The 228,141-nt window shown below is 70.5% G+C and carries 200 protein-coding genes, 6 tRNA genes, 1 other RNA gene, 6 pseudogenes and 1 riboswitch (1 of these 214 only partly in view); of the genes and pseudogenes, 84 read left to right on the forward strand and 129 right to left on the reverse strand.

The genetic code is table 11. The annotated features are described in order from the left end of the window. Positions 1-263: 263 nt before the first annotated feature. The 3 genes from ABZ904_RS06845 to ABZ904_RS06855 are packed head-to-tail and all read right to left on the reverse strand — an operon-like array spanning position 264 to position 3,396. Complete coding sequence (locus tag ABZ904_RS06845) at positions 264-1,100, reverse strand: sugar phosphate isomerase/epimerase family protein (protein ID WP_359391485.1); 837 nt, start codon at positions 1,098-1,100, stop codon at positions 264-266. Next, complete coding sequence (locus ABZ904_RS06850) at positions 1,097-2,248, reverse strand: dihydrodipicolinate synthase family protein (protein WP_361821595.1); 1,152 nt, start codon at positions 2,246-2,248, stop codon at positions 1,097-1,099. The genes ABZ904_RS06845 and ABZ904_RS06850 overlap by 4 nt, the downstream gene beginning before the upstream one ends. Next, entirely contained in the window at positions 2,245-3,396 is a 1,152-nt protein-coding gene (locus tag ABZ904_RS06855) for a Gfo/Idh/MocA family oxidoreductase (protein ID WP_359391487.1), read from the reverse strand. The genes ABZ904_RS06850 and ABZ904_RS06855 overlap by 4 nt, the downstream gene beginning before the upstream one ends. Positions 3,397-3,823: 427 nt before the next feature. On the opposite strand from ABZ904_RS06855, the gene ABZ904_RS06860 reads away from it, so the two are divergent. From ABZ904_RS06860 to ABZ904_RS06875, 4 genes are all read left to right on the forward strand, one after another. Next, complete coding sequence (locus tag ABZ904_RS06860; RefSeq protein ID WP_361821599.1) at positions 3,824-4,864, forward strand: LacI family DNA-binding transcriptional regulator; 1,041 nt, start codon at positions 3,824-3,826, stop codon at positions 4,862-4,864. A gap of 173 nt (positions 4,865-5,037) precedes the next feature. Then, positions 5,038-5,973: a bifunctional helix-turn-helix transcriptional regulator/GNAT family N-acetyltransferase gene (locus tag ABZ904_RS06865; protein ID WP_359391489.1), complete on the forward strand. Its 936-nt coding sequence runs from the start codon at positions 5,038-5,040 to the stop codon at positions 5,971-5,973. Positions 5,974-6,017: 44 nt separating this feature from the next. Further along, on the forward strand, positions 6,018-6,818 hold the full coding sequence (locus ABZ904_RS06870) for a sugar phosphate isomerase/epimerase family protein (RefSeq protein ID WP_359391490.1): 801 nt from the start codon (positions 6,018-6,020) through the stop codon (positions 6,816-6,818). 91 nt (positions 6,819-6,909) lie between these two features. Further along, positions 6,910-8,193: an MFS transporter gene (locus ABZ904_RS06875; RefSeq protein WP_361821602.1), complete on the forward strand. Its 1,284-nt coding sequence runs from the start codon at positions 6,910-6,912 to the stop codon at positions 8,191-8,193. Between the two features lie 21 nt (positions 8,194-8,214). Here ABZ904_RS06875 and ABZ904_RS06880 read toward each other — a convergent pair whose 3' ends face one another. After that, positions 8,215-8,631, reverse strand: coding sequence for an ATP-binding protein (locus ABZ904_RS06880; RefSeq protein ID WP_361821605.1), 417 nt, complete (start codon positions 8,629-8,631; stop codon positions 8,215-8,217). Positions 8,632-8,751: 120 nt separating this feature from the next. On the opposite strand from ABZ904_RS06880, the gene ABZ904_RS06885 reads away from it, so the two are divergent. Together ABZ904_RS06885 and ABZ904_RS06890 are read left to right on the forward strand one after the other, a co-directional pair. Next, on the forward strand, positions 8,752-9,570 hold the full coding sequence (locus ABZ904_RS06885; protein ID WP_361821608.1) for a helix-turn-helix transcriptional regulator: 819 nt from the start codon (positions 8,752-8,754) through the stop codon (positions 9,568-9,570). Next, positions 9,567-9,842: a DUF397 domain-containing protein gene (locus tag ABZ904_RS06890; protein WP_359391494.1), complete on the forward strand. Its 276-nt coding sequence runs from the start codon at positions 9,567-9,569 to the stop codon at positions 9,840-9,842. Before ABZ904_RS06885 ends, ABZ904_RS06890 begins: the two co-directional genes overlap by 4 nt. On the opposite strand, the gene ABZ904_RS06895 is transcribed toward ABZ904_RS06890, so the two are convergent. Then, the gene (locus ABZ904_RS06895) at positions 9,743-10,390 is read right to left on the reverse strand and encodes a GNAT family protein (protein ID WP_360991715.1); all 648 of its coding nucleotides are present in this window, start codon (positions 10,388-10,390) and stop codon (positions 9,743-9,745) included. The two genes, ABZ904_RS06890 and ABZ904_RS06895, sit on opposite strands and share 100 nt — an antisense overlap. A 426-nt stretch (positions 10,391-10,816) precedes the next feature. Between ABZ904_RS06895 and ABZ904_RS06900 the strand changes: the two genes are divergently transcribed. Continuing rightward, complete coding sequence (locus tag ABZ904_RS06900; protein ID WP_361821612.1) at positions 10,817-12,643, forward strand: glycoside hydrolase family 3 N-terminal domain-containing protein; 1,827 nt, start codon at positions 10,817-10,819, stop codon at positions 12,641-12,643. 102 nt (positions 12,644-12,745) lie between these two features. Beyond that, on the forward strand, positions 12,746-13,363 hold the full coding sequence (locus ABZ904_RS06905; protein WP_361821857.1) for a hypothetical protein: 618 nt from the start codon (positions 12,746-12,748) through the stop codon (positions 13,361-13,363). A 25-nt stretch (positions 13,364-13,388) separates the two neighbouring features. Here the strand turns inward: ABZ904_RS06905 and ABZ904_RS06910 are convergent, their stop codons facing one another. The 5 genes from ABZ904_RS06910 to ABZ904_RS06930 all read right to left on the reverse strand — a co-directional run bounded on the left by ABZ904_RS06910 (position 13,389) and on the right by ABZ904_RS06930 (position 21,366). Beyond that, positions 13,389-14,810 carry a S28 family serine protease gene (locus ABZ904_RS06910; RefSeq protein WP_359391498.1) on the reverse strand — a complete coding sequence of 474 codons (1,422 nt, stop codon included), beginning with the start codon at positions 14,808-14,810 and terminating at the stop codon, positions 13,389-13,391. Positions 14,811-14,930: 120 nt separating this feature from the next. Further along, positions 14,931-15,317 carry a hypothetical protein gene (locus tag ABZ904_RS06915; protein WP_359391620.1) on the reverse strand — a complete coding sequence of 129 codons (387 nt, stop codon included), beginning with the start codon at positions 15,315-15,317 and terminating at the stop codon, positions 14,931-14,933. Between the two features lie 161 nt (positions 15,318-15,478). Then, entirely contained in the window at positions 15,479-19,210 is a 3,732-nt protein-coding gene (locus ABZ904_RS06920; RefSeq protein ID WP_360991703.1) for an ABC transporter ATP-binding protein, read from the reverse strand. A gap of 116 nt (positions 19,211-19,326) precedes the next feature. Beyond that, positions 19,327-20,379, reverse strand: a complete 1,053-nt coding sequence (locus ABZ904_RS06925) for an esterase-like activity of phytase family protein (protein ID WP_361821617.1) — start codon at positions 20,377-20,379, stop codon at positions 19,327-19,329. Between the two features lie 66 nt (positions 20,380-20,445). Then, positions 20,446-21,366 (reverse strand): serine hydrolase, encoded by a 921-nt coding sequence (locus tag ABZ904_RS06930; protein WP_360991696.1) that lies wholly within the window; start codon positions 21,364-21,366, stop codon positions 20,446-20,448. A gap of 248 nt (positions 21,367-21,614) precedes the next feature. Here ABZ904_RS06930 and ABZ904_RS06935 point away from each other — a divergent pair, with 248 nt between their 5' ends. After that, positions 21,615-22,217 (forward strand): hypothetical protein, encoded by a 603-nt coding sequence (locus tag ABZ904_RS06935; protein WP_361821620.1) that lies wholly within the window; start codon positions 21,615-21,617, stop codon positions 22,215-22,217. Between the two features lie 82 nt (positions 22,218-22,299). Here the strand turns inward: ABZ904_RS06935 and ABZ904_RS06940 are convergent, their stop codons facing one another. The 3 genes from ABZ904_RS06940 to ABZ904_RS06950 all read right to left on the reverse strand — a co-directional run bounded on the left by ABZ904_RS06940 (position 22,300) and on the right by ABZ904_RS06950 (position 26,552). Then, positions 22,300-23,985 (reverse strand): thiamine pyrophosphate-binding protein, encoded by a 1,686-nt coding sequence (locus ABZ904_RS06940; RefSeq protein ID WP_361821623.1) that lies wholly within the window; start codon positions 23,983-23,985, stop codon positions 22,300-22,302. After that, positions 23,982-24,986, reverse strand: a complete 1,005-nt coding sequence (speB, locus tag ABZ904_RS06945; protein ID WP_359391504.1) for an agmatinase — start codon at positions 24,984-24,986, stop codon at positions 23,982-23,984. The genes ABZ904_RS06940 and speB overlap by 4 nt, the downstream gene beginning before the upstream one ends. 105 nt (positions 24,987-25,091) lie before the next feature. Then, complete coding sequence (locus tag ABZ904_RS06950; RefSeq protein WP_361821626.1) at positions 25,092-26,552, reverse strand: sodium:solute symporter; 1,461 nt, start codon at positions 26,550-26,552, stop codon at positions 25,092-25,094. Positions 26,553-26,743: 191 nt separating this feature from the next. Between ABZ904_RS06950 and ABZ904_RS06955 the strand changes: the two genes are divergently transcribed. Together ABZ904_RS06955 and ABZ904_RS06960 are read left to right on the forward strand one after the other, a co-directional pair. Then, positions 26,744-28,348, forward strand: coding sequence for a PucR family transcriptional regulator ligand-binding domain-containing protein (locus ABZ904_RS06955; RefSeq protein WP_361821629.1), 1,605 nt, complete (start codon positions 26,744-26,746; stop codon positions 28,346-28,348). 89 nt (positions 28,349-28,437) lie between these two features. Then, positions 28,438-29,226 carry a phosphatase gene (locus tag ABZ904_RS06960; protein ID WP_360991679.1) on the forward strand — a complete coding sequence of 263 codons (789 nt, stop codon included), beginning with the start codon at positions 28,438-28,440 and terminating at the stop codon, positions 29,224-29,226. Between the two features lie 179 nt (positions 29,227-29,405). Here ABZ904_RS06960 and ABZ904_RS06965 read toward each other — a convergent pair whose 3' ends face one another. From ABZ904_RS06965 to ABZ904_RS06975, 3 genes are all read right to left on the reverse strand, one after another. Then, on the reverse strand, positions 29,406-30,272 hold the full coding sequence (locus ABZ904_RS06965; RefSeq protein ID WP_359391508.1) for an acyl-CoA thioesterase II: 867 nt from the start codon (positions 30,270-30,272) through the stop codon (positions 29,406-29,408). A gap of 44 nt (positions 30,273-30,316) precedes the next feature. Further along, positions 30,317-31,474 (reverse strand): acyl-CoA dehydrogenase family protein, encoded by a 1,158-nt coding sequence (locus ABZ904_RS06970; protein WP_359391621.1) that lies wholly within the window; start codon positions 31,472-31,474, stop codon positions 30,317-30,319. 121 nt (positions 31,475-31,595) lie between these two features. Next, positions 31,596-32,204: a TetR/AcrR family transcriptional regulator gene (locus tag ABZ904_RS06975; protein WP_359391509.1), complete on the reverse strand. Its 609-nt coding sequence runs from the start codon at positions 32,202-32,204 to the stop codon at positions 31,596-31,598. A gap of 86 nt (positions 32,205-32,290) precedes the next feature. Here ABZ904_RS06975 and ABZ904_RS06980 point away from each other — a divergent pair, with 86 nt between their 5' ends. The 10 genes from ABZ904_RS06980 to ABZ904_RS07025 all read left to right on the forward strand — a co-directional run bounded on the left by ABZ904_RS06980 (position 32,291) and on the right by ABZ904_RS07025 (position 45,405). Next, the gene (locus tag ABZ904_RS06980) at positions 32,291-33,907 is read left to right on the forward strand and encodes a carboxyl transferase domain-containing protein (protein ID WP_361821633.1); all 1,617 of its coding nucleotides are present in this window, start codon (positions 32,291-32,293) and stop codon (positions 33,905-33,907) included. 9 nt (positions 33,908-33,916) lie between these two features. Beyond that, complete coding sequence (locus ABZ904_RS06985; protein WP_361821635.1) at positions 33,917-35,866, forward strand: acetyl/propionyl/methylcrotonyl-CoA carboxylase subunit alpha; 1,950 nt, start codon at positions 33,917-33,919, stop codon at positions 35,864-35,866. Beyond that, a complete protein-coding gene (locus tag ABZ904_RS06990; RefSeq protein ID WP_359391512.1) occupies positions 35,863-36,801 on the forward strand; it encodes a hydroxymethylglutaryl-CoA lyase in 939 nt (312 codons plus the stop codon). Before ABZ904_RS06985 ends, ABZ904_RS06990 begins: the two co-directional genes overlap by 4 nt. Before the next feature lie 5 nt (positions 36,802-36,806). Continuing rightward, positions 36,807-37,967, forward strand: a complete 1,161-nt coding sequence (locus ABZ904_RS06995) for an acyl-CoA dehydrogenase family protein (RefSeq protein WP_359391513.1) — start codon at positions 36,807-36,809, stop codon at positions 37,965-37,967. 346 nt (positions 37,968-38,313) lie between these two features. Then, positions 38,314-39,363 carry an ABC transporter substrate-binding protein gene (locus ABZ904_RS07000; RefSeq protein ID WP_360991664.1) on the forward strand — a complete coding sequence of 350 codons (1,050 nt, stop codon included), beginning with the start codon at positions 38,314-38,316 and terminating at the stop codon, positions 39,361-39,363. A gap of 37 nt (positions 39,364-39,400) precedes the next feature. After that, entirely contained in the window at positions 39,401-40,243 is an 843-nt protein-coding gene (locus ABZ904_RS07005; protein ID WP_359391515.1) for a siderophore-interacting protein, read from the forward strand. A gap of 132 nt (positions 40,244-40,375) precedes the next feature. Further along, positions 40,376-41,836, forward strand: coding sequence for a lysine decarboxylase DesA (gene desA, locus ABZ904_RS07010; protein WP_361821639.1), 1,461 nt, complete (start codon positions 40,376-40,378; stop codon positions 41,834-41,836). Next, the gene (locus ABZ904_RS07015; protein ID WP_360991658.1) at positions 41,820-43,097 is read left to right on the forward strand and encodes a lysine N(6)-hydroxylase/L-ornithine N(5)-oxygenase family protein; all 1,278 of its coding nucleotides are present in this window, start codon (positions 41,820-41,822) and stop codon (positions 43,095-43,097) included. The genes desA and ABZ904_RS07015 overlap by 17 nt, the downstream gene beginning before the upstream one ends. Beyond that, positions 43,094-43,636: a GNAT family N-acetyltransferase gene (locus ABZ904_RS07020; RefSeq protein WP_360991655.1), complete on the forward strand. Its 543-nt coding sequence runs from the start codon at positions 43,094-43,096 to the stop codon at positions 43,634-43,636. The genes ABZ904_RS07015 and ABZ904_RS07020 overlap by 4 nt, the downstream gene beginning before the upstream one ends. Beyond that, positions 43,633-45,405 carry an IucA/IucC family siderophore biosynthesis protein gene (locus tag ABZ904_RS07025; RefSeq protein WP_361821643.1) on the forward strand — a complete coding sequence of 591 codons (1,773 nt, stop codon included), beginning with the start codon at positions 43,633-43,635 and terminating at the stop codon, positions 45,403-45,405. The genes ABZ904_RS07020 and ABZ904_RS07025 overlap by 4 nt, the downstream gene beginning before the upstream one ends. Positions 45,406-45,471: 66 nt before the next feature. Here ABZ904_RS07025 and ABZ904_RS07030 read toward each other — a convergent pair whose 3' ends face one another. Further along, entirely contained in the window at positions 45,472-47,016 is a 1,545-nt protein-coding gene (locus ABZ904_RS07030) for a beta-N-acetylhexosaminidase (RefSeq protein ID WP_361821646.1), read from the reverse strand. 303 nt (positions 47,017-47,319) lie between these two features. Beyond that, positions 47,320-48,885 carry a metallophosphoesterase family protein gene (locus tag ABZ904_RS07035; RefSeq protein ID WP_360991773.1) on the reverse strand — a complete coding sequence of 522 codons (1,566 nt, stop codon included), beginning with the start codon at positions 48,883-48,885 and terminating at the stop codon, positions 47,320-47,322. Between the two features lie 166 nt (positions 48,886-49,051). Between ABZ904_RS07035 and ABZ904_RS07040 the strand changes: the two genes are divergently transcribed. Together ABZ904_RS07040 and glmS are read left to right on the forward strand one after the other, a co-directional pair. After that, positions 49,052-49,309: a hypothetical protein gene (locus ABZ904_RS07040; RefSeq protein ID WP_359391522.1), complete on the forward strand. Its 258-nt coding sequence runs from the start codon at positions 49,052-49,054 to the stop codon at positions 49,307-49,309. 52 nt (positions 49,310-49,361) lie between these two features. Beyond that, positions 49,362-51,179, forward strand: a complete 1,818-nt coding sequence (glmS, locus tag ABZ904_RS07045) for a glutamine--fructose-6-phosphate transaminase (isomerizing) (protein WP_359391523.1) — start codon at positions 49,362-49,364, stop codon at positions 51,177-51,179. Positions 51,180-51,326: 147 nt separating this feature from the next. On the opposite strand, the gene ABZ904_RS07050 is transcribed toward glmS, so the two are convergent. Then, positions 51,327-51,893 (reverse strand): GPR1/FUN34/YaaH family transporter, encoded by a 567-nt coding sequence (locus ABZ904_RS07050; protein ID WP_360991646.1) that lies wholly within the window; start codon positions 51,891-51,893, stop codon positions 51,327-51,329. Positions 51,894-52,158: 265 nt separating this feature from the next. Further along, complete coding sequence (locus ABZ904_RS07055; protein ID WP_359391525.1) at positions 52,159-52,686, reverse strand: universal stress protein; 528 nt, start codon at positions 52,684-52,686, stop codon at positions 52,159-52,161. 339 nt (positions 52,687-53,025) lie between these two features. On the opposite strand from ABZ904_RS07055, the gene ABZ904_RS07060 reads away from it, so the two are divergent. The 4 genes from ABZ904_RS07060 (at position 53,026) to ABZ904_RS07075 (ending at position 56,003) form a co-directional block, all read left to right on the forward strand. Continuing rightward, complete coding sequence (locus tag ABZ904_RS07060; protein WP_359391526.1) at positions 53,026-53,346, forward strand: hypothetical protein; 321 nt, start codon at positions 53,026-53,028, stop codon at positions 53,344-53,346. Between the two features lie 379 nt (positions 53,347-53,725). Then, positions 53,726-54,958: a helix-turn-helix domain-containing protein gene (locus tag ABZ904_RS07065; protein ID WP_359391527.1), complete on the forward strand. Its 1,233-nt coding sequence runs from the start codon at positions 53,726-53,728 to the stop codon at positions 54,956-54,958. Between the two features lie 243 nt (positions 54,959-55,201). Continuing rightward, the gene (gene orn, locus ABZ904_RS07070; RefSeq protein ID WP_359391528.1) at positions 55,202-55,804 is read left to right on the forward strand and encodes an oligoribonuclease; all 603 of its coding nucleotides are present in this window, start codon (positions 55,202-55,204) and stop codon (positions 55,802-55,804) included. Between the two features lie 126 nt (positions 55,805-55,930). Then, a tRNA-His gene (locus ABZ904_RS07075) sits at positions 55,931-56,003 on the forward strand. Positions 56,004-56,291: 288 nt separating this feature from the next. Here the strand turns inward: ABZ904_RS07075 and ABZ904_RS07080 are convergent. After that, the gene (locus ABZ904_RS07080; RefSeq protein ID WP_361821650.1) at positions 56,292-57,347 is read right to left on the reverse strand and encodes a LacI family DNA-binding transcriptional regulator; all 1,056 of its coding nucleotides are present in this window, start codon (positions 57,345-57,347) and stop codon (positions 56,292-56,294) included. A gap of 373 nt (positions 57,348-57,720) precedes the next feature. Between ABZ904_RS07080 and ABZ904_RS07085 the strand changes: the two genes are divergently transcribed. From ABZ904_RS07085 to ABZ904_RS07100, 4 genes are all read left to right on the forward strand, one after another. Continuing rightward, positions 57,721-59,046, forward strand: a complete 1,326-nt coding sequence (locus ABZ904_RS07085) for an ABC transporter substrate-binding protein (protein ID WP_360991633.1) — start codon at positions 57,721-57,723, stop codon at positions 59,044-59,046. Next, positions 59,043-60,071 (forward strand): sugar ABC transporter permease, encoded by a 1,029-nt coding sequence (locus tag ABZ904_RS07090; protein WP_359391531.1) that lies wholly within the window; start codon positions 59,043-59,045, stop codon positions 60,069-60,071. The genes ABZ904_RS07085 and ABZ904_RS07090 overlap by 4 nt, the downstream gene beginning before the upstream one ends. After that, positions 60,068-60,976, forward strand: coding sequence for a carbohydrate ABC transporter permease (locus tag ABZ904_RS07095; RefSeq protein WP_359391532.1), 909 nt, complete (start codon positions 60,068-60,070; stop codon positions 60,974-60,976). The genes ABZ904_RS07090 and ABZ904_RS07095 overlap by 4 nt, the downstream gene beginning before the upstream one ends. Before the next feature lie 164 nt (positions 60,977-61,140). Beyond that, on the forward strand, positions 61,141-62,577 hold the full coding sequence (locus tag ABZ904_RS07100) for a beta-glucosidase (protein WP_359391533.1): 1,437 nt from the start codon (positions 61,141-61,143) through the stop codon (positions 62,575-62,577). A gap of 67 nt (positions 62,578-62,644) precedes the next feature. Here ABZ904_RS07100 and ABZ904_RS07105 read toward each other — a convergent pair whose 3' ends face one another. The 3 genes from ABZ904_RS07105 to ABZ904_RS07115 all read right to left on the reverse strand — a co-directional run bounded on the left by ABZ904_RS07105 (position 62,645) and on the right by ABZ904_RS07115 (position 66,336). Continuing rightward, positions 62,645-64,126, reverse strand: a complete 1,482-nt coding sequence (locus ABZ904_RS07105) for a cellulose binding domain-containing protein (protein ID WP_359391534.1) — start codon at positions 64,124-64,126, stop codon at positions 62,645-62,647. A 111-nt stretch (positions 64,127-64,237) separates the two neighbouring features. Further along, positions 64,238-65,635 (reverse strand): HAMP domain-containing sensor histidine kinase, encoded by a 1,398-nt coding sequence (locus ABZ904_RS07110; protein WP_359391535.1) that lies wholly within the window; start codon positions 65,633-65,635, stop codon positions 64,238-64,240. Then, positions 65,632-66,336, reverse strand: a complete 705-nt coding sequence (locus ABZ904_RS07115; protein ID WP_360991625.1) for a response regulator transcription factor — start codon at positions 66,334-66,336, stop codon at positions 65,632-65,634. The genes ABZ904_RS07110 and ABZ904_RS07115 overlap by 4 nt, the downstream gene beginning before the upstream one ends. Before the next feature lie 131 nt (positions 66,337-66,467). On the opposite strand from ABZ904_RS07115, the gene ABZ904_RS07120 reads away from it, so the two are divergent. After that, positions 66,468-67,001 (forward strand): hypothetical protein, encoded by a 534-nt coding sequence (locus ABZ904_RS07120; RefSeq protein WP_360991622.1) that lies wholly within the window; start codon positions 66,468-66,470, stop codon positions 66,999-67,001. A gap of 40 nt (positions 67,002-67,041) precedes the next feature. Here the strand turns inward: ABZ904_RS07120 and ABZ904_RS07125 are convergent, their stop codons facing one another. Continuing rightward, positions 67,042-67,908 carry a fused MFS/spermidine synthase gene (locus ABZ904_RS07125; protein WP_359391538.1) on the reverse strand — a complete coding sequence of 289 codons (867 nt, stop codon included), beginning with the start codon at positions 67,906-67,908 and terminating at the stop codon, positions 67,042-67,044. A gap of 84 nt (positions 67,909-67,992) precedes the next feature. Further along, a complete protein-coding gene (locus ABZ904_RS07130) occupies positions 67,993-68,373 on the reverse strand; it encodes a hypothetical protein (RefSeq protein ID WP_359391622.1) in 381 nt (126 codons plus the stop codon). A 356-nt stretch (positions 68,374-68,729) separates the two neighbouring features. Here ABZ904_RS07130 and ABZ904_RS07135 point away from each other — a divergent pair, with 356 nt between their 5' ends. Next, positions 68,730-70,193 carry a hypothetical protein gene (locus ABZ904_RS07135; protein ID WP_359391539.1) on the forward strand — a complete coding sequence of 488 codons (1,464 nt, stop codon included), beginning with the start codon at positions 68,730-68,732 and terminating at the stop codon, positions 70,191-70,193. A 9-nt stretch (positions 70,194-70,202) separates the two neighbouring features. Here the strand turns inward: ABZ904_RS07135 and ABZ904_RS07140 are convergent, their stop codons facing one another. After that, positions 70,203-70,799 (reverse strand): histidine phosphatase family protein, encoded by a 597-nt coding sequence (locus ABZ904_RS07140; protein WP_359391540.1) that lies wholly within the window; start codon positions 70,797-70,799, stop codon positions 70,203-70,205. A 201-nt stretch (positions 70,800-71,000) separates the two neighbouring features. Here ABZ904_RS07140 and ABZ904_RS07145 point away from each other — a divergent pair, with 201 nt between their 5' ends. The 7 genes from ABZ904_RS07145 to ABZ904_RS07175 all read left to right on the forward strand — a co-directional run bounded on the left by ABZ904_RS07145 (position 71,001) and on the right by ABZ904_RS07175 (position 77,556). Beyond that, positions 71,001-71,954 carry a phosphatase PAP2 family protein gene (locus ABZ904_RS07145; protein ID WP_361821658.1) on the forward strand — a complete coding sequence of 318 codons (954 nt, stop codon included), beginning with the start codon at positions 71,001-71,003 and terminating at the stop codon, positions 71,952-71,954. Next, positions 71,905-73,053, forward strand: a complete 1,149-nt coding sequence (locus tag ABZ904_RS07150; protein ID WP_360991769.1) for a hypothetical protein — start codon at positions 71,905-71,907, stop codon at positions 73,051-73,053. Before ABZ904_RS07145 ends, ABZ904_RS07150 begins: the two co-directional genes overlap by 50 nt. Continuing rightward, on the forward strand, positions 73,044-74,681 hold the full coding sequence (locus tag ABZ904_RS07155) for a hypothetical protein (protein ID WP_361821661.1): 1,638 nt from the start codon (positions 73,044-73,046) through the stop codon (positions 74,679-74,681). The genes ABZ904_RS07150 and ABZ904_RS07155 overlap by 10 nt, the downstream gene beginning before the upstream one ends. Further along, positions 74,678-76,030: an AAA domain-containing protein gene (locus ABZ904_RS07160; protein ID WP_359391543.1), complete on the forward strand. Its 1,353-nt coding sequence runs from the start codon at positions 74,678-74,680 to the stop codon at positions 76,028-76,030. Before ABZ904_RS07155 ends, ABZ904_RS07160 begins: the two co-directional genes overlap by 4 nt. A gap of 305 nt (positions 76,031-76,335) precedes the next feature. Then, entirely contained in the window at positions 76,336-76,701 is a 366-nt protein-coding gene (locus ABZ904_RS07165) for a hypothetical protein (protein WP_359391544.1), read from the forward strand. Between the two features lie 161 nt (positions 76,702-76,862). Continuing rightward, positions 76,863-77,492, forward strand: coding sequence for a bifunctional DNA primase/polymerase (locus ABZ904_RS07170; RefSeq protein WP_361821664.1), 630 nt, complete (start codon positions 76,863-76,865; stop codon positions 77,490-77,492). Then, a tRNA-Lys gene (locus tag ABZ904_RS07175) sits at positions 77,483-77,556 on the forward strand. The genes ABZ904_RS07170 and ABZ904_RS07175 overlap by 10 nt, the downstream gene beginning before the upstream one ends. Positions 77,557-77,808: 252 nt before the next feature. Here ABZ904_RS07175 and ABZ904_RS07180 read toward each other — a convergent pair. Then, complete coding sequence (locus ABZ904_RS07180) at positions 77,809-79,182, reverse strand: M6 family metalloprotease domain-containing protein (protein WP_359391624.1); 1,374 nt, start codon at positions 79,180-79,182, stop codon at positions 77,809-77,811. Positions 79,183-79,646: 464 nt separating this feature from the next. On the opposite strand from ABZ904_RS07180, the gene ABZ904_RS07185 reads away from it, so the two are divergent. Next, entirely contained in the window at positions 79,647-81,530 is a 1,884-nt protein-coding gene (locus tag ABZ904_RS07185) for a bifunctional diguanylate cyclase/phosphodiesterase (RefSeq protein ID WP_361821667.1), read from the forward strand. A 109-nt stretch (positions 81,531-81,639) separates the two neighbouring features. Here ABZ904_RS07185 and ABZ904_RS07190 read toward each other — a convergent pair whose 3' ends face one another. Then, a complete protein-coding gene (locus tag ABZ904_RS07190) occupies positions 81,640-82,722 on the reverse strand; it encodes an LLM class flavin-dependent oxidoreductase (RefSeq protein WP_360991605.1) in 1,083 nt (360 codons plus the stop codon). Between the two features lie 90 nt (positions 82,723-82,812). After that, positions 82,813-83,544, reverse strand: coding sequence for a decarboxylase (locus ABZ904_RS07195; RefSeq protein ID WP_361821670.1), 732 nt, complete (start codon positions 83,542-83,544; stop codon positions 82,813-82,815). Positions 83,545-83,899: 355 nt separating this feature from the next. Between ABZ904_RS07195 and ABZ904_RS07200 the strand changes: the two genes are divergently transcribed. From ABZ904_RS07200 to ABZ904_RS07230, 7 genes are all read left to right on the forward strand, one after another. Then, the gene (locus ABZ904_RS07200; protein ID WP_359391549.1) at positions 83,900-84,862 is read left to right on the forward strand and encodes a D-2-hydroxyacid dehydrogenase; all 963 of its coding nucleotides are present in this window, start codon (positions 83,900-83,902) and stop codon (positions 84,860-84,862) included. 137 nt (positions 84,863-84,999) lie between these two features. Beyond that, entirely contained in the window at positions 85,000-85,905 is a 906-nt protein-coding gene (ehuB, locus tag ABZ904_RS07205) for an ectoine/hydroxyectoine ABC transporter substrate-binding protein EhuB (RefSeq protein ID WP_359391550.1), read from the forward strand. After that, the gene (gene ehuC / locus ABZ904_RS07210) at positions 85,902-86,600 is read left to right on the forward strand and encodes an ectoine/hydroxyectoine ABC transporter permease subunit EhuC (RefSeq protein WP_359391551.1); all 699 of its coding nucleotides are present in this window, start codon (positions 85,902-85,904) and stop codon (positions 86,598-86,600) included. The genes ehuB and ehuC overlap by 4 nt, the downstream gene beginning before the upstream one ends. Further along, on the forward strand, positions 86,597-87,247 hold the full coding sequence (gene ehuD / locus ABZ904_RS07215) for an ectoine/hydroxyectoine ABC transporter permease subunit EhuD (RefSeq protein WP_360991597.1): 651 nt from the start codon (positions 86,597-86,599) through the stop codon (positions 87,245-87,247). Before ehuC ends, ehuD begins: the two co-directional genes overlap by 4 nt. Positions 87,248-87,257: 10 nt before the next feature. Continuing rightward, a complete protein-coding gene (gene ehuA, locus ABZ904_RS07220; RefSeq protein WP_359391553.1) occupies positions 87,258-88,034 on the forward strand; it encodes an ectoine/hydroxyectoine ABC transporter ATP-binding protein EhuA in 777 nt (258 codons plus the stop codon). A gap of 204 nt (positions 88,035-88,238) precedes the next feature. Continuing rightward, entirely contained in the window at positions 88,239-88,997 is a 759-nt protein-coding gene (locus ABZ904_RS07225) for an IclR family transcriptional regulator C-terminal domain-containing protein (protein ID WP_359391554.1), read from the forward strand. A gap of 77 nt (positions 88,998-89,074) precedes the next feature. Then, positions 89,075-89,148 (forward strand) — tRNA-Lys (locus ABZ904_RS07230). Positions 89,149-89,431: 283 nt separating this feature from the next. Here the strand turns inward: ABZ904_RS07230 and ABZ904_RS07235 are convergent. The 4 genes from ABZ904_RS07235 to ABZ904_RS07250 all read right to left on the reverse strand — a co-directional run bounded on the left by ABZ904_RS07235 (position 89,432) and on the right by ABZ904_RS07250 (position 93,185). Beyond that, complete coding sequence (locus tag ABZ904_RS07235) at positions 89,432-89,896, reverse strand: DUF3592 domain-containing protein (RefSeq protein WP_359391555.1); 465 nt, start codon at positions 89,894-89,896, stop codon at positions 89,432-89,434. 144 nt (positions 89,897-90,040) lie between these two features. Then, positions 90,041-90,664 carry a lytic polysaccharide monooxygenase gene (locus ABZ904_RS07240; RefSeq protein WP_361821677.1) on the reverse strand — a complete coding sequence of 208 codons (624 nt, stop codon included), beginning with the start codon at positions 90,662-90,664 and terminating at the stop codon, positions 90,041-90,043. A 119-nt stretch (positions 90,665-90,783) separates the two neighbouring features. Further along, complete coding sequence (locus ABZ904_RS07245) at positions 90,784-91,923, reverse strand: SPFH domain-containing protein (RefSeq protein WP_359391557.1); 1,140 nt, start codon at positions 91,921-91,923, stop codon at positions 90,784-90,786. Positions 91,924-92,012: 89 nt separating this feature from the next. Beyond that, positions 92,013-93,185 carry a peptidoglycan-binding protein gene (locus ABZ904_RS07250; RefSeq protein ID WP_361821680.1) on the reverse strand — a complete coding sequence of 391 codons (1,173 nt, stop codon included), beginning with the start codon at positions 93,183-93,185 and terminating at the stop codon, positions 92,013-92,015. A 224-nt stretch (positions 93,186-93,409) separates the two neighbouring features. Here ABZ904_RS07250 and ABZ904_RS07255 point away from each other — a divergent pair. Together ABZ904_RS07255 and ABZ904_RS07260 are read left to right on the forward strand one after the other, a co-directional pair. Beyond that, positions 93,410-93,483: transfer RNA gene (locus ABZ904_RS07255), tRNA-Lys, on the forward strand. A 90-nt stretch (positions 93,484-93,573) separates the two neighbouring features. Further along, the gene (locus tag ABZ904_RS07260) at positions 93,574-94,269 is read left to right on the forward strand and encodes an FCD domain-containing protein (protein ID WP_359391559.1); all 696 of its coding nucleotides are present in this window, start codon (positions 93,574-93,576) and stop codon (positions 94,267-94,269) included. A gap of 106 nt (positions 94,270-94,375) precedes the next feature. Here the strand turns inward: ABZ904_RS07260 and ABZ904_RS07265 are convergent, their stop codons facing one another. The 12 genes from ABZ904_RS07265 to ABZ904_RS07320 all read right to left on the reverse strand — a co-directional run bounded on the left by ABZ904_RS07265 (position 94,376) and on the right by ABZ904_RS07320 (position 105,559). Further along, positions 94,376-95,041 (reverse strand): class F sortase, encoded by a 666-nt coding sequence (locus ABZ904_RS07265; RefSeq protein ID WP_360991580.1) that lies wholly within the window; start codon positions 95,039-95,041, stop codon positions 94,376-94,378. 3 nt (positions 95,042-95,044) lie between these two features. Next, complete coding sequence (locus ABZ904_RS07270; protein WP_359391561.1) at positions 95,045-95,629, reverse strand: hypothetical protein; 585 nt, start codon at positions 95,627-95,629, stop codon at positions 95,045-95,047. Between the two features lie 144 nt (positions 95,630-95,773). Continuing rightward, positions 95,774-96,553, reverse strand: a complete 780-nt coding sequence (locus ABZ904_RS07275; RefSeq protein ID WP_359391562.1) for an HAD-IIA family hydrolase — start codon at positions 96,551-96,553, stop codon at positions 95,774-95,776. Positions 96,554-96,601: 48 nt separating this feature from the next. Further along, positions 96,602-97,663 (reverse strand): 2-aminoethylphosphonate ABC transporter substrate-binding protein, encoded by a 1,062-nt coding sequence (locus ABZ904_RS07280; RefSeq protein WP_361821685.1) that lies wholly within the window; start codon positions 97,661-97,663, stop codon positions 96,602-96,604. 50 nt (positions 97,664-97,713) lie between these two features. Continuing rightward, positions 97,714-98,511 (reverse strand): ABC transporter permease subunit, encoded by a 798-nt coding sequence (locus tag ABZ904_RS07285; RefSeq protein WP_360991572.1) that lies wholly within the window; start codon positions 98,509-98,511, stop codon positions 97,714-97,716. Beyond that, positions 98,498-99,316, reverse strand: a complete 819-nt coding sequence (locus ABZ904_RS07290) for a 2-aminoethylphosphonate ABC transporter permease subunit (protein WP_361821688.1) — start codon at positions 99,314-99,316, stop codon at positions 98,498-98,500. The genes ABZ904_RS07285 and ABZ904_RS07290 overlap by 14 nt, the downstream gene beginning before the upstream one ends. Next, complete coding sequence (locus tag ABZ904_RS07295) at positions 99,309-100,358, reverse strand: ABC transporter ATP-binding protein (RefSeq protein ID WP_359391566.1); 1,050 nt, start codon at positions 100,356-100,358, stop codon at positions 99,309-99,311. The genes ABZ904_RS07290 and ABZ904_RS07295 overlap by 8 nt, the downstream gene beginning before the upstream one ends. Beyond that, positions 100,355-101,047, reverse strand: a complete 693-nt coding sequence (locus ABZ904_RS07300) for a phosphonatase-like hydrolase (RefSeq protein ID WP_361821691.1) — start codon at positions 101,045-101,047, stop codon at positions 100,355-100,357. The genes ABZ904_RS07295 and ABZ904_RS07300 overlap by 4 nt, the downstream gene beginning before the upstream one ends. An 8-nt stretch (positions 101,048-101,055) precedes the next feature. Beyond that, a complete protein-coding gene (locus ABZ904_RS07305) occupies positions 101,056-102,177 on the reverse strand; it encodes a TIGR03364 family FAD-dependent oxidoreductase (RefSeq protein ID WP_361821694.1) in 1,122 nt (373 codons plus the stop codon). Between the two features lie 174 nt (positions 102,178-102,351). Further along, on the reverse strand, positions 102,352-103,107 hold the full coding sequence (locus ABZ904_RS07310) for a GntR family transcriptional regulator (RefSeq protein ID WP_359391569.1): 756 nt from the start codon (positions 103,105-103,107) through the stop codon (positions 102,352-102,354). Between the two features lie 59 nt (positions 103,108-103,166). Further along, on the reverse strand, positions 103,167-103,964 hold the full coding sequence (locus ABZ904_RS07315) for a hypothetical protein (protein ID WP_360991563.1): 798 nt from the start codon (positions 103,962-103,964) through the stop codon (positions 103,167-103,169). Positions 103,965-104,386: 422 nt separating this feature from the next. Beyond that, a complete protein-coding gene (locus tag ABZ904_RS07320; protein ID WP_361821863.1) occupies positions 104,387-105,559 on the reverse strand; it encodes an ROK family transcriptional regulator in 1,173 nt (390 codons plus the stop codon). Between the two features lie 110 nt (positions 105,560-105,669). Between ABZ904_RS07320 and ABZ904_RS07325 the strand changes: the two genes are divergently transcribed. Together ABZ904_RS07325 and ABZ904_RS07330 are read left to right on the forward strand one after the other, a co-directional pair. After that, the gene (locus tag ABZ904_RS07325; RefSeq protein WP_360991560.1) at positions 105,670-106,755 is read left to right on the forward strand and encodes a Gfo/Idh/MocA family oxidoreductase; all 1,086 of its coding nucleotides are present in this window, start codon (positions 105,670-105,672) and stop codon (positions 106,753-106,755) included. After that, positions 106,752-107,225 (forward strand): heme-degrading domain-containing protein, encoded by a 474-nt coding sequence (locus ABZ904_RS07330; protein WP_359391573.1) that lies wholly within the window; start codon positions 106,752-106,754, stop codon positions 107,223-107,225. The genes ABZ904_RS07325 and ABZ904_RS07330 overlap by 4 nt, the downstream gene beginning before the upstream one ends. Positions 107,226-107,539: 314 nt before the next feature. On the opposite strand, the gene ABZ904_RS07335 is transcribed toward ABZ904_RS07330, so the two are convergent. From ABZ904_RS07335 to ABZ904_RS07350, 4 genes and pseudogenes are all read right to left on the reverse strand, one after another. Then, a complete protein-coding gene (locus ABZ904_RS07335) occupies positions 107,540-108,397 on the reverse strand; it encodes a fumarylacetoacetate hydrolase family protein (protein WP_361821699.1) in 858 nt (285 codons plus the stop codon). Positions 108,398-108,548: 151 nt separating this feature from the next. Then, positions 108,549-109,260: pseudogene (yidC, locus tag ABZ904_RS07340) on the reverse strand (membrane protein insertase YidC). Positions 109,261-109,380: 120 nt separating this feature from the next. Then, the gene (locus ABZ904_RS07345; protein ID WP_361821702.1) at positions 109,381-109,701 is read right to left on the reverse strand and encodes a DUF6412 domain-containing protein; all 321 of its coding nucleotides are present in this window, start codon (positions 109,699-109,701) and stop codon (positions 109,381-109,383) included. Positions 109,702-109,742: 41 nt separating this feature from the next. Then, complete coding sequence (locus ABZ904_RS07350) at positions 109,743-110,288, reverse strand: helix-turn-helix domain-containing protein (protein WP_359391576.1); 546 nt, start codon at positions 110,286-110,288, stop codon at positions 109,743-109,745. A 180-nt stretch (positions 110,289-110,468) separates the two neighbouring features. Here ABZ904_RS07350 and ABZ904_RS07355 point away from each other — a divergent pair, with 180 nt between their 5' ends. Beyond that, positions 110,469-111,893, forward strand: coding sequence for an MFS transporter (locus ABZ904_RS07355; RefSeq protein ID WP_359391577.1), 1,425 nt, complete (start codon positions 110,469-110,471; stop codon positions 111,891-111,893). Between the two features lie 3 nt (positions 111,894-111,896). Here the strand turns inward: ABZ904_RS07355 and ABZ904_RS07360 are convergent, their stop codons facing one another. Further along, positions 111,897-112,676 carry a class E sortase gene (locus ABZ904_RS07360; RefSeq protein WP_361821706.1) on the reverse strand — a complete coding sequence of 260 codons (780 nt, stop codon included), beginning with the start codon at positions 112,674-112,676 and terminating at the stop codon, positions 111,897-111,899. 226 nt (positions 112,677-112,902) lie between these two features. Here ABZ904_RS07360 and ABZ904_RS07365 point away from each other — a divergent pair, with 226 nt between their 5' ends. Both ABZ904_RS07365 and ABZ904_RS07370 read left to right on the forward strand, forming a co-directional pair. After that, the gene (locus ABZ904_RS07365) at positions 112,903-113,919 is read left to right on the forward strand and encodes a hypothetical protein (RefSeq protein ID WP_359391579.1); all 1,017 of its coding nucleotides are present in this window, start codon (positions 112,903-112,905) and stop codon (positions 113,917-113,919) included. A 117-nt stretch (positions 113,920-114,036) separates the two neighbouring features. Next, positions 114,037-117,201, forward strand: coding sequence for a DUF3427 domain-containing protein (locus ABZ904_RS07370; RefSeq protein WP_360991543.1), 3,165 nt, complete (start codon positions 114,037-114,039; stop codon positions 117,199-117,201). 160 nt (positions 117,202-117,361) lie between these two features. Here ABZ904_RS07370 and ABZ904_RS07375 read toward each other — a convergent pair whose 3' ends face one another. After that, on the reverse strand, positions 117,362-117,835 hold the full coding sequence (locus ABZ904_RS07375; RefSeq protein ID WP_360991540.1) for a carboxymuconolactone decarboxylase family protein: 474 nt from the start codon (positions 117,833-117,835) through the stop codon (positions 117,362-117,364). Positions 117,836-118,145: 310 nt separating this feature from the next. Between ABZ904_RS07375 and ABZ904_RS07380 the strand changes: the two genes are divergently transcribed. After that, positions 118,146-118,448, forward strand: a complete 303-nt coding sequence (locus ABZ904_RS07380) for a hypothetical protein (protein WP_359391582.1) — start codon at positions 118,146-118,148, stop codon at positions 118,446-118,448. A gap of 10 nt (positions 118,449-118,458) precedes the next feature. Here the strand turns inward: ABZ904_RS07380 and ABZ904_RS07385 are convergent, their stop codons facing one another. Continuing rightward, positions 118,459-119,454 carry a helix-turn-helix domain-containing protein gene (locus ABZ904_RS07385; protein WP_361821712.1) on the reverse strand — a complete coding sequence of 332 codons (996 nt, stop codon included), beginning with the start codon at positions 119,452-119,454 and terminating at the stop codon, positions 118,459-118,461. A 166-nt stretch (positions 119,455-119,620) separates the two neighbouring features. On the opposite strand from ABZ904_RS07385, the gene ABZ904_RS07390 reads away from it, so the two are divergent. After that, positions 119,621-120,076: a hypothetical protein gene (locus tag ABZ904_RS07390; protein ID WP_360991534.1), complete on the forward strand. Its 456-nt coding sequence runs from the start codon at positions 119,621-119,623 to the stop codon at positions 120,074-120,076. 22 nt (positions 120,077-120,098) lie between these two features. Here ABZ904_RS07390 and ABZ904_RS07395 read toward each other — a convergent pair whose 3' ends face one another. From ABZ904_RS07395 to ABZ904_RS07405, 3 genes are all read right to left on the reverse strand, one after another. Continuing rightward, positions 120,099-120,554: a hypothetical protein gene (locus ABZ904_RS07395; RefSeq protein WP_359391585.1), complete on the reverse strand. Its 456-nt coding sequence runs from the start codon at positions 120,552-120,554 to the stop codon at positions 120,099-120,101. A 424-nt stretch (positions 120,555-120,978) separates the two neighbouring features. After that, positions 120,979-122,451, reverse strand: a complete 1,473-nt coding sequence (locus ABZ904_RS07400) for an MFS transporter (protein ID WP_359391586.1) — start codon at positions 122,449-122,451, stop codon at positions 120,979-120,981. Positions 122,452-122,514: 63 nt separating this feature from the next. Beyond that, the gene (locus tag ABZ904_RS07405) at positions 122,515-123,882 is read right to left on the reverse strand and encodes a DUF445 domain-containing protein (RefSeq protein WP_359391587.1); all 1,368 of its coding nucleotides are present in this window, start codon (positions 123,880-123,882) and stop codon (positions 122,515-122,517) included. 253 nt (positions 123,883-124,135) lie between these two features. On the opposite strand from ABZ904_RS07405, the gene ABZ904_RS07410 reads away from it, so the two are divergent. Next, positions 124,136-125,494, forward strand: a complete 1,359-nt coding sequence (locus ABZ904_RS07410; protein WP_361821717.1) for an SGNH/GDSL hydrolase family protein — start codon at positions 124,136-124,138, stop codon at positions 125,492-125,494. 145 nt (positions 125,495-125,639) lie between these two features. On the opposite strand, the gene ABZ904_RS07415 is transcribed toward ABZ904_RS07410, so the two are convergent. The 4 genes from ABZ904_RS07415 to ABZ904_RS07430 are packed head-to-tail and all read right to left on the reverse strand — an operon-like array spanning position 125,640 to position 129,202. After that, entirely contained in the window at positions 125,640-126,494 is an 855-nt protein-coding gene (locus tag ABZ904_RS07415; protein ID WP_361821719.1) for a DUF1707 domain-containing protein, read from the reverse strand. A gap of 32 nt (positions 126,495-126,526) precedes the next feature. Next, positions 126,527-127,522, reverse strand: coding sequence for an ABC transporter ATP-binding protein (locus tag ABZ904_RS07420; RefSeq protein ID WP_361821866.1), 996 nt, complete (start codon positions 127,520-127,522; stop codon positions 126,527-126,529). Between the two features lie 41 nt (positions 127,523-127,563). Next, complete coding sequence (locus tag ABZ904_RS07425) at positions 127,564-128,409, reverse strand: ABC transporter permease (protein ID WP_361821722.1); 846 nt, start codon at positions 128,407-128,409, stop codon at positions 127,564-127,566. Continuing rightward, positions 128,402-129,202, reverse strand: coding sequence for an ABC-2 family transporter protein (locus tag ABZ904_RS07430; RefSeq protein ID WP_361821725.1), 801 nt, complete (start codon positions 129,200-129,202; stop codon positions 128,402-128,404). Before ABZ904_RS07430 ends, ABZ904_RS07425 begins: the two co-directional genes overlap by 8 nt. Before the next feature lie 189 nt (positions 129,203-129,391). Here ABZ904_RS07430 and ABZ904_RS07435 point away from each other — a divergent pair, with 189 nt between their 5' ends. Continuing rightward, positions 129,392-131,827, forward strand: coding sequence for a transglycosylase domain-containing protein (locus tag ABZ904_RS07435; protein ID WP_359391592.1), 2,436 nt, complete (start codon positions 129,392-129,394; stop codon positions 131,825-131,827). Positions 131,828-131,918: 91 nt separating this feature from the next. Here the strand turns inward: ABZ904_RS07435 and ABZ904_RS07440 are convergent, their stop codons facing one another. From ABZ904_RS07440 to ABZ904_RS07450, 3 genes are all read right to left on the reverse strand, one after another. Then, positions 131,919-132,239: a multidrug efflux SMR transporter gene (locus ABZ904_RS07440; protein ID WP_359391593.1), complete on the reverse strand. Its 321-nt coding sequence runs from the start codon at positions 132,237-132,239 to the stop codon at positions 131,919-131,921. A gap of 33 nt (positions 132,240-132,272) precedes the next feature. Then, a riboswitch (guanidine-III (ykkC-III) riboswitch) is annotated at positions 132,273-132,331 on the reverse strand. A gap of 66 nt (positions 132,332-132,397) precedes the next feature. Further along, a complete protein-coding gene (locus ABZ904_RS07445) occupies positions 132,398-132,739 on the reverse strand; it encodes a co-chaperone GroES (RefSeq protein ID WP_043440554.1) in 342 nt (113 codons plus the stop codon). A gap of 44 nt (positions 132,740-132,783) precedes the next feature. Beyond that, a complete protein-coding gene (locus ABZ904_RS07450; protein ID WP_359391594.1) occupies positions 132,784-133,122 on the reverse strand; it encodes a DUF3618 domain-containing protein in 339 nt (112 codons plus the stop codon). Positions 133,123-133,288: 166 nt separating this feature from the next. Between ABZ904_RS07450 and bcp the strand changes: the two genes are divergently transcribed. From bcp to ABZ904_RS07465, 3 genes are all read left to right on the forward strand, one after another. After that, complete coding sequence (gene bcp / locus ABZ904_RS07455) at positions 133,289-133,756, forward strand: thioredoxin-dependent thiol peroxidase (protein ID WP_359391595.1); 468 nt, start codon at positions 133,289-133,291, stop codon at positions 133,754-133,756. A gap of 139 nt (positions 133,757-133,895) precedes the next feature. Beyond that, positions 133,896-134,915 (forward strand): HNH endonuclease, encoded by a 1,020-nt coding sequence (locus ABZ904_RS07460; protein ID WP_361821730.1) that lies wholly within the window; start codon positions 133,896-133,898, stop codon positions 134,913-134,915. 42 nt (positions 134,916-134,957) lie between these two features. Then, positions 134,958-135,042 (forward strand) — tRNA-Leu (locus tag ABZ904_RS07465). A 53-nt stretch (positions 135,043-135,095) separates the two neighbouring features. Here ABZ904_RS07465 and rdgB read toward each other — a convergent pair. From rdgB to ABZ904_RS07485, 4 genes are all read right to left on the reverse strand, one after another. Further along, on the reverse strand, positions 135,096-135,698 hold the full coding sequence (gene rdgB, locus ABZ904_RS07470; protein ID WP_361821733.1) for an RdgB/HAM1 family non-canonical purine NTP pyrophosphatase: 603 nt from the start codon (positions 135,696-135,698) through the stop codon (positions 135,096-135,098). Positions 135,699-135,760: 62 nt separating this feature from the next. Further along, positions 135,761-136,159: a hypothetical protein gene (locus tag ABZ904_RS07475; RefSeq protein ID WP_359391598.1), complete on the reverse strand. Its 399-nt coding sequence runs from the start codon at positions 136,157-136,159 to the stop codon at positions 135,761-135,763. Between the two features lie 162 nt (positions 136,160-136,321). Beyond that, on the reverse strand, positions 136,322-137,053 hold the full coding sequence (gene rph / locus ABZ904_RS07480) for a ribonuclease PH (RefSeq protein ID WP_359391599.1): 732 nt from the start codon (positions 137,051-137,053) through the stop codon (positions 136,322-136,324). Positions 137,054-137,128: 75 nt separating this feature from the next. Next, positions 137,129-137,362: a PTS glucose/sucrose transporter subunit IIB gene (locus ABZ904_RS07485; protein ID WP_043440579.1), complete on the reverse strand. Its 234-nt coding sequence runs from the start codon at positions 137,360-137,362 to the stop codon at positions 137,129-137,131. 435 nt (positions 137,363-137,797) lie between these two features. On the opposite strand from ABZ904_RS07485, the gene ABZ904_RS07490 reads away from it, so the two are divergent. Then, on the forward strand, positions 137,798-139,048 hold the full coding sequence (locus ABZ904_RS07490) for a PTS transporter subunit EIIC (RefSeq protein ID WP_359391600.1): 1,251 nt from the start codon (positions 137,798-137,800) through the stop codon (positions 139,046-139,048). Between the two features lie 85 nt (positions 139,049-139,133). Here ABZ904_RS07490 and ABZ904_RS07495 read toward each other — a convergent pair whose 3' ends face one another. After that, positions 139,134-139,886, reverse strand: coding sequence for an MBL fold metallo-hydrolase (locus ABZ904_RS07495; RefSeq protein WP_359391601.1), 753 nt, complete (start codon positions 139,884-139,886; stop codon positions 139,134-139,136). Positions 139,887-140,132: 246 nt separating this feature from the next. On the opposite strand from ABZ904_RS07495, the gene ABZ904_RS07500 reads away from it, so the two are divergent. After that, positions 140,133-140,573 carry a type II toxin-antitoxin system PemK/MazF family toxin gene (locus ABZ904_RS07500; protein ID WP_359391602.1) on the forward strand — a complete coding sequence of 147 codons (441 nt, stop codon included), beginning with the start codon at positions 140,133-140,135 and terminating at the stop codon, positions 140,571-140,573. Positions 140,574-140,619: 46 nt separating this feature from the next. Here ABZ904_RS07500 and ABZ904_RS07505 read toward each other — a convergent pair whose 3' ends face one another. The 9 genes from ABZ904_RS07505 to clpS all read right to left on the reverse strand — a co-directional run bounded on the left by ABZ904_RS07505 (position 140,620) and on the right by clpS (position 149,027). Further along, positions 140,620-141,147, reverse strand: a complete 528-nt coding sequence (locus tag ABZ904_RS07505; RefSeq protein WP_361821739.1) for a hypothetical protein — start codon at positions 141,145-141,147, stop codon at positions 140,620-140,622. A 141-nt stretch (positions 141,148-141,288) separates the two neighbouring features. Next, entirely contained in the window at positions 141,289-143,364 is a 2,076-nt protein-coding gene (locus ABZ904_RS07510; RefSeq protein ID WP_361821742.1) for a putative Ig domain-containing protein, read from the reverse strand. Positions 143,365-143,728: 364 nt separating this feature from the next. Beyond that, on the reverse strand, positions 143,729-144,679 hold the full coding sequence (locus tag ABZ904_RS07515) for a cysteine synthase (RefSeq protein ID WP_359391605.1): 951 nt from the start codon (positions 144,677-144,679) through the stop codon (positions 143,729-143,731). Between the two features lie 6 nt (positions 144,680-144,685). Next, positions 144,686-145,027 (reverse strand): MoaD/ThiS family protein, encoded by a 342-nt coding sequence (locus ABZ904_RS07520; RefSeq protein ID WP_360991502.1) that lies wholly within the window; start codon positions 145,025-145,027, stop codon positions 144,686-144,688. Between the two features lie 149 nt (positions 145,028-145,176). Then, a complete protein-coding gene (locus tag ABZ904_RS07525; RefSeq protein WP_359391607.1) occupies positions 145,177-145,272 on the reverse strand; it encodes a putative leader peptide in 96 nt (31 codons plus the stop codon). Positions 145,273-145,351: 79 nt separating this feature from the next. Beyond that, positions 145,352-145,774 carry a M67 family metallopeptidase gene (locus tag ABZ904_RS07530; protein ID WP_359391608.1) on the reverse strand — a complete coding sequence of 141 codons (423 nt, stop codon included), beginning with the start codon at positions 145,772-145,774 and terminating at the stop codon, positions 145,352-145,354. Positions 145,775-145,985: 211 nt separating this feature from the next. Beyond that, entirely contained in the window at positions 145,986-147,407 is a 1,422-nt protein-coding gene (locus ABZ904_RS07535) for an amino acid permease (RefSeq protein WP_361821746.1), read from the reverse strand. 685 nt (positions 147,408-148,092) lie between these two features. After that, a complete protein-coding gene (locus tag ABZ904_RS07540) occupies positions 148,093-148,698 on the reverse strand; it encodes a DUF2017 domain-containing protein (protein ID WP_361821749.1) in 606 nt (201 codons plus the stop codon). 11 nt (positions 148,699-148,709) lie between these two features. Beyond that, on the reverse strand, positions 148,710-149,027 hold the full coding sequence (gene clpS / locus ABZ904_RS07545) for an ATP-dependent Clp protease adapter ClpS (protein ID WP_359391611.1): 318 nt from the start codon (positions 149,025-149,027) through the stop codon (positions 148,710-148,712). 92 nt (positions 149,028-149,119) lie between these two features. On the opposite strand from clpS, the gene ABZ904_RS07550 reads away from it, so the two are divergent. Together ABZ904_RS07550 and ABZ904_RS07555 are read left to right on the forward strand one after the other, a co-directional pair. After that, entirely contained in the window at positions 149,120-150,448 is a 1,329-nt protein-coding gene (locus ABZ904_RS07550; protein ID WP_360991492.1) for a nicotinate phosphoribosyltransferase, read from the forward strand. 250 nt (positions 150,449-150,698) lie between these two features. Beyond that, positions 150,699-151,283: an isochorismatase family protein gene (locus tag ABZ904_RS07555; RefSeq protein WP_359391613.1), complete on the forward strand. Its 585-nt coding sequence runs from the start codon at positions 150,699-150,701 to the stop codon at positions 151,281-151,283. A 28-nt stretch (positions 151,284-151,311) separates the two neighbouring features. Here the strand turns inward: ABZ904_RS07555 and ABZ904_RS07560 are convergent, their stop codons facing one another. Continuing rightward, a complete protein-coding gene (locus tag ABZ904_RS07560) occupies positions 151,312-151,650 on the reverse strand; it encodes a hypothetical protein (RefSeq protein WP_359391614.1) in 339 nt (112 codons plus the stop codon). 165 nt (positions 151,651-151,815) lie between these two features. Then, positions 151,816-154,143 (reverse strand): immune inhibitor A domain-containing protein, encoded by a 2,328-nt coding sequence (locus ABZ904_RS07565; protein WP_360991488.1) that lies wholly within the window; start codon positions 154,141-154,143, stop codon positions 151,816-151,818. 477 nt (positions 154,144-154,620) lie between these two features. On the opposite strand from ABZ904_RS07565, the gene ABZ904_RS07570 reads away from it, so the two are divergent. After that, entirely contained in the window at positions 154,621-154,908 is a 288-nt protein-coding gene (locus ABZ904_RS07570) for a hypothetical protein (RefSeq protein WP_359391616.1), read from the forward strand. Positions 154,909-155,035: 127 nt separating this feature from the next. Here the strand turns inward: ABZ904_RS07570 and ABZ904_RS07575 are convergent, their stop codons facing one another. From ABZ904_RS07575 to hppD, 4 genes are all read right to left on the reverse strand, one after another. Beyond that, the gene (locus tag ABZ904_RS07575) at positions 155,036-155,806 is read right to left on the reverse strand and encodes an RDD family protein (protein ID WP_359391617.1); all 771 of its coding nucleotides are present in this window, start codon (positions 155,804-155,806) and stop codon (positions 155,036-155,038) included. Positions 155,807-155,860: 54 nt separating this feature from the next. Then, the gene (locus ABZ904_RS07580) at positions 155,861-157,408 is read right to left on the reverse strand and encodes an RDD family protein (protein ID WP_360991483.1); all 1,548 of its coding nucleotides are present in this window, start codon (positions 157,406-157,408) and stop codon (positions 155,861-155,863) included. A 235-nt stretch (positions 157,409-157,643) separates the two neighbouring features. Next, positions 157,644-159,050: an FAD-linked oxidase C-terminal domain-containing protein gene (locus ABZ904_RS07585; protein WP_360991480.1), complete on the reverse strand. Its 1,407-nt coding sequence runs from the start codon at positions 159,048-159,050 to the stop codon at positions 157,644-157,646. A gap of 169 nt (positions 159,051-159,219) precedes the next feature. Further along, positions 159,220-160,365, reverse strand: a complete 1,146-nt coding sequence (hppD, locus tag ABZ904_RS07590) for a 4-hydroxyphenylpyruvate dioxygenase (protein ID WP_360991477.1) — start codon at positions 160,363-160,365, stop codon at positions 159,220-159,222. 123 nt (positions 160,366-160,488) lie between these two features. Between hppD and ABZ904_RS07595 the strand changes: the two genes are divergently transcribed. The 5 genes from ABZ904_RS07595 to ABZ904_RS07615 all read left to right on the forward strand — a co-directional run bounded on the left by ABZ904_RS07595 (position 160,489) and on the right by ABZ904_RS07615 (position 163,336). Next, complete coding sequence (locus tag ABZ904_RS07595; RefSeq protein WP_359410336.1) at positions 160,489-160,968, forward strand: Lrp/AsnC family transcriptional regulator; 480 nt, start codon at positions 160,489-160,491, stop codon at positions 160,966-160,968. A 19-nt stretch (positions 160,969-160,987) separates the two neighbouring features. After that, complete coding sequence (locus tag ABZ904_RS07600; protein WP_360991473.1) at positions 160,988-161,662, forward strand: ABC transporter permease; 675 nt, start codon at positions 160,988-160,990, stop codon at positions 161,660-161,662. Further along, on the forward strand, positions 161,659-162,468 hold the full coding sequence (locus ABZ904_RS07605; protein WP_360991470.1) for an ABC transporter permease subunit: 810 nt from the start codon (positions 161,659-161,661) through the stop codon (positions 162,466-162,468). Before ABZ904_RS07600 ends, ABZ904_RS07605 begins: the two co-directional genes overlap by 4 nt. Before the next feature lie 67 nt (positions 162,469-162,535). Next, entirely contained in the window at positions 162,536-163,141 is a 606-nt protein-coding gene (locus ABZ904_RS07610) for a helix-turn-helix domain-containing protein (protein ID WP_359410339.1), read from the forward strand. Positions 163,142-163,153: 12 nt separating this feature from the next. After that, positions 163,154-163,336, forward strand: coding sequence for a hypothetical protein (locus ABZ904_RS07615; RefSeq protein WP_359410340.1), 183 nt, complete (start codon positions 163,154-163,156; stop codon positions 163,334-163,336). Here the strand turns inward: ABZ904_RS07615 and ABZ904_RS07620 are convergent. From ABZ904_RS07620 to ABZ904_RS07630, 3 genes are all read right to left on the reverse strand, one after another. Further along, positions 163,333-164,124, reverse strand: coding sequence for a S16 family serine protease (locus ABZ904_RS07620; RefSeq protein WP_359410341.1), 792 nt, complete (start codon positions 164,122-164,124; stop codon positions 163,333-163,335). The two genes, ABZ904_RS07615 and ABZ904_RS07620, sit on opposite strands and share 4 nt — an antisense overlap. Positions 164,125-164,250: 126 nt before the next feature. Continuing rightward, on the reverse strand, positions 164,251-165,360 hold the full coding sequence (gene menC / locus ABZ904_RS07625) for an o-succinylbenzoate synthase (RefSeq protein ID WP_359410342.1): 1,110 nt from the start codon (positions 165,358-165,360) through the stop codon (positions 164,251-164,253). After that, on the reverse strand, positions 165,357-166,193 hold the full coding sequence (locus ABZ904_RS07630) for a chorismate synthase (RefSeq protein WP_359410343.1): 837 nt from the start codon (positions 166,191-166,193) through the stop codon (positions 165,357-165,359). Before ABZ904_RS07630 ends, menC begins: the two co-directional genes overlap by 4 nt. A gap of 101 nt (positions 166,194-166,294) precedes the next feature. Between ABZ904_RS07630 and ABZ904_RS07635 the strand changes: the two genes are divergently transcribed. Next, the gene (locus ABZ904_RS07635; protein WP_361821760.1) at positions 166,295-167,833 is read left to right on the forward strand and encodes a helix-turn-helix domain-containing protein; all 1,539 of its coding nucleotides are present in this window, start codon (positions 166,295-166,297) and stop codon (positions 167,831-167,833) included. A 121-nt stretch (positions 167,834-167,954) separates the two neighbouring features. Here the strand turns inward: ABZ904_RS07635 and ABZ904_RS07640 are convergent, their stop codons facing one another. The 3 genes from ABZ904_RS07640 to ABZ904_RS07650 all read right to left on the reverse strand — a co-directional run bounded on the left by ABZ904_RS07640 (position 167,955) and on the right by ABZ904_RS07650 (position 172,331). Further along, positions 167,955-168,596, reverse strand: coding sequence for a helix-turn-helix domain-containing protein (locus tag ABZ904_RS07640; RefSeq protein ID WP_360991460.1), 642 nt, complete (start codon positions 168,594-168,596; stop codon positions 167,955-167,957). Positions 168,597-168,927: 331 nt separating this feature from the next. Next, the gene (locus ABZ904_RS07645) at positions 168,928-170,733 is read right to left on the reverse strand and encodes a DEAD/DEAH box helicase (protein WP_361821763.1); all 1,806 of its coding nucleotides are present in this window, start codon (positions 170,731-170,733) and stop codon (positions 168,928-168,930) included. A 149-nt stretch (positions 170,734-170,882) separates the two neighbouring features. Further along, entirely contained in the window at positions 170,883-172,331 is a 1,449-nt protein-coding gene (locus tag ABZ904_RS07650; RefSeq protein ID WP_359410347.1) for an MFS transporter, read from the reverse strand. Positions 172,332-172,536: 205 nt separating this feature from the next. Here ABZ904_RS07650 and ABZ904_RS07655 point away from each other — a divergent pair. The 3 genes and pseudogenes from ABZ904_RS07655 to ABZ904_RS07665 form a co-directional block, all read left to right on the forward strand. Further along, positions 172,537-172,611 (forward strand) — tRNA-Cys (locus ABZ904_RS07655). 218 nt (positions 172,612-172,829) lie between these two features. Beyond that, complete coding sequence (locus ABZ904_RS07660) at positions 172,830-173,462, forward strand: DUF6082 family protein (protein ID WP_360991450.1); 633 nt, start codon at positions 172,830-172,832, stop codon at positions 173,460-173,462. A gap of 143 nt (positions 173,463-173,605) precedes the next feature. Next, positions 173,606-173,709: pseudogene (locus ABZ904_RS07665) on the forward strand (IS5/IS1182 family transposase); the annotation flags it as partial. Here the strand turns inward: ABZ904_RS07665 and ABZ904_RS07670 are convergent. The 5 genes and pseudogenes from ABZ904_RS07670 to ABZ904_RS07690 form a co-directional block, all read right to left on the reverse strand. Then, positions 173,688-174,385: pseudogene (locus ABZ904_RS07670) on the reverse strand (IS5 family transposase); the annotation flags it as partial. The pseudogenes ABZ904_RS07665 and ABZ904_RS07670 overlap by 22 nt on opposite strands. A gap of 77 nt (positions 174,386-174,462) precedes the next feature. Next, a complete protein-coding gene (locus tag ABZ904_RS07675; protein WP_361821765.1) occupies positions 174,463-175,800 on the reverse strand; it encodes an IS630 family transposase in 1,338 nt (445 codons plus the stop codon). Positions 175,801-176,074: 274 nt separating this feature from the next. After that, positions 176,075-177,022: a phosphotransferase gene (locus tag ABZ904_RS07680; RefSeq protein ID WP_361821768.1), complete on the reverse strand. Its 948-nt coding sequence runs from the start codon at positions 177,020-177,022 to the stop codon at positions 176,075-176,077. 504 nt (positions 177,023-177,526) lie between these two features. Beyond that, positions 177,527-178,356: pseudogene (locus ABZ904_RS07685) on the reverse strand (IS5 family transposase). Positions 178,357-178,499: 143 nt separating this feature from the next. After that, positions 178,500-178,862: a DUF5335 family protein gene (locus tag ABZ904_RS07690; RefSeq protein ID WP_360991441.1), complete on the reverse strand. Its 363-nt coding sequence runs from the start codon at positions 178,860-178,862 to the stop codon at positions 178,500-178,502. Between the two features lie 311 nt (positions 178,863-179,173). On the opposite strand from ABZ904_RS07690, the pseudogene ABZ904_RS07695 reads away from it, so the two are divergent. Continuing rightward, positions 179,174-179,638 (forward strand): annotated as a pseudogene (locus tag ABZ904_RS07695) (transposase family protein); the annotation flags it as partial. A 39-nt stretch (positions 179,639-179,677) separates the two neighbouring features. On the opposite strand, the gene ABZ904_RS07700 reads toward ABZ904_RS07695, so the two are convergent. The 5 genes from ABZ904_RS07700 to ABZ904_RS07720 all read right to left on the reverse strand — a co-directional run bounded on the left by ABZ904_RS07700 (position 179,678) and on the right by ABZ904_RS07720 (position 185,503). Then, complete coding sequence (locus ABZ904_RS07700) at positions 179,678-180,928, reverse strand: site-specific integrase (protein WP_361821772.1); 1,251 nt, start codon at positions 180,926-180,928, stop codon at positions 179,678-179,680. Positions 180,929-181,010: 82 nt separating this feature from the next. Then, a complete protein-coding gene (locus tag ABZ904_RS07705; RefSeq protein ID WP_360991435.1) occupies positions 181,011-181,241 on the reverse strand; it encodes an excisionase family DNA-binding protein in 231 nt (76 codons plus the stop codon). Positions 181,242-181,264: 23 nt separating this feature from the next. After that, positions 181,265-182,902, reverse strand: a complete 1,638-nt coding sequence (locus ABZ904_RS07710; RefSeq protein ID WP_360991432.1) for a YfjI family protein — start codon at positions 182,900-182,902, stop codon at positions 181,265-181,267. A gap of 1,290 nt (positions 182,903-184,192) precedes the next feature. Further along, complete coding sequence (locus tag ABZ904_RS07715; protein WP_360991429.1) at positions 184,193-184,861, reverse strand: hypothetical protein; 669 nt, start codon at positions 184,859-184,861, stop codon at positions 184,193-184,195. 279 nt (positions 184,862-185,140) lie between these two features. Further along, positions 185,141-185,503 (reverse strand): hypothetical protein, encoded by a 363-nt coding sequence (locus ABZ904_RS07720; protein WP_360991426.1) that lies wholly within the window; start codon positions 185,501-185,503, stop codon positions 185,141-185,143. Between the two features lie 406 nt (positions 185,504-185,909). Here ABZ904_RS07720 and ABZ904_RS07725 point away from each other — a divergent pair. Continuing rightward, positions 185,910-186,107: pseudogene (locus ABZ904_RS07725) on the forward strand (transposase); the annotation flags it as partial. Positions 186,108-186,721: 614 nt separating this feature from the next. Beyond that, positions 186,722-187,456 carry a tyrosine-type recombinase/integrase gene (locus ABZ904_RS07730; RefSeq protein WP_361821776.1) on the forward strand — a complete coding sequence of 245 codons (735 nt, stop codon included), beginning with the start codon at positions 186,722-186,724 and terminating at the stop codon, positions 187,454-187,456. Positions 187,457-187,914: 458 nt separating this feature from the next. On the opposite strand, the gene ABZ904_RS07735 is transcribed toward ABZ904_RS07730, so the two are convergent. After that, positions 187,915-188,523, reverse strand: a complete 609-nt coding sequence (locus ABZ904_RS07735; protein ID WP_361821779.1) for a hypothetical protein — start codon at positions 188,521-188,523, stop codon at positions 187,915-187,917. Between the two features lie 121 nt (positions 188,524-188,644). Beyond that, positions 188,645-188,950, reverse strand: a complete 306-nt coding sequence (locus ABZ904_RS07740; protein ID WP_361821781.1) for a hypothetical protein — start codon at positions 188,948-188,950, stop codon at positions 188,645-188,647. A gap of 70 nt (positions 188,951-189,020) precedes the next feature. On the opposite strand from ABZ904_RS07740, the gene ABZ904_RS07745 reads away from it, so the two are divergent. Beyond that, positions 189,021-189,332: a GntR family transcriptional regulator gene (locus ABZ904_RS07745; RefSeq protein ID WP_361821784.1), complete on the forward strand. Its 312-nt coding sequence runs from the start codon at positions 189,021-189,023 to the stop codon at positions 189,330-189,332. Positions 189,333-189,473: 141 nt separating this feature from the next. Here ABZ904_RS07745 and ABZ904_RS07750 read toward each other — a convergent pair whose 3' ends face one another. The 4 genes from ABZ904_RS07750 to ABZ904_RS07765 form a co-directional block, all read right to left on the reverse strand. Then, positions 189,474-189,602, reverse strand: coding sequence for a hypothetical protein (locus ABZ904_RS07750; RefSeq protein ID WP_361821787.1), 129 nt, complete (start codon positions 189,600-189,602; stop codon positions 189,474-189,476). A gap of 75 nt (positions 189,603-189,677) precedes the next feature. After that, positions 189,678-190,598, reverse strand: a complete 921-nt coding sequence (locus ABZ904_RS07755) for a class I SAM-dependent methyltransferase (RefSeq protein WP_359410782.1) — start codon at positions 190,596-190,598, stop codon at positions 189,678-189,680. A 234-nt stretch (positions 190,599-190,832) separates the two neighbouring features. Continuing rightward, positions 190,833-195,017 carry a carboxypeptidase regulatory-like domain-containing protein gene (locus ABZ904_RS07760; RefSeq protein WP_361821790.1) on the reverse strand — a complete coding sequence of 1,395 codons (4,185 nt, stop codon included), beginning with the start codon at positions 195,015-195,017 and terminating at the stop codon, positions 190,833-190,835. 446 nt (positions 195,018-195,463) lie between these two features. Next, positions 195,464-195,973: a hypothetical protein gene (locus ABZ904_RS07765; RefSeq protein ID WP_359396926.1), complete on the reverse strand. Its 510-nt coding sequence runs from the start codon at positions 195,971-195,973 to the stop codon at positions 195,464-195,466. A gap of 291 nt (positions 195,974-196,264) precedes the next feature. Between ABZ904_RS07765 and ABZ904_RS07770 the strand changes: the two genes are divergently transcribed. Next, a complete protein-coding gene (locus tag ABZ904_RS07770) occupies positions 196,265-196,792 on the forward strand; it encodes a L,D-transpeptidase (protein WP_360991414.1) in 528 nt (175 codons plus the stop codon). A 219-nt stretch (positions 196,793-197,011) separates the two neighbouring features. On the opposite strand, the gene ABZ904_RS07775 is transcribed toward ABZ904_RS07770, so the two are convergent. The 8 genes from ABZ904_RS07775 to ABZ904_RS07810 all read right to left on the reverse strand — a co-directional run bounded on the left by ABZ904_RS07775 (position 197,012) and on the right by ABZ904_RS07810 (position 206,855). After that, positions 197,012-198,178, reverse strand: coding sequence for an SUKH-4 family immunity protein (locus tag ABZ904_RS07775; RefSeq protein ID WP_360991411.1), 1,167 nt, complete (start codon positions 198,176-198,178; stop codon positions 197,012-197,014). A 188-nt stretch (positions 198,179-198,366) separates the two neighbouring features. Beyond that, positions 198,367-198,528, reverse strand: a complete 162-nt coding sequence (locus ABZ904_RS07780) for a hypothetical protein (RefSeq protein ID WP_359396933.1) — start codon at positions 198,526-198,528, stop codon at positions 198,367-198,369. A gap of 13 nt (positions 198,529-198,541) precedes the next feature. Then, positions 198,542-200,854, reverse strand: a complete 2,313-nt coding sequence (locus ABZ904_RS07785) for a molybdopterin cofactor-binding domain-containing protein (protein WP_359396935.1) — start codon at positions 200,852-200,854, stop codon at positions 198,542-198,544. Continuing rightward, positions 200,851-202,254, reverse strand: a complete 1,404-nt coding sequence (locus tag ABZ904_RS07790; RefSeq protein ID WP_360991406.1) for a 2Fe-2S iron-sulfur cluster-binding protein — start codon at positions 202,252-202,254, stop codon at positions 200,851-200,853. Before ABZ904_RS07790 ends, ABZ904_RS07785 begins: the two co-directional genes overlap by 4 nt. Beyond that, complete coding sequence (locus ABZ904_RS07795) at positions 202,251-203,144, reverse strand: FAD binding domain-containing protein (protein ID WP_359396940.1); 894 nt, start codon at positions 203,142-203,144, stop codon at positions 202,251-202,253. Before ABZ904_RS07795 ends, ABZ904_RS07790 begins: the two co-directional genes overlap by 4 nt. A gap of 278 nt (positions 203,145-203,422) precedes the next feature. Next, on the reverse strand, positions 203,423-205,132 hold the full coding sequence (locus ABZ904_RS07800; protein WP_360991403.1) for a beta-N-acetylhexosaminidase: 1,710 nt from the start codon (positions 205,130-205,132) through the stop codon (positions 203,423-203,425). Between the two features lie 842 nt (positions 205,133-205,974). Further along, positions 205,975-206,256: a DUF3039 domain-containing protein gene (locus ABZ904_RS07805; protein WP_103841003.1), complete on the reverse strand. Its 282-nt coding sequence runs from the start codon at positions 206,254-206,256 to the stop codon at positions 205,975-205,977. Positions 206,257-206,285: 29 nt separating this feature from the next. Beyond that, positions 206,286-206,855: a YqgE/AlgH family protein gene (locus tag ABZ904_RS07810; RefSeq protein ID WP_359396945.1), complete on the reverse strand. Its 570-nt coding sequence runs from the start codon at positions 206,853-206,855 to the stop codon at positions 206,286-206,288. Between the two features lie 252 nt (positions 206,856-207,107). On the opposite strand from ABZ904_RS07810, the gene murA reads away from it, so the two are divergent. Beyond that, on the forward strand, positions 207,108-208,448 hold the full coding sequence (gene murA, locus ABZ904_RS07815; RefSeq protein ID WP_359396947.1) for a UDP-N-acetylglucosamine 1-carboxyvinyltransferase: 1,341 nt from the start codon (positions 207,108-207,110) through the stop codon (positions 208,446-208,448). Positions 208,449-208,699: 251 nt separating this feature from the next. Here the strand turns inward: murA and ABZ904_RS07820 are convergent, their stop codons facing one another. The 9 genes from ABZ904_RS07820 to ABZ904_RS07860 all read right to left on the reverse strand — a co-directional run bounded on the left by ABZ904_RS07820 (position 208,700) and on the right by ABZ904_RS07860 (position 220,492). Further along, entirely contained in the window at positions 208,700-208,981 is a 282-nt protein-coding gene (locus ABZ904_RS07820) for an HU family DNA-binding protein (protein WP_351222056.1), read from the reverse strand. A gap of 391 nt (positions 208,982-209,372) precedes the next feature. Continuing rightward, complete coding sequence (locus tag ABZ904_RS07825) at positions 209,373-210,791, reverse strand: NAD-dependent malic enzyme (protein ID WP_360991397.1); 1,419 nt, start codon at positions 210,789-210,791, stop codon at positions 209,373-209,375. A 425-nt stretch (positions 210,792-211,216) separates the two neighbouring features. Continuing rightward, positions 211,217-213,526 carry a UvrD-helicase domain-containing protein gene (locus tag ABZ904_RS07830; RefSeq protein ID WP_359396951.1) on the reverse strand — a complete coding sequence of 770 codons (2,310 nt, stop codon included), beginning with the start codon at positions 213,524-213,526 and terminating at the stop codon, positions 211,217-211,219. Between the two features lie 149 nt (positions 213,527-213,675). Continuing rightward, positions 213,676-214,500: a zf-HC2 domain-containing protein gene (locus ABZ904_RS07835; RefSeq protein ID WP_360991393.1), complete on the reverse strand. Its 825-nt coding sequence runs from the start codon at positions 214,498-214,500 to the stop codon at positions 213,676-213,678. Continuing rightward, positions 214,497-215,033, reverse strand: coding sequence for a sigma-70 family RNA polymerase sigma factor (locus ABZ904_RS07840; protein WP_359397056.1), 537 nt, complete (start codon positions 215,031-215,033; stop codon positions 214,497-214,499). Before ABZ904_RS07840 ends, ABZ904_RS07835 begins: the two co-directional genes overlap by 4 nt. A gap of 599 nt (positions 215,034-215,632) precedes the next feature. Then, entirely contained in the window at positions 215,633-216,220 is a 588-nt protein-coding gene (locus tag ABZ904_RS07845; RefSeq protein ID WP_360991390.1) for an ABATE domain-containing protein, read from the reverse strand. 233 nt (positions 216,221-216,453) lie between these two features. Continuing rightward, positions 216,454-217,605 (reverse strand): uroporphyrinogen-III synthase, encoded by a 1,152-nt coding sequence (locus ABZ904_RS07850; protein WP_360991387.1) that lies wholly within the window; start codon positions 217,603-217,605, stop codon positions 216,454-216,456. Positions 217,606-217,805: 200 nt separating this feature from the next. Continuing rightward, entirely contained in the window at positions 217,806-219,188 is a 1,383-nt protein-coding gene (locus ABZ904_RS07855; RefSeq protein ID WP_361821801.1) for a nitrate/nitrite transporter, read from the reverse strand. Between the two features lie 323 nt (positions 219,189-219,511). Next, the gene (locus ABZ904_RS07860; protein ID WP_360991380.1) at positions 219,512-220,492 is read right to left on the reverse strand and encodes a LysR family transcriptional regulator; all 981 of its coding nucleotides are present in this window, start codon (positions 220,490-220,492) and stop codon (positions 219,512-219,514) included. A gap of 83 nt (positions 220,493-220,575) precedes the next feature. Here ABZ904_RS07860 and ABZ904_RS07865 point away from each other — a divergent pair, with 83 nt between their 5' ends. Beyond that, positions 220,576-221,841, forward strand: coding sequence for an MFS transporter (locus tag ABZ904_RS07865; RefSeq protein ID WP_359396966.1), 1,266 nt, complete (start codon positions 220,576-220,578; stop codon positions 221,839-221,841). A gap of 676 nt (positions 221,842-222,517) precedes the next feature. Here ABZ904_RS07865 and ssrA read toward each other — a convergent pair. The 5 genes from ssrA to ftsE form a co-directional block, all read right to left on the reverse strand. Next, positions 222,518-222,886: a transfer-messenger RNA gene (ssrA, locus tag ABZ904_RS07870) on the reverse strand. Between the two features lie 164 nt (positions 222,887-223,050). Beyond that, positions 223,051-223,530: an SsrA-binding protein SmpB gene (smpB, locus tag ABZ904_RS07875; RefSeq protein ID WP_360991373.1), complete on the reverse strand. Its 480-nt coding sequence runs from the start codon at positions 223,528-223,530 to the stop codon at positions 223,051-223,053. An 84-nt stretch (positions 223,531-223,614) separates the two neighbouring features. After that, positions 223,615-224,778 (reverse strand): S41 family peptidase, encoded by a 1,164-nt coding sequence (locus ABZ904_RS07880; RefSeq protein WP_359396971.1) that lies wholly within the window; start codon positions 224,776-224,778, stop codon positions 223,615-223,617. A 67-nt stretch (positions 224,779-224,845) separates the two neighbouring features. Further along, the gene (gene ftsX, locus ABZ904_RS07885) at positions 224,846-225,766 is read right to left on the reverse strand and encodes a permease-like cell division protein FtsX (RefSeq protein ID WP_359396973.1); all 921 of its coding nucleotides are present in this window, start codon (positions 225,764-225,766) and stop codon (positions 224,846-224,848) included. 28 nt (positions 225,767-225,794) lie between these two features. Continuing rightward, the gene (gene ftsE, locus ABZ904_RS07890) at positions 225,795-226,484 is read right to left on the reverse strand and encodes a cell division ATP-binding protein FtsE (RefSeq protein WP_359396975.1); all 690 of its coding nucleotides are present in this window, start codon (positions 226,482-226,484) and stop codon (positions 225,795-225,797) included. A gap of 341 nt (positions 226,485-226,825) precedes the next feature. Between ftsE and ABZ904_RS07895 the strand changes: the two genes are divergently transcribed. Further along, on the forward strand, positions 226,826-227,017 hold the full coding sequence (locus ABZ904_RS07895) for a hypothetical protein (RefSeq protein WP_055495124.1): 192 nt from the start codon (positions 226,826-226,828) through the stop codon (positions 227,015-227,017). A gap of 141 nt (positions 227,018-227,158) precedes the next feature. Here the strand turns inward: ABZ904_RS07895 and ABZ904_RS07900 are convergent, their stop codons facing one another. Both ABZ904_RS07900 and prfB read right to left on the reverse strand, forming a co-directional pair. Continuing rightward, entirely contained in the window at positions 227,159-227,791 is a 633-nt protein-coding gene (locus ABZ904_RS07900; protein WP_361821807.1) for a hypothetical protein, read from the reverse strand. A gap of 327 nt (positions 227,792-228,118) precedes the next feature. After that, positions 228,119-228,141: the 3' end of a peptide chain release factor 2 gene (prfB, locus tag ABZ904_RS07905; protein ID WP_359396981.1), read on the reverse strand. Its footprint extends 1,084 nt past the window's final position; only the last 23 of its 1,107 coding nucleotides appear in the window; its start codon lies beyond the right edge, outside the window — the gene reads right to left on this strand; its stop codon occupies positions 228,119-228,121.

A 228,141-nucleotide genomic window follows, 5' to 3' on the forward strand; every position in this document is an offset into this window, starting at 1 on the left:
GGTTCGCGTCCGACGTCGTGGCGCTCGCGAAAGACGCCCGGGGGGACGCCAAGGGCAGGCCCCCTCGCCTTCCCCCCCCGTATCAGAACCCCCGCGATCCCCCCAGATCCCTTCCCCCACAAGAATTCTGACGCCCAGTACGACGCCCGGGGCGGGGGGAGGGTTGCACAGCCTTCGCGGATTTTTCTCCGAAGCCGACGGTGCTGCCGGCGCGGCGGGCGCACCGGCGCGGCCCCCGCGGCAGGCCCCCGTTCCGACCGTGGTCAGGCCACGTGCTCGGTGAAGCGGGCCACCGTCTCGGCGAGCACCTCGCGCCCGTCGCGGACCCACAGCGCCTCGTTGAACAGCTCGACCTCGATCGGCCCGGCGTAGCCGGCCGCCTCCACGTGCCCCCTCCACTCGCGCATGTCGATCACCCCGTCGCCGATCTGGGCGCGTCCGTTCAGGACCCCCTCCGGCAGCGGGGTGGTCCAGTCGGCGAGCTGGAAGGCGAGGATGCGGCCGCCGGCGCCCGCGCGGGCGATCTGCTCGGGGGCGGTGTCGTCCCACCAGAGGTGGTATGTGTCCACGGTGACGCCGACCTGCTGGGCCGGGAAGCGCTCGGCGAGGTCCAGCGCCTGGGCCAGCGTCGAGACCACACAGCGGTCCGAGGCGTACATCGGGTGGAGCGGTTCGACGGCGAGCCGCACCCCCCGCTCGAACGCGTACGGTCCCAGCTCCCCGAGGGCGTCCGCGATCCGCTCGCGTGCGGCGCGCAGGTCCTTGGAGCCGGCCGGCAGCCCGCCCGACACCAGGACCAGCGTGTCCGTGCCCAGCGTCGCCGCCTCGTCGACCGCCCGGCGGTTGTCGTCCAGAGCGCGGGCCCGCTCGTCCGGTTCGGCGGCGGTGAGGAAGCCGCCCCGGCACAGCGTCGTCACGCTCAGACCGGCGTCGCGGACCAGTTTCGCCGTGGCGTCCAGTCCGTACGACCGGACGGGCTCCCGCCACAGGCCCAGCCCGCGGACACCCGATTCGAGGCAGGCGTCGACCAGTTCGGGCATGCCCAGCTGCTTCACCGTCATCTGGTTGATGGAGAAGCGCTCCGGGGCGGTGCCGCTCATCGGTCCGCTCCGTAGAGGGACAGCAAGGTCCTCATCCTCGTCTCCGCGCGTTCCGGGTCGGGGAACAGCCCCAGGCCGTCGGCGAGTTCGTAGGCCTTCGCGAGGTGCGGCAGCGACCGCGCCGACTGCAGGCCGCCCACCATCGTGAAGTGCTTCTGGTGGCCCCCGAGCCAGGCCAGGAAGACCACTCCGGTCTTGTAGAAGCGGGTCGGCGCCTGGAACAGGTGGCGCGACAACTCCACCGTGGGATCGAGGAGTTCCTGGAAACCCTGCACGTCGCCCGTGTCCAGCACCCGTACGGCCTCGGCGGCCGGTGGAGCCAGTGGGTCGAACACGCCGAGCAGCGCGTCGCTGAAGCCCTGCTCGTCGCCCGCGATCAGTTCGGGGTAGTGGAAGTCGTCGCCCGTGTAGCAGCGCACGCCCGGCGGGAGCCGGCGGCGCAGATCGATCTCGCGCTGAGCGTCGAGCAGCGAGATCTTGACTCCGTCCACCTTGTCCGGATGGGCGGCGACGACCTCGAGGAACACCTCTGTGGCCGCGTCCAGGTCGCCCGAACCCCAGTAGCCCTCGAGCGCGGGGTCGAACATGGGACCGAGCCAGTGCAGGATCACCGGGTCGGCCGTCTGGCGCAGCAGGCGGCCGTAGGTCTCCAGGTAGTCCTCCGGAGCCTTCGCCGTCGCCGCCAGCGCACGCGACGCCATCACGATCGCCTGCGCGCCCGCCTCCTCGACCACGGCGAGCTGCTCCTCGTACGCCGTGCGGATCTCCTCGAGGGAGCCGGCGGCGAGCTGGTCGGTGCCGACTCCGCAGGCGATACGGCCGCCGGCCGACCTGGCCTCGGCACAGCTGCGGCGGATCAGTTCCGCCGCGCCCGCCCAGTCCAGGCCCATCCCGCGCTGGGCGGTGTCCATGGCCTCGGCGACGCCCAGCCCGTGCGACCACAGATGGCGGCGGAAGGCGAGCGTCGCGTCCCAGTCGACGGCGGCGGGCGAGTCGGGCGACACGTCCGCGTAGGGGTCGGCGACCACGTGCGCGGCGGCGAAGACCGTACGGGAGGTGAAGGGGACGCCGGTGGAGACGGCGAGGGGTTCGCGGCGGGGCTCGTACACCCGCAGCCGGCCGTCGGCGCCGGGGAGCCGGATCGTCACAGCGGGATCTCCGGTACGTCGATACGGCGGCCCTCGGCCGAGGACTTGAGGCCCAGTTCGGCGAGCTGGACGCCGCGCGCGCCGGCCCGCAGGTCCCAGTGGTAGGGCGCGCCGGCGTAGACGTGCCTGAGGAACAGCTCCCACTGGGCCTTGAAGCCGTTGTCGAACTCGGCGTTGTCCGGGACCTCCTGCCACTGGTCGCGGAAGGCCTCGGTGGCGGGCACATCCGGGTTCCAGACCGGCTTGGGGGTGGCGGAGCGGTGCTGGACACGGCACTTGCGCAGTCCCGCGACGGCCGAGCCCTCGGTGCCGTCGACCTGGAACTCGACGAGTTCGTCGCGGTTGACGCGCACGGCCCAGGAGGAGTTGATCTGGGCGATCGCGCCGCCTTCCAGCTCGAAGATGCCGTAGGCGGCGTCGTCGGCCGTGGCCTCGTACGGCTTGCCGTTCTCGTCCCAGCGGCGCGGGACGTGGGTGGTGGCGAGTGCCTGGACGGACGTCACCCGGCCGAACAGCTCGTGCAGCACGTACTCCCAGTGCGGGAACATGTCGACGACGATGCCGCCGCCGTCCTCGGCGCGGTAGTTCCAGGAGGGCCGCTGGGCGGACTGCCAGTCGCCCTCGAAGACCCAGTAGCCGAACTCTCCGCGGACGGAGAGGACGCGGCCGAAGAAGCCGCCGTCGACGAGCCGCTTCAGTTTCAGCAGGCCGGGCAGGAAGATCTTGTCCTGGACGACGCCGTGTTCGACGCCCTTCGCCTGCGCGCGGCGGGCCAGGTCCAGGGCTCCCGCCAGGCCCGTCGCCGTCGGCTTCTCGGTGTAGATGTGCTTGCCGGCGGCGATCGCCTTCTTGACGGACCCCTCGCGCGCGCGCGTGATCTGGGCGTCGAAGTAGATCTCGACGTCCGGGTCGGTGAGGACCGTGTCCAGATCGGTCGACCAGTGGTCCAGTCCGTACTGCTCGGCGAGCGCCTTCAGGGCGTGCTCGCGGCGCCCGACGAGGACCGGCTCGGGCCACAGCACGGTGCCGTCGCCCAGGTCGAGGCCGCCCTGCTCGCGCAGGGCCAGGATGGAGCGGACAAGGTGCTGCCGGTGGCCCATGCGTCCCGTCACACCGTTCATGGCGATCCGCACCGTCTTGCGTGTCACGTCGTTCCCTCCGTACACGTCCGGCGCCCCGTACGCCTCCGGGGAGCGTGACAGCAAACGCTTTCTACGCAAGAAGACGCTAGCCTCTGTCCGGCGGGTCGGACAAGACCGCAGGATTGACGGGATTGTGCAGGTCCGTACACGGCGTGGCACAGGGCGACACGACGGATACGGGACGCTGAAGTTGGTCGGTCCGTCGAACAAGGGGAGCCGCGGGCCTGTACACGGAGGTCCGGAGACCGGTAGATGGACGTCTGCGGAGGGGGCGGACCGCAGGACCGCACGAAGGTCTCCCCGCCCCTGAGCACGACGACAGCAACGACAACGACGACAGCGGCAACGACGGACAGCACAGCGGCGACGAGCACGACGATCGGCGGCAGCGACGATCGGCGAGTACGACGAGACGCCCGACCGGAGGACGACGATGACGGTGACCCTGGCGGACGTGGCGGCGCGCGCGCAGGTGTCGCCCGCCACCGTGTCGCGCGTACTGAACGGGAACTACCCCGTGGCGGCGTCGACCCGGGAGCGGGTGCTGCGCGCGGTGGACGAACTGGACTACGTCCTCAACGGCCCGGCGAGCGCGCTCGCGGCGGCCACCTCGGACCTGGTCGGCATTCTGGTGAACGACATCGCCGACCCGTTCTTCGGGATCATGGCGAGCGCGATCCAGTCGGAGATCGGGGGCCCGGGAGGCCGGGCCGGCGGCGAACGGCTCGCCGTGGTCTGCAACACCGGCGGCTCTCCGGAGCGGGAATTGACGTATCTGACGCTGCTGCAGCGCCAGCGGGCGGCGGCCGTGGTGCTGACCGGTGGCGCGGTGGAGGACAGCGCGCACGCGGAGGCGGTCGGCGCCAAACTGCGCAAGCTCACGGCGGCCGGGACCCGGGTGGTCCTGTGCGGCCGCCCTCCCGCCGCCGAGGCGATCGCGCTGACCTTCGACAACCGGGGCGGCGGGCAGCGGCTCACCGAGCACCTGACCGGGCTCGGGCACCGGCGGCTCGGCTACATCGCCGGCCCGGAGGAGCGTACGACCACCCGCCACCGGCTGGAGGGACACCGGGCGGCACTGGCCGCCGCGGGGATCGAGGACGACCCACGGCTGACCATGCACGGCTCCTACGACCGCCGCTCCGGTTACGAGGCGACACTGGAACTGCTGCGCCGGGAACCATCGTTGACGGCGATCGTTGCGGCGAACGACACGGTGGCACTGGGCGCGTGCGCGGCGCTGCGGGACTCGGGACTGCGCATTCCCGAGGACGTCTCGGTGGCCGGCTTCGACGACCTCCCGTTCGCGATCGACGCCGTACCGGCCCTGACGACGGTACGGCTGCCGCTCGCGGAGGCGGGCGCCCGGGCCGGCCGGATCGCGATGGGCCGGGAGGAGCCGCCGCCGGGCGGGATCGCCACGGTGCGCGGCGAGTTGATGGTGCGCGGGTCGACGGGCGCACCGCGCGCATAGGGGCGCGGCGTCGCCGCCGGCCCGCCGCGCCCACAGGTCCGCCGCCAGGAACGGGCGCGGCAGCGCGAGCAGCCCGATACGGCGTGCCGCGCCCCATGGACGGCGGCCCCGAGCCGACGTACGCTCGTTCCGTACCTCTGACTGAGTCAACCATCGGACAGCAGGGGCCGGCCATGACCGTCCAGGACATCCGCACGTTCAACCGCTTCTACACCAACGTCATCGGCGCGCTGGACTACGGCCGCCACCTCTACGCCCCGTACACGCTCACGGAGTCCCGTGTGCTGTACGAGCTGGCGCACGCGCCGCGCACCGACGCGGCCGACCTGCGGGGCGAACTCTCGCTCGACGCGGGCTATCTGAGCCGCATCCTGAACAAGTTCGAGCGGGACGGCCTGGTCGAGCGGGCCACCTCCGACACGGACCCGCGCCGTCGGCGGGTCACGCTCACCGCGCGCGGCCGGGAAACGGCAGACCTGCTGGAGGAGCGGGCCCGCGAGACCGTCGCCGCGCTGCTGGACACCGTCGCCCCCGCCGACCGGCCGCGCCTGGCCGAGGCCATGGGCACGATCCGCTCGCTCCTCTCGGACGGCCGCGCCGCACGTCCCGAGGACGTGGTGCTGCGCGACCCGGCGCCCGGCGACCTGGGCTGGATCGTGCAGCGCAACGCCGCGCTCTACGCCGCCGAGTACGGCTGGAACGCCGACTACGAGGGGCTGGTCGCGCGGATCGTCGCCGACTTCGCCGAGGACCACGACCCTCATCTGGAGCGGGTGTGGATCGCCGAGACCGGAGGAGGGCGGCCGGTCGGGTGTGTGATGTGCGTACGGGACGAGGCCCCGGCCACCGCCCGGCTGCGGCTGCTGCTCGTCGAGCCCGACGCGCGCGGGCTCGGCATCGGCGACCGGCTGGTCGAGGCGTGCGTGGACTTCGCGCGCGGCGTCGGCTACCGCGAGCTCGTCCTGTGGACGAACGACGTCCTCGCCGCCGCCCGGCGGATCTATCTGCGCCACGGCTTCGTCCTCGTCGCCGAGAAGCCCCACCGTTCCTTCGGCAAGGACCTGGTCGGCCAGGACTGGCGTCTTGACCTGCTCGGCGTCCGGGAGTGAGGACGAGGGGCGCCATGCGCGAGTGACGAGTAGGGTCCAAGAACATGAAGCTGGCGTTCTCCACCCTCGGTGTCCCCGGTCTGCCCGTGCCGGACGTGGTCCGGCTCGCGGCCACGAACGGCTACCACGGCGTCGAACTGCGCGCACACCCCGAGGAGCCGGTGCACCCCGGCATCGGCCCGGCCGCGCGGGCCGAAGTGGCCGCCGAGTTCAAGGCGGGGGGCGTCGAGATCCTGGGACTCGCGGGGTACGCGCATGCCGCCGCCCCCGGGGACGACGGGCCCGTGGTGGACGAGATGCGCCAACTGCTCGAGCTTGCGCACGATGTGGGCGCCCCCTCCGTCCGCGTCTTCCCGGGCGGCGGCACGGATCAGTCCCCCGAAGAAGCCGACGCCACCGCCGCGCGGCGCCTGGGCACCGCCGCGGAGTACGCCGCCGACCTCGGCGTCCGCATCCTGCTGGAGACCCATGACTCGCATCCCACCGGCGCTGACCTGATGCGCATCCTCGGCACGGTGGGACACCGCCAGGTGGGCGCGCTGTGGGACGTGATGCACACCTGGCTGGGCGGCGAGCAGCCGCAGGAAACGTACGCGGACCTGTGCCCGCACCTCGGCTACGTGCAGGTCAAGGACATCGCGTCCGCCGAGGACAAGACCCCCCTGCCGCTGGGCCACGGGGTCCTCCCGCTCACCGAGTGCGTGGAGGTCCTCTCCCGCCACCACTGGGACGGCTGGCTGTGCTGGGAGTACGAGAAGCGCTGGTACGAGGCGGCACAGCCGCTGCCGGAGCTGCTCGGACCGGGCCGGGAGCACCTGACCCGGCTGCTGAGCGAGTCGGCCTGACCGCCTGGTCCCGCCCGTTATTCGGTGGCCGGGGGGACAGCGGGACGGTTAGCCTCCGCGCCGTGATCCAGCACCTCCGGCCCGCCGCCTCATGAACCTTTCCCATGCGTTGATCGACGTGCGCCCGCTGCGGACGTCCCCGGCGTTCCGGCGGCTGCTGATCGGGCGGACGGTGTCCGTGCTCGGCGGTTTCATGGCCATGGTCGCCGTCATGTACCAGGTCTGGGACATGACGCACAGCACGGTCTGGACCGGTGCGGTGGGGCTGGCGCAGGCGCTGCCGATGGTGGTGTTCGGGCTGTTCGCCGGCTCCTGGGCGGACCGGGGCGACCGACGGCGGATCTTCCTCGTCGCCACCGTGGGCCAGGCGTCCTGCTCCCTGCTGCTCGCGGTGCAGGGCTTCCTCGGGCACGTGCCGGTCGCGGGCGTGCTCGCCCTGCTGGCCGTGCACTCCGGTTTCGGTGCGGTCGGCGGACCGGCGTCGGGGGTGTTCGTGCGCCGGCTGCTGCCCAAGAAGGAGGTGGCGGCCGGACTCGCCCTCAACCAGATCTCCTTCCAGGCGATGATGCTCCTCGGCCCGGCGCTCGGCGGTCTGGTGCTCGGCTGGGCCGGCGTCGGCGTCTGCTACCTGCTCGACGCCCTGAGCTTCGCCGTCGCCTTCTACGCCGCCTTCCGGCTGCCCGCGCTTCCGCCCGAGGGCGAGCCGTCGCGGACCGGGCTGCACGGGGTGGTGGACGGGTTGCGCTTCCTCGCCCGGCATCGCGTGGTGCGCGGAGCGTTGATCACCGACCTGGCGGCCACCGTGCTGTCCATGCCCATGAGCCTGTTCCCGCTCGTCAACGCCGAGCGGTTCGGCGGCAACCCGCGCACCCTCGGCCTCTTCCTGTCGGCCGTCGCCGTCGGCGGTGTCGCCGGCTCCACCCTGTCGGGCTCGATCACCCGCTGGGGCCGCCCCGGACTGGTGATGCTCTGCGGCGCCGGGACCTGGGGAGCGACGCTCGCCCTGTTCGGACTGACCACCGACCCCTGGGCCGGGCTCGCCCTGCTGGTGCTGGCCGGGGCCGCCGACACCACCTCGGTGATCTCGCGCGGCACGATCGTGCAGACCCGCACCCCGGACGTGCTGCTGGGCCGGGTCACGGCCGCCGAGCAGATCGTCGGCCAGGCGGGCCCCAACCTCGGCAACCTGCGCGGCGGCCTGGTCGCCGGCTGGACCTCCGGCGCGACCGCGCTCGTCAGCGGCGGACTGCTGTGCCTGCTCGCGGTCGTGTTCGTGGGGTCGAGCACGCCGGAACTGCGCGAGGGGACCTCGCCGGATCGGCACGACGATGCCGCGCCGCAGCTGCGGGACGCGGCCACGCCGGACGCTCCGTGAGCGCGGTCCACCGGTTGTCGGTCAGACCAGGATCCGCGCCCACACCGTCTTCCCGACGCACCGGTCCTTGACCCCCCACGACTCCGCCAGCGCCGCGACCAGCAGAAGTCCACGACCCGAGGTCGCCTCCGGATCCGGGTCCTCCAGGTGCGGCCGGTTCGGCGAGGCGTCGGCGACCTCGACGTCCACGGCCTTCTCGCCGTCGTACGTCATCGCGACCTCGAAGTAGCGGCCGGGTACGCGCCCGTGGCGGACCGCGTTGGTCGCCAGCTCCGAGACGACGAGTTCGACGATCCCGCGGGCGTCGGCCGGTACGGCCCAGGAACGCAGGACGCAGCGGGCGCCGCGGCGGGCCTCCACCGCATTGCGCGGGGTGGGCGCGAACCGCAGCCGCCAGGTGCGGAGTCTGAGGTTTGCGCCGTCACTTTCTGTTTTCATAAGGATACTTTCGGCGCTGGTCGCTACGGTCATCAGTGACCGAGCGTCGACAACCGCGTACGGCAACTGGTGCCGGTTGCGCGTTGATCGGCGTTGAGCCGGGTAGAGGGGATCGTTGCGATGACGCAGCCCAGGAAGAACTCGTCGTCGCCCGCCGCGCAGTACTTCGCGGAGGTCCTGCGGACGCTGCGCGTGAAGGCCGGGTTGTCCCAGAACGAGTTGGGCGAGCGGATGGCGTACTCGGGCGCGGCGGTGAGCGCGGTCGAGACGTGCGCGAAGCCGGCGACGGACGAGTTCATCGAGGCGGCGGAGAAGGCGCTCGACGCCGGGGGGCTCGTTTCGGTGGCGGCCAAGTACCTGCGGCTGGAGCGGTATCCGGCGCATTTTCAGGGGTTCGTGCAACTGGAGCAGGAAGCGATCAGCGTCTCCTCGTATTGCGTGCAGCTCATCGACGGCCTGCTGCAGACCGAGGCATACGCGCACGCCGTGCTGAAGTCCGCTTTCCCACCGCTGGACGACGAGGAGATCGACCAGTTGACTTCGGCCCGCATGGAACGCAGGAGCCTCCTGGACCGCAAGCCGTCGTGTGTGGTCAGTGTGATCCTCGAAGAGTCCGCGCTCCGGCTGCAGATCGGCGGGCAGGAGGTCATGCGCAAGCAGTACGAATACCTGGTCGCCTGCGCGGAGCGCCCCAACGTGGTGCTCCAGGCCATGCCGATGAGCAAGGCCGGACACGCAGGCCTGCAAGGGCCGATGAAGCTGGTCGAGACCCCCGAGCAGACCACCCTTGTGTACATGGAAGGAAACGGGCACAGCACGCTCGTGACCAAGCCGGAAGACGTCGGAGTACTCGCTCGTCGCTATGCAATGATCAGAAGTCAGGCCCTCCGGCCGGAGGAAACCACCGTCCTGATAGAGCAGTTGGCGGGTGAGCTATGACCGAGCTGGCGTGGTTCAAGAGCAGCTACAGCGATTCGAGCGGTGGCGATTGCGTCGAAGCCGCCTTCGCCTGGCACAGAAGCAGCTACAGCGACAGCAGCGGTGGCGAATGCGTCGAGGTCGCCACCACCGCCCTCATACACATCCGCGACTCCAAAACCCCCGACCGCCCCTACCTCACCGTCTCCCCCGCCGCCTGGGCCGACTTCCTCGCCACCCTTGCCTCCAGTCGTGACCGGCACTCCGGCCACTCCTCCGCCGTGATCGAGTAGATCGCGGAGTCCCGGAGCCGGTCCTCCTCACCCGGGGCCCAGGAGCGGGACCAGTTGCGCAGGACGCCCTCAAAGCGGGCACCGATGCTCTCGATGGCCGCACGAGAACGGCTGTTGCGGGCGTCGGTCTTCAGATCGACCCGGGAGACGCCCCACTCCTCGAACGCGTGACGGCACAGCAGCAGCTTGGCCTCGGCGTTCACGCCCGTGCCCTGGGCGGAGCGGGCGAGCCAGGTGAAGCCGACCTCGATGGCGTCGAGTCGGTCGTCCGACAGCCAGGAGCGCGGCTCCCAGTACGACGTGGCACCCACCGCGCGCCCCGTGGCGAGGGAGATCTGGGCGTACGGCGCGAGCCGGCCCGTCGCCGCACGGGCGAGTTGCGCGTCGATGTAGTCCGCGACTTCGTCGTCCCCCGGCACCCATGTGTACGCGTAGGTGCCCCGGTCCTCCTGCGCCGCCACCGCCAGGTCGGCCGCGTGCCGGTGCTCCAGCGGCTCGAGTCGCACGAGCGTGCCCTCCAGGACCCGCCCCTCCAGCTTGAAAGTCAACGCCCTACGCCTCTCATGGTTCACGGCTCCGCGAACGCCTCGTGGAAGCCCGGGAGATTCTCGCTCATGCACCCGGGGCCGTCGAACGAAAATCCCGGCGCACATATGCCTTCGACCACTCCCGCATCGACTTCCGGAATCGGCCGCTTTCACGGGAACCTCGCACGACCGCAGTTCGTCCAAGGCGCACGCCGCCGGATGAGTCTCCGCGATGCGGTGTCAGCCCTCGCTGCCGTCTGCGATCGCCGACCACCCCCTCCGCCGCACGCGACCGGCAGCACACCGCCGCCATCGGCGCGCCCCTCCTACAGCGCCGATGGCGGCCACCCGCCGGATACCGTGCATTCCCTTGACTGGCAGAAACTTCCGGGATAGTGGTGACTCTTCGGAAGTTTCCTTCAGCGATCTCCTCCGGAAGGAGCGCAGGTGCACGACGCCGGCACGGGAAGCACCCCGACCCCCTCCAGACGTACGGTCCTCGCCACCACCGCGGGCCTGACCGCGGCTCTCGCCCTCACCCCCGGCACCGGCCACGCCGCCGTGCCCGCCGACGACCGGCTGCGGACCCTCATCTCCCGTATGACCCTCGAAGAGAAGGTCGGTCAGCTCTTCGTGATGCGGGTCTACGGCCACTCGGCGACCGAACCCGACCAGGCCGACATCGACGCGAACCTCGCGGAGATCGGCGTGCGGACGGCCGCCGAGCTGATCGCGAAGTACCGCGTGGGCGGCATCATCTACTTCACGTGGGCGCACAACACCCGTACTCCGCACCAGATCGCGGACCTCTCGAACGGGATCCAGAAGGCGTCGCTCGCGCAGCCCCGTGGACTGCCGGTGCTGATCGCCACGGACCAGGAGCACGGGATTGTGGCGCGCGTGGGCAAGCCCGCCACCCTGTTCCCCGGGGCGATGGCGATCGGCGCGGGCGGTTCGCGCTCCGACGCCCGTACACTCGGCCGGATCGCCGGTGCCGAGCTGCACGCCCTCGGCATCCGCCAGGACTACTCCCCCGACGCCGATGTGAACGTCAACCCGGCCAACCCGGTGATCGGCGTGCGGTCCTTCGGCGCCGACCCGGACGCGGTGGGCGGCCTGGTCGCGGCGGAGGTGAAGGGGTATCAGTCGTCGGGGGTCGCGGCGACCGCCAAACACTTCCCGGGCCACGGCGACACGGCCGTCGACAGCCACTTCGGCTTCCCGGTCATCACGCACAGCCGCGAGCTGTGGGAGAAACTCGACGCGGTGCCGTTCCGGGCGGCGATCCGGGCGGGGATCGACGCCATCATGACCGCGCACATCATGGTCCCCGCGCTCGACGACTCCGGTGACCCGGCGACCCTCTCGCACCCGATCCTCACCGGCATCCTGCGCGAGGAACTGGGCTACGACGGGGTCGTGGTGACGGACTCTCTGGGCATGGAGGGCGTGCGCCAGAAGTACGGCGACGACCGTGTGCCGGTGCTCGCGCTGAAGGCGGGCGTGGACCAGTTGCTGAACCCGCCTTCCCTGGACGTCGCGTGGAACGCGGTGCTGAAGGCCGTACAGGGCGGCGAACTGACCGAGGCACGGCTCGACGAGTCGCTTCTGCGCGTCCTGCGGCTGAAGGCGAAACTGGGGCTGCTGGACCGGCCGTACGTCACCGACAGCGGCGTCGACCGGACCGTGGGCGTCCCGGAGCACCTGCGCGCGGCCGACCGCGTCGCGGACCGTACGACCACGCTGCTCGTCAACCAGCAGGGCCTGCTGCCCCTCTCGCGCCGTACCCATCCCCGTCTGCTGGTGGTCGGCGCGGACCCGGCGTCGCCGTCGGGCACCGACGGACCGCCCACCGCAGTGCTGGCGAACGCCTTCACCGGCCTCGGTTTCACGGCGACCGCGCTGTCCACCGGCACCGCGCCCTCGTCGGCGGCGATCGACAACGCGGTGGCGGCGGCGGGGAACGCGGACGCGGTGGTGGTGGCCACGTACAACGTGACCGCGACCAGTTCCCAGCGGACCCTGGTGAACCGTCTGATCGCCACCGGCAAGCCGGTGATCACGATCGCCGTCCGCAATCCGTACGACGTGGCCCAACTCCCCGATGTAGGGGCCTGCTTGGCCACCTACTCCTGGACGGACGTGGAACTGCGCGCGGCAGCCCGGGTCGTCGCGGGCCGGGTGAAGCCACACGGGCGGCTGCCGGTACCCGTCCAACGAGCAGACGACCCGGCACAGGTTCTGTACCCCATCGGCTACGGAATGTCGTACTGAACGTACGCCTCACACCGCGCACCTCGCACCCGAATGCCGCAAAACATCCTACATGTCTGGCGTGTCTCGTGATCGCGGGTCACGCTGGACCGGATGTTTGCGATGCGAAAAGGACAGGCGTGGGCGGGTGCGCTGATGACCGCTGCGCTGACGGTGGCGGGGCTCTCCGGATGCCAGACGTCCTCGAAGACGGACGGGAAATGGCCGGGCCAGGGCGGAAGGTCGGCGCAGCCGTCCGGATACGGGGCCGAGTTCCTCGCGGTGGACGAGTGCAGTTCCTTCGGGACGACGAGCTTCACGGAGGTTCCGTGCACGAGCGAACGGGCGGCGGCCCGGGTGATCGCGCGGTACGACGGCCCCATGGAACAGGGGCCTCCCTGCGCGGCGACCACGGACTTCGTCCTGAACATCAGCAAGTCCACGCCGGCGCCGGACACGGGCGAGGCGGTGCCGCAGGGGTACGCGTGCATGCGGAACCTGGAGCCGCCGCACCCGGGGGACCCCGGCGGCGGCGGCGGACCGCTCACCATCGTGGGTGACTGCGTGTACGGGGCAGGCGGCGGCGAGGTCCGGGAGACGGCCTGCGACGGCGGGGGCGCCCACGCACCCGAGTACAAGGTGACGTCGGCCGTCGCGCAGCGCTCCCAGTGCCCGGCGTCGACGGCGCTCTACGTCCAGCTCGGCGGCGACAAGCCGGTGGGCTGCGCCCGGCCGGTGTGAGCACCGGCCGGGCGCAGCGCGGGACTTACGGCCGGAGCCCCGGCTCGCGTTCCACGTCCCGGCGGTCCAGCTTCGCGTCGTACGCGGCGAGTGGCTTCGCCGCCGACGGGTTCCGCTGCACCGCCGTCGAGGCGACACCCGCCCAGTCCAGGATGCGGGCGGTGGCCAGGGTCTTCTGGTCGGAGACCAGGCCGGCCACGTTCGCACCGTGGTTCAGGCCGGGGGCGGTGAAGACGTACGCATCACGGGCGCCCGAGCCGAGCCGGAAGCGCTCGGCACCCCACGGGTCGTTCTGGCCGTAGACGAAGAGCATGTGGTGCGCGTGGTGCCTGACCCAGGTGTCCACGTCCCGCATCGCCGACGGCTGGAACTTCATCGGGATGGAGCGGGGCACGAAGTTCCGGGGCGGCTGGTAGCCGTAGCGGACGTACTTCTTCTCGATGTACGGGAAGTGGATCGTGGGCGCGCCCAACTGAGTACCCGCCTGGTAGTAGTACGGCGTGTACGGCTCGAGCCCCTGGTCCGTGTAGAAGGAGAAGCCGGAGATCGTGTCCACGGAGTTCCAGATCTCGTCGTCCGTGGCGTTCTTCGCGTCCGCCGGGATCGTGTCGCAGTCCTTCAGCAGGCTGTACTGCCAAAAGCCCCACACGTAGTCGAGGACGACGGCCTCGTAGGCCCGGTCGAGGCTGCCGATGGTGTTGAAGGTGTAGCCGTTGTCCGCCGCGTACTGCGCGTACTTCTTCTCCAGCGGCTCCCGGCGCACCAGCGCCTCGCGCTGCACGGCGTTCAGCCGGTCCCGGCACTCCTTCGGGCCCACGCTCGTGAAGAAGCGGTCGTAGGCGGAGTCCTCGTTGTTCACGACGTCGTTCGGCGCGACGTACGCGACGACGCCGTCCATGTCCCGGGGGTAGAAGCGCTCGAAGTACGTCGCCGTCATACCGCCCTTGGAACCGCCCGTGGCGATCCAGTTCTTGCTGTAGATCGGCTTGAGCGCCTCGAAGATGCGGTGCTGGTCGCTCGCCGCCTGCCAGATGTCGAGCTTCGACCAGTCCGCGGGCTGCGGACGGGAGGGGGTGAAATAGCGGTACTCCATGGAGACCTGGTTGCCGTCCACGATCTGGGTCGGCTCACGGCGGCCCGGGGTCGTGGAGACGTTGTAGCCGCCGGTGTAGAAGACCGTCGGCCGGGAGACGTCCTTGTGCAGCACGGTGATCCGCTGCTGGAACGTGCCCTTGGACGGGTGCCGGTGGTCGACCGGCTGGGTGTAGTTCAGGACGAAGAAGCGGTACCCGGCGTACGGCTTCTCCTCGATCAGGCTCATGCCGGGTATGGCGAGCAGCCGGTCCTTGATGTCCGTGTCGGCTGCGGCAGCGGTGGCCGCCGTCGCCGTACTCAGCGTGCCTATGAGCACTACGAGCGCCAGCAGCCATCTGAGCGCTTTGCGCATGCACCCTCCCCTTCAACGCGGATGTTCGCCGGAACCTAGCGGAGCAACCGCCCTGGCACCAGGGGAGGTTGGGGAAACCTGTGAATTGGCCAAGAAGGCCCCGCCGACTTCAGCCGTGCGTCAGCACAGGATCCAGCCCGAGCTGACCGAACCCGAGCCCACCGAACCGCGCACCCACACGCACCGGTGTCCGGCGTGCACGGTCACGGGACCCGCGTGGTGCCGGTACCGGCCGATGTCCGCCGCGGGGCGGCTGCCACGCGCCTGCACACTGACCGCCATCGGCCTGAGGCCGGACACGTTCTTCGCCACGGTCATCACGCACACATAGCCGTCGCGCTTGTAGATCCACACCGAACCGGTGGAGAACGGGAGCGTGCGGACCTTGCGCCCGGAACAGAAGTCGGCCGCCTGCGCGTTCCCCGGGCTCGCCACCGCGAGCAGACCGGAGGCCGTCAGCACGGCCAGACCGAGCGCCAGGCGGCGGCGTATCGCACCACTGTCCACTGTTGTCCTCCCCGTGACGATCAGCGTACTGGTGTACGGACGCAGGACGTGTGTCGGATGGTTGCGTCGCGACGGTGCTCCCGGGCGGCGGTTCTTGCGGGTTCCGGACGAAATCACCGCACTCCCGTCGTCCGGCCGGCCGGACGACGGGAGCACCGGCGTCATGCCGTGGAGCCCACCGGCTCCTCCTGCTCGGGCTCGCCGATGAACGTCTGCCACAGCTGCGCGTACCGACCGCCGATCGCCAGCAGTTCCTCGTGGGTGCCGTCCTCAGTGACCCGCCCGTGGTCCATCACGACCACGCGGTCGGCGCGGGCGGCCGTGGTCAGCCGGTGGGCGACCACAAGCGTCGTACGGCGGCCGGCGAGACGGTCCGTCGCCTGGTTGACCTGCGCCTCGGTGGCCAGGTCGAGCGCGGCGGTCGCCTCGTCGAGCAGCAGGACGTCGGGGTCGACCAGTTCCGCGCGGGCCAGCGCGATCAACTGCCGCTGTCCGGCGGACAGGTTGCGGCCGCGTTCGGCGACCTCGTGCAGATAGCCGCCCTCCAGGGTGGCGATCATGTCGTGCGCGCCGACGGCCCGCGCCGCCGCCTCCACCTCGGCGTCGGTCGCGTCCGGACGTCCGTAGGCGATGGCGTCCCGGACGGTCCCCGCGAACAGGTACGCCTCCTGCGGGACGACGCCGAGCCGGTGCCGGTAGGAGGAGAGGTCGAGGGAGCGCAGATCGGTGCCGTCGACGAGCACCCGGCCGCGCGTCGGGTCGTAGAAGCGGGCGACGAGCTTCACCAGGGTCGACTTGCCCGCACCCGTTTCGCCGACGAAGGCCACGGTCTGCCCGGCGGGGATCCTCAGGTCGACACCGCTGAGCGCCTCCTCGTCGTCGCCGTAGGCGAAGTCGACGCCCTCGAAGGCGATGTCGCCGCGCAGCGACGGCACCTCGAGCGGCTTCTCGGCGGCCTTCGTCGTGGTCGGCTCCCGCAGCAGTTCCTGGATACGGCCGAGCGAGACCGAGGCCTGCTGGTAGCCGTCGAAGACCTGGGACAGCTGCTGCACCGGCGCGAAGAACAGGTCGATGTAGAGGAGATACGCGACCAGCGCGCCGGTCGTCAGTGTCCCCGCGTCAACCCGGTGCCCGCCCACGATCAGGACGGAGGCCGCGGCCACCGAGGACAGCAGCTGCACGAAGGGGAAGTACACCGAGATCAGCCACTGGCCGCGGATGCGCGCCTGGCGGTAGCTGTAGCTGCCCTCCGAGTACCGCCGCCCGCCGTCCTCCTCGCGCCTGAACGCCTGCAGGATCCGCAGCCCGGACACCGACTCCTGGAGATCCGCGTTGACCGTCGACACCCGCTCGCGGGCCAGCTCGTACGCCTTCACGCTCGCCCGGCGGAAGAAGACGGTGGCCACGATCAGCGGCGGCAGTGTGGCGAAGACGACGAGCGCGAGCTGTACGTCGATCACCAGCAGCGCGACCATGATGCCGAAGAAGGTGACGACGGAGACGAAGGCGGTGACGAGGCCCGTCTGCAGGAACGTCGACAGCGCGTCCACGTCGGTCGTCATCCGGGTCATGATCCGGCCCGCCAGCTCCCGCTCGTAGTAGTCGAGTCCGAGCCGCTGGAGCTGGGCGAAGATCTTCAGCCGGAGTGCGTAGAGCACGCGTTCACCGGTGCGTCCGGTCATCCGCGTCTCACCGATCTGCGCCGCCCACTGCAACAGGACGGCGAGCAGCGCGAGCAGGGACGCGGCCCAGACCGCGCCGACGGCCATCCGGGAGACGCCCTGGTCGATGCCGTGCCGGATCAGGATGGGCAGCAGCAGGCCCATGCCCGCGTCGACGGCGACCAGGCCGAGGCTGGCGAGGAGGACCAGGCCGAAGCCGCGCAGCAGCCGGGTCAGTCCGTACGACTCCTCGGGCCGGACCGCGCTTGCCTCGTCGATCTCCGGGGTGTCGTCGGCAGGCGGCAGCTTCTCCACCTGGGCGAGGAGCTCGGGAGTGGCGGGGGTGCCGGTCAGCGCGAGGTCCTTGGGCTCACGGTCACCGGTCCACAGGTGCGGCGTGACCCCGCGCTCGGCGTCGAACTCGGCGTCCAGCTCCTCCCGGACCGTGGTGTCCTCCTGCGGGGAGACGAGCGGCACATGGCCCGGGGAGACGCCACCCAGCTCGTCGGGATCGGTCAGCAGCCGGCGGTAGAGGGCGGACCGCTCCTGGAGTTCCTCGTGCGTGCCGATGTCGGCGAGCCGGCCGCCGTCGAGGACGGCGATGCGGTCGGCGAGGTTGAGGGTCGAGCGCCGGTGGGCGATCAGCAGGGTCGTCCGGCCCTGCATGACCTGCTTCAGCGCCTCGTGGATCTCGTGCTCGACACGGGCGTCCACCGCGGAGGTCGCGTCGTCCAGGACCAGCAGCCGCGGGTCGGTGAGGATGGCACGGGCCAGCGCGACGCGCTGGCGCTGACCGCCGGAGAGGGTCAGTCCGTGCTCGCCGACCGTGGTGTCGTACCCCTCGGGCAGCTCGGTGATGAAGCGGTCGGCCTGCGCGGCACGCGCGGCCTGCCGGATCTGTTCCTCGGTGGCGTCGGGGCGGCCGTAGGCGATGTTGTTGCGGACCGTGTCGGAGAAGAGGAAGGAGTCCTCGGGGACGAGGCCGATGGCGGAGCGCAGCGACCCGAGGGTCAGCTCGCGCACATCGTGGCCGCCGACGAGGACGGCGCCGTGCGTGACGTCGTAGAAGCGCGGCAGCAGCAGCGAGACCGTCGACTTGCCCGAGCCGGAGGAGCCGACGACGGCGAGGGTCTCACCGGGGCGGATCTCGAAGGAGAGGCCGTCGAGGACCGGCCGCCCGTCGCGGTAGGCGAAGGAGACGTCGTCGAACTCGACGGTCGCCGGAGCGTCGGCGGGCAGTTCCTTGGTGCCTTCCTTGAGCGAGGGCTCGGTGTCGATCAGTTCCAGCACCCGCTCGGCGCCCGCACGGGCCTGCTGGCCGACGGTGAGGACGACCGCGAGCATGCGCACCGGGCCGACGAGCTGGGCGAGGTAGGAGGAGAAGGCGACGAACGTGCCCAGTGTGATGTGGCCGTGCACCGCGAGCCAGCCGCCGAGGGCGAGCATGGCGACCTGGCCGAGGGCGGGCACCGCCTGCAGGGCGGGGGTGTACTTCGCGTTCAGCCGGATGGTGCGCAGCCGCCCCGCGAAGAGCCGGCGTCCGACTTCCCTCAGCTTCCCGGTCTCCTGGTCCTCCTGTCCGAAGCCCTTCACCACGCGTACGCCGCTGACGGCGCCGTCGACCACGCCCGCCACGGCCGCGGCCTGGGCCTGGGCGTACCAGGTGGCCGGGTGCAGCCGGGTGCGGCTGCGCTTGGCGATGAACCACAGGGCGGGCGCGACGGCCAGCGCCACGAGCGTCAGCGGCAGTGACAGCCACGCCATGATCACCAGGGAGATCAGGAAGAGGAGGAGGTTCCCGATCGTCATCGGGAGCATGAACAGCAGTCCCTGGATCAGCTGGAGGTCGCTGGTGGCGCGGCCGACGACCTGGCCGGTGGACAGCTCGTCCTGACGCCGTCCGTCCAGTCGGGTGATCGTCGTGTACATCTCCGTCCGCAGGTCGTGCTGGACGTCGAGGGCGAGCCGTCCGCCGTAGTAGCGGCGGATGTAGGTGAAGACGTAGACCAGGACGGCCGCGCCGATGAGGGCGCCGGCCCAGGGCGCCATGGACCGGGTGTGCTTGCCGACCACGTCGTCGATGATCACCTTGGTGACCAGCGGGACGAGCGCCATGACGGCCATGCCGCCGAGGGAGGACCCCAGCGCGAGGACGACATCCGCCGGATGACGCCAGGCGTAGCCGGCGAGCCTCCACGCCCAACCTCGCGTTTCCCCCTGGTGCGCTGTCACGCCGGTGCCCTCCTCGAGACCTGATCTTCCGGAAGGCACCAACGCGAACAGAAGCGGATTTCATCCCTCCGCAACAATTCCGAGACCAAGGTCCCAGGGAGGGCGGTGCCGCGGACCTAGGACGCCGTGGGGTGCGGGAGACGGACGCGCAGGGAGTACAGACGGGTGATCTGTGCCGCGTTCTGGTTGTCGTCGCTGACCAGGAGGACGTTCAGCCGGCCGTGCGAGGCGCCCGTGATCGTCATGCCCTCGATGTTGTCGAGGAGCGGGTTCGGCTGCGGCTGCTTGGCCGTCGCTCCCGGTGACGGGCAGTTCACGATGTCGGCCAGGAGCGTCTTCTTGACCAGGCGTACGCCGGTCCGGCCCGTGAGGTTCTCGATGCCGCTCGTGTCGGTGGCGTGGCGCAGGTCGGCCAGGTAGAGGCGGACTGTGTTGCCGTACCCGGCGGTGAACCCGCGCTCCAGGACCAGCAGACGCCCATCGGGGGTCGCCGTGGTCTCGGAGACGCCGAGACCCGCATCCGCGCGGTAGCCGTATTGGGCCGCGAGCGCGAAGTGCCGCCCGTGCCGCGTCCAGGTCTGGAAGCGCACGATGCCGGCCGTGTCGCCGCTCAGCGAGCCCTCCATGCCGGCGAGCAGCCGGTGCCCGCCGGGCAGCAGGGTCAGGCCCTCGAAGGTCTGGTTCGAGGTGGCGCGCCCGGCCGGGACGACCCGGAGGGAGTCCGGCACCGGCAGACGGTCGAGGATCTTGCCGTCGCGGGAGTAGCGGCGTACGGACGGCTCGGTCTCGGAGGTGACGAGACGGGTGCCGTCGCGGTCCACGACGAGCCCCTCGGAGTCGAGCGCGGCGCCGTTCTCGCCGGCGAGGTTCACCACGCTCGTGGGCGCGAAGGTCTTGCGGTCCAGAGTGAACAGCGAGGAGCGGTCGGAGAGCGCGGCGATCCGGCCGTCGCTGTCGATGGAGAGCGCGGAGAAGTTGCCGACGAACGTACCCTCGTACGTCGTCTTGTCCAGGGCGTCGGAGAAGCCCTTGATGTCGACGGTGGAGGAGCAGGCGTGCGCGGCCGTGCCGGTCGCGGCGGACGTTACGGCGGCAGGCCCGGCGGCGGCCGGCCATGCGGCCGCCGCCAGGGTGGTGGTGACGGTGGCGAGAAGCATTCGCAGGCGCATGGCGCCACCGTAGGGCGAGCCGGTGGAGCGTGCATGGACTCGCCGTGAATCGACGGGAGTCGGACGTCAGCTCGCGGGAACCGCGGGCATGACCTCCTGCGGCGTGCTCGTGGGCACGTACGCGGTCTTGGCGGTGGTCGTCGGCACCAGATCCTTGTGGATGGCCTTGGCCACGTTCTGGATGGTGGTGACGCCGTAGCTCATGGTGCTGTTGTCCTGGGTGAGCACGGTGATCATGTAGTCGTGGCCGCGCCCGTTGAACGTGCCGACGCTGTGGATCCGCCAGCCGTGCGTGGCGCGCTGCAGCCAGCCGTTCTTGACGTGCACGGAGACGCCGGACGGGGCACCCGCCGGAGTACCCCAGCGCTGCGAGGAGATGACCTTCCCCATCAGCTTCAGGATGTACGCGCGGGAGTTGTCGCTCAGCACGGCGTTCTTGGCGGTGACGAGCTTGAGCAGCTTCTGCTCGTCCTGCACGGTGATCTGGGTCAGGCCCCAGTAGCCGTTCGCGCCCGGCTTGGTCTGGGTCATGCCGGCAGCCGTGAGGAAGCCCTTGATCTTCGTCAGGCCGAGCTGCTTCCACAGCGCGCTGGTGGCGTTGTTGTCCGACTTGGTGATCATCGCCGTGGTGAGGCTGACCTCACGAGAGGTCAGATAGCGGTTGTGCTTCTTGGCGTCCCACAGCAGCGTGGCGAGCACAGTGACCTTGACGACACTGGCCGAGTCGTAGGCACTGGTGGCGCGCAGCGAGCAGGTGGTGTTGGTGGAACGGTCGTAGAGCCCGACCGCGACGGTCCCCTTGCGGCCCGCGAGCGCTGCGGTGATGTCCTTCTGCAGTTTGGCGGCCAGGCCCGCCTTGCCCGACGTACAGGCGACCGTCGGCGTGGCGGCAGCGGCCGGCGCGGCGCTCGCCACGAGCGGTATGAGCACCCCGGCACCGAGGCTCGCACAGAGCACACGGGCGCGCCGGGACATCCGGTGAGTCATGGAGTCCCCATCTTCTTGGTGGAATCGGACGTGCCCCGGCACGTCCGAACTCATGACGCACGGACACGGGTGAATGGTTGTACGGAGGCCGGCCCTTTCCCCGCTCCCCGCCCGCGGCTCCCTCCGCCGGCGGGGACGCCGCCCGGCGGCGCGACCCTGACCCCCGTCCTGCCGGGGGCTGTTGCGATCATGGGCGGACGCGTCCGGAGCATGGGGAGGAAGAGGAAACAGTGAGCTATTGCCTGGAGATGAGCACCGGCGACATGCGCAGCGTCATGCGGCTGCTCACCGCGGTGGAGCCGACGCCGCAGCAGGAGCGGCTGCTCGGGATCGTGCGTGAGAGGTGCGCGAAGACCGACGCCCGGTTCCACGACCAGGGCATCGATCTCGGGGTCTCCGTCGGCCAGGCACTCGAAGAACTGCTGGAGGGCGCACCCAGCGTGGACGTGAGCCCCGCGTACACGTACGCCTTCCACGAGGTGGTGGCGTGCCACTTCTCCGACACCGTGGACCTCGGGTCGTGGCGGCGGATGTCCTGGTTCCGCTCCGTGGACGACGAACTGGCCCGGCACGGCGTGCCGTCGGATCTGCGGCCGGGCACGTTCCTGTTCAGCGGGCCGCCGGTAGGGCTGCCGCACCCCGGCGACATCGTTCCGCAGATCGGCGTCCTGCCGGCCCCGCGTGCCGCCGCGCTCTGCGACGCGTACGAGACGGTGCTGGACCGGCTGGATCCCGACCACCAGGGGACGGTCCGCAGGTTCGCCGAGGTGCTGCGTGTCGAGGCCGAGGAGTGGGAGAGCGCCCGGAGCCTCGGCCAGACGAACGACACGATCTTCTTCTGGTTCCGGTGATCCCGTCCGGGCCCTTGAGTCCCTCTCCGGCGGTCCGGCCCCTTGAGTCCGTCTCCGGCGATCAGGTTCTGGTCGGGCCGCGTCACTCCAGGTGCGTCGGGGCGAACATCCGCAGGACCGCCGGGAGGACGACCACCGAGGGGCCCGGCTGGGCAAGGGCCTTCGTGAGGTCGTCCTGAAGGGACTCCGGGGTGGTGCGGACCCCCGGGACACCGAAGGACTCGGCCAGCGCCACATAGTCGGGGCGGGTCAGCTCCGTCCCCGTGGCCTCACCGAAGGCGTCCGTCATGTACTCGCGCAGGATGCCGTAGCCGCCGTCGTCCACGATCAGCCACGTCACGTTCAGGTCGTACTGCCGTGCCGTCGCCAGCTCGGCGATGGAGTAGAGGGCTCCCCCGTCGCCCGAGACCGCGAGGACCGGGCGCGTCGGGTCCGCTACGGCCGCGCCCAGCGCCGCCGGGAAGCCGTAGCCGAGACCGCCGGCGCCCTGCGCCGAGTGCATGGTGTTGGCGCCTCGCGGGTCGAAGGCCGACCACGCCCAGTACGCGAGGATCGTCATGTCCCAGAAGGACGGGGAGCCGGAGGGCAGGGCACGGCGCACCGACGCCAGCACCTGCTGCTCCAGGGTCAGTTCCTGGGACGCGATCCGCTCGGCGACCCGCGCCAGCAGTGCCTGTACGCGCTCGGGGGCCGCCGCGTCCTCCCGTACGGACACCGTTTCCAGCAGGGCCTGCAACGCCAGGCGTGCGTCCGCGTGGATGCCCAGGGCCGGCTGGTTGGACTCCAGCTTGCCGAGGTCCGCCTCGATCTGGATCACCCGGCCGCGCGGCTTGAACGTGTAGTAGTTCGAGGACAGTTCGCCGAGTCCGGAGCCGACCACCAGCAGGACGTCCGCGTCCTCGAGGAAATCCGTGGTGTGGCGGTCCTCCAGCCAGGACCGGAGGGAGAGGGGGTGCTCCCAGGGGAAGGCACCCTTGCCGCCGAAGGTGGTCACCACCGGGGCCTGGAGCCGCTCCGCGAGCGCCAGGAGCTTCCCGGAGGCGTCCGCTCGGACCACCCCTCCGCCCGCGATGATCGCCGGACGGGCGGCCTTGGAGAGCAACTCGGCGGCAACCGCGGTCAGTTCAGGGCGCGGCACCAGTTCCTTGGGGGTCGCGTCCATCGCCGTCACCACCGGCAGGCCCGTCTCCCCCAGCAGCACGTCCTGCGGGATCTCCACCCACACCGGCCCGTGCGGGGCCGTCAGCGCCGACGTCCACGCCTCCGCGATCGCCGACGGGATCTGGGACTGGGTGCGGACGGTGTGGACGGACTTGACCACGCCACGGAACGAGGCCGCCTGGTCGGGAAGTTCGTGGAGGTAGCCGTGGCGGCCACCGCCCAGGCCCGCGGTCGGGATCTGGCTGCTGATCGCGAGGACCGGGGCCGAGGCGGCCGCCGCCTCCTGGAGCGCGGCCAGCGAGGTCAGCGCGCCGGGGCCGGTGGACAGGAGCAGCGGTGCCGCCTCGCCCATGATCCGGCCGTACGCGTCGGCCGCGAAGCCCGCGTTGTTCTCCACCCGCAGTCCGACGTACCGCAGATCGGAGCGGCGCAACGCGTCGAACATGCCGAGCGCGTGCTGGCCGGGCAGTCCGAAGACCGTCGTCGCGCCCAGCCCGGCCAGCGTCTCCACGACCAGGTCCCCGCCGTTGCGGCCGGGGGGAGGGTTCAGCGCGGCCTCGGTCTGCGCCGCCGTCGGACGGAGGACCAGGTCGTGGTCGTGGGTCACTTGGTCTCGGTCTCCTCACCGGCGCGGGCGGCCGCGATCTGGCGGGTCATGATGGTCGTGAGTTCGTACGCGGTGTGCGACGCGGCCACCGACGTGATCTCCGCGTGGTCGTACGCGGGCGCCACCTCGACGACGTCCGCCGAGACGAGGTTGCAGGAGGCGAGGCCGCGCAGGATCTCCAGGAGCTCACGCGAGGTCATGCCGCCGGCCTCGGGCGTGCCGGTCCCGGGGGCGTGCGCCGGGTCGAGGCAGTCGATGTCGATGGAGATGTACAGCGGGCGGTCGCCGATGCGCCGGCGGAGCTGGTCGGCGACCTCGTCCGCGCCGCGCCGGTAGATGTCGGCGGAGGTGACGATGCCGAAGCCCATCTTCTCGTCGTCGGTGAGGTCCTGCTTGCCGTACAGCGGGCCGCGGGTGCCGACGTGGGAGAGCGCGGAGGTGTCGAGGATCCCCTCCTCGACGGCGCGGCGGAACGGGGTGCCGTGCGTGTACTCGGCGCCGAAGTACGTGTCCCAGGTGTCGAGGTGGGCGTCGAAGTGCAGCAGTGCCACGGGGCCGTGCTTCTTCGCGACCGAGCGCAGCAGGGGCAGCGCGATGGTGTGGTCGCCGCCGAGCGTCATCAGGCGGGCGCCCGTGCCGAGCAGCTCGTCGGCGGCGGCCTCGATGGTCTCCACCGCCTCGTTGATGTTGAAGGGGTTCACCGCGATGTCGCCGCCGTCCGCGACCTGGGCCAGCGCGAAGGGGGAGGCGTCCTGTGCCGGGTTGTACGGGCGCAGCAGGCGGGACGCCTCACGGATCGCGTTGCCGCCGAAGCGGGCGCCGGGACGGTAGGAGACGCCCGAGTCGAACGGCACGCCGACCACCGCGACGTCGGCGGTGCCGACCTCGTCGAGGCGGGGCAGCCGGGCGAAGGTCGCCGGACCCGCGTACCGCGGGATGCGGGACGAGTCGACGGGGCCGCGGGGCCGGCTCGCGCCTGCGGTGTTCTCGGTGCTGCTCATCGTCGGACTCCTCCGGGTCTTGCGTGATTCTTCCAGTGTCGCGGACCCCATGGCGGGGCCCGCACGGCCCGGCAGCGGCTGGGCTGCCGGGCCGAAGCAACGGGGCTAGACGCCCACGGCCGCGGGCTCCTCCGTGTGCGTCGCGCCGCGTCCCGCGAGCCGCTCGCGCCAGGTGGCCAGCACCGCCTCGTCCGTCGGCTTCGTCGCGAGCGACACCACGACGTACGCCGCCAGCGACGCCAGCAGTCCGTAGTAGACGGGCTCGTTCGCGAGGATGCCGTAGGACGCCATCAGGCCGATGACGGCGAGACCGCCGACCACCACCGAGGCGAGGGCGCCGTGCACGGTGCCGCGCTTCCACAGCAGTCCGCCGAGGATCGGCACGAGCAGGCCGCCGACGAGCAGGTTGTACGCGACGGTGAGCGCCTCGACCACGTTGTCGATCGCGATGGCCGTACCGATGACGCCCACACCCATGATCAGGATGAAGGCGCGGTTGCCCTTGACCTCGTCGTGCGCGCCCTCGTCCCCGCGCAGGGCACCGCGCAGCCGCGACCAGATGTCGTTGTTGGCGACGGTCGCGCACGCGATGAGCGCGCCGGAAGAGGTCGACATCACCGCGGCCAGCGCGGCGGCCAGCACCAGCCCCCTGACGCCCACGGGAAGTTCGTGCTTGACGATGGTCGCGAAGGCGTCGTCGGGGCTGCCCAGGTTCGGGTAGAGGACCTTGGTCGCGGTGCCGATGACGGCACCGGCGAGCGCGTAGGCCAGGCAGTAGGTACCGGCCACCGTGCCGCCCCACTTGGCGGTCTTGTCGCTGCCCGCGGTGAACACGCGCTGCCAGATGTCCTGGCCGATCAGCATGCCGAACGTGTAGATCAGGACATAAGTGAAGATCGTCTCGCCGCCGATGCCCAGCGGGTCGAAGTACGTGGTCGGCAGCTTGGCCTTCATCTCGCTGAAGCCGCCGGCCCTGACGACCGCGACGGGCAGCAGCAGGAGCAGGACGCCGATGGTCTTCACCACGAACTGCACCATGTCGGTGAGCGTGATGGACCACATGCCGCCGAGCGTCGAGTACACGACGACGATGGTGCCGCCGAGGATGATCGCGACGGTCCGGTTCATGTCGAAGAGGACGTCAAAGATGGTGGCGTAGGCGATGGTCGAGGTGACCGCGAGCATGAGGGTGTACGCCCACATGACCAGGCCCGATATCACCCCGGCCCGGCCGCCGTACCGCAGGTCGAGCATCTCGGAGACGGTGTAGACCTTCAGGCGGGCGATGCGCGCGGAGAAGAAGACGGACAGGGCGAGCAGACCGAGGCCGATGGTGAACACCATCCAGGCGCCGGAGAGCCCGTACTGGTAGCCGAGACCGACGCCACCGATGGTGGACGCGCCGCCGAGGACGATCGCCGCCATGGTGCCGGAATACATCGCGGGCCCGAGCCGGCGGCCCGCGACGAGGAAGTCACTCTTGGACTTGGCGCGGCGCATGCCCCACCAGCCCATGGCCAGCATGCCGGCCAGATAGACGACGATCACTGTGTAGTCGACGGCCATGCGGGGTCTCCTTCGCGCACTTTCCGGTGGCGTGTCGTGCAGATACGTGGGGGGGGGCGCCGGCAGTTCCTCACGGGGACATCCGCCCGTACCCGCGGCTGCCGGTCTGGACCGACCCTAGGTGGCCGGAAAGCGACTGCGAAGTGTACGTTTCATCCATTCAAGCGGAAGGGGATGGAGGGTACGCACACATGCCGGACGCATCCTCACCAGCGGTGCCGCCCACCCCGCCGATCCCGCTGTCGGCGCTGCTGGCCCGGGAGGACCTGGCCCTGCGCCAGATCGCCGGACCGGCCGACCCCGGCATCGTGATCCACTGGGCGCACACATCGGAGATGGCCGACCCCTACCCGTATCTGCTCGGCGGCGAGCTGCTGCTGACGGCGGGCGTGCACGTGCCCGGGCCGGCCGGCTCGGGCGGCTACTTCGACGAGTACGTCTCCCGGATCGTGGCGGCCGGCGGCGCGGCCCTCGGCTTCGGCCTCGCCCCGGTGCACGACACGGTGCCCCGGACCTTGGTGGCGGCCTGCGACGCGCAGGGGCTGCCGCTCCTCGAGGTGCCGCCGCAGACCACCTTCTCCGGCGTGGCCCGCGCCGTCTGGCAGCTGATGGCCCAGGCCCGCCTGGCCGAGCTGCGCCGGGTGACGGAGGCCCAGCAGAGTCTGGCGGCCGCCGCCTCCCGCCCTGACCCGGTGCCGTCCGTGCTGCGGCAGCTGGCCCAGCGGGTGGGCGGCTGGTCGGTGCTCTACGGGCCCGACGGGAGCCGGACCGCGGCGGCGGGCCGGGAGCCGGGGCCCGAGGCGCGGGCGGCGATGGCGGAGCTGGCGCAGGTCGTGCGGCCCGCCGGGACGGCGCCACGGCCGCCGTCCCGTTCCGCGGCGGCCGAGCAGCCGGACGGTCCCGCCGGGGCGGTCCGCCCGCAGCCGGCCGGGAGACCTGCGCCGTCCTCCGCCGCCGACACCGTCGCCGGGACCCATCTGGCCGCCTACGCCCTCGCCCCCGGTCAGGGCTTCGTCCTCGGTGTGGCCTCCCCGCAGCGCGACACCGGTGACCACACCATCGCCTCGGTGGCCGCGGTCCTCCTCTCCCTCCTCACCGGCGAGCACCGGAGCGGCACGGGCGCCGCGCGTTCGTCGGCGCTCGTACGGCTGCTGCTGGGAGCCGCGCCGGAGGAGGTGGCGCCGCTGCTCGGGACCGAGCGGTGGCTCGTCGTCCACGCCCACCCGGACGCACCGCCCGCCGGGGCCACCGGGCCGCGCCCGGCCGGCACGGACCCGCACGGCGGCATGCCCGTCTCCGCGCTCGGCGCCGCGCTCGGGTCCACACTGATCGACGTCTCGGAGAGAGTCGTCAGGGTCCTCGTCCCGGCCGACCGCGAACCGGCCCCGCAACCCGGCTGGACCCTCGGCGTCAGCGCTCCCGCCGCCCCGCACGACTGGCCCTCCGCCGACGCCCAGGCGGCCCGCGCCCTGGCCCGCGCCCGCGCCACCCGCGCGGCCCTGGTCCGGCACGGCAACCGCCACGGCCTCGCCGACCTCGTCCCCCACGAAGAGGCCGAGGCGCACGCCCGCGCCCTCCTCGCCCCGATCGACACCACCCCCGCGCTCACCGAGACCCTGCGCACCTGGCTCTCCCTGCACGGCAGCTGGGACCGCACCGCGGTGGCCCTCTCGGTGCACCGCAACACGGTCCGGCAGCGCATCGCCCGCTGCGCGACGCTACTGAACGCGAACCTGGATGATCCGGACATACGGATGGAACTGTGGTTCGCGCTGAAACAGCCGGGACAGGGCTGACGGACCGGCCTGCCCGGCGCCGGGTGACGCACGTCCCACGGTGCGGAACGCCGGCCGGCCACGTGGAGCGCACCGGCAGAATGGGGGGCATGCCGATACCCGGGACCCCCAGCCGCGCCGAGCTCGTCGACCACCTCGTACAGACCCGTATCGCGGGCGACGTCGCCACGCCCCGCGAGAACAACCTCTCCCACTACCGCAAGCTCGCGAACGGCGACCGCAACTTCTGGCTGGGCCTGGAGCTCGGGGACCGCTGGACCGACGAGCAGGACGTGCTCGCGGTCATGGCGGAGCGCTGCGGCGTCAACGACGACCCCGAGTACCGCTACGGCCAGGACACCATCGATCCCGAGCTGACCGTCGACGCCCTCGACCGCTTCGCGGCCCGTCTGCGCAAGGCCGCCGCCGGCGAGCAGCGCGTCCTGCTGGCCACCGGCCACCCCGGCGGCCTCCTCGACGTCCACCGGGCCACCGCCGCCGCGCTGCGCACGGCCGGCTGCGAGATCGTCGTCATCCCGGAGGGCCTCCAGACGGAGGAGGGCTACGTCATGCAGTTCGCCGACGTGGCCGTCCTGGAGCACGGCGCCACCCTCTGGCACACGCACTCCGGCGAGCCGATGCGCGCGATCCTGAAGGGCCTGCAGGCCGAGGGCCGCGCCCTGCCCGACCTGGTCGTCGCCGACCACGGCTGGGCGGGCTGCGCGGGCCAGACGGGCATCGACTCCGTCGGCTACGCCGACTGCAACGACCCGGCCCTTTTCCTCGCCGAGGCCGAGGGAACGGTCCAGGTGACGGTCCCCCTCGACGACCACGTCACGAGCCCCCGCCACTACGACCCGCTGACGGCGTACCTGCTCAATGCGGCGGGGCTGGCCTGATCGATCCGGAAGGTCATACTCCGACCAGCCGACGGCAAGATCATCGCAAGCTTGCCTCCCGCTCGTCGGGCCCCGTATCGAGCCGGAGCTGATCCGGCGCTACTGAGCCGACTCCGGGTCAGAGCAACAAAAACGGGGGGTCGCCCGCGCGGGCGAACCCCCCTTCCGGTCTCCCGGCGTCACCGCGGGACCCGGACCACACCTTCCTGGATCACCGAGATCGCCAGCCGCCCGTCCTGGGTGTAGATGCGGGCCTGGCCGAGGCCACGGCCGCCGTACGCCGACGGGGACTCCTGGTCGTACAGAAGCCACTCGTCGGCCCGGAACGGGCGGTGGAACCACATCGCGTGGTCCAGCGAGGCCCCGACGACATCGCCGACGGCCCAGCCGCCGCGTCCGTGCGCGAGCAGGACGGAGTCGAGGAGCGTCATGTCGGAGACGTATGTGGCGAGGACGACATGCAGCAGGGGGTCGTCGACCAGCTTGCCGTTGGTGCGGAACCACACCTGGGAGTGCGGTTCGCGCGGCTCGCCGAACTTGCCGTACGGCGGCTCGTCGACATACCGCAGATCGACCGCCTCGCGCACCTCGAGGAACCGCTCCACCACATCGGGCGGAAGGTGGTCGTAGCCGCGCATCCGCTCGTGCGAGGTGGGCAGCGTCTCCGGGTCGGGCGCGGGCGGCATCGGGGCCTGGTGGTCGAGGCCTTCCTCGTACGTCTGGAAGGACGCCGAGAGGTGGAAGATCGGCTGTCCGTGCTGGATCGCCACGACACGGCGCGTGGTGAAGGAGCGGCCGTCACGGATGCGGTCCACGGTGTAGACGATGGGTGCGCCCGCGTCCCCCGGACGCAGGAAGTACGCGTGCAGGGAGTGGGCGGGCCGGTCGTGGGGGACCGTCCGTCCGGCGGCGACCAGCGCCTGGGCCGCCACCTGCCCGCCGAAGACGCGCGGGACGACGGCGGACCGGGACTGACCGCGGAAGATGTCCTCCTCGATCTGCTCCAGGTCGAGCAGATCGAGGAGGGACTGCAGTGCCTGACTCATGAGGTCAGTTGTATCCGGTGTGTCCGGCAGACTTTTCGCAGACCTTACAGGCCCATGTCCTTGGCGATGATCGTCTTCATGATCTCGCTGGTGCCGCCGTAGATGCGGTTGACGCGGTTGTCGGCGTACAGACGGGCGATCGGGTACTCGTTCATGTAGCCGTAGCCGCCGTGCAGCTGGAGGCAGCGGTCGATGACGCGGTGCGCGACCTCGGTGCAGAACAGCTTGGCGCTCGCGGCCTCGGCCGGGGACAGCTCACCGGCGTCGAGGGCCTCCAGGGCGCGGTCGGCGACCGCCTCGGCCGCGTCCACCTCGGCCTGGCAGCCGGCCAGCTCGAACTTGGTGTTCTGGAAGTGGGCGACCGGCTTGCCGAAGACGGTGCGGTCCTGCACGTACTGCTTGGCGAACCGGACGGCGGCCTTGGCCTGCGCATAGGCGCCGAAGGCGATGCCCCAGCGCTCGGAGGGCAGGTTGGCGCCGAGGTAGTAGAAGCCCTTGTTCTCCTCGCCGAGCAGGTCCTCGACCGGGACCTTCACGTCGACGAACGCCAGCTCGGCGGTGTCGGAGGTCTTCAGGCCGAGCTTGTCGAGCTTGCGGCCGACGGAGTAGCCCTCGGACTTGGTGTCCACGGCGAACAGGGAGATGCCGTGGCGGCGGTCCTCGGGGGTCGCCGGGGAGGTACGGGCGCAGACGATGACCCGGTCGGCGTGCACGCCGCCGGTGATGAAGGTCTTGGCGCCGTTGAGGACGTAGTGGGTGCCGTCCTCGGAGAGCTTGGCGGTGGTCTTCATGCCCGCGAGGTCGGAGCCGGTGCCCGGCTCGGTCATCGCGATGGCCCACATCTCCTCGGCGGAGACGAACTTCGGAAGGAAGCGCTTCTTCTGCTCGTCGGTCGCGAGCATCTTGATGTAGGGCAGGGCGAGCAGCACGTGCACGCCGGAGCCGCCGAAGTTGACGCCCGCGCGGGCGGTCTCCTCGTACTGGATGGCCTCGAACTTGTGCGTGTCCAGGCCGGCGCCGCCGAACTCCTCCGGGACGTTGATGCCGAAGAGTCCCAGCTCGGCCAGCTTGTAGTAGAACTCGCGCGGCGCCTGGCCGGCGGCGAACCACTCGTCGTAGACCGGTACGACCTCGGCCTCGATGAAGGCGCGCAGGGTCTCCCGGAATGCCTCGTGATCCTCGTTGAACACCGTACGGCGCACCGCCGCCACCTCCACCTGGCTCTGTCTAAGCGCTTGCTCAGACAGAACCGTACCGGCGGGTACGGACACCCGTCCAGGGGAGCAGACCCGTAACGCTCGTCACGCTTGCGGAGCAGCCCGCTCAGTCCTGCCTGGCCGCCGCGAACGCCCCCCTCGCCATCCGGTGCAGCAGATCGGCCGTCACCGCGCGCCCCGGCAGCGCACCCGGCCGCCCGAGGTGGGGAGTCGAGTTCAGCAGGCCGAACACCGAGTGCACGGCCGAGCGGGCGGTCGGCTCGGTCAGGCCCGGATACACCTCGCGGACGACCTCCACCCACAGCTCCACGTACTGCCGCTGGAGCTGCCGCACGAGCTTGCGGTCGCTGTCCCGGAGGCGGTCCAGCTCCCGGTCGTGCAGGGTGATCAGGGGACGGTCGTCGAGAGCGAAGTCGATGTGCCCCTCGATCAGCGAGTCGAGGACCGTCTCGGGGTCGCGCCCCTCGGGTCCCCCGTCGGCCTCGGCGACCCGTCGCCTGGCCCCGGTCAGCAGCTGGCCGCTGATGCCCACGAGCAGCTCGGCGAGCATCGCGTCCTTGCCCGCGAAGTGCCGGTACAGACCGGGTCCGCTGATGCCGACCGCGGCCCCTATCTCGTCGACCCCTACACCGTGGAAGCCGCGCTCGGCGAAGAGCCGGGCGGCCTCCTTCAGGATCTGCTCACGACGGGTGGGTGCGTCGGTTCTCGTGGCCATGAAATCGATTCTAGACAGAGAGGTTAGCGGTCGTTAACCTGGAGGAAATGCGTTAACGCTCATTAACAAGGTGAGGGGACCGCAGGATGCTGGAGGCACCGGAGCTGACGAGCGCGGCCGATCCCGCGTCGGAGGCCTGGCGGGCCAATGAAGAGGCGCACCGCGCGCTCGGCGAGGAGCTGCGGGCCAAGCTGGCCGCGGCCCGGCTCGGCGGCGGCGAGAAGGCCCGTGCGCGCCACACGGCGCGCGGCAAGCTGCTGCCGCGCGACCGCGTGGACACCCTGCTGGACGCGGGGTCGCCCTTCTTGGAGCTGGCGCCCCTCGCCGCCGACGGGATGTACGACGGGCAGGCGGCCGCCGCCGGGGTGATCGCCGGGGTCGGGCGGATCAGCGGCCGCGAGTGCGTGGTCGTGGCCAACGACGCCACGGTCAAGGGCGGCACCTACTACCCGATGACGGTGAAGAAGCACCTGCGCGCCCAGGAGGTGGCGCTCGAGAACCGCCTCCCCTGTGTGTACCTGGTCGACTCCGGAGGCGCCTTCCTGCCCATGCAGGACGAGGTGTTCCCCGACCGCGAGCACTTCGGGCGGATCTTCTACAACCAGGCCCGTATGTCCGGCGCCGGCATCCCCCAGATCGCCGCGGTGCTCGGATCCTGCACGGCCGGCGGGGCGTACGTCCCGGCGATGAGCGACGAGGCCGTGATCGTGCGCAACCAGGGCACGATCTTCCTGGGCGGCCCGCCTCTGGTGAAGGCGGCCACCGGTGAGGTGGTGACGGCCGAGGAGCTGGGCGGCGGCGAGGTCCACTCGCGGGTGTCGGGCGTGACCGACCACCTCGCGGAGGACGACGCGCACGCGCTGCGGATCGTGCGGACCATCGTCTCGACCCTCCCCGCGCGCGGGCCGCTGCCCTGGGAGGTCGTCCCGTCGACGGAGCCCAAGGTCGATCCGTTCGGCTTGTACGGTGCGGTGCCGGTCGACTCGCGCACGCCCTACGACGTACGCGAGGTCATCGCGCGCGTGGTGGACGGTTCGCGCTTCGCCGAGTTCAAGGCGGAGTTCGGGCAGACGCTCGTCACCGGCTTCGCCCGCATCCACGGCCACCCGGTCGGAATCGTCGCCAACAACGGCATCCTGTTCTCCGAGTCCGCCCAGAAGGGCGCCCACTTCATCGAGCTGTGCGACCAGCGCGGCATCCCACTGGTCTTCCTGCAGAACATCTCCGGCTTCATGGTCGGCCGCGACTACGAGGCGGGCGGCATCGCCAAGCACGGGGCCAAGATGGTCACGGCGGTCGCCTGCACACGCGTACCGAAGCTCACGGTGGTCGTCGGAGGCTCGTTCGGCGCGGGCAACTACTCGATGTGCGGCCGGGCGTATTCCCCGCGCTTCCTGTGGATGTGGCCGAACGCGAAGATCTCGGTGATGGGCGGCGAGCAGGCCGCGTCGGTCCTCGCGACCGTCAAGCGCGACCAGTTGGAGGCCCGCGGGGAGTCCTGGCCGCTGGAGGACGAGGAGGCCTTCAAGGCCCCGATCCGCGCCCAGTACGAACAGCAGGGGGACGCCTACTACGCGACGGCCCGACTGTGGGACGACGGCGTGATCGACCCGATGGAGACCCGGCAGGTGCTGGGCCTGGCCTTGACCGCCTGTGCCAACGCCCCGCTGGGCGAACCCGGCTTCGGCGTCTTCCGGATGTGAGGGGGATCCATGTTTGACACGGTGCTTGTGGCCAACCGGGGCGAGATCGCGGTGCGCGTCATCCGTACCCTGCGCTCGCTCGGCGTGCGCTCGGTGGCCGTCTTCTCCGACGCGGACGCCGACGCCCGGCACGTCCGGGAGGCCGACACGGCGGTACGGATCGGGCCGGCGCCCGCGGCCGAGAGCTATCTGTCCGTGGAGCGACTGCTGGAGGCCGCCGCACGGACCGGCGCCCAGGCGGTGCACCCGGGGTACGGCTTCCTCGCGGAGAACGCCGCGTTCGCGCGGGCGTGCGCGGATGCGGGCCTGGTCTTCATCGGGCCTCCCGCGGAGGCGATCTCGCTCATGGGCGACAAGATCCGCGCCAAGGAGACGGTGCAGGCGGCCGGGGTCCCGGTCGTCCCGGGATCGAGCGGGAGCGGGCTCACGGACGCCGAGCTGGCCGACGCCGCCCGGGAGATCGGCATGCCGGTGCTGCTGAAGCCGAGCGCGGGCGGCGGCGGCAAGGGCATGCGGCTGGTGCGGGAGCCGGAGAAGCTCGCCGACGAGATCGCCGCCGCGCGCCGTGAGGCCCGGGCGTCCTTCGGCGACGACACGCTCCTCGTGGAGCGCTGGATCGACCGGCCCCGCCACATCGAGATCCAGGTCCTGGCGGACGGCCACGGCAACGTGGTGCACCTGGGCGAGCGCGAGTGCTCGCTCCAGCGCCGCCACCAGAAGATCATCGAGGAGGCGCCGAGCGTGCTCCTCGACGAGGCCACCCGCTCGTCGATGGGCGCGGCGGCCGTCCAGGCGGCCCGCTCGTGCGGCTATCGCGGCGCGGGCACGGTGGAGTTCATCGTCCCGGGCGGCGATCCCTCCGCGTACTACTTCATGGAGATGAACACCCGTCTCCAGGTGGAGCACCCGGTCACGGAGATGGTCACCGGCCTCGACCTGGTGGAGTGGCAGCTGCGGGTGGCCGCGGGAGAGCCCCTGTCCTTCGGGCAGGAGGACGTCACGCTCACCGGGCACGCGGTGGAGGCCCGTATCTGTGCCGAGGACCCGGCCCGCGGCTTCCTCCCCTCCGGCGGGCGGGTGCTGTCGCTGCACGAGCCGCAGGGCGACGGGGTGCGCACCGACTCGGGACTGACCGAAGGCACCGAGGTGGGCAGCCTGTACGACCCGATGCTGTCGAAGGTCATCGCGTACGGCCCGGACCGCGCGACCGCGCTGCGCAAGCTGCGGGCGGCCCTGGCGCAGACCGTCACCCTGGGCGTGCAGACGAACGCCGGGTTCCTGCGCCGTCTGCTGGCCCATCCGGCGGTCGTGGCGGGCGAGTTGGACACCGGGCTGGTGGAGCGCGAGGTGGACGGCCTGGTACCGGCGGAGGTTCCGGACGAGGTGTACGAAGCCGCGGCGGCCGTCCGCCTGGAGGCACTGCGACCGCGGGGCGAGGGCTGGACGGACCCGTTCTCCGTGCCGAGCGGCTGGCGACTGGGCGGCGAACCCAAGCCGGTGTCCTTCCCGCTGCGGGTCCTGGAGCCGCTGGAGTACGCGCCCCGGGGCAGCCACACGGTCACCGAGGACTCGGTGTCCGTCGTCCTGGACGGTGTCCGCCACACCTTCCACCGCTCCACCGACTGGCTCGGCCGCGACGGCGACGCCTGGCACGTGCGCGACCACGACCCGGTCGCCGCGTCGCTCACCGGTGCCGCCCGCTCCGGTACCGACTCGCTGACCGCGCCCATGCCCGGCACGGTCACCGTCGTGAAGGTGGCCGTCGGGGACGAGGTGGCCGCGGGGCAGAGCCTGCTGGTGGTCGAGGCGATGAAGATGGAGCACGTCATCTCCGCCCCGCACGCGGGGACCGTCGCGCAACTCGACGTCACCCCGGGCACGACGGTCGCCATGGACCAGGTGCTGGCCGTGATCGCGCCGCACGAGGACGACAGCGTGGAGACGGAGGGGAAGGAATGACCGCTCAGGGACTTCCCATGGTCGTACAGTCCGAGGACCTGCCCCCACGGGTCAGGATCCACGAGGTCGGCGCGCGTGACGGACTGCAGAACGAGAAGCGCACGGTCCCGACGGAGGTGAAGGCGGAGTTCATCCGCCGGCTCGCCGACGCTGGCCTGACCACCATCGAGGCCACCAGCTTCGTCCACCCCGAGTGGGTGCCCCAACTCGCGGACGCGGAGGAGTTGTTCCCGCTCGTCCACGAGCTGCCGGTGGCCCTTCCCGTCCTCGTCCCGAACGCGCGCGGGCTGAACCGCGCCCTCTCGCTCGGCGCCAAACGGATCGCCGTCTTCGCCAGCGCCACCGAGTCCTTCGCCAAGGCCAATCTCAACCGCACGGTGGACGAGGCCCTGGCCATGTTCGACCCGGTGGTCCGGCAGGCCAAGGACCGCAAGGTGCACGTCCGCGGCTATCTGTCGATGTGCTTCGGCGACCCCTGGGAGGGCCCGGTCCCCATCCACCAGGTCGTCCGGGTCAGCAAGGCGCTCATGGACATGGGCTGCGACGAGCTGAGCCTCGGCGACACGATCGGCGTGGCGACACCGGGCCATGTCCTCAACCTGCTCTCCGAACTGAACGAGGAGGGCGTGCCGACCAGCGCGATCGGTGTCCACTTCCACGACACCTACGGCCAGGCGCTCGCCAACACCCTGGCCGCGCTCCAGCACGGCGTGACGACCGTCGACTCCTCCGCGGGCGGCCTCGGCGGCTGCCCGTACGCGAAATCCGCCACCGGAAACCTCGCCACCGAAGACCTCGTGTGGATGCTTCAGGGCCTCGGCATCGAGACCGGGGTCGATCTGGGCCGGCTCACCGCCACGAGCGTGTGGATGGCCGCCCACCTGGACCGGCCCAGCCCGTCCCGCACCGTCCGAGCCCTCTCCCACAAGGAGTGAATCCCATGGACCACCACCTCTCCCCCGAGCTGGAGGAACTCCGGCGCACGGTCGCGGAGTTCGCTCGCGACGTCGTGGCACCCAAGATCGGCGACTTCTACGAACGCCATGAGTTCCCGTACGAGATCGTCCGCGAGATGGGCCGCATGGGCCTGTTCGGGCTGCCGTTCCCGGAGGAGTACGGCGGCATGGGCGGCGACTATCTGGCGCTGGGCATCGCGCTGGAGGAGCTCGCCCGTGTGGACTCCTCAGTGGCCATCACCCTGGAAGCGGGCGTCTCCCTGGGCGCGATGCCTGTGCACCTCTTCGGCACCGAGGAGCAGAAGCGCGAGTGGCTGCCCCGGCTGTGCGCGGGCGAGATACTGGGCGCCTTCGGCCTCACCGAGCCGGACGGCGGCAGCGACGCCGGAGCCACCCGTACGACGGCCCGCCTGGACGCGGACACGAACGAGTGGGTGATCAACGGCACGAAGTGCTTCATCACCAACTCGGGCACGGACATCACGGGTCTGGTCACGGTCACGGCGGTCACCGGCCGCAAGCCGGACGGCAAGCCGCAGATCTCCTCGATCATCGTCCCGTCCGGCACGCCTGGCTTCACGGTGGCGGCGCCGTACTCGAAGGTCGGCTGGAACGCCTCGGACACCCGTGAACTGTCCTTCCAGGACGTCCGCGTGCCCGCCGCGAACCTGCTCGGCGAGGAAGGCCGCGGCTACGCCCAGTTCCTGCGCATCCTGGACGAGGGCCGCATCGCCATCGCGGCGCTGGCGACCGGTCTGGCCCAGGGCTGCGTGGACGAGTCGGTCAAGTACGCCAAGGAACGCCAGGCCTTCGGCCGGCCGATCGGCGCCAACCAGGCCATCCAGTTCAAGATCGCCGACATGGAGATGAAGGCCCACACGGCCCGGCTGGCCTGGCGCGACGCCGCCTCCCGCCTGGTCTCCGGCGAACCCTTCAAGAAGGAGGCGGCCCTGGCGAAGCTGTACTCGTCCACGGTCGCCGTCGACAACGCCCGCGACGCCACCCAGATCCACGGCGGCTACGGCTTCATGAACGAGTACCCGGTGGCCCGCATGTGGCGGGACTCCAAGATCCTGGAGATCGGCGAGGGCACGAGCGAGGTGCAGCGGATGCTGATCGCCCGGGAGCTGGGGCTGGTGAGCTGAGCCACCCGCGACCGCGGGTTCACCGCGCGCGGAGCGTGGAGTACGCGAAGATGCGCGCGATCGCCGGCGAACGCACGGCGTAGGCGAGGCACTTGAAGGGGTCGGGCGGCCGGGATCGGCGGTCCGGCCCCTTCCTGGCTGTGGCAAGCGTGATGAAGCGCCCTCAGCCGTGGATCTGCAAGCAGCCGGACGTGGGTTCGCCCCTCACCACCCCGGCCCAGCACGACGGACTGGCGGGTTTTCCGCTGCCCGGACTCCTGCCCTCTCGACAAAAACTAAGGTTAGGCTAACCTGCCTTCGAACCCAATCGGCGGACGCTCCGCCCCGTTCGAAGGCAGCCACACTCATGTCCCATGCTCGTGCCACCCGTCTCTCCCGCCGCGGCATCCTCGCCGCCGGCGGCGCCCTCGGCCTCGGTGCCGTGCTCTCGGCCTGCGGTGACGACAAGGGCAAAAGCAGCGGCTCGGGCGGGGGGAAGGCCGCGGCCACGTCCGGACCCTGGTCGTTCAAGGACGACCGCGGGCAGACGGCCAAGGCGGACAAGACCCCGGCGAGCATCGTCGCCTTCGTGGGCGCCGCCGCCGCCCTCCACGACTACGGCATCGATGTGAAGGGCGTCTTCGGGCCGACGAAGACCAAGGACGGCAAGGCCGACGTCCAGGCCGGCGACCTCGACATCACCAAGGTCACGATCCTCGGCAACGAGTGGGGCCAGTTCAACATCGAGAAGTACGCGACCCTCACTCCCGACCTGCTCGTCACCACGATGTTCGACGATGCGGGCACCCTCTGGTACGTGCCCGACGAGTCCAAGAAGAAGATCCTCGCCGTCGGTGCGCCGAGCGTCGGCATCTCCGTCTACGACCGCCAGATGACCGAGCCGCTGCAGCGCATGCTCGGCCTCGCGAAGTCGCTCGGCGCGGACACCGCTTCGGCGAAGATCACCCAGGCGAAGAAGCGGTTCGAGGACGCGGCCGCCCGGCTGCGGGCGGCCACCAAGGCCAATCCCGGCATCAAGGTGCTGGCGGGCTCCGCGAGCCAGGACATCTTCTACGTCTCCGGCTCCAACCTCTCCATCGACCTGGAGTACTTCAAGGCACTCGGCGTGGACTTCGTCGAGCCCTCCGCCTCGGTGCTCAAGGCCAGCGGCGGCTGGTTCGAGAACCTGAGCTGGGAGAACATCGACAAGTACAAGGCCGACGTCATCATGATGGACAACCGCACCTCGGCCATCCAGCCCGCCGACATCACCGAGGCGACCTGGAAGAAGCTCCCCGCGGTCAAGGCGGGCCAGGTCATCGCCCGCAACCCCGAGCCCATCCTGTCGTACGACAAGTGCGCCCCGCTGCTCGAGGACCTCGCCAAGGCCATCGAGACGGCCAAAAAGGTCGGCTGACCCGTCCCGACCCGTTTCCTGACGCTCAGGAGCATTCATGACGACGGCCGTGGCCGCCCCGTTCCGTTTCTTCTCCCTCCAGGTCGTACGGACGAGGCGGCTCGGCCCGTCCCTGGTCCGGGTCACCTTGGCGGGGGAGGATCTGCGCGCGTTCCACTCCAAGGGATGCGATCAATCCCTCTCGCTGTTCCTCCCGCACCCCGGCCAGCCGGAGCCGGTGATCCCCATCGAGCTCGGCGACGACTGGTGGCGGGGCTGGCGTGAACTCCCGGACGACGTACGGGCGGTGATGCGCTCGTACACACTCCGGGCCCTGCGGCGCGACCCGGACGAGATCGACATCGACTTCGTGCTGCACGGTGTGGAGCCGGGGGCGACCGTCCCGGCGGGACCGGCCTCGGTCTGGGCCTCCCGCGCCACCCCCGGGGACCGCGTCGTCCTCCTCGGCCCGGCGGTCGCGGACAACCGTGCCATCCGCTTCCGTCCGCCCGAGGACACCGATCTGGTGGTGATCTGGGCCGACGAGACCGCCGTACCCGCCGCCTCCGCGATCCTCGAAGGGCTGCCCGCGGGCATCCGTGTCCGCGCCTGGCTGGAGGCCGGGTACGCCGGTGACATCCAGGACCTGGTGACCGAGGCCGACGCCGAGATCAGTCGGCTCGTACGCAGCGAGGGGTCTCCCGCGGCCCTCGACGCGCTGCGGCGGACCGAACTCCCCGCGGCCGACGCCCCGTACATCTGGATGGCGGGTGAGTCCGGCCGCGTCAAGGAGCTGCGCCGGCACTTCGTCGGCGAGCGCGGGATCGACCGGCGCCGCGTCACCTTCGTGGGGTACTGGCGGCGCGGGCTGAGCGAGGAACAACTGCGCGCACAGGAGTGACGGCGGTCACGAAGAGGGCGGCATTGCCGTGATCGAATTTAGGTTAGGCTAACCTAAGTCGAGCCGATGTCGCCCTCTTCTGCCCCGCCTCTCCTGCCCCGCACGGACTGTCCCCACCGGGAGGACCCCCACATGCGCTCGCACCTGCTCAATGACCTCACCGCGGAGCACTACCGCCGCTCCGTGACCGAAGGAGTAGAGCGGGTGGCCGCCAAACTCGCCGCCACCGACCGTCCGTTCACCGGCGTCGCTGTCGACGCCCTCGCTCCCAAGATCGAGCGGATCGACCTGGACCGCCCGCTCCACGACACCTCCGCGGTCCTCGACGAGCTGGAGGAGCTCTACCTCCGGGACGCGATCTACTTCCACCACCCCCGCTACCTCGCCCACCTCAACTGCCCGGTCGTCATCCCGGCCGTGCTCGGCGAGGCCGTCCTGTCCGCCGTGAACTCCTCCCTCGACACCTGGGACCAGTCGGCCGGCGGCACCTTGATCGAACGCAGGCTCATCGACTGGACCGCCGAGCGCATCGGCCTCGGGCCCGCCGCCGACGGCGTGTTCACCTCCGGCGGCACCCAGTCCAACCTCCAGGCGCTGCTGCTGGCCCGCGAGGAGGCGGCCGAGCCCGGGCCGGAAGGCGCGGCCTCCCTCGCCGAACTGCGCATCCTCGCCTCCGAGGTCAGCCACTTCAGTGTGAAGAAGTCGGCGAAACTGCTCGGCCTCGGCCCCGAGTCCGTGGTCTCCATCCCCGTCGGCTCCGACAAGCGCATGCAGACCGTCCCCCTCGCCCACGAACTGGAGCGCTGCGCTCGGGACGGACTGACCCCGATGGCCGTCGTCGCCACCGCGGGCACCACCGACTTCGGCTCCATCGACCCGCTGCAGGAGATCGCCGAGCTGTGCGCGCAGTTCGGCGTGTGGATGCACGTGGACGCCGCCTACGGCTGCGGACTGCTCGCCTCGCTCCAGAACCGGGACCGCCTGGCCGGCATCGAGCGGGCCGACTCGGTCACCGTCGACTACCACAAGTCCTCCTTCCAACCGGTGAGTTCGTCCGCCGTACTGGTCCGGGATGCCACCACCCTGCGCCACGCGACCTATCACGCCGAGTACCTCAACCCACGCCGCATGGTCCAGGATCGCATTCCCAACCAGGTCGACAAGTCCCTCCAGACCACCCGCCGCTTCGACGCCCTCAAGCTGTGGCTGACCCTGCGCACCATGGGCGCCGACGGGATCGGGCAGCTCTTCGACGAGGTCTGCGAGCTGGCGCAGGAGGGCTGGAGCCTGCTGGCCGCCGACCCCCGGTTCGACGTGGTGGTGCGTCCGGAGCTGTCCACCCTCGTCTTCCGCTACATCCCGGCGGCCGTCACCGACCCGGCCGTGATCGACCACGTCAACCTGTACGCCCGCAAAGCGCTGTTCGCCTCCGGCGACGCCGTGGTGGCGGGCACCAAGGTCGCGGGCCGCCACTACCTGAAGTTCACCCTGCTCAACCCCGAGACGACGGCGGACGACATCGCCGCCGTGCTCGATCTGATCGTCGGCCACGCCGAGCAGCACCTGGGAGAGTCCCTTGACCGCGCTTCCTGAAGCCACCGCCAAGACATACGACTTCGTGGGGATCGGGCTCGGCCCCTTCAACCTCGGCCTCGCCTGCCTCACCGAGCCGATCGCCGCGCTCGACGGCGTCTTCCTCGAGTCCAAGCCGAACTTCGAGTGGCACGCGGGGATGTTCCTGGAGGGGGCCCACCTCCAGACCCCGTTCATGTCCGACCTGGTCACCCTGGCCGACCCCACCTCCCCGTACTCCTTCCTCAACTACCTGAAGGAGCAGGGCAGGCTGTACTCGTTCTACATCCGCGAGAACTTCTACCCGCTGCGCGTCGAGTACGACGACTACTGCCGCTGGGCCGCCTCGAAGCTGCGCAGCATCCGCTTCGGCACGACGGTCACCGAGGTCACGTACGAGGACGAGGTGTATGTCGTCCGGACGCGGACCGGGGACACCTACCGCGCCCGGCATCTGGTCCTCGGCACGGGGACCCCACCGCACATCCCCGAGGCCTGCCGCGGCCTCGAAGGCGAAGTCGTCCACAACTCGCGCTATCTGGACCACCGGCACCAGCTCCAGGCCATGGATTCGATCACCCTGGTCGGCAGCGGCCAGTCCGCCGCGGAGATCTACTACGACCTGCTCGGCGAGATCGACGTCCACGGCTACCGGCTGAACTGGGTCACCCGCTCCCCGCGCTTCTTCCCGCTGGAGTACACCAAACTCACGCTGGAGATGACCTCTCCCGAGTACGTCGACTACTTCCACGCGCTGCCCGAGCGGACCCGCTACCGCCTCACCGAGCAGCAGAAGGGCCTGTTCAAGGGCATCGACGGCGACCTGATCAACGAGATCTTCGACCTGCTGTACCAGAAGAGCCTCGACGGCCCGGTCCCCACCCGCCTGCTCACCAACTCGGCGCTCACCAGCGCCCGCCACGAGGACGGCAGCTACACCCTCGGCTTCCGCCAGGAGGAGCAGGGCAAGGACTTCGAGCTGCGCTCCCAGGGCCTGATCCTCGCCACCGGCTACAAGTACGTCGAGCCGGAGTTCCTGAAGCCCGTCCGCGACCGCCTGCGCCACGACGAGCACGGCAACTTCGACGTGGCCCGCAACTACTCCATCGACCTCTCGGGCAGCGGCGTCTTCCTGCAGAACGCCGGCGTTCACACGCACAGCGTCACCAGCCCCGACCTGGGCATGGGCCCCTACCGGAACGCGTACATCATCCGGGAACTGCTCGGCACCGAGTACTACCCGGTCGAGAAGACCATCGCCTTCCAGGAGTTCGCAGTATGAGCACGACCGCCCTCGGCACCCTCGCCTTCCGCCCCTTCGCCCCCCTCGAGGACGCCGTGCTCCTGCACGGCTGGGTGACGCACCCCAAGGCGGCCTTCTGGATGATGCAGGACGCCCGGCTGGAGGACGTCGAACGCGCCTACATGGAGATCGCGGCCGACGAGCACCACCACGCCCTCCTCGGACTGCACGACGGCGAGCCCGCCTTCCTGATGGAGAAGTACGACCCGGCCCACCGCGAGTTGGTCGGGCTGTACGAGCCGGAGCCCGGCGACGTCGGCATGCACTTCCTGGTCGCGCCGACCGACGCACCCGTGCACGGCTTCACCCGGGCCGTCATCACCGCCGTGATGCGCCACCTGTTCGACGACCCGGCGACCGAACGCGTCGTCGTCGAACCCGACGTCCGCAACACCGCGGTGCACGCGCTGAACGCCGCCGTCGGGTTCGTGCCGGCGCACGAGATCCGGAAGCCGGAGAAGACTGCGCTGCTCAGCTTCTGCACCCGTGAGCAGTTCGAGCGGGCGGTGACGGCATGACCCTCGCCGACGCCGTCTCGCACCTGTCCCCCGAGCACTGGGAGAAGGCCAACCGCCTTCTCCTGCGCAAGGCGCTCGCCGAGTTCGCGCACGAACGGCTGATCACCCCCGAACCGGAGGACGACGGCCACTACGCCGTCCGCAGCGACGACGGACTCACTCGCTACCGGTTCACGGCCACCGTCCGCGCCCTCGACCACTGGCAGGTCGACCCGGACTCGATCACCCGCCACCGGGAGGGCGGCGAACTCCCGCTCGAGGCTCTTGACTTCTTCATCGAGCTGCAGCGGTCCCTCGGGCTGAGCGCCGAGGTGCTCCCGGTGTACCTGGAGGAGATCTCCTCCACCCTCTCGAGCACCTGCTACAAGCTCGGCAAGCCGCAGATCACCGCCGCCGAGCTGGCTCGCAGCGGGTTCCAGGGCATCGAGACCGGGATGACCGAGGGGCACCCCTGCTTCGTCGCCAACAACGGGCGGCTCGGCTTCGGCATCCACGAGTACCTGTCGTACGCGCCCGAGACCGCGAGCCCGGTCCGGCTGGTGTGGCTGGCCGCGCACCGCTCACGGGCCGCGTTCACGGCGGGGACCGGGATCGCGTACGAGTCCTTCCTGCGGGACGAGTTGGGTGAGGCGACGGTCGAGCGCTTCCACCGGCGGCTCACGGACCAGGGCCTGGACCCGGCCGACTACCTCCTCATACCCGTCCACCCCTGGCAGTGGTGGAACAAGCTCACCGTCACCTTCGCCGCCGAGGTCGCCCGGCGGCACCTCGTCTGCCTCGGCGAGGGCGACGACGAGTACCTGGCCCAGCAGTCCATACGGACCTTCTTCAACAGGAGCAGTCCCGAGAAGCACTATGTGAAGACAGCCCTGTCCGTCCTCAACATGGGCTTCATGCGCGGGCTGTCGGCCGCCTACATGGAGGCCACCCCGGCGATCAACGACTGGCTGGCCCGGCTCATCGAGAGCGACCCGGTCCTCAAGTCGACCGGCCTCACGATCATCCGCGAGCGCGCGGCCGTCGGCTACCGCCACCTCGAGTACGAGGCCGCCACCGACCGCTACTCCCCGTACCGCAAGATGCTCGCCGCCCTGTGGCGGGAGAGCCCGGTGGCCTCGCTCCAGGAGGGCGAGACCCTGGCGACCATGGCGTCCCTCGCCCATGTCGACCACGAGGGCGCGTCCTTCGCCGGAGCGCTGATCGAGCGGTCCGGGCTGGTGCCCGCGGAGTGGCTGCGCCGCTATCTGCGCGCCTACCTCACCCCGCTGCTGCACAGCTTCTACGCCTACGACCTGGCCTTCATGCCACACGGCGAGAACGTGATCCTGGTCCTGAAGGACGGTGTCGTGCAGCGGGCGGTCTTCAAGGACATCGCCGAGGAGATCGTGGTGATGGACCCGGACGCGGCGCTGCCGCCGGAGGTGGCGCGGGTACGCGCCGAGGTCCCGGAGGAGATGAAGCTCCTGTCGATCTTCACGGACGTCTTCGACTGCTTCTTCCGCTTCGTCGCGGCGAACCTCGCCGCCGAAGGGGTCCTTGAGGAGGAGGACTTCTGGCGGACGGTCGCCGAGGTGGTCCGCGCGTACCAGGATGCGGCTCCGCACCTCGCCGAAAGGTTCCGGCAGTACGACATGTTCGCCCCCCGGTTCGCCCTGTCCTGCCTCAACCGGCTTCAGCTGCGGAACAACAGGCAGATGGTCGACCTGGCGGATCCGTCAGGAGCGCTTCAACTGGTGGGGGATCTGAGGAACCCCGTCGCGGGGCTGTAGCGCCGCGCACAGACGGGCGGGCACCCCGGTGTACGGTCCACCGGGGTGCCCGTCGTGATGCTCGGCCTACCGCGTCGGCCAGGGCACCTGCGGCGACCGGTAGTACCCGATCCCCATCGCCTCCCAGCGGGGTCCCTGTGCGGCGAGCCGCAGCCGGTAGGCGTTCCAGTCGTGCGTGGAGGCGGGCGACCAGCCCAGTTCGGCCACTCCGGGCAGCCGCGGGAAGGCCATGTAGTCGATGTCGACGTTCCGGACGATCGTCTCGGTCCACAGCGGCGCCTCGACGCCGGCGATCGCCGAGGCCGGCACGCCCGGAAGGTAGGCGCCCGGGTCCCAGTCGTAGGACCGCTGGACCTCGACCAGTCCCGCCCAGTCCTGACCGAGCGGCGTGTCCTCGGTGTACTTCATGTCGAGGTAGAACCGGTCGGCCGGGGACAGGATCAGCCCGGTGCCGTTCTGCGCGGCCTTCGCGACCTGGGCCGTCTCGGCGGCGCTGGTGTCGTCGAGTCCCCAGTACTGCGCGAGCGCGCCCTTGACCGGGTGCGCACCGGTGATCTGGTGCCACGCGATCACGGTCTTGCCGTACTTCGCGACGGTCGGCTGCACCCGGTCCATGAACTTCACATAGTCGTCGTGGCTGGTGGAGTGCGCCTCGTCGCCACCGATGTGGATGTAGCGGCCCGGTGTGATCGCGGCCAGCTCGCGGATGACGTCGTCGAGGAAGTCGTACGTCACCTGCTTGGGCACGCACAGCGAACTGAAGCCGACGTCGGTGCCGGTGTAGAGCGGAGGCGCGACGCCGTCACAGTTGAGTTCGGGGTACGAGGCGAGGGCGGCGTTGGTGTGGCCCGGCATGTCGATCTCGGGGACGACCTCCAGGTAGCGGGAGGCTGCGTAGCGCACGATCTCCTGGTACTGCGCCTTGGTGTAGTGGCCGCCCTCGCCGCCGCCCACCTCGGTCGAACCGCCGTAGGTCGCGAGGCGCGGCCAGGAGTCGACGGCGATGCGCCAGCCCTGGTCGTCACTCAGATGCAGATGCAGGGTGTTGATCTTGTAGAGGGCCAGCTCGTCGATGTAGCGCTTGACCTGGGCGACGGTGAAGAAGTGGCGGGAGACGTCCAGCATGGCACCGCGGTAGGCGTAGCGCGGGGAGTCCTTGATGGTCCCGCCCGCGACCGTCCAGGGCCCGGGCTGCGCGGTCCTCTTCTCGACGGACGCCGGCAGGAGCTGGCGCAGGGTCTGCACTCCGTGGAAAAGCCCGGCGGGCTTTCGAGCGGTGATCGTGACCCCGCTGGGACCGCTGTCGAGGCGGTAGCCCTCGTCGCCGAAGCGGCCGCCGTCCAGGCGGAGCCGGATGCCGCCGCTGCCGTGCGTGGTGACCGGCAGGGGATAGCCGGTCGAGGGCCGCAGGACGCCGGCGAGGTACTCGCCGACCTGACGGACCGCGGGAGAGTCGTCGACGCGGATGTGCGTGCCGCGGGTGATCCGGTACGGGGATCCCGCGGGCTCCACCGAAGCGGGCGCCGGTATCACCCGGCCGAGAGGCTCGGCGACCGGGCCGGTGGCGGCGGGTGCCGATCCGACAGCGAGGGAGAGTCCGGCAGCCGCCATGAGCAGCAGCGTACCGAGGAGGCGGGGCGTTCTGTGGTGCGGTCTCACATGCGCTCCCTTCCACGAGCGTTCACGGGCTCGTCCGGCCCGGGACCCGATGGGTATAGACCACTCTCTCGCACAGCGGGCCGAAGCATCCCCCTCATGGCGGAAATCACCAGGAGGGAGGCAGGCGGACCGCGGCGCCGAGGGGGTGCGCCTCGGGGTGGAAGAGGAGTTCACAACGGCGAACAGGCGGCCCTCGCCCCGAAGGGAGGACCGCCTGCCGTCCGTGCGCCCTGCCGTGCGGGCGCGCGAGTGGCCTTACTTGGCCCGGCGCGCCACCGTGAAGTGGTCGACCTGCTCACCGGTCTCGGCGATGCCGCGCACCGTCAGCGTGGCGTAGCGGCCCTTGGACGCCGGGGTGACGTCGACGCGCAGGAACGAGTAGTCGAGGTAGCGCACGCGCGACCAGGCGACGGTCTCGTTCTGCTTGCCGTCCTTGACGTTGATGAAGGAGGCCACGGAGTCGACCTCGTTCTCGTGGCCCTCGTAGGACAGCGGGGCGCTGAACGCGTACAGGCTGCGGCCGGCCGCGCCCGCCGTCACGTAGACCACGCCCTCGGTGTCGGAGTACGCGGTGCCACCGATCGGGAGCTTCTTGACGACCGAGTTGCCCTTGAGGACGTCGGTGCGCTCGTACTGGTGGTTGTGGCCGTTGATGACCAGGTCCACCGTGTACTTGTCGAACAGCGGCACCCACTCCTGTCGCACGCCCCCTTCCGAGGCGTGCGCCGTGGAGGTGCAGTACGCGCAGTGGTGGAAGAAGACGACGATGAAGTCGATGTCGTCGCAGGCCCGGTACTTCTTGAGCTGGGCCTCCAGCCACTTGGTCTGGGTGCCGCCCGAGATGCCGAGGTTGGCCGGGATCTCGAAGGAGATGTCGTTGGCGTCCAGCGAGATGACCGCCGTGTTGCCGTAGACGAAGGAGTAGACGCCGGGCAGGTTCTTCTTGTCCGGCCCGTTGTCCGGCAGGGTCCAGCGGGCTTCCTCGCCGCCGTAGCCGTTGGGCGAGTACCAGGCCTCCATGTCGTGGTTGCCGTAGGCCGGCATCCACGGAACCTGCTTGGCGACGGACTCCGTCTGGTACAGGAACTGGTCCCACACACGGGAGTCGAAGCCGGTGTCGTCCTTCCGTCCCTGGCCCGCCGGGTCGCCGTAGGCGATGTCGCCGGCGTGCAGGTGGAAGGCCGGGTTCTGGCCGAGCAGCAGGCTGTTGTTGGCCAGGGCGTGGTAGCTGACGCCCTCGTCGCCGAAGGCCGTGAAGGTGAACGGCTCGGAGTGCGTGGGGGCGGTGGTGAAGGTGCCGAGGGTGCCCAGCAGGTGACGCTCGGCCGGGTCGAAGCCCGCGTGGCCGACGCCGTAGTAGTAGGTCTTGCCGGGGCGCAGGTTGGTGAGCTTGGCGTGCAGGTAGTACTGCGTGTGGTCGCCGCTGGCGCCGACGCCCGCCGGGGTGTAGAGGGTGCGGACCTCAGCGGGGATCTTGCGGGAGAGGTCCGTGGGGTGGGCGCCGATCCGGATGAACGGGTTCTTCACGGCGACCGGGACCTGCCAGGAGACAGTGATCTCGGTGCGCGGGTCGTTGCCGAACGCCAGGTGACGGCCGAAGGGGGCGACGAGCGCGCCGTCCACGGACTCGACCGCGGGGGCCGTGCTCTGGGTCGGGACGGCGGCCTGGGCCGTGGCGCCCGACACGAACGCGCCACCGGTGACGGCACCGAGGGTGACGGCGCCGCCTCTCATCATCGTGCGCCGGGAGAATCTCGCGCGCAGGTACTCGTGCTGCTCCGCGATGCTCATATCGGCCGCGAGCTTCTCAGGTACTCCCATACGAGGTATGTCCATGTGGCCAGAAGTTCCTCCACATAAGGAACGTGGCACAGGACACAGGTCAAACAGATCTCAAACAGGACCCCATAAGAGCTTCAACCGCGCCTCTGCCCGAAATCGGGCACGATTCTTGCGATTCCGACGCTCATACTCCAGGATCTACCGGGTGCACGACGAACTCGTTGATCATCTGGCGCGGTCCACGACCCTCAGCAGGGGCGAGGCGCTGCGCGTGGTCCAGGACGTGCTCGCCTACTTCGACGAGACGACCGAGGATTTCGTCCGCCGCCGCCACCGTGAACTGCAGGCCCAGGGCCTGGTGAACGCGACGATCTTCGAGCGGATCGAGGCGGATCTGAAGTACCGCGCGGTCGCACCGCCCGAGCTCACGCTCCGGCAACTGCGCCGCATCGTCTACGGCTGAGGCGCCGGGGCTACTTCATCGCAACGGGCAGAAAAGGGACTTAAGGAATCATATGTGCGGAATCGTCGGATACATCGGCAAGCGTGATGTGGCCCCGCTGCTGCTGGAGGGCCTGCAGCGGCTGGAGTACCGCGGCTACGACTCGGCCGGCATCGTCGTCACCTCGCCGAAGACCGCGGGCCTGAAGATGGTCAAGGCCAAGGGCCGGGTCCGCGACCTGGAGGCCAAGGTCCCCGCGCGCTTCAAGGGCACGACCGGTATCGCCCACACCCGCTGGGCCACCCACGGCGCCCCCTCCGACGTGAACGCCCATCCGCACCTCTCGGCCGACCACAAGGTCGCCGTCGTCCACAACGGCATCATCGACAACGCTTCCGAGCTGAGGCGGAAGCTCGAGGCGGACGGCGTCGAGTTCCTCTCCGAGACCGACACCGAGGTCCTCACCCACCTGATCGCGCGCTCCCAGGCCGACACCCTGGAGGAGAAGGTCCGCCAGGCGCTACGGGTCGTCGAGGGCACCTACGGCATCGCCGTCATGCACGCCGACTTCCCGGACCGCATCGTGGTGGCCCGCAACGGCTCCCCGGTCGTCCTCGGCATCGGCGAGAAGGAGATGTTCGTCGCCTCCGACGTCGCCGCGCTGGTCGCCCACACCCGCCAGATAGTCACCCTGGACGACGGCGAGATGGCCACCCTCAAGGCCGACGACTTCCGCACGTACACCACCGAGGGCACCCGCACGACCGCCGAGCCGACCACCGTGGAGTGGGAGGCCGAGTCGTACGACATGGGCGGCCACGACACGTACATGCACAAGGAGATCCACGAGCAGGCCGAGGCCGTGGACCGGGTGCTGCGCGGCCGTATCGACGACCGGTTCTCCACCGTGCACCTGGGCGGCCTGAACCTGGACGCCCGCGAGGCCCGGCAGATCCGCCGTGTGAAGATCCTCGGCTGCGGCACCTCGTACCACGCGGGCATGATCGGCGCCCAGATGATCGAGGAGCTGGCCCGCATCCCGGCGGACGCCGAGCCGGCCTCGGAGTTCCGGTACCGCAACGCGGTCGTCGACCCCGACACGCTGTACGTGGCGGTCTCGCAGTCCGGCGAGACCTACGACGTGCTGGCCGCCGTCCAGGAACTCAAGCGCAAGGGCGCGCGGGTGCTGGGCATCGTCAACGTGGTCGGCTCCGCGATCGCGCGTGAGGCGGACGGCGGTATGTACGTCCACGCGGGACCCGAGGTGTGCGTGGTCTCCACCAAGTGCTTCACCAACACCACGGTCGCCTTCGCGCTGCTCGCGCTGCGCCTCGGCCGCACGCGCGACCTCTCGGTGCGCGACGGCAAGCGGATCATCGAGGGCCTGCGCAGGCTGCCCGAGCAGATCACCGAGATCCTGAAGCAGGAGGAGGAGATCAAGGCGCTGGCCGAGCAGTTCACCAATGCCCGCTCGATGCTCTTCATCGGACGTGTGCGCGGCTACCCGGTGGCCCGCGAGGCCTCGCTGAAGCTGAAGGAGGTCTCGTACATCCACGCCGAGGCCTACCCCGCCTCCGAGCTGAAGCACGGCCCGCTGGCACTGATCGAGCCGGCCCTCCCCACGGTCGCGATCGTGCCGGACGACGACCTGCTGGAGAAGAACCGCGCGGCCATGGAGGAGATCAAGGCCCGCAGCGGCCCGATCCTCGCGGTCGCCCACCAGGAGCAGGAGAAGGCGGACCACACCATCGTGGTCCCGAAGAACGAGGACGAGCTGGACCCGATCCTGCTGGGTATTCCGCTGCAACTCCTCGCCTACCACACGGCGCTGGCGCTGGGCCGGGACATCGACAAGCCGCGCAACCTGGCCAAGTCGGTGACGGTGGAGTAGCAACCCGCCCGCGCGGGCCCGGACATGAACGACCCCCTGTGTGCCACCAGCACAGGGGGTCGCTCTTTTCAGGGGCCGGGGCCGCCCTTCCCCGAGTTCACGGCTCCGTTCGAACTGGGGGACCCTCACCCCCGGCCGGGCGCTGCGTCAGCCGGCGGCCGTCACCCCCCGGCCCGCAGCACGTCGCGGAAGGGCCGTCGGCCACTTGGCCAGTACGGCCGTCGCCGCATACCAGGCGACCAGGCCCGCGGCGACCGCGAACCAGCCGGCGACCTTGCCCAGTGAGTCGTTGCCCGCGAAGCGCGCGATGGCGAGCAGCAGCATGGAGACGAAGAGCAGCCCGTAGGTCCCCTGGTCGAGGACTCCGCCGGTGGCTCCGAGCGCGAGGCTGAGCGCGACGAGGGCGAACAGCAGGAGGAAGAGTCCTGCCGCGTTGTCCGACATTTGGTTGCCGGCCGTGACGGCCCAGGTGAACCACAGGGCGCCGAGCGCCGAGAAGGCCGTACCCGTGGCGGTGTCGCGGTCGCGGAAAGCGAGGAGGCCGACGAGGAACAGGGCCACGCCGCCGACATAGTGGGCAAGTGACACGGCGTCGGCCGTCGTCACGCCGTCGATCACCTTGGTGGATCCGAGACCGAACGCCAGCAGCGTGATGCCCAGCGCAAGCCGGCCGACGGTTGAGGTGGTGCTTCCCGCAGAGACGTCATTGTCCACGGCGGGCTCCCTTCTGTCCTGCATGTAGGGCTGTGCGGTGACCGATATATGCCCTTCACAAGGGCACAAACACCTCTACGCGCGAGTAGCTTTGTCCGGTCACGCAAGGGAGTTGGCGGTACCCACGGGGCATCTCACCTGGGCCAACGTCGAGTTGCGGAATGACAACAGCCCGGTTGCGATACCACGCCCGGCAGCAGGCGCCCGGCAGTCGCACAGCGCGGTGCACCGGCGGCGGACATGGGCCCGCACCGGCGCCGAAGGCTCAGGGGATGACGATCACGGGCCGCTGGGCACGCTTGGCCAGACGCCCGGCCACCGAGCCGAAGATGCGGCCGACGATGCCGTGGGTGGAGCCGACGACGATCGCGTCCGCCTCGTACTCCCGCCCCACCTCTTCGAGTTCATGGCAGATGTCGCCGCCGCGCTCGACCAGGATCCAGGGGACCTCGGCCAAGTGCTCCGCACAGGCGAGCTCGAGCCCGAGAACCTCCGTGCGGTGGTCCGGCACGTCGACGAAGACCGGTGGCTCACAGCCGGCCCACACCGTGGTGGGCAGCCGGTTGGCGACATGAACGATGATCAGGCCCGAGCCGGAGCGATGGGCCATACCGATCGCGTACGCCAGCGCACGCTCGCTCGAGGTCGAGCCGTCGAAGCCGACCACCACGCCGTGCTTGAAAGCGGGGTCGCAGGATGGGCGTGTCTCTTCCGCCGCCAAGGGCTCGGCCGCCGTGGGATCGGCGACGGGGCGCTTGCGGTCCGCGGGATCCAAGAATTCGTGACCGGCCATGAGTGTCTCGGCGTTGTGATCCTCGTGGGTGGGACGACAGTATGCGGCGGAGCTGTGTCCGGGAAACATCTTCCCAACCCCATACCCCCAAGGGTACGGCGGCACGCCTCCTTAGCCCAGATCCCGCGCAACCGCACGGGTTCCAGGGAGCATGCACGAGGGGGCACCTGTAACGCAATGGTTGCTGCCCCGTACAGGCGGTTTGCACGGGGTTCACCCAGGAATCAGGAAGGACCACGCGCCGACGGCTCCCCGGGGCCGTGCGCCGCTCCACCCGCCAGTGACCCACCGCTCGAACGGCCGTTGAATCCGGTGACCCACCGCCTTAGGGAGCACGCCGTGTCCCAAACCCGCACCGCCCCCCAGAAGCACCCCGAGCCGGACACTACGGGCGACGTGGTCCGCTGGGCGGCCTTCTGCTGTGTCCTGGTACCCGTGGTCCTGGTCTGGTACGGCATCTCACCGGCCGCCGCGATCAGCGCCGCACTCGGTCTGGTGACCGTCACCGCCGCGTGCCGCGCGCTGCTGCGGCAGTCCGAACGGGGCGCGGCGCAACTGCGGGCCGAGGAGAGCACCCCGCACCGGGTATGCCACGGGAGGACCGGAACGGGGGCGCACAGGGGCGGACGGCACACTGGGGGAAACACTCCGGTCGACTGACCGGTTTCCGCGCACGCGCCCGCTTCTTTTCAGCCAACTTCTCGGCCCGCCGCATACCTGGGCCCCAGGACCCCCCACCCCCCGTTCGACCTGCGCCGAAAGGGTCCCGGAGGGCGCGCGCACCCTATGGGGATTGGCCACTGGGACGAGGCGCACTTCCCTGCACGGCTCGCGAGTGCAACGCTTCGTGATCGAATGCTTCACGCCAAGTTGCCATGTCGACAATGTGCCGGATGGTGAACTGGTTCACGTCGGCACCGGGGGACCCAGTAGATTCGATCATGACTGTCTGACGGCGGGGGACTCGTGCAGGACCAAGGGGAAACGTGCAGGAGCGACACAACCGAGGAGCCGCGACCACTGAGGGGGGCTTAGCAGGATGAGCCACGACTCCACTGCCGCGCAGGACGCCGCGGCCCGGAAGCTGTCCGGGCGACGGCGCAAGGAGATCGTTGCGGTGCTGCTGTTCAGCGGCGGCCCCATCTTCGAGAGCTCCATACCGCTTTCGGTGTTCGGGATTGACCGCCAGGACGCCGGAGTGCCGCGCTACCGATTGCTGGTGGCTGCCGGCGAAGAAGGCCCGCTGCGGACCACAGGGGGCCTGGAACTGACCGCGCCGTACGGCCTCGAGGCGATCTCGCGGGCGGGCACCGTCGTTGTGCCGGCCTGGCGGTCCATCACCTCGCCGCCGCCGGAGGAGGCGCTCGACGCACTGCGCCGGGCGCACGAAGAAGGTGCCCGCATCGTCGGGCTGTGCACCGGGGCCTTCGTACTGGCCGCCGCCGGACTGCTGGACGGCCGGCCGGCCACCACGCACTGGATGTACGCGCCGACACTGGCCAAACGCTATCCATCGGTGCACGTCGATCCACGCGAGTTGTTCGTGGACGACGGGGACGTGCTGACGTCGGCGGGTACGGCGGCCGGTATCGACCTCTGCCTCCATATCGTGCGCACGGACCACGGCAACGAGGCCGCCGGCGCGCTCGCCCGGCGTCTGGTGGTCCCACCGCGCCGCAGCGGCGGTCAGGAGCGCTACCTCGACAGGTCTTTACCGGAGGAGATCGGCGCCGACCCGCTCGCGGAGGTCGTCGCCTGGGCGCTGGAACACCTCCACGAGCAGTTCGACGTGGAGACACTCGCCGCGCGCGCGTACATGAGCCGGCGGACCTTCGACCGGCGCTTCCGCTCGCTCACCGGGAGTGCGCCGCTGCAGTGGCTGATCACCCAGCGGGTGCTCCAGGCGCAGCGGCTGCTGGAGACCTCCGACTATTCGGTCGACGAGGTCGCCGGGCGCTGCGGCTTCCGCTCCCCGGTGGCGCTGCGCGGGCACTTCCGGCGGCAGCTCGGCTCGTCGCCGGCCGCGTACCGGGCCGCGTACCGGGCGCGCCGTCCGCAGGGTGGGCGCCCCGGGGACACCGACGGTCCCGTGGGTCCGCCGGTGCCGCAGGTTCCGCAGGAGGCGGCGCCGTTGCCGATGCAGACCCGCCGCACGGCCGCCGCCGGCTCCCTGGGCCCCGCGGCGTCCCTGTCCACGGACCACGGCAGGCACGTCCCCGAGCTGTACGCGGCGAGGGGCCCGAGTCTGCCCGGACAGCGCAGCGCGCACTAGCACCGCGGTACCGCAGTGGGCGCGACCCGTGGTGCGTACGAGGTCGTACGCACCACGGGTCCCGCCTGTCCGCAGTCCTGGGGCGGGCCGGCCCGCGCATGCCCGTGACGCGTCCGCGTGAGCCCGTCCCGCGCACGCCTCCTGCCCCGGGGGGCTTCCGGAGGTCTTCTCGTCCCCCGGGCTGTCCCTCCGTGCACGCACGGGCAGATCCGTCCGGCCCGGCCGGGCCATAAGGTGGGACACATGAACGATCGCATGGTGTGGATCGACTGCGAGATGACCGGACTCTCGCTGTCCGACGACGCGCTCATCGAGGTGGCCGCGCTGGTCACCGACTCAGAGCTGAACGTACTCGGCGAGGGGGTGGACATCGTGATCCGGCCGCCGGACGCGGCGCTGGAGACGATGCCGGAGGTGGTGCGTCAGATGCACACCTCCTCGGGACTGCTCAACGAGCTGGCGGGGGGCACGACGCTCGCCGACGCCGAGGAGCAGGTCCTCGCGTACGTACGGGAGCACGTCAAAGAACCCGGCAAGGCCCCGCTGTGCGGCAACTCCGTCGGCACCGACCGCGGCTTCCTGTCCCGCGACATGCCGACGTTGGAGGACTACCTCCACTACCGGATCGTGGACGTCAGCTCGATCAAGGAGCTCGCCCGGCGCTGGTATCCGCGGGCGTACTTCAACAGCCCCGAGAAGAACGGCAACCACCGGGCGCTGGCCGACATCCGGGAATCCATCGCGGAGTTGCGCTACTACCGAGAGGCGATCTTCGTGCCGCAGCCGGGCCCCGACTCGGACACGGCACGCACGATCGCGGCCCGGCACGTGGTGCCCGCGAAGTAGCCGCTCGCCGAGGCCCTGACGAGACCCTGACGGACCTCGGAGAAACGCTGGCGCGAGCACCCCTTCGGACCCTGTACACTTTTTCTCGGCCGATGCGGAAAGCCACTTGGACAACCGCCGGTCATGGTGGGTGTAGCTCAGCTGGTAGAGCACCTGGTTGTGGTCCAGGATGTCGCGGGTTCGAGTCCCGTCACTCACCCTGTGAAGTCAGCCGGTGACCCGGAGAACGGGTCACCGGCTGATCTTGTTTCAGGACTCGCACCCTGCGGGCCGCCCACGGCCCGACACTCGGCTACGAGGCCAACGCGCACTCAGCCCCAGGGACAGCCGGGCGGCCGCCCCCGGCGGCATGCGGACAACCGGCTCCCCTCGACCCCCTCCCCGGCACACGGCCCAGCGCTCCGCGCCGGAACACTGTGGCGCGGAGCACATCGGAGACATCCGTCACCGTCGACCCGAACCCGGCACGCCGGGTCCGTCCACCGCCTCAGGAGGAGTCCCGCTCCACCAGTTCCGCCGGCAGGACCACCTGGCGGCGGTCCAGGGTCCGGGAGCCCGCCGGGCGTTGGTCCGCGATCTCGTCGAGCAGCAGGTCGATCATCGCGCGGCCCATCTCCTCGATCGGCTGGCGCACGCTGGTCAGGGGCGGGTCCATATGGCGGGCGATCGCCGAGTCGTCGTAGCCGACCAGCGCCACGTCACCGGGTATGCGGCGGCCCGCCTCACGCAGCACCTGTCGCGCGCCCGCGGCCATCACGTCCGACCCCGCGAACACCGCGTCCAGACCCGGGCGGCGGGCCAGCAGCTCCGCCATGGCCCGGCGGCCGCCCTCCTCCGTGAAGTCACCGGGGACGATCAGCTTCTCGTCCACCTCGCGGCCGGCGTCCCGCAGCGCGTCCCGGTAGCCGTCGACACGCCGCTGGGCACCGTACACATCGAGCCGGCCCGTGATCGTCGCGATCTGCGCGCGGCCCCGGGCGATCAGGTGCTCGACCGCCGAGCGGCCGCCGCCGTAGTTGTCCGAGTCCACCGACGGCAGCGCCTCCCCCGCCGAACGGGGACCGCTGATCACCGCCGGGATCTCCAGCTGGGCCAGCAGATCGGGCAGGGGGTCGTCCGCGTGCACCGAGACCAGCAGCACACCGTCCACCCGGTGCGCCGCCAGGTACTGGGCCAGGCTTCGGCGCTCCCGGTCGTTGCCCGCGAAGATCAGCAGCAGCTGCATCTCCGTGTCCGACAGCTCGGCCCCCACACCCTTGAGCATGTCCGAGAAGTACGGTTCCGCGAAGAAGCGGGTCTCCGGTTCGGGGACGACGAGGGCGATGGCGTCCGTGCGGTTGGCGGCCAGTGCGCGGGCCGCGGTGTTCGGTACATAACCGAGCTCCGCGACCGCCGCCTCGACGGCCGCGCGCGTCGCATCGCTCACCCGGGGCGAGCCGTTGATCACCCGGGAGACCGTGCCACGGCCGACGCCGGCGCGTGCGGCCACCTCTTCGAGGGTGGGTCGACCGCCACTGCGGCCCCGCGCTCCGTGGCTTACCATTGGCCCCGCCTCCCGCCGTCGAACCCACGTTGGCCTGGAATCTAACAGTTGCCGCAGTCCAGGTGACCGTCACCGGGCGCCGACGTCATCGACCCCCGGATCCGACCCGGACCGTGCGGGCCCTGGCCCGTTCCCATCCACTCCCGCCCGGTCCAGTTAACAGCCCGATAACCGAACGCATCTGTGCGTGTCCGCTCCCTTGACACCCTCGCGGGAACCGACGACTCTTCAACTCATCACCCGTGGGAGCGCTCCCACGGTACCTGACACATACACATCCCGCACGTTCCCCGCCCGAGCCGCAGCGAGCACGAACGGGCCCAACCAATGCAGTTGGCCGGGGGGTCGGCACGTCAGGCAACAGGAGGACGCAATGCGCACGAGTACTCGCCGGTCCCACGGGCTGGTGGCCCTCGCGGCGGTCGCCGCGCTGACGACGGGGCTGCTGGCCGGCTGCGCCAAAGACTCGGACGACAACTCGTCGAACTCGAACGGCGGTGGCGGTGGCAAGGGCAAGACCACGCTGACCGTGGGCACCTTCGGCGTCTTCGGCTACAAGCAGGCCGGACTCTACGACGAGTACATGAAGCTCCACCCGGACATCACCATCAAGGAGAACGTCACCACCCGCACCGACGTGTACTGGCCCAAGGTGCTCACCCGTCTGCAGGCCGGCTCCGGCACGGACGACATCCAGGCCATCGAGGTCGGCAACATCACCGAGGCCGTGCAGACACAGGCCGCCAAGTTCGTCGACCTCGGCAAGGACGTCGACAAGTCCCAGTGGCTGGACTGGAAGGTGGCGCAGGCCACCACCAAGGACGGCAAGACGATCGGGCTCGGCACCGATATCGGCCCGATGGCCATCTGCTACCGCAAGGACCTCTTCCAGAAGGCCGGTCTCGAGACGGACCGCGCCAAGCTCGCCGAGTCCTGGAAGGGCGACTGGTCGAAGTACGTCGACGTCGGCAAGGAGTACATGAAGAAGGCGCCGAAGGGCACCAAGTTCGTGGACTCCGCGTCCTCCGTCTACAACGCGGCCCTCGGCGGCGCCGAGCAGCGGTACTACGACAAGGACGACAACGTCGTCTGGGACAAGTCCGACGGGGTGAAGAAGTCCTGGGACGTCGCCATGCAGGTGGCGACCAGCAACATGTCGGCGAAGCTGAAGCAGTTCGACCCGACCTGGGACCAGGGCTTCGCCAACGGCACCTTCGCGACGGTGGCCTGCCCGGCATGGATGCTCGGCTACATCGAGCAGAAGTCCGGTGACTCCGGCAAGGGCAAGTGGGACGTCGCGGCTGCCCCGACCGCGTCCAACTGGGGCGGCTCCTTCCTCGGCGTGCCGACGGCGAGCAAGCACCAGAAGGAGGCCATCGAGCTGGCGAAGTGGCTGACCGCGCCCGAGCAGCAGGCCAAGGTCTTCGCCAAGCAGGCCAGCTTCCCCTCGACCCCGTCCGCGTACGCGAGCCTGCAGCCGCAGGCCGACACGACGACGTACTTCTCCAACGCGCCGATCACCCAGATCTTCTCGGACTCGGCGAAGACCATCCCGACGCAGTACTTCGGCATCAAGGACCAGCCGATCAACTCCGCGCTCACCGACGTCGGCATCCTCCAGGTCGAGCAGAAGGGCAAGTCCCCCGCTCAGGGCTGGGACGCGGCCGGCAAGGAGATCAAGGACGTGCTCGGCCAGTGACCAGCTCCAAAGAGGCTCTCGCGCACCCCGCGTCGAGCGCCGAGACCGCGCCCGGCAAGCAGCCGGGCGCGGTCGGGGGCGCTCACGGTCGCGGCAGGCCGGCGACGGGCACAGACTCCTGGCGCAGCCGGCTGTACCGCTGGGACATGAAGGCGTCTCCGTATGTGTTCATCGCCCCCTTCTTCATCGTCTTCGGGGCCTTCTCGCTGGTCCCGCTGCTCTACACGGCCTGGTACTCGCTGCACAACGTGCAGCTCTCGGCCCTGGACCACCAGACCTGGACGGGTCTGGACAACTACAAGAACCTGTTCTCCTCCGAGTTCTTCTGGAACGCCCTGGGGAACACCTTCACCATCGGTGTGATCTCGACGGTGCCGCAGCTCCTCGCGGCGCTGTGGCTCGCGCATCTGCTCAACTACCGGCTGCGCGGCTCGACCGTCTGGCGGGTCGTGATGCTCACCCCGTACGCCACCTCGGTGGCGGCGGCGACGCTGGTCTTCACGCTGCTGTACTCCTGGGACGGCGGCATGATCAACTGGCTGCTCCACTTCGTCGGGGTCGACCCCGTCAACTGGCGGGAGTCCGACTGGGGTTCGCAGTTCGCCGTCTCCTCGATCGTGATCTGGCGGTGGACCGGCTACAACGCGCTGATCTACCTCGCGGCGATGCAGGCGATCCCCAGCGACCTGTACGAGTCGGCCGCCCTCGACGGTGCGAACCGCTGGAAGCAGTTCCGCCATGTGACGGTCCCGATGCTGCGGCCCACGATCCTGTTCACGGTGATCGTCTCGACGATCGGCGCGACGCAGCTCTTCGGTGAACCCCTGCTGTTCGGCGGGGTCAGCGGATCCAAGGGCGGCTCGGAGCACCAGTACCAGACGCTCGGCCTGTACATGTACGACCAGGGCTGGATCATCGGCAACCTCGGCAAGGCATCCGCGATCGCCTGGTCGATGTTCCTGATCCTGCTGGTGGTGGCCGTGATCAACATGCTGCTCACCCGACGGCTGAGGAAGTCCCAATGACCACTACCGACCTGACCCTGCCTCAGGCGGGGACGAAGGCCAAGGGCGAGCGGACCCCCCGGCGCCGCAGGGTGATGGGCGCGGGCAAGCAGCTGGACGCGGGGCCCGTCACCTATGTGGTGCTGACCGTCTTCGCACTGGTCTCGCTGGCTCCACTGGTGTGGACGGCGATCGCGGCCTCCCGCAACGACCGGCGGCTCGCCGAGACGCCGCCTCCGCTGTGGTTCGGCGGGAACCTGTTCAAGAACCTGCAGGCGGCCTGGGAACAGGCCGGGCTCGGCACGGCGATGTTCAACTCCACGCTGGTCGCGACCACCATCACGGTCAGCACGGTCCTGTTCTCCACGCTCGCCGGATTCGCCTTCGCCAAACTGCGGTTCCGGTTCTCCAGCGTGCTGCTGCTGCTGACCATCGGCACCATGATGATCCCGCCGCAGCTGGCCGTCGTACCGCTGTACCTGTGGATGTCGGACCTGGGCTGGTCCAACCAGCTGCAGACCGTCATCCTGCCGACGCTGGTCACCGCCTTCGGCACGTTCTTCATGCGGCAGTACCTGGTGCAGGCACTGCCCACCGAACTGATCGAGGCGGCGCGGGTGGACGGCGCGAGCAGTCTGCGCGTCGTGTGGCACGTGGTCTTCCCCGCGGCGCGGCCGGCGATGGCCGTGCTCGGACTGCTGACCTTCGTGTTCGCCTGGAACGACTTCCTGTGGCCGATCATCGCGCTGAACCAGCAGAACCCGACCGTGCAGGTGGCGCTCAACTCGCTCGGCACCGGATATGTCCCGGACCAGGCGGTGATCATGGCGGGTGCGCTGCTCGGCACACTGCCGCTGCTGATCGCCTTCCTGCTGTTCGGCAAGCAGATCGTCGGCGGGATCATGCAGGGCGCGATCAAGGGCTGACCCTCCGCCACGCTCGGCAGCCTCGCGCGGGAGGGGTCCCGCAACGGACCCCCGGCGCCGCCGCCCCTGCGTCTTCGGGGGCCGGGTCATCGCCGCCCCGGCCCCCTCGTCCCCTCTTTCCCCTACCTCCGTCGGTCTCGACGACCATCTATGGGAGCGCTTCCATGCCTGAATCCGCACAGCCGGTGACCCCGGTGACCTTTCCTCCCGCCTTCCTCTGGGGCGCCGCGACCTCCGCGTACCAGATCGAGGGAGCGGTGCGGGAGGACGGCCGCACCCCCTCGATCTGGGACACTTTCAGCCACACGCCGGGCAGGACGGCCGGCGGCGAGACCGGTGACATCGCTGTCGACCACTACCACCGCTACCGCGAGGACGTCGCGCTGATGGCCGAGCTGGGCCTGAGCGCGTACCGCTTCTCGATCTCGTGGTCGCGCGTGCAGCCGACGGGCCGGGGGCCCGCGGTCCAGCGCGGGCTGGACTTCTACCGCCGCCTGGTGGACGAACTGCTCGCCCACGGCATCAAGCCGGCGATCACCCTCTACCACTGGGATCTGCCTCAGGAGCTGGAGGACGCGGGCGGCTGGCCCGAGCGGGACACCGCGTACCGCTTCGCCGAGTACGCCGGCATCGTGGGCGAAGCCCTGGGCGACCGGGTGGAACAGTGGATCACCCTGAACGAGCCCTGGTGCAGCGCATTCCTGGGGTACGGCTCCGGCGTGCACGCCCCGGGCCGTACGGACGCGGCGGCGGCGCTGCGCGCGGCCCATCATCTGAACCTGGCCCACGGCCTCGGCACCTCCGCGCTCCGGTCGGTGATGCCGTCCCGCAACACGGTGGCGGTGAGTCTCAACTCGTGCCCGGTACGGCCGGTGTCGCAGGACCCGGCGGACCTGGCGGCGCGGCAGAAGATCGACGATCTGGCGAACGGCGTCTTCCACGGCCCGATGCTGCACGGGGCCTACCCGAAGACCCTGTTCACCGCGACGGCTGCCATCACGGACTGGTCGTACGTCCTCGACGGCGACCTCGCGACCATCGACCAGCCGCTGGACGCACTGGGTCTCAACTACTACACGCCGACGCTCGTGTCGGCCGCTTCGGAGACGGCCGGCAGCGGTCCGCGGTCGGACGGCCACGGCGCGAGCGCCTACTCGCCCTGGCCGGGCGGGGACGACGTGACCTTCCACCAGACTCCCGGCGAGCGCACCGAGATGGGCTGGTCGATCGACCCGACCGGCCTGCACGAGCTGATCATGCGGTACTCGCGGGAAGCGCCGGGGCTTCCGCTGTACGTGACGGAGAACGGCGCCGCGTACGACGACAAGCCCGACCCGGAGGGCCGCGTCCACGACCCCGAGCGGACCGCGTACCTGCACAGCCACCTGTCGGCGGTCCACCGGGCCATCGCGGACGGCGCGGACGTCCGCGGCTACTACCTCTGGTCCCTCATGGACAACTTCGAGTGGGCCTACGGCTACGAGAAGCGGTTCGGGGCGGTGTACGTGGACTACGCGACGCTGGCCCGCACGCCGAAGTCCAGCGCGCACTGGTACTCCCGGGCGGCCCGGACCGGGGCGCTGCCGCCGCTGGAGGACTGACCACCCGGGGGCGCGACACGAGAGGGAGGTGCCGCGCCCCGGGGGCTCGACCGCGCCGGGCAGAGCCCTACTTGAAGGCGCCGAACGCCTTCGAGAAGGCGAACCTGTCCTGGACGACCGAGCTGCAGGTCGCGTCCGCCGTGGGCTTGGCACCGCCGTCGCACTGCTTGTCGCGCGTGGCCGACCACATCGACAGCCACCCGAGACCCTTCGACTTGGCGAAGTCCACCAGCTGGGTGGCGTCGTCGACCTTGAAGATCTCGGACGACACGTCGTTGACGCCGATCATCGGGGTGACCGCGACCGTCTTCCAGGCCGCGCTGTCGGACAGACCCAGCACGCTCTTGATCTGGGCCTGGGTGGCGGTGGCGGCCTGCTCCGCGTAGGTGCCCATGTCACCGCTGTACGAGGCGCCGTAATCCATCGCCATGATGTTGACGGCGGACATCCGCACACCGTTGGCCTTGGCGTCGGCCAGGAGGTTCACACCGTCCTGGGTCAGGCCCTCCGGCATGACGGGGAGCGTGAACGACACGTCCAGGCCCGGGTGTTGCTGCTGGAGCTTGGCGATGGCCTGGGCGCGGCGGGTGTTCGCGGCCGTGTTCGGCAGCGCGCCGCCCTCCACGTCGAAGTCGACCTTGGTGAGCTTGTAGGCGTCCACGGCCTTCCCGTAGGCCGCGGCCAGTGCGTCCGCCGAGGAGCAGGCCGTGGCCAGTTCCGAACCGGAGGCGCCGCCGAAGGAGACGCGGACGTCGCCGCCCTTGGCCCGCAGGGCGCCGATCTGCGCGGCGACGGCGTCGCTGCCGATGGCGGTGACACCGCCCCACTTGGGCGTGCAGCCGCCGCCGTCGGTGACGAAGGCGAGGTTGTAGTCCTTGACCCCGGTCGCGTCCGCTGAGGCGATCAGGTCGAAGGCCGGGTAGAGGGACGTGTCGACGTACGGGGCGAAGCGCGCGCTCATGGCCGTACCGGAGCCGGAGGTCTGGGAGGCGGTCGGCGAGGGAGTGGGGGTCGCCGTGGCGGTCGGCTTCGTGGTCGTGCTCGGGGTCGGAGTCGGAGTCGGAGTCGCTGTGGGGGTCGCGGACGTGGTGGGGCGACCGCTCGGCTCCGGAGTCGCGCCGTCGTCGGCGGAGCACTTCGCGCCGTCTATGAGACAGCCGCCCGGATCGCCGGAGCCGGTCACGACGAAGCCGACCGTCACGGATTCGCCCGCCGCCAGCCCGTCCTTGTCCCAGGACGGCGGCTTCACGGTGATGTGCTGTCCGCTCACCGTCGATGTGCCGTTCCACAGGGAGCTGATCTTGGCACCGGACGGCAGGTCGAACTGCAGCGTCCAGTCTCCCTTGGTCTGGCCGCTGTCGTTCGAGACGACGTACTGCGCGGTGTAGCCCGTCGACCAGTCACTGGTCTTCGTGTACACGGCTCCGACGCCCGCGGCGTGCGCGGTGCCGGTGACCAGGAGCGCTCCGCCGCCCACGACGGAGGCGGCGACGACACCGCCGATCGCCTTGCTTCTGCCGCTGATCCTGCGCCGGTGCGTGCTGCTCATCGCGTGCCTGCCTTCGCTGCTCACGGGGGGTGGGGTGCGGCAGCACGCTAGCGATCCGGAATCGGGCCAATCGGATTGATCCGGACCGGAGTTGAGGATCTTAGGGTGCGCTTAAGGGAGGGATCGGGGACGGTTAAAGGGAGAGACCGATCTGCCGGACCGCCGACGCCGTACCCGGTGCCCCCGGCGCACCGGGGCCCGCCCGTCGAGCTGGAACCAGATGCGCACCTCCGTGCCGCCCAGCACCGAGGAGCCGATCCGCACGTCCCCGCCGGTCGACTCCGCGAGCCGGCGCACGATGTCCAGGCCGAGGCCCGTCGAGCCGTCGCTGCCCGAACCGCGTCCCCGGGCCATGGCCGTCTCCGGGTCGAGGATCCCGGGACCCGCGTCGGAGACCAGCACGATGACCGCGTCCTCGCCGTTGTGGACGTCGACCGCGAAGGCCGTGCCCTCCGGGGTGTGCCGGAAGACGTTCCCGAGCAGCGCGTCGAGCGCGGCGGCGAGGTCGGCGCGGGCCACGGGTATGCGTACCGGCCGGTCGGCTCCGGCCACCCGCCACTTGCGCCTCTCGTCCTCGGCGAGCGCCGACCAGAACTCCATCCGCTCCCGCACGACCTCGGCCGCGTCGCACCCGGCGCCCGGTCCTGCCGCCACGGTCTGCGGCTTGGCCTCGCGCGCCGTACGGATGATCGTGTCGACCTCACGCTCCAGTTGCGCCACCGCGGCGCGTGTCTGCTCGGCGGCCGGTCCGTCGCCGAGGGAGGCGGCGTTCAGCCGCAGCACGGTCAGTGGGGTACGCAGCCGATGGGACAGATCGGCGGCCAGTTCGCGTTCGTTCGCCAGGAGTTGCACCACCTGGTCGGCCATCGAGTTGAACGCGACCGCCGCCAGGCGCAGTTCGGTCGGGCCCTCCTCGGGTACTCGTGCGCCGAGCTTCCCCTCCCCCAGGTCGTGCGCGCCCTCGGCCAGACGCTGGGCGGGCTGCACCATCCGCACGCCGAGCCGGTCGGCGACCGCCACCGAGCCGATGATCAGTGCGACACCGACCGCGGCGAGCACCGCCCAGGCCGTGCCGACGCCGTTCGTCACCTCGGACTCGGGGACGTACACCTCGACCACGGCGATGCCACCGGAGCTGAGGGCGGTGGGCTGGAGCAACGCCGAGCCGCCGGGCACCTCGGTGGTGGAGGCCCGGCCCAGTCTGCGGGTGGCCGCGATGTCCTCGGCCGGGGCGCGCCGGCGGCCGATGTCCAGCGCCTTGGTGCCGTCGGCCGCGGGGATGTGCACGGCCATCCCGTCGTCGGAGCCCGCCGAGGCCACCACCCGCTCCAGCTGGTCGCGTTCGGTGGTGATGGACAGGGCGGGCGCGATCGCGGCGGCCTCGCGCTCCGCGTTCGAGAAGGCGCGGTCGCGCGCCATCTCCTTGACGACGAGGCCGAGCGGTACCGCGAAGGCGACCACGACCATGGCCGTCACCGCCAGGCAGACCTTGACCAGCGCCCATCTCATGTCAACGGCTCCGCCCTCGGTGGTTCCAGCTTCACGCCGACGCCCCGCAGCGTGTGCAGATAGCGCGGCTTGGCCGCCGTCTCGCCCAGCTTCCGCCTGAGCCAGGACAGATGGACGTCGATGGTCTGGTCGTCCCCGTAGGACTGCTGCCACACCTCGGCGAGCAGTTCCCTGCGGGGCACCACGACACCGGGCCGGCCGGCGAGGAAGGCGAGCAGGTCGAACTCACGGCGGGTCAGATCCAGTCGGTGCCCGTCCAGTTCGACAAGCCGGCGCAGGAGGTCGATCGCGAGGCCGCCGACGCGGATGACCGCCGGGGGCGCGGCTCCGACGGCGGCCGCACGGGCCCGGCGCAGCACCGCCGCGATCCGTGCCGACAGGTGCTCGACCGAGAACGGCTTGGTCAGATAGTCGTCCGCGCCCGCGTTCAGCAGGCGGACGACCTCTGCCTCGTCGTCGCGTGCCGTGGCGATGATCACCGGTACGTCGGTGACGCCGCGCAGCATCTTCAGCGCCTCGGACCCGTCGAGATCGGGCAGTCCGAGGTCGAGGATCACGAGGTCGAAGGGAAAGTGGGCGACCTCGCGCAGTGCCTCCAGTGCGGTGCCGACGCTGCGCACGGTGTGCCCGGCCTCCGTCAGGTGCCTGATGAGGGCCGAGCGTACGAACTGGTCGTCCTCGACCACGAGCACACTTGCCATGGGCGGCACCGTACGCCATACGGGGAAGTGCTTCCGGGGGCTGTGGACAACTCCCCGTGCGGTAGCGCGAGAAGCGGAACTGTGTGCGACTCACGGGACACCGGTGGGGCGCGTGGGGCAGTATGGCCGGGATGTTGAGAGGACTCGTACACGTACTGGCATGGTCGCTCGCCACGGGCGCGGCGGTCACGCTGTCGTGGTGGGGCGTCCACACCGTGATGGCGGGGACCGCCTACGACCCCCCGCGCGCCCTGCCCATCACGGCGGGTGGCGCGACGACTCAGGGCACCAGGCCGCAGATCGCGTCGACGGAGCGGCCGGAACCGTCGCGGAGTGCGAGCGGGACGCCCGCGCCGAGCACGACGCCGGTCCCCTCGAAGAGGTCCGGCACGAGCCCCTCGCCCTCCCCGACGACGCCCCCGTCCTCCCCTTCCACTTCCACCAGCCGCGTCAAGAGCTATGACACCACCGGCGGGCGGGCGGTCTTCGACCTCGGTACGACGTCCGCGACGCTGGTGTCCGCGACGCCCGGTCCGGGCTGGTCGATGCAGGTGTGGAAGACGGAGTCGTGGATCCGCGTGGAGTTCGCCTCCGGCACGCAACGGGTCACCGTGTTCTGCACGTGGCACGACGGCCCGCCCCATGTGGACGTCGAGACCTACTAGTCCGCCACGGGGGCAGCACGGTGCCTGCCGGCCACGCGGGTCAGCGGAAGACCGAGGGCGGGGGCGCCGGTGACGCCACGGCCGCCGCGTCCGTGACCGCCACCGCGCCACCGGTGAAGTCGGTCAGTGCCCTGCCGTGCTCCACGCGCGCGGGGTGCGGGTCCGAGGCGGCTCGGCGGGTGAGTTCGGCGAGCGGAAGAGGATGGGCGGAGGCGATCAGGACCGCGTTCCCGAAGCGCTTGCCGCGCAGTACGACGGGGTCGGCGATCAGAGCGAGTTCGGGGAAGACAGCCGCGGCGGTCGAGATCTGCCCGCGCAGATGGGCTAGCGGCGGGCCGTCGGCGAGGTTGGCCGCGTACTGACCGCCGTCCTTGAGCACCCTGCGGACATCCGTGAGGAACTCGACCGATGTCAGATGGGCCGGGGTGCGCGCCCCGCTGAACACATCCGTGATGACCAGGTCCGCCCAGCCGTCCGGCACCTTGGCGAGTCCCACGCGGGCGTCCGCGGAACGCACCCGTATGCGGGCGTTGGGGTCCAAGGGCAGCGTGCGCCGCACCAGTTGGACGAGTGAGGCGTCGCGCTCGACCACCTGCTGGGTGGAGCGGGGGCGGGTGGCGGCGGTGTAGCGGGCGAGGGTGAACGCGCCTCCGCCGAGGTGCACGGCCTGCACCGGCCGACCGGGCGGCGCGGCCAGATCTATGACATGGCCGAGGCGTCGCTGGTACTCGAAACCGAGGTACGCCGGGTCGTCCAGGTCGACCATCGACTGCGGGGCGCCGTCGATGAGAAGGGTCCAGGCACGCGACCGGTCCCGGTCGGGTATCAGCTGGGCGAGACCGCCGTCGACCGCCTCGACCACCGGCTCGACGGCCTTCTCCCGCCGCGCGTTCCGTGACCTGCCCATCCAGCCATTATCCGGGGCCCTGCCGCGGGCGGCGCACCCGGCCGCCCCTGTGGCAACCGCTTGGGGCGGACCGTCAGCGTCCGGCTACCGACAGTTGTCGGCGGCCTCGAGCAGCCGGGCTGCCTCCCCGAGCGCCTCCCGGAGCACCGCGGGGTCCGTCGCCAGCTCCACCTCGCCGGGAGGGAGCAGCCAGCCCGTGCCCTCGACCGGAGGCTCCGGAGCGACCAGGCTGATGCCGCGCCCCGCCGTCTGCGTGCAGGTGCTGCCGGGGACGTCCCAGGCGTCGGCGGTCCCGGGCGGGACCAGGAAGCCCAGGGTGTCGCAGCCGTCGTCGTGGAGGACCGGCCCGACGCAGTCGCCCGCACCGCGGCGGAGGATGTCGACGGCCTCGAGCCCCTGCCGGGCCGGGACGGTCACAAGGTCGGGGGCCTGGGTCGGCGGCGCGCCGCGGTCCGCGGCGGACATGCGGCGCGCACCCGGCGGCTGCGTACGGAACTCGGTGCTCTGCGTGGTCTGCATCCCGGCCTCCAAAGCGGAACCCCTCCTCGGCAGTGAGTTGGGTCGGGAGTTCGGGGGGCTCCCGGTCCACCGGGTTAAACGCTTCGGACCGTCAACGGCAACGGGCACAACACCGCCGCAAAGGATGGCAGTTCATGGCAGATCGCGTAGGAGATATCCGGTTTGTAGCTAAACCTCGCGTGACCACTCTCACGGGACGGGTACGTTCTTGCACCGCCGGACTCAGGGAACCAACTGTCACCACGCGGGCAAGTCGTCCCGAATCCGGCATGGTTCGACGGTTCGCACGAGAGGGCCCGACCATGACCACGTCCCAGTACCCCAGGCCATCGCGGCCCAACCTCGCCTTCCGGCAGCTGCGCGGACAGCGCTCGCCGGGCGAGTTCGCCGCGGCGGTTCGACGCGCCGCTATGGAGATCGGTGAGCGGGTCAGCTGTGACGCGCGGTACATCGGACGGGTCGAGGCGGGCGAGATCCGTTGCCCCAACTACGCCTACGAACGGGTGTTCCTGCATATGTTCCCCGGTCGCACGCTGGCGGACCTGGGATTCGCACCTCGCTCGGCCGTACGCGGCCGGGCGGCGCGCATCGCCGACGAGGCGCCCCCCGCACACGCCGGCCGCCGTCCGTACGCTCCGAGTGAAACGCGCGGGGCGGGCGAGACGTATGAAACGCCAGATACCTACGAGACGCACGAGCCGTACGGCACACGCGCGTACGACGAACAGAACCACGAGGAGAGCGACGTGCAACGTCGCGCATTCATGACCGGCGGCACCTTCACAGTGGCGGCCGCCTCCCTGAGCCCGCTGGGACTCGCCTTCGGCGGCTCCGCAGCGGCCGCCGAAGGCCCTGTCCACCGTACGGGCTCGTCCGAGGCCTGCGCGCTCGAAGAGGCCGTACGCAAGATCCGCCTGCTCGACGACCGGCACGGCGCGGACGGCCTGTACCGGCGTGCCGCCGCCCCGCTGCGCGCCGCGTACGCGTTGCTGGACGCCGGTACGACCCGGCAGGCCGTGGCCGACCGGCTGTACGCGGGCGCCGGGGAACTGGCCATTTCGGTCGGCTGGCTCGCCCACGACTCAGGACGCTTCGACGACGCCCGATCGCACTACGCGGAGGCGCTGGCCACGGCCCGGATCTCCGGGGACCCGGCTTTGGAAGCCCACGCGTTCTGCAACACGGCGTTCCTCGCGCGCGACGCCGGACGGCCGCGGGAGGCCGTACGGGCGGCGCAGGCGGCCCAGCGCGCCGCGCGTCCGCTCGGCTCGAACCGCCTGATGTCGCTGCTCGCCCTGCGGGAGGCGGGCGGCTGGGCCGGGCTCGCCGACCGGTCGGGCTGCGAGCAGGCGCTGGTCAGGGCGCAGGCCCTGTTCGGGCGCGGGACGTCGGACGCGGACCCCGAGTGGATGACGTTCTACGGCGAGGCCGAACTCGAGGGCCTGGAGGCGCAGTGCTGGTCCACGCTGGGCGACTGGCCGCGCGCGGCCCGGCACGCCCGGCGCGCCGCACATCTGCAGGACCCGCACTTCTCCCGGAACATCGCCCTGTACACGGCGGAGCTGGCCGACGACCTGGCCCGCGGCGGCCGCCCCGACGAGGCGGCGCAGGCCGGACAGCGCGTCATCGACCTGCTGGGCGAGGTCCAGTCGTCCAGGATCCAGACGATGCTGGCGGGCACGGCGAGAGTCCTGCTGCCCCACCGCCGGACCTCCGGTGTGTCGGCGTTCCTGGACCGCCATGCCTCGCTGCCCAGGATCCCGTGAGGACGACGGCTACGCCGTGAGGTGACCGCAGTCGTTCCACGACTCGATCGCCGGTTCCCCGTACGCCCATCCGAGCACCGACAGTGACGTCGGGTTGAGACGTATGCGGGCGGCGAACTCCAGTGGTAGCCCCAGCCAGCGCGCTCCCAGCGAGCGCAGGATGTGGCCGTGGGCGAAGACCAGGACGTCCCGGTCCGCCGAGCGGGCCCAGGACACGACCTCGTCCGCGCGCGCGGAGACCTCGGCCAGGGACTCCCCCTCCGGGACACCGTCGCGCCAGATGAGCCAGCCCGGCCGGACCGACTGGATCTCGGCCGGCGTCATCCCCTCGTACGCGCCGTAGTCCCACTCGAGCAGTGCGTCCCAGGCGCTCGCCCGCTCACCGAACCCGGCGAGTTCGCACGTCTCACGCGCGCGTGCCAGCGGACTCGTGCGCACCTCGACTCCGGGCAGCCCGTCCCAGGGTGCCCGGTTCAGCCGCTCGCCGAGGAGCTTGGCGCCCCGTCGCCCCTCCTCCAGGAGCGGCACGTCGGTCCTGCCGGTGTGCTTGCCGGACAGAGACCACTCCGTCTGTCCGTGCCGGGCCAGCAGGATGCGCGGTGCCATGAGCGTCCTTTCCGGGATGAACCAAGAGGAAAACAACAAGGAAGTCACACCATCATCGCGCACCCCGTTCACGGGCAACCCGGTGGGAGATCTCTGCGTCTTTGAGGGCCGGGGGCGCGTCCTGACGAATGGGCGCGTACACCGTAAAGTGACTCGACCGGGTCACCGGGACAGCAGAGCAGAAGGGGGAGGGCGAATCGGATGCCGCAGGCCGAGTCACCAGGCACCGGGGTGAACCCGCCGGTCCGGCCGCGCTGGTGGACCGAACTTCCCCTGATCCTGCTGGTGTACGCCTCGTACTCGGCCGGCCGACTGCTCGCCCGGGGCGACGTCGACGACGCCGTCGAGCACGGCAAGGCGATACTGCACCTGGAGAGGGTGCTCCGTATCAACGCCGAGAACCCCCTGAACCGTCTCTTCACCCGCGAGCCATGGCTCGGCATACCGGCCGACTTCTGGTACGCGTCACTGCACTACCTGGTGACGCCGGTGATCCTGGTATGGCTGTTCAGGCGCCGTTCCGAGCACTACCGCGCGGCCCGGACCTGGTTGATGACCTCCACGTTCATCGGCCTGATCGGCTTCACTCTGGCGCCGACCTGCCCACCCCGGCTGCTGTCCGCGGCCCACGGTTTCGTCGACACGATGGCCCAGTACAGCTCGTACGGCTGGTGGGCGGGCGACGCGAGCGCGCCGCGTGGTCTCGGCGGCATGACGAACCAGTACGCGGCGATGCCGAGTCTGCACGTCGGCTGGGCGCTGTGGTGCGGAGTGATGCTCTGGCGACACGGCCGCACACGCTGGGCCAAGGTGGCGGGCGTCGCCTACCCGGCGCTGACCGCGATCGTCGTGATGGGCACCGGGAACCACTACCTCCTCGACGCGGTCGCGGGCATCGCCGTCATGGGCGCCGGCTTCCTGCTGTCCCGGCCGATGACGCGAGCGGCCGACGTGGTCCGCGCCCGGCTGCGGACCGCGACCGCCCCCGCCACGGACGCCTCTACGACCACAAGTTCCTCGATTGTCAGTGCTGGATGCCAGACTTCGGCGGGTGAGCGAATTCCCCGACAGCGCATCTCCCGCACCGCACCGGGAGCCGGGCCGGGTGCCTCCCCCGCGGACGCGGGGGACGGCGCTGCGGCAGCGGCTCGCTGACCTGCGCGGCCCGGCCGTACCGCCGAAGGCGCTCGACGCCCGCGCGCTGGCCGCGCTCGCCGCGAACCCGGGGTGCAGGCGCCGCGCGCTCCTCGACGGCGCCGGGGTGGACAAGTCGTCGCTGGCCGATGCGCTGGGAGCCCCGTCGGCCTTCGGCCAGTCCCAGTTCGCCTTCATGCGGGGCAACGCGTTCGAGGCCAGAGTCAAGGCGGACGGCGGCGCCGAGCTGCTGCGGCTGGTGCAGGAGAACCTGGACCCGACCGCCGAGCCGCCGCGCAAGGCCCTGGTTCCCGATCTCGCCGCGATAGGGCCCGAAGGCCGCGCCGCCCGTACGGCGCTGGCGTTGCGCGAGGCCACCGAGGCGCGCGGCTGGGCGCTGCTCGACCACCCCATGCTCGCGCTCGACGTGGCGGGCTCCCCCGCGTTCCTGGAGCCGGACGCGGTGGTGGTGCACCCGGACGGCAGCTGGACCGTCGTCGAGATCAAGTCCTTCCCGCTGCTGGACGGATCGGCCGACCCGGCGAAGGTGGGGGCGGCCGCCCGGCAGTCCGCGGTGTACGTGCTGGCGCTGGAGGAGGTCGCGGCGCGCCTCGGCACGACGCCGGAGGGGCGCGCCGCCGCCGAGGTACGTCACCAGGTCCTGCTGGTGTGCCCGAAGGACTTCTCCAACCTGCCGGCCGCGTCCCCCGTCGACATCCGCAAACAGCGCGCGGTCACCCGGCGCCAGCTGACCCGGCTCACCCGGATCGAGGAGATCGCGGACGGCCTCCCCGACGGCACGTGCTTCGCGCCCGACCTTCCGCAGGAAAAGCTGACGGCCGCCGTGGAGTCGGTCCCGGCGACCTATGCACCCGAGTGCCTGGCCGCCTGTGAACTGGCCTTCCACTGCCGCAGCCGCTCACGGGCCGAGGGCGCGGTGACGTCCTACGGCCGCTCGCTGCGGGCCGAGCTGGGCGGGCTGACCACGGTGGACGAGGTACTGGCCGCCGCCCACGGCACGGCGGGAGACCCGGACGACCCGGCGGTGGCGGCCCTGCGCCGGGCGGCGCGGCTGCGGACGGAGGCGCTCGCCGCCCGGGAGGACGCCGTATGTCACTGATCGCCACGCTGGCCCGCCTGGAGGCCGTGCGGTCCGGCCGCGCCCAGCCCACGGCCACGGTCCGGCACCGGCACCTGTCGGAGCGCCCCCTCGTCTTCGTTCCGTTGACCACCGCGGGCGAGGCCGGTGCGCCGCTCGGAGCGCTCGTCGGCACCGACCGGGACGCGCCCCGGCTGCTCGTGGTGCCGCAGCCGCGCGACCGGGACCTCAGGTTCGCCTTCCTCGCCGACCTCGCCGACGTCGTCCTGCCGTACATCGACGGGTATGCCCAGGCGGTCGAGGCCGCCGAGCGCACCGAGACCGACCCGGAGACCGGCAAGCGGGTCAAGGTCGAGGTCGACCTGTGTGCGGACAGCCCGCAGTTGATCGTGCCGAGCCGGGCGGGCATCGACTTCGTACGGCTGCTGGGGCGCTCCACGCGGTTCCGCCGCACCGCCGAACAGGACCCCGAGACCCCGCACCCGGCGCCCCCGCGGGTGCCGCTGCTCGGCCGCTGGCTCACCCACTTCGGGGAGCGCTCCCGGGTCCCGGGCTCCTCGTTGCTGCTCTCGGTCACCGATGTACTGACGCAGCACTGGGCGACCGGGCAGTCCGGGCTCGAGGACCAGCATCTGGGCGCGCTGCTCGCGTGGATCGACCCGCCGCAGGGCGCCACGGGCGCGGAAGCGGCGCTCCGGGCGGAGCTGGCGCGGGACGCCCACGGCCAGTTGCTGTGCCCGCCGGCGGGCCCCGCCACCGACCCGGCCTTCGACAACAAGCTGCTCGCCCCGGCCATCGAGCGGTACGACCGCGCGCGGACGCGGCTGGCCACCGCCGAGGACGGTGTCGAGGCGGACGACCGGTTCGCCGACCTCACCGCAGCCGAGCGCGAGATCCGCGCCCTCGTCGAGAGCCGGACGCGTCCGACCTGGGACGCGGTGTGGCAGGGCCTCGACCTGCTGCGTGCCCTGCCGGAGGGCGCGCACGTCGAGGAGCGGTGGACCCGCGACCGCTGGTCGTTCACCGGCCACCGGGACCGCGTCGCCGCCGGGGAACCGCCGCAGCCGCGCCGCGACGACGCGGTCACGGCGGCGAACAAACTCGCCACCCGCGAGCGCGAACAGGCCCGGCTGGACGCCCAGGAGGCACTCGACGACCCGCTGGCCATGGCCGGGCGGCGGCTGACCGGGGAGGCGTTCGCGGGCGAGGTCACGGACGTCGTGATGACGTACAGCGAGGGCAAGCGGCCGAGCCCGCGCCCGCTGGTGACCGTACGGACCGAGGACCAACCGCATCTCGGGGAGCGTTCGAAGGTGTACCGCTCGCTCGGCGGGAAGCCCCAGGGGGCCGAGTTCGTCGCATACGAAGGGCAGCACGAGCGGCGGCACGACGAGGGAAGCGACGGGGACGGCGGCGGCGGCCTGGTGGTCCTGCGCATCGTCGACAAGATGGGCCGCGGCAAGGAACCCGAGGCCGGGTCCGTGCCCGAGAAGGGCGACCATGTGTGCTTCACGCTGTTCGAGCACGAGCAGCGCGGCGGAGCGAAGCTGCCCGAGCCCGAGGAGACGCCCTGGACTCACGGCGGACCGCCGGGCGAAGCGGGGGCACTGCCGCAGCCGGATCCGGTGACCGAGGAGGACGTCCTGTGACCGCGTTCGCCCAGCCGGGCAGCGCCTTCGATCCCGGGAGCGCGGCCGCCCGGGCCACCGAGGCGATCCTGAGCGACACGCTGCACGGCACGCACCGCGGGGTCGTCGTCGACTCGCCGCCGGGCGCGGGAAAGTCGACGCTCGTGGTCCGCGCCGCGCTGGAACTGGCGGCGGCCGGCCGGCCGTTGATGGTGATCGCGCAGACCAACGCACAGGTCGACGACCTGGTGCTGCGGCTCGCGGAGAAGGATCCCGGTCTTCCGGTCGGCCGGCTGCACAGCAGCGACCCGGACCCCTACGACCGGGCTCTCGACGACCTTCCGCACGTCCGGAAGTCGACGAAGGCGGCCGATCTGGCCGGCCTCGACGTCGTCATCTCGACCGCCGCCAAGTGGGCCCACGTGAAGGACGTCGAGCCGTGGGGGCACGCCATCGTCGACGAGGCGTACCAGATGCGTTCGGACGCGCTGCTGGCGGTGGCCGGCCTGTTCGAACGAGCACTGTTCGTCGGCGATCCCGGACAGCTGGACCCGTTCTCGGTCGTCGGTGCCGAGCAGTGGGCGGGCCTGTCGTACGACCCGTCCGCGTCCGCGGTGACCACGCTCCTGGCCCACAATCCCGAGCTGCCGCAGCACCGGCTGCCGGTGTCCTGGCGGCTCCCGGCCTCCGCGGCGCCGCTCGTGTCGCACGCGTTCTATCCGTACACGCCGTTCCGCAGCGGAACCGATCACGGGGACCGTCGACTCGGCTTCGCAGTGGCGTCCGACGGCTCCGGGCCCGACCGGGTGATCGACGAGGCGGCCGAGACCGGCTGGGGGCTGCTGGAGCTGCCCGCCCGGCACACCCCGCGCACGGACCCCGAGGCGGTGCGGGCGGTCGCGACGGTCGTACGGCGGCTGCTGGACCGGGGCGGGGCGGCGGTCTCGGAGCGGGCCGGGGAGCCGGTGCCGCTCACCGCGGACAGGATCGCCGTCGGCACGGCGCACCGGGACCAGGCGGCCGCGGTGCGCTCGGCGCTGACGGACCTCGGCGTGCGGGACGTGACGGTGGACACGGCCAACCGGCTCCAGGGCCGGGAGTTCGATGTGACCGTGGTGCTGCATCCGCTGTCGGGGCGCCCGGACGCCACGGCGTTCCATCTGGAGACCGGCCGGCTGTGCGTACTGGCGTCCCGGCACCGCCACGCGTGCATCGTGGTGTGCCGGGCGGGGGTGTCGGAGCTGCTGGACGACCATCCCTCGACGGAGCCCGTGCAGCTGGGGGTGACCGTGAAGTTCCCGGACGGCTGGGAGGCGAATCACGCGGTGCTGTCCCATCTGGCGGAGCATCGCGTGGCGTGGCGCCCCTGACGGCGTAACCCGGGAGTACCTGGCCGCGTCCGGCATGGCACAGGCCGGGCCGGCAGTCCTGCCCCTCGCGGAGGCCTGGCCGGACGGCGGTCCTGACCAGTGCGAAGGCCGACGCTCGTGACGACTTCCGGGCGGCCGGGAACATCATGTGACCCGGCGGCCTTGAGACTGCGGATGACGTGCGGCGGGGGGAGCGCGTGGCGGTGGTGTCCCCGCACCCCCCGCGCCCTTGCGGCGTCGCGAGACAATGGATGGTGGCCCAACCAAATGACGGCGCCACCCGAACCGTACGAGGAGGAGAAGACATGTCGGAGCCCACGCCGCGTCGGAACGAGCCGCGGCTACGCCCCGCGCCCCTGCTCTTCGAGCCCGCGGAGGCGGCCTCCGACCCGGAACACTTCTTCGACCTGGAGTCGATCGACGACCCGCGGGCACTGCTCGCGCGGGCCACGGAACTGACCCAGGCGTTTCGCGCGGCGGCGGACCGGGCGGCCGAGTACCAGGCGATCGCCGCGGCCCAGCTGGCCGATCCGCGCCGCTTCGACCGGCTGACGCCCGCGGCGATCGGCGAGCAGGCGGAGTGGACCGAGGACTACGCGAAGAAGATGGTGGAGTTCGGCCGGGACCTGCTGCGCGGCGCCGAGGCGAGCGGGCCGGAGAGCCTGGGCTGAGCCGGGGGCCGGGTCCCCGGTCCAGCCGGGTCCGTTCCGGCCGCCGCACGAATGATCATTTGGCATATGCCGTGCGGCACAATACTCCGCCCTGCCCCCTCCCGTCCCGATTTTCCGCAACTCGCCGAAACGGTTCGCTCACTGCCGGTAGACAAGACGGTATGAGCAGCCGAACGCCGTTGCCCGCACCCTTCCGCGCACCCCTCTCCGACCGGTTCGACGTCTCCGGGGTCACCTTGGAGGGCGCCGCCTGGCTCGCCTCGGCAGGAACGTATCCCCGGAGCACGCTCGCGCACTGGGCCGAGCGCCCCACCGCGCCGGTGGTGCTGCCCTGCGGTGTCGCGTTCGACGTGGTGAACGCCCCCACGATCTTCGGGCGCCGGATGCTCGACCGGCTCTGGGACGAGGGGCCGGGCTCCGGGCCCGTGGCCGCGCACCGGGGCCGGATGCTGCTGTTCGCGGCGCCGGGCACGGCACGTCGGCTGCCGGCACTGCTCGACTGGGAGGAGTGGGGCGGCCGTGCCCACCCGATTCCCCCGCTGCTCTGTCACGGCCCCGGTGATGCGGTGACCGTGCCCGCCGTCCGGCCCGCCGTGCCCGCCACTCCCCGCCCGGAATCCCGCTGGCTGGCGGCGCCCGACACCCGCCACCCCTGGCTTCCCGGCCCGGAGATCTTCCTCTGGGCAGCGGTCCGCGCGGCCCGCACGTCGGCCTCCACTGCCGTACGGATATCGATTTTTCCTCCCGCCGACCAGGATGCTAAGGTCTACGACGTCAGCAGGCGCCGCTAGCTCAGTTGGTTAGAGCAGCTGACTCTTAATCAGCGGGTCCGGGGTTCGAGTCCCTGGCGGCGCACGATGGCGATGGCGAGTCGTGTTCGCGGACAGCGCGAACCGGGCTCGCCATCGTTGTTTTCGCGCGGCTGCGCCGCGCGTGGTGAGGGCTTCGCCACCCACACCCCCGTCCGGGCCCTGGGGCGGGCACCGCCCGCTGCCTGCGCGGGACGAGTGCGCGGAAAGCGTGAACCCCGACCGCCACCTCCGCCCTCCACGCACCCTGAGAACCTCCCGGCACTCGGCACCCGGCACGCTCACCGTTGTGTCCTCCTCAGCTCCTCGTGATCCGTACCGTCCACGCCCCGGTCGGCGTACGGTCCTCCACCTCCACCCGGACTCCGTCCCCCGGCACCGTGAAGCTCTCGCCGACCCGCACCGGCGCGTCCGCGAGGTCGGGATTGACCGAGGTGCCCCAGCACGCCGAGGTCCGCGGATGGGCGTCGACGACCTCGATCGGGCCGCCGCCTGACTCCGTCGCACCGCGGACCCGGTAGAGGAGGATGCCCTGCGTGCAGGCCTCGACATCGTTGCCCACCATCCCGCGCGCCTCGATGGCGAGCACACTGTCGGGCCCCGTCCGCACGACCGCCAGCTTGGTGCCGCGCCCCGAACCGAACGCCTCGTAACCGGCACCCGGCACCTGGGCGGCGCTGCCCGCCGCGCCCGTCATCCCGGCCGCGCGGACGGTGGTCGCGTTCACCGGCACCTGCGGTACCCCGGTCGGCCCCGACTCCAGGGCCTCCAGCGTCAGCCGCGTGTCCGCGCTCCGGACGCACACGACCTGGCGCGGGTCCAGCCAGCCCAGCTTCCACTTGTGCCAGGCGAACAGGTCGGGCGCGAGTCCGAACTGGCTGCCCATGAGGTCCCAGTCGCCGACATAGGTGTCCCAGTCACCCTTGCCGTCCACCGGGCGGTGGTACAGGTCGGGCAGGTCGAAGACATGGCCCGTCTCATGGGCGAGGACGAGCCGGTCCGGCGGGTGCTTCTCGAAGACCGTGACCACCCGCTGGATGTCCGTGCCGTCGGCGTGCAGCGGTGAGTCGAGGTTGACCACCTTCGTGGCGTCCGAGTCGACTCCTGGTGCGTCCGGATCGGCCACGAGGTACACGACGGGGAAGCGCGAGAAGTCGACGTACTTGTCCGACACGGCGATGGCGTCACGCAGATACGCGGCCCGGTGCCCGGGGTCCCAGTCGCGTTTCATGGCGTACCAGGCCGACGGGTGGGGCATCCGGATCCAGCGGTTCAGCGGATGCGGACGGACCGTGAACCGGCCGTAGGAGGCACGCTCGAAGAAGCGGCTGGTGGCCGGGAAGTAGTCCGCGGTCAACTGGGCCGGCTTGGTCACCGGCTTCGCGTCCGGGAAGGACAGGAAGATCATGACCGCGTCCAACGGGCGGACAGGACGCGCATACGCGGCGTTCCAGGTGTCGAGGCCTTCCGAGTGGTGTGCCTGGCTGCGCGTGAGCTCACAGGGTGCCGCCGTCGGGTCGGCGAGCGCGGGCCCCGTGATGAGCGAGGTCGCCACCAGCGCCACCATCACCGCTGCCACGGACGCGACACTGCGCAGGACAGGCGCCCCGAACCGGGCGGACTTCTGCAGGGCGTCCCGGATTGGCCCCACGAGGGGCAGCGGGCATGGCACGTCGACCTCCTGGGAGCGGATCCGGGAACTCAGCACCCAGCTTTGTCGCACTTGTATGACTATGTCCTGTTTGCCTGCCCCAGGAGGGTGAGACACCGTCAGACGGGGGAAAGGCCAGATGGGAACCGCGAGTACCGGGGAGGGGCGGTGCAGGGCGGGAGCGCAGGACGGCGCACGATTTTCGAGGGGGCGGCCGAGACGGTCCGGCGCCTCCAGTACTCACGCAACGTCACAATCGAGGGCTGCCTGATAGAGCGGGGCCCGGTGCGGGCAGAAACGATCTGTCAGGACGTGTGCTCGCCCCGGGACGCTGGACAGCGGCTGGAAGGCCCTCGGGGCAGCCTCTATGATCGGCACACTTTCCTGCACGGACACGGCTCGTACGGTCGCTCGCCATGCGGCCGTCGACCCCGACGAGACCCACGAGATCCGTACGAAGAACGAGTGCACTGCGGGAGCGAGCGGTGAGCGGAACGTCCGAAGGGCCGGCGCCCGCGGCAGACCTCGTCGGCCCGGTCGTCACAGACAGTCACGGGACCATGTCATCCGGTACGTCCCAGCCACCGCTCCTCGCCGACGTGCATCCGGTCCCGTCGGCCACCGACCCGTCGCCGTCGCCCCGTGCCGCGGATCCCCTGTTCGCCGCCTTCGCCGCCGCGCCGCTCGCCATGGCGGTCGTCGACCGGGAGGGGCTGGTCGTCACCGCCAACGAGGGGATGGGATCGCTGCTGGGCACCGCCGCCAAGGGGCTGCTCGGGAAGGTCGCCGCCGATCTGGTGGACCTGTCCTCGGACGCCCGAACCTGGCACGCCTTCCGCGAGGTGCTGCGCGGGCGCCAGGCCCGGCTGCGCTGCACGCGCCGGCTCAAACATCCCGACGGGCACTCGCTCTGGGTCCAGGTGACCGTCACCCCGCTGCCCCAGACGGAGCAGGCCGTCCTGCTCTCGGTCACCGACATCAACGCCCGCCGCGAACTCCAGGCGCAGCTCAGGCACTTGCAGATGCACGACCCGGTGACCCGGCTGCCCAACCGCACACTGTTCTTCGAACGTCTGTCGGCCGCGCTCGAGGCGGAGGCGTACGAGGAGAGCGGGACCGGCCGGATCGGGCTGTGCTACCTGGACCTCGACGGGTTCAAGGCCGTCAACGACACGCTCGGCCACCGGGTCGGCGACCGGCTGCTCGCGGCCGTGGCGGAGCGGCTGACGCGCTGCGCGGACGAGGCCGGCCAGGCGCGGGCGGTCACTCCCCTGGTGGCCAGGCTGGGCGGTGACGAATTCGCACTGCTCGTCGAGGACTCGACAGGTACCGACCAGCTCGCCGAACTGGCCGGGTCCGTGCTGAAGGCACTGCAGGCGCCGTTCGACCTGTCCGGGCAGCGACTGTCCGTGTCGGCGTCCATCGGCGTCGTGGAGCGGCACGCGGCCGGGACGACGGCGACGGGTCTGATGCAGGCCGCCGACACGACGCTGTACTGGGCGAAGGCCGACGGCAAGTCCCGCTGGACCCTCTTCGACCCCGAGCGCAACGCCCACCGCATGACCCGTCAGGCTCTCTCCTCCGGCCTGCGTCCGGCGATCGAACGGGGCGAGTTCGCCCTGGAGTACCAGCCGCTCGTGGGGATGGACGACGAGCGCGTGCGCGGGGTGGAGGCGCTGGTGCGCTGGCATCACCCCCAGTTCGGCACGCTGACGCCGAATCGGTTCATCGGACTGGCGGAGGAGGACGGCTCGATCGTCCAGCTCGGCCGCTGGGTGCTGAGGACGGCATGCGGTCAGGCGCGCCGCTGGCAGCTGGAACGCCCGGACGAGCCGCCGATCTTCGTCAGTGTGAACGTGGCGGTGCGTCAGGTGTGGGACTCCGACCTGGTGGCCGACGTGGCCGGCACACTCACGGAGACCGGACTCGCCCCGCACCTGCTGCAGTTGGAGCTGACCGAGTCGGCCGTCATGGGCTCGTCGGGCCGCCCGCTCCAGGCACTCCAGGCACTCAGCGACATGGGGGTGCGGATCGCCATCGACGACTTCGGCACCGGCTACTCGAACCTCGCCTACCTCAGCAGGCTGCCGGTGTCGGTGCTGAAACTGGACGGCTCGTTCGTCCGGGGTTTCCAGTACGAGGGCACGGGCGACCGTCCGAACCCCGCCGACGAGGTCATCGTCGAGGCCATGATCCAGCTCGCGCACCGGCTGGGCCTGACGGTCACCGCCGAGTGCGTGGAGACGTCCGCGCAGGCCACCCGGTTGCGCCGGATCGGCTGCGACACCGGTCAGGGGTGGCTGTACTCACGGCCTGTGCCGCCCGACCGCATCTCCGAGCTGGTCGAGGAGGCCTGCCGCCCTTCGTGACCGGCAGACGGGGAAGGCGCCGACCCGCGGTTCCCGGCCCGTTCGGCTTCCTGCGCCGCGGACCGACCGTGCGCGGCCCGGGCCCCGGAGTCCGGCCCTCCGCCCGCGCTCAGGCGGTCGGCAACCCGTAGGCGTCGGCGATCAGTTCGTAGGAGCGCACCCGTACGTCCCCGCCGTGGGCGTTCGACGTGATCATCAACTCGTCGGCGCCGGTGCGCTTCTGCAGACCGTCCAGGCCGGAGCGGACCTCGTCCGGAGTGCCATGGATGACGTTCGCGCTCCAGCTCTCGAAGAACTCCTGCTCCAGCGGCCCGAATTCGTACGCCTCCGCCTCCTGCGGGGTGGGCACGAGCCCGGGGCGGCCCATGCGCAGCCGGAGCATGTTCAGGGCGGCGGCCCTCACCTGGCGGCGGGCCTCCTTCTCGTCGTCGGTGGCGAGGGCGGCGACGCCGATGAGGGCGTACGGCGTATCGAGGACCTCGGACGGGCGGAAGGACTCGCGGTACAGGTCGAGCGCCGGGATGGTGTTCTGCGCCGAGAAGTGGTGCGCGAAGGCGAAGGGCAGGCCGAGCATGCCGGCCAGCCGGGCGCTGAAGCCGGAGGAGCCCAGCAGCCAGATCGGCGGCCGGTGCGGGGACTGGACGCCGCCGGGGGAGGTGGCCTGGACGGGGCCTGGCACCGCGTGGATACGGGCGTACGGATGGCCGTCCGGGAAGTCGTCGTCGAGGAAGCGCGTCAGCTCGACCAACTGCTGGGGGAAGTCGTCGGCTCCCTCGTTCAGCCGGTCGGTGCGGCGCAGCGCGGCGGCGGTGGCGCCGTCCGTGCCGGGGGCGCGTCCCAGACCCAGGTCGACGCGGCCGGGTGCCATCGCCTCAAGCGTGCCGAACTGCTCCGCGATGACCAGCGGGGCGTGGTTGGGCAGCATCACCCCGCCCGAGCCGAGCCGGATGCGGTCCGTGTGCGCGGCGAGGTGGGCGAGGATCACGGCGGGAGAGGAGGAGGCCACGCCCGGCATGGAGTGGTGCTCGGCGATCCAGTACCGGTGGAATCCCCGGGACTCCGCGAGCCGGGAGAGCTCGACGCTGGTACGGAGCGCGTCGGTGGCGGTACTCCCCGCACCGACCGTGACCAGGTCGAGTACGGACAGGGGGACGGGCGCCGTGCCCTGCGCCGAACCTCGGATCTCCTCCACCGAACTGCCTCCTGCGTCTGGGTCGCGACTCAGGCGCCACAACAGGGGGCAATCCCTGGTTATTCCCGGTCACCGCCCGGGGCCGGGGCGTCACACCTGAACGATCGGCTCCCTGGTGAACAGCGCCCCGAGACGGGGGGCGTTCACACGGCGGTCCACCAGGCGCAGGGCCTCCCACACCGTGACCTGGTTCGCCGTGAGGACCGGCTTGGCCAGTTCCTTCTCCAGGAGCGTCAGATGCGCCGCCGTGTGCAGCCCTGTGTCGGGGAGCAGAACCGCGTCGGCACCTGCGTGATCACCCTCCTGGGCGAGCGCCAGTACCTCCTTCGCGCCCCAGCCGGCCGTCTCCGTCGCCGTGGCGCCGCCCGCGGATCGGACCGAGACCACCTCCACACCGGCCGCCCGCAGGAACCCGGCGAACAGGTCCGCCACATCGTCCGGGTAGGTCGCCGCGACGGCCACGCGCCGCGCGTCGAGCTCCCGCACGGCGTGCACGAAGGCGAACGAGGTGGAGGAGGCAGGCATCCCGGCCGTGCGGGCGAGGGCGCGCACCTGCTCGTGGGCTCCCTCCCAGCCGTGCACGAAGCTTCCGCTGGTGGACGCCCAGACCACCGCCTCGGCGCCCGCGAGGCGCAGTTCCTCCACGCCCGACGCGAGCCGCTCCGGCGAGCCGATCTCCCGCAGCCCGTCCAGCCGCAGCGCGCCCTGACCGGCGTCGGTGTGCACGAGGTCCACCCGGATGTCGCTGGCCAGCAGCTGCTCGATGCGTGGATAGTCGTCCTCCGCGGAGTGACCCGGGTAGAGGAATCCAAGTGCGGTCATGCCGAACCTTCCTGTTCTTCCGGCGGTGCGGGTCCGTGGTGCGCTCTCTCTCCGCCACTGCCCTCGAGGGCGTGACAGCCGGCTCCCAGAAGAGCCTGACGGGGTCCCGTCACCCGGGTACCCAGATGACGCCGAACCCCGCCCGCATCCTCACCTGGTTGGCCGAGAGGACATCGGCCGCGACGTGTTACGGCACCTTCCCTCAGGAGCGGGCGGCTAACGCCGAAGCGACGGCGTGCGGGGCGCGGCGTGCGTGTTGACGGCGCCGGTTTCCGGTGCGACGGTGGTCCATCCGCGCATGTCAGACACCCGGTCGGCACCGTCGGCCGGTGCCGATCGAGGACACGGGTGCCGCATGACCGCTCCCCCGCCCGGCCGCCCGACCCTGCTCGTCCTGGACGCCGAGCCGCTGCCCCGCCTCGGCCGGCTGACCGGCCGGGTGCGGATCGAGCACGCGGACGCCTCGACGCTCGCCGAACGGCTGCCGCACGCGGACGTGCTGCTCGTCTGGGACTTCAGCTCGCGGGCGGTGCGCGACGCCTGGCCCGGTACGGGCCGCAGGCCACGCTGGGTGCACACGGCCAGCGCGGGCGTGGACCACCTGATGTGCCCCGAACTCGTCGCGTCCGACACGGTGGTGACGAACGCGCGCGGCGTCTTCGACCAGCCGGTCGCCGAGTACGTGGCCGCGCTCGTCCTCGCGCTGGCCAAGGACCTGCCGCGGACCTGGGAGCTGCAACGGGAGCGGGAGTGGCGGCACCGCGAGACGACGCGGCTCGCGGGCACCCGCGCGTGCGTGGTCGGCTCCGGGCCGATCGGGCGGACGATCGCCCGTACGCTCAAGGCGCTCGACGTCACGACGGCGGTCGTGGGCCGCGTCCCGCGCACCGGCATCCACGGCCCGGCCGACCTCGACCGGCTGCTGACCCGCGCCGACTGGGTGATCGCGGCGGCGCCACTGACGCAGCAGACGTACGGCATGTTCGACGCCCGGCGCTTCGGTGTCATGCAGCCCTCCGCGCGCTTCATCAACGTCGGGCGCGGGCAGCTCGTGGACGAGGACGCACTAGCCGAGGCGTTGACGAAACGGTGGATCGCGGGCGCGGCCCTCGATGTCTTCCGGCACGAACCACTCGCCTCCGACAGCCCGTTGTGGCGCGTTCCGGGCCTGCTCGTGTCCCCCCACATGAGCGGCGACACGGCCGGCTGGCGCGATGAGCTCGGCGCGCAGTTCGTCGCGCTGTACGAGCGCTGGGCGGCAGGCGAACCACTTGTGAATGTGGTCGACAAGAACCGTGGATACGTGCCCGGCCACTGAGGGTCCTCCCGGCCCGCATCGTGGCAGGTCAGTGCGGCGATGGAGCGGAACGACGCCGTCCGGGCGGGGCAGCCCGGCGAAGCGCGTGGCCGAAAGGGGCCTGAATACAACGCTCGGTCTCGGGTAGCGGCGCGTCCATGGCTCCACCACGGACGAATGACCCAGGGAAAACCGGAACCACCAGACGGTCGCTGCTGGCCGGCGTCGCCGCGCTCGGTGCGCTGGGCGCCGCCGGCTGCAGCCGCGTGGCCGCGGCGTCGACCACGCCCGGCGGTGATCTGCTCAGCCGGCTCAAGGCCCAGGGCGTCGTTCGCCTCGGCATCGCGGGTGAGATCCCCTTCGGCTACATCGACAAGAACGGCGACCTCACCGGCGAGGCCCCGGAGCTGGCCAAGGTCATCTTCAAACGCCTCGGCGTCGACCGCGTTCAGCCCGTGCCGACCGAGTTCGGCTCGCTGATACCCGGACTGAACTCACAGCAGTTCGATGTGGTCTCGGCCGGGATGTACATCAATGCGGACCGCTGTCAGCAGGTCATCTTCGCCGACCCCGACTACCAGATGCTCGACTCCTTCATCGTGAGCAAGGGGAACCCGAAGGGTCTGCACTCCTACCAGGACGTCGTCGCGAAGAAGGCGAAATTCGCCACCGGCACCGGGTACGCCGAGATCCAGTACGCCGTCGAGGCCGGCTACAAGGAAAGCGACATCCTGATCGTCCCCGACCAGGTCGCCGGGCTGAACGCGGTGGAGGCCGGGCGTGCCGATGTCTTCGCCGGCACCGCGCTCACCACCCGTGAGGTCGTCAAGAAGTCCCGCAAGGCGGAGGCCACCAAGCCCTTCGCGCCTCTCGTCAAGGGCAAGCCGCACATCGACGGCGGCGGCTTCGCCTTCCGGCCCACCGAGACGGGCCTGCGGGACGCCTTCAACGTCGAGCTGAAGAAGATGAAGGCGAGCGGCGAGCTCTTCCGCATCCTGCGCCCGTTCGGTTTCACCAAGGCCGAGATGACCGACATGACCGCGAAGGAGCTGTGCCGCGGATGACATCGGGACTCTGGGAACTCGTACTCAGGGGCGTATGGACCACCGTCCAGCTGCTCGTGCTCAGCGCGCTGCTCGCGACGGGCGTCTCCTTCGCCGTCGGTATCGCACGCACCCATCGTCGGTGGATCGTCCGCTTCCTCGCCGGTTTCTACACCGAGGTGTTCCGCGGCACATCCGCCCTGATCATGATCTTCTGGGTGTTCTTCGTGCTGCCGCTCGCCTTCGGCTGGCAGCTGGTGCCGCTGTGGGCGGGCACGCTCGCCCTCGGACTGACCTACGGGGCGTACGGCGCCGAGATCGTGCGCGGCGCCCTCAACTCCGTCGACCCGGCGCAGCGCGAAGGCGGGATCGCACTGAGCTTCACGCCCTGGCAGCGGCTGCGCAAGATCCTGCTTCCGCAGGCCGTGCCGGAGATGATCCCGCCGTTCTCCAACCTGCTGGTCGAGCTGCTCAAGGGCACCGCGCTGGTCTCCGTCATGGGCATGGGTGACCTGGCGTTCAGCGGCAACCTGGTGCGGCTCGCACTGCAGGAGAGTGCGCAGATCTACACCTACATCCTGCTCATCTACTTCGTGATCGCCTTCCTGCTCACCCGGCTGATGCGCAGGCTCGAACGCCGCCTCAAGGCCGGGGCCGGAAAGGTGCCGCAGCCCCGGGTGTCCATCCCTGAGCCCGTCGGAGGTGGTGTCTCGTGAAGTGGGACTGGGGTGCCGTCCGCGACTTCATGCCGCATTTCTGGGACGGCCTGCTCGTCACCCTCCAGGCGCTGGCCCTCGGCTCGCTGATCTCGTTCGCCCTGGGCCTCGTATGGGCGCTGCTGATGCGCACACCGAGCCGGTGGGTGCGCTGGCCCGTGGGGATCGTCACCGAGTTCATCCGCGACACCCCGCTGCTGGTGCAGCTGTTCTTCCTGTTCTATGTGCTGCCCGAATGGGGTCTCACCTTCTCCGCGCTGACCACCGGTGTCATCGCGATCGGCCTGCACTACTCGACGTACACGATGCAGGTCTACCGGGCCGGTATCGAGGCCGTCCCGGCCGGCCAGTGGGAGGCGGCGACCGCGCTGAGTCTGTCCATGCGGCACACCTGGACTGTGGTGATCCTGCCGCAGGCGATCCGAAGGGTCGTACCGGCGCTCGGGAACTACGTGATCTCGATGCTCAAGGACACACCGCTGCTGATGGCGATCACCGTCCTCGACATGCTCGGTGAGGCGCGGCTCTTCTCGCAGCAGCACTTCCAGTTCACCGAGCCGCTCACCGTCATCGGTGTGGCCTTCGTCCTCATCTCCTACCCCGCCTCCCTCCTCCTGCGAGCCCTGGAGCGACGCCTTGTCCGCTGACACCCCCCTGATGAAGCAACCCGACGCCCACACGGGCTCGCCGGCGGCCACCGGCGAGCTGATCCGCTTCGAGAAGGTCACCAAGTGCTTCGGGGACCACACGGTCCTCGACGAGCTCGACTTCTCGGTCGACGCGGGCAAGCACGTCACGCTGATCGGCCCCTCGGGCTCCGGAAAGACCACGATCCTGCGGCTGCTGATGACCCTGACCAAGCCCGACAAGGGCACGATCACGGTCGCCGGGCAGCGGCTGTTCCCGGCCGGCGAGAAGCAGGTCCGGGAGATCCGCAAGAACATCGGAATGGTGTTCCAGCAGTTCAACCTGTTCCCGAACATGAAGGTGCTGCGGAACATCACCGAGGCGCCGGTGACCGTCCTCGGCATGTCCAAGGAGGAGGCGGAGCAGCGGGCCCGGGAGCTGCTCGACCTGGTCGGGCTCAGTGACCACCTGGACAAGTTCCCGAGCCAGCTCTCCGGCGGCCAGCAGCAGCGGGTCGCGATCGCCCGGGCCCTGGCGATGCGCCCGCAGGTGCTGCTGCTCGACGAGGTGACGTCCGCGCTCGACCCGGAGCTGGTCGCCGGGGTCCTTGACGTCCTCCGTGACATCGCCCGCAGCACGGACATCACCATGCTCTGTGTGACCCACGAGATGAACTTCGCCCGGGACATCTCCGACCGGGTCCTGATGTTCGACTCGGGCCGGGTCATCGAGGCCGGCGCCCCGGAGAAGATCTTCAGTGAGCCCGAACAGGAGCGGACGCGGGAGTTCCTCAGCGCAGTGCTGTGAACGCGAGGAGTGAAGGCAGCGGTCCGGCCCCGGTCACGGCGGTCGGTTCATGACCCTGGCATATGCCAAGGTGGCGCGGCCCTGCTGAGAGGGCCGATCACGCCACGAAGTTGGCGAACACCCGCTCCCCGGCCGACCCTTGAGCCTTATCGTGGAGGCAGCCAAGCTGTCCCGAGAACGGCCCAAAAAGCGCAGGGGGAGATCGTGGCGCTGACCCATGAGCCGACCGCCCCGTACCACTCGGCCCAGGACGCGCTGCGCGTCCTGGAGACGGTGGCGCGGCGCCCGACCGGCGTCACCGACTCCGACCTCGCCCGCCAGTGCGGCCTCGGCACCCAGCGGCTCACCGCGCTGCTGCGGATGCTGCGCCGGGAGGGATACGTCGATCAGACCGCCGACGGCGCCTACGTCACCGGCGCCGCGCTCAGCCGCCTGGGCTCCGCCCACGGCCGCGACCAGGCGCTGCGCGAGACTCTCCAGCACACCCTCGGCCGGCTGCGCGACTCGGTCGGCGCCGCCGTCTACATCAGCCGCTATATCGACGGTGAGATCCAGGTCACCCAGTGCGCCGAAAGCCCGGCGAGACCCGCGGTGCACGAGTGGGTGGACTTCCGCTCCTCGGCCCACGCGAGCGCGGTCGGCAAGAGCCTGCTGGGTCAGCTCGACCTGAACGGGCGCCGGGACCACCTCGCCCGGCACAAGATGGCCCGGCTCACCTCGCGCACGATCACCAGCGAGAAGCTCCTGCTGTCCCGCCTGGACGCCCATCCGCCGACGGTCCCGGTCCTCGATCTTCAGGAGTACGCGGTGGGCACGGTCTGCGCGGCCGTCCCGATCACCGCGGGCTCCTCGGTCGGCTGCCTGGCGCTGTCCCTGCCGGTCGAGCACGTGCACCGGCTGCGGCAGGCGGCGGACCGGCTGAACAAGGGAGCGGCCCCGGTGCTTCTCTCGCTGGCCATCTGAGGGTGGTCAGAAGCACCCCCGCAGACCAGGTAGTATTTCTTTTGTCGCCGACGCGAGAGCGGAGTGCGACGGAGTCTGCGCCGCTAGCTCAGTTGGTTAGAGCAGCTGACTCTTAATCAGCGGGTCCGGGGTTCGAGTCCCTGGCGGCGCACGATGGCGATGGCGAGTCGTGTTCGCGGAAGGCGCGAACCTGGCCCGCCATCGTTGTTTTTGCGCTGCTGCGCCGCACATGGTGGGGGCTTCGCCACCCACACCCCCCTCCGGGCCCTGCTGCGGTGAGCGCACGGTGCCTGCGCGGGACGAGTGCGCGGACAGCGCGAACCTGGCTCGCCATCGTTGTTTTGCCCGGCTGCGCCGCGCGTGGTGGTGGCTTCGCCACCCACACCCCCCCCCGCCGCGCGCCACGGCGAACCGCCTGGGTGCGTGCGCCTCCGCTACGGCATCCCCGCGAACGGGGTGTCGCCGGCGAAGACCTCTGTGTAGGTCACCATGAAGCCGATGCAGAACGCGACGATCACCCCGAGGAAGACCAGGATGCCGACCGTGCTCGCCAGGGCCTTGGCCCGGGCCGGCGGGTGGGCGGTGGCGTGTTCCGGGTGGGCCGCCGTGTAGTGGACGGGGACGATGTCACCCTCGACCGTCGTCCCCGGTCCGCCCGCCTCCTCGAAACGGACGGTACGGCCTTCGCGGGTGGTGAACTCGTACACGTGGTGCAGTGTCGTCGTCACGGAGTCCTCATTGCGACGTGTGGTCGTGTACGTCCGCAGACAGCGCGCCTCGGCGGTCAGGCCGCTGTTCCAGTTGCTCCGCAACCGCAGCGAGCGGCGGATCACCCCGGCCGCCGCGACCAGCGCCATGGCCATGATCAGGCCCGGCACCACATAGAACAGAAAATCCATCGCTTCTCCCCCGAGTCCGGTACGACTCCACGCACGCGGTCATGGTCATGACGGCGTGCGTGGAACGTACCCTCCCGGGGAGCCGGTGCTCCTCAAGCAATGCTCAGAAGGCACGCCCGGCACGAACCCGGGACAGGACTCCGGTCAGAACGTGACGTCCGCACAGGAGTAGAACGCGTTGGCGGTGTCCGCGATCGTCCACACGCCGAGGATGACGTGGTGCCCGCTCAGCCCGGTCGGCAGGGTGCCGCTGTGGCTGAGAGTGGACGGCGGACGCTGACCGTTGTACGCGACCGTCAGGAACGGGGTGGTGTTCAGGTCGGCCCGGGTCAGGGCGTGGTTCTGGTTCCAGCCCTGCTTGGTGACGTAGTACTTGAAGTCGGTCGTCGCGTGCGAGGCGGTGAACTGCCAGCGGAAGGTGTAGCTCTGACCGCCGGTCACCCGGATGGTCGGCCAGGCCGCGCCCGAGGGTGTCCTCGGCTGGTCGAGCGCCCCGAAGTTGGTGTGGTTCGCCGAACATATCTGCCCGTCGTTCGGCCCGGCCGCGGGGAAGCCCTTCGGGCCCTCGACGCTCTGCGGCTCCCACTGGATGTCGCCGCAACCGGTGACGATGCCACCGTTCGCGGCGCACATCTTCTGCCGGCTGAGGGGCTGGTCGGTGTAGCCGTGGGCGTCGGCCCCGCCGGTGGACAGTACGAACGTGCCGGCGGTGGCGAGGCCGACCACGGCCGCGTACCACTTCGCCTTCCTGGTCGCATGGATGCGCATGCTGCTGCTCCTGGAGGATGTGGGGAGTTCCTTGAGCCGTGCGCGCAGCGTTCAGGTCTAGACCAAGTCCCAGATTATTGCCGGGAGTTGAACATGTCCATACCAATCCGGCGCGGCTTTCACGCCCCGTCCGCGGTCCTCCCCGTGTAGAACGCGACCGTCAGATCCTTCACCAGCGCCTTGCGCTCGTAGTCGTCGAGTTCGACCAGGCCCCGCCTCGTCAGCCGGACCACCGTGTCCTCGACCGAGTCGACGACCGAGCTGAGCACCGTGTCGCGGTGCTGGGCCTCGAGCGCGGCGATACGGCGGCGCTGCATCCGGGCGGCGACCTCGGGGGCGTACTCGATCCGTGTCGGCTGCACCACGAACACCTCAAGGCCGACCGGTTCCGCGTCCGCGGCCACCAGCCGGGTCAGCGCGTCGCCGACCGCCTCCGCGTTGCGCAGGCTCACGATGGCCGTACTGCCGGGCACGTCGGCCGGCACCTGCGGCAGCACACGGGCCAGCGCCGCCTCGACGCACTCCCGCAGATAGGCCTCGTGGTCGTCGATGCCGAGCATGGCGCGCGCGGTGTCCCGGACCAGCCACGTCACCATCAGGACCACGTGCAGCGCGACCCCGTTGGCGTCCACCGCGGGCATCGGCTCGCTGCGCCAGTGCCGCACCCGCACATCGGCCCGTGTGCGCAGCACCAGCGGATTGACCCACACCAGGCCGGTACGGCGGATCGTGCCCCGGTAGCGCCCGAACACACTGAGCACCCAGGCGCGCCCGGTGTGGCCCCGCATGAGCCCGCCGAAACCGAGGAGGAAGAGCAGGCCTGCCCCGATGTAAGCGGCCAGTTGCGGCAGCCCCACCCCGACGGAGACGGACGCCGGAAGCTGCAGCAGGCTGAGCGCGGCCGGCGACACGAAGCCCACCCACCACGAGATGACCCCGCAGGCGGCCACGCCGGCCAGACCGACCAGCACGCCGAGCGCACCCGGCAGCACCCGTGCGGGCCGCTCCACCAGGTCGGGGTCGAGGTCGGGTGGCTTGCGGCCAGGCGGGGTCGAGGGACGGACCTTCGGCTGTTCGCCGGTGCCGAGCCGCCGCCCCACCACCGTCGTGTTGACCGGCACCGCGGCGTCGGGGTCCTCACGGAACAGCAGGTGAACGGGGATGTCGGTGGTCGAGTCGCCGTGGATGAGCCGGGCCTGCCGGGCTTCCGCTTCGTCCGGCGCCTCTTCGGAATCCGGGTGCTGCGATGTGGTGCTCATTCGTGCCTCCTTGCCTTGGCCCCGGAGTGTGGTGACGGGGCGCGGAATACGGACCGGGAAAGGGAGTTCGGAAAGGGCCGGTGGCCAGGTCAGGAGAACAGGCGCCGCCAGGTATCCGGCCCGGGGTAGCCGTCGGCCTCGGCACCGTGCCAGCCCTGGGCCCGCTGGAACGCTTCGACATTGCGGCGGTCCGGCTCGCCCCAGTGCGGCCCGGGCCCGCCGGTGTAGTGCCTGCCGAACCCTTTTTTGATCAACCGGCGACCCAGCCGCGTGACATACGGGTTGTGTGCGCCCGGCCGGAACATGCCCAGGCCGGGAAAGCCGGGCACCAAGGTCCGGGATGCGGCCCGCAGTTCGTCAGCGGTCATGGAGAGCCCGGCCATCGGCATGTCCTCGCCCTTCTTCTGTGCCATGGACCAGGCCGTCGCGCCGGGCCCCGCGACCGCGCCCGCTCCGGACAGGGCGCCCGCGTAGCCGTCCACCGTGGCCGGATCGTCGTCGGTCAGCGGCAGGTCCTTGTCCCCGAGGCCGGCCTTGCTCTCGGTGACGTTCTTGTAGCGGTAGGGGACATAACGGTCTGAATTGGACCAGTACGCATAGGGGGTGGCCTGCTTCCGGGCCTTCGGTGGGGTCTCCTCGTAGGCCGTGTACTGCGTGTGCGTGTAGTCCGTCCAGCCGCCGAAGATCACCACGTGCGACCCGCGTTCGGGGTCGTCGACGTTGTGGAAGAGGAGGATGTCGCCCGGCTGCAACTGCTCCTTGGTGATGCGGACGCCGAACTTGTCCAGGCTGCCCGTCCATTCGTTGGTGCCGAGGTTCCAGGCCATCGAGACGAAGCCGGAGCAGTCCTGCCGGTAACCGTCCGACCAGTAGTCGTCCATGCTGTACGGCACCCCGGCCGCGACCCATTGCTTGGCCCGGTTGATGATCTGGGCACGGGTCGTCGCGGGCGCGACGGCGGCGGCAGGCGCCCCGGCGGGGCCGTTCAGCGGGGCCGTGTATCCCTGCGGGGTGTCCGGCGGCTGGTCGCCACGGGGGGCACCCGGGCGGGGCGGCGCGTGGGTGGTCGCCACAGCCGGTGCCGCCTGGCCCGCACCGAGCACCGCGGCCACTGCGGCGGCCAGCACGATCGTCGTGCGGGACGTCACAGGGCCGGAGCGCCCGGTGCGGCATGCCGGGAGGAGAGCGCGGCGCCAGTGAACACAGCCGGGGCAGTCGCAGCCGGACGCCGGATCGAATTCCTCGAACACCGGAGTCCGCATGCCGCGTCCTTCACCCTCACTGTCGCCACCTTGGAGGATTTGTACTGTTTTCTGCATGTATGTCAGTTTCACTAACTGGACGGCGGAATCGTGGGATGACGGCCCGAATGTTGCGGGCGTTCCGTTCCTCCGGCGGTACGGGCACCCGCCGGACGGAGGCCGTCATGAGCCGTCCGTGGTCCGGAGCACCCCGTCGTGTCGGGTAGAGTTCTCCAGGTCAGCAGGCGCCGCTAGCTCAGTTGGTTAGAGCAGCTGACTCTTAATCAGCGGGTCCGGGGTTCGAGTCCCTGGCGGCGCACGACCGGAAGGCCTCTCGCGAGAGCGGGGGGCTTTTTCGTGTCCTCTCGCGCCCGACAAACCGCTCGATGCGCCCCGCTACCCTCTGGCCATGGCACGCGACCTGCAGGAGCGGATCAAGAGGCTCATCGTCGACCGCCGGCTGCCCCCGGGTGCGACGCTGCCCACCGAGTCCGAACTGATGGCGCTGCTCGGAGCCAGCCGGAACTCCGTGCGCGAGGCCCTGAAGGGGCTCCAGGCGATGGGCATCGTAGAGATCCGGCGTGGTTTCGGCACCTACGTCGGCCCGATGTCCCTGGCCCCGATGGTCGAGGGCCTCGCCTTCCGCACGGTCGCCGGGCACCACCGCGGCGAGGACAGCCTGCTGGAGCTCCTCGAACTGCGCGAGGCGGTGGAGTCGGGACTGGTCTCACGCCTGGCCGGCCGGCTGCCGGAGCGCGATCTCGTCGAACTGGGCGCGCTCGTGGACCGCATGGAGCAGCAGGCCGCAGAAGGGGCCTGCCTCGCCGAGACCGACCGCGCCTTTCACTCCGCCCTCTACCGAGGGCTGGGCAACGCCCTGCTGGGCGAGGTGCTGGAGGCCTTCTGGGACGCGTTCCACCGTGTCCGTACGGATCTGGTGGACCTGCCGCAGGACCCGAAGGTCACCTGCCGGCAGCACCGGGAGATCCTTGGCGCCGTGCGGTCCGGGGATTCCGCACGAGCGGAGAAGGCCATAAGGGAGAACTTCCTCGGCATCCGCACCCGACTGACCGCAGCAACCGCCCCGGGCGGTGGGACCTCGTAGCGCTCAGGAGGCCAAGGGTCGCCGGCGCATGCGAGTCGGGGGACGCGGCGAGGGCGGGAGGGAGCGCATTGTCGACGGAGGCGACCGGCCCCGCCGAGGGCGGATGTCACCGGCCGGTGCCCGTCAGGTACGCCGACACCACCACGTTCGCCGAGTAGGTCCGGCTCACCGGGTCATAGGTGCCGCCGCAGGTCACCAGCCGCAGCTCGGCCCGGCCCGGCTCGCGTGTCCCGTACGCCTGCCGGGCGTCGAAGCCCTCGCGGGCCAGGACCTTGACGTCCTCGACGGTGAACTCCGCGATCTGCCCGTCGTCGCGGGCCACCCGGACCTTGGCTCCCGGTCGCAGACCGCTCAGCCCGTAGAAGACGGCCGGCTTGGTGTCGGTGTCCAGGTGCCCGACGAACAGCGCGGTCCCGGCGACGCCGGGCGCCACCCCGGCCTGGTACCAGGCGACGACGCCCGGCTGGTCGTAGGGCGGCGCATCCGGCGCTCCCTGCCCGTCCAGCCCGCGCGGCACGACCGGTGCCCGCACCCCGAGGTCGGGGATGTCGACACGCAAGGGCACCGCCCGCCGCAACGGCTCCGCGGCAGGCGGCAGTTCGGGCTGCGGGGGACGGCCGACTGCGGCCATGTCGCCGGTCATCGGGGCGAAGATCCCCTGGCGTACGTCGGTGACGTCACGACCCCACTGCCACAGCCCCAGCAGCAGGACCACCCAGGCGACACCCATCAGCATGCGTCCGGTGACGGAGGAACGTTCATGTACCGACATGGCTCACTCCGCGCCTCTGCCCCGGTGGGCACTACGGGCCACGACCGCGGCGCACGCGACGCCGGCGAGGACGAGGCCGATGATCGCGTGCAGGGCGCCGGGCCCCGCGACCCGGGCGCCGGCGGACGACCCGCGCGCCGTACCGCCGCCGCCCGCGTGCACCGGGGCGGTCGGCGAGGAGGGGGCGGAGGGCGGGACCGTCGGGATGGCGGAGGCGGAGCCGCTCGGGGAAGGCTGGGCGGACGGCGCGGTCGCCGTCGGTCCGGCGACGCTGATCACGCCCTTGACCTCCTGGTCGTCGCAGGCGACGGTGACGGAGTAGGTGCCGGGCGCCAGCGCGGTGCGGACCCGGGTGTCACCGGTCAGCAGGCCGTCCTCACCGACGAGCCGCGCATCCGCGACGAACGCGTCCGATGTGGCGGTGCCGGTCACACCGGGGCAACCCCGTACGGCCAGCTGGATGTCGGTGCCGGGCGCGGGGGAGGCAGGGGTCATCCAGACGCCCTGCTGGTCCGCCGCGTACGCCATCGGAACGAGAGCGGTCGCGACAGCGGCCCCAGCACACAGGGTGAGCCGTAGTGAACCCATCGTGAAACCTCCCGATACCAGGAGATTCCCCTTTCAGGCACTCCGGCGCATCCGGACGGGACCCCCGGCTACTCCGTCCGGGTGCCGGGGGACCTGTGCCGAGCGGGCCTCGGACGCGGCTCTCGTCGCCACCCGCAAGCGATGTCAGGCGAGGTCGACGAGGTCCGCGATGGAGTTCACGATGTGGGAGGGGCGGAACGGGAACCTGTCGATCTGCTCCGGCGTGGTCAGCCCGGTGAGCACCAGGAACGTCTGCATGCCGGCCTCCATGCCGGCCAGTACGTCGGTGTCCATCCGGTCGCCGATCATCGCGCTGGTCTCGGAGTGCGCCCCGATCGTGTTGAGCCCGGTCCGCATCATCAACGGGTTCGGTTTGCCCGCGAAGTACGGCTTCTTCCCGCTCGCCTTGGTGATCAGCGCGGCGACCGCGCCGGTGGCGGGCAGCGGGCCCTCGGGGGACGGGCCGGTCTCGTCGGGGTTGGTGCCGATGAACCGGGCGCCGCCCTTGATCAGCCGGACCGCCTTGGTCATGGCCTCGAAGGAGTAGGTGCGGGTCTCGCCCAGGACGACGTAGTCGGGTTCCTGGTCGGTCAGGATGTAGCCGATGTCGTGGAGCGCGGTGGTCAGCCCGGCCTCGCCGATGACGTAGGCCGAGCCGCCCGGGCGCTGGTCGTCCAGGAACTGGGCGGTGGCCAGCGCCGAGGTCCAGATGTTCTCGACCGGTACCTCCAGACCCATCCGGCGCAGCCGGGCGTGCAGATCACGCGGGGTGTAGATGGAGTTGTTCGTGAGCACCAGGAACGGCTTGCCGGACTCACGCAGCTTTTTCAGGAAGGCATCGGCACCGGGGATCGGAACACCCTCGTGGATGAGCACACCGTCCATGTCGGTGAGCCACGACTCGATCGGCTTGCGCTCTGCCATGTGCCATCTCCTGCCCTACGTGGTGCTGCGTGAGTCCCAGCGTAGCGATCAGCTGTTCGTGGCGGACTTCCAGTCGTCGACGTACGTCTGAAGGTTCTTGTCGATGTCGTTCCAGTCCGGCTCGAAGACCTCGACGCCGTCCATCAGCTTGGTGAGGGCGATGGCGTTGGCGTCGGTGGCCTTGACGTCCGTACGGGCGCTGAAGCCGCCGCCGATCTCGCTGACCTGCTGCTGCGCAGTGCGGCCGAGCATGAAGTCGAGCAGCTTCTTCCCGTTCTCGCTCTGCGGGGCCTTGTTCAGGAGAGCGGCCGCGTACGGCAGGGCGAAGGTGGTCGCCTTGCCGCCCTGCTTGGCCGGGAACCAGATGCCGAGGTTCGGCATGCTCTTGGACTGGGCGTAGTTCATCTGGACGTCACCGTTGGCGACGAGCAGTTCGCCCTTGTCGATCTTGGGCGCGAGCTTGCCGGTCGACGCCGACGGGCCGACGTTGTTGGCCTGGAGCTTCTTCAGGTAGTCGAGCGCCGCCTGCTTGTCGCCGAAGTCGTGCATCGCCTTGACCAGCACGGCGGTTCCGTCGCCGGCCACACCGGGGGTGGAGTACTGCAGCTTGTTCTTGTACTTCGCGTCGAGCAGCTCCTCCCAGGTGGTGGGGGCCTGCTTCAGCTCCTTCTTGTTGTAGACGAACCCGAAGTAGTTGTTGACGACAGAGGTCCAGGTGCCGTCGGCCGCCTTGTCGGCGCCGGAGACCTGGTCGGAGCCCTGCGGCGCGTACTTGGCCAGGAGCCCCTTGCCGTCGGCCTGCTGGATGAACGGGGGCAGGGTCACGAGCACGTCGGCCTGGGGGTTGCTGCGCTCGCGCAGGGCGCGCTGCACCACCTCGCCCGAGCCGCCCTCGACGTACTTGACCTTGATTCCGGTCTGCTTCTCGAAGTCCTTGAAGACGCGGTCGTACCAGCCGTCGTTGTTCTCGCCCTTGAGGCCGTCCGCGCTGTAGACGGTGACGGTCTTGGCGTCGGCGGCGGAGGAGTCGCCACCGCAGGCGGTGAGAGAACCGGCGAGGACGAGGCTGCCGAGGACGGCGGCGATCGGCTTGATGTGGTTTCTGGGCATGACGAGATGAACTCCTTGCGTGGACGGGAGAGCCGGGGTGGAGCGAGCGGTCACCGGTAGGCGGCCCGGGTACGGATCCGGGCCACGGCGAACAGGACGAGGAGGGTGGCCGTCATGAGGACGACGGCGAGGGCGGAGCCGGTGAACAGCGAGCCCCGGTCGGTGGCGGCGTAGATCTGCACCGGAAGCGGAGCCCAGTCGGGCGGATAGAGCATCATCGTGGCGCTCAACTCGCCCATGGACAGGGCGAAGCAGAGGCCGGCCGCGGCCGTGAGGGACGGCAGCAGCAGCGGGAGCCGGACCCGCCACAGCACATAGCCGGGACGGGCCCCCAGGGATGCCGCGGCCTGCTCGTAGGCGGGGTCGAGGCGGAGGACGGCCGCGGAGACCGACTGGTAAGCGAAGGCCGTGACGAGGACGGTGTGCGCGAGGATCACGATCCAGCGGGTGCCGTTGAGCAGCACGGGCGGCTGCGAGAAGGCGACGAGGACCGCGAGCCCGACCACCACCGAGGGCACGGCGACCGGGAGTACGAACAGCGCGTCCATCACCCGCTTCAGAGGCTTCGGCAGGGCGTGCGCACCGATCGCGCCCCAGGTGCCGACGGCGAGCGCGAGCAGGCTGGCGGTGACCGCGGTGACCAGGCTGGTGATGAGCGCCTGGAGCGAGTCCCCGTGCGTGGCCGCGGTGTAGTGCGCGGCCGTGTAGCCGGACGGCAGCGCCCCCGACCAGTGACCGGCGAACGACGCGGCCAGGATGACGAGCAGCGGCAGCGCGAAGAGCGGGAGGAAGAGGACGAGGAAGCAGGTCCACAGGGCCCACTTCCCTGTGCGGCTATGCACCAGCACGGCGGCTCACCACCCGGTAGAGGGCGAAGAGGCCCACGGAGACAAGGACGTTGACGACGGCGACGACACAGGCGCCCGGGTAGTCGGACTCCAGGATCGCCTTGCTGTAGACGAGCATGGGCAGCGTGGTGACGCCCTTGGCGCCGGTGAACAGCACGATGCCGAACTCGTTGAGGCAGAGCACGAGGACGAGTCCTCCGCCGGCCGTGAGCGCGGGCAGCGCCTCGGGCAGGATCACCCGGCGCACGATCCGCGCGGGCCGCGCCCCGAGCGACGCCGCGACCTCCACCTGAGCGGTGTCGAGCTGCGAGAACGCGGCGAGGAGGGGCCGCATCACGAACGGCGTGAAGTAGGTGACCTCGGCGAGGAGGACACCCCAGGGCGTGGTGAGGAACTGGAAGGGCCCCGAGGCCGCGCCGGTCGCCTCGCTCCACAGCCCGTTGGCCATGCCCACGCTGCCGTAGAGGAACAGCAGGGCGAGCGTGATGAGGAAGGAGGGGAAGGACAGGAAGACGTCGACGAACCGGGCGATCGCCTTCGCCCCGGGGAACGGGACGAAGGCGATCACGAGCGCGAGGAAGAACCCGAGGAGCAGACAGCAGGCGGTGGCGGCGAGCGCCAGCCAGACGGTGGTCCACAGGGCCTCGCGGAACGCCACGGAGGCGAAGACGTCCGTGTACGGCTTGAGGGAGGTGCCCCCGGTGTCCGGCTGGAAAGACTGCCGGACCACCAGGGACAGGGGGTAGAGGAACGCGGCGGCGAGCAGGACCGCGGGAGGAAGAGCCCAGGCCAGACGCCTAGTCACGGCTCACCCCAGCGGCCAGCAGCACGCCGTCCTCGGGCGCGAAGTGCACCTCGACCGTCTCCCCCGGCGCGGGCGGGCGCCGCAGCTCCCCCACATCGGCCATGACCCGGTGGCCCGCCACGTCCACGTACAGGCGGTGGGTGGCGCCGCGCCACTGGATCTCGCCGAGGACTCCGGCCAGCCGGTTGGGTCCCGGCCCGAGCCGGACGAGGTGCGGTCGTACGCACAGGGTCGCCGCGGCCCCCTTGGCCGCCCCCTGCGTGTCCACCTGCAGGTCGACGCCGCCGAAGGCGACTCCCTGCGCCCCCACGGTCACCGGCAGCAGGTTCGCGTTCCCGACGAAGGACGCCGTGAACTCGGTGCGCGGCGCCCGGTACAGCTCCTGCGGTGTGCCGACGTCCTGCAGCCGGGCGCGGTCCATGACCGCGATCCGGTCCGCCAGCGTCAGCGCTTCGACCTGGTCGTGCGTGACGTAGAGAATCGTCACGTCGGGCAGCTCCCGGTGCAGCCGGGCCAGCTCCGCGAGCATCCCGGAGCGCAGCCGGGCGTCCAGCGCGGACAGCGGCTCGTCGAGGAGGAGCACGCCGGGGCGTACGGCGAGCGCCCGCGCGATCGCGACCCGCTGCTGCTGCCCGCCGGACAGCTCGCGCGGATACCGGCGGGCGTACTCGCCCATGCCGGTCATCTCCAGGGCCTCGGCGACCCGGCCGGGGATCTCCCGCCGGGGCGCCTTCTGCGCCTTGAGCCCGAACGCCACGTTCTCCTCGACCCGCATGTGCGGGAAGAGCGCGTACTGCTGGACGACCATCCCGATGCCACGCCGGTGCGGCGGCAGCCCGGTCACGTCGCGTCCGCCGAGGAACACCCGCCCGGAGGACGGGCGCACAAACCCGGCGACCGCCCGCAGCGCGGTCGTCTTGCCCGAGCCCGAGGGCCCGAGCAGCGCCATGACCTCGCCCGGTTCGGCGGTGAGGTCGAGACCGTCCAGGACGGTGGTCCCGCCGTACGCGACCGACACCCGGTCGAAGCGAATACCGGTCATGCCGCGTCGACTCCACTCAGCAGAGCCGGGAGTTCGGCCACCGAGCCGAGCACATGCGTGGCGCCGGCGGCGCGCAACGCCGTGCCGTCGTGGGCGCCGGTGAGCACTCCGGCCACCAGTCCCGCCCCGGCCCGCACCCCGCTGAGCATGTCGTAGGAGGTGTCCCCCACGACCGCGACCTGCCGGACGTCCTCGGCCGCCCGGGTCCGCACGAAGGCCTCGAGGACCATGTCGGGGTAGGGCCGGCCGCGGCCTCCGGCGTCCGCCGGGCACAGGGTGAGCGGCACCAGATCCCGCCAGCCGAGGGCGTCGAGGATCGCGTCCTGGGTGACCCGGGCGAACCCGGTGGTCAGGACGACGGTCAGCCCGTCGGCCCGCAGTTCCTCGACGGCGGCGCGGGCCCCGGGCACCTCGGAGATGAGCCCTTCGTCGACCAGCTCCCCGTACGCCTTCTCGAAGGCGGCGTTGCCGCGCTGGGCGAGGCTCTCGTCGCCGAACAGATGCCGGAACACGGAGATCTTGGACTCGCCCATGGTGGGGCGTACATAGGCCAGTTTCTCGGCGTGGTCGGCGGAGTCGGGCCGCACGCCGAGTTCGGCGGCGGCCGCGGCGAAGGCGCGCTCGACGAGACCGCCGTCGGCGACGGTGGTGCCGGCCATGTCGAGCACGACGAGACGTATGTCGGTCATGGGGTGAATCACCAGCTCAATTCGTTCGCGGTGGTCTCGGCGATGGCGGGCGCGCAGGTCATTCCGCGCCCACCGGGCCCGGTGACCAGCCACACCCCGTCGCGTACCTGCTGTCGGTGCACGACGCGTGTGGTGTCGGTGCACTGCGCGTACACCCCCGCCCAGCGGCGGCGGGTCTTCGGCAGCGGCCGGCCGAGGAATCCCTCGACGACCTCGGTGAGGTGGTCGTAGGGGTCCTCGAGCGTGTCGAAGGCGAAGGGGTGCTCGTACTCGTGGGTGTCGCCGATGGTCAGTCCGCCGTCGGCACGCTGCACCATCAGCAGCTGCATGCGGTGGGCGGCGGCGGTCGGCGTCTGCGTCTCCTCGGCTTCGAGGCCGTCGAGGGCCTCGCTCCGGTAGGCCGGGTAGTAGCGGAAGCTGTCCCCGTCGGCGACCGAGGTGGGGAGGGGCTCGCCGAGCGGGGCGGTCTGCATCATCTGCAGCCGTACGCGGCGTACGGGCAGGTCGGGTGCCAGTTCCTTGACCAGCCCGCCGAGCCAGGCGCCCGTGCACAGCACGACCGCGTCGGCGCGGTGTACGTCCCCGTGGTCGTCGCGGACCGTGCCGGGGCCGGTGACCTCGCGGACCTCACGGCCCGGCAGGAAGGTGTAGTTCGGGGACCTCTTCAGCGCCTCGCGCAGAGCGAGCTGGGCGGTGCGGGGCTCGACGGCGGCGTCCCGCTCGCAGTACAGAGCCCCTTCGTAGGTGCCGCGCAGGGCCGGGTTCACGGCCCGCGCCTCGGTCGCGGACAGCAGCTTGTAACCGCGCGCGGCCGCGTCCGCACGGGCCAGGGCGGCCTCGGCGACGGCCAGTTCACGGCCGGTGCGGACGAGGGTCAGCGAGCCGTTGGCGCGGAAGCCGAGCGCGGGCACGCGGGCGCCGATCTCCTCCCACAGCTCCCGGGCGCGCAGAGCCGTTTCCAGCTCCTCGCCGCCCGCGCGGCCACTCACCCAGACCTGGCCGAAGTTGCGCAACGAGGCGCCGCGGGCCTCGGCCTCCCGCTCGATCTGTACGACCTCATGGCCGCGTTCCACTGCTTGCCAGGCGTGCATGGTGCCCACCACGCCGCCTCCGACGACTGTCACTCTCACGTCAGCCACGCTCCTTGGAATCGGGAAATCGAAAGGATCTTCCTGGCAACCAAATGGTGAACTGACCTTCAAGTTTGGACTAGACCCGTTATCTTTCCGTGATAAAACACGGTGGGCATGCGACACAAAGCGATGCGAAAAGGGCGGGCACCCGGCCCGCCCCGACCGCCGCCCTCAGCCTCCGAGATGCGCCGAGAAGGAGAACCGGTCCCCCCGGTACAGCGTCCGCACCCGCTCCAGCGGCCGCCCCGTGGTGTCCCGCGAGACACGGTGGATCAGCAGCATCGGCAGGGCCGGCGGGGTCCCGATGAGAAGGGCCTCGCGCGGGGCGGCGAGCACCGTCTCGATGCGCTCGTCGGCGTCGCCGAAGCCGATGCCCTGCTCGTGCAGGTAGCCGTAGAAGGAGGAGTCGGGGTCGAAATCGGTGTCGAGCCGCGGGACCCGCGCCACCGCCACATAGGTGCTCTCCAGGCCGACTCGTTCGTCGTCGGCGAGCAGCACACGCTCCATGTGCCAGACCGGTTCGCCCCGGGTCAGTCCGCTCTCGGCGGCGAGGGTGTCGTTGCAGGGAAAACGGTCGAGCGTGATGAGGCTTCGACCAGGGGTGCGCCCCTGTCTACGGACACCCTCGGTGTAGCTGGCCAGGGACAGCGGCTGCTCCAGCTTGGGCCCGGCGACCACCGTGCCCCTCCCCTGACGGCGCAGCCTCCCCTCCAGCAACAGGTCGCGCAGTGCCTGCCGCACGGTCTCGCGTGCCACGTCGTACCGCTCGGACAGATCGCGTTCGGTGGGCAGCAGCCCGCCCTCGCCCAACTCCGCGACGAGTGCCGCGATCTGTGCCTTCACCGCGTAGTACTTCGGGATGCGGCCGTGCTCGGGGATGCCGGAGCGGACGGGGGCTCCGGGGTCCTGGTCGTTCGGGTAGTCCACGGGTTGATCGTCGCAGACGAATCCGGGTCGCCGGGTCGAGGGGCTGCGCGCCGGGAGGCTCAGCGGCGCCTGCGGAACAGCAGGATGGGCAGGCCCGCGACGATGACTCCGCCCGCCATGAGCAGCAGCCCTTTGAGGACCCCCCTCAGCCCGCGCCCTTGCCGCGGCCCGGTGGAGGCCAGTTCCTCCGCGCCGGGACTGCGCCCTGCGGTGGGCGACGCCGTCTTCCGTGGCGGGTCCGTGCCGGCGCCGGCCGCCCCCACGATCCGGAACCGGTAGTCGTTGGACTCGCCCACCCAGTCCCCGTCGTTCCCGTGGCGCTGCACGATCGCGGCGTTCGCCACGACGTCGTTCGCGGCGGTGCCGGAGGCGATCGCGAGCCGGACCTTGACGGTGAGCGTCCGGCCCGGCGCGATGCTGAAACCGGGGAAGCCGTCGTCGAAGACGCCGACCAGTTCGGCCCGGTCGGTGCGCCGGAAGGTGACCCGGTGCGGGCGGTCACCGTCGAAGAACTCCAGTTCGGGCTGGGTGACCGTCAGCGCCCGCTTGGTGTCCACCAGGACCAGCACCGGGTGGATCGCGCCGCAGACCTGCCCGGTCGTGTTCTTGAGGTCGATGAACCAGGTCTGCGCGGCACCACCGGGCTCGTACCGGGCGGGGCCGCCCTTGATGCTGGTGGCGAGCGGGAAGGAGCCGCCGGCCGGAGCGGTGCAGGTGGCCTGCTGGTCGGCGGCGTACACAACGGCGAGCGCGGACGGGAGGAGGGCGCCGGCGGCGAGCGTGGGCCGGAGGAGGGCGCAGGCCGCGAGCGTGGAGAGCGCCACCAGGGACAGTCGGGAGCGTCTGGACAGTCGCATGGAAGCATGACCGGCCATGGACGGCGGCCCCTGAAGCACGCCACGCCCGACCGGCCTGAGCCCACCGGCCAAGTCCCCTCGATCAGCGCAGCGGCCGGACATCGGCGGGGCGGGGGACGGCGCGGACATCGGTGCGGGCGGACAGTGGCGAGGGCTCTGGACGGCCGGGCACCGGCGCTGGCGCGGCGCGGCCGGACATCGGCGCGGACATCGGTGCGGGCGGACAGTGGCGAGGGCTCTGGACGGCCGGGCACCGGCGCGGCGCGGCTGGACATCGGCGCGGACATCGGCGCGGGCGCGTCGCGACTGGACATCGGCGCGGACATCGGCGCGGGCGCGTCGCGACTGGACACCGGCGCGGCGGGCGGGGGACGGTCGGACATCGGCGCGGTCGGAGCGCGGGCGGGTGCCCGCGCCCGGGGTCAGCCCTCCGCCCGGCCGAACAGCGGCGCGAGCAGCAACTGTGCCGCGCCCTCCGCGACGCCGCGCGCCCGGCCGGGTGCGAGGCGCACGGGGACGGCCGCAGCAGAGCCCTCGCGCCGGGCGCGGGCGTCGAGGACGGCGCCCACTCCCCGTACGAAGGCATCCGGATCGGCGGCGACGGTACGCCCGCCGAGCAGCACCAGGTCGATGTCGAGCAGCCCCACCAGGTTCGCGGCGCCCGCGCCGAGGACGCGCGCCGCCTCGGCCAGGTCTCCGCGTCCGACGGCGGCGAGGCACAGCGCCTCGACGCAGCCGCGGTCGCCGCAGCCGCACGGCGGCCCGTCGAGCTGGATCACCTGGTGCCCGAACTCCCCTGCCCCGGTCCGGGCCCCCCGGTGCACGGTCCCGCCGATGACGAGGCCGGCGCCCAGCCCGGTCCCGAGGTGCAGATAGGCGAACGACGCGTGCGCGTCCCCGTCCACCCCGCCGAGCGCGAGCCCGAGCACGGCGGCGTTGGTGTCCTTGTCCACGACCACGGGCATCGCGAGCCGCCGCGCCAGCGCATCCCGCAGCGGGAACCCGTCCCACTCGGGGAACCCGGTGACGCGGTGCAGCACGCCGTGCAGATGGTCCAGGGGACCGGGAAGCGCGACGCCGACCCCGAGCACAGGCACGGAACTCCCCGCTTCGGCGGACTCCCCCGGCTCCCCGTCGGGCTCCGGTCCCGCCCCCGCTTCCCGGGCGGCACGCACCGCCGCCCCCTGCGCTCGCAGGGCCTCCACCTCCCGGGCCGCGCTCTCCACCACGGCCCGCGCTCCTGCGCCCAGGTCCAGCGGGGCCCGGCGCTCGGCGACCACCGCGCCCGTGAGGTCGCACAGCACCGCCCGCAGTTCGTCCCGGTCCAGATGCAGGCCCACGGCGTACCCGGCCCCGGGCTCCAGCCGCAGCACGGTCCGCGGTTTGCCCCCGGTGGAGGCGCGGCGGCCCGCCTCGGCCACGAGTCCGTCCGCGCGCAGCCGGGCCGTGATCTTGCTGACGGCCTGCGGGGTCAGCCCGGTGCGCTCCGCGAGCTCCAGACGGCTGATCCCGCTCTCCCCCGCCGTGCGCAGCAGATCCAGCACGAGCGCCGTGTTGTGGCTGCGCAGCGCCGGCAGGTTCACTCCGCCCGCCACGGTCCCCGCGACCCCACGCCTGCTTCCTCCGGCCCCCGCATACGTCCTGTTCACGCAGCCATTCTCTCTCGCGCTTGCACTTTGGCAACAGCGTTGCGAAAGTAGTGCCCATGACTGGCACAGCCCCTGGTACCGACACCCCCCTCCGCGTGGGCCTCGTGGGCTACGGCCTCGCGGGCTCCGTCTTCCACGCCCCGCTGATCGCCGCCACCGAGGGCCTCGCCCTCGACACGGTCGTCACCTCGAACCCGGAGCGGCAGGAGCAGGCCCGCGCCGAGCACCCCGACGTGCGCATCGCCGCCACCGCCGACGAACTGTGGCCCCGAGTCGGCGAGCTCGACCTGATCGTCGTCGCCTCCCCGAACAAGACGCACGTCCCGATCGCGACCTCCGCCCTGGAGGCCGGCCTGCCGGTCGTGGTCGACAAGCCGATCGCGGGCACGGCGGCCGAGGCGCGCGGACTGGCGGCGCTGGCCGAGAAGCGCGGCGTGCTGCTCTCCGTCTTCCAGAACCGCCGCTGGGACAACGACTTCCTGACCCTCCGCAAGCTCCTGTCCGAGGGCGAACTCGGCGACGTCTGGCGCTTCGAGTCCCGCTTCGAGCGCTGGCGCCCCCAGCCCAAGGGCGGCTGGCGCGAGTCCGGCGACCCGGCAGAGATCGGAGGTCTGCTCTACGACCTCGGCAGCCATGTGGTCGACCAGGCACTGGTCCTCTTCGGCCCCGCTGCCTCCGTCTACGCCGAGGCGGACATCCGCCGCCCCGGCGCGGAGACGGACGACGACACGTTCATCGCGCTCACCCACACCAACGGCGTCCGCTCCCACCTGTACGTCTCCGCGACCACGGCCCAGCTCGGCCCGCGCTTCCGGGTGCTGGGCTCCAGCGCGGGATACGTCAAGTACGGCCTGGACCCGCAGGAGGCGGCCCTGCGCGAGGGACTGCGCCCCGGCACCGGCTGGGGTCAGGAACCCGAGTCCCTGTGGGGCCGCATCGGTGCCGGCGAGTCCCCGCTCACCGGCGGCGGCAACCCGGTGCCGACCGTCCCCGGCGACTACCCGGCGTACTACGCGGCCATCGCGAAGGCCGTACGCGAGGGCGGCCCCAACCCGGTCACCGCGCTCGAGGCGGCCGCGGCCCTGGACGTCCTCGAGGCGGCCCGGCGCTCGGCCCGCGAGGGTGTGGCGGTGAAGCTGTGACCACGACCGCACCCGAGATCCCGGAACTCGAGGAGCAGGAGCGCCGCCTGACGCTCTCCCGCTTCACGTACGACGACGCATGGGCCCTGGGCACGCTGCTGGTGGAGCTGGCCCGGGCCCGCAAGGCCCCGGTCGCCATCGACATCCGCCGCGGCGGCCAGCAGCTCTTCCACGCGGCGCTGCCCGGCTCGACGCCGGACAACGACGCCTGGATCGACCGCAAGCGTCGCGTCGTAGAGCGCTACGGCTGCTCGTCCCTGCTGGTCGGTACCCGCTTCCGCGCCAAGGGCACGACGTTCGAGGAGTCCTCCCGCCTCGACCCCGACGTGTACGCGGCACACGGCGGCGCGTTCCCGATCACGGTCGAGGGCGCAGGCGTGATCGGCACGGTAGTGGTCTCCGGCCTACCCCAACTGCAGGACCACGCCATGGTGGTGGAGGCACTGGAGCGCCTCAAGACAGAAGGCTAGTCCGCCCCGAAAGGGGCGCGCGGAACTACGCGCTCAACCACCGACAACGGTCAGCGGCCACACACGCACGGCCCCCCAATCCCCGCGCCCCGAAAGGGGCGCGGGGAACTGCGCGATCAACCCTCGACAACCCGCAGCCGCCGCACACGCGCAGCCCCCACCACAGGACCGCGCCCCCATAGGGGCGCGGGGAACTGCGCAATCACCCCCGACGCCCCGCACCCGTCAAACCCCCGCAGCCCCCGCAGCCCCCGGGCCGTCACGCCCAACAGGAGCGCGGGGAACGACGCAAACCCCCCACCCCAGCGGAGCGCTCACGCATTCTTGAGTTCCTGCCGCTGCCGCCCCAACCCCGAAATCTCCAGCTCCACCACGTCCCCGGCCCGAAGGTACGGCTTCGGGTCGGGTTGCCCGAGCGCGACTCCCGCCGGCGTACCGGTGTTGATGACGTCCCCCGGGTACAACGTCATGAACTGGCTGACGTACCGCACGACTTCGGCGACCGGGAAGATCTGCTCCGCCGTGGTCCCATTCTGCTTCAGCTCACCGTTGACCCAGAGCTTCAGCGCCAGGTCCTGCGGGTCCGCCACCTCGTCGGCGGTCACCAGCCACGGCCCGAACGGGTTGAACGTCTCGCAGTTCTTCCCCTTGTCCCAGGTCCCGCCGCGCTCGATCTGGAACTCGCGCTCGGAGACGTCGTGCGCCACCGCGTATCCGGCGACATGCGCGAGTGCCTCCTCGTGCGACCCCAGATAGCGGGCCGTGCGTCCGATGACGACCGCGAGCTCGACCTCCCAGTCGGTCTTGGTGGACCCGCGCGGCACGAGCACGGTGTCGTCGGGCCCGACCACCGTGTCCGGCGCCTTGAAGAAGATCACCGGCTCGGCGGGCGGCTCCGCGCCGGTCTCCCGCGCGTGGTCGTGGTAGTTCAGGCCGATGCAGACGATCTTGCCGATGCGGGCGAGCGGCGGTCCGACACGCAACCCGTCGGCGTCCAGTTCCGGGAGCCCGCCCTCCTCGGCGGCAGTCCGGATCCGGCGCAGCGCCGCCTCGTCGGCGAGCAGCGCACCGTCGATGTCCGGGACGAGAGCCGACAGATCCCGAAGGATCCCCTCGGCGTCGAGCAGCGCGGGCCGCTCCGCCCCCGCCGTACCGACTCGCAGCAGCTTCATGATCCCCATCTCCTCGATCGCGGGCAGCCCGGTCGATGGGTACGGCCTGAGTGCGGCAGGGGACGCAGCCATCGGAGGACTGGTCGATCCTCCAAGGTAGCCGTCCAGTCCGCAATACCCCGTTCACGGACTGGACCGACGTAGCCCGCGCTCAGCGGTACAGCACACTCCGCTCGACCGCGCTCCACGTCGTACTGGTCACCACGTACAGCGCGGCGGCCAAGCGGGACCACCGCCACCGTGACGAGGGTGAAGAACGACAGGAACGGCATGGCCTTGGTGACCGCGCCCAGACCGGGCACCTGCCCGCCGTCGCCGGCCGGGACCGGCATCGCGGCCGTCATCCGCTTCGTACGCCGGTAGTTGTAGGCGGCGACAGCCGCGACGAGCGCGAACAGTGCGAGATGGACGAGACCCGCCGTCCCGAGGAGTCCGCCGTGGCCCAGCGCGTCGGCCCACCGGCCGCCGAGCGGCGCGGCCAGCAGCGAGTGGGTGAGCAGGGCGTTGCTCCGGCCGCCGATCGTCGTGTTCGAGAACAGGTGGTAGAGGAGGAAGAAGGCGGGCAACTGCAGAAGCCCGGGCAGCAGTCCGGACAGCGGCGAGATGTCCTCCTGAGCGTGCAGTTCCAGGACCGCCTTCTGAAGCTTCTCGGGGTTCCTGGCGTGCTTCTTGCGCAGTTCGGCGATCCTCGGCTGGAGCTTGGCACGGGCCTGCTGACCGCGCGCGGCGGCCCGGGACAGGGGGTGGACCAGGAGCCGTACGAGCGCGGTGAACAGGACGATCGCGGCGGCCGCCGCGGAGGCGTGGAAGAGCGGCTGAAGCAGTTCGGCCAGCCGTTCGACCAGGCCGGCGAACACGGACATGAACGTGGACATGGGTGAGCCCTCCGGGGGTCTCGTCGTGCCGGGGTGATGAGAGGTGTCGGCATGACGACCCGCGTGGGGTCACACGTGTGCACCGTACGGAACGAACGAGTGCGTGCCCTACGCGACGGTCGCCGGGAGGGCACGCCCCGGTGCCCGCGGTCGCCTGCGTCCCGGGGCGTCGGGGTCCCGTTGCGGCAGGAACGCCGTACGGTGCTCGCGGTCTCGGATGGCCGTGCGCACCCGGGTCGGCGGCACGGCGGGAGCGCTGCGCGCGGCGATCAGCGCGCACGCGGCGAGGGCGGTGCCGACCGCGCCGGTCGCGGCGAAGGCGACGGCGGCGGCGGCGGCGGGCAGGCTGCCGGTGTCGAGGACGGCGACCTCGAGGAGCAGGATGAGCAGCGCGGCGGCGGGGCGCAGACTCGCCCACATCCGGACCATCGACCGCCCCTCCCCTCTGCCGACCGCCCTTGTGATGTGGCCTACCGCCCTTGTAGCGCCTCGGTCTCCAGCGGCTCCAGCAGCCTCTTCGGCCTGAGGAGCGCCCGGCTGACCGGATCGGCGGGGGCCCGGTCGACCCCGGGTCCCGGCACCATTTCGACGTCCGGGACGGGCACCACGGTTCCACAGACGGGACATTCGCCGTACGGTCCGAGCTCCGTGCCGCAGGCCGCGTGCCGGTAGACGAGCAGGGGCTTCTCGCAGAACTGCTCGCGACCCCAGAGTCCGAGCGAACGCAGGATGGGCCACAGGGCGATGCCGCGGTCGGTGAGGACGTACTCGTCGCGCGGTGGCGACTCCTGGTAGCGGCGCTTCTCGAGGATGCCCTGGGCGGTCAGGGTCTGCAGGCGCGCCGCGAGTACGGCACGCGGCACGCCGAGGTGGACGAGGAAGTCGTTGTAGCGGCGCACACCGTAGAACGCGTCGCGCACCACCAGCAGTGTCCAGCGCTCGCCCACGACCTCCAGCGCCCGGGCGATCGAGCACTCTTGCGTCGCGTAGTCCTTACCCAGAGCCATGCACCCCACTGTACCCAGATTCCGACCGGTTAGTTCATTGACCGAATCGACTTTTCCGAAACTTGGTTCAATGACCGAACCGAGACCTGCTAGGGTCAGCCACAGGCAAGGTTCAATGACCGAACCAAGCTCTGTCGCTGAACACCGTCGGTCCGAACCCTGAACCGACCCGCCCCGGAAGGGCAGGCCATGCCACAGCTGGAACGCACGTCCAACACCGAACTGGACCGCACGTCCACGACCGCCGCCGCGGAGCGCGCGGCCGCTCCCGCGGCCGGCGAGACACCACGGGCGACCGCCACCCTCGCCCTGACGAGCGCGGCCACCGCCGTGGCGCTCATGACCTACACCGCGCCGGCCGTCACGCTCCCCGCCACCGCCGCCGCCCTGCACACCTCGGTCTCCGCGCAGGCCTGGCTGCTCAACGGCACCCCGCTGGGTCTGGCCGCGCTGCTCCTGGTGGCCGGCAGCCTCGCCGACGACTACGGCCGCCGCCGGATCTTCGTGGCGGGCACGGTCGCCCTCGGGCTCACCACCGTGCTCGGCGCCTTCGCGACCAACACCTGGATCTTCACCGTGGCGCGTATCGCGCAGGGCGCGGCGAGCGCCGCGATCCTCGCCAGCAGCCTCGGCCTGCTCGTCCACGCCTTCCCGTCGGCACGGGGCCGGCTGCACGCGACCGGTGTGTGGGGCGCCTTCGTGAGCGGCGGCATCGCGGTGGGGCCGGTGGTCGCCGGGGCCATGCCTGACTGGCGGTCGACGTACGGAGTCCTCGCGGCCGTGACGCTGATCGTGGCGGCCCTGTCCGCACGCGCCCTCACGGAGTCCCGCGCACCGCGCGGCGGCCGCCCGGACATGCTCGGCGCCCTGGTCTTCAGCCTCGCCCTGGTCTCCCTCGTGGCCGCGCTGACGCTGGGCCGCGACGGTTGGCTGCGGGCGCCGGTGGCCCTGCTGTTCGCCGCCACCGTGGTCCTTCTCGCGGTCTTCGCCCTGGTGGAGAGCCGCACCCGGACGCCGATGATCGACCTCTCTCTGCTGCGGCGCCCCCGCTTCCTCGGCTCGGCGGCGGGCGGTCTGTTCACGGGCCTGGCGGTGCTGGGCCTGTTCACCTTCCTGCCGGCACTGCTCCAGCGGACGATGGGCCTCTCGCCGATCGACACGGCGTGGCTGTTCCTGCTCTGGTCCGGACTGTCCTTCCTGGTCGCGCTCCAGGCGAAGCGCCTGGCCGGCCGCGTCTCGTCGCGCCACCAACTGGCCATCGGCTTCACACTGCACGCGGTGGGCGTCCTGACCATGCTCGGTGCGGTCGGCTCGGGTTCCTGGGTCCGCGTCCTGCCGGGTCTGGTGATCGGCGGCATCGGCAGCGGCCTGCTCAACGCCGCGCTCCCGCTGGTCGCCGTGGAATCGGTCCCCACCGAGCGGGCGGCGATGGGCTCGGGCGCCCAGCAGACGTTCCGCTACATCGGCTCGTGCGCGGGCGTGGCCCTCACGATCGCCCTGGTGACCACCGGGGGTGGCTCGCTCGCCCACGGCGCGAACGTCGCCGCCGTCGTCTCGGCGGTCCTGGCGGCGGTGGGTGCGCTCGCCGTGCTGGCACTGCGGGAGCGGGCGTAGGGACTACCGGGGGCGTGCGGAGGCGAGCACGCCCCACACCACCAGCCGGTATCGGGAGGTGAACTCGGGCGTGCAGGTGGTCAGGGTGAGGTAGTACCCGGGACGGTCGTACCCGTAGGACGGATCGACACGGCTGCGCGGCACCGGAGCGATGACGCCCCCGTCCACCGGGGAGGTCCGGGGAAGCACCTGGCCGACGACGTACGTGTACGTGGCGGACCTGGTCTCGACGGTGAAGGAGTCCCCGCGGCGCAGACGGTTGAGGTACCGGAAGGGTTCGCCGTGGGTGTTGCGGTGCCCGGCGAGCGCGAAGTTGCCCGCCTGGCCCGGCTGGGCGGTGCCCGGGTAGTGACCGACGTAGCCCTTGTTGAGCACGTCGGCCTTGCTGACGTCCTCGGCGACGGGGGCGCGCAGGGAGAGCCGCGGGATGACGAGGACGGCGTAGGCCTGAGAGGGGCCGGGACGAACGGGCCCGCTCACGGCCGTCCGCCCTTGCTTCCGGACTCCGGACGGGCTCGCGACGCCGGTACTGCCGGCCGCAGGCGTGCTCACGGAGCCACCGGCCGACGAGGAGGCCTCCGGCGCGCCCCACTCCCGCTCCAGCGCCTGCACCTTGCGCTCGGCTCCCTGCCGCGCCTCCCGGTTGGTCCACCACAGCTGATGCACCACGAGCAGCAGAAGCACGACGCCGACGGTGACCAGCAGCTCACCACCGGTCCACAGAGCCCGCAGGCGCCGGGCACGGCGCCGCCGGAGGGCGTGGTGCACGACGGGGGTGCGCATGGGGCCGGACGATAAAGGGTGCGGCTTCAAGTGGCCATGAGCGTGCAGCGATTGACGCGCTTCCGTCCCTCCGACGAACGTCCTGCGAAACGCAGCGGCGGTATCCGATCGTCACGGACTGCCACACATCCTGGGGGCACCCGGCCGCACGACTCGCCGACCCCTCCGCAACCCCTGGCCTGCGAATCTCTCTCCTTTGTCGGTCGGCGGCAGTACGGTGTCCCCCATGCGCCCCGACACGCCTGCCGAGAACGTCGACCACAACGCCGAAGCAGCACGCCTGGAGCGGGCTGCCGGCCTGTATCCCGAGGACGCGGAACACCTGCTGCTGCAGTCCGCGGCCCACCGGGAACTGGCCGACGACCGCCCCGGTGCCACCGCGCTGTACGACCGGCTGCTGTCATCGTCCGAGCCGCTGGAGAACCCGCACCTCGTACGAGCGCTGAAGGCGTCGAACCTGTGGGAGTACGACCACGAGGCCGAGGCCCGGGCGATCATCGACGGAGTGCGCATGGCCGCCCCCGGGCAGCCGGCGCCCTGGCTGATCGTCGCGGAGTCCCTGGAGACGCACGACGAGCTGGAGGCGGCGGAGGCGACGTTCACCGAGGGGCTGACGCTCCTGCTCGGTGACCACGCGGAGCCACCGCAGTCCACGCACCCGCTCCTGTACGGCCGCCACCGGGTCCGCCGGATGCTGGGCGCGGCGCACGACGAGTGGGACAGGCTGGCGGACACCCTGCACTCCTCCACGGTTTCCCTGGACGAGCTGCACGACCCGAAGCGGATCTGGTCACTGGGCTCGGACAACCCGGCGGAACTGGAGGCGGAGATCAGCCGCCTGCGGGCGGAGCTGGGCGCGTACCGGGAGGCACTGTCCCGCCCGTTCCCGGTGGCGGTCCTGCACTGGCCGACGGCCGAACTGACGGAACTGGTGTCGGCGTACCCGACGCTGACCGTGGAGTACCCCTCCCGCGAGGAGCACCTGGCGACCATAGAGGGCTCCCTGAGAGAACTGGCCGCCTCCGGCACACCGAACCTGGGCATCGTGACGGGCACGGTCCCGTCGTACGAGGCGTTCGCGGCCTCGGAGGGCGCATCACCGGCGGACGTGGCGCTCCTGCCCCAGTACGCGACGACACTGGCGGCCCGAGGACGGGCTGTGGCTTGGCCGCCGGAGCGGGGCAGCGTGTGCTGGTGCGGAACGGAACAGGTTTACGAGGAGTGCCACGGAGAGGTCGGCTGACGGGGCTGCCGGCAGCGGTCACCTGGGGGACAAGAAGCGCACCACCATCCCTGTCAGTGCCTCCTGGTACAACGGCCGCATCGTCCAAGGACATGCTCAGCCGGGGGGAACACGTCGATGTCTCAGAGCCACAGCCACGCACCAGTTCCCTCTGCTGGGTTGTACGAGCAGCTCATCACCCTTCGTCTCGAACAGCAGCTGAAGGAGCTTGCGAGCGTCGGCTGGCACCCCATCAGCGAGTCAGTCGGGGCAGAGTCGGTGCCGCATGTCCTAGCCCGGCACATCTCGAGCACCGTGCAACGTGTCCTGCAAAACCTCCCATCCGAGGAGCGGGTCTACGCGGCCAATCACATCCTCGCGTCCGTCAGCACACTCGAAGGGGCGCAGGAATGGATTGACATGGTGGCTGACGGACCTCGGCAGCTCTTCGCCCTGACCCGCCAGGAGGCTCCAGGCGTCTTCGCGCTCCGCCCCGCCACTCCCCTATCCGATACCGCGCTGCTCACAAACGCGCCGGAAGATCCGAGCCTCGGCTTCGAACTGCGTGCCGAACTCGCCACCGCCGACCGAGTCGACCTGCTTTGTGCCTTTGTGAAGTGGCACGGGCTGCGGATCATCGAGCAGTCCCTCAGAGCAGCCCGGGAGCGAGGCCTGCGCATACGTGTCATCACGACCACGTACATCGGCGCAACCGAGCGGCGGGCGTTGGACAGGCTTGTACAAGAGTTCGGCGCCGAGGTGAAGGTCAACTACGAGACGCGGTCGACGCGGCTCCACGCCAAGGCATGGCTGTTCCACCGTGACAGCGGTTACGACACGGCGTACGTCGGGAGTTCCAACCTTTCCAAAGCCGCACTACTGGACGGCCTGGAGTGGAACGTTCGGCTCTCTTCCGTAGCAACACCCGATGTCCTGAGGAAGTTCGCGGCGACCTTCGAGGCGTACTGGAGCGACCCATCTTTCGAGGCCTACGACCCCGCGACGGATGGCGAGCGACTCCAGGAAGCACTGGCAATTGCGGGAGGCGTCTCTTCCAAAGCGACGGCGGATCGCGGTATCACCCTGTCTGGCCTTGAGGTACGGCCCTACCCGCACCAGCGCGACATGCTGGAGCGGCTGGAAGTCGAACGCGAAGTGCACGGCCGGAACCGAAATCTGCTCGTGGCTGCGACCGGCACGGGCAAGACTGTGATGGCGGCTCTTGACTACAAGCAGCTGCGGCAGAAACACGGCCGCGACCTACGCCTGCTGTTCGTTGCCCATCGCAGAGAGATCCTGCAACAGTCACTCCGCACATACCAAGATGTCTTGGTCGACGGTAACTTCGGCGAGTCCTTCCACAGTGGAGAGATCCCCGATCGATGGACACACGTCTTCGCGAGCGTCCAGTCGCTCAGCGCACGTGCCTTGGAGCGGCTCGCTCCTGACCACTTCGATGTGATCGTGATTGATGAGTTCCATCACAGCACATCACCCACGTATCGGAAGATCCTCGAGCACTTCACACCCGTGGAGCTGCTGGGCCTGACGGCCACGCCCGAGCGCATGGACGGCAGGAACGTCCAGGATGAGTTCTTCGACGGTCGAATCGCCGCCGAGATGCGCCTGTGGGAGGCCCTGGAAAACGACCTCCTGAGCCCTTTCCACTACTTCGGGATCAGTGACACCACCGACCTGAGTGCCGTCGAATGGAAGCGGGGCGCGTACGACGCCGGCGCTCTGAGCAATGTACTGACCGGTAACCATGCTCGAGCACGCCTGGTCGTCAAGGCGGTAGAGGACAAGGTTGCGGAGCCTGGCGCGATGCGTGCACTGGGCTTCTGCGTCTCCGTCGCACACGCGCACTTCATGGCGGAGTACTTCAGGACCGCCGGCCTCAACGCCGTGGCCCTGTCGGGCGAGACTCCGACCGAGGAACGGAAGCAAGCTCTAGCCGAGCTGGCATCCGGGACGCTCCAGGTCATCTTCTCGGTCGACCTGTTTAACGAAGGCCTCGACGTGCCGGATGTGGACACACTTCTGCTGCTACGTCCCACCTCCAGCGCCACGGTGTTCCTTCAGCAACTCGGCCGCGGCCTTCGCCGCAGCGAAAACAAGGCCGTCCTGACTGTGCTGGACTTCATCGGCCTGCACCGCAAGGAGTTTCGCTTCGAGAACCAGTTCAGGGCCCTCACCAACCTGACGCGTAAACGCCTGCTGGACAGCATCGAGCATGACTTTCCACAGCTCCCCTCCGGTTGCCAGATCATCCTGGAGGAGAAGGCCAAGAGAACGATCATCGCGAATATCAAGGAGCAGATCGGGGTCAATGTCACGGCACTTGCGCGCGAGGTAGCCGACTACGCAGAACCAAAGCTCAGTCGCTACCTATACGAGAGCGGGCGCGAGCTCAAAGAGCTCTACCGAGGCAACGGCAACTCCTGGACCGGACTGCTCCGGCGCGCGGGTCTGCTGAAGGGTGAGGCTCCAGAAGGCGAAGCAGCCCTCCTCAAGCGGGTGTCCGCCTTCCTCCACGTCGATGACCCGCTGCGTGTTGCCGCGTATACACGACTGCTGGAGGACGACGCCCCGCCCTACAGCGCCCTCAACAAGCAGCAACAGGCCTACGCGCGCATGCTGTTCTTCCAGCTGTGGCCCTTGGGCGGCGTCACCCGTAAAGGCTTCGCGGACTATGACGAAGGCTTCGCCACACTCCGCAATCAGCACGCCGTACGCAGCGAGCTGAGGCAAGTGCTGGAGTACAGCCTCGCCCACACCGAACATGTCCCGATCCCTCTCCTGGGGATCGGCGACTCCAGCGACGTCCCCCTCACCGTGCACGCCTCATACAGCCGCGAAGAGATCCTCCCGGCACTCGGCCAATCGTTCATCGGCGGCTTCATGCCAGGTGACTTCCGTGAGGGCGTGAAATGGTGCGAGTCCATGAGGACCGACGCTCTGCTCATCACCTTGGAAAAGGATGAGAAGGACTTCTCCCCGCAGACGCGTTACCACGACTACGCCCTGAGCGAGACCCTCTTCCACTGGGAGTCCCAGAACCAGACGTCGAACACCTCCCCCACTGGGCTCCGCTACCAGCGTCACGTCGCTGAAGGCAGCCATGTCCTGCTCTTCGTACGCCGATACAAGAACACCGACATCGGAGGGGCCCAGCCGTGGATGCTGCTCGGCCCCGCTCAGTACGTCGAGCACAAGGGGAGCAAGCCGATGGCCGTTACCTGGCGGCTTAAGCACGAGATTCCGGCGGATGTTTGGGCGTACTCCGCCATCGCGGCCGGCTGAACCGCCCCGACGCCGACTCCTCACCCAAGGCGTATCTCCGCTTCTCCTTCTCCGCGCAGAAAGCGCACCTGGGGAGATCAACGCCGAGCCCGGAGGCGGGTGCCGCCCCTGTGTGCGGCGGGTTCCGCCTCCGGCCCGTCCCCCCGTCAGCCGCGCGTGCTCAGCCGAACTGTCCCGGCTGGTAGGCGCCCGCCGGCTGCTGGACGAGGACGTTCATGCGGTTGTATGCGTTGATCAGGGCGATGAGGGAGACCAGCGCGGCGAGTTGGTCCTCGTCGTAGTGCTTCGCGGCGTTCGCCCAGACCTCGTCCGGGACGCCGCCTGCCGCGTCGGCGATGCGGGTGCCCTGCTCGACCAGTTCCAGGGCCGCGCGCTCGGCGTCCGTGAAGACCGTGGCCTCCCGCCAGGCGGCGACGAGGTGGAGGCGCTGGTGGTCCTCGCCGGCGGCCACGGCGTCCTTGGTGTGCATGTCCGTGCAGAAGGCGCAGCCGTTGATCTGGCTGGCGCGGATCTTCACGAGTTCCTGCGTCGCCGCGGGCAGCGTCGAGTCGCTGATCACCTTCCCGGCCGAGTTGATGTACCTCGTGAACTTGCCTGCCACGGGGTTGGTGAAGAAGTTGAGACGGGCTTCCATGGCGATCTCCTTGCCGTATCGACGGTTACACAGCCCTGACGGAGCACCACCGCACGATGTGACCGGCCCGGCGGGCGGGAGCATGTGACCTGCGTCTCATCCCACCCCTGGGCTCGTCGCGCGTTGAGGGCGGCCCTGGACACAGGCGGCACACCGCTCTTGTCAGTTCCGCCCTTCCGAACGGCATGGCGCGGCCGGCGGGGGCGCGCCCGGGCAGGGGGTGAGGCCATGGCCCTGCCGGGCGCGGAGTTAGCCTCGGTCATCAGCCGCAACGGCGACCCGGACACACCGGCACAGGAGGCAGCAAGCGATGGCGAAGGTTCCTACGGCCCTGGTGGCCGCGACCGGTCTCGTCGGCGGGTACGGGGTCGCCCGCTGGAGCAAGAAACGGCAGCTCGGCGGGGCCGTACTCGCCGTGGCGGGCGCCGCGTCGGCCGAGCGGTGGCGGCGGCAGGCGGGCGGTGCTGCGGCCGGGGCGCTGACCGCCGCGTATGTCGCCGCGTTCGCCGGGTCGCATCCGCTGGCCAAGAAGGTGGGCGCGTGGCCCGCGGTGTTCGGGGTCGCCGGAGCCGTCGCCCTCGCCTCCTGGGCCGTGGCCGACCGGCGCGGTTAGGCGTCCCCGGTCAGCCGATCCCTCCGGCAGCCGCTCCCCCGCCGCCCCCGGAGACGGGCCCGCTCACTCCCCGGAACGTCCGCCGATACGCGTACGGACTCGTCCCGACGACCCGCTTGAAGCGGTCGCGGAAGGCCGTGGGGGAGCCGAACCCCGTCTGGGTCGCGATGCGCTCGACGGGATGCGACGTCGTCTCCAGGAGGTACTGGGCACGCCGGATCCGCGCCCGGTGCAGCCACTGCAATGGGGTCGTGCCGGTCTGTTCGCGAAAGCGGCGGTTGAGGGTGCGGGCGCTCGTACCGGCGCGGGCCGCGATGTCGTCCAGGGTCAGGTCGCGGTCCGCGTTCTCCTCCAGCCAGTGCAGCAGCGGCTCCAGGATGGTTCCCGCAGGGGCCGGCGGCCGGGCGTGGACGATGAACTGGGCCTGGCCGCCCTCGCGTTCGAGCGGCATGACCGACAGACGGGCCGCGTCCGCCGCGACCGCCGAGCCGTGGTCCTTGCGGATCATGTGCAGGCACAGGTCGAGCGCCGCGGCCGCGCCCGCCGAGGTGAGGAACTGCCCCTCGTCGACGTAGAGCACGTCCGGGTCGACCGTCACCTCCGGGTGGCGTTCGGCCAGCAGGGCCGCCGCCACCCAGTGCGTCGTCGCCCGCCGTCCGTCCAGCAGTCCGGTCGCGGCGAACACGAACGCGCCCGCACACACCGACGCGATACGCGTGCCGTTCGCGGCGGCCGCGCACAGTGCCTCCTTGACGCCCTCCGGAAGCGGCCGTGTCGGGTCCTCCGTGCCCGGCAGGACGATCGTGTCCGCCTCCGCCAGCGCCTCGATCCCGTACGGCGCCCGCATCCGGAACGTGCCCGCGTCCACCTCCTCCGTCGGCGCGCAGATCCGTACCCGGTAGGCGGGCCGTCCGTCCGGCAGACGAGTGCGTGAGAAGACCTCGATCGGCGCCGAGAGGTCGAAGGGGATCACCTGGTCCAGCGCCAGGATGGCCACGGTGTGCATGGCGAGAGCGTACGGGTGCGCCGGGTCATGGCCAAGGCGCCGGGGCGGTGGATACTCCTCGATCCCCGCAGGTCGGGGGCCATGCGCGGGCGCGTGGCGAGAATCCGTCGGGTACTGGCAATTCCGCCACTTCCATCAGTGATCTTCGCGCCCGTAGCGTCGGCCCGTGACCAAGTTCCTTCTCGCCGTCCATGTCCTCGCCGCGATCGTCGCCGTCGGGCCCGTCACCGTCGCCGCGAGCATGTTCCCGCCCGTCGCCCGCAAGGTGCTCGCCGAGCCCGAGGAAAGCCGGCACAGCCTCGCCCTTCTGCACCGCATCTGCCGGGGCTACGCACTCGTCGGGGTCGTCGTCCCCGTGTTCGGATTGGCCACCGCCAAGAACATGGGTGTGCTCGGCGACACCTGGCTGATCGTGTCGATCGCGCTGACCACGCTCGCGGCAGTGGTGCTCGGTGCCCTGGTACTGCCCCGGCAGGGCGCCATCCTGGAGGCGGTCGAGGGCGGCGTGGTCGGTGAGCGGGCCATCGTCCGGCTCGCCATGGCCACCGGTGTCTTCAACCTTCTGTGGGCCGCCGTCACCGTGCTGATGATCGTGCGCCCGGGGTCCACGACAGGGGCCTGACGGCCGCGGAGGGGCTGTCGTGTCACAACGGGTTTGTCTGCGGCAGGTCCTCCCGCGCCCACTCCCCGCGGAGCGCGCGTGCCACTCCGGTCGTCACGAACACGCCCGCCGCGATCAGCAGCGTGAAGAAGCCCCATGCCAGGGGCCACAGCGCGGCGTCGGGTGCGGGGTGGGTGCGGAAGGAGACGTACATCAGCGCGGCAGGCGGTGTTGCGACCAGGAGAAGCGGCCAGCCCAGATGGTCCCAGTGGCCGAAGTAGGCCGCAAGGAGCAGCAGGGTCACGGTGAGGACGAGGACGCCGACGCCCGTGACGGGGGTCGTGTCCTCGGTGGCCGTGGGTGTGGCCGGCTGGTTGCGCGGGTCCCACGGGAGGCACAGCAGGTAGGCCGCGGCGGCGAGGGCGGCGCCGAGCAGGCGGATCAGCCAGCGCTCGGGCCAGGGACGCGTTCGCATCGGGCAGAGCAGCTTCTCGGTCATGCGTACGAGGGTTTCCGCGGAGCGGCGGAGTCGGCAGAGTACGGGTACTCAGATCGCCCTGGGCACCTCGCACACGGCCCCGCGCCGGCGGCCGCGACGGCCGCGGAGCCGCGACAGACCTGAAGCCACCCGACCACGCCCGTCGCCACGGCGCCGACCCACAGCCCCCGGCCATGCCGCCGCCGCCACGGAAACGCAGCAGCCACGCACCCGGAGCCGCCACAGCCCTCAGCCGCGACGGCCTCGCAGGCGCGACAGACCCGAAGCCACCCGACCACGCCCGTCGCCACGGCGCCGACCCACAGCCCCCGGCCATGCCGTTCACCGCACCGGGCCCACGCCCGCCGGCCGAGCCCCGGCGCCGGGTCCACGGCCCCGCCCGCGCTCCGGCGCCGGGTCTACGGCCCCGCCCCAACCCCAAGACCTACGGCCGAGCCTGCGCCCCCGCCGTCGTCGCCGTCAGCGGCCTGGCGATGTCCTCCAGCGACCGTCGTTCCGCCCGGACCGCGAGCAGGGCCGCGACCAGCCCCGCCGCGCACATCAGGGCCGCGCCGATCTGGAAGGCGAGGACCGTGTCGCCGACCCGGCCGGTGCTCGTGAGGTCCGCGAACAGCAGCGGTCCGCTGATACCGCCGGCAGCCGTGCCGAGCGCGTAGAAGAAGGCGATCGACATGGCCCGCGTCTCCATCGGGAAGATCTCGGAGACCGTCAGATACGCGCTGGACGCGCCCGCCGAGGCGAAGAACAGCACCGCGCACCAGCACGCCGTCAGTGTTCCCGCGCTCAGCGAGCCCCGGTCGAACAGCCAGGCCGTGCCGAACAGCAGCAGTCCGGAGAGCAGGTACGTCGACGAGATCATCACCCGGCGGCCGACGGTGTCGAAGAGTTTGCCGAGCAGCAGCGGGCCGAGGAAGTTGCCGACGGCGATGACGGCGAAGTAGTAGCCGGTGTCGCCGGTGGGGACGTGGAAGAACTTGGTGAGGATCGCGCCGAAGCCGAAGGTGATGGCGTTGTAGAGGAAGGCCTGGCCGATGAAGAGGGAGAAGCCGAGCACGGCGCGTTTGCGGTAGACGGTGAAGACGGTGCGGGCGATCTCGGCGAAGCCGATGCTCTCGCGCTGGTGGATGGTGATCTCGCCCTTGGGCGCGGGGAGCGGCTCGCCCTTCTCGTCCTCGATCTGCCGCTCGATGGAGGTCACCACGCGTTCCGCTTCCTTCTCCCTGCCGTGGATCAGCAGCCAGCGCGGGCTTTCGGGGACGTGCCGGCGCACGAGCAGGATCACCAGGGCGAGGAGGGCGCCGAGGGCGAACGTCAGCCGCCAGCCCACGTTCACGGGCAGAAGGTCGGTGTTCAGCGCGACGATCGACAGCAGCGAGCCGCCGACCGCGCCCAGCCAGAAGCTGCCGTTGATGATCAGGTCGACCCGGCCGCGGTAGTGCGCCGGGATCAGCTCGTCGATCGCGGAGTTGATGGCCGCGTACTCGCCGCCGATGCCGAAGCCGGTCAGAAAGCGGAAGAGGAAGAACCACCAGGTCGAGAAGGAGACCGCGGTCAGGGCGGTGGCCGCGAGGTAGACCGCGAGGGTGATCATGAAGAGGTTCTTGCGGCCGTAGCGGTCGGTCAGGCGCCCCCAGAACAGCGCACCGACGCAGGCGCCCGCCACATAGAGCGCGGCCGCCGTGCCGGTGACCGCGCTCGAGGAGATCGGCAACCCGCTGCCGGGCTCGGAGAGACGACTGGCGATGTTGCCGACGACCGTGACCTCGAGGCCGTCCAGGATCCATACCGTGCCGAGCCCGATCACGATCGTCCAGTGCCAGCGTGACCAGGGCAGACGATCCAGGCGGGCGGGGATCGCGGTGGTGACCGTGCCGGGTGGGGGCGCGGTGACGGACATGGTTGCCTCCTCGGGGACGCCGGGTGACGCCGCACCCACCCCGAGTGCCCGATCGGCCGACGGTTACGCTCCCAGCGCCCGCGACACGGTGTAGATCAACAGCCCCGCGAGCGAGCCCACCACCGTGCCGTTGATCCGGATGAACTGCAGGTCGCGGCCGATGTGCGCCTCGATCTTCCGCGTGGTGTGCACGGCGTCCCAGCCGGCGACGGTGTCCGTGATCAAGGACGTGATCTCCCTGCGGTACGTCGTCACGACGTGCGCCGCGGCGCTCTCCACCCACTTGTCGACCTTGGACTGGGTCCGCTCCTCGGTGGCCATGCGCTCGCCCAGCGACAACAGCGAGGCCCGTACGCGCTGCCGCAGCTCGCTGTGCTCGTCCTCGGCGGCGGACACGATCATGGAGCGGACGGCCGTCCAGGCGGAGGCGATCAGGTCCTGGACCTCGCCCCGGCCCAGTACATCGCCCTTGAGCCGCTCCACGCGGGCGCGGGTGTCGGTGTCGGACTGGAGGTCGGAGGCGAAGTCGGCGAGGAACCGGTCGAGGGCACCGCGCGCGGGGTGTGTGGGCGAGTCGCGCATCTCGGTGACGAAGCGGAGCAGTTCCTTGTAGACCCGCTCGCCGACCTTCTTGTCGACGAACCGGGGAGTCCAGCCGGGGGCGCCGCCCTGGACCGCGGACATGACCTGGTCGTCGTGCAGGACGAGCCAGTCGTGGGCGCGGACGCAGATCAGGTCGACGACCCGTTTGTGGCCGCCGTCCGCGACGACCTTCTCCAGCATCTTGCCGAGCGGCGGAGCGATCTCCTGCGCGTCGGCGCGGCGCGTTATGGCCTCGCCGACCACCGCCTGGACGTCCGAGTCGCGCAGCACCGTCAGGGCTCCCCGCAGGGCCGTCGCCAGCTCCGCCGTCACCCGGTCCGCGTGTTCCGGATCGGCGAGCCATGTGCCCAGCCGGGCGGCGATGCCGACGGCGTGCAGGCGCTGTCGCACGACCTCCTGGGAGAGGAAGTTCTCACCGACGAACTCGCCGAGGGAGATACCGAGCTGGTCCTTCTTGTTGGGGATGATCGCCGTGTGCGGGATGGGCAGGCCGAGCGGGTGCCTGAAGAGCGCGGTGACCGCGAACCAATCGGCCAGCGCACCGACCATGCCTGCCTCTGCCGCGGCGGCCACATAGGCCGCCCAGGGGCCCGCGCCCGCGCCCCGCGCCCAGGTGGCCAGGGCGTACACGAGCGCCACGAGGAGCAGCAGCCCGGTCGCCGTGCTCTTCATCCGGCGCACACCTCGGCGCTTCTCCTCGTCGGCGGGACTGAAAGCCGTCATCGCCCGGCTCGTGGCGGTATCCGAGCGGGCAGGCGGCACCTCAGCCACCACTTCCTCCGGTTCCGTGCGTTCCATCCACTCCACCCGTTCGTGTCCCCCGTACACATTGTCCCTTCCTGACCGACTCATGGAACGGAACGGGAGTTCCCCGCGTCTGTCCGGACGGGGAAGTCTCGGGGCTTTTCAGGGTCTCGTCCGGGTTCCCCGGACGCCGGGCAACCCGGACACTGGGGCAAGGCCTGTCCGTTCCGTCACGATCCGCCACGGGTCCCGTCGGCCTCCTCCCGCGCCATGACGCATCATGGTGATGATCGACACCGGAGCCCCGGACTCCCGTCCCGAGGAGAACACTCGCAGCATGACCAGGCGAAACGGTTTTGCCCTGATCGCTGCCCTGTGCACGCTCATCCTGGCCGTGTCGGCCGGCATATTCATCGGCGCCACGACCGGCGACGGCGGTGACCAGGGGACGCTCACCGACGGCCTTCCCGGCCGGCCGGGCACCGCCGCCCCCGCTTCCACCGGCGTCTGGGTCGGCGCATGGTCGGCCTCGCCCTCCGGTGCCGAGCCGGGCACCGGGACGTACGGGACGGCGGGACGCTCCGTGCGCAACGTCGTGCACGTGGGCATCGGGGGTACGAGCGCCCGTATCACGCTGTCCAATCTCTACGGTCAGCGGTCGCTGACCGTCACCCACGCCTCGATCGCCCTCGCCGCGGCTCACAACGACGCGGCGGCGGCCGCGGGCACCCTGCGCCCGCTCACCTTCGCCGGGGCCGTCTCGGTCGTCATCCCGCCGGGCCGGCAGGTGGTCAGCGACGCCGTCCGGATCGCCGTGCCGCGCGACTCGGACGTGCTCGTGACCACCTACTCCCCCGCCCCGTCGGGCCCGGTCACCTTCCACCGGACCGCACGGCAGATCTCGTACGCCGCCCTGGGCGACCGCACCCAGGACACCGGCGGCGCCGCCTACCGGGAACAGACGCCGTACTGGCGCTATCTGACCGCTCTCGACCTGCTCAGCAAGGAATCGGTCGGCACCGTCGTCGCGCTCGGCGACTCGATCACCGATGGCGTCACCTCCACCGAGGGCGCCAACCGCCGCTGGACCGACTTCCTCGGCCGCCGGCTGAGCGAGGCCGCCGGCTCCGCCGAGGTGCCCCGCTACAGCGTGGTCAACCAGGGCATCAGCGGCAACCGCGTGCTGGCCGGCGGGTCCGCCCTGCCGCTCCCATCGAGCGGGGGCGCCTCCGTCGCCGACAACCCGAGTGCCCTCGCCCGCTTCGGGCGTGACGTCCTCGGCCGTGCGAACGTCAAGGCGGTCGTCATCGAGCTCGGTGTCAACGACATCCTGCGCGACCCCGGCCACGCCGACCCGGACCGGATCACGGCCGGGCTGCGCACCCTGGTCCGGGAGGCGCACGCGCACGGACTCAGGGTTGTGGGCGCGACGCTCATGCCGTTCCAGGGTTACCCCGCCTACCGGGACGACCGCGAGGAGGTGCGGCAGGCCGTCAACGCGCAGATCCGCTCGGGCACGGTGTACGACGAGGTCGTCGACTTCGACAGGGCGCTGCGGGATCCCTACGACCCGCGCAGGCTGCGCGCCGACTACGACTCGGGCGACCACCTCCACCCCAGCGACGCGGGTTTCCGCCGGATGGCGGAGGTCTTCGACCTCTCCTCGCTGAAGGGGGCGGTACCGGCGCAGCTGTGAGAACGGGGACAGGGGCCGGTCCGCGACCGCCGCGCGTGCCGCGGCCGGAGGCCGACCGCGAAGCGGTGCGGCACCCTCCGGCAGAGCACGGCTCAGTACGGGCCCAGCCCGACCCGGCCGGTGCCGTCCGCGACGGGGCGCCCGGTCAGTACTCTCCGCTCCGCCGCCGGTCGCGGTGCTCGCGCCGGGCCTCCCGGCGCTCCTCGTGCCGCTCGCGGCGCTCGTCACGGCGTTCCCGCAACAGGTCGCGATGTGCTTCCAGGGCCTCGCGGTGGGACGCGTGCAGGTCCCTGCGGACGGCCTTGCGGTCCAGCTTCTCCCGGCGCCGCTCCTCCTTCAGCCGCTGCCGTTCGGCCCGGGGCAGCTTGCGCTCGACGCCGACTCCGCCCCAGAAGGCGAACCCGGTGACGATCACGCGGGGCGCGCCCGGCTCGCCCGGCACGCCCTCCTCGCGGTGGTCGAAGCCGCCCATGATCCCGATGCCGCGTACGACCACCTCGACACCCGGCGGCACGATGACGCTGACCCCGCCCATGATCGCAACGCAGTTGATCTCGACCTCGCGGTCCGCGAAGTGCGCCTCGCACAGGTCGATCTCACCGCCGCCCCAGAAGACGAAGGAGCTGAACCGCTTCGGCACCGTCCAGCGCCCCTTGCGCTGGAACCCGGACATGATGGCGACGGCCCAGGTGGACGACCCGTCGCCGCCGACGACCCGCCCCGCCCAATCCCCGTCTCCCATCGGCTCCTTGACCAGCGAGACCGGCGGAGCCGTGACGCCCGCCGCGGGCAGGTCCCGGGTGATCGGCGCCAGCTCCCCGTACGTCCGCGCCTTGTACGTCGTCTCCAGCCGCTCCTCGAACTCCTCCATGTCGAGCCGGCCCTCGGCGAGGGCGTCCCGCAGGACCTCGGCGACACGTTCGCGGTCGGCGTCGGAAGCACGGAGATCCGGGACGGAGGGCCTGGGAGGTGTCCCGTCGGAAGACTCGGCGTCGGTCATGCGATCAGCCTACGAGGTCGCCGGGCGGCGGGCTACGACACCGCCCGCTCGGCCTGTCCCAGCCCCGCGTACATCTTCGCGATGACCGCCTCGATGTCCGGCTCCCGCACCGACAGGTCCACCAGCGGGTACTCCGCGGCGACCCGGGCCACCAGGGGGGCCGCCGACTCCGACGCCGGGAACGCCAGCCACTGCCGCGGCCCCTCGACCCGCACGACGCGCGCGGGCGGTGCCTCGATCGGTGGCATCTCCCGCTCCAGGTCGACCACCAGAGTGCGCTCGCTGTCGCCGACCTCGTGCAGTCCGGCGAGCCCGCCGTCGTACACGAGTCGCCCGTGGTCGATGACCATCACGCGTGAGCACAACTGCTCGATGTCCTGCAGGTCGTGCGTGGTCAGCAGCACCGTCGTGCCGCGCTCGGCGTTCAGGTCCCGCAGGAATTCGCGCACCCTGGCCTTGGAGGCGACGTCGAGGCCGATGGTCGGCTCGTCGAGGTACAGCACCTCGGGGTCGTGCAGCAGTGCCGCCGCGATGTCGCCGCGCATCCGCTGCCCCAGGGACAGCTGCCGGACCGGGACATCCAACAGGCCGCCCAGCTGGAGAAGTTCGACGCAGCGGTCCAGGTTCTCCCGGTAACGCCCGTCCGGGATGCGGTACATACGGTGCATCAGCCGGTAGGAGTCGATCAGCGGCAGGTCCCACCACAGGGTGGTGCGCTGGCCGAAGACCACCCCGATGCGCCGGGCCAGCCGCGTCCGCTCCCGGGCGGGGTCGATGCCGGCGACCCGCAGCCGGCCGCCGCTCGGCGTCAGGATCCCGGTCAGCATCTTGATCGTCGTGGACTTCCCGGCGCCGTTCGGCCCGATGTACCCGACCATCTCGCCGCGCGCCACGGTGAAGGAGATCGAGTCGACGGCCCGCACCTGCCGCCGCTCACGGCGCAGGAAGCCGGTCTTCCGGCGCACGTCGAACACCTTCTCGACCCGGTCGACTTCGATGAGGCCGCCGCCCGCGAGGCCACCGTCCATGCCGCCACCGTCCACCACGAAGCCACCTTCCATCTGGGCCCTCAGCTCCCCGTACTCCGGTACGAACGCAGTCCCGCCCGCCAGGCCGCCCCCGCCGCCGCACAGCAGCCCGCGGCCACCAGAGGTGGGGCGAAGGCGACCCACACCGGCAGGTCGAGCGGATAGGGCCGCCCCAGCACATACAGCGCTGGCAGCCAGTTCACGAAGGCCAGCGGCAGCACGAACGTCACCCCGCGCACCAGGTCCTTGGCGAAGACGGTGGGCGGGTACTGCAGCATGGTCTGACCGCCGTACGTGAACGAGTTCTGCACCTCGGAGGCGTCCTGCGCGACGAACTGGAAGGCCGCGCCCGCCACGAACACGGCGCAGAAGATCACGGCGCCGCTCAGCAGCGACAGTGGGACCATCGCCACCTTCAGCGGGGTCCAGGACACGTCCAGGGCGGTGACGGCGTACCCGAGGACCAGCACCCCCTGGGTGATCCGGCCGATCCGGCGCAGCCCGAAACGGTCCGCGGCGACCTGCGCGAGCACGGGCACCGGGCGGACCAGGATCGTGTCCAGCGTCCCGTCGCGCACCCGCCGCCCCAACCGGTCCATCGAACCGAGCGCGAGGTCTGCGAGACCGAAGGCGGTGGCGGACAGGCCGTACAGGAACGCGACCTCGGGCAGGCGGTAGCCGCCGAGCACATCGATCCGCGAGAACATCAGCATGATCGCGACGAAGTCGAACGCGGTCCCGGCGAAGTTGCCGAACGCGGTCATGGCGAAGGAGGCGCGATAGGCCATCGTGGAGCGGATCCACATGCCGCTGATCAGGAAATAGGCACGCAGCCCCGCCCGCACGCGCCCGTGCTCCCGCGCCGCGCCGTGAGCCGTGTCAGCCACCCTGGACCACCACCCGCCGGGTCGCGGCCGACTGCACCAGCCGGCCGAGGGCCAGCAGCACGACCGCCCACGCACCCTGGAAGGCGTACGTGGGCAGGGGCCGCGCCCGGCCGAGGAGCACATCCACCGGAGCCTGCATCAGGGCGGACCAGGGCAGCATGCGGACGACCTCGCCGAGAGCGCCGGGGAAGACGTTGAGCGGCAGCAGCAGGCCCGAGCAGAAGACCGCCACCAGCGCGGCGAGCTGAGCGGCACCCGCCCCGTCGAGCAGCCAGAAAGCGCACAGCGCCACGACGAAGCGGATCGCGAAGCTCACCAGGACCCCCAGCGCCACCGCGATCACAAAGGCGATCCAGGCCAGCGGCCGGGCCGGCAGTGCCAGCGGGAAGACCAGCGCGCCGAACACCAGCGGGACCACGCCACGGCCCAGCAGATGGAACAGGGCCCGCCCGGCATCCGAGGCCAGCCACCACAGCTGGAGGTCGGCGGGCCGGTACAGGTCGATGGCGATGTCACCGGTTCGGATGCGTTCGATCAGTTCGTCCTCGAAGCCGCCGCCGAACACGGCCACCGTCATCAGCAGCCCCTGACTCACCCAAACGAACGTAAGAGCCTGCGCCTGGTCGTATCCACCCAGGTGGGGTCGCTCGTTCCACAGGGCAAGGTAGGTGTATGCCAAGATCAACCCGAAGACTGTGTTGGTGAAGACTCCCGCCGCGGTCGCGGTTCGGTAGGTCGCATACCGCCGGAAACCACCGGCGGCGACAGCGGCGTACAACCGCCCTGTCCCCACGGGAAACCTCCTTCGACGCAGGCGGGCCGAAGCGCTGGAGCCTAGCGCGCGGACAAGTGGTGTACCACGCGTTTTCCACGCCCGACATGTCCGTCATGACGGGAACGTGGGCGCGAGGTGCGGCAGTCTTCATCGGGGACGCACTTGGCGTACGGGAACGTACGACGCGAAACGGGAGTCCGGCAGACGATGAGCGACGAGCCGCAACACAGCAGCCAGACCCTGGCACCCGAAGAAGACGAGCTGCCCGGGCTGACCGGGCCACCACCCGGCCGGCCCGGGCGTCCAGGCCGCACGGGCCGGCGCAGGCTGATCCCGACCTGGCGGACGGTGCTCGGCGCCTTCGTGACCGGACTCCTGCTCCTGACCGGCCTGTTCGCGCTCGGATACGCCATCGTCAGCATCCCGGCCGCGAACGCCGCCGCAACCAAACAGAGCAACGTGTACCTGTACGCGGACGGCACCGAACTGGCCCGCGACGGCTCGGTCAACCGCCAGAACGTGACGCTCGCACAGATGTCCAAGGACGCCCAGCACGCGGCGCTCGCCGCCGAGGACCGCGACTTCTACTCCGAGTCCGCCGTCGACCCCAAGGCGATGGTCCGCGCCGCCTGGAACACGGCCAGCGGCAAGGGCAAGCAGTCCGGCTCCACGATCACCCAGCAGTACGTGAAGAACTACTACCTGGCCCAGGAGCAGACCATCACCCGAAAGGTGAAGGAGTTCTTCATCGCGATCAAGCTCGACCGCGAGAAGAGCAAGGACCACATCCTCGAGGGCTACCTCAACACCAGCTACTTCGGCCGCAACGCGTACGGCATCCAGGCCGCCGCACAGGCCTACTACGGCGTGGACGCCAAAAAACTCACGGTCGGTCAGAGCGCCTACCTCGCCGCCCTGCTGAACGCACCCAGCCAGTACGACATCATCGCCCACCCGGAGAACGGGCCGGCGGCCATGGCCCGCTGGAAGTACGTCCTCGACGGCATGGTGAAGATGCGCTGGCTGACGGAGACGCAACGGCGGGCGGTGACGTTCCCCATGCCACGCGAGCCGGTGACCGCGCCCGGCCTGTCCGGCCAGCGCGGCTACCTCGTCGAGGCCATCAGGGACTACCTCGTCGGCAACAAGGTCATCGACGAGAGCACCCTGGCCGCCGGGGGCTACCGCGTCACCACCACCCTGCAGAAGTCCAAGCAGGACGCCTTCACCCAGGCTGTGAACGACCAGCTGATGAGCAGGCTCGACAAGAAGAACCGCAAGGTCGACCAGTACGTCCGCGCGGGCGGCGTGGCCATCGACCCGGCCACTGGCAAGGTCCTCGCGATGTACGGCGGCATCGACTACACCAAGCAGTACGTCAACAACGCGACCCGCCGCGACTACCAGGTCGGCTCCACGTTCAAGCCGTTCGTGTTCACCTCGGCCGTCCAGAACACTGCCAAAACGCAGTACGGCGACGCCATCAACCCCTACACGGTGTACGACGGCACGAACAAGCTCCCGGTGGACGGCTGGAGCGGCGGGACATACGCGCCCGAGAACGAGGACGAGGTCTCGTACGGCCCGATCACCGTCGGCACGGCCACCGACAAGTCGGTGAACACGGTGTACGCCCAGATGGCGGTCGACGTCGGCCCGTCCAAGGTCCGGCAGACCGCGATCGACCTCGGGTTGCCCGAGAACACGCCCGAAATGAGCCCGTACCCGTCGATCGCGCTCGGTTCGGCCACCGCCAGCGTCCTCGACATGGCCCAGGCGTACGCGACGCTCGCCAACCACGGCAAGCACGGCACCTACACGCTGATCGAGAAGGTCTCCAAGGACGGCAAGGAGAACGTCACGCTGCCGGACGAGACCCCCAGGCAGGTGGTGAGCCGCGAGGCGGCGGACACCACCACGTCCATCCTGCAGAGCGTGGTGGACAGCGGCACCGGAACGGCCGCCCAGGCCGCCGGCCGGCCCGCCGCGGGCAAGACGGGCACCTCGGAGGACGACCGGGCCGCCTGGTTCGCCGGCTACACCCCGGACCTGGCGACGGTGGTCGCCGTGATGGGCCAGGACCCGGACACCGGCCGGCACGAGTCGCTCTACGGAGCGACGGGCCTGGACCGCGTCAACGGCGGCGGCGCACCGGCGGAGATCTGGGCCCAGTTCACGGAGGCGGCCCTCCAGGGCAATCAGATCCAAAACTTCAACCTGCAGTTGCAGGAGGGTGCGCAGCCCTACGACGAGCCCCCCGGCGACTACAACGGCGACTTCAACGGCGGCTACAACTGGGACGACCGGCCCGGCGGCGCCGGCCCCCGGAACAACGGCGGCCCGACGAACACCCCGGGGCACAACCAGAACCGGACCCCCGGTCGGAGCGACGGCGCCACCACCGGAGCGGGCAGCACACCGGGCACGACCGGCGGCGGCACCGCGGGCACCGGCGGCACCACCGGCGACGGGGCCACCCCGCACACCGGCGGCACCGCGGGAACAGGCGGCCCTCCCGGCCGGCGCGGCACCACCGGCACCGGAGGCGATACGGAACCAAACCGCGGCCCCGGCGACGGCGGAATCACCGGGACCGGCGACACGGCCGGCCCACTCGGCGCGACGGGTGGAGCGGGAGCGTGAACCGGCAGGGGCCTGAACGGGCGGGATGCCCCGCCGGGACGGCCGTAGATCCGGATCGTCAGAATCGTGCGGCTCGTGCGGCTCGTGCGGATCAGTGCGGCGAGGTCGCCTTGAGCCCCACCACGGCCACCAGCAGCAGCGCCACGAAGAAGATCCGCGCGGCCGTCGCGGGCTCGCCGAGGACCGCCATGCCCAGCACCGCCGCACCCGCCGCGCCGATGCCCACCCAGACGCCGTACGCCGTACCGATCGGCAGCGATCTCGCGGCGTACGACAGCAGCAGCATGCTCGCGACGATGCCGGCGCCGGTGGCCAGACTCGGCCACAGGCGGGTGAAACCGTCGGTGTACTTCATCCCGACCGACCAGCCGACCTCCAGCAGGCCGGCGACGACAAGCAGAACCCAGGCCATGACGGCACCTCCGTGTTCTCGTGATCAACAGGGGGTGCGTCGTCTTTGCGGTCCCGGTACGGCGCGTCTCGTCGGGTCCCTCACGGGTCGGCCCACCGTAGCAAAGAAACGTAAAAAGGGGCTGGTGGCAGCCGCCACCAGCCCCTTTGCGACGTGAACTACAGGTACAGGCCCGTGGAGTCCTCCGACCCCTCGAAGCGGTCCGCGGCCACGGCGTGCAGATCGCGTTCGCGCATCAGGACGTACGCGGTCCCACGGACCTCGACCTCGGCCCGGTCCTCCGGGTCGTACAGGACCCGGTCACCCGGCTCCACGGTCCTTACGTTCTGCCCGACCGCGACGACCTCGGCCCAGGCGAGGCGCCGGCCGACGGCCGCCGTCGCGGGGATCAGGATGCCGCCGCCGGACCTGCGCTCACCCTCGGCGGCGTCCTGCCGCACCAGCACACGGTCGTGCAGCATCCGGATGGGCAACTTGTCGTGGTGGGTCTTCTCGCTCACGCCCCCGAACCTACCCGTCTTCGACGGCTCCGTGCGCGTCCGGGTCAGCCCTTGCGCCGCCGGGAGCCGTAGGCGAGCAGCCCGACGACCCCCACGACCACCAGCGCCACGGGCACGACACGCTCCAGACGCGGCGCACCGTCCTTCGTGACGAACTGCCCCTTCACCTCGCTGACGACCCGGTTGACGCCGACGTAGGCGCGCCCGAACGTGTGGTCGATGTTGGAGACGACCTTGGCCTTCGCGTCCCCGACGATCGTCTTGGGGTGCACCCGGACGCCGATCTCGTCGAGCGTCTCGGCGAGGGTTTCGCGACGGCGCTCGATGTCCGCCTCGATCTGCGCCGGAGTCCTGGTGTCCGGCGTGCTCGACGTGTCCGCCACCGCGCTTCCTCCGTGGTCGTTTGCGACGTGTTCCGCGCAATTCCTGCATCTGTGGTCGACAGTCTGTCAGCTTCGTCCCCGACGCACTCCCCGGCACCCCCACTGGAGGCACCGGAAGGAGATTAGGCTCGTCGGGGTAACCCGCCCCTTGCCACGTGAGGTACCGATGAGCGAGCGACTCAAGCCCGGCGACACCGCCCCCGCCTTCACCCTGCCGGACGCCGACGGCAACGAGGTCTCCCTGGCCGACCACAAGGGCCGCAAGGTCATCGTGTACTTCTACCCGGCCGCGCTCACCCCGGGCTGCACCAAGCAGGCGTGCGACTTCACCGACAACCTCCAACTGCTGGCGGGCGCGGGCTACGACGTCATCGGCATCTCGCCCGACAAGCCGGAGAAGCTCGCGAAGTTCCGTGAGAAGGAGTCCCTGGAGGTCACCCTCCTCGCCGACCCCGACAAGCAGGTCCTGGACGCGTACGGCGCCTTCGGCGAGAAGACGATGTACGGCAGGACGGTCGTCGGCGTCATCCGCTCCACGGTGATCGTGGACGAGGAGGGCAAGGTCGAGCGCGCCCTGTACAACGTGCGGGCGACGGGGCACGTGGCGAAGATCATCAAGGACCTGGGCATCTGACGACACATCCCTCCACCCCTGCGGCCCGCACCGGTACACCCCGGCGCGGGCCGTTCTCGTTCCCGGGCGTGACTGTCCGATATCCGGTTCGTTGATCCGTACGGGCTGCGAACACGCGGCCTAGAGCGGAGGGGGCGCCATGGCCACGGGCCCGTACGACCGAATCGCGCTGGCATCGGCCGTCGCACAGTCCTGCACGTGGAACGACCTCATGCGCCGACTGGGCCTCAAGCCCAGCGGCGGGCAGCGCCGCGTTCTGCAGCAACGAGTCGCCGCCCACGGAATCGACACCGGCCACTTCACGCATCGAAGCCCATGGCGCAGATATCCGGACGCCGCGATCGCCGCCGCGGCGGCATCGTCCACGACGCTGCGCGAGGTCGCGCTGAAGCTCGGCGCCACGCCCGCGACCGGCACCCTCGCGCACATCCGGCGTCGCATCGCGGCAGCCGGAATCGACATCAGCCACTTCCCGGGCATCGACCGGCCGTACCTGGATCTTCCCTTCACCCACGACCAACTGCGGACCGCAGCCAGGTCCGCCGGAAGTGTGCGGGAAGCAGCCCGGATCCTGGGAGTGCCCGACGACAGCCGGTCGCGCGCCGCCTTGGGACGGATGTTCCGAGACCAGCGCATCGACACATCCCACTTTCGCAACGCCCGCACCGCGGTCCCCGAGGACGCACTACGCGCGGCCGTGCCCAAGGCCATGAGCTACGCCGACGTCATGCGTGCCCTGGGACTCGAGGTGAACGACACGAACCACCGGCGCGTACGCCGGGCGGTCGCCCGACTCCGCCTGGACACCAGCCACTTCACACGGCGCACCTGGGGTGCCGAACCGGTGGCTCCACGCACAGCCACGGCGGAACGGGTGCTGGTGGTCCTCCCTGGCGGTTCGGCGCGCCCCAACCGGACGCGCCTGCACGCAGCGCTCCAGGAAGAGGGCACTGCCTACCGCTGCGCGTCCTGCGGAAACCAGGGGCAGTGGCTGGGGCAGCCGATCACACTTCAGATCGATCACATCAACGGCGACTGGCTGGACAACCGCATCGAGAACCTGCGGTACCTGTGCCCGAACTGCCATGCACTGACGGCAACATGGTGCAGGCAGAAGGGCGGGCGCTCGGCGAGGCAGAGGGACTCCCCCGTACACTGAGCGACACAAAGCGGCACAGCGCAATGAAATGTCCGTTTTGAGGCGGTCGTGGCGAAATAGGCGATACGCGCGGGTTTTAGGTGCCCGTGGGAGAAATCCCGTGTGGGTTCGAGTCCCACCGACCGCACAGACGTGAAGAGGCCCGGTCCATACGGACCGGGCCTTGCTCATGGCCGGGCCTCAGCCCAGCAACTCCCGCACCACCGGTACCAGCGCCCGAAACGCCTTCCCCCGGTGGCTGATCGCGTTCTTCTCCTCCGGGGTCAGTTCGGCGCAGGTGCGGGTCTCGCCCTCCGGCTGGAGGATCGGGTCGTAGCCGAAGCCGTTGCTGCCCGACGGGGTGTGGCGGAGGGTGCCCTTCAGCTGGCCCTCGACCACGCGTTCCGTGCCGTCCGGCAGGGCCAGGGCTGCCGCGCAGGCGAAGTGGGCGGCGCGGTGGGCGTCGTCGATGTCGGCGAGCTGGGCCAGGAGCAGGTCCAGGTTCGCCTTGTCGTCGCCGTGCCGGCCGGCCCAGCGGGCGGAGAAGATGCCGGGGGCGCCGTGCAGGACGTCCACGCACAGGCCCGAGTCGTCCGCCACCGCGGGCAGACCCGTGGCCTGGGCCAGGGCGTGGGCCTTGAGCAGGGCGTTCTCGGCGAAGGTGACGCCTGTTTCCTTGACGTCGGGGATGTCGGGGTAGGCGTCCGCGCCGACCAGGTCGTGCGGGAGGCCCGCGTCGGCGAGGATCGCCCTGAGTTCGGTGATCTTTCCGGCGTTGCGCGTGGCGAGGATCAGGCGGGTCATGCCCCCCAGTATCCGTGCGACGCGGGCCGCGCCCGCCCCTGCCCCCGGGGGGGTGCGGGGCGCTACGACGTACAGACCTTGGTCAGCTCTCCCGCCGCATCGGTCACCGGTCCGACGTCGGGGGTCTTGTTGCCGTTCTGGACGGCCTGGCGGACGTCGGTGACGGCCTTGCGGAGGTCGTCGACCGCTTTGTTGACGTCGACGTTGTCCGTTTTGTCGCCGATCTGGTCGAGGTTCTTCTCGATGGAGTCGAGGGACGTGTCGGTCTGTGCGGGGTCGTTCGCGGCGTTCTCGACGGCCTGCTGGAGATCGGTGACGCTGTCGGCGATGGCGTCGGCGGTCTGTACGCAGTCGATCGCCTTGCCGACGGCGTCGCAGGCCGCGCTCGCGCCCACGGCGGTGAGTACGGCGACGGTGGCGAATGCGGCGGTGGCGATGCGTCGGCGGGGGCGCGCGGCCATGGAACGGTTTCCCTCCCCGTTGGCGGTGCCGCACGCTCCGTGGCGCGCCGGCCGGCCCGGCTCACCGACCCGTGGGGGTCGTGGAGAGCTGCGTGGGGCGCCCGGGAGCGCCCCGGGCGCCCCACGCAGTAGTGCGGCTGTCCCTGAAAACGCCGGGCGGCGCTATGCGGTTGCCTCGAGGACCGCTCGCTGGATCGCGGTGAGCTGGTCGCAGCCCGCGACCGCCAGGTCGAGCAGGGCGTTGAGTTCCTTGCGGTCGAAGGGTGTGGCCTCGGCGGTGCCCTGCACCTCGACGAAGCGGCCGTCGCCGGTGCAGACGACGTTCATGTCGGTCTCGGCGCGTACGTCCTCCTCGTAGCAGAGGTCGAGGAGGGGGACGCCGCCGACGATGCCGACGGAGACGGCCGAGACGGTGCCGGTCAGCGGCTGCCGGCCGGCCTTCACGAGCTTCTTGTGCTGGGCCCACGCGACCGCGTCGGCGAGTGCCACGTAGGCGCCGGTGATCGCGGCGGTGCGGGTGCCGCCGTCGGCCTGGAGGACGTCGCAGTCGAGGACGATGGTGTTCTCGCCGAGCGACTTGTAGTCGACGACGGCGCGCAGGGAGCGGCCGATGAGCCGGCTGATCTCGTGCGTACGGCCGCCGATCTTGCCCTTGACGGCCTCGCGGTCGCCGCGGGTGTTGGTGGAGCGGGGCAGCATGGCGTACTCGGCGGTGACCCACCCTTCTCCGCTGCCCTTGCGCCAGCGCGGGACGCCTTCGGTGACGGAGGCGGTACAGAGGACTTTGGTGTCGCCGAAGGAGACGAGGACGGAGCCCTCGGCGTGCTTGCTCCAGCCGCGTTCGATGGTGACGGGGCGGAGCTGTTCGGGGGAGCGGCCGTCGATGCGAGACATGGGACCGAGCCTAGTCGTACATGGGTCAGGGGCCGCTTCCCGGTGGGAAGGGCCCCTGATGTGTGAGCGGGTGGCTCACATCATGTCTTCGATCTCCGCGGCGATGGGGTCCGCGTCGGTGCCGATGACGACCTGGATGGCGGTCCCCATCTTGACCACGCCGTGGGCGCCGGCGGCCTTCAGGGCGGCCTCGTCGACCAGCGAGGCGTCGTGGACCTCGGTGCGCAGCCGGGTGATGCAGCCCTCGATCTCGTCGATGTTGTCGATGCCACCGAGCCCGGCAACGATCTTCTCAGCCTTGCTGGCCATGTCTTTTCTCCCTGATCCGGAACCGCTTTGTCGCAGTAACCCACAGTCGGCCCAACTTCGCGAGCGGTCTGGTCGTCCGAACCCGAGACTGGCGTTCCCGACGGCGCGACCGTCCTGGGCTGGTCTACACCACTTGGGGAACCGCCGCCAATCCGGCTGTCCGGGGTGCACGCGGGGGGCGTCGGCGTGACGTGGCGATCGTCACGCCGATCGGACTTCTGGTCACATACGCCCCTCGGGCTATCGTTTCGGGTGATTCGCGACGAGTGCGACACTACTCGCCGCATTTTTACGGCCACGGATTCCATGGGTTCCTTATCCCACCTTCACCGTGCTAGAACAGGTCTACACCAGTGAGTGGTGTAGACCACGCGGGTGCTGTCCACCCCTTTTCGCCCTTCCCGTCCCCCGGCAGCCCCGGTACATGGAGGAACTATGAGCACCGCCACCGCAACCTCGGCGGCCCCCGCAAAGAAGCGGGGATCAGGTCTGTTCCAGGGCCTGCAGAAGGTCGGCCGCAGTCTTCAGCTCCCGATCGCCGTGCTGCCGGCGGCGGGCATCCTGCTGCGGCTGGGGCAGCAGGACATCCACGACAAGCTGAACCTGCCCGACAAGGTCACAGCGGTGTTCGCCACAGCCGGTGGCGCGATCTTCGACAACCTCCCGATGCTCTTCTGCATCGGTGTCGCGATCGGTTTCGCGAAGAAGGCCGACGGCTCGACCGCGCTCGCCGCCCTGGTCGGCTTCCTGGTCTACAGCAACGTACTCAAGGCCTTCCCGGTCACCGAGGCGAAGGTCCAGGCCGGCGCCGACATAGCCGCGACCTACAACAACCCCGGTGTCCTCGGTGGCATCCTCATGGGTCTGCTGTCCGCCGTGCTGTGGCAGCGCTTCCACCGCACCAAGCTGGTGGACTGGCTCGGCTTCTTCAACGGCCGTCGCCTGGTGCCGATCATCATGGCCTTCGTCGGTACGCTCGCCGGCGTCTTCTTCGGCCTGATCTGGAAGCCGATCGGCGAGGGCATCTCGAACTTCGGTGAGTGGATCACCGGTCTCGGCGCCCTGGGCGCGGGCCTCTTCGGTCTGATCAACCGTGCGCTGATCCCGGTCGGCATGCACCAGTTCGTGAACACCGTCTCCTGGTTCCAGATCGGTGACTTCAAGAACTCGGCCGGCCAGGTCGTCCACGGTGACCTCAACCGCTTCTTCGCCGGTGACCCGACCGCCGGACAGTTCATGTCGGGCTTCTTCCCGATCATGATGTTCGGTCTGCCGGCCGCGGCGATCGCCATCGCGCACTCCGCCCGCCCCGAGCGCCGCAAGGCCGTGATGGGCATGATGATCTCGCTGGCGCTGACCTCCTTCGTGACCGGTGTGACCGAGCCGATCGAGTTCTCGTTCATGTTCATCGCCCCGGTGCTGTACGCGATCCACGCGGTCCTCACGGCCCTGTCCATGGCGATCACCTGGGCGCTCGGCGTCCACGCGGGCTTCACCTTCTCCGCCGGCGTCATCGACTACGGGCTCAACTGGAACCTGGCCACCAAGCCATGGCTGATCATCCCGATCGGCCTGGTGTTCGCGGCGATCTACTACGTCGTCTTCCGCTTCGCGATCACCAAGTTCAACCTCCCCACCCCGGGCCGCGAGCCCGAGGAGGAGGTCGAGGACCTCACCAAGGCGTGAGCCCCTCACGAGCGACACGAAGGCCCCGGAACCTCTTCGGTTCCGGGGCCTTCGGGCGTGTGCGGGGGTTTCCCGTGCGGCGGGGCTAGACCTCGTACGTGGCGCGCGGCACCGCCAGCTCCACCGGACCCTTGTAGACCGCGCGGGCGTCCGCCAGGTTGATCTCCGGGTCGGTCCACGGCGGGATGTGGGTCAGGATCAGGCGGCGGGCACCGGCGCGGGCGGCCGCCTCGCCGGCCTCGCGGCCGTTGAGGTGGAGGTCCGGGATGTTCTCCTTGCCGTAGGTGAACGCCGCCTCGCACAGGAACAGGTCCGTGTCGCGGGCGAGTTCGTCCAGCGCCTCGCTCACGCCGGTGTCGCCGGAGTACGTGAGCGACCTGCCGCCGTGCTCGACCCGGATGCCGTACGCCTCCACGGGGTGGCGGACGCGTTCCGTGTGGACGGTGAAGGGGCCGATCTCGAACGTGCCCGGCTTGACCGTGTGGAAGTCGAAGACCTCGCTCATCGAGGAGGCCGAAGGGGTGTCGGCGTAGGCAGTGGTGAGGCGCTGCTCGGTGCCCTCGGGGCCGTAGACCGGGATGGGTGCCGCGCGGCCGCCGTCGTGGCGGTAGTAGCGCGCGACGAAGTACCCGAGCATGTCGATGCAGTGGTCGGCGTGGAGATGGCTGAGGAAGATCGCGTCGAGGTCGTAGAGACCGCAGTGGCGCTGCAGCTCGCCCAGGGCGCCGTTGCCCATGTCGAGAAGCAGCCGGAAGCCGTCGGCCTCGACGAGGTAGCTCGAGCAGGCCGAGTCCGCGGACGGAAACGACCCCGAGCAGCCGACGACGGTGAGCTTCATAAAGCTGGAACCTCCGCGTGGCAGATAGTGCAGAAGGCAGGGATGTGGACGGTGACGGGGGTCGTGCGGTCCGTCGAGCGTAAGGCGCAAAAGGACCGGTCGCTCCTCCGCCAGGGGCCGTTGTGGGCGAACTCACCTGTGGTGTCACCGGTTCGGCTGGACCGACGGCGCATGAGGGGCGCGGTAGGGCGCGCGGCAGTTGTGAAGGGCGGGCGACACGCCGGACGCGCCGGTACCGTCATCCATATGGACACGTCCTGGTGGCTCGCGCTGGCGGCGGTGGTGCTGCTGGCGCTGGTCGCGACGCTGGTGGACGGCTGGGGGCGCGGGCACCGCCGTCGCCGTGCGGCCACGCGTCCGCCGGGCCGCGCCGGGGTGCATCCACGGCCCGCCGAGATCTGGTGGGCGAGTGTGCCGTACGACGACCGGCCGGGCGGCAAGGAACGGCCGTGTCTGGTGCTGACGGTGCACGGGAGCAGCGCGACCGTCGCGAAGATCACCAGCCGGTACCACGACGAGCGGGCGGGAGTGATCCCGCTGCCGCCGGGGACGGTCGCCGACGCCCACGGCCGGCCCAGCTTCCTGGAGACCGACGAGCTGCGGGACGTTCCGCTGTGGGATTTCCGGCGCCGGGTGGGCGTGGTGGACCCCGCACTGTGGGATCAGGTGCGGTACCTGGCGGGGTGATCGGCCTCATGGTTGGTCCTCGTGGCGTCGTCCGCGTGACGCGTTCTCATGGCTCGGTCACCGTGACCGTGACCGTCCACTGCTCGATGCCCAGGCACGACACCTGGCCCGGGCGCTTGGCGCACAGCGGGCGGGTCGCGGTGAGCCGCGCCGTGCCCGGGGCCACCGCTTTGTAGGCGGCGACGGCGTCGCCGGGCTGGATGACGATGCCGGCGTTGGTGGCCTGGATCGCGCCGCCGGTGGCCTTCACGGTGGTCCACGGCCGGTCCTGGGTGCCGTCCAGGGTGAGGCGGAGCTGTCCGCCCTGCGTCAGGCATACGGTGCGGCCGGTGTCGGCCGCGGTGAGCTGTACCTCCGGAGCACAGACCGTCCCGCTCGCCGTGGGGGCCGGGGAGGGCGGTGCCGATGGCGACAGGGAGGGGGAAGGGGACGCCGAGGCCGGTGTCGGGCCCGAGGGGGTCGACGCCCCGCTGCCCGCGGCCGAGCCGCCGGCCCCGCTGCCGCAGCCCGCGACGAGGAGCGCCGCTGCCGCGGCGGCGACGAGGGTGGTCCTGTGGAACGTCGTACGGCGCATGGGCGGCCGCCTTCCTGTGCCTCGTCCATTGTCCTGTGCCCTGCCGCTGGTGTGACGTTTCTCCAGCCCATCAGGATCCCTGGCCGAGCGCCACCGGGCCCCGGCCGCACACACGGCCGGGGCCCTTTGCGCACAGGTGCGTCAGCTGGTCGTCAGGGCGGTGTCGTCGACGACGAAGCTGGTCTGCAGCGAGGAGTCCTCCACGCCGCTGAACTTGAGGGTGACCGTGGATCCCGCGAACGAGGAGAGGTCGAAGGACTTCTGGGTGTATCCAGAGGCCTTGTTGAGGTTCGAGTACGTCGCCAGCGTGGTCGACCCGGCGGTCACCGTCAGCTTGTCGTACTGGGTGCTGGTGGTGGTCTCCGCCGTGTCGATGTGCAGGTAGAAGGTGAACGTCGCCTTGCAGCCGGACGGGATCGTCACCGACTGGGACAGCGTGTCGGTGTGCGAGATTCCGTATCCGTCGAGCCAGGCCTTGTACGAACCGGTGTGCGCGGCCTCACCGGTGTCGTTGGTGATGACCCCGCTGGTGGCGGTCCAGGTGGTGTTGCCGGACTCGAAGCCCGCGTTCCCGAGCAGCTGTGCCGAGGAGCAGGTGCCGCCGGAGGAGCCGACCGTCCAGCTGAAGGAGGCCGAGCCGGAGGCGCCCGTGGAGTCCTGGGCGGTGACGGTCACGTTGTAGGTGCCCGCGGTGGAGGCGGTGCCGGAGATCAGGCCGGTCGAGCTGTTGATCGACAGGCCCGTCGGCAGACCGGTGGCGCTGTAGGTGAGGGCCGCACCCGCGCTGTCGGTCGCGTGGATCTGCAGGCTGACCGAGCCGCCGGTGGTGGTCGACTGGCTGCCCGGGCTGGTGACGGTCACGGTGTTGCCGCTGCTGCTGCCGGCGGTGAAGGCGGCGGTGCCGTTGGGGGTGCCCCAGCCGGTCGGGCCGTCGTAGCCGGTGGTGGCGGTGCAGAAGTACGAGGGCGAGCAGCTGCCGTTGTTGCCGGTGGTGACGTCGTACAGGTTGGAGGTGTGGGAGTACGGGTACTTCGCCGGGTAGTCACTGGCTCCCGGGGTGCCCGCGAGGGCGTAGACGCCGGCGACGATCGGCGAGGAGGCACTGGTGCCGCCGTAGACCGCCCAGCCGGAGCCGCCGTAGGTGTCGTAGACCGCCACACCGGTGGCCGGGTCGGCGACGGCGGAGACATCGGCCTCCATGCGCCGGGAGCAGCCGGTGTCGGTCTGCCAGGAGGGCTTCGGGTCGTAGGCGGAGCAGCCGGAGCCGGTGCCCTCGGTGCTGTTGGTCTTCCACACCGACTCGGTCCAGCCACGGGAGTTGGAGGACGTCGTCAGCGCGGTGCCGCCGACCGCGGTCACGTACTGGGAGGTCGCCGGGTACTCGGCGCCGTAGGCGGAGTCGCCCGAGGAGACCGTGATGGCGACACCCGGGTGCTTGAAGTACTGGGTGTCCTCACTGGTCTGGGAGGAGGACTCGGAGCCGCCCCAGCTGTTGGAGACGAACTTCGCGCCGAGGGAGACGGCCTCGTTCTCCGCGATGCCCAGGTCGCTGTCGGAGGCCGAGTTGGCCTCGACCAGGATGATGTTGCAGTTGGGGCAGACGGCGCTGACCATGTCGATGTCGAGCGCCTCCTCACCGGCCCAGCCGGAGTCGTTGGCGGGCAGCGACGTGGTGGAGCCGGTCTGGCTGACCTGCTTGAAGCAGCCGTTGGCCTTGGTGCACGCCGACAGGCCGTAGGTCGAGCGGTAGGTCGCGAGGTCCGACGCGGCGTTGGGGTCGTTGTAGGCGTCGACCACGGCGACCGTCAGGCCCGAGCCGCCGGTGGAGGGCAGGTTGTAGGCGCTGTGCAGGTTGGCCGGGCTCAGGCCGGAGGGTGCGGCGGCCAGCGCGGCGGACAGCCGCTGCTTGATGTCGGTGCGCCGCTGGGCGAAGCAGGAGGCGTGGCCGGCGCTCGGGGTGCCGCAGAGGTGCTGTGTCGGCACCTTCTGACCGGCCTTGCCGGTGGAGTGGAAGGTCTGGGCCTTGGGGTCGGTCAGCGCCTTGGCGTTCTGGGCGGCGCGGGTCGAGTGCGTGGACTGTGCGGTGTCGGGGGCGCTCTGGGCGCCGGCGGACGGGGCCGCCATGAGGCCGGCGACGGTGAGGGCGAGAGCGGGGAGTGCGGCGGTGAGGAGTCTTCGCAGACTCCGGCGCCGCTTGCTCGGGCGGGACTCACGCATGGGGGTGCTGCCTCTCGGTTTGAGGCCGGCGCCGCGGGCGGCCTGGGTGGGGCCGAACGCGGAGCCACAGCCGTAAGTGGGGATTCACGAGCGAGTGGCAGGCCGTGACGCGCGTAGCGACGGTGAACACACGGTCATGGTCATGACACCTGGAACACCTTGAACACCCCACAGGGCCCAGTGAGCGGGTCATGACAGGATGCGGGCAGAACGTAGCCCCGGAGCGGAGAGAGCGGGCAGTCCCGGAGGAAGATCTTTGCCCCTCCATAGGCGGCACTTAGCGCACCCATGGACAGGGGTTGGCGCGATGATGAGAAGGCGGGTCCCGGGGGCGAAACCCCCGGTCACCCCTATAGGGATAACCCTATGCCCACAGCTGACCGTGCAGCGTCTCGATCGCCTCTTCCGTCGTCGCCGCCGTGTAGACGCCCGTCGACAGGTACTTCCAGCCGCCGTCGGCCACGATGAAGACGATGTCGGCGTTCTCGCCCGCCTTGACCGCCTTGTTGCCGACCCCGATGGCCGCGTGCAGGGCGGCACCGGTGGAGACCCCGGCGAAGATGCCTTCCTGCTGCAGGAGTTCACGGGTACGGGTCACCGCGTCCGCCGAGCCGACCGAGAAGCGGGTGGTGAGCACCGAGGCGTCGTACAGCTCGGGTACGAAGCCCTCGTCGAGGTTCCTGAGGCCGTACACCAGGTCGTCATAGCGCGGCTCGGCCGCGACGATCTTCACGTCCGGCTTGTTCTCGCGCAGATAGCGGCCCACGCCCATGAGCGTGCCGGTGGTGCCGAGACCGGCCACGAAGTGCGTGATGGACGGAAGGTCGGCGAGGATCTCGGGCCCGGTCGTGGCGTAGTGCGCGCCCGCGTTGTCCGGGTTGCCGTACTGGTAGAGCATCACCCAGTCCGGGTGCTCGGCCGCCAGTTCCTTGGCGACGCGCACCGCGGTGTTGGAGCCGCCGGCGGCCGGGCTGGAGATGATCTCGGCTCCCCACATGCCCAGCAGGTCCCGGCGCTCCTGGGAGGTGTTCTCGGGCATCACGCACACCATGCGGTAGCCCTTGAGCTTGGCCGCCATGGCCAGCGAGATGCCCGTGTTGCCCGAGGTGGGCTCCAGGATCGTGCAGCCCGGGGTCAGCCGCCCGTCCTTCTCCGCCTGCTCGATCATGTGCAGCGCGGGGCGGTCCTTGACCGAGCCGGTCGGGTTGCGGTCCTCCAGCTTGGCCCAGATACGGACGTCGGCGGACGGCGAGAGCCGCGGCAGGCGCACCAGAGGGGTGTTGCCCACCGCGGCGAGCGGAGAGTCGTAGCGCATCTGCGATCAGGCCGTTCCGGAGCGCCGCCCGGCCACCACACGGGCCGGCCGCGGCTGCGCCGCGGCGGAACCTCCCGCCACGGCCGGCAGGATCGTCACGTTGTCGCCGTCGGCGAGCTTGGTGTTGATGCCGTCGAGGAAGCGGACGTCCTCGTCGTTCAGGTAGACGTTCACGAACCGGCGCAGCTCGCCGCCGGCGGCCTCGTCGACGATGCGGCCCTGGATGCCCGCGTGACGCGTCTCGAGGTCGGCGAAGAGTTCGGCGAGGGTCTCCCCGTTGCCCTCGACGGCCTTCTGACCGTCGGTGTACTGGCGCAGGATGGTGGGGATGCGGACCTCGATGGCCATGGCTTGGGGCTCCTGTCGGGAGAGGTCTGGATGGGGGGTGCCCCCAGCTCGGAGCCGAGGGCTGGACGGACGGCACACTGCGGCGCAAGAGCGGGTGGTACGCGGGGCGGAGTGCCGCGGCCCTCATGGCCGTCGGCGACAGGGCGGCGTCAACAAAAGGCGCTGTTCAGCCTGCACAGGTCGACGTGCAGCCGCGCCACGAGCAGCGTGCCCGGCGTCTTCTCGCTCACGTCGTGGAAAACCATGGGGTCATCGTATCGATTCCCGTGCCGGTGACCGGAGTGTGATCTCACATGATGGATGAATTCTGACCGAATTGCGGGATCAGTAGTGCTCCACCACGGTGACCTCCTCTTCCGTCACCTCGCCCTCCAGAATCCGGAACGAACGGAACTGGAACGGGCCCGCGTCGTCCGTGTCGGCGGTGGAGACCAGGACGTAGTGCGCGCCGGGCTCGTTGGCGTACGAGATGTCGGTGCGGGACGGGTACGCCTCGGTCGCGGTGTGGGAGTGGTAGATGACCACCGGCTCCTCGTCGCGGTCGTCCATGTCCCGGTACAGCTTGAGCAGATCGCCGGAGTCGAACTCGTAGAACGTGGGCGAGCGGGCCGCGTTCAGCATCGGGATGAAGCGCTCGGGGCGGCCGGAGCCCACCGGGCCCGCGACCACGCCGCACGCCTCGTCGGGGTGGTCCTTGCGCGCGTGGGCGACGATCTGGTCGACGAGGGCCTGGGTGATGGTCAGCATGACGGTCAGGATAAGCAGACAGGGTCCGCGCGCAGCGCGTCAGGCGGAGCGGCGGCGAGCGGCGAACGGGCCGCCCCGTACCGGAAAGTGGTACAGGACGGCCCATATCGCGGACATCGTGAGCGGCGGGCGGCCGGCGGTGCGGCCAGGAAGCCCGGGTGACCACCGTAGGTCCAGCCGGCGCCGGCCCACCAGTAATACAGCCCGGCCGCTACGCGACCTCGGCCGGGCGGCGCCGGACGGCGGCCAGGTAGCCGACGACGAGCAGCAGGAACCAGACGCCGAAGACGTACAGGCCGAGCCGGGTGTCACCGTTGAGCGCCATCAGGACGACGACGAAGCCGAGGGCCGCGATGCCGAGCCAGTTGGTGACCGGCGCGCCCGGCATCCGGAAGTCGGAGGCCGGCAGGAGACCGGCCCTGACCCGGGAGCGGTAGCGCAGATGAGCGGCGAGGATCATGATCCAGGTCCACAGCCCGGCGCAGGTGGCGACCGAGGTGATGTAGACGAACGCCTTGTCCGGCGAGAGGACGTTGACCACCACGCCGAGCCCCATGACGAGCGTCGAGACCACCAGCGCGGGCAGCGGCAGCTGCCGGCCGCTGAGCCTGGCCACCGTGTCGGGGGCCTCTCCGCTGAGGGCCAGCCCGCGCAGCATCCGGCCGGTGGAGTAGATGCCCGAGTTGCAGGACGACAGCGCGGCGGTGAGCACCACGAAATTCATGATCCCGGCCGCGCCCGGGATGCCGACGGCCCCGAAGACCTGCACGAACGGGCTCACACCCGGGGTGTACTTGGTCCAGCTGTAGACGGAGAGGATGACGATCAGCGAGCCGACGTAGAAGATGCCGATACGGACCGGAAGGGTGTTGATGGCCCGGCGGAGGGTCCTCTTCGGGTTCTCGGCCTCCCCGGCGGTGATGCCCACCAGTTCGACACCCAGGTAGGCGAAGATCACGCCCTGCATGGCCAGCATGGCCTGCCAGGTGCCGCTGGGGGCGAACCCGCCGTCCGACCACAGATGGCTGACCGAGGCGGTGTCACCGACGGAGGAGAAGCCGAAGGTGAGGATGCCGATGCCGATGCCGATCATGGCGACGATCGCCGTCACCTTGACGGTGGAGAACCAGAACTCCAGCTCCCCGAAGAGCTTGACCGAGACCAGGTTGGCGATGAAGAGCACGGCCAGCGCGATGGCGGCGGTGGACCAGACGGGCACCGAGGGCCACCAGTAGTTGATGTAGTGACCGGCCGCCGTGACCTCGGACATGCACGCGGTGATCCACAGCGCCCAGTACGACCAACCGGTGACGAACCCGGCGAAGGGGCCGAAGAACTCCCGGGCGTAGTCGGCGAAGCTGCCCGATGTCGGGCGATAGGTGAGCAGTTCCCCGAGGGCCCGCATGATGAAGAAGATCACGATGCCGGCGGCCGCGTAGCACGCGATGAGGCTGGGCCCGATCTTCGCGATGCTGGCACTCGAACCGTAGAAGAGCCCGGTGCCGATCGCGCCGCCGATGGCGATCATCTGGACCTGGCGGCTGTTGAGACCGCGCCGGTATCCCTCCTCGGCGGCCTCGCCGCCCACGGCCTTGCCGATGTCGTGCTCCTGGTCGACCTGGGACGAGGTCATGTCGGTGCGCCTTTCTCCATGCCGATCCGAGCCGCTCGTGCGACCTCGGATCGGGTTCCGATCCCCCCCGGATTTGCTGGAGTGTGCCTGGCCGACGGTCCGTCGACTCGGTGGCGCGCCCGGCCGGACATGGGTGCTGTCCTCCGCCAAGCGGTCGTGAAGGTCTACCACGCCGTGAGGTTGATCCACCGCTCAGCGTGTGAGGTGCGCCACACTCAGTGACACCCACGAGGCATCAAGGATGACAAATGGGGCAGCGGTGGTGACGCGATCGTTATCCGGATTTGAGTGTCCTCTGAGCGACCACATGGACACGTTCAGGTGACCGGCGGGCGGCTGCACGGCCTGCGCCCAGCCCGGCAATACGGGCCGTGTCCCGGCCTCCGGCCGCCCACGGAACCCGGCTCCCCCGCCGCGGCGGCGACCGAGGCTCAGCTCTCGATCAACTCACTCGCCTCATGATCTTCGCAGCCGCTAACGCCCCGTCGAGGATGGACCGGGTTCAACAAGGACCTGGCGAGCAAGGTCGCCAAGCAGGCCGTCGGTGCGGGTGCGACCTCCCGCATCACGGCTCTCGTGAGCTGAGACCGGGCGACACAGCAAGGAGAAACGATTCTCCGGCGGGTGCGTCGTCCAGGCCGGCGGCACCCGCCGCGCGTGCGCGACGGGCGGGCCGACCGAGAGCTCAGGGCATCAGGGTCGTGACCAGCGTCTCCTGAAGCCCGCCGAGCCAAAGGTAGGCCATCACCATGGGCTTGCGCGGATCCTCGTCCGGCAGCCGGTAGAGGTGATCGGTGTCGTCCTCGTCGACGACCTCGAGGCGCGAGCCGATCGCGAGGCGCAGGTCGTTCAGAGCGCCGAGCCACTGCTCGGACTCCTGCTGGGACAGCTTGAGGACGCCGCCCTCCTCGCTGGCCGAGGTGAGCGCGTCGAGCGAGCGGATCACCGCGAGGGCGTTCTCCCGCTTGCGGGCGCGCAGATCGTTCTCGGTGAAGCGGCGGAACTCGGCGGAGTGCGCGTGCTGCTCCTCGGCCTCCTCGGGCGAGGCCGGCTCGCCGCCGGGCCCGCCGTACGCGTCCGGGAGCAGCCGGCGCAGCACGGGGTCGGAGGGCGGTTCGCTCGGGCCCTCGTTGAACAGCTCGGCGAGGGGGTCGTCGGGGGCGTTCTCGGCGGGGCCCGGCCCGATGAGCTCGAGCAGCTGCACGGCCAGCGACCGGATGATGGAGATCTCGACGTTGTCGAGGGCGACGGCGGCACCGCCGCCGGGGAGCGATTCGAAGTGTCCTGACATCAGGGAGGTCGTTACTTCCGGTCCTGCTGGAGGGTGGCCCACAAACCGTAGCCGTGCATGGCCTGCACGTCGCGTTCCATCTCCTCGCGGGTACCGCTGGAGACGACCGCCCGGCCCTTGTGGTGGACGTCGAGCATGAGCTTGGTGGCCTTGTCCTTGGTGTACCCGAAGTACGTCTGGAAAACGTACGTCACATAGCTCATGAGGTTGACCGGGTCGTTGTGCACGATCGTCACCCATGGGACATCGGGTTCGGGGACGGCGAACTCCTCCTCCGCCGACTCGGTCTTTTCGATCTCTAGGGGTGCGGGTGCCGTCACACGGCCCATGCTGCCACCTCGACCGGGGCCCCGCGCAAACGGACACCGCGACCACCACCACAAATCGTCAGACTGACGAAATGGGAGTACGATCAACGCTCATGAACACTGCGGACCTTGGGTTGCCGGTGGACGTGCCCTCGACGGCGCTCTTCACCGACCACTACGAGCTGACGATGCTGCAGGCCGCCCTCCAGGCGGGCAGCGCCGAGCGGCGCTCCGTCTTCGAGGTCTTCACCCGGCGGCTGCCGGACGGCCGCCGCTACGGCGTGGTGGCCGGCACCGGGCGTGTCCTGGACGCGGTCGAGAACTTCCGCTTCGACGGGGACGTCCTCGGCTTTCTGCGGGAGAACCGGATCGTCGACCGCGACACCCTGGACTGGCTGGCCGAGTACCGCTTCGACGGCGACATCTGGGGCTACCCCGAGGGCGAGGTGTACTTCCCGGGCTCGCCGATCATGCGGGTCGAGGGCTCCTTCGCGGAGTGCGTGCTCCTGGAGACCGTGATCCTCTCCATCCTCAACCACGACTCCGCCGTCGCCGCCGCGGCCTCCCGTATGTCCTCGGCCGCCGACGGCCGGGCGCTGATCGAGATGGGCGCCCGGCGCACCCACGAGCTGGCCGCCGTGGCCGCCGCGCGCGCCGCGTACGTGGGAGGCTTCACCACCACCTCCGACCTGGCCGCCGGCTTCCGGTACGGCATCCCGACGGTCGGCACGTCCGCCCATGCGTTCACCCTGCTGCACGACAGCGAGCGGGACGCCTTCCAGGCCCAGGTGGACTCGCTCGGCCGGAACACCACGCTGCTCGTGGACACCTACGACGTCGCCGAGGCCGTACGCATCGCCGTCGACATCGCCGGCCCCGAACTGGGCGCCGTACGTATCGACTCCGGCGATCTGCTGCTGGTCGCCCACCGGGTGCGGCAGCAACTGGACGAACTGGGCGCGACCGACACCAAGATCGTCGTCACCTCGGACCTGGACGAGTACGCCATCGCCTCGCTGCGGGCGGCGCCTGTGGACGCGTACGGCGTCGGCACCCAGCTGGTGACGGGTTCCGGCCATCCGACCTGCTCGATGGTCTACAAGCTGGTCGCCCGCGCCGAGTCGGCGGACCCGAGTGCTCCGCTGATGCCGGTGGCGAAGAAGTCGGTCGGCGGAAAGACGTCCATCGGGGGGCGCAAGTGGGCCGCGCGGCGGCTCGACGAGGACGGCGTCGCGGAGGCCGAGGTGATCGGCACCGGGCCGGTCCCGCAGGAGCTCGTCGACCGGCAACTGCAGGTCCAGCTGGTCAAGGGCGGCCAGGTGATCGCCCGCGAGCCGCTCGACGTCGTACGCGACCGGCACACGGCCGCGCGCGCCGGCCTCCCGCTGTCGGCGACCCAGCTGTCGCGCGGGGAGCCGGTCCTTCCGACCGAATACGTCTGAGGCGTTCCGTACGACGCGCTCGGCACCGCCCGGGGGGCCGGAGCGGGTGTGGCTTCGGCCGACCCGTCCGGCTCGGCGCATGAACGGGCGGCCGGTGGGAATGCAACGGCAGCGCGACCCGCGCACCTGCCGACCGCCACACGCCCCCTCCCGCCCGGCCCGTGAAGTCTCTAGGCTCGGTAGTTCGTACAGACGGCCGGGCCTCGCACCCCTCCACTCCGATCCGCCGCCAAGCCGAAGGACACCGACCATGCGCCGCGCCTTGATCGTCGTAGATGTGCAGAACGACTTCTGTGAAGGCGGCAGCCTCGCGGTGGCCGGTGGTGCCGATGTGGCCGCCGCGATCACCGAGCTGATCGGTCAGGCCCCCGCCGGCTACCGGCATGTCGTCGCCACCCGCGACCACCACATCGCCCCCGGCGGGCACTTCGCCGACAACCCCGACTACGTGCACTCCTGGCCCGCGCACTGCGTCGCGGGCACGGAGGGCGTGGGCTTCCACCCCAACTTCGCCCCGGCGGTCGCCTCCGGCGCGATCGACGCCGTGTTCGACAAGGGCGCGTACGCGGCGGCCTACAGCGGGTTCGAGGGGGCCGACGAGAACGGGGTGCCGCTCGGCGACTGGCTGCGCGCGCGGGAGGTCGACGAAGTGGACGTGGTGGGGATCGCCACGGACCACTGTGTACGCGCCACCGCCCTGGACGCCGCGCGCCAGGGCTTCCGCACCCAGGTGCTGTTGGACCTGACCGCAGGCGTGTCGGAGGAGACCACGGAGCGGGCGCTGGAGGAGCTGCGCGAGGCCGGCGTGGAGCTGTCCGGCAAGCCCGTGGTGTAGGGCACGCGCACTCCTCCTGCGCCTCCTCCTAGGCCTGAGCCTGCGCCGTCTGGCGCCTCAGCAGCGCCCTGATCGGGTGCCACAGCTCCTGGGACAGCTCCTGGCCCGCGCTGTCGGGGGCGGTGCGCCATATCAGGCCGTCGGGGTGGTGCAGGACCGCCGTGATCTCGTCGGGGGTCGGCGGAGCCACGTTGCCGCGCAGGTAGACGGCGCGCAGACCCAGATTGCGCAGGCGCGTCAGCGCCCGTGCGCGGTTCTGGGCGAGGACGAGCACGCGGACGAAGCCGCTGCCCGAACCTGGACTGGGCAGGTTCAGCGCCACCACCACGCTGCCGCTCGGCAGCTTGCAGAAACCTCCTGCGGCCATGCCTGTCACACCCCCGTGAGACCTTGTGTCAATAAGAGAGCTACAGGACGCACCTAAACACGATCGGCCGCGCCCCGCTAGAGGGTCGCGGCCGATCGCACTCTGACCTGCGAAAACACTATTCAGTTTGTGATCGGTGCCACCAGGGACATGATCGTCCGGGAACTAGTGCTTCTGCGTGAGCACCGCCACCGTCAGTACGCTGCCGTCCGTCGTCTGCTGCAGGAGCTTGAGCTTCGTGTGGGTGTCCGGCACCTTCACACCCGCATACGGGGTCTCGGGGTAGTAGTACGTGCCCTTGTGGTCGTCGAAGAGCGAAACGCCCGGGCGGCTGTTGATCTTCACGGCCACGCCGTTGTTGTGCAGGGTGATCGCGTCCGTCCGCTCCAGGGAGAACGAGGAGTCGAAGGCCTGGATGCGGTTGCGCATGTAGGTCCCGTTCGCCCACTTCAGCGGCTTGGCATTCGCGTCGATCGGCAGAATCAGGCCCTCGCCGGGGTGCGCGCTGACGTTGTTGTCGGACTGCGAGGTGTCCCAGAGCCAGATCAGCAGACCGTTCTGGTACGGGAAGTGCTCGACCCAGCCCGGCTTGGTGTTCAGGAAGCCGAAGTTGTACGGGCCGGTCTTCAGGGTCGAGTCGTACGACACGTACTGGCGGTTCTCGGCGATGTAGTACTGCGGGTAGTCGCCGCTGTAGGAGGCTCCCTTGACGGAGAAGCCGCTGACGGCCCAGTCGCCGGTGCCGTTCTCGGCGCCGTCGCTGAAGACGGCGGAGCCGTCGGCCGTGATGGTGATGTCGTCCGCCGCGAAGCCCTTCTGGGCCACCCCGGTGTCGGTGGTGTAGCGGAAGCGCAGCTTGATCGACTTACCGGCGTAGGCGTCCAGCGGGTAGACCAGGTCGCCGTACTTGTCGATGGTGCCGGTCAGGGCCGGCTGGTCGCTCGCGTCGCGCGGGATCGCGGCACCGTTCACCGTGCCGTCGATCGCCTTCCAGGTGGCGCCGCCGTCGGTGGAGACCTCCGTGTACAGGAAGTCGTAGTCCTTCTCGATGTCGTAGTAGCCCTTGAGGGACAGCGAGGCCGACGACTTGCCCGTCAGGTCGACGTCACGGGTCAGCGTGTTGTTCAGGCCGTTGCCGCTGCCGCTCCACCACTGGTACGAGCCGCTCGCCGGGGCGACGAGGTCCGTGGTGACCGTCTTCTTCGGCAGCGTGACGATCAGCGCCTGCGGCTTCGCGGTGTTGTACTCCGAGTAGCCGAGCTTCGTCAGCGAGGGGGAGCCGGAGCCGACGACCCGGTAGTTCAGCCAGCCGAGCTCGAGCTTGTCCCAGGCGGTGAAGTCGCCGGGGGTGTCGCCGATGCTGTTCTTGCCCGTGCCGAGCCACGAACCCGAGGACATGAGGTCCCAGAAGGCGGTGGAGTTCTCCGCCCGCCCGGTGGTGTCGTAGTTGTCGGGCAGGCCCAGGTCGTGGCCGTACTCGTGGGCGAAGACGCCGAGTCCGCCGTTCTCCGGCTGGATGGTGTAGTCGCCGACCCAGACGCCGGTGTCGCCGATCTGGGTGCCGCCGAGCTTGTTGTTCGCGGGGCCGGTCTTGCCGGCGTCGGTGCCGTACGCGTACCAGCGGTGCGCCCAGATGGCGTCCTCGCCCTGCGCGCCGCCGCCCGCGGACTCGTCCTCACCGGCGTGCACGATCTGGAAGTGGTCGATGTAGCCGTCGGGCTCGTTGAAGTTGCCGTCGCCGTCGTGGTCGTAGCGGTCCCACTGGTCGTACTGGGCGATCGCGGACTTGATCTGGGCGTCGGTGTCACCGGCGGCCTTGCGCTGGGCGACCCACTTGACCAGGGCGTCGCTGACGAGGTTCCACACGCAGGTGTCACACTCGTTGGTGCCGTAGCGGGCCTCGTTGTAGTCGACCTTCACCCAGTCCTGGACCTGGCCGTCGACCGAGTAACGGCCCGAGGAGGCCTTCTCGTAGAACTGCTTGAGGGACTTCTTCTTCGGGTCCGTGGAGAAGTAGAGGTCCTGGAAGTGCTGCCGGTTGTAGTCCGCCTGCCACGCGGTGCTGTTGTCCGCGGCGCGGTCCGGCTCGGCTATCTGGTTGTGCGCCGGCCCCGCGGTGCCGCCGTACTGCGACGTCTTGGTGCCGAACTCGGCGAGGATGGTGAAGATCTTGTCGGTGCGCTCACGGGCGAGTTCGACGTACTTGCCGTTGCTGAGCTTCACCACCTTCGACGCGCCGCGGTCGGTGACCTTGGCCTTGCCCGAGATGACCCGGCCCAGTGCTTCCTCCCGCTGGGCATCCTGAGTCTTGCTCAGCGGTCCGTCGAGGTCGTGCTCCCTGCTCTTGACCGGCTGCGGGTCGTGCCGGTTGGCGGCAACCGACGAGACGCCCGGCCCGGTCTGGGCCGCGGCGGACACCGACAGCGTGGCGGTGGCCGCCGCGAGCGTGACGGCCGCGGCGGCCGCTCTGAACGTCCAGGATCTGCTGTTCACTTGTAGTCCTCCCCGACGCGTCCGATCGCGCGGAAGAGGGGTCCTGTCCTGGAAGGTCCGCGCGCGGTGTACGCGTGTGTCAAGTGACGACATTTGACCGGAGGTTTAAGAGAAAAGACAGATCTTGACTTGAACAGGCCAAGTGCATTAACGGAAGCAGACGTCCGCTATGCGAACGGCATAATCCCCTGTCAACAGGCGCGTAAGCCCGTCCAGTCGGTGGACCGAATGACTCTGTGCGCCCCCCGTGCACCAGCACCGTGCGTTAGGTCACGCTTACCAGCGGTTCCGCTCGGGCATGCAGGCGAATAGAGTCGGCGGGCAGTACGGCCGGAACGGCGGCGGATCGCCCTGCCGGCACCTTGTCACCCCGCGATTCCGGGCTGGACCCCAAGTGCACCGGCAATCCACACAGTTGTCCGCATCCTCCCCCATAGCGAGAGGCACGGGGGGAGACCCCCACCCCGAGGAATGGCCATGCCTCGTCCGAACGCCGCACAGCTCGCCTACGGTTCCTGCACCGTGATCTTCTCCACCCTCGCCATGCTGCTGCTGTCACAGACGAGTTCGAGCCTGGGGATCGCCGTGATCGCCCTCGCGGCACTCGCTCTCGGACTGCTCGTCGCCGTGACGGTCCCACTGCCGAAGTCCGCGTCGGGGGCCGAGCGGCCCGCCGCCGTACGGCAGGCCCCGGCCGGACGCCCGACGGCGTCCGTCGGATCCACCACGGGCGCAGAGCCCGTACACGAGACGGCGCACCCCTGAACCGAGCGCGCTTGCACAGCACTTGACGGATACTTCGGACAACCGCACAACGAGCGACGGAACCGACGGGCCCGTATGGCACGGGCCCGCCGGTTCTTGGTGCGCCGCCGTCCGCCGGCTCGGTCCCTCACACCGTGCTGACCTCCACGGTCCGGGCCGCCTTGTCGTGCAGGCCCTGCTTGTAGGGCCGGTCGAAGAAGCTCCAGCCGCCGCAGATCGCGGTCCAGATACAGGCGCAGCAGAACGCGAACGGAAGCCACAGCACCAGCGCCCGGACCAGCGACGTCTGCACGGAAGGGGTGGAGCCGTCCGTCAGATTGGCCACCCGTATGTTGAGCAGCCTCTTGCCGAGCGTCTGCCCCGACCTCGAGATCATGATCGTGTCGTAGGCCGTGTAGAGCACCGCGGCGATCACGGACTGGCCCAGGGACTTGCCGTACTCGACCCGGTTGGCGTTGACGTTGTACTCGGTCGTGTGGAACGTCCAGGACAGCAGTACGACGATGATCCCGACGATGATCATGTCGATGATCCGGGCGAGCACCCGCTTGCCGCTGTCGGCGAGCGGCGGCATTCCGGCAAGGGGGTCCGACTCGCCGTACGGGCCGTAGGGCCCGCCGCCATAGGGACCTCCGCCTCCGTAGGGGCCGCCACCGTACGGCGGAGGTGGGCCGTACGGGCCTCCGCCGCCGGGCGGGGGTGCGCCGTAAGGGGGTTGGCCGCCGCCGGGCGGCGGCGCGCCCCCGGGAGGTGGATGGCCGCCGGCCGGGGGCTGGTCGCCGTGCTGTGAGCCCCAGTGGGGTGCGGAACCGCCGCCCTCGGACGGCGGGGGCTGCTTCCGGAACGGATCGTCGTCCGGGGACCCCCCGGAACCGGGGGGCGGCGGTTCGGTGCTCATGGCCCGAGTCGACCGCGAACCCTCCGGCTCCGCATCCCTACAGGGCCGTCCGGGTCAGCCCGCCACGAACGTGTGCGCCGCCTTGTCGTGCCAGCACTGGTGCCAGGGACGGTCGAACAGACACCACAGGACGCCGACGACGCCGACCACCAGCAGACCGGGCACGCAGTAGACGAGCCAGCGGCGCAGAGCCGGGCCGAACGCCGGGGGCTCATGGGCCTCGATGTCCCGCACCTCGATGCCGCACAGCTTCTTGCCCAGCGTGCGGCCCCACTTGACGGTGGGCAGCACCTCGTAGAGGACGCCGAAGCCGAGGAGCACGGCGAACACGACGGCGAGGTAGATCGAGGTCGTGCCGTCGAGCAGCCAGACCGTGACGGTCTGGCCGGACAGCCGGGCCGCGTCGATCTTGTCGTCGATGTGGTCGATCGCCTTGGTGCCCAGCGGCACGGCGGCCACGCCCGTGACCGCCGCCAGCACCAGGGTGTCCAGGAGCCGGGCGGCCAGCCGCTTGCCGAGGCCCGCGGGCCGGGCAGCCGCCTGTGCCCGGGCGACCGCCTGGAACGGGTCGTCCACCGGCGGCTTCCACGGCGGGAGGGGCCGGTCGCCCTCGGATGCCGGGGTCGCCAGCCGGTGTACCTGCTGCGCCCAGGACGGCTGGCCGCCGCCGGGGCCCGTGGTCATCGGCGTGGCGGCCGGTCCGCCGGACTGGTGCGGGAGGCTCGTCGCGGGCTGCTGGGAGAGCGAGCCGGCCGGCTGCCGCGGGGGCAGACCGGTCGAGGGTGCCGACGGCGACGGGGCGGACGGCTGCCGCGGCGGCGCGGTGCGCTGCGGGCCGGGCTCCGGCGCCTGCGGGTCCAGCCCCAGGGCCTGGCGGGCCGCGGCCTGGGCGCTCGCGGAGGGCTCGGCCGTCGGCCGCCCCGGACCGGACCCGGCCGCCCCCGTGCTCCCGCTCTGCTCCCCCGTGCGCGGGGAGAGCGCACGGAACGTCATGGTGCCCTCGGAGGGCGCGGGGCCACCGGTGCGGGAGGTGTCCCGGGCGCCGGTGCCTGAGCCCTCGCCGCGCGGCTGCCGGCGGAAGACGGCCGTGCCGTCCGGGACCGGGGAGGAATCCGGGTCGGCCGGCGGGATCGTCGCCGTGCCGTCCGTGCGGTTCGCGGTGCCGTCGGGCCGCCCGGAGAGGGGGAGCCGCGGGTCGGCGCCCTGCGACGCGCCCCACGACACCCGGCGGTCCTGGTCGCCGCCGAAACCGGACTGCCGTGAGCGGTCGGCGCCCCACGCAGAGGCGGGCTCGGGCCGGCTGCCGTGCTGGGCGTCGGCCCGGCTCACTTGAGGGGTCTCCTCGACCGGGTCCTCGTCGAAGAAGTGCGGACCGGTCTCCTCCACGGAGAGGTGGACCGGTGCCGCGCCGGGCGGCGGGGAGAGCGGTCGGCCGTCGCCGGGCGGCGGGGAGAGCGGTCGGCCGTCGCCGGGCGCCGGCCGGCTGGTGCCCGGCACCCAGGCGACACCGTTCCAGTACCGGACATATCCAGGAATGGACGGATCCGGGTAATAGCCTTCGCGGGGCCTGTCGTCACCGGGTGCCGGGGTTGGGGCGCTCATGTCCGTCGTCCCGTATCTGCTCGGGGGGTCGTGTAGACATCCACATCTATCAGAAGCCGGGTGTGAGTACGGCCGCTCCGCCCGTACCCACCCCTTTCCGGGCGACACCGCGCAATCCCTTCACACACCTGGAACACACCCCGAAAGAAATCATCCGAACTCGTGTAACGCCTGCCGCGCCCCCTCGCGGCGTGCACACGGCTGTGTGCCGATGGCGCCCGTCCCACCGGGCGGCTCAGAAGAGCTTGCCCGGGTTGAGGATGCCGAGCGGGTCGAAGACCTTCTTGACGGCCTGTTGCATCTCCACGCCCACCGGGCCGATCTCACGGGCCAGCCACTCCTTCTTCAGGACGCCCACGCCGTGTTCGCCGGTGATCGTGCCGCCGAGTTCCAGGCCGAGGGCCATGATCTCGTCGAAGGACTCGCGGGCGCGCCGGGACTCCTCGGGATTCTGTGCGTCGAAGCAGACGGTCGGGTGTGTGTTGCCGTCGCCCGCGTGTGCGCAGACCCCGATGGTGAGCCGGTACTTCTCGGCGATCCGCTCGACCCCTTCGAGCATCTCGCCGAGCCGGGAGCGGGGCACGCACACGTCGTCGATCATCGTGGTGCCCTTGACGGCCTCCAGCGCGGTCAGCGACAGCCGCCGCGCCTTCAGGAGCATTTCGGACTCGGCCGCGTCGTCGGCCGGTACGACCTCGGTGGCGCCGGCCGCCTCGCACAGCGCGCCGACCGCGGCGAGGTCGGCGGCCGGGTCGGGGGTGTCGAAGGCCGCGAGCAGCAGGGCCTCCGTGGTTTCCGGCAGGCCCATGTGCGCGAGGTCGTTGACGGCCTTGACGGTCGTACGGTCCATCAGTTCCAGGAGGGACGGCACATGCCCGCCCGCCATGATCCGGCACACCGCGTCGCACGCGGCGGCCGCGGACCCGAACTCGGCCGCCAGCACCAGTTGCTGGGGCGGCTGCGGCTTCAGGGCGAGGATCGCGCGGACGACGATGCCGAGCGAGCCCTCGGAGCCGACGAAGAGCCGGGTGAGGTCATAGCCGGCGACGCCCTTGGCGGTGCGCCGGCCGGTCGACATCAGGCGTCCGTCGGCGAGGACGACGTCAAGTCCGAGGACGTATTCGGCCGTGACCCCGTACTTCACACAGCACAGGCCACCGGAGGCCGTGCCTATGTTGCCGCCGATCGTGCACATCTCCCAGCTGGAGGGGTCCGGCGGGTAGTACAGGCCGTGCTCGTTCACCGCGCGGGAGAGCGCGGCGTTGACGACACCGGGTTCGACGACGGCGATACGGTCGACCGGGCTGATCTCCAGGATCCGGTCCATCTTCGTCAGGGAGAGCACGATGCAGCCCTCTGAGGCGTTGGCGCCACCCGACAGGCCGGTGCGGGCGCCCTGCGGGACGACCGGGACGCGCAGTTCGGTGGCGGTCCGCATCACGTGCTGGACCTGCTCGACGGTGCGCGGCAGCACGACCACGGCCGGGGTGCCGGCCGCGCAGAAACTCGCCATGTCGTTCGCGTACGAGGCGGTGACGTCGGGGTCGCTCAGGACGGCGGCGGCCGGAAGGCCGGCCTTGAGACGGTCGAGGAGGTTGCCGGTGACTTCGTCGCGCGGGGCTTCGATACGGCTCATGATCACAGCGTCGCACTCGGGAGCAGCGGTGTGAACCCCGTACGCACGGGGCAGGCCCGGGGGCTGCCCGTCCCCCGCCGTGAACGGTGCCCGTGGTCCCGCGGGCGCTCTCGCGGCGCCCGCGGGACCACGGGAGCGCGCGGCCGACCCCTGCTCGGTCGGGCGCTCCACCGGCTCAGAGGTTGCCGCGCCTTTCCTGCTCCCGCTCGATGGCCTCGAACAGGGCCTTGAAGTTGCCCTTTCCGAAGCCCATGGAGCCATGGCGCTCGATGATCTCGAAGAAGACCGTCGGACGGTCCTGGACCGGCTTGGTGAAGATCTGCAGCAGATAGCCGTCCTCGTCGCGGTCCGCCAGGATCTTCAGCTCGCGCAGGGTCTCTACGGGGACACGGGTGTCGCCGACCCACTGACCGAGGGTGTCGTAGTACGAGTCCGGAGTGTCGAGGAACTGCACGCCGGCCGCGCGCATCGTCCGCACCGTGTGCACGATGTCGTTGGTGTTCAGCGCGATGTGCTGGACGCCGGGACCGCCGTAGAACTCCAGGTACTCGTCGATCTGGGACTTCTTCTTGGCGATCGCGGGCTCGTTGATCGGGAACTTGACCTTGAGCGTCCCGTCGGCCACGACCTTGGACATCAGCGCGCTGTACTCGGTCGCGATGTCGTCGCCCACGAACTCCTTCATGTTCGTGAAGCCCATGACCTTGTTGTAGAACTCCACCCACTCGTTCATACGGCCGAGTTCGACGTTGCCGACGCAGTGGTCGATGGCCTGGAACGTGCGCTGCGCGGGCGGCTCCACGATCGGCGCGGCGGCGGCGAAGCCGGGCAGGTACGGACCGTCGTACCCGGTGCGCTCGACGAGGGTGTGGCGGGTCTTGCCGTACGTGGCGATCGTGGCGAGGACGACGACACCGTGCTCGTCCTTGAGCTCGTACGGCTCGGCGACCGAGCGGGCGCCTCGCTCCATCGCATGGGCGTACGCCGCCCGCGCGTCCGGGACCTCGATCGCGAGGTCGATCACGCCGTCGCCGTGCTCGGCCACGTGCTCGGCCAGGAAGTGGCCCCAGGTGGTGGCGGGCTTGATGACCGAGGTGAAGACGAAACGGGCGGAGCCGTTCTCCAGGACGTACGAGGCGGTCTCACGGCTGCCGTTCTCCGGTCCGGAGTACGCCACGAGCCGCATGCCGAAGGCGGTCGAGTAGTAGTGGGCGGCCTGCTTGGCGTTGCCCACGGCGAAGACGACCGCGTCCATTCCCTTCACCGGGAAGGGGTCTGCCTCGCGCGCGGTGTCGGGGGTGTGGTGTGTGGTCTGCGTCATATCCGCAGCCTCACCCTTCCTCGCAAGGTGCGCAATAGTTTGCGTATCGGCTGGGCAATCTGCTCAGTGGAAGCCCCGTATCGACGGGCTTTCTGTACATCATGACCATCTGGGAGCGCGGGTATGGCGATCGATCAACTGGACGCCCGGCTGATCCTGCTGCTGGCGCGCGAGCCGCGCATCGGGGTGCTGGAGATGTCCCGGCGGCTCGGGGTGGCGCGCGGCACGGTCCAGGCGCGCCTGGACCGGCTTCAGTCCAATGGAGTGATCCGCGGATTCGGCCCTCAGGTGGATCCCGCCGCGCTCGGCTATCCCGTCACCGCGTTCGCGACGCTCCAGATCCGGCAGGGACAAGGACCCGACGTGCGGGCCCATTTGGCGACCGTCCCGGAGGTCCTGGAACTGCACACCACGACGGGCAGCGGGGACATGCTCTGCCGGCTGGTGGCTCGCTCGAATGCCGACCTACAACGTGTGATCGACCGAGTTGTCGGCTTTGATGGCATCGTCCGGGCCTCCACGGCGATCGTCATGGAGAACCCTGTTCCGCTGCGGATCATCCCGCTGGTGGAGCAGGCGGCGGAGGACCGGCAGAGGACCTAGCCCACCGGGGTGAGCGCACGTGAGCTTCTACGAGTACCTGGCCGACAGCCACCGGCGGTTGTTCATAGAGGCCTGCGGACATGTCGGCGCCGTCCTCGTGTGCACTCTCCTCGCCGCGGTCCTCGGCGTGCTGATCGGCCTCGTCGCCTCTCGCAGCGAGCGGGCCGGCGACCTCGCCACGGCCGCCACCGGTGCCTTCCTGACCGTCCCCACCCTGGCGCTGGTCGGCCTGCTGATCCCGGTCACCGGACTGGGCCTGGCGCCGACGCTCGCCGCGCTGACCCTGTGCGGACTGCTGCCGATCGTGCGGAACTCCCTCGTGGCCCTGCGCACGGGCGACCCTTCGCTGGTGGACGCGGCCCGGGGCATCGGCATGTCGCGGTGGGCCCGGTTCGTCCGTGTGGAGCTGCCGCTGGCCTGGCCCTCGATCCTCACCGGGATCCGCGCCTCCACCCGCCTGCTGGTGGGTGTCGCCGCAGTCGCCGCGTACGCCTCCGGACCCGGTCTCGGCAACGAGATCTTCCGCGGCCTCGGCTCCCCGGACAGCGAGAACGCGCTCAACGAGGTGCTCGCGGGCACGCTCGGCATCTTCGCCCTGTCGGTGCTGTTCGACGCCGCCTACCTGCTGCTCGAGCGGCTGACCGTCCCCCGGCGGATCGCGAGACCGGTTCAACCGGAGGAGAGGACGACGTGACCACATACGAGGTGGAGGAGCAGGAGGAGACCCGGTCGCCCGCCCCGCCGGGTCCCCGGTCACCGCGGATCACGTGGCAGAAGCTGACCCTGCTGCCCGCGGCACTGGTGGTCCTGCTGCTGACGACCCTGCTGTGGTTCCGGCAGGCCCGGCTGGACACGTTCTCCCAGAACGCCCTCTCCCAGGGCCGGGTGGAGAAGGCACTGTGGCAGCACATCGAAATGACCACGCTCGCCACGTTCCTGGTGATGGTCATCGCGATCCCCCTGGCCATCGCGCTGACCCACGGGGCGGCGGGCAGGTTCACCGCCACGGCGACGGCCATCGCCACCGCGGGCCGGCGGGCCCCGGCGATCGGCCTGCTGGCGTTGCTGGTGCTCTGGCTCGGCACCGGCCACAGGGCGGTCCTCGTCGCCATCGTCGCCTACGCCGTCCTGCCCGTGCTGTCCCACACGATCGCGGGGCTGAAGGAGAACGACTCGCCGCTGCTGGAGGCCGCCCGCGGCATCGGCATGTCCCCGATGGACGTGCTGGCCCGCGTGGAACTGCCCATGGCCCTCCCGCTGCTCCTCGCGTGCGCACGCATCGCCCTGGTGCTGAACGTCGGCACGGCGACCCTGGCGGCGTTCGGCGGAGGCGGCGGTCTGGGCGTGCTCATCACCGCCGGGATCAGCCATCACAGTCTGCCGCTGCTGCTGCTCGGCTCGGTCCTCACGACCTCGCTGGCGCTGCTGATCGACTGGGGGGTCTCGATGGCGGAACTGCTGACGGCCATGACGCTCGACGGGGGCCTCAGGGGCCTGTAGTGGTCCTGCGGAGCCACTTGCAAAGAACCCCTTGCAACGACTTCTTTGCAACGCTACCTTTGCATGCATGCAGGAGCCCGACGACACCACCCCGCACGAGGACGAGCGGCCACCGCGCCTGCTCGACGCCCGCTCGCTGCGCGGCCTCGCACACCCCCTGCGCATGCAGCTGCTCAACGCACTGCGGCGCGGCGGACCGGCCACCGCATCCCAGCTGGCCGCGAAGCTGGGCGAATCCAGCGGCGCGACCAGCTACCACCTGCGCCAGCTCGCCGCCCACGGCTTCGTCGTGGACGCACCGGAGCACGGCAAGGGACGGGAGCGCTGGTGGAAGGCCCAGGACGAGGCGCTGGTCTTCGACAGCAACACGTTCAAGGACGCCGGCCCTGAAGTGCGGGGGGCGGCCGACCTGTACCTGCACGAGATCGCCGCCACCCACACCCGCGAACTGTCGACCTGGCTCGGGACCCGCGACGACTGGCCCGAGGCCTGGCACGGCGCCAACGACATGAGCGACGCGACGCTACGGCTGACGCCCGAACTCGCCCGCGAACTCGTGGGAAGGATGCACACCCTCATCGAGGAGTACCGCGCCCTCTCCCCCGGCAAGAACACCCCGGGGACCGAGCAGGTGCGCGTCCACACCCACCTCTTCCCCCTCAAGACGGATTGAGAGGCACGACCGATGCACCCGGACACGCATCTCGAGCTGCACCGCACCCGCGCCACCGACCTCCGTGCCGAGGCCGACGCGCACCGGCTCGCCGCCGACGCCGGCCACCCCCGCGACCTGCGGGTACGCCTCGGCTGGACCCTCGTCGAGGTCGGCCTGCGGCTCGCCGCCGCACCCCGGCCCGCCACCGTCTAGCAGCTCGGGACCGCGCCCTTCCCCTTCTGCAGCGCCACCAGCGCGTCGACCGCGCCGTTCAGGGTGGTCACCGGCACCAGCCGCAGCCCCTTCGGCAGCTCCGCCTTGGCGTCGGCGCACTCCGCCCTCGGGACCAGGAAGACCGTCGCGCCGTCCCGGCGGGCGGCCTGCGTCTTGAGGGCGACCCCGCCGACGGCACCGACCGCGCCGGCCGCGTCGATCGTGCCCGTACCGGCGATCGTGCGGCCGCCCGTGAGGTCGCCGCCGCTGCCGTTGCCCTTCAGCTTGTCGATGATCCCGAGGGTGAACAGCAGACCCGCGCTCGGGCCGCCCACATCCGCGAGCGTCAGAGTGACCTTGACGTTCCGGTCGCTGAGGTCCAGGTATCGCAGCGCCGCCTGTGTCGCCGCGTCCTGGGACTCCTTCATCTGCGCGGTGTTGTGCTGCTCGATCTCCTTGACGGTGTTCCCGCTCGGGTAGACCGCGTCACGCGGCAGCACCGCGCGGTCCGTGCGGACCCAGCCGTCGACCACGTCGCCGAGCGAGACCTGTGCGTCGGGGCCGGTGGCCTCGATCGTCGTCATCCGCAACTGACCCGTGGTCGTGCGGATGGGCGCCCCACTGATCGTGATCACGGGCGTGCCCTTGTTCGCGCCGAGGACGTTGGCCGTCAGGCCGGGCTGCGCCACTGCGAAAGGCAGCGGGGCGAACGCCGCCGTGGCGAGCAGGGCCACGACGGGCAGGGCGCAGACGGCGGCGGCCTTGGGGCGCGAGAGGCGAGAGAACACGGGATCAATCTAACGCGGTGGTGACTTCGTGCCAGGTCCCGGGCGGTGCCGGAGCGGATCCCACGGCCCCGGGCCGCCCGAGCCCGGCACCGGCACGGGAGCCGGCACAGTGTCCCGCCGCTGGTGTCATGCCCCGTACAGGTCGGTCCGCCCGGTGGTGAAGCGTCGCAGCGCCTCCGGGAGCGGTGCGACGCCGATCCCGGGCGCGGACGGCACCGGCAGATGTCCGTCCCGGAGCACGAACGGTTCGGTGATGTCCTCCGCGAAATAACGGGAGGACGCCGAGGTGTCTCCCGGCAGGGTGAACCCCGGCAGGGCGGCCAGGGCCAGGTTGGGCGCGCGTCCGATGCCCGTCTCGAGCATGCCGCCGCACCACACCGGCACCCCGTGCGCATGGGCCACGTCGTGGACGCGACGTGCCTCGAGGTAACCGCCGACCCGCGCGGGCTTCACATTGACCACCCGGCAGGCGTCCATGGCGATCGCGGAAGCGGTGTCCCGGGCGTTGTGCAGGGACTCGTCCAGGCAGACGGGGGTGGTGACGCGCTGCTGAAGCCGGGCGTGGGCATGAAGGTTGTTCTCGTCCAGCGGCTCCTCGATGAGCAGCAGCCCGAAATCGTCCAGCCGCCGCAGGTGCTCCGCGTCGGCGAGCGTGTACGCGGTGTTCGCGTCGACCTGGAGCGGCACCGCGTCCCCGAAGCGCTCGCGCACGGCGCGTACCGGCTCCAGGTCCCAGCCGGGCTCGATCTTCAGCTTGATGCGGACGTATCCCTCGGCGAGGTAGCGCTCGACGTCGTCCAGCAGTTCGGGCACGGAGTTCCTGATGCCGACCGAAACCCCGCACGGCACCCGGTCCCGTACGGCTCCCAGGTAGGTCGCCAGGGACATGCCGTACGAGCGCAGCTCCGCGTCCAGGACCGCCGTCTCCAGTGCGGCCTTCGCCAGCTCGTGCCCCTTGATCCCCGCCAGGGCGGGGGCGAGCGCGGCCGCCGTCAGACGGGGCAGGGCGGCGACGCGCGGCAGCAGGAAGTCGCGCAGGACGATCTCGGCTCCGGCGACGAACTCCGGGCAGTACCGGGGTTCGGGGTCGGCCGCGAACTCCGACCAGCCCTCGGCGGCGTCGGTGACGACGTGCAGCAGGAAGGTGTCCTTGTCGGTCATCGTCCCGAAGGAGGTGCGGAACGGCGTGACCAGTGGGATCGCCACGTGGACGATCTCGGCGCGTTCGAGTTTCATGCCAGGGAACCCTCCGGTCGGGTGAGCGTGTACCAGCCGTCCCGGGACATGTCCGTCGCCCTGAACCCCTCGGCGAAGGCCTGCCTGAAGACGTCGCGGACGGCGTGCCGCCAGCGCAGGGCGAGTGCCGGGTCGGCGGTGCGCAGGGCGACGACGTCCTGCGGGACGCGGCACCACACATGCCGGTCGTCCTGTGACCGCCGGGCGAGCGGGGCGCCGTCGGGGGCCTCGTGCGTGGCGGGTGCGCAGGCGCGGTCACCGCTCTCGTACGGCTGCCGGGGCGCCGCCAGGTCCCAGGTGACCGTGAGCCGGTCGCTCTCGTCGCCGTCGTTCACGCCGTCGGCCATCGGACCGTAGAAGTCGACGAGGAACTCCGTGCCGGTGGCACCCAGCTTCGCCAGGTTGAAGCGGGCGTTGCGGCCGACCAGCGGGTCGAAGGTCCAGCGCAGGGTGCGGGCGCCGCGCCCCAGGAGCCAGGCGCGCTGTGCCTGCTTGACCGGGTACCCGACGCCGGGGTCGGCCGCTGCCACCAGGGAGTAGGCGTCCGCCTCGGCGGGCGGCCCGAAGACGGCCACGCAGGCCCCTGCCAGCCGTTCGCCCGCGAAGGCGGCGTGCACGGCACCGCCCGAGTGCACCAGGCTGTGCAGCACTTCGGCGGGGATCGGCGGACTGGTGCGGGGGGTCCGCCAGACGTCGCTGAAGTAGTCGGCCACGGCGGCGAGGCCGGTGACGTCGTGCACGGTCCGGAGGTGGACGCCCGCGGCCTGCGCGGCGTCGTCCGCGAGCCTCGCCACGCGCGTGTGGGCGGCGGACAGGTCCGTGTCTGCTGTCATGGCTCGAGTTTCCGGGCGCGGAGCGGGCGCCGCGTTGCACTCGACGCCAAAACCCGCCTACCGTCCTGGTGGGATCGGCCAAAGCGGCGGAGGAGGCACCCATGGACGCCTGCAGCCTCGGTGACCTGATCGATGTCGTCGGCGAGCCCTCCGTCCGGCTGCACACCGCGCCCGCCGGGCTCACCGCGCCGGTCACCGAGGCGCTGCTGTACGACGCCCACGCCCCGCTCCCCCGTGCGCCGGGCGCGCTGCTGCTCGCGGTGGGTGTGCGCGCCAAGGCCGCGGGGCCGCTGGTGCGGGCCGCCGCGCAGGCGGGGATGACCGGCGTGGTCGTACGCGGTGCGGACGGGCCCGTCGCCGACGCCGAGGAGGCCGGGGTCGCACTGCTCTCCGTCGAAGAGGACGCCGCCTGGCACCGGGTGCACCTGCTGCTGGCCTCGGCGATCGGCGCCCGCCCGGTGACGACGGGCGGTGGGGACGCGCGCGGTGAACTGTTCGCGCTGGCCGACGCGGTGGCCGCGGCGGTCGGCGGAGCCACCGCGATCGAGGACCCGGGGCAGCGGATCCTCGCGTACTCCACGGTGCCCGGGCAGCCGACGGACGAGGACCGCCGCCAGGGCATCCTCGGGCTCCGGGTGCCGGGAAGTCCGCAGAACACCGAGCAGTACCGGATCGTCTTCGCCGCCGAGGGCCCGGTGCGGCTCCCGGCGCTCGCGGGCGCGCTGCCCCGGATCGCGGTCGCCGTGCGGGCCGGCGGTGAGACGCTCGGTTCGCTCTGGGTCGTGGACGACGGCGGGCTGGCGCCCGACGCCGAACAGGCGCTGACCCAGGGCGCCTCCACCGCGGCGCTGCTTCTGCTGCGGGCACGCGCGGCACAGGAACTGGCCCGGCACCAGGACGGCGATCTGCTGCGCCGCCTCCTCGACGGCACGGCCGACCCCGATGCGGCCGTCCACCGGCTCGGTCCCGAACCCGTACGGGTGGCCGCGTTCGCCGTCGACTCGACGGTGTCCGCGCCGGACGGCGAGCAGACCGCGCTGCGGCTCCTGGACCTGGTGCGGCTCCAGTGCGAGGCGCACTACGGACGGCACGCGTGCGTGCTCGTCGACGGGATCGTGTACGCGCTGCTGCCCGCTCCGGGCGAACGCGGCGAGCGGCACCGGCATCTGGCCGAGGACATCGTACGGCGGGCCGGGGCGGCGCTGCGGGTACCGGTGCGGGCCGGGCTCGGCGACGTGGTGCCCTCGATCGCCGGTGCGCCGGCCTCCCGGGCCGACGCGGACCTGGTGCTGCGGGTGCTCGGTCCCGGGCTGCCGGTGGCGTGCGTGACCGAGGTGCGGCCCCGGATCACGCTGCTGCGGCTGGCCGAAGTGATGCGAGGGAAGCCGGAGTTGACGGTGGGGGCGGGCCGGGACCTCCTGGACCACGACGCCCGGCACGGCACCGCCCATACGCGCACGCTGCTGGCGTGGTTCGAGGCCGGAGGCGACATGGCGGGCGCGGCGGAACGGCTGGGCGTCCATCCCAACACCTGCCGCTACCGCCTGCGCCAGATCCAGCGCCGGCTCGGCATCGACCTGGACGACCCGGACGAACGGCTGGTGCTGTGGCTGCAGTTGAGGGTGCTGGGCTGCGGTTGAGGGGGCGGGTCGGCGGAACCCGGACGGCCGGCGGGGCGACGGCGCGGGCGAACGGCGGTGCCGGGACTGCGGTTGAGGGCCCCGGACAGCGGACCCGGACGGCGAACCCCGGCGGCGGTCGTCAGCTCAGCGCCTCGGCCACCTCCCGGGCGGCGTCCACCACCCTCGGCCCCACCCTCTCCGGTATGGAATCCGACAGCATCACGACCCCCACGCTGCCCTCGATCCCCGTCACCCCGAGCAGCGGCGCGGCGGCTCCGCTCGCGCCGGCCTCCAGTTCCCCGTGGGTGAGCGTGAAGCCGGGCTCGGTGCTCGTCCGCAGACGGGCGGCGAGTATGGCGCGGCCGGCGGCTCCCCGGTCGAGCGGATGCCGGAACCCGGCCCGGTACGCCACGTGGTAGTCGGTCCAGGTCGGCTCGACCACGGCGACCGCCAGTGCCTCCGTCCCGTCGACCAGGGTCAGGTGCGCGGTCGCCCCGATGTCCTCGGCCAGGGCCCGCAGCGCGGGCAGCGCGGCCTCCCGCACCAGGGGGTGCACCTGACGGCCGAGGCGCAGCACTCCGAGGCCGACCCGGGCGCGGCCACCCAGGTCGCGGCGTACGAGTGAGTGCTGCTCCAGGGTCGCGAGCAGCCGGTACACCACGGTCCTGTTCACGCCCAGCTTGGTGGACAGTTCGGTGACGGTCAGCCCGTGATCGGTGTCGGCGAGCAGCTTGAGGACCTTGAGGCCCCGGTCGAGCGTCTGGGAGGTCTCCGCGGTCACGACGCCCACTCCTTAGTGGTAAGGACGGCGGCCCCTCGCGGCAGATGCGACACCGAGTCCCGTCGGCGACGCGCTTCAGAGGCCGCCGATCGGCCGGCGGCCCGGGCGGCTCCCGGACTCAGTCGCTTCACGGCTGCGCTCCGCGGCGGCGCTGCCACGGGGCGTGTGCGTAGCGGGACAGTAGCGAGCTGGTTCGCTCAGCGGAAGGCTCCGTCCAGAATCCGGTCAACGAGCCTTACCTGGTCGTTCTCTTTGCGGAGGTATGTACGGCCCGGTCCCCGCCGGAAAGTCGCGCACCCGGTCCCGCACGCCCGCCGGGCGCCTCGCGGCATCACCTCATACGGGTGGCCCACTCCTGGACTTTCGCGATGCGCTGGCGCAGTTGACCCGCGGTGCACTCGGCGCTCGGCGGGCCGCCGCACACCCGGCGCAGTTCGGTGTGGACGACGCCGTGCGACTTGCCGCTCTGATGGACGTAGGCGCCGACCATCGTGTTGAGCTGCTTGCGCAGTTCGAGCAGTTCCTTGTGGGTGACCACGGGCCGCCGCTCGGCGGGCAGTTCGAGCAGATCGGCCTCGGTGTCCGGTTTCTTGCGGCTGTGCGCGATCTGCCGGGCCTGCCGCTTCTGCAGCAGCAACTCGACCTGCTCGGGCTCGAGAAGGCCGGGAATGCCCAGATAGTCCTGTTCCTCTTCGCTGCCCGGGTGGGCCTGCATCCCGAACTCGGCGCCGTTGTACATGACCCGGTCGAAGACCGCGTCGGACTCCAGCGCCTCGAACGGCAGCATGTCCTGCTCGCCGGTGTCCTCGTCCTGTTCCCGGTTGGCCTCCTCCATCTCCTTCTCGGACTCGGCGTACGGGTCCTCCTCCTCGCCGCCCTTCTTCGGCTTGTCGAGGACGTGGTCGCGCTCGACCTCCATCTCGTTGGCGAAGGTGAGGAGGTCGGGGACGGTCGGGAGGAAGACGGAGGCGGTCTCGCCGCGGCGCCTGGACCGCACGAAACGGCCGACGGCCTGGGCGAAGAAGAGCGGTGTGGAGATGGTCGTCGCGTACACCCCGACGGCGAGCCGCGGCACGTCGACGCCCTCGGACACCATGCGCACCGCGACCATCCAGCGGTCGTCGTTGTGGCTGAACTCGTCGATGCGGTCGGAGGCGCCGGCGTCGTCGGACAGCACGAGGGTCGCGCGGTGCCCGGTGATCTCGCGGATGAGCTTGGCGTACGCGCGGGCCGACTCCTGGTCGGAGGCGATGACCAGGGCACCCGCGTCCGGGATGGCCTTGCGGATCTCGGTCAGACGCTGGTCTGCGGCGCGCAGCACGCTGGGCATCCAGTCGCCGCGCGGGTCGAGGGCGGTGCGCCAGGCCTGGCTGACGGCGTCCTTGGTCATGGGCTCGCCGAGCCGGGCGGCGATCTCGTCGCCCGCCTTGGTGCGCCAGCGCATGTTGCCGCTGTAGGAGAGGAAGATGACCGGCCGCACGACCCCGTCGGCGAGGGCCGAGCCGTATCCGTAGGTGTAGTCGGCGGCGGACCGGCGGATGCCGTCGTTCCCCTCCTCGTACGCGACGAAGGGGATGGGGTTGGTGTCGGAACGGAACGGCGTACCGGTCAGGGCGAGCCGGCGGGTGGCCGGTTCGAACGCCTCCAGACAGGCCTCGCCCCAGGACTTGGAGTCGCCCGCGTGGTGGATCTCGTCGAGGATGACGAGGCTCTTGCGCTGCTCGGACCGGTTGCGGTGCAGCATGGGCCGGACGCCGACGCCCGCGTAGGTGACGGCGACGCCGTGGTACTCCCGGCCGAGCGGTCCGGCGCTGTACTCGGGGTCCAGTTTGATCCCGATCCGCGCCGCCGCCTCGGCCCACTGCTTCTTCAGATGCTCGGTCGGCGCGACGACCGTCACCTGCTGGACGACGTGATGGTGCAGCAGCCAGGACGCGAGCGTCAGCGCGAAGGTCGTCTTGCCGGCGCCGGGCGTGGCGACGGCGAGGAAGTCACGCGGCTGCTCCTGGATGTACTTCTCCATCGCCCCCTGCTGCCAGGCACGCAGCTTGCCGGCGGTACCCCAGGGAGCACGGCCGGGGAAGGCGGGAGACAGATGGTGCGAGTGCGAGGAACTGCTGGCGGCGGCGGTACTCACGGTCTCCGGTTCGCTGGGGCTGGGGTGGCTCGGCTACGTATGACAACCGGGCCACCCTACCGGTGGGCCCACCCGCCACTCGGGTCAACACCGCCGCATCGGGCCCGGGTGCGACACGGCTCACAGATCATCGGAGCGGGCCCCGTGACTCACCGCTCCCGCAGCCGGGTCGTCACCCATGCCCCCACCAGCGCCACCGCCGCCATCGGCAGGAACACCACGGCGAAGGCCGCCGGGTGGGAGCCGCCGGCGGTCGCCTCGGTCGTCGTACGGGCGAGGGCGCCACCGCCGAGCGCGGCGAACGCGGCGCCGCCCGCGGAAAGCAGGACGACGTTGGAGAGGCCGTCGGAGATCTGCAGGGCGGCCGAGTTGGCGCCCGCCTCCTCGGGTGCGGACAGGCGCAGCAGCAGGACGCTGGTCGAGGAGATGACGAGACCCATGCCGAAGCAGCCGAACCCCCAGGCGACGGCGACGATCCAGACGGGCACCGAGTGGATCAGCACACTGGGCGCCGTGGTGATCGCGGCCGCGACGACGAGCATGCCGAGCGTCATCAGCCGCTCCCGGTACGCCTCCAGGCGCGGCCTCGACTGCACGTACGACCCGAGCGCCCAGGACCCGCCGCCCGCCGCGAGCGAGAACCCGGCGAGCGTGGGCGACAGGCCCCGCTGGGTGACGAGCATGAGGGGGACGAAGCTCTCCGCCGAGATGAACGCGCCCGCCGCCACTCCGCGCAGCAGCACCACGGACGGCAGCCCGCGCGCCGCCCGGTAGGTGCCGCGGGGCAGCAGCCCGAGCACCGACGGGACGAGCAGCGCGACGCCCGCGACGCCTGGCAGGAGGGACACCCAGGCGAGGTCCTGGGCGGCGTACTGGAGGAGTCCCGCGCCCAGGGAGACACCGAGGGCGAGCCGGGTGCGCCGGCCGTCGAAGGGCCCCGTGACAGCCCCCTCGGCGGGGCCGCCCGCCCGGTGCCGTATCGCGGGCAGCGCGAGCGCCAGCGGGAACACCACCAGCACCGGGATGCCGATGAACACCCATCGCCAGCCGAGCTGTTCGGTCACCGTGCCCGCCGCCAGCGGGCCCACCACGGAGGGGACGACCCAGCCCGCCGCGAACCCCGCCATGATGGCCGGTCGCAGCCGCTCCGGGTAGGCGCGGCCGACGACGACGTACAGGGCGACGATCACGAGTCCGCCGCCGAGGCCCTGCACGGCCCGCCCCAGGATGAACACCCACATCGCCCCGGCCGTCCCCGACAGCAGCAAGCCGGCCGCGAAGGCGGCGATGCCGCAGGTCAGCGAGGCAAGCGGGCCGCTGCGATCCGACCACTGGCCCGCGAACACCATGCCGAACAGGCTGGTGGTGAAGAACGCCGAGAACGCGAAGGCATACAGGGACAGCCCGTCCAGATCCCGCGCCGCGACCGGCATCGCCGTGCCGACGGCCGTCGCCTCGAAGGCGATGAGCAGGACGACGGAGACGATGCCGATGCTCAGCGCCCGGTACGGCCGGCTCAGCACGCCGGCGGTGTTGTCCACAGGGGCGGGAGGCGGGGCGTCGGCGACGTCGGTGTCGCGAGGTCTCAGAGCGGCCATGTTCGTCAGAGTAAGGGGCTCGACCAAGATTCGCCCCTGTCCAGAGACGGTGATCGAGGGGGACCTTGGTCGTACGACCCACCGTTCATGAACGGCGTATGGCAGTCCTGTTGCGGCCCCGGCGATCCTCTTGAGCCCCCGGAACGCCCCGCCATACGGTCGACGCATCAGGTCGGAACGAGTGAGCCGTGCCGCACCTGATCCCGGCCGTGTGCCCGAGTGGTTGAGGGACTCGCCTGCAAAGCGAGTTACGCGGGTTCGATTCCCGCCATGGCCTCCAGCGCCTTGAGCAGGCAGAACGACAGGGCGGCACCCCATCGGGGTGCCGCCCTTTGCATCGTCCGTCTCAGTTCCCGTCTCAGTTGCCAGGCGGACTGCGACCGCGAGCGCGCATGCCCTTTCCCACCTACTGCGGTCAGGGTTCGGGCGATCTACACGTTTCGCAGTCTGACCGGGTATGCCTCTACGCAGGATGAGTACAGCGGCAGAGGGGGGCTCATGGCACAGAGGCTCACACTGCGCCGGAAGACGCTCGCGCGAGTCATAGCAGGCATAACGATCACCTGTGTACTGACATTAGCTCCCATCCTGATCCTGGAGATTGCTCCCTCAGGAACGGACTGGGGGAAGCTCAGCGAGGTGAGTCAGGTCTACTCAGCCTTACTCTCGGCAGCCGCTTTCTTGGGCGTTGCTGCCGCACTGACGTACCAAGCGCGGCAAACTGCGCTCGCGAACGCGGAGGCGGCCCGCGTCTCCCACAGGGAACTCATGGCGATGACCTTGAACGACCCCACGTTTATGGCATGTTGGGCACCTGACTTCACCGCGCTGTCCGCGGAAGAAGCAAGACAGATAATTTTCACCAACTTGATTGTAAGTGAATGGTCCTCCCAATTCCGGCTGCGTCAGCTCAACGATGACACACTTCTTCTGCTGTTTCTGTCCCACTTCCGAGGTGAAGTGGCTCGGAAGCACTGGGAACTGAGCAGAGAGCCGCGTCGACAATCCTACGAAGCGCAGGGCGACTTGAAAGGAATGCAGTTTGTCTCGATAGCAGACAGAGCATTCGCGCAGGCCACTACTGAAGGGCCCGCAACCCCGCCAACTGCGTACTTCACAACTGGTCGATAGCCTTCTGGTCTGTGTCGGGTCGAATGCAGACACAGAGCTCTTTCCAACCTGCTGGCCGGGTTGGGTAGTTGGCCTGACAGACGGGTGAAGCCCCTGGTAGATGGGTTTTCGACCAAGAGAACCGTCTCCACCAGAGGCTTCGCGTGCTTGTTTACCCGTCCGGCGTCGACGTGTCCAGCTCTGCTCCGCCCGTCTGAGGGAACGCCGCCGCGCCCTCGGCACCCGTTGGCGGCGCCTGAGCGCCGGCGGCCGCCCGCCGCGGCTGCTGCGGCGGAGCCGGTTGCGGATCTGGTCGGCCCGCTCGGGAATGGTGTGGGCGATGCCCCGGCGTCGCAGCCACGTCCGGATGGCCCGGGAGCTGTAGCCCTTGTCGCCCAGGACGTGGGTGGGCCGGACCCGCGGCCGTCCCGGTCCCGGGCGGGGAACCCGGATCGCCTCCATCACGGCGGTGGACTGCGTGCAGTCGTTGGTGTTCCCGCTCGTGACGGTCAAGGCGAGCGGGCGGCCGTAGGCATCGCAGGCCAGGTGGATTTTGCTGGTCAGCCCGCCTCGAGAGCGTCCGAGACCGGGACTGCGGAGCCCCCTTTTCGGGCCCCCGCCGCGTGCTGGTGGGCCCGGACGACGGTGGAGTCGACCGACACCAGCCAGTCGATGTCGCCAGCTGCGTCCGCCCGGGTCTGGGCGGCCCGCAGCATCCGCTCGAACCTGCCGTCCAGAGCCCACCGGTGGAAGCGGGTGCGCAGCGTGTGCCACGACCCGTACCGCTCGGGCACATCCCGCCACGCGGTCCCGGTCCGGAACTTCCACACGATCCCGTTGAGCACAGTGAGGTCATCAAGACGCTTCCGCCCGCTCAGTGACTCAGGCAGCAACGGCCGGATGAACTCCCATTCCACATCGGTCAGTTCATGGCGACGTATCACCCGACTATGATCCACCACTCAAGATCAATTGACGACACTGCCTAGTGTCCTGCGCCGGAAGTTACGCGTCTAAGTGTCTAGCTTGTTTTAGTGTCGGGGGCGAGCTTAGCGAGGTAGTCGGCGAGTGAATTGAGGATCTCGTCTGCGGTTTTGGTCCAGGTGAAGGGTCTCGGGTTCTCATTCCAGGTGGCGATCCACGCCTTGATGTCGTCCTCGAGGGCTTTCACGGAGGTGTGGACACCGCGTCGGATCAGCTTGTCGGTCAACAGGCCGAACCACCGCTCGACCTGGTTGATCCAGGAGGAGCCGGTCGGGGAGAAGTGGACGTGGAAGCGCGGGTGCCGACCCAGCCACGTTCTGATCTCAGGGGTGTTGTGGCTGGCGTAGTTGTCGCACACCAGATGCACGTCGAGTCCGGCGGGCACCGCTTTGTCTATGGTGACCAAAAACCTCTTGAACTCGATTGCCCGGTGGCGGCGGTGGAGTTGGCCGATGATGGTGCCGTCGGCGATGTTGAACGCGGCGAACAGGCTCGTGATGCCGTGTCGCAGGTAGTCGTGGGTGCGGCGCTCGGGCATGCCGGGCATCATCGGCAGCACTGGCTCGGAGCGGTCCAGCGCCTGGATTTGGCTCTTCTCATCGACGCACAGCACCACCGCCTTTTCGGGTGGGTTGTGGTAAAGGCCGACGACGTCGACGACCTTCTCGACGAACTGCGGGTCGGCGGAGAGCTTGAAGGAATCCTGCAGGTGCGGCTTGAGGTCGAACTTTTTCCAGATCCGCCCGATGGTGGACTTCGACAAACCGGTGCGCTTGGCCATCGAGGTGCGCGACCAGTGGGTGTCCTCTCCCGGGGTGGACTCCAGCGTCGCGATGACCACGTCCTCGACCTGGTCAAGCAGGATCGAGGGCGGCCGACCCGGGCGCGGCTCGTCCGCAAGCCCGTCCAGTCGACCCGCGATGAACCGCGACCGCCAGCGGTTGACCGTCGCCTGCGCGATGCCGAGTTCGGCGGCGACCTGTTTGTTCGTCCCACCCTCCGCGCAGCGCAGCACGATCTTCGCGCGCAACGCCAGGAACTGCGCGGTCTTCGCTCGCCGCGCCCAGCGCGTCAACTGCGCGTGCTCGGTCTCGGTGAGGACCAGATCCGGCTTGCGCCGGCCCGGCCGCGGCTCGTCGGCCAGACCTGCCAGCCGGTGAGCCGCGAACCGGGAGCGCCACTTGCGCACCGTCGCCACGTTGACGCCCAAGTCAGCCGCCACCTGGGAACTTGACGCGCCATCCGCACAAGACAGGACGATCCGCGCGCGCTCGGCCGAACGAGATCCCGCCCCACCACCCGCCCAACGCGACAACTCGGCGCGCTCCTCTTCGGACAGCACGACCTCGACAGCACGCGGACCCCGATGTGACATGAAAACAGCCTACAGACTTAGGACTGTAATTTCCGACGCATCACACTAGTACCCCAGCCGCTGTTTGTACCAAGCGCGCAGGGCCTGACTGCTTGGAACCCCGACCTTCCGCTCGACCATCCACCTGCTGTCTTCGTGGCCTCCTCGGGCGTCGTCGGCAGAGAGAACGGCCGCTCGACCCCCAGGGCCATGTGCCCCTGGATCCGCTCGGGATCGTAGGGCACCGCACACACCGTCACCGGAACTTCCCGGCTGCCCGGCCGCCCGCGGTGCGTCACCGGTGCAGGGACTCGGCGACGGCCGGGTCCTCGAGCACGGTGACGCACCAGGCGAAGTGCTCGTCACCGCCGCCCGGCGCGAAGGCGTCGCTCGTGGCCATCGCATAGGCGGCCCGGTACAGCAGGAGGTCGTCGACCGCGTAGCCGAACTCGTCGGCGAACCGCGTGGTGAGCTGCCGGGTGATCTCCGGGGCGTGCTCGGTGCCCGCCGGGAAGATGGCCGCGGCCACGGCGGCGTCGAACCGGGGGTCCCCGCCCGTGGACAGGAAGCCGTAGTCCACGAGGGCGAGCGGCCGCAGGTCGTCGTCCACCAGCACGGTCTCCGGGAAGACGTCACCGTGGACGACCGCCTCGTCGGTACGGGGCAGCGAGCGCAGCTTCCGAAGCAGCCGGGCGCGCGCGTCGTCGAAGTCGCGGACATGCGTGGAGAGCCGGTCCGCGCACCGGCTGACCCGCCGGTCCACCAGGTCCGCCAGGGCGGATCCGAAAGTGGTGTGACCTTCCCACAGCGGGCGTTCCTCGTCCAGCACAGGAAGGTGCTTGACCTCGTCGACGTCATGGGCGTCCGCGAGGGCGCGCAGCACGCCGACCAGGCAGTCGACCGCTTCGGGCAGCACCTCGTCCGGGTCGTCGGTGCGGATCCTGCCCGCCAAGGGCTCGCCGGTCAGCTCCCGCTCCACGGTCATCGGGACACCGTCGATGTCCTCGACGGCGAGGATCTCCGGGGCGCCGAACGGCAGGTGCGCCGCGGCATCGGCGTAGAAACGCTGCATCCGCCGCAGTTCGGATCCCCGTCGGCGCTCCCACACCTTGGCCACCGTTCCGTCCCCGAGTCGGTAGACGGCTCCCTCCACCGCCGCCTCGACGGGCCCGGCGTCGGGATATCCGGCGTCGACGAAATGTCGTACGCGCCGGGCCGTGGGGTCCCGTATCGCATCGGACATCTCGTGCCTCCTTCCGCCCCCGGCGTGAACGACCGGCCGGTCGGCGGGGCCGACGCCGGGACCATCTCCCACGGTAGGCCCCTCGCCCGCGCGACACCCGGTGACGGAGCGCTGCCGGGCGCCGTGCGGTCCGCCACGCGTATACGGCGGAACAGTGCCGGCGGATCCTGCGTATCCGGAGCCGACAGTGGCTGTTCCTTCGTACACTGGCGGCCGTCGCCCGCCGACGGCCGCGTCCGGCCACTGCGCGGGGACCCGCCGACGGGCACCATGCACTGCGGCGTCCGTCGACCGCAGCCCCCCACCGCTAATCCGGCCGTGCCCCGCCCGGGACGCAGGCCGAACTCGACCTTGCAGGATCGTGGGCGGAGCGGGAGGCGGCCCTTGACCAGGGCGCACGGCGAAGGGCCGCCCGGGGCCCCGCAGTCCTGTCGTAGCCGGGCGTTCCCACCTTAGAGCCGAAGCTGCGATTCAGCGCTACCGACTAGGTTCTGTCGTCAAATGTCACGCCCACATCAGCAGGGCTGCGAGGGTGACGGCTGCTTGGTAGGACTCGGTGGTCATGTCGTACCGGGTGGCGATGCCGCGCCATTGCTTCAGTTTGTTGAAGCACCGTTCCACCACGTTGCGCCGCTTGTAGGTGTCGCGATCGAAGGCCGGGGGTCGTCCGCCGCGGCTGCCGCGGTTCAGCCGGTTGCGGACCTGGTCGGCTCGCTCGGGGATGGTGTGGCTGATCCCGCGCCGCCGCAGCCAGGTGCGGATCGCCCTGGAGCTGTAGCCCTTGTCACCCAGGACATGCGAGGGCCGCACCCGGGGTCGTCCCGGGCCGGTGCGGGGCACCGGGATCGCCTCCATCACGGCGGTGAACTGGGTGCAGTCGTTGGTGTTGCCGCCCGTGACGATGAAGGCGAGCGGGCGGCACACACCGTCGCAGGCCAGGTGAATCTTACTGGTCAGGCCGCCTCGGGAGCGTCCGAGGGCCGGGCTGCGGAGCCCCTTTTTCGGGCCCCGGCGGCATGCTGGTGGGCGCGGACGACGGTGGAGTCGACCGACACCAACCAGTCGATGTCGCCGGCGGCGTACGCCTTCGCCTGGGCGGCGCGGAGCATCCGCTCGAACGTGCCGTCCGCCGCCCACCTGCGAAAACGGGTGTGTAGCGTGGCCCACGGCCCGTACCGCTCGGGCACATCCCGCCAGGCCGTGCCCGTACGGAACTTCCGCACGATCCCGTTGAGGACCCTGCGGTCATCCAGCCGCTTGCGTCCACGCAACGTCACGGGCAGCAACGGCCGGACGAACTCCCATTCTGCATCGGACAGTTCATGGCGACGTATCACCCGACCATGATCCACCACTCAAGATCATTTGAAGACACCGCCTAGATCCCCAAGTCGGCCCGTCACCCATCTAGTGATCACCAACGGGTTTGTCATACGAAGTGCCGTGACGGCTGCCGGCGGCGGGCGCGCCTCAGGGGTCAGGACTCCGTGCCGGACTCCTGGGGGAAGAAGGTGATCAGCGTGGCGGCGCCGTCCTTGTCGACTGTCCGGACCGCCGGCTCGGGAATGTCCTGCGTGGCGACGTCGATCTCCCTGGGGTGCCACACCAGGTGCCGCATGACGACGGGGTAGCGCGGCGACCGTCCGCCGACGGAGACGGCCACTACGTCGTCCTTCGGGTCGTACACGATGGTGGCGAAGGGCAGCCGGTTGGCTTCGTACTGGTGCCCGACCTCGGGGTCCAGTACCTCAATGGTGACGAACTCCCCCTGGTGTTCCTCGGTCATCTGGTTGAGGGCGGTCTCCCAGGTGCTGCGGTCGAGCGTTTCGGTGCCGGCCATCGTCGTTCCTCCTCCGGTGGCAATCTGCTCTCCCCACGACGGTAGCCGCAGCCCTGAGCGACTGCCTCGGCCTGACAGGTCAAGCCGTGCGGCCCTGGTGGACCTGCCTGAACGAGTCCGGGCCGAAGCCTTACGGGGCGGGCTCCGGTACGGGCGGAGCGGGGGCGGGCACCGGCCTGCCGGACCCACGTGAGTCGCCACGCGCCCCACCGTGACCAGCAGGAACAGCACGCCACCGGAAGTACCAGGGCCCACCCGTCTCCGTCCTCGCAGCGCAGGCGGGAGCGGAGCAGTTCACCGAAGTGACCTGGATCCTGGACGGGACGCTGCTGCCGATCGACCGGATTGCCGCCGACCGGCCCTTCTATTCCGGCAAACACAAGAAGCACGGCATGAACGTGCAGGTCATCGCCGACCCCAGGGGACGTCTCCTGTGGGCCTCGGCTGCCCTGCCCGGGGCGGTCCACGATCTCCGGGCGGCCCGTGAGAACGGCACCATCGACGCTCTCGCCGAGGCCGGCATCAACTGCTGGGCCGACAAGGGGTACCGCGGTGCCGGGGGCACAGTCCGAGTCCCTTACTGGGGCCGCTGGGAGAACCTGTCCATGGGTCAGCAGGCGGTCAACCGTTCCCACGCGAAGATCCGGGCCCTCGTCGAGCAGGCCGTCGCCACCCTCAAGTTCTGGCGGCTCCTCCGTAAGCTCCGCTGCTCGACCACTCGCATCACGAGCCTCGTTCAGGCTGTCCTCACCCTGCATCTGACCAGTTCAGAGTGAGGATGGAAACGGCTCACAGACCAGAAGGGCGGATCCGACCTAGTCCTCGCCTTCCTCGCGAGTCTCGTCGTCCGCCTTCCAAACGAGACCGTCGACCTGTCGCGCCACGTCGGCCCGCACGGCGTCGACCATGTGCTGATACCGGGCGGCCATGGCAGTTGTCGACCACCCCATGAGGCCCATGACGGCCCGCTCAGGGACTCCGAGGATCAGCAGGACCGTCGCGGCGGTGTGGCGCGCGTCGTGCAGGCGTCCGTCCCGGACCTTGGCCTCTGTCAGGAGAGCTTTCCATTCGGACCAGTCCCGACGGTGGGACGGGCTACGGCCGTGCTCGTCCGGGAACACCAGACCGTTTTCCACCCAACGCTGGCCGGCTGCCTCCCGCTCCCGTTCCTGCGCCTTGAGGTGGGCCCGCAGTAGGTCAACGAGCTGCTCCGGAAGACCGACTGCGCGGCGGCCGGCAGGCGACTTAGTGGTGGACGTCTCCGGGTTGCTGCGTCGCCTCTGCGGGCAATACCCCGCCTTGCGCCCGCAGGGCTCCGCACACCCATGCGCGTACTGCGCCCGGTGGCGACTGCGGCGGACCACGAGAAACCCGCCGTCAAGGTCTACGTCCTCCCACTTCAGCCCCAGCACTTCCCCTTGGCGCAGTCCGAGGGCGAGGGCGACGGCCCAGCGAGCGGAGGTGCGGTGCCGGTCGGCGGCCTTCAGTAGCCGCTGTACCTCTTGGACGCTGTAGGGCTCCACCTCGTAGTCACCGGTTTTCGGCGCCTTGGCCAACTGAACAGGGTTCTTGCCGAGGTGACCACGCCGTACGGCCTCATTGAGGGAGGTGCGCAGGGTGCGGTGTGCCTGGTGCGCGGTCGCGGGCTTGCTGCCGTTGGCCTGCATCTTCGCGTAGAACGCCTCGATGTGCTCGGGCTTGAGCCTGTCGAGACGGTGAGCCCCCAAGCCGGGGATGAGGTGCTTTCGCACGGCGACGCCGTACCCGACCATCGTGTTGTCGTTGACCGCGAGGGGCGCGACGTTCTCGATCCAGTGCGTCAACCACGCCTTGACCGTCCACGCCTTGCCGGGCTTCCGCACGGTTTTGGCGTCGCGATCCTTCTCCAACTCGCGTACGGCGAGCGCCACTTCGGCACGGGTCTTTCGCTCGACGTGACGGCGGTAGGGGGTGCCGTCGTCGCGGATGCCGACGATGACGCGGCCGTGCCACTTGCCGTCTTTGCCGAAGTAGATGGAGCTTCGGCCGTTGGGCTGTCGGGTGCGCTTCTTCTTTTCCTCTGCCATAGGCAGGCTCCTGCTTCTTGTGTGTCGGGATGGAGACCGGGGCAGCGGGCTGTCCTGTCCGGGAGTGCCGCCACCCCGGGCGTCATCCAGCGGCGCGTTGGGCGGTGCGGAGACGGGTGACGTAGGCGGCAGGCGCGTCGGCGGGGACGCGGCGGAGTCCGCCGACCGTGACGGACTCCAGTTGGCTGGTGCGGATGAGGGCGAAGCACGTGGTGCGGCCGATGCGGAGTCGACGGGCGGCCTCTTCGACCTTGAGGAGGACAAGGGTCGGGTCTTCGGCGGGGGCGAGGGGGAGGGTGGTGGGTTCGTCCACGGCTCACTCCTGTGAGGCTGAGTTCATGGGCAGGTGCCGTCGCACAAACCGCAATATCCGCAGAAACCCCGGGGAGGGCCGTTGAGCTGCGGTGATGCGGTGCGCGGGTGGTGGCCGGCGGTGCTCCGCAGAAACCCGCGATATTCCGCAAAATCCGGGGCGGCCGTCGGCCGGTCGCGGCGGGCCGGGGAGTGGTCGGGTTTTTTGCGGAATATCGCGGGATTGCGCGACGGACCCCCGGCCTGGGCCGGCATGAGGGTCCGTCGCAGGTCAGCGGGGGTGTCCGGGGTTTCTGCGATTTTGCGGTTTGTGTGGGAGGGGTTGGGCACGAGGCGAGGGTCACCGGCCGCCTTGGCGCAGGGACGGGTGGGCCTGTAGGCGGGGTGCCGGGGGCGCCCGCGCTTGCCAGTGCGCTCCGGTTGGTAGGACCGCAGGTATCCGTGGTCTTCCAGCAACGCGAGGGCCGGTTCCAGGTCCGCGACGGTGGGGACCTCGCTGCGGGACAGGACGCTGAAGACGTCCCGCCGGCTGACGTCGTCCCATCCGCTGTCCCGCAGCGCTTCCAGCACGCTGCGGGCGCGGGAGAGGACCGGGTCGGCGCCCATGACGTCGAACACGGCGAGGGCCTGGGCGGTGTAGTACTCCCCCAGCTCGATGGCCGCGCGCATGGTGTCTTCGCTGACCGGCTGGGCGTAACCGTTGCCGCCGTGTTCGGCGAGGTGCAGCAGCGCGGCCATGCGGGCGGTCGCCCCGGCAAGCTTTCCGGCCCAGTTGGAGATGTGGCCCAGCTTGCCGCCGCGCGCCTTGAGCTGCGGTTCGATGCGCTTCTGATAGGCGATCAGCGCCGCATCCGCTTCCGGGGTGAGCTGGATGACGGCCGGGTCAGTCCACTCCGCCCGGGACAGCGCGAGGTCGATGACCCGGGCGGTGTAGGCGGCGGCCGTCTCTTCCGGTACCGGATCGGTGATGATCTCGCGGTCACCGACCGTGGACACCGGCAGGGGGTACAGGAAGCGGGCCAACAGCCCGCGTCCCTCGAACCCCTTCACCTTCCCGATGTCCCGCAACACGTCCGGCTGCACGGCCAGGCCGATGGTCAGGGCGGGGGCGTCGATGTACTCGCGGCGGGTCTGCCGGTTCACCCTCAGCCGGTCCCCAGCATGCCCCTTAAGGAAGACCTCCATGTTGGGGGCGCCGGAGTAGCGGCCAGCGATGATGTCGAAGATGCCGCCCTCAGCGCTCATCACCGACAGCCGGCCGCCCTGTTCCGCCATGAGCGAGGTGACCGTCTCAGGTGTCGAGTCGTCCGCCAACAGGACCGGTTCGGCGGGGACAGTGAGCGTGCCCGCCGTCTGCGCGAGACCCACCGCGGTGGCCACCATCTCATCGCGCTTGTCACCGTCGGCGGACGCGGCCTTGGCAGCGGCCTTGTCGGCCGCTTCCTTGGCCAACCTCGCCGTCAACTCCGCTTCCACGATCACGGGCTTCATCGCGGCCTTGAGCTGTTTCTCAGCCTCATGCAGGGGGTTGGTCAGCAACGCGAAGACGGCCGACTTGCAGTTCGCGGGCGGGAGCGCCACCACGGTGTAGAGGTTGGTGGGTTCACGCCAGTTGCCGCGTACATGGACCACCGACCGGCCGCCGGCCGCCGTGGCGAGCACGGCGAGGGCGATCGAACCGGCGAGGTCGACCGGGGTCTGTGTCTCCTCGGCAACGGCGGTTTATCTCGCCGAGGAGCAGAGCGGGCTACAGGAAGCGTGTTTGCCGGCAAGCTAGCGATCCCCTTCGCCTCTCTGATCGAGAGGCGAGGGCAAAAGACATGGGCAGCAACCATCTGGGACCGGCGGTGGCTACCGCCGGTCCCCGTCGGCGACGGCTGGCCGTCGCCGTGTTCGCCCGCTACGAATTTCTGAGGTACGCCGTGCATCACGGAGCAGACTGGTCATCATCGGACGCCGAGTTCCGCCAGGCCCTACGGACCTTTTGCCACGACCGGAGGACATCAGGCAGTTGCTCCAGGATGCCTCGGACAGCGAACAGGAGAACGGAGACGACACCTGCGCCTGCAAGGAGCGTGAGTACCGCTGAGTTGCTCACCGGTTTTCGACCTTTCTTAATGGTGGTCGAACCAGTGGGGAGGCAGGTTCAGTTCGACCACGATGTGCGTGGATAGAACTGACTTCCTGCCGACACCAAGAACTCAGACCGGGATCAGCTCCCGGGGGCTTCTTGCAGGGTGGTGCATGCAGGCCCAGATGCCTGCGTGTTTGAATCCACTCCCCGGTCGCCCGTGTCGGAGGCGAGAACGGTTCTGTGGAAACCTTCCTGGCACCCCAGCACTGAGCCGGGCCGCCCAGGGCGCGGACAGACCGGGCACTGGGCCCGATCTGAGATTGTGTGGAAGCTACCACAACTGCCCTGTGTTGAAATTGAGTTCACCGCTCGACTTGACAGCTGCGGGTTGCTCCCCTCTCAGGCCGGACACCATCGCCAGACGTGTAGGTCACGTCCTGCTCCTGACACGCGCGCGAGCTTCAGCGCGCCACCGAGCTGCCTGCCGCGGTCCTCGCTCGCACCCTCGGACTGGAGCGCCTAAAGGTGATCGCGCGACGCTGCGGCGTGGAGCCTTGAAAGCGGAGTCATGTCGCCCAGCCAGTCCGGTAAGCGGGTACCGCAGTCGAGGGGCGACATCAGCCCCCGGCCGGCCACGCAGCCTCGCCCGGACAGAACGCATCGAACATTATTGAAAGCCACAATTCTGTACAGTCCAACCCGGTTGAGGGCAACTCCTGGGGCCGGGGCCCATCCAGGTCTATTGGCAAGCGCATTGGCTCCGCCCGCTTTTAGACCTCTCGAAGCCGACATCCGAGTGAGCGGTGAGTGAGAGGCTTTTGCTGGTGGTGGCGAGGGCCAGGTTCAGCGAAGCCGTGACGCTCGGAGCCGGCCTCGACCTAGCGAAGGGCGAAGTGCAGGATGAGGTAGACGGAGAACAGGGTCAGGACAACCAGGGAGCACCCTGACGGGCTCCGGTAGTACGCCCTCGGCACTCGGTACCTGCGCATCTCCGCCACCCGGCCCGAGATGTCGCCGACGTGGATGAAGTACGCCTCGCCTGCGTCCCAGGACAGCTGCCCATCCGGGCCGCGGCGGCCGAGGCGGAGGTCGCCCGTCGCCCGACGGCGCCACAGCCGACCGGCGACGTCGGTGAACTCCACGACGCACCGCGCGGGGTCGGGCTCCCCGTCGGCGACCGGAAGCGTGTCCGCCTTGGAGGCGCCGGGGTTCAGGTGGCCGTTGAGCGTCGGCGACCCCAGGGCCTGGTCGTCGTACCGGAGGGCCACCCCGGTGAACGGCTGCGTGCTGCCGTTCGTCACGGTGAGCCGCCAGAGGGAGACCGACGGGTCGAGGGTGGACGCGTGCCGGGTGACCTCCACGCGAAGCATCGACGCGTGAACAGACGCCTGTCGGCGCTCCGTCTCCCGCTCCTGGGCCCGGAGGTGCGCCTCCCGCGCACCGAGCTCCCGCGCCTGCCGCCGCTGCTGCCGGTTCCCGACGAACGTCAGCGCCAGTCCCCCGAGGCCAACCACGGCGCCGATGACCCCGAACACGAGCTCCGCCATGGTCGCCAACTGTGGCCGCTGGGAACCATCGTTGTCTACCGCACAGCGGTAGACAGAGCGTGAGCGCCGGCCTCTCGGCGGGGTGGGACCTGGACCAGGGCGGAGACGCGAGAGGCCCTCGACGGGTCACCAGGCCTGCCAGGGCAGGCAACCAGGGTCAGGGCGCAGCAAGGCGCTGAAGTGCTGCCGTCAGCGACGGCTGGCGGTTGAGTGCTGACGGCAGAGCGACGGTTCATTGCATGGCCAGGCGCAACACCGGCGTCGGGGCAACGCCGTCACCTACGGTCGCGGAGCCACGCGCGTCGTCTCCCGCGAAGTCCTCAGGAAGTCACGACGCGCCTCGCCCGTCGCCTTCCTGGCCTCGTGGTGTGCATCCCAGTCCGGCCACTCCGTGCTTCCCGCCTTCGCCCGCACGGCCTCTCTCAGCGCCGCCAGGGCGGAGAGCAGACGAACGGCGGCAGCGTCCACGTTTTCCGGTCCCAGAAGCTCCACCCGCTCGATCGTTCGCTTCACGGTCTCCGTGATCTCGTGGGTGCGCTCGTAGATCGACTTTGCGCTCTCCTCCCAGCCGTCGCCCTCGAAGTGTTCGGCGGCGTAGTGCTCTCCCTCCCAGTTCTCGACCACCTCGTCGAACCGCTTCACGCCGGTGTCCCACGCCTCCAGGAGCGCGACGTACGCCTCCTGCCGCTGCCCGCGCAGCCACTACCCGTGCTCCACCGCGGCCTGGTCGGTGACCTGTCGACGCCCCACGACCACGCCAGCCAGTACGCCACTCAGTGCGGCAAGTGCGGCGATAACCGCGGCCACGACCGTCCTCCACTGCTCTCCCACGCGGGACATCCTGCACCGTCGAACGGTCGCTTGGCGCGGTAGGTGGCTCAGACGGTGACCAGACGCAGCCAGGGCGTTGAGCGACCGCCGCCGTGACGGCGGTGACGAGTGGCTTCCGCCAGGGGCGGCGGCTGTGTGGCCGGCCAGGGTCGCCGGGGCGGGCGGCGTATGACATCCCCACCTGCGGAAATGGTTACGCGGCATGCGCATCGGCGTGCGCATCGCTCGTAAAGGCATCGAGTCCAGCGAACGGTTGGGGCGCCGAAGGTGGGTGATCGAGCGGACGAACTCGTGGCTGTCCGGCTACCGACGACTTAGCCGCCGCTATGAACGCCACTCCCGCAACTACCTCGCCTTTCTCGGCCTCGCCGCAGCCCTGTGCCGCTACAAGCGAATCGTCCGCCTCACCACATAGGACACGGTCTTAGCTTGACAGTGTCCGCAGATCATGCCAAGGAAGGCGGCACCCCCGCACCAAGTGCGGCAGCGAGCGGACACGAACGCAGCGACCGGCGGCGACCGACGCACCACGATGCTCTGTCCGGCCTCTCGACGGGCATGGCTGCGCGTCGGGGCGCCCGTCTCAGTTTCCGCCTCATTCGCCTCCGTTCACTGACATCCAACACCGTTCGTGCGGCTTTGACGATCACTGCATATGTACGGGTCTGAACGTCAGCGGACGAGCACGGATCACGCCCTGACCAGTGGAAACGAACCTGCAAAGCGAGTTACGCGGGTTCGATTCCCGCCATGGCCTCCAAAACAGTCTCTGACCCGCATGTTTCTAGGTCAGACACAGCTCTCAAGGTCTAGGACTCCCGTCCAAGACGGGGCTAGGTCAGTTGCTTGGTCCGCCACCGACTGACCTAGCTCCACAGAGCGCCACACGGCGCGAAGGGAGCCCAAGTGCCAGCACGTACACCTCTCCGGAGCGCGCTCAGGAAGCCTCAGAGCACCGATGCGCAGCAGCAGCCGACAGCACCCCTCAGGGTCGTAGATGGACGCTCCGCCACGGATGCGCGCACGGCCATGCTGGAAGAGCTGGACTTGCACCTAAGCACGATCACCAACAGGTTCGGCCGTCCGTACCAGCGCAAGACTATCAACGCGTACAAATTCGCTGGTGTCGCCCTGCACAACTGGATGACCGAGAGCGATATGGAAGGCGACTTCACGGCATGTGACGTGCCGACCCTGAACCGCTTCTTTCGCTGGTACTACCAGGTGCACGACGTGCCCAAGTCCCAGGATGGCAAGGGGGGTTACACGGGAGGGACCAACACCCTTCAAAGGAACCTGCGCCCTCTGTTCATCTACTTGGCAGAGGAGTACGACCACGCCAACCCCTACGACTCCCCCAAGTTCCACCGGTACACGGCTCCCCCTCTCGGTAAACCCAAGACGCTCTCAGAGGAGTTCGTGACAGACATACTCAAGGTCACGGGGAACGGCTCTCCCAAAGTCCGTGACTTCCAGACCGTGAGGGATCACGCAATCGTCCGAGTCCTCACCGAGGGACTGAGAGCAGAGGAGTTGCTGAATCTGCGGGTACAGGACTTGGACCTAGCGCAGCGAACCATGCTGGTGATCCCGCTCAAGATGGACAGGAACAGCGTTGACGCCCGTGTGATCCCTCTCCAGCCCAAGACAGCAAAGGCTCTCGCCCGGCATCTCCGCGTGCGCTCCACTCACCCTCTGGCCGACTCCACCCCGTTCCTGTGGCTTGGGACTCGGGGACGTGGTCCACAGTCTAGAAGCCCCTGAGAGCCTCGCTTATCTCTGGTGGCACTGAGAGGCCAGGGGCAGTAGAACGGCGCTCAGAGGGGCGTACAGAGGGCTTTACGGCCTCATTCGGGGTTACTGCTGCGCCGGATAGTGCATGGTCATGATGCGCCCTGTCTTCACCACCATCTTGGGCGACTTGTACAGAGTGAGGATCAGTGCCTTTCTGCCTACCTGGTTGATCGCTGGTTCAATCGAGAGCACTTCAGTAGTCTTGCCATTCCACAGTTTCAGGTGATCGCCTGCTTTCAACTTGTCGGCTCTCTTGCGTACTGGCTTGTTAATACTTCCTCCTCATGGTCGGTTGGTCTTGGAGCTATGACTGTCCCATGAGGCACTGACAAACAGACATGAGTCATTCCGCTTACGGGCACAGCTAAGCGCCCGACTCCGAGGCGAACCGGGCGATGTCACGCGCATTCAAACCGGCTGGCGGCTGTCTACTCCGTCTCCTCCAATTCATCAAAGGAGAGCTGTCGGTGCAGGGGCGACTCATGCTCTAGGTACGCTGCCCGTGCTTTCACATACTCCACCAGGTCGTCGAATTCAAACCAGACTTGATCTTCCTTTGACATCCACTTGCTCACCATTTTGGACTTATTGGTCAGGGCCACCTCCACCCTGACTCTTTTGACGTAGGGAATGAGCTCACCCATGGCATCATTGGCCTGGACTCCGACTTCGACTTCGACTTCGACTTGCAGGTCTACTCCACCCATCGGGGGTATCGCTTCATCTTTGTCGCCCTTGATGACGTCAAGGTCTACATGACCATATTTACCGTCGATAGGCATGATCTTTTGCGGTGCGAGATCAATCTTCAGAGATAGATCCCTAATCTTGATCTGACTCTGGCTCGTATTTGTGACATCGACCAGGAAAATACCCACGGGGTCTTCCCACTCATGAGCCCCGAATATGAACCATTTCGCGCTCACTTCGGCACGTGGTGTCACGCGCCGGTAGTTCGACCATGCGGCGACCATGTTGGTCACGGTGCCTGCGGCGCTGAGTGACGCAACGATGATCGCGATGACTGGAAGCGACATGGGCCAAGGATGCCCATCTGTAAGCCCGTTGGACCCTCGCTTGAGGAACATCTGCGGTTGGCCATGAGAGAGCCCCTGGACGCCGTACACAGGTATCCAGGGGCTTTTCTGTGGGCGGGGTCTACTCCCCGCTCTCCTCGTACTCCGGAAGCCTCTGTCCCCGGCTCTCGCAGACGTTCAGTACGTCCACGAGGCTTTCGATGAGGCGAGTGCAGATCCAGCGCAGTTCATCTGCGGTGAGCTTGGCTTCCTCGTCCACCATGGGCCGCGCCAATTCCGCGATCACCGCAGCAGTATTGATCTGCTGGTTCTCGATCTGGTCTGCCAGCAGAGACAAGGGAGTTGATGATCCGTCGGTGACCAGATGTGCGCGCTTGCCCTCTGGTCCACTCCAGGGCAACAGCCGTACGACGCTACGCTCTGCCATGCCGACTCCAATCCAGCCGGTAGCCCCGCCTCGCTGTGCTCGCCAGTCCAGTGGAGCGGGGCGCTTCTCTATGTGCGGAGCAGTCACTTTACGGCAGCTTGCTACAGCTAGCTATCCCTCGCCGCACTCCGCTGTAGCGCGCAGCATTGATCATGTGGAGCTAGATGAGACTCGGGCCAAGTGGGTGCAGATTGCTGCCGAGATTGAGCGGCGCATCAGCGCTGGTGTGTATCCAGCGGGAACGAAGCTGCCTGGCATCCTCGCACTGTGCGCAGAGTTCTCCGTCGCTCAGGTGACAGCACGGAAGGCACTTGCAGACCTGCGGGAGCGCGGGCTCATCCGGACTGAGAACGGCATCGGTTCGTTCGTCTCTGAGCCCTAGGAGCGGCTGGAAGACCTGTACCGGCCGCTCGTGCCCGCTGTTGAGTCAGTCGCCTGGGTTCGTCTGAACCGCTTGACCTACGGGGCGAGCCTGGCAGACTCGGTACGAGTCCCAGGCTGCGTGAGCAGACTGCAAAGCGAGTTACGCGGGTTCGATTCCCGCCATGGCCTCCAGCGCCTTGAGCAGGCAGAACGACAGGGCGGCACCCGAGAGGGGTGCCGCCCGTTGCTCGTCCGTCTCTGTTCCCGTCTCGGTTGCGGGAGCGCTCATCATGACGGCGCTCCGGCAACGAGGCAGGGAGGGCCTACCGAGGAGAGCCGGCGGGTACCCGCCGGCCGCCCTGGGTCAGCTCCGCGCCGCGCGCTTGGCCGCGCGGGAGCTGCGGATCGCGCGGGTGACGACGGGCGGCAGCAGGTCGACCGCGATGCGGCGGGTGAGGCTGCGGCCCGGGGCGGCGGGCGTGGAAGGCCGGGCGGCTGACTGCTCTGCGGCGGGCTCGGGCTCCGCGGCGTGCCGGGAGAGCGGGACGGACGGCGCCCGCATGCCCTTGGACTTGAGCCGGATGATGCGGTGTCCGGCCGCCTCCTGGACGCTGAGGAGGCAGTCATCGCGACCGCGTGCCATCGCCAGCAGCTCCTTCTGCACCTGGCCGGGGTCGCCCCAGGTGCCGTACAGCTTCTGTGTGCTCAGACAGATGGGGCGCAGGCCCCTGTTGAGCACTGCCTCCCAGGCGGCCACGGAGACACCGGGCGTGTGCTCCGAACGGAAGTCGTCCAGGACGACGACTCCGCCGGGCAGCAGCAGGTCGTGCGCCGCGCCTATGTCGGCGTACACGTGCTTGTACAGGTGCGAGGCGTCGATGTGGACGAACCGGCAGGAGCGGGGCTCGACCTCGTCCGGCACCAGGGAGCTGGGGCCCTCCAGGACACGGGGCAGCTCGTCGTGGAAGGAGAGGTAGTTCTCCTCGAAGGCCCGTCGGTTGAGCGCGCTGTACGACTTCGTCGACTCCGCCCGGTTGGCGGCGTCCGGCGCAGCGCCCTCGAAGAGGTCGCACACCGTGTACCGCTCACCGTCCCGGAGGTGGCCGCCGAGGAAGATCGCGCTCTTCCCCATGTACACCCCGACTTCCAGCAGATCGCCCCGCATCCCAGCGGACTCCTGGCGCGCCAGGATCCAGTCGAAGAGCATCTGGTCCAGTACGGGGAACCACCCGGGAACGTCTTCGAATCTGCGGGGTGGTTGGGGTGCGGTGTGTACGGTCGTCATGCGAACAGGCACTCCCTTGTGCGGACGAGCTGGTGTGAGATTGCTGCGTACCTGCCCCGGTACGCACATCCAAACGTGGGACAAGATGAACGGTGGGCCAATTTCCGTATCGGTGCCGCGGCCTCCTTGGCCGGCACGGCGTCTGAGGGCACCTGGGCGGCACCCCGGACGTCCCCGCCGCCGGGTGAGGCCGGCGGCGGGGACGTTCAGGGATGCGTCAGAGCGCCAGTGCGGTCAGCTGCTGAGCAGGGTGAAGTCTCTGACCGTCGTCGCCCCCTTCTTGATCTTCACCGTGGCCGATGTCGGCTGATAGCCGTCCTTGGCCGCGATGACCTGGAGCGGGCTGTTGCGGGCGTCGAGCCACAGTGCGTAGCTGCCGTCCGCAGCGGTCTTGATCGTGTAATGGGTGGTCCCGCTGGAGATCTGCACGGTCGCGCCGGCGATCGGGCCGCCCGCGGACGCCGTCACCGTGCCGGCGATCTTGCCCCAGGTGGTGGGCGGCTTCACGGTCAGTGAGACACCGACCGGGTCGAGCCGGTACGGGGTGTCGCTGCGCGGAATCAGCGAAGCGGTGTAGGTGCCCGGCTGGGTGATCTCCGGTACGGAGGCGTCGAGCGTGACCGTGAGCGTCGTGGAGGCGCCCGGTTGGACGGTCACCGTGTTCGCGCTTTCGGTCAGCCAGGTGACATCGGCGGCGTGCACCTGGTCGTAGCCCGGCAGGACCTCGGAGGTCTTGATCGGGGTGCCTGCGCTGGTGAGACCGCCGATCGCGTAGAAGCCCAGGCTGCCGCCGCCGCGGTAGACCGAGGCGTTGGCGTTGGGCAGGGCGGTCCAGACGTTCTCGCCCGGCTCGTAGGCCCACACCTGGTTGGTCAGCGCGGTGCCGTTGTCGACCACGCCGCCCCGGATCAGCAGCATTCCGTTCGCCGAGGCGTAGGCCGCGCCCCAGGCGTCGGTCGGCTGGTCCGCGACGGGCGACCAGGTGTTGGTGTCGGGGTCGTACATGTAGGCGTGCTTGGAGGTCACGCGTTGGGCCTCGCCGCCCGAGCAGTAGAGCTTGTCCGCGATGGCGCCGCAGGACTCCCAGGCCACCTGCTGCGGGTACGGGGCCGCCATCGACCAGGAGTCGGTGTCCGGGTCGTAGACGGAGACGTCGGTGGAGCCGCAGCCGAGGGTGGGGCAGCCGCCGACCGAGTACAGCTTGCCGTCGAGTACCGCACTGCCCGCGCCTGCGTACGGCTTGGGCATGCGGGCGCCCGTGCTCCAGGTGTTGGTGGCGATGTCGTAGATCTCCAGCTTGGCGTCCGGGCTGCCGCTGCTGCCCCAGCCGCCTGCCACGTAGATCTTGCCGTTGATCAGTCCGTGGGCCGGGGCGTCGCGGGTGTCGGCGCCGGAGGCGAGCTTGGTCCAGCTTCCGTTGTACGCGTAGAGGTCTTTGGTGCTTGCGCCTCCGATGGAGCCGAACGCGGAGTAGACGGTGCCCTGGTAGGTCTCGACCGCGTTGTCGCCGGTGGCCACCGGCAGGTCGGGGACGGGCTGCCAGGTGGTGCCCGGGGCGCTGAGGGCGCGGGCCGTCGCGTGGGACTGGCCGGCCCTCGAGGCGGCCGCGGGCGAGGTGAGCCGCAGCGGCGAGTAGGAGCCCTTCACCAGGTGCAGGGGGGCGCCTGCACGCTTCAACGGGACCGCTGCCCGCTGTATGGCGAATCCTCCGGTCTTCTCGGTGAGGTTGACGGTGGCCGGTGCGGTGCCGTCGTTGGTGACGGTCAGGGTCTGGCTCGCGCTCTTGCCCCAGGCCACGTCCTTGGCGATGGGCGCCGGGGTCAGCTTGAGCCGGCCGGCCTTGAGTGCGAGGTCGTGCTTGACCGTGCCGTCCGGGGTGATGTCCACGGTGTCGGTGGCGGTGGTGTAGCGCGACAGCGCGGCGGCCACGGGGTGGTTGCCCGTCAGGTGCGAGAACATCCAGTAGAAGCCGTCGCCCACCTGCGCATCGTCGGGCGTGGCCGTGCTGGTGGTGTGGTCACCGGGGGCGTCGGTGCTGGTGACGGTGGCACCGTTGACGCCCGCGTGGGTGTTGGCGTCCGTCACATGGCCGACGAGGAGGGCGCCGGGTACCGGGTCGTAGGTGCGCTGCCCGAGGAAGACGTTGTCGAGCTGCCACCACATGCCCCAGTCGATGGTGGTGTAGTGGAAGCGCACCCGGACGTCGCTCTTGCCAGCGTAGGCGTCGAGCGGCAGTTCGATGTGGGCTGGACCGCGTACCCAGATCGAGGTCTTCTCCCACAGGGTGGTCCAGGTGGTACCGCCGTCGGAGGAGATGTCCACATCCGCGGTGTTGCCCGCCCAACCGGCGTAGTCGGTGTCGAAGGCCAGGATGGGCGTGGTCGCCGAGCCGAGGTCGAACGACGGCGAGACCAGCGAGGAGTCCTGCGTCTGCAGGCCGCTGAAGTCGCTGTCGACGATCGCGGAGCCGCCACTGCCGCCGGTGTTGTTGCCCCGGCTGCCCGGGTCGTCGAAGGTCCAACCGCCCTCCGTGCCGTCGGCGTTGACCACGCTCCAGCCGTTTCCGGGCCCGGCGGTGGAGCCGAAGGCCTCGGTCGGGCCGTGCAGGTTCACGGCGTAGCCCGGCGCCTGGGCGGCGGCCGAGTCCACGGGCACGGCGACGTCCAGCTTCTGGTCGGCGGTCGCGACCTGGACGGTCTTGTCGACCGCCTGGTAGCCGGGGTAGTCGGCGGTGACGTGCAGGGTGTACGAGGCGCCCTGCGGGAGCTTCAGGGAGTAGGCGCCGGTTGCGGGGTCGGTGAAGACCGGGCCGCCGGGCACACGGTCGGCGGTGATCTTCGCGTAGAGCGGCCAGCCGTGGCCGGAGCCGTCGGTGACCTTGCCGGAGACCGTCTGCGTGGGCAGGGCGTCGAGGCTGAAGGACTGGGCGACGGTGCCGCCGTCGGCCAGGACGACACCGTCGGCATGGCCGACGGCGTAGCCGTACACGCTCGCGGTCATGTCGTAGGTGCCCGCCGGGATGTCCAGCCGGTAGGTGCCGGATGCGTTCGAAATGGCGGTGTTGTCACCGGCCTTGACGGTCACTCCGGCGATCGGCTTGCCGGTGCCGCGGTCGGTGACCGTGCCGCTGATCACGCCGTGCGGGCCGGTGCGGAACGCGTCGATGCCGTGGGGAGTGCCGAGCCCGGTGGGGCCGTCGTAGCCGGGGCCCGCCGTGCACAGCACCGCCGGGGTGCAGGTGCCGTTGCTGCCGGCGGTCACGTCGTTGAGCGAGCCGGCCTGGGCATAGGGGTAGGCGTTGGGGTACGTTCCCGCGGCCGGGGTGCCGGCGTCCGCGTAGACGCCCGTGATGAGCGGGGCGGATGCGCTCGTACCGCCGTACACCTGCCAGCCGTCAGCGCCGTAGGTCTGGTAGACCGAGACGCCGGTGGCCGGGTCGGCGACTGCCGAGACATCGGCGACGGTGCGGTTCGCGCACGCGGTGTCGGTCTGGAACGCGGGCTTCGGCTCGTAGAGCGAGCAGCCCGAACCGGGGCCGCCGCCGCTGGGGCCGTGCCACACCGACTCGCTCCAGCCGCGGCTGGTACCGGAGTCCTTGACCAGGGCGGTGCCGCCGACGGAGGTGACGTACTGCGAGGCCGCCGGATAGGCGACGCCGTAGCTGCTGTCACCCGAGGACGCGACGACCGCCACGCCCGGGTGGTTGTAGTAGGGGTCCAGGGCGGTGAGTTCCGCCGGGTCCTCGCCGCTGCCCGCAGTGCTGTTGTACCCGGAGCCATACGAGTTGGAGACGTACTTCGCGCCGAGCGCGACCGCCTCGTCCACCGCGGCACCCATGTCCGCGAAGGCCGGGCTGTCCGCCTCGATCAGCAGGATGTGGGCGTTGGGGGCGGCGGCGGACACCATGTCCACATCGAGGGATATCTCGCCGGCCCATCCCGGATCAGCGGCTGGATACTGCCTGCCGCCGCGCTGGTCGACCTTGGTGAAGCAGCCGTTGGCCGTGGTGCACGCGGGCAGACCGTACTGCTGGCGGTAGACCGCCAGGTCGGCTTCGACGCTCGGGTCGTCGTAGGCGTCCACGATCGCGACGGTCTGGCCGGCGCCGCCGTCCGCACGCAGCGCATAGGCGCTCTGCAGGTCGTCGGCGCCGAAGCCGGACGGGGTCGCGGACAGCGACTGCACACCCTTGCGGGCGGCCACGTCGGTGCGGCGCATCGCCAGGCAGGCGAACTGCCCGGGCTTGGGGTCCGCGCACTGCTGGACGACCGCGGTCTGGCCGGAGGGCGCGGCGGCCGCGGGCGCCGCCGCGGGCAGTTGGAGTCCGATGAGGGCAAGCGCTGCCGACAGGAGGCCGACGACCGCGGTGGCGGCTCGCCCTCCACGTCCACCGCTCGGTCTGAGACGGATCGTACGCACGGAGAATCTCCTGAAACCGGAGGTGACCGGGCGATGAGGATGTCCCCGCCCGATCGCGGCCCGATCAGACCGCTGGCGTATGCAACTGCCTCCGCCCTGCCGCCCGGAAGGCGTCGTGGCTGTCGCATATGTGACACGCCCAAAAGCGCCGTGCGGGGTCGACGTCCCGTCATCCGGGGAGGGACGTCGCATCCGCGCGCAGGCGCGGTCGCGGGGAGATCCGCGACGACATCCACGAAGCCTTCCTCAGCCTGGCCTGCGGCATCATCTGCCGGCGCGGCTGGTCGACCTCTCAGGAGCCTTGAGAGCACGGCAGTTGGGGCGAAGCGCGATCACGGTCTCAGGGGTGTCGTCGTCGCCGGCGCCGCGGTTCGACGTGGTCGACGTGGTCGACGTCAAGGATGGGCGCGCCGGTATCCGTGCGTTTGGGGGGTGCGGTTCAGGCCCTAGGCGAAGTCCTCGGTGGCGTCGACGCCGCAGCGGCGCAGTACTTCGATGACCTGGCGTTCGAGGTCCTCGCCCACCTTCGTCACCTCGGGAATGCCGAGACTTCCGAACTCGTCGCTGGGCCGGTGCATGCCGAAGACCGCGTTGCCGTCGCCGTCGCTCCACACCAGCATCCGCAGGGGTGCGTACAGCAAGGCCCTGGGGTCGTACCGCACCATGCTCTCGGCGGTGACGTGGTTTCCGGTCAGGTACTCCATCGTCCTCACCTGGTGGCCCGCCAGCTTCAAGAGCTGGGTGCCGTTGAGCCGCCAGTAGCGGACCAGGTGGTTGGGGGCGTTCACCTCCATGGCGGCACGGACGTCGTCCCAGCTGCCGCCGGCCTCCGCGATGAGCTCGACCACCCCCACGTCGGCGATGGGCGCCGCTTTCTCGAAGGCGGTGATGAAATCGCCGTACGGAATTCCCGTGTGGACTTCGACCCGCTTCACGGTGTGGGTTTCACTCGGCATAAAAGAACTTCCCTTGCTGCTGGGCCCGCATCCTTGGACGGCGGGCCGGATACGTTGCCGACAGCGGAAGTCTCAGAAAAAGAACCGTAGGTTCGTCGGGTGAGCCGGGCAACTCGGGCCGGGTGTTCGGGGCGCACCCTGGAAGCCATGTCCATGCGAACGGAGATTCGTTTGGGCCGGCCGATTGAGCAGCTCGGTCGGCGGTACCCGCAGAGAGCGGGGCGAAGCCGCCCCGACGCGAGGGAGGGGCCAAAGTCTCCGAGTGTGCACAGAGAGCGACGATGATCAGAGATGACCCACCAACGCCAAGTCCCACGCCCACGACTTCGTGACGTCATCCGGCTCGCCCTGGTCGGTGTCCTGGCGGCCCTCCTGACGCTGGGCGCCGGTCCCGCCCGGGCGGCCTCCTCGGGGCACGTCTCGACGATCGACGAGGCGACCCACCAGATGACCGTCACGGACAACGGCCGGACGGTGATGACCTTCGCCGTGGGCTTCGGAAAGCTCAGCTTCCGTACGCCGTCAGGAACGTTCCACGTGCTGGGCAAGGACGCGGTCGTCCAGATGACCTCGTGCAGCGCACGCATCACGTGTGATCCGCACAGTCCCAATTACTACTCGCTCACCGTCCACTGGGCGGTGCGCCTGACCAACGCAGGTGTGTTCGTTCACGCGGCCCCCTGGGACCACTCCATCGGCCGGGCCGACACCTCCCACGGCTGCATCCATCTGAGCACGGCGGACGCCCGCCGCTTCTACGATTTCAGCCGGGTCGGCGACACGGTGATCGTCAAGCACACCGGCTCGAGCGGCCGGTAGAGGTGCGCAGGCGGCGTGAAGGGGTGGCATTCGCGGGAGCGTGTCGCCCCTTCGTCCGTCCTTCGTGGGCGCCTCCCCCCGCGCATCGGCTTGCGGTTCCGGACGTAGCGTCCCCGCCCACAAGCGTCGTCCGCCCGGGCCGGCACGATGTCCGAGGGTCGGCGCAGTCGCGAGCGGCCCACGTCCGGTGACCCGGATCGCCCTGGCGCAGGGTCGGCGCTATGCGTACAGTCCCCCGCCCGCCTGGTCCTCGAAGGCCTCCGGCCAGTAGCGCCAGCCGTCGTCCTGGGGGGTCCTCGGGGTGGGGTCGCAGGCGATCGGGTCGACCGCGGCGAGCGTTTCGGCCATGGTGGCGGCCAGTTGCTCGTACGCGTCCGTCAAGTCGTGCTCCTGGTCGAGCGCCTTCTCGCGGTGCACCAGCCAGACCGTGAAAGCCAGGGTGGAGATGTCCGCGTTGAGCGGGCGAAGGACCGCGTCGGCCTCGCTCCAGCACAGGACCGCCCCGGTGGCGCCGTCGACGACCAGGCTCGTGTCCTCCACCAGATAGCCGAGGCGTATCAGCCGGTCCGCCTCCGAAGGCAGTTCGTCCGCGGTGAACCGGTCCTCGTCCGCGTAGTACTCGGCCAGCGTCGGCAACGGCACGTCCGTGTCGAGTTCGTACCAGTAGCCGTTCTCCGGGAGGCCCACCTCACGCAGGAAGCGGCGGGTCGGCTCGTGCGTGAGCGTGCCGGGGAAATCGACGTCCTCGAAGCGCACGACGGCAGCGGAGCCGAACTCCTCGTCCAGCAGCCGCGACGGCAGGTCGAGCGCAAGTCCCGTTCCGGGGCGGGCGATCCGGGCGAGGGGGCGGATCAGCGCGGCCATCCGCCAGTACGGCGCCAGGTCCTCCCCGGCGTCCGCGGCGAACACCGACGCCAGCCGCTCGGACGCCGCCGCCACCACCTTGGGGCCGTATCCCTGGGACGCGAACCGGCCCCGGGACGCGATCAGTTCGTCCGTCGCGGCCGCGCACCGCAGCAGCGCGTCCAGCGACGGCGCGAGCGGCGAGAGGTCCATCAGGCCGGGGTGACGCCGGTGGACGTGGGTCGTGAAGATCTCGCCCGTGGTGCCGTTCAGCACAAGGGACTCCAGGTCCCGGTCGACGGTCCGCAGCGCGCCTACGACGAGTTGGTCCCGCAGTTCCTCCGCGAGTCTCTCCGCGTCGTCGACGAGCTCGGCGACCCGCCGCAGCGCGGGCCGATGGCGCAGCGCCCCGAATCCCAACAGGGCGCTGTCGGACGGCAGTCCGGGCCCGGTGAGCAGGCGCCGTGTCGCCTCGTGTGTGACATGCGGATCGAGATCCGTCCCGGTCAGCGTGATCACGCCACCGATGTCGGTCGTGCCCATTGCTTCCCCCGTGTGCTTCGTCCCCAGAGCTGCCCGTGGCGGAGGGACGACCCCCGTCGAGCGGCTCTCCCCCGACGTCGAAAACCATACGCGGCCCCACTGACAACGCGGCCGGCATCGGTCCGGGACCCGCCGCACGCCCTGAGCACGTGACGAAGACCAGGCTTTTTCGGGGAGGGCACGGCCCGTCAGGTGAAGTACACCCCGCCGAGGACCACCACGATCGCCGCCAGCACGAACACGAGGATCCACCCCAGCAGCTTCCCGACACTGGGTGGAGGCTCGTAGCGCGGCTCCTCGGCCGACGGCGCGTCAGGGGTCTCGGGGGTCTGCTGGGGCTGGTCGGTCACGTTTCGCTCCCGCTCACTGGGCTGTCACCACGGCCGCCTGCGGACGGATCGGCAGGCGGTTGACGGGGCGGCCCGTCGCCGCGCGTACCGCCGAGGCGATCGCCGCCGGGGAGGTCACCACCGGCACCGCGCTGACGGACTTCGCTCCGAAGGGCGCGACCACGTCCCGTTCCTCGACCAGCTTGACGATCCGGATCTCCGGCGCGTCCAGTGCCGTCGGCAGGGCGTACCCGGTCAGGTCGGGGTGGCGGATCAGGCCGCGGGCGGTACGCAGGTTCTCCGTGAGCGCGATGCCCACGCCCTGGGTGACGCCGGCCTCCACGCGCGCCATGAGCTGCGTCGGATTCAGCACCCGGCCCACGTCCTGGGCGAGCGCCAGCTCCACGACCCGTACCGAGCCGATCTCGATGTCCACGTCCACCACGGCGCGGATCGCGCAGAACGCGAGCCCCACGAAGGCGTCGCCCTGGCCCGTCTCGTTCAGCGGCTCCGTCGGGTGCGGGCGGCACTGCGCCGTGGCCCACAGCTCCTTGCCGTCCATCGCCTCGGTGACGGTGGTCGACAGCACTCCGTCGTACGAGGTGATCTTGCCGTCGGTGATCTGGAGCAGCTCGGTGGACATGCCGAACTTGTGCGCCAGGGGTTGCAGCAGCTGCGTGCGGACCATCTTGGCGGCACGTTCCACCGCGCCGCCCGACACCCAGGTGTGGCGTCCCCGGCAGCCCGGACCGGCCGGCGGCTGGTCCGTGTCGACCGGTGCCACGTGTACCTCGTCGATGCCGAGTGTGTCCTGGACGATCTGCCGGGCCAGCGTCGCGAAGCCCTGACCGGTCTCGACAGCCGCGCACAGCACGGTCGCGACGCCGTCCTGCACCTTCACCGTCGCCGTGGAGACCTCGTCCGCGCCCTCGGCGCCCAGCATGTGCACCATGCCGACGCCGTAGCCGACGCCCCGGCGCACGGCACCCGGTTCGCCCGCGCCCTCGGGACCGCCCGGCAGCAGCCAGTCCTCCTCGGGGGTGTCCTTGGGCAGCGGGGGCAGCGGGTAGTCCCGTACCGCCTCCAGCAGTTCGGCCACGGGTGCCGGGCAGGTCACCGTCTGACCCGTGGGCAGGATGTCACCCGTCTCCAGGACGTTGCGCAGCCGCAGCTCCGCCGGGTCCACGCCGAGCTTCTTGGCGAGCTTGTCCATCTGGGCCTCGTAGGCCGCGCACACCTGCATCGCGCCCTCGCCACGGACGTGGCCCGAGGGCGGGTTGTTGGTCCGCACGGCCCAGCCCTCGATGAAGGCGTTCGGGACGACGTACGGGCCGCAGGCGAAGGAGACGGCGGCGGCGAGCGCCTCCGAGGAGGTGTCCGCGTACGCCCCGGCGTCCAGCAGGATCTGCGCCTCGACCTTCACCAGCTTGCCCTCGGCGTCCGCGTGGTGGCGGTAGCGCAGCAGGGTGGGGTGGCGGTGGACATGCCCGAGGAAGGACTCTTCGCGCGTCGCGGTCAGCTTGACCGGGCTGCCCGTCTTCAGCGCGAGCAGACCGAGCGGCAGCTGGAAGCCCTGGTCCTCGCGGTCGGCGGTGGCGCCGGGCACTCCGGTGACGACCACCTTGACCTGCTCGGGTTCGAGGCCGTAGACCGCGGCGGCCCGGTCCCGGTCGGTGTGCGGGTCGGTCGAGGCGACGTACAGCTCGACCCCGCCGTCGGGCCGGGGCACGGCGAGTCCCGCCTCCGCGCCGATCGGGGCGGGGTCCTGGCGGCCGATGCGGTAGAGGCCCTCGACGACGATGTCACCGGCCGCGTCCGGGTCGCCGTGGCGCAGCGGGATGTGGCGGATCAGATTGCCGTCGGGGTGCAGCGGCTCGGCCTCGAAGGCCTGCTCCGGGTCGGTCACCGGGTCGAGCACCTCGTACTCGACGATGACGGCGGCTGCGGCCATGCGCGCGGTGTCGGGGTGGTCGGCGGCGACGGCCGCGATGGGCTCACCGTGGTGGCGCACGATCTCGGAGGCGAACACCGGCCGGTCGGCCGTTCCGCGGCCGTGGAGGGCGCCGCCGGGCACGTCCTCATGGGTGACCACGGCGCGGACGCCGGGCATCTCGCGCGCGTGACTGGTGTCGATGGACAGGATGCGCGCGTGCGGGTGCGGCGAGCGGAGCACGGCGGCCCACAGCAGGCCCTCGGCCCACAGGTCGGCCGCGTAGGGGAAGGTGCCCTCGGTCTTGGCGCGGGCGTCGGCGGACGGCAGCGAGACGCCGAGGCCGTGCGGCATCAGGTCCGGGGCGGGTACGGGTGCGGCCGCCGCAGTGGTCGCGGTGCCGGCTTCGTTGCTCACGCCTGGCCTCCGTCCTGGCCGTAGGGGTGCTCGTTCGGGGCCGCGGCGTCGAACGCGGAGGAGTGAACGCCGCCCGCACCGGGTCCGGCCTGGTGGGGGATGCGGGCCTCGTCGGCGTCCGGTGCCGCCTCCGCGTGCGCCTCCCGCTCGGCGACGACCTCCCTGACGGCCTCGACCACGCCCCGGTAGCCGGAGCAGCGGCACAGGTTGCCGCACAGCGCCTGACGCGTCTCCAGCTCGGTGGGCGCGGGATTGCCCTCCAGCAGGTCGTGCAGGGTCATGGCGATGCCGGGGACGCAGAAACCGCACTGCACGGCGCCGCACCGGGCGAGCGCCCGCTGCACGTCCGAGGGCTGCCCGTCGACGGCGAGGCCCTCGACGGTGCGCACCTCGCTGCCCGCGGCGGTGACGGCCGGCACCAGGCAGGACGCGACGAGCCGTCCGTCGACCTGGACGTTGCAGGCGCCGCACTCGCCCTGCGAGCAGCCGTCCTTCGCGCCGGCCAGGCCGAGCCGCTCGCGCAGGACGTACAGCAGCGACTCGCCGATCCAGGCGTCGGTCACCGGCCGGTCGGCACCGTTCACCCTGAGGACGTACGACGCCAGGGGGTGCTCGTCGTTCGTGGGGGCGGGCCCGGGGGCCTGCTCGCCCGATTCGGCTGCCTCCACCGGCATCTCGGGCCCGGGATCCGGTGTCTCTTCGGCCTCGGGGGCCCTGGAGGGCTCAGACGGCTCCTGGGCGGCCTCGGGAGCCTGCGGGGCACCGCCGGGCCGCCCGGCCTCGTACGACCCGCCGGAAGGCTCCCCAGGAGCCTCGGCGGCACTCTCCGGTACCTCGCCCGGCCAGGGCTGTCCGGGCGCTCCCGTCGCCCAGGGCGCGGCCGCACCGCCGGGCAGGGTCGCGGGCGGGGTGCCGCCCCACTGCTCGACCAGCGAGGACGTGCTGAACTCGCCCGACTCGTCCGGCAGGTCGCCGCCCGCCACCGGGATCGACCACTGTCCGGTCACGTCGTGCCCGGGCGCGGGCGCCTCCTGCGCGGCCGCCGACTCCTGGAAGTTCCACTGCCCGGTCGCGCCCGGGTCGTAGGCGAACCGGCCGCCGCCCTCCTGGCCGGCGGTGTCCTGGTCGGGCCACTGGGCACCCTCTGCGGGCGCGCCCCAGTTGCCGCCTGCCGCCGGGTCGACGGGCGTGCCCGCGGCCGGGGTGAAGGAAGGCGGCACATAGCCGTGGCCCGGCGCGGCGAGCGGGCTGTCGGCGGCGGCGAGAAGTGCGTCGATACCCCCCTCGGGGAGCTGGACGAAGGCGGTGGCGCTGTCGTCGTAGTCCCCTTGCGGCAGCCGCTCCCAGGAGCCGCGGGCGCTGCGCCGGGAGTCGCCCTCGCGGTGCTGGTCGTCGGTCACGACAGTGCCCTCCCCAGTGCTCGTCGGGCCAGCGCGGCGACGGTGCGCCGCAGGTGCATCACGGCGGGCGGAAGCTGCTGCACGGAGCCGTCCTCAGCCGGGGCCGCGTCGGGGATGCAGGCCGAGGCGACGTACTCGCCGAAGGCCGTGCGCGCCTCCGGGACGATCGTGCGGTTGTTGTCCCAGTCGATGAGCTGGGCGACCCACTGCTCGGCCTCCAGAGGGCGCAGCGGCATCGGCGCAATGGCGCCGACGGCGCAGCGCACACCGCGCCGGGCGGGGTCGAGGACGAGCGCCACGGAGGCGACGGCCCGCCCGGGGCCGGTGCGCCCGGTGGCCTTCAGGAACACCTGGGGGGCGTGCAGCAGCGGCACGCGCACATAGCCGATGAGTTCGCCGGAGCGCAGCATCTCCACGCCCGCGAGCAGGTGCGAGACCGGGATCTCCCGGCGGGCTCCGCCGGGCCCGACGATGACCACCGTGGCCTCCAGGGCGGCCAGCACCGGGAGCGCGTCCCCGGTGGGGGCGGCGGAGGCGATGTTGCCGCCGAGGGTGCCGGCGTTGCGGATGTGCGGCGGTCCGGCCGCACGCGCGGCCGCCGCGAGGGCGGGGATGAGGGCCGCGAAGTCGGGGCGGCCCATGCGCGCGTGGGTGAGTCCGGCGCCGAGCAGCGCATGGCCGTCCTGGTACTGCCAGCCGCGGATCTCGCTGATGCGGCCGAGACCGACCAGCGCGGCCGGTCGTAGCTGCCCGGAGTTGACCGCGGCCATGAGATCGGTGCCGCCCGCCACGGGAACGGCGGCCGGCACGGCGGCGAGCGCCGCCACGGCCTCGTCCAGCGAGGCGGGCAGCGTCACGGCCTGCGCCGCCTGCGGTGCGTGCGTGGTCAAACCGGCTGCCCCTTCCCGCTGCCCCACTGGTCCCACCTGTGCTGCCGTACGGTACGTGCTGACAGGGCGGACGTGGCAACTCTGGCACATCTTTCCCGGCCCCCGACGCGGGGGTCCGCTAGGAGGCATTCGCCCCCTCACCAGGAAGATGGTCCGCTTTGATGACCAATGCCCAATAAGGATGAATTGCCGTTTTTCGGTGATGCTTGCGCCGCTTCTCCCATGCGGGGTCACGTTTCCAGGGAGTCCGGCGCCTCGCCCGCCCCTCCACGGCCGCCTCACACGTTCGGGGGCGCACCCTCGATCGGGCGTCCGAGCACACCCGGTCGCCGCTGCCACGGACGTGGTCCCGCGGGCGGCCGGTAGGCCACGCCCAAGGCGTCGAGCCGGCGGTAGTGCACGGTCATCCGCCGCTCGAAGTCCGCGAAGTCGCGGTCCCCGGGGGCGGGCAGGGCGCTCCAGGCCACCTCGGCGAAGGCGGCGAGCCGGGGGAACGTCTGGTAGTCCACGCGAGACTGATCCTCCATCACCTCGGTCCACACGTTGGCCTGGGTGCCGAGGACGTGCCGCGCCTCCTCTTCGGTGAGCTGCGGCGGAACCGGCTCGAAGCAGTAGACGTCCTCCAGAGTGCGCACATATCCGATGGGCACCGGCTCGTCCGCCCCGCCGTCCTGACGGTGGTCCAGGTAGACCTGCTGCTCAGGGCACATCACGACGTCGTGCCCGGCCCGCGCCGCGGTGATGCCCCCCGCGTACCCGCGCCACGAGGACACCGCGGCACCGTCCGTGAGGCCCAGTGCCGTCGTCTCGCCCTTGGGTGCTCGTGATTCCCGCAGGCCTTCCTCGCCGTCCGCGGCCGGGGTGCGCTCTCCGGCCCGCCTCCCGCCCTCCAGGATCTCGTCCCAGCCGATGAGCCGGCGGCCGCGCGCACCGAGCCAGGTGTCGAAGTGCCGGATGAACCACGCCTGCAGACCGTCCTCGTCGGCGAGCCCGAGTTCCGCGATGCGCGCCTGGGCGGCGGGGGACTTCCGCCACTGGTCCTTGGCGCATTCGTCGCCGCCGATGTGGATGAAGTCCGAGGGGAACAGTTCCAGGACTTCCTCGAGCACATCCTCGTAGAACCTCAGGGTGTTGCCGGTGGGCGCGAGGACGTTCCTGGAGATGCCCCAGTCGTCCCAGACCGTGAGGGAGTCCGTGTCGACGACGTCGCGGTTGCCGAGTTCGGGATACGCGGCGATGGCCGCCTGGCTGTGCCCGGGCATGTCGATCTCGGGGACCACGGTGATATGCCGGTCGGCCGCATAGGCCACGATCTCGCGGATGTCTTCATGCGTGTAGAAGCCACCGTGCGGTTTCTCCTCCCACAGCGGGGAGGCCCGGTGACCGAATCTCGTGCGCGCCCGCCAGGAGCCGACCTCGGTGAGCCGTGGATACCGCTCGATCTCCAGACGCCAGCCCTGGTCGTCGGTGAGATGGAAGTGGAAGACATTGAGTTTGTGCGCGGCCATCAGGTCGAGGTAGCGCAGCACACCGTCCTTGGGCATGAAGTGCCGGGCGACGTCGAGCATGAGGCCGCGCCAGGGGAAGCGCGGCGCGTCCTCGATGATCTGGTGCGGAATTCCGTGGCCGGCTCCCGGTCGCACGGGTGCGCGCCGGAAGGCCTCGGGCCCGAGGAGCTGACGCAGCGTCTGGGCGCCCCAGAACACTCCGGCCGCGCTGCCGCCCCGGATCTCCACACCCCAGTTGACAATGGCGCTGAGTTTGTATGCCTCCGGTTCCAGTGTGTCGTCCAGGCGGAGCCGTACGGAATTGCGGCTGTCCTCGGCACCGGGCGGCAACGGCAGGCCGAGGGCCCCACCGAGGGCGGAGCGCAGCCAGCGTTCGGTGGTACCGGTACCGGGTGCGGCCACCAGGGCGGTTTCCCGGTCGAGCAGGACCCCGCAGCGCGTGGGGCCCTCGATGGCGCGCGGCGCCGGAATCAGTTCCATCACGTCAGTCCTTCACCGCTCCGCCCGGCCCGGAGACGGGCCGTCGCTGTACGAGTACGAAAGAAGACCGGACCGGAAGAAGACGAGGAGTGCCGTCGTCACAGGAATCCGCCGCATGAATCCGTCGATCGGGAACGGGCGGTCAGGAACGTCATCAGCGGCCTGGGCCGGCACCGGAAGCCGCATCGCGTCCTGGCCGTCGCCGCGGGAAACGCGACCATTCCCAAGGCGAGGACGGCCGGGCCCACCGGGCGATGGCCGTTGAGGAAGCAACGGCCGAATTCCCGCCCCGTGAAGGCCGATCCGCACCTGCGCGGCGCCGTCGAATGCGGCGGCCGTCACGGCGCCGGCCGCCGGATGAAGGCGGGGCGCCGCAGGAGTGGCAGAAGCCGTGCCGATCCGGCCCGGCCGAGTGGATTCCGACGGCGGTCGCGATCAAATCCGTCCGGGCCGCCGGGACTTGAATGCCGCATTCCGTCAAGGCGGCGATACGGGGCCCGATGGCGTCGCGGGCAGTTCTCCGGGCCGCCGATGACGGCGTCGACGCACCGGGAAGACCGAGGGGCCGGGCGGGCGTCCAGTGGCGCGACGGTTCGGGCAGAGTGCTTCATCGAGCATCCTCCGGAGCGGGTGCGTTGCAATATGTGCAATGGCCGCTCTGCCCTGCACAACACCGGACGCTACGGGCTCATGAACATGCCGACAACAGATCGCACCGCCCGGTGACCCGGCGGGACGCGTCCCCGGCGCCGGCAGGACGCCGGGCGGAAGGCACGAAGACCCCCGGGGTGCGCCACTGCGCGCCCCGGGGGTCCGGCGATGCCAGTCGGTGAGCCCGTCGGCTACTTGTCGCCGCCCTTGCCTTCGTCGCCACCGCTGCCCATGGAGTCGTAGATCTCCTTGCACATGGGGCAGACGGGGTACTTCTTCGGGTCGCGGCCCGGTACCCACACCTTGCCGCACAGCGCCACGACGGGCGTGCCGTCGAGCGCACTCGCCATGATCTTGTCCTTCTGGACGTAGTGGGCGAAGCGCTCGTGGTCACCGTCGCCGTGCGACACCTGCGGTGTCGGCTCGACGAGGGTCCCCGTACCAGTACCGCGCTCGGGCTCAAGAGTGCTCATAGGGCCAAGGGTACTGAAGCCCGCAGGCATCAGTTGAGCGTAGGGTCGTCCGGGTAGGTGGCCACCATCGCCAGCTCACTGCGCTGGCGTCGCAGTACCTCGCGCCACAGCCTCTCGGGCTCCGGGGACGACACGTCGCCGGGCTCCGACTCCACGACGTACCAGGCGCCCTCCACCAGCTCGTCCTCCAGCTGACCGGGGCCCCAGCCCGCGTACCCGGCGAAGATGCGCAGCGAGCCGAGCGCCTGGGCGAGCAGCTCGGGCGGCGCCTCCAGGTCGACCAGACCGATGGCCCCGTGCACCCGCCGCCAGCCGAGGGGGGCTCGCTCTCCCGATCCACCGGGGATCACCGCGACACCGAGCGCCGAGTCCAGCGAGACCGGTCCGCCCTGGAAGACGACCCCGGGCTCGCCCGCCAGGTCCGCCCAGCCCTCCAGGATGTCGCCCACGTCCACGGGAGTGGGGCGGTTGAGCACCACACCGAGCGACCCCTCCTCGTCGTGGTCGAGGAGGAGCACCACAGCGCGGTCGAAGTTCGGGTCCGCCAGGGCGGGCGTGGCCACGAGCAGCCGCCCTGTGAGCGAGGACACCTCGGTCATGCCAGACATGATCCCGCATCTTGCGTCCGGATGGGGAGGCAATACGGGTACGCGGGTGAATGCAGCTCAGGGCGTACGGGTGCGGCCCGGGCGCACACGGCGGGCGGTAACCCCTTGCGTCCGGATACGCACGGCTCGTGTTGTGGCGAATCTATGACGTGGCTGGGAAGTACTTGGGCTTACTCGAGGGGGGTAGGCGGCCATTACGCTTACGTCTCCGGCCCCTGCCCAACTCCACGGAACGCGAGATCCATGACCGTCAACGACGATGTCCTGCTTGTCCACGGCGGAACCCCGCTGGAGGGCGAAATCCGTGTCCGAGGTGCGAAGAACCTCGTGCCGAAGGCCATGGTCGCCGCCCTGCTGGGCAGTGCGCCGAGCAGACTGCGCAACGTTCCGGACATCCGCGACGTACGCGTCGTGCGCGGGCTGCTGCAGCTGCACGGTGTGACGGTCCGTCCGGGCGAGGAACCGGGCGAGCTGGTGCTCGACCCCACGCACGTCGAGAGCGCGAACGTCGCTGACATCGATGCCCACGCGGGCTCCTCGCGCATCCCGATCCTCTTCTGCGGCCCCCTGCTTCACCGTCTGGGCCACGCGTTCATCCCCGGCCTCGGCGGCTGCGACATCGGCGGCCGTCCCATCGACTTCCACTTCGACGTGCTGCGGCAGTTCGGCGCCGTCATCGAGAAGCGCGCGGACGGCCAGTACCTGGAGGCGCCCAAGGGGCTGCGCGGCACGAAGATCCGGCTGCCCTACCCGTCCGTCGGCGCGACCGAGCAGGTGCTGCTGACGGCCGTGCTCGCCGAGGGTGTCACCGAACTGTCCAACGCGGCCGTCGAGCCGGAGATCGAGGACCTCATCTGCGTACTGCAGAAGATGGGCGCGATCATCGCGATGGACACCGACCGCACGATCCGCATCACCGGTGTGGACAGGCTCAGCGGCTACACCCACCGCGCCGTCCCGGACCGTCTGGAGGCCGCGTCCTGGGCGTCGGCGGCGCTGGCGACCGAGGGCAACATCTACGTCCGCGGCGCGCAGCAGCGCTCGATGATGACGTTCCTGAACACCTACCGGAAGGTGGGCGGTGCCTTCGAGATCGACGACGAGGGCATCCGCTTCTGGCACCCCGGCGGCCAGCTGAAGTCCATCGCGCTGGAGACGGACGTGCACCCGGGCTTCCAGACGGACTGGCAGCAGCCGCTGGTGGTCGCCCTGACCCAGGCCACGGGCCTGTCGATCATCCACGAGACGGTCTACGAGTCCCGCCTCGGCTTCACCTCCGCGCTCAACCAGATGGGCGCGCACATCCAGCTCTACCGCGAGTGTCTCGGCGGCTCCGACTGCCGCTTCGGGCAGCGCAACTTCCTCCACTCCGCGGTGGTTTCGGGCCCGACCAGGCTCCAGGGCGCCGACCTGGTCATCCCCGACCTGCGCGGTGGCTTCTCGTACCTGATCGCGGCTCTGGCGGCCCAGGGCACCTCCCGGGTCCACGGCATCGACCTCATCAACCGCGGCTACGAGAACTTCATGGACAAGCTCGTGGAGCTGGGTGCCAAGGTCGAGCTGCCCGGTAAGTCACTCGGCTGAGCGAGCCGGTACGGCGCGAGGGGCGGTCACCCGGATCGGGTGACCGCCCCTTTGGCCTTACTGGGCCCGTACGCCGTCCCGAGGAGCGTCTGCGGGCCTCGTTACGCCGTCCCATGGCGGTACGGCCTTCGCTGCGCCGTCCCATGGCGGTACGGCCTTCGCTGCGCCGTCCCATGGCGGTACGGCCTTCGCTGCGCCGTCCCGTGGGGGTACGGCCTCGTACGCCGTCCCGTGGCGCACGAACGACAGGGTCAGTTGCCCTTGGCGGCTTCCTTGAGCTTGGAGCCCGCGGAGACCTTCACGCTGTAGCCGGCCGGGATCTGGATGGGGTCGCCGGTCTGCGGGTTGCGCGCGGTACGAGCGGCACGGTGGGTGCGCTCGAAGGTCAGGAAGCCGGGGATGGTGACCTTCTCGTCGCCCTTGGCGACGACCTCGCCGACCGTCTCGGCGAACGCGGCCAGCACGGCGTCGGCGTCCTTGCGGGTCACCTCGGCGCGGTCGGCCAGCGCGGCCACCAGCTCACTGCGGTTCATGTTGTTACTCCCGTGTTCTTCTTGCCGTTGAGGCGTGCCACGCGGCGGAGCCGCATGTGGGCACGTCGAAGCCGATGCTGCCAGGGTCCTCGGTGGGCCCCCGGACCCGGGTCCGTCGTCAGACCCTTCGCGCCCGAAGACGCATCCTGCCCCCACCTGCGGCGGGAAAGCCAATCCGGCACCCGTAGGAGTCGTGAGAACACCCGTGGGAGTCACACGAAAAGCGCCACTGCCTCATTGTGGTGACGCCGTTCCGCGCGCGGCAACGGATCGCAGGCCCCCGGGGGCCTGACCTGGCCGCCACCATAGAGGGCGACCAGGCGCCCCGGGTTCCACGACGCGCCGGATCCACACCACCGTGGCAATGCTCACAGCCCGGGCGCAGCAAGGCCTACTCGGCGAAGGCCGCCACCGCCTTCGCGGCATCGCGCACCGCGCCCGCGACCGCGCCCGCGACCTTGTCGTTGAACACGCTCGGGATGATGTAGTTCGGGTTCAGCTCGTCCTCGGTGACGACGTCCGCGAGCGCGGTGGCCGCGGCCAGCATCATCTCCGTGTTCACCGTGCGGGACTGCGCGTCCAGCAGACCGCGGAAGACGCCCGGGAACACCAGGACGTTGTTGATCTGGTTCGGGAAGTCGGAGCGTCCGGTGGCCACAACGGCCGCGGTCTGACGGGCGATTGCGGGGTCGATCTCGGGGTCCGGGTTCGCAAGCGCGAACACGATCGCACCCTCGGCCATGGCAGCCACGTCGTCGCCGTCGAGCACGTTCGGGGCGGAGACGCCGATGAAGATGTCGGCGCCGCGCACGGCCTGCTTGAGGGTGCCGGTGAGGCCCTCGTGGTTGGTGTTGTCGGCGATCCAGCGCAGCGGCGAGTCGGGGGCGGCGGCCACCAGGTCCTCGCGGCCCGCGTGCACGACACCGTGGATGTCGGCGACGACGGCGCTCTTGACGCCCGCCGCGATCAGCAGCTTGAGGATGGCCGTACCGGCCGCGCCGGCGCCCGACATCACGACGCGCACATTCTCAATTCCCTTGCCCACCACGCGAAGTGCGTTGGTGAGGGCGGCGAGGACGACGATCGCGGTGCCGTGCTGGTCGTCGTGGAAGACGGGGATGTCGAGGGCCTCGCGCAGCCGGGCCTCGATCTCGAAGCAGCGGGGCGCGGAGATGTCCTCGAGGTTGATGCCGGCGAACCCGGGGGCGATCGCCTTGACGATCTCGACGATCGCGTCGGTGTCCTGGGTGTCGAGGCAGATCGGCCAGGCGTCGATGCCGGCGAACCGCTTGAAGAGGGCCGCCTTGCCCTCCATGACGGGCAGCGCGGCCTTCGGGCCGATGTTGCCGAGGCCCAGTACGGCCGAGCCGTCCGTCACGACCGCAACGGAGTTGCGCTTGATCGTCAGACGGCGGGCGTCCTCGGGATTCTCGACGATGGCCATGCAGACGCGGGCGACGCCCGGCGTGTAGATCATGGAGAGGTCGTCGCGGTTGCGGATGGGGTGCTTGGACGCCATCTCGATCTTGCCGCCGAGGTGCATGAGGAACGTACGGTCCGAGACCTTGCCCAGGGTCACGCCGTCGATACCGCGCAGCTTCCCCACGATCTCCTCCGCATGGGCGGTGGAGGTGGCCGCGATGGTGACGTCGATACGGAGCTTCTCGTGGCCGGACGCGGTGACGTCGAGGCCGGTGACCGAGCCTCCGGAGGACTCCACGGCCGTGGTGAGCTGGGAGACCGCGGTTCCGCTCGCGGGCACCTCCAGCCGGACCGTCATCGAGTAGGAGACGCTGGGCGCCGTTGCCATGGCCGACTTCCTCTGCTTTAACCGTGTGGCGGATATGCCGTCCGATCGTCGCACCTACTGAGGAGTACGTGGTAACGGCCCCGGATTGCGGACGTTTCGTTCGTCACAACCGAGTACTTTCGGAAAGCGTCTTCCACCATACGAGAGGCCCGGACGGTGGAAGCGACCCGGCCCACCAGTGAGAAGAGGTCCGCGTCACGGACGTGACGCGGACCTCTCGAACGTTCAACGACACCGACCCGCCATGCTCGCCTCGCGGCAAGTGGTCGCTCGCAGCGACAAAGGTTGGGCCCGGGGGCTTGGATCGGGCCGGTGTCACGTCAAGGCTAACAAACAGATCCGGCAAGGCCATTCCCGAACCGAGAGTTCATCTTCCGTACGGGTCGGTCCAGGTCAGCCGGGGGCCGGTCCAGAGCCCGTCCAGGTCAGTCCCGGAGCAGATCCGGCACCCCGGCCGCGTCCGGCTGGTCGCGCTCGCTGGAGACCACCGTCAGCTGCTGGGTCGCCCGGGTCAGCGCCACGTACAGCACCCGCAGGCCCGCGGGGCTCTCGTCGGCGATCTCCGCGGGCGAGACGACGATCGTCGCGTCGTACTCCAGGCCCTTGGCCTCAAGGCTGCCGAGCGCCGCCACCCGGTCGCCGAGCCCCTCGAGCCAGCGGGCCGCCTCCTCGCGCCGGTTCATGGCCACGACGACGCCGACCGTGCCGTCCACCAGCCCGAGCAGCCGGGCGGCCTCGCTCCGTACGGTCTCGGCCATCGACCCGCGCACCACCGGGAAGCGCGGCTCGACGCCCGTGGAGCGGACGGCAGAGGGGGCCTCGGAGCCGGGCATCGCCAGGGCGAGGACCTTCGAGGCCAGATCGGCGATCTCCGCCGGGTTGCGGTAGTTGACCGTGAGGGTGAAGCGGCGGCGCGGACGCGTGCCCAGTGCCTCGTCGCGCGCCTCGGCCGCCTCGTCGGGATCGGACCAGGACGACTGGGCCGGGTCCCCCACCACCGTCCAGGTCGCGTGCCGGCCGCGACGCCCGACCATCCGCCACTGCATCGGCGTGAGGTCCTGGGCCTCGTCGACGATCACATGCGCGTACTCGGTCCGCTCCTGGGCGAGCCGCTCGGCGCGCTCGCGCTGCGACTCCTCGCGTACGGGCATCAGCTCCTCGAGACCGGTCAGCTGGTCGAGCGGGTCCAGTTCCCGCTTCTTCTTCGGGCGCGCGGGCAGGCCGAGGACGGCCTGCAGCTCGTCCAGCATCGCCACGTCGTGCACGGACAGCCCCTGCCGCTTCAGGGAGCGCGCGACCCTCCGCACCTCCGACGGGCTGAGAATGCGCCGCGCCCAGCGGCCGAGCCGCCTCTCGTCGGCCATCGCGGCCAGCACGACCTGCGGGCTCAGCTCCGGCCACCAGGAGTCCAGGAACGCGACGAAGGAGTCCTCGGAGGCGATGTCCTCGTCGAAGGAGGAGCGCAGCTCGGCTGCCAGCTCGGGGTCGGTGTGCCGGGTGGCCGAGCCGGAGCGGTTCCACAGCGCGTCCAGCAGCAGCTTGCGGGCGCGCGGGCGCAGCAGGTTCACGGGAGCGGTGCCGCTCAGGGCGTGGTGCCGGATGCGCTCCAGGTCCTCAGCCTCCAGTTCGAGGCGGCGACCGAAGGCGACGACCCGCAGCCGGGTCGGCGAACCGTTCGTCTCCAGGGCCCCGCGGGCGGCCTTCCGCAGCACCTTGAGCATGCGGTACGAGCCCTTGGCCCGGGCCACGGACGGGGAGTCGTACAGCGTGGCCTCGGCGCCGTCGACCAGCGAGCCGATGGCACGGATGGCGACCTGGCCCTCCTCGCCCAGCGAGGGCAGCACGCCCTCGGTGTAGGCGACCAGCAGCGGGGTGGGCGAGACGATCAGGATGCCGCCCGCGTATCTGCGCCGGTCCTGGTAGAGGAGGTAGGCGGCCCGATGCAGGGCGACGGCGGTCTTGCCGGTGCCGGGCCCGCCCTCGACATAGGTCACGGAGGAGGCGGGGGCGCGGATGACCATGTCCTGCTCGGCCTGGATCGACGCCACGATGTCCCGCATGGTGTGGGTGCGGGCCTGGCCGAGTGCGGCCATCAGGGCGCCGTCGCCGATCACCGGCAGCTCATGGCCGTCGAGTGTCGCCTTCAGCTCGGGGCGCATCAGGTCGTCCTCGACACCGAGCACCCTGCGGCCCTTGGAGCGGATGACCCGGCGGCGTACGACCCGCCCGGGTTCGACCGGCGTGGACCGGTAGAAGGGGGCGGCGGCGGGCGCCCGCCAGTCGATGACCAGGGGCGCGTACTCCTCGTCGAGGACACCGATGCGGCCGATGTGCAGGGTCTCGGCGATGTCGGCCGTGTTGTCGGCCCGCACCGCGCCCTCGGCGGGCTCGACCGCCGTGTACGCGCCGTCCGGGCCCTTCTTGCCGTCCTTGCCGGGAAGCAGGTCGATCCGGCCGAAGAGGAAGTCCTCGAACTCGTTGTTGAGCCGGTTCAGGTGGACGCCGGCCCGGAAGACCTGCGCGTCCCGCTCGGCCAGGGCTCCGGGCGTGCCGACGTGGCCGCGCTGGGCGGCGTCGTGCATCAGGAACTCCGCCTCGTGGATCTTCTCCTCGAGGCGCCGGTACACCCGGTCCAGGTGTTCCTGTTCGACGCTGATCTCCCGGTCGCGGAGCGAGTCGTGCGCGGACCTGCCGACCGGGCCGAGCGCGATTTCCTGCTGAACCTGAGCGGCCACCGGGCCCCCTTCTTACGTGCTGGGCAGCCGTCCACCGTACGCGAAGGGGGCCCGAAGAGGCTACGGCCTGCCCGGGCCCCCTGCACACGTCAGCCCGCGGCGTGGTCCTGCGTACGCCGCGGGAGGTGCTCAGGAAGCTGCGCGATGGCCTACGCGTTCACCTCCACCAGCCGCTTCCCGTCGAAGGTCATGACCTCGAAGTGGTCGATCTGGTTCGGCGTGAAGGCAGCGCCGCCGTGCACGTAGAGCGGGTACTTCGCCGCTTCGGTCTTGGCGTTCGGGATGCCGTAGCCCCAGTCCGGGACGGACCAGGAGGTGACCGTCTCGCGCTCGCCGTTCTTGCCGACGGCGATCAAGGAGCACTTGAGCGGGCCCTTGACGTTCTTCAACTGGAGAACGGCGTGGGTGCCCCAGGCCCTGGGCTCCACCGCGACCACGGCGTTGACCTTGGTGCTCGGGTCGGTCCCGGAGTGCTTGTCCTTCATGATCTGGAAGGCCTGCTGGGCGGGGCCCATGGCCATCGGGTCCTGCGCCGTACCGCTGTCACCGCCGCCGTTCACCGCCATGACGGTGAGCGGGCCGCCGATGATCAGCGCGGCCGCGGCCGCCACCAGGTAGAAGCCGCGCCGGCGTTTCTGGGCGCGCCGCTCGGACACCTCGTCGATCAGTCGCTCGGCCAGCCGTGGGCTGGGCTTCGCGGACAGGGATTCGCCGAGGGCCGGGGAGCCCTGACTGCCGGGCAGGTCCGCGAGTGCGGCCAGCATCGGCTCCATGCCCGCGAGGTCGTCCAGCTGCTGGGCGCACCAGTCGCAGGTGGCGAGGTGGGCCTCGAAGGCCGTCGCCTCGGCGTCGTCCAGGATTCCGAGGGCGTAGGCGCCGACGGTCTCGTGGACGTCGCCCTGTCCCTGGGGACTCTGTGGACCTCTTACGGCTCCCGGGCCGCCGGTTCCGAATCCCCCGTACACATTGCTCATGCCGTCACCCCCCGCTCCTCCAGCGCCAGCTTCATGGACCGCAGGGCATAGAAAACCCTGGAGCGCACCGTCCCACTGGGGATGCCGAGCGTTTCGGCCGCCTCATTGACCGTACGCCCTTTGAAGTACGTTTCGACCAAGACCTCCCTGTGAGCAGGGGTCAGGTCGTCCAGCGCGTCCGACAGTGTCATCAGCCACAACGCCTTGTCGATCTCGTCCTCCGCGGGGATGACCTCCAGCGGCGACGGGTCCACCTCCTGCGGCCGGGCCTGCCGGCTGCGGTGGCCGTCGATGACGATGCGCCGGGCGACCGTCACCAGCCAGGGGCGTACCGAACCGGTCGCTCGATTGAGCTGGCCGGCGTTCTTCCAGGCACGGATGAGCGTTTCCTGCACGACGTCCTCGGCGCGCTGCCGGTCGCCCGCGACCAGGCGCAGCACATAGGCGAGCAGGGGTCCCGCGTGTTCTCTGTACAGGGCGCGCATCAGCTCCTCGTCCGGTTCCCCCGACGAGGACGACGAGGACGAGGTCATGCGATGGCGGGCCCTTGGCCTTCGTTCGTCAGCCACGGCGGAATCCTTGCGCACGCCTACCTCCGGTGTCCGGGGGTTCCCCCAGTCGGTCGCTCACATCCGGGTACGCAGACAAGGGCCGCCGTGTTCAAAGTGAGACCACAAATTTCTTGGGGAAGGTGTGGAACGCCATGCTCCTGGGCACCCATTCCTCCCCCAACGGGACATACGGCATCAGCAGCCGAGAGACGCAGGTCACAGCAGTCGGAGGCTTCACTCGCCGGCAGGGCTGGATCATCCTGTGAAAATTTGGCTTGACTTTGATGGAGGGTCTGTCGAGATCCGTCACCAGCAGTTCAGTTTCAGCCACCGTCTGCCATGACTCGGCCGTTTTCCCGCGCGTTCCAGAATGCCTTCCCTTTTACGCCCGGGGATCTACTTTCAGCGACGGCTCGACCCCTTTCCGTCACCTGATGATTTTCTCTTCGCCGCCGGTCCTCTTTTTCGTGGCCTTTTCTCTTCTCCGCCGCGCCACCGGCCGATGCCCCGGCGCGGATCCGCCGCATCCGGCGTCCACCACCACACCTCAAGCCCGGCCGCAGCCGGGTCGCCCGGCGGGGTCACGCGCGGGCGAGTGCGGCGCGGCGACGGTGGCGGGCCACCCTTTCCCGGTTGCCGCACACCTCGCTCGAGCACCAGCGGCGACGGCGCCCCCGGGACGTGTCCAGATAGACGATGGGGCAGTTGTCGCCCGCGCACTGCCGCAGACTCGCCCGCGCCTCCGGGTCGGTCAGCAGCTCGACGGCCTCACGAGCCACCGCGGCCAGCAGTTCCTCGCACCCCGGGAGTGTCCACAGCCGCCGTACCAGCACGCCCTCCTCGGTGCGGATCGCGCAGGGCGCGGGCACCGTCCCCTGCGCCACCGTGTTGACCCATGCCAGCGCCCCGTCGGCCGGATGCCCGTCCAGTTCGCCGCGCACCAACCGCCCTATGTACCCGCGCAGTTCACGGAAGGCCGCCAGCCACCGCGCGTCCACCCCGGTCAGCGGCGTGCCCACCGGCACCAACCCGGCCCCGTCGATCCATGCCCGCAGCCGCTCCACCGAGTCGAGCCGCTCCTCGGGATGCGTCGTCGCCAGCAGGTCCAGGCAGATCCGACCGGAGTCGAAACGCAGCTCGGACGAGGCCGTGGCCGTGTCGGATGCCATGTGCCTGTCACCGCCTTGGAGTTGCCGCCGCGAGCGGCGGCCGGTGTGGTCCGCCGAAGAGACGTGTCCGCGCGAGGATGCCCGGGTACCGGGAGTTCGTACCCCCGTTCGTACCCACTACAGTGCACGTCCGCACCTGCCCCGGGAAGGCCCCGTACGCCCCTGCCTCCACCGCGGACACCGGTTTGTGCGGCCGCGCGGTCGTCTCCGTGTACCGGACTCGTCAGGACGGCTCAGACATCGGCGTACTTGGACTCCGCCACCGGGTCGAGCGCCAGCCGGTAGCCGCGCTTGACCACCGTCTGGATGAGCTTGGGCGCCCCCAGAGCCGTACGCAGCCGGGCCATCGCCGTCTCCACGGCGTGCTCGTCGCGCCCGGCGCCCGGCAGCGCCCGCAGCAGCTCCGCCCGGGCGACCACCCAGCCCGGACGCCGGCTCAGGGCGCGCAACAGGGACATGCCGGCAGGCGGCACGGGCCGCAGCGCCCCGTCCACCAGCACGGCATGCCCTCGGATCTCCACACGGTGGCCGGCGACGGGCAACGTCCGTGCCCGGGCAGGCAGTTCCTGACACAGCAGCTGGACCAGCGGGCCCAGCCGGAAGCGTTCGGGCTGGACCGTGTCCACGCCGCGGGCCTGGAGCGGCAGCGCGGTGACGGGTCCGACGCAGGCGGGCAGCACGTCGTGGTGGAGGGCGGCGAGCAGGTCGGAGCCCAGTCCGCGCTCCTCTGCACGGGAGAGCAAAGACGCGGCGGCCGGCGCACTGGTGAAGGTGAGCGCGTCCAGGCCACGGGTGACGGCCGCGTCCAGAAGCCGGTCGACGGGCCCGATGTCCTCCGGCGGCATCCACCGGTACACGGGGACCCCGACGACCTCGGCGCCGCCCTCACGCAGTGCCTCGACGAAGCCGGGCAGCGGCTCGCCGTGCAACTGGACGGCGATACGGCGGCCCGCCACGCCCTCGGTCAGGAGCCGGTCCAGGACCTCGGCCATGGACTCCGAGCCCGGTGACCAGTCCTCGGTCAGCCCGGCCGCCCTTATGGCGCCCTTGACCTTGGGCCCGCGTGCCAGCAGTTCCACCCCGCGGAGCCGGTCCAGCAGGGCCTCGCCGAGCCCCCAGCCGTCGGCGGCCTCGATCCAGCCGCGGAAGCCGATCGCGGTGGTGGCGACCACGACGTCCGGCGCCAGGTCGATCAACTCCACTGTCGCGGCCAGCAGTTCACCGTCGTCGGCCAGCGGCACGATGCGCAGGGCGGAGGCATGCACCACGGCCGCGCCGCGCCGCTGGAGCAGGGCGCCCAGTTCGTCCGCCCGGCGCGCGGCCGTCACGCCCACGGTGAACCCCGCGAGCGGGCCGTGCTCAGGTCGCTGCTGGTTGTCGTCCATGGCCCTCGTCCCGCACTTCGGCCGGCATTCCGGTCCTACGCCTCGTCCTCGGATTCCGACGAGCCTGTCAACGACGCATGACGGGCCCGGTTCCGCTTCGTGTCACCGGTGTTACCGATCCGGTCCGGCCCCGGAGGCGCCGCACGGATCTCCGGCTTTCCGGCCGGGGAACCGGGGGCGCCCTCCGGAAGGACTCCGCGTCACACCTCGGCGTAGCCGAGGTGCGGCTTCGCCGCCGCGGCAGCGGCCTTCGGCTGCGCCTGCGCGGCCGGGCGGCGAAGGTATACGGCCCAGGTGACCGCGAAGGCGACGCCGTAGAAGGCGAGGAAGGCGACGAACGCGCCCGTGCCGGAGCCGTAGGAGAGGAAGGACTGCCGGAAGGCGAGGTTGATACCGACGCCGCCGAGGGCGCCCACGGCCCCGATGAGTCCCATCGAGCCGCCGGAGAGCCGGCGCCCGTAGGAGACGGCCTCGTCCCCGGACAGCCCCTTGGCGACGGCCTTGGCCTGGAAGATCCCCGGAATCATCTTGTACGTCGACCCGTTGCCGAGCCCGCTGAGTGCGAACAGCACCACGAAGACGGCGACGAACAGCGGCAGCGACTTCTGCACACTGGCCACGACCAGGACCGCGGTCGCGCCGGCCATGGCGACGAAGTTCCACAGGGTGATCCTCGCGCCGCCGTAACGGTCGGCCAGCCATCCGCCGACGGGACGGATGAGGGAGCCGAGGAGCGGGCCGACGAAGGTGAGGTACGCCGCCTGGAGCGGGGTCTGCCCGAACTGGTTCTGCAGCACCTGCCCGAAGGCGAAGCTGTAGCCGATGAAGGAGCCGAAGGTGCCGATGTAGAGGAAGGACATGATCCAGGTGTGGACGTCCCTGGCGGCGTCCTTCGCGGCCCCGGTGTCGTTCCTGACGGATGCGATGTTGTCCATGAAGAGGGCGGCGAGTACGGCGGCGACGACGATGAGCGGGATGTAGAGGGCGAGCAGCACGCGCGGCCCGCCGTTCGCCCCGATGACGGCGAGGGCCACGAGCTGGATGACGGGCACGCCGATGTTGCCGCCGCCGGCGTTGAGTCCGAGGGCCCAGCCCTTCTTCCGCAGCGGGAAGAAGGCGTTGATGTTGGTCATGGAGGAGGCGAAGTTGCCGCCGCCGATACCGGCGAGCAGTCCGATCCACAGAAAGGTGGCGAAGGACGTGCCGGGCTCCATGACGACGAAGGCGGCGACCGTCGGTACGAGCAGCAAGCAGGCGGAGACGATCGTCCAGTTCCGCCCGCCGAAGACGGCGACGGCGAAGGTGTAGGGCACGCGGACGACCGCCCCGACGAGTGTGACCACCGAGGTGAGCAGGAACTTGTCGGCGGGGGTGAGCCCGTACTCGGGACCCATGAACAGGACGAGTACGGACCACAGGGTCCAGACGGAGAACCCGATGTGCTCGGAGAGGACGGAGAAGGCGAGGTTGCGCCGGGCCACCCGCTGCCCGGTCGTACGCCAGAAGGTCTCGTCCTCCGGATCCCAGTGCTCGATCCAGCGGCCTCCCCTGCGTGGTGCGGGGGCTGTGCTCGGGGCTGTCATGGCGCCTCCACGGTTCTCCGGTGCCCGGGTGTCGTGAGTCCCGAAGGTAGAAAGGACGCGTTTCCGCACTGTGCCCGCGGGTGACCGCGAGGGAACGTTGCTCTCACGGGGTGGGGAGGGGTGCGGTGAGGGGACGGGCGTGGTGACGAGGTCGACGCGGTCGGGGGGCGGGCGCGGCGGGGGCCGGCGCGGTGACGAGGCCGGCGCGGTGGGGGCCCCGGGCGCGGTGAGGGGCGGCCCCGTCGCACGGGTGTGCCCACCCGCGGGACGCCACGCCCGCTCGCGTCGGCGCCGAGAAGGCGCCCGCGGCGAACTGCCAGGCGTCAGGAAGCGGGCCGGCCCATGATGTCGGCGTCGGCGGCCGGGAGCCACGCCCCCGGGGGCCGGTGCAGCCACCCCTCGGCCGCACCGGTCTCGGCCGCCGCCCGTCGCAGCGCCTCGATCCCCGGATGGGTCGCGCCCTTGCGCCACACCAACGACACGGCGGACAGCGGCACCGGGTCGACCAGCGGTCGCAGCACCGTGCGCGGCATGGGCGGGAAGTCCGTCACCGCCAGGATCGGGTTCCCTCTCTTCGCCATGATCCGCTGGAACTCCACCGTCCCGACGGCGAGCGGAGCGGGCGGTGCGATGCCGATGCCCCGGTTCTCGAACAGGCGGCGCGCGAGGTCGGTCCACTCCGGTGTGCGAGGGTTCCCGGCGCCCGCGTACACCGTCTCACCGGCCAGCGCGAACAGCGGCACCTCGGCCAGGGGTACCAGGCGGTGGCCCTCGGGCAGGATGATCGCCATCCGCTCGTACCGCACGGGCTGCTGTTCGAGCCGGGTCCGGACCGCCGGATCCAGCCCGGCGAACCGCCCGAACGACGCGTCGAGCCGCCCGGCGAGGATCTCCGTGGCGGCCCCGGTCAGACCGCTCTCGTAACGCGTCATCAGTTCGGCGTCGGGGACCAGTTCACGGGCGCGGTCGAGGACGCGGCTGCCGATCAGGCCCGGGCTGTTGACGTCCACCAGCAGCGGCCGGTCGGGCTCGCCGTCCCGCCCGAACGCGGCGAGCAGCGCGCTCTGCGCCTCCAGCACCCGGCGCGCGTACGGCAGGAGGCGCGCGCCGTCCGGGGTCAGGGACACCTGCCGGGTGTTGCGGAGGAACAGCTCGGCGCCCAGTTCCCGTTCCAGCCGACGTATGTCACGGCTGAGCGCCTGCTGGGCGACGTAGAGCCGGGTCGCGGCACGAGTGAAGTGCAGTTCCTCGGCGACGGCGAGGAAGGCACGGAGCAGGCGCGGGTCGACGGTGGCGGCGGGCATCCGCAGAACTTACAACCCAGGTGCGTCAATCACCACCGAGTAAGTGTTGGACCGCAGGTCAGGGGGCGGGCGACGGTTGCACCATGCCGCAACCGCCCGCCCTCGCCCTCCGGCCCCGCAACCCCTATCTGCGCCTCTTCACCGTGCCCGGCACCCGCGCCTTCACGGCCGGGAACCTCATCGCCCGCCTTCCCATCGGCATGTTCAGCGTGAGTGCGGTCATCATGATCGCGGGCGCCCGGGGCTCGTACGCCCTCGCCGGTGCCGTCACCGCCACCGGGCTCGTGGCGACGGCCGTGGCCGGCCCCTGGGTCGCGCGGCTCGTCGACCGCCACGGCCAGGCGCGGATCGCCGTTCCGGCCGCGGCGTTCGCCCTCCTCGGCGGTCTGGCCCTGCTGCTCTGCGTGCACTACGACGCCCCCGACTGGACCCTGTTCGCCGCCTACGCCGCCACCGCCACGACCCCCAACATCGGCGGCCTGTCCCGCGCCCGCTGGGCCCATCTCCTCCGCGACGACCCGGACGCCCTGCACACCGCGAACTCCTTCGAACAGGCGGTGGACGAGCTGTGCTTCATGCTCGGCCCGGTGCTGGCCGCCTTCCTCTGCACCCGGCTCTTCCCGGAGGCCGGAACCCTGATCGGCGGGATCCTGCTGCTCACGGGCATGCTGGTGTTCGCGGCCCAGCGCGCCACGGAACCGCCGCCGAGCCGGGGCGCCCGTACGGCCGCCCCGTTCCGCGCGCCCGGCATGCCCCCGCTGCTGCTGGGCCTGCTCGCCACGGGGGCGGTGTTCGGCTCGATGGAGGTGGTGACCATCGCGTTCGCCGACGCCCACGGCCACAAGGCGGTCGCCGGCCCGGTCCTCGCACTGCAGGCCGCCGGATCGTGCGCGGCCGGTCTGCTCTACGGCACGCTGCGGCCGGCGGGCCCTCCCGAGCGCCGCTACCTGTGGTGCCTGACGGTGATGGCCGCCCTCATGTCACTGCCCCTGCTCGCGGCCCGCACCACCGGCTCGCTCGCCGCCCTCGCCCCCGCTCTGCTCCTGGCGGGCATGGCCACCGCGCCCACGATGGTCACCGCGATGACCCTGGTTCAGCGCCGCACACCGAAGGGCCGCCTGAACGAGGGCATGACCCTCGCGGTGACGGCCCTGCTGGGCGGCGTGGCCTGCGGCTCCGCCACGGGCGGCTGGGCGGCGGAGCACCTGCAGCCGACAACAGGTTTCACCGTGCCGGCCACCGCGGCGGTACTCGCACTGCTGATCGCGGTGGGGCACAGGCGCGTTGTACGGATATCCGCCGATGCACAGGTCTCCCGATGGACACCCTCGAAGGCGGACAGCCGATGAGGCGCAGCCTGCGCTGAGCAGGGCTCGGGAGTACGCTCGCGTCGCCCCGCGAATGTGGCGTCACTGGGCTGCCCGTTGTGGTTCCATGGCGGGAAGGCCCCCGCCCGGACCGGTAATCCAAGCGGGGACCCGTCACCGGTAGGCGGTTATCGACCGGGAGTCCTCAACCTTGATGAGGACTGCCGGTAACCGCCCGTTGAGCCACCTCCAGAACTCCCGGATCACCGCGATGATCCGCTTGCACAGAGACTTCTTCGGCTCCTGCTTCCGGTGCGCCCCATCGGCGCCCTGATGTTGCGGGTGAGGAGGCCAGGTTCCCCGCGGCTCCCGGGATCCTCCGGTTCGTACAACGGATATGCCTCACCCCGAGCCTGCACGAGCACGTAGCGCGGTTCCTCGAAGGTCATCCGGGATTGGCTCCGATCACGTATCCGTTGAGGGCTTCGATCCGCCGACCGAGGCGGCCTCCTCGACAGCCTTCACCAGGCCGTTCGCGAGGTCGAAGGCGTTCTCGCGATAGAAGCCGGGCTCGGTGTGAGAGGCCTCCTCCGATGATCTCCTGGCTGGTCTCGGTGGCCGCTGCGTCGCAGCAGCTTGGCCGAATTCCGTCCGACAGGCTCCTGGCATGACAAAGGCCCCGCCGCTCGTAAGCGACGAGGCCTTGCCCACATGGGGTAAGTGGAGATGGCGGGAATCGAACCCGCGTCCAACGGTGCGGAATCAGGGCTTCTCCGTGTGCAGTCCGCTGCGCTTTTCTCAGCCCCGGAGATCACGCGAACAAGTCTCCGACGGGCTCAGTCACTGTTTGGTTTCCCTCTTCACCCCGTGACCGGGATCAAGGTTTAGTCCCCTAGCTGATGCCAGGATCCGGGTCGGGAACAGCCCCGGGCTGACACTTCGCAAGTCGCTACTTAGGCAGCGAGGGCGAAGGAATCGCGCTTGGTGTTGGCGATTATTTTTTTCGGCCTGTGGTTTACGAGATCATGGCCGCTTCCTCGACACGCTTCCCCTGCTTCGACAGCCGCTGTCGAAACCGATCATCCCCATGTTGATTTTTCAATCGGCGCCCCTCGCGAGGAGGGACTGGCACCGGCGTGCGGTGCAGACGCCATCGTACGGGATCAACGCATCTTCATGCCAGCGTATTCCCGGTGGCCACCCGGTCGTGGGACCAGGTTCAACCGTCCGGCGTGCCCGGTCGTTCCCGGCTCAGGCCCGCTGCCGGCGCCGTGCCGCAGACATCGCCCGGTCCGCCTCGCGGCGATCCTGCTTCTCACGGAGCGTCTGCCGCTTGTCGTACTCCTTCTTACCCCTGGCCAGCGCGATCTCGACCTTGGCGCGGCCGTCCTTGAAGTACAGGGCGAGGGGCACGATCGTGTGACCCGTCTCCTGCGACTTGGACTCCAGCTTGTCGATCTCGGTGCGGTGCAGCAGCAGCTTCCGCTTGCGGCGGGCGCTGTGGTTGGTCCACGTGCCCTGGCTGTACTCCGGGACGTGGACGTTGTGCAGCCACGCTTCGTGACCGTCCAGCTGCACGAAGCCGTCGACGAGCGAGGCCCGGCCCTGGCGCAGCGACTTCACCTCGGTCCCCATCAGCACGAGACCGGCCTCGTACGTGTCGAGGATGTGGTAGTCGTGCCGCGCCTTCTTGTTCTGCGCGATCAGCTTGCGCCCTTTTTCCTTAGCCATAGTGCCGCCATTTTCGCACTGCGGAGGGGTGACGAGGAAAGCCGATTACGGCGGGTGTCGATTACGGGGGGGCGACGCGCTTCGCTACGAGGCGTCGCCGAGGCCGCTGAGCACCGTCTCGGCCCGCTCCAGCACCCGCTCGTCGACCTCCAGGTCGGGGGTGATGCCCCGGCCGTCGACGCTGCGGCCCGCGGGGGTGCGGTAGTGCCCGACGGTCAGTTCCGCGACGGAGCCGTCGGGGAGGCGGCTCGGCATCTGGACCGAGCCCTTGCCGAAGGTGCGGGTGCCGACGACCACGGCCCGGCCGCGGTCCTGGAGAGCACCGGTGAGCAGTTCGGCCGCACTCATGGTGCCGCCGTCGACGAGTGCGACCAGGGGTCTGGTGGTGTCACCGCCGGGATCGGCGTGCAGGGCGCGCTCGTCGCCCTTGACGTCGTACGTGGCCACGAGCCCGCCGTCGAGGAAGGCCGACGCGGCGGTGACGGCCTCGGTGACCAGTCCGCCGGAGTTGCCCCGCAGGTCGAGGACGATCCCCGCACCCTTGGGGGCGGCCGCCACGGCTTCGCGCACGAGGTCGCCGGAGCCCTTGGTGAAGGCGGCGACCCTGATCATGGTGACGTCGCCCCTGAGCCGGCGCACGGTCACCGAGTCGGTGGACAGCCGGGCCCGGCGCAGTACCTCGTTCCACCGGTGCGTGCCGCGCTGCAGACCGAGGCGGACCGGGGTGCCGGCGGGGGCGTCGTCGGCGTCACCGCGCAGAAAGGACACGACCTCGGTGACGGGCCTGCCGTCGACGTTCTCGCCGTCGACGCTGCGCAGCCGGTCGCCCGTGCGGATCCCGGCGGCGTCCGCGGGCGAGCCGGGCTGCACCCGCGTCACCTCGATCCGGCCGTCACGCTCGCGGCGGGCGGAGAGCCCGACGCCGGTGTACTGGCCGTCGAGGGCTTCCTCGAACTCCTGGTACTCGCCCCGGGAGTAGACGGCGCTCCAGCGGTCGCCGCTGCGGCTGACGGCGCGTTCGGCCGCCTCCATGGGGGACTTGCCGTCGGCCATGGCCCGCGCGGCCGCCTCGGCGACGTCGTCGTCCTGGCCGACCTTGGCGACCGGGGTGGTGGAGGGCGATTTCCCGGCGGATTCGTCGAACGAGCCGGTCGCGGCGCCCGCGACGAGGACGCTCGCGAAGACCAACGTCAGGGCCGCCCCGTGGCGGATGCGACGGGGCTGACAAAGCAAGTCATGGCCTGACATGCGGGTGAGTCTAGGACAACGCATGGGGGCGTACGGGCGGTTGCCCGCACGCCCCCATTGGCGTGCATCACACCTTCAGGTACTTGCGCAACGCGAAGAAAGCGGCAAGCGCGGGCATCAGCAGGCTCGTGGCGAGTATCAGTGGCAGCTTCGTCAACACGGCGTCCCAGCCGATGAAGTTGATCAGATTGAGCTTGTGGGACAGGTCCAGGCCGTGGTCGATGATGAAGTACCGGGCGACCACCAGGAATCCGCACGCGACGGTGCCGCCGATGAGTCCGGCGACCGCGGCCTCCATGATGAACGGCGCCTGGATGTAGAAACCGGAGGCGCCGACGAGACGCATGATGCCGGTCTCACGACGACGGCTGAACGCGGAGACGCGCACGGTGTTGACGATCAGCATCAGCGCGACGACGAGCATCATCGCCATGACCGCGCGGGCGGCCCAGTTCATGCCGTTGAGCAACCCGAAGAGGTTGTCGAGGATGCCCTTCTGGTCCTGCACCGACTGCACGCCGTCGCGGCCGTTGAAGGCACTCGCGATGACCTGGTACTGCTCCGGGTTCTTCAGCTTGATGCGGTACGACTCCTGCATCTGGTCCGGAGTGAGCGAACTGGCCAGCGGAGAGTCGCCGAACTGCTCCTTGTAGTGCTTGTAGGCCTCGTCCTGCGACTCGTAGGTGACCTTCTGGACGACGGTCGCCATCTTGTCCAGGTCGCCGAGGATCTGCTTCTTCTGCTCCTCGGTGACCGCGCCCTTGGAGCAGTTGGGGTCGGACTCCGCGTCGCTCTTGTTGCACAGGAAGACCGAGACGTTGACCTTGTCGTACCAGTAGCCCTTCATCTGGTTCACCTGGTCGCTCATGAGGAGCGAACCGCCGAACAGGGCAAGCGAGAGGGCGACCGAGACGATCACCGCGAAGGTCATCGTCAGATTGCGGCGGAGACCGACACCGATCTCCGACAGAACGAACTGGGCGCGCATGGCGTCTGCTCAAGCCTTTCCGTGGATCTCAGTGCTGGTAGCCGTAGACGCCGCGTGCCTGGTCGCGGACGAGGCGGCCCTTCTCCAGCTCGATGACGCGCTTGCGCATCTGGTCCACGATGTTCTGGTCGTGGGTCGCCATCACCACGGTCGTGCCCGTCCGGTTGATCCGGTCGAGCAGTTTCATGATGCCGACGGAGGTCTGCGGGTCGAGGTTTCCGGTGGGCTCGTCGGCGATCAGCAGCTTGGGCCGGTTGACGAAGGCCCGCGCGATGGCGACGCGCTGCTGCTCACCACCGGACAGCTCGCCCGGCATACGGTCCTCCTTGCCGCCGAGCCCGACGAGGTCGAGCACCTGGGGCACGGACTTGCGGATCTCGCCACGCGACTTGCCGATGACCTCCTGGGCGAAGGCCACGTTCTCGGCGACCGTCTTGTTCGGCAGAAGACGGAAGTCCTGGAACACGGTCCCCAGCTGGCGGCGCATCTGCGGCACCTTCCAGTTGGAGAGACGTGCGAGGTCCTTGCCCAGGACGTGCACCTGCCCGGTGCTGCACCGCTCCTCGCGGAGGATCAGCCGCAGGAAGGTGGACTTTCCGGAGCCGGAGGACCCCACGAGGAACACGAACTCGCCCTTCTCGACCTCCAGGGATACATCCCGGAGGGCCGGACGGTTCTGCTTGGGGTAGACCTTGGAGACATTGTCGAATCGGATCACGGATGCACCACGGGCCGTTGGGGTTGGTGACCGTGACCATACGCGAAGCAGGTGTACCGGCGCAGTCGCCGGTCTGAGTTGTGCGAGAGTTATGCGTTTTGTCCATCCCCGGCCGCAGCACGAACCATGACATCCTGCACTTCGGCCGAGGGACGCGATCGGCCGCAGGCGGGTCCCGCGGCTCCGGAACCAGCCGCCTCGACCGCCCGGGGAGCGCTTCCAGGCCCCATTCCCTCAAGGCCCCGCGCCGAAATCGACGGAACCTGGCACAGTGGAGTGGGGAACGGTTGCGTTCCCGGAAACGTTGTGTACGTGTAAGCGGCACAAGGAGGGCGAGGCGCATGACGTACGACCGATTGGTGTGCGCGAACTGCGCGGCGCCCGTCAGTGAGGGACGCTGCCCCGTCTGCCGCGCGAGCCGAGAGCGCCTGCAGCAGGAAAACCCTTGGTCAGGGCTGAATCCAACGGCGCTGATCGTGCTCTTGGCCGTGCTGATCGCAGCAGTGGCGCTGCTGGCGCACCAGACGGCGTAGGACAGCCGCACACACGGCGGCACAGGGACATACGAAGGGGCCCGGAGCGGATGACGCTCCGGGCCCCTTCGTATGCGCTTCTCAGGCCTGCGGACGGCCGCGTGGGCCCGTCGGCCTCGGCCGGGCGGCTTGAGCCCTTGGTCAGACAGCAGCCCCGTTGCGGCCGCTGACGAAGCGCGGCAGCACCCGGAAGCCGATGCCACCGGCGATCATCGTGGCGGCGCCGACCAGCAGGAACGCGGTCTGACCGGCACCCGTCTCGGCCAGCTGCTTGCCGCCGCCCTGGGCGGAGGTGTCGGAGCTGCTGTTGTCCGCACCGGTGTCGGTCAGGCCCGAGGAACCCTTGCCCTGCTGGACCGGGTTGTTGCCGCCGTCGGGGTTGGTGTTGTCGCCGCCACCGTTGCCGCCGCCGTTCCCGTTGCCGCCGCCGTTGCCCTCGGTCGGGTCGTCGGTCGGCTCGGTCGGTTCACCGGTGGGCTGGGTCGGGTCGTCGGTCGGCTCACCCGTGGCGGTCGGCGGCTCGGACGTCGGCGGCGCCGGAGGCGTCGACACGGGGGCCGAGGGGATGCCGGTCTGCGAGGGATCGCCGGTCGGCTCGCCGGTCTCCTCGCCGAGGCCGGCGGCGACGTGGACCCTCAGGCCGTCGTCGTCCGCGCTCGCGCCGATGTTGAGGTCGAGCGCCGAAGCGGCACCCGCGGCGGTCAGCGAAGCGCCGGCGGCGATCACCGTACCGGCGGCTATCCGCGCCACACGGATCCGCGTCTTCATGGTCATCTGCCTACTACCCCCAGTAGCTGATCGTCAGTGGGGCAGCGCCCGGGGCCACGGCGTCGGGGGCGACTGTACTGGAGCCCCCCGGTTCACATGCACCCCAGAGATACGCATGCCGCGCTTCACCCTTCCGAGTTTTCACAGCAACGTCAAGGTCGTTGCGTACGCGATGTCCAGTAAGTGATCGTTTGCGGGAGACGTCGCAGCGTGAGTGTGATGTAAAACCCAGACATCCGGCCACAGAAAAGGCAACTGCCCCCGCATGGGGGGCAGTTGCCTTGTCGACAAAACGTCGTTGTCAGGTGGCGATTTCGCCGTTCACCGCCGGACTTAATTCTCCTGCTGCTTGCGCC

This window comes from Streptomyces sp. NPDC046900, assembly GCF_040644975.1.
Lineage (GTDB): Bacteria > Actinomycetota > Actinomycetes > Streptomycetales > Streptomycetaceae > Streptomyces.

Coding starts and splice junctions, on each gene's coding strand:
- ABZ904_RS06845 (WP_359391485.1), bottom strand. CDS start 1,100: ATGAGCGGCACCGCCCCGGAGCGCTTCTCCATCAACCAGATGACGGTG.
- ABZ904_RS06860 (WP_361821599.1), top strand. CDS start 3,824: ATGACGGTGACCCTGGCGGACGTGGCGGCGCGCGCGCAGGTGTCGCCC.
- ABZ904_RS06865 (WP_359391489.1), top strand. CDS start 5,038: ATGACCGTCCAGGACATCCGCACGTTCAACCGCTTCTACACCAACGTC.
- ABZ904_RS06870 (WP_359391490.1), top strand. CDS start 6,018: ATGAAGCTGGCGTTCTCCACCCTCGGTGTCCCCGGTCTGCCCGTGCCG.
- ABZ904_RS06875 (WP_361821602.1), top strand. CDS start 6,910: ATGAACCTTTCCCATGCGTTGATCGACGTGCGCCCGCTGCGGACGTCC.
- ABZ904_RS06880 (WP_361821605.1), bottom strand. CDS start 8,631: ATGAAAACAGAAAGTGACGGCGCAAACCTCAGACTCCGCACCTGGCGG.
- ABZ904_RS06885 (WP_361821608.1), top strand. CDS start 8,752: ATGACGCAGCCCAGGAAGAACTCGTCGTCGCCCGCCGCGCAGTACTTC.
- ABZ904_RS06890 (WP_359391494.1), top strand. CDS start 9,567: ATGACCGAGCTGGCGTGGTTCAAGAGCAGCTACAGCGATTCGAGCGGT.
- ABZ904_RS06905 (WP_361821857.1), top strand. CDS start 12,746: ATGCGAAAAGGACAGGCGTGGGCGGGTGCGCTGATGACCGCTGCGCTG.
- ABZ904_RS06910 (WP_359391498.1), bottom strand. CDS start 14,810: ATGCGCAAAGCGCTCAGATGGCTGCTGGCGCTCGTAGTGCTCATAGGC.
- ABZ904_RS06925 (WP_361821617.1), bottom strand. CDS start 20,379: ATGCGCCTGCGAATGCTTCTCGCCACCGTCACCACCACCCTGGCGGCG.
- ABZ904_RS06930 (WP_360991696.1), bottom strand. CDS start 21,366: ATGACTCACCGGATGTCCCGGCGCGCCCGTGTGCTCTGTGCGAGCCTC.
- ABZ904_RS06935 (WP_361821620.1), top strand. CDS start 21,615: ATGAGCACCGGCGACATGCGCAGCGTCATGCGGCTGCTCACCGCGGTG.
- speB (WP_359391504.1), bottom strand. CDS start 24,986: ATGAGCAGCACCGAGAACACCGCAGGCGCGAGCCGGCCCCGCGGCCCC.
- ABZ904_RS06950 (WP_361821626.1), bottom strand. CDS start 26,552: ATGGCCGTCGACTACACAGTGATCGTCGTCTATCTGGCCGGCATGCTG.
- ABZ904_RS06955 (WP_361821629.1), top strand. CDS start 26,744: ATGCCGGACGCATCCTCACCAGCGGTGCCGCCCACCCCGCCGATCCCG.
- ABZ904_RS06960 (WP_360991679.1), top strand. CDS start 28,438: ATGCCGATACCCGGGACCCCCAGCCGCGCCGAGCTCGTCGACCACCTC.
- ABZ904_RS06965 (WP_359391508.1), bottom strand. CDS start 30,272: ATGAGTCAGGCACTGCAGTCCCTCCTCGATCTGCTCGACCTGGAGCAG.
- ABZ904_RS06975 (WP_359391509.1), bottom strand. CDS start 32,204: ATGGCCACGAGAACCGACGCACCCACCCGTCGTGAGCAGATCCTGAAG.
- ABZ904_RS06980 (WP_361821633.1), top strand. CDS start 32,291: ATGCTGGAGGCACCGGAGCTGACGAGCGCGGCCGATCCCGCGTCGGAG.
- ABZ904_RS06985 (WP_361821635.1), top strand. CDS start 33,917: ATGTTTGACACGGTGCTTGTGGCCAACCGGGGCGAGATCGCGGTGCGC.
- ABZ904_RS06990 (WP_359391512.1), top strand. CDS start 35,863: ATGACCGCTCAGGGACTTCCCATGGTCGTACAGTCCGAGGACCTGCCC.
- ABZ904_RS06995 (WP_359391513.1), top strand. CDS start 36,807: ATGGACCACCACCTCTCCCCCGAGCTGGAGGAACTCCGGCGCACGGTC.
- ABZ904_RS07000 (WP_360991664.1), top strand. CDS start 38,314: ATGTCCCATGCTCGTGCCACCCGTCTCTCCCGCCGCGGCATCCTCGCC.
- ABZ904_RS07005 (WP_359391515.1), top strand. CDS start 39,401: ATGACGACGGCCGTGGCCGCCCCGTTCCGTTTCTTCTCCCTCCAGGTC.
- desA (WP_361821639.1), top strand. CDS start 40,376: ATGCGCTCGCACCTGCTCAATGACCTCACCGCGGAGCACTACCGCCGC.
- ABZ904_RS07020 (WP_360991655.1), top strand. CDS start 43,094: ATGAGCACGACCGCCCTCGGCACCCTCGCCTTCCGCCCCTTCGCCCCC.
- ABZ904_RS07025 (WP_361821643.1), top strand. CDS start 43,633: ATGACCCTCGCCGACGCCGTCTCGCACCTGTCCCCCGAGCACTGGGAG.
- ABZ904_RS07030 (WP_361821646.1), bottom strand. CDS start 47,016: ATGGCGGCTGCCGGACTCTCCCTCGCTGTCGGATCGGCACCCGCCGCC.
- ABZ904_RS07035 (WP_360991773.1), bottom strand. CDS start 48,885: ATGGGAGTACCTGAGAAGCTCGCGGCCGATATGAGCATCGCGGAGCAG.
- glmS (WP_359391523.1), top strand. CDS start 49,362: ATGTGCGGAATCGTCGGATACATCGGCAAGCGTGATGTGGCCCCGCTG.
- ABZ904_RS07055 (WP_359391525.1), bottom strand. CDS start 52,686: ATGGCCGGTCACGAATTCTTGGATCCCGCGGACCGCAAGCGCCCCGTC.
- ABZ904_RS07065 (WP_359391527.1), top strand. CDS start 53,726: ATGAGCCACGACTCCACTGCCGCGCAGGACGCCGCGGCCCGGAAGCTG.
- orn (WP_359391528.1), top strand. CDS start 55,202: ATGAACGATCGCATGGTGTGGATCGACTGCGAGATGACCGGACTCTCG.
- ABZ904_RS07080 (WP_361821650.1), bottom strand. CDS start 57,347: ATGGTAAGCCACGGAGCGCGGGGCCGCAGTGGCGGTCGACCCACCCTC.
- ABZ904_RS07085 (WP_360991633.1), top strand. CDS start 57,721: ATGCGCACGAGTACTCGCCGGTCCCACGGGCTGGTGGCCCTCGCGGCG.
- ABZ904_RS07095 (WP_359391532.1), top strand. CDS start 60,068: ATGACCACTACCGACCTGACCCTGCCTCAGGCGGGGACGAAGGCCAAG.
- ABZ904_RS07100 (WP_359391533.1), top strand. CDS start 61,141: ATGCCTGAATCCGCACAGCCGGTGACCCCGGTGACCTTTCCTCCCGCC.
- ABZ904_RS07105 (WP_359391534.1), bottom strand. CDS start 64,126: ATGAGCAGCACGCACCGGCGCAGGATCAGCGGCAGAAGCAAGGCGATC.
- ABZ904_RS07110 (WP_359391535.1), bottom strand. CDS start 65,635: ATGAGATGGGCGCTGGTCAAGGTCTGCCTGGCGGTGACGGCCATGGTC.
- ABZ904_RS07115 (WP_360991625.1), bottom strand. CDS start 66,336: ATGGCAAGTGTGCTCGTGGTCGAGGACGACCAGTTCGTACGCTCGGCC.
- ABZ904_RS07120 (WP_360991622.1), top strand. CDS start 66,468: ATGTTGAGAGGACTCGTACACGTACTGGCATGGTCGCTCGCCACGGGC.
- ABZ904_RS07125 (WP_359391538.1), bottom strand. CDS start 67,908: ATGGGCAGGTCACGGAACGCGCGGCGGGAGAAGGCCGTCGAGCCGGTG.
- ABZ904_RS07130 (WP_359391622.1), bottom strand. CDS start 68,373: ATGTCCGCCGCGGACCGCGGCGCGCCGCCGACCCAGGCCCCCGACCTT.
- ABZ904_RS07135 (WP_359391539.1), top strand. CDS start 68,730: ATGACCACGTCCCAGTACCCCAGGCCATCGCGGCCCAACCTCGCCTTC.
- ABZ904_RS07140 (WP_359391540.1), bottom strand. CDS start 70,799: ATGGCACCGCGCATCCTGCTGGCCCGGCACGGACAGACGGAGTGGTCT.
- ABZ904_RS07145 (WP_361821658.1), top strand. CDS start 71,001: ATGCCGCAGGCCGAGTCACCAGGCACCGGGGTGAACCCGCCGGTCCGG.
- ABZ904_RS07155 (WP_361821661.1), top strand. CDS start 73,044: ATGTCACTGATCGCCACGCTGGCCCGCCTGGAGGCCGTGCGGTCCGGC.
- ABZ904_RS07165 (WP_359391544.1), top strand. CDS start 76,336: ATGTCGGAGCCCACGCCGCGTCGGAACGAGCCGCGGCTACGCCCCGCG.
- ABZ904_RS07170 (WP_361821664.1), top strand. CDS start 76,863: ATGAGCAGCCGAACGCCGTTGCCCGCACCCTTCCGCGCACCCCTCTCC.
- ABZ904_RS07195 (WP_361821670.1), bottom strand. CDS start 83,544: ATGACCGCACTTGGATTCCTCTACCCGGGTCACTCCGCGGAGGACGAC.
- ABZ904_RS07200 (WP_359391549.1), top strand. CDS start 83,900: ATGACCGCTCCCCCGCCCGGCCGCCCGACCCTGCTCGTCCTGGACGCC.
- ehuB (WP_359391550.1), top strand. CDS start 85,000: ATGGCTCCACCACGGACGAATGACCCAGGGAAAACCGGAACCACCAGA.
- ehuC (WP_359391551.1), top strand. CDS start 85,902: ATGACATCGGGACTCTGGGAACTCGTACTCAGGGGCGTATGGACCACC.
- ehuA (WP_359391553.1), top strand. CDS start 87,258: ATGAAGCAACCCGACGCCCACACGGGCTCGCCGGCGGCCACCGGCGAG.
- ABZ904_RS07235 (WP_359391555.1), bottom strand. CDS start 89,896: ATGGATTTTCTGTTCTATGTGGTGCCGGGCCTGATCATGGCCATGGCG.
- ABZ904_RS07240 (WP_361821677.1), bottom strand. CDS start 90,664: ATGCGCATCCATGCGACCAGGAAGGCGAAGTGGTACGCGGCCGTGGTC.
- ABZ904_RS07245 (WP_359391557.1), bottom strand. CDS start 91,923: ATGAGCACCACATCGCAGCACCCGGATTCCGAAGAGGCGCCGGACGAA.
- ABZ904_RS07250 (WP_361821680.1), bottom strand. CDS start 93,185: ATGCGGACTCCGGTGTTCGAGGAATTCGATCCGGCGTCCGGCTGCGAC.
- ABZ904_RS07260 (WP_359391559.1), top strand. CDS start 93,574: ATGGCACGCGACCTGCAGGAGCGGATCAAGAGGCTCATCGTCGACCGC.
- ABZ904_RS07265 (WP_360991580.1), bottom strand. CDS start 95,041: ATGTCGGTACATGAACGTTCCTCCGTCACCGGACGCATGCTGATGGGT.
- ABZ904_RS07270 (WP_359391561.1), bottom strand. CDS start 95,629: ATGGGTTCACTACGGCTCACCCTGTGTGCTGGGGCCGCTGTCGCGACC.
- ABZ904_RS07275 (WP_359391562.1), bottom strand. CDS start 96,553: ATGGCAGAGCGCAAGCCGATCGAGTCGTGGCTCACCGACATGGACGGT.
- ABZ904_RS07280 (WP_361821685.1), bottom strand. CDS start 97,663: ATGCCCAGAAACCACATCAAGCCGATCGCCGCCGTCCTCGGCAGCCTC.
- ABZ904_RS07295 (WP_359391566.1), bottom strand. CDS start 100,358: ATGACCGGTATTCGCTTCGACCGGGTGTCGGTCGCGTACGGCGGGACC.
- ABZ904_RS07300 (WP_361821691.1), bottom strand. CDS start 101,047: ATGACCGACATACGTCTCGTCGTGCTCGACATGGCCGGCACCACCGTC.
- ABZ904_RS07315 (WP_360991563.1), bottom strand. CDS start 103,964: ATGCGACTGTCCAGACGCTCCCGACTGTCCCTGGTGGCGCTCTCCACG.
- ABZ904_RS07325 (WP_360991560.1), top strand. CDS start 105,670: ATGACTGGCACAGCCCCTGGTACCGACACCCCCCTCCGCGTGGGCCTC.
- ABZ904_RS07335 (WP_361821699.1), bottom strand. CDS start 108,397: ATGAAGCTGCTGCGAGTCGGTACGGCGGGGGCGGAGCGGCCCGCGCTG.
- ABZ904_RS07345 (WP_361821702.1), bottom strand. CDS start 109,701: ATGGTCCGGATGTGGGCGAGTCTGCGCCCCGCCGCCGCGCTGCTCATC.
- ABZ904_RS07355 (WP_359391577.1), top strand. CDS start 110,469: ATGCCACAGCTGGAACGCACGTCCAACACCGAACTGGACCGCACGTCC.
- ABZ904_RS07360 (WP_361821706.1), bottom strand. CDS start 112,676: ATGCGCACCCCCGTCGTGCACCACGCCCTCCGGCGGCGCCGTGCCCGG.
- ABZ904_RS07365 (WP_359391579.1), top strand. CDS start 112,903: ATGCGCCCCGACACGCCTGCCGAGAACGTCGACCACAACGCCGAAGCA.
- ABZ904_RS07370 (WP_360991543.1), top strand. CDS start 114,037: ATGTCTCAGAGCCACAGCCACGCACCAGTTCCCTCTGCTGGGTTGTAC.
- ABZ904_RS07375 (WP_360991540.1), bottom strand. CDS start 117,835: ATGGAAGCCCGTCTCAACTTCTTCACCAACCCCGTGGCAGGCAAGTTC.
- ABZ904_RS07380 (WP_359391582.1), top strand. CDS start 118,146: ATGGCGAAGGTTCCTACGGCCCTGGTGGCCGCGACCGGTCTCGTCGGC.
- ABZ904_RS07385 (WP_361821712.1), bottom strand. CDS start 119,454: ATGCACACCGTGGCCATCCTGGCGCTGGACCAGGTGATCCCCTTCGAC.
- ABZ904_RS07395 (WP_359391585.1), bottom strand. CDS start 120,554: ATGACCGAGAAGCTGCTCTGCCCGATGCGAACGCGTCCCTGGCCCGAG.
- ABZ904_RS07400 (WP_359391586.1), bottom strand. CDS start 122,451: ATGTCCGTCACCGCGCCCCCACCCGGCACGGTCACCACCGCGATCCCC.
- ABZ904_RS07410 (WP_361821717.1), top strand. CDS start 124,136: ATGACCAGGCGAAACGGTTTTGCCCTGATCGCTGCCCTGTGCACGCTC.
- ABZ904_RS07415 (WP_361821719.1), bottom strand. CDS start 126,494: ATGACCGACGCCGAGTCTTCCGACGGGACACCTCCCAGGCCCTCCGTC.
- ABZ904_RS07420 (WP_361821866.1), bottom strand. CDS start 127,522: ATGGACGGTGGCCTCGCGGGCGGCGGCCTCATCGAAGTCGACCGGGTC.
- ABZ904_RS07435 (WP_359391592.1), top strand. CDS start 129,392: ATGAGCGACGAGCCGCAACACAGCAGCCAGACCCTGGCACCCGAAGAA.
- ABZ904_RS07440 (WP_359391593.1), bottom strand. CDS start 132,239: ATGGCCTGGGTTCTGCTTGTCGTCGCCGGCCTGCTGGAGGTCGGCTGG.
- bcp (WP_359391595.1), top strand. CDS start 133,289: ATGAGCGAGCGACTCAAGCCCGGCGACACCGCCCCCGCCTTCACCCTG.
- ABZ904_RS07460 (WP_361821730.1), top strand. CDS start 133,896: ATGGCCACGGGCCCGTACGACCGAATCGCGCTGGCATCGGCCGTCGCA.
- rdgB (WP_361821733.1), bottom strand. CDS start 135,698: ATGACCCGCCTGATCCTCGCCACGCGCAACGCCGGAAAGATCACCGAA.
- ABZ904_RS07475 (WP_359391598.1), bottom strand. CDS start 136,159: ATGGCCGCGCGCCCCCGCCGACGCATCGCCACCGCCGCATTCGCCACC.
- rph (WP_359391599.1), bottom strand. CDS start 137,053: ATGTCTCGCATCGACGGCCGCTCCCCCGAACAGCTCCGCCCCGTCACC.
- ABZ904_RS07485 (WP_043440579.1), bottom strand. CDS start 137,362: ATGGCCAGCAAGGCTGAGAAGATCGTTGCCGGGCTCGGTGGCATCGAC.
- ABZ904_RS07490 (WP_359391600.1), top strand. CDS start 137,798: ATGAGCACCGCCACCGCAACCTCGGCGGCCCCCGCAAAGAAGCGGGGA.
- ABZ904_RS07495 (WP_359391601.1), bottom strand. CDS start 139,886: ATGAAGCTCACCGTCGTCGGCTGCTCGGGGTCGTTTCCGTCCGCGGAC.
- ABZ904_RS07500 (WP_359391602.1), top strand. CDS start 140,133: ATGGACACGTCCTGGTGGCTCGCGCTGGCGGCGGTGGTGCTGCTGGCG.
- ABZ904_RS07505 (WP_361821739.1), bottom strand. CDS start 141,147: ATGCGCCGTACGACGTTCCACAGGACCACCCTCGTCGCCGCCGCGGCA.
- ABZ904_RS07510 (WP_361821742.1), bottom strand. CDS start 143,364: ATGCGTGAGTCCCGCCCGAGCAAGCGGCGCCGGAGTCTGCGAAGACTC.
- ABZ904_RS07515 (WP_359391605.1), bottom strand. CDS start 144,679: ATGCGCTACGACTCTCCGCTCGCCGCGGTGGGCAACACCCCTCTGGTG.
- ABZ904_RS07520 (WP_360991502.1), bottom strand. CDS start 145,027: ATGGCCATCGAGGTCCGCATCCCCACCATCCTGCGCCAGTACACCGAC.
- ABZ904_RS07525 (WP_359391607.1), bottom strand. CDS start 145,272: ATGGTTTTCCACGACGTGAGCGAGAAGACGCCGGGCACGCTGCTCGTG.
- ABZ904_RS07530 (WP_359391608.1), bottom strand. CDS start 145,774: ATGCTGACCATCACCCAGGCCCTCGTCGACCAGATCGTCGCCCACGCG.
- ABZ904_RS07535 (WP_361821746.1), bottom strand. CDS start 147,407: ATGACCTCGTCCCAGGTCGACCAGGAGCACGACATCGGCAAGGCCGTG.
- ABZ904_RS07540 (WP_361821749.1), bottom strand. CDS start 148,698: ATGTCAGGACACTTCGAATCGCTCCCCGGCGGCGGTGCCGCCGTCGCC.
- clpS (WP_359391611.1), bottom strand. CDS start 149,027: ATGGGCCGTGTGACGGCACCCGCACCCCTAGAGATCGAAAAGACCGAG.
- ABZ904_RS07550 (WP_360991492.1), top strand. CDS start 149,120: ATGAACACTGCGGACCTTGGGTTGCCGGTGGACGTGCCCTCGACGGCG.
- ABZ904_RS07555 (WP_359391613.1), top strand. CDS start 150,699: ATGCGCCGCGCCTTGATCGTCGTAGATGTGCAGAACGACTTCTGTGAA.
- ABZ904_RS07560 (WP_359391614.1), bottom strand. CDS start 151,650: ATGGCCGCAGGAGGTTTCTGCAAGCTGCCGAGCGGCAGCGTGGTGGTG.
- ABZ904_RS07570 (WP_359391616.1), top strand. CDS start 154,621: ATGCCTCGTCCGAACGCCGCACAGCTCGCCTACGGTTCCTGCACCGTG.
- ABZ904_RS07575 (WP_359391617.1), bottom strand. CDS start 155,806: ATGAGCACCGAACCGCCGCCCCCCGGTTCCGGGGGGTCCCCGGACGAC.
- ABZ904_RS07580 (WP_360991483.1), bottom strand. CDS start 157,408: ATGAGCGCCCCAACCCCGGCACCCGGTGACGACAGGCCCCGCGAAGGC.
- hppD (WP_360991477.1), bottom strand. CDS start 160,365: ATGACGCAGACCACACACCACACCCCCGACACCGCGCGCGAGGCAGAC.
- ABZ904_RS07595 (WP_359410336.1), top strand. CDS start 160,489: ATGGCGATCGATCAACTGGACGCCCGGCTGATCCTGCTGCTGGCGCGC.
- ABZ904_RS07610 (WP_359410339.1), top strand. CDS start 162,536: ATGCAGGAGCCCGACGACACCACCCCGCACGAGGACGAGCGGCCACCG.
- ABZ904_RS07615 (WP_359410340.1), top strand. CDS start 163,154: ATGCACCCGGACACGCATCTCGAGCTGCACCGCACCCGCGCCACCGAC.
- menC (WP_359410342.1), bottom strand. CDS start 165,360: ATGAAACTCGAACGCGCCGAGATCGTCCACGTGGCGATCCCACTGGTC.
- ABZ904_RS07630 (WP_359410343.1), bottom strand. CDS start 166,193: ATGACAGCAGACACGGACCTGTCCGCCGCCCACACGCGCGTGGCGAGG.
- ABZ904_RS07635 (WP_361821760.1), top strand. CDS start 166,295: ATGGACGCCTGCAGCCTCGGTGACCTGATCGATGTCGTCGGCGAGCCC.
- ABZ904_RS07650 (WP_359410347.1), bottom strand. CDS start 172,331: ATGGCCGCTCTGAGACCTCGCGACACCGACGTCGCCGACGCCCCGCCT.
- ABZ904_RS07660 (WP_360991450.1), top strand. CDS start 172,830: ATGGCACAGAGGCTCACACTGCGCCGGAAGACGCTCGCGCGAGTCATA.
- ABZ904_RS07675 (WP_361821765.1), bottom strand. CDS start 175,800: ATGTCACATCGGGGTCCGCGTGCTGTCGAGGTCGTGCTGTCCGAAGAG.
- ABZ904_RS07680 (WP_361821768.1), bottom strand. CDS start 177,022: ATGTCCGATGCGATACGGGACCCCACGGCCCGGCGCGTACGACATTTC.
- ABZ904_RS07690 (WP_360991441.1), bottom strand. CDS start 178,862: ATGGCCGGCACCGAAACGCTCGACCGCAGCACCTGGGAGACCGCCCTC.
- ABZ904_RS07700 (WP_361821772.1), bottom strand. CDS start 180,928: ATGGCAGAGGAAAAGAAGAAGCGCACCCGACAGCCCAACGGCCGAAGC.
- ABZ904_RS07715 (WP_360991429.1), bottom strand. CDS start 184,861: ATGGCGGAGCTCGTGTTCGGGGTCATCGGCGCCGTGGTTGGCCTCGGG.
- ABZ904_RS07730 (WP_361821776.1), top strand. CDS start 186,722: ATGCTGGAAGAGCTGGACTTGCACCTAAGCACGATCACCAACAGGTTC.
- ABZ904_RS07735 (WP_361821779.1), bottom strand. CDS start 188,523: ATGTCGCTTCCAGTCATCGCGATCATCGTTGCGTCACTCAGCGCCGCA.
- ABZ904_RS07740 (WP_361821781.1), bottom strand. CDS start 188,950: ATGGCAGAGCGTAGCGTCGTACGGCTGTTGCCCTGGAGTGGACCAGAG.
- ABZ904_RS07745 (WP_361821784.1), top strand. CDS start 189,021: ATGTGCGGAGCAGTCACTTTACGGCAGCTTGCTACAGCTAGCTATCCC.
- ABZ904_RS07750 (WP_361821787.1), bottom strand. CDS start 189,602: ATGAGCGCTCCCGCAACCGAGACGGGAACAGAGACGGACGAGCAACGG.
- ABZ904_RS07755 (WP_359410782.1), bottom strand. CDS start 190,598: ATGACGACCGTACACACCGCACCCCAACCACCCCGCAGATTCGAAGAC.
- ABZ904_RS07765 (WP_359396926.1), bottom strand. CDS start 195,973: ATGCCGAGTGAAACCCACACCGTGAAGCGGGTCGAAGTCCACACGGGA.
- ABZ904_RS07770 (WP_360991414.1), top strand. CDS start 196,265: ATGACCCACCAACGCCAAGTCCCACGCCCACGACTTCGTGACGTCATC.
- ABZ904_RS07775 (WP_360991411.1), bottom strand. CDS start 198,178: ATGGGCACGACCGACATCGGTGGCGTGATCACGCTGACCGGGACGGAT.
- ABZ904_RS07800 (WP_360991403.1), bottom strand. CDS start 205,132: ATGGAACTGATTCCGGCGCCGCGCGCCATCGAGGGCCCCACGCGCTGC.
- ABZ904_RS07805 (WP_103841003.1), bottom strand. CDS start 206,256: ATGAGCACTCTTGAGCCCGAGCGCGGTACTGGTACGGGGACCCTCGTC.
- ABZ904_RS07810 (WP_359396945.1), bottom strand. CDS start 206,855: ATGACCGAGGTGTCCTCGCTCACAGGGCGGCTGCTCGTGGCCACGCCC.
- murA (WP_359396947.1), top strand. CDS start 207,108: ATGACCGTCAACGACGATGTCCTGCTTGTCCACGGCGGAACCCCGCTG.
- ABZ904_RS07820 (WP_351222056.1), bottom strand. CDS start 208,981: ATGAACCGCAGTGAGCTGGTGGCCGCGCTGGCCGACCGCGCCGAGGTG.
- ABZ904_RS07825 (WP_360991397.1), bottom strand. CDS start 210,791: ATGGCAACGGCGCCCAGCGTCTCCTACTCGATGACGGTCCGGCTGGAG.
- ABZ904_RS07835 (WP_360991393.1), bottom strand. CDS start 214,500: ATGAGCAATGTGTACGGGGGATTCGGAACCGGCGGCCCGGGAGCCGTA.
- ABZ904_RS07840 (WP_359397056.1), bottom strand. CDS start 215,033: ATGACCTCGTCCTCGTCGTCCTCGTCGGGGGAACCGGACGAGGAGCTG.
- ABZ904_RS07845 (WP_360991390.1), bottom strand. CDS start 216,220: ATGGCATCCGACACGGCCACGGCCTCGTCCGAGCTGCGTTTCGACTCC.
- ABZ904_RS07850 (WP_360991387.1), bottom strand. CDS start 217,605: ATGGACGACAACCAGCAGCGACCTGAGCACGGCCCGCTCGCGGGGTTC.
- ABZ904_RS07855 (WP_361821801.1), bottom strand. CDS start 219,188: ATGACAGCCCCGAGCACAGCCCCCGCACCACGCAGGGGAGGCCGCTGG.
- ABZ904_RS07860 (WP_360991380.1), bottom strand. CDS start 220,492: ATGCCCGCCGCCACCGTCGACCCGCGCCTGCTCCGTGCCTTCCTCGCC.
- ABZ904_RS07865 (WP_359396966.1), top strand. CDS start 220,576: ATGCCGCAACCGCCCGCCCTCGCCCTCCGGCCCCGCAACCCCTATCTG.
- smpB (WP_360991373.1), bottom strand. CDS start 223,530: ATGGCTAAGGAAAAAGGGCGCAAGCTGATCGCGCAGAACAAGAAGGCG.
- ABZ904_RS07880 (WP_359396971.1), bottom strand. CDS start 224,778: ATGTCAGGCCATGACTTGCTTTGTCAGCCCCGTCGCATCCGCCACGGG.
- ftsX (WP_359396973.1), bottom strand. CDS start 225,766: ATGCGCGCCCAGTTCGTTCTGTCGGAGATCGGTGTCGGTCTCCGCCGC.
- ABZ904_RS07895 (WP_055495124.1), top strand. CDS start 226,826: ATGACGTACGACCGATTGGTGTGCGCGAACTGCGCGGCGCCCGTCAGT.
- ABZ904_RS07900 (WP_361821807.1), bottom strand. CDS start 227,791: ATGACCATGAAGACGCGGATCCGTGTGGCGCGGATAGCCGCCGGTACG.